We start from the raw sequence: 226,239 nt of genomic DNA on the forward strand, positions 1-226,239 counted from the left end.
TCGAGCACGACGTAATGCGCCGACACCTCGCTGCCGGCGGTGCACAGCTTGGTGATCGCGCCCTCCACGTCGGGCATGCCCGTGTAATGCAGGATGATCATGTCCGGCTGGCGGCCGCCCTTGCGTTCGCCGAAATTCGCCGACGGGATCACGTCCGACGCGATCGAGGAGTCTGGCGTGAAAACAGGCAGGTCCGAGACGCCCTTAGGGATCGGCAGCGCACGAGGGCGCTTCGATTCGGGCTTGTCTGTTGAGTTCGGCATGAAGCACTCGAAGCAGGCGGCGAGGCAAATAGCTCAAATCGAATATGGGCAGGCACTACTCTTTTGCATGTCCCAGTCGCAATCGAAATCGCATGCGAGCCCCTCATATTGATCAGAGCGCCGCCCGCGCGGCTCCAGGCCCCAAACAGGTGAACCGCTGCCTAACATCTGCCACAGACCGTCAACGGTTTGTTAACGCTAAAGGCCGTTACTAAGTGGTGAAGAGCCAAGCCGGCTTTCGGGACGGCAAGCCGCCATATGCAAGCTCCTGCACGGGATATCACGGGTTCGAGCGCTGTCGGGGGCATCCGGCAGCGTGCGAGCGTTGATGAACCGAGGATCGCCCCGGCCCGCAATCCGTGGGCCGGGGTGCAGGCTTTTGCAGGGCTGGCCGTCGACCATGCGGGGCGACGGCTTGGCGCAGTGACGGGGCGCGAGGATCGAAGGCGCGATGGGCTCGCAGCCGACCACAGCCAATCTGGAACCGCGGCAGCCGGGCGGAGCTGTCGCGTGAGTTCGGCCGACCTGCGGCATGTTCCCGTGCTCGGCCCCGAGGCGGTCGAGCTGCTCGCCGCCCGCGAGGGCGGGACCTATGTCGACGCGACCTTCGGCGCGGGCGGCTACACAAGGCTGATCCTGGCTGTGCCGGGAACGCGGGTGATCGGAATCGATCGCGACAGGACGGCCGTCGAAGCGGGCGCCGATCTGGTCGCGGAAGCGGGCGGCCGCCTGACCCTGATCGAGAATCGCTTTTCCCAGATCGCCGAGATCTGCGCAGAGCAGGGCCTCACCCACGTGGACGGCATCGTGATGGATGTCGGCGTCTCGTCGATGCAGCTCGATACTGCGGCCCGCGGCTTTTCGTTCCGGTTCGATGGGCCGCTCGACATGCGGATGGCCGGTGCGGGACCAACCGCCGCCGATGTCATCGCGCATGCCTCCGAGCGCGCTCTGGCCGATGTCATCTATATCTTTGGCGAGGAACGGCACTCGCGTGCGGTCGCGCGGGCGATCGTCGCCGCCCGCAAGGAGCAGCAGATCGCCACGACCCGGCAACTGGCCGACATCGTCGCGCGCGTGGTGAGATCGAAGCCGGGCGACATCCATCCGGCGACCCGGACGTTCCAGGCGTTGCGTATCCTCGTCAACGAGGAACTCGACGAGCTCGAACAGGCGCTGTCGGCAGCCGAGCGCCTGTTGCCGCCAGGCGGCCGGCTGGCCGTTGTCTCGTTCCATTCGCTGGAAGATCGTATCGTCAAATTGTTCCTGGCGGAGCGCAGCAAGACTGGCGGCGGCTCGCGCCATTTGCCCGAGGTCATGCAGGAGAAGCCGAGCTTCCAGCTGCTTCACCGCAAGCCGATCGTGGCCACGGATGCGGAGATCGAAGCCAATCCCCGCGCGCGATCCGCCAAGCTGCGCGGAGCGCAGCGGACGGCAGCGCCGCCGCATGTCGCCTCGACGTCGTCGCCTTGGCCTCGCCTGGCTGACGTCCTGCGGGGAGGCTGACCGATGCGCCTCCTGCACCTCGTCGTCATCTGCTCGCTCATCTTCGCGGCCGCCTATGTCTATCGGATCAAGATGGAGTCCACGGCGCGGGTCGAGCGCGTGCTGCAATTGCGCGCGGAGATCCGCGAGCAGCGCGAAGCGATCGCGATCCTGCGCGCGGAATGGGCCAAGCTCGATGCGCCGCTTCGGCTCCAGGGGCTGGTGGAGCGGCATCTGCCGCTGAAGCCGCTCAACGCCACGCAATACGACAGCTTGAAGAACCTGCCGGAGCGGCCGCCGCGCTTCACGCGGCCGGACAATCCGGATCCGATCGGATCGATGATCGATGCGATCGACGCGATCAATGAAGAGCCCCCCGTGACCGGATCGGTGCGTCGCCCGGAGGATCAACAATGACCGATCAGCTTCGGCCCGGAGTGAAGCCGCAGGAGCCCTGGCGGCAACGGCTGGTGCGCACGCTGCTCTATGGGCGCGATGTCGACCGCACGGCCAAGGCGAGGGCGCGTATCGGCCTTGCGATCATCGCCTTTGCCGCGGTCTATGCCGTCATCGGCGGCCGGCTTGTGATGTTCGCCGTCGGCTCCGACGGTCCGAGCTCCCGCCGTGCCGCGCAGCAGGACGCCATCGCGACCGCGCGACCGGACATCGTCGATCGCAACGGCACCGTGCTCGCCACCGACGTCAAGACTCCCAGCCTGTTTGCCGAGCCACGCCGTCTCATCGACAAGGACGAAGCGATCGAGCTGCTGACCGGGACCTTGCCCGACCTCGATACGAGCGAGGTGCGCGAGCGCCTGATGTCGCGCAAGGGCTTCGTCTGGCTCAAGCGCGAGATGACGCCCAAGCAGCAGCAGGACATCCATCGGCTGGGTCTGCCGGGCATCGGCTTCCTGCGCGAGAACAAGCGCGTCTACCCGACCGGCAACGAGGTGGCGCATCTGATCGGCCTGGTGAACATCGACAACCAGGGCATCGCGGGCATGGAGAAGTGGCTCGACAATCAGGGCCTCGCCGACCTGCATCGCGCCGGCTTCGCCACCGACCGCCTGCAGAAGCCCATCGAACTCTCGGTCGACCTGCGCGTCGAGCATGCGCTGCGCGACGAACTGCTCAAGGCCAAGGAGAAGTTCAAGACCAAGGCCGCCTCCGGCCTCGTCGTCAATGTCAGGACCGGCGAGATCATCGCGATGGTGTCGCTGCCGGACTTCGATCCGAACAACCCGAAGGAGGCGCATGATCCGGATCGGATCAACCGCCTGACCACGGGCGTGTACGAGATGGGCTCGACCTTCAAGGCGTTCACGCTGGCGATGGCGCTCGACACCGGCAAATATGATCTCAACTCGCTGTGGGATGCGCGCGGGCCGCTGCACTACGGCAAGTTCGCGATTCACGACGACGAGCCGAAGGGCCGCTTCCTCAACATGAAGGAGGTGTTCTACTTCTCGTCCAACGTCGGCGCGGCCAGGATCGCGCTGACGCAGGGCGTGGAAGGCCACAAGGCGTTCCTGCGCAAGATGGGCCAGTTCGACCGGCTGCGCACCGAGCTGCCGGAGAGCGCCTCGCCGATCCTGCCCAAGCGCTGGGCCGAGCTGAACACGGTCACGATCGCGTTCGGTCACGGCATGGCCGTGGCGCCGCTGCAGGGCGTGATGGGCGTGAGCGCGCTGGTCAATGGCGGCTATCTGATCCCGCCGACTTTCATGAAGCGCACCGAGGCCGAGGCGATGGCGATCGCCAAGCGCGTGATCAAGCCGGAAACCTCGGAAAAGATGCGCTATCTGATGCGGCTGAACGCCGAGGTCGGGACCGCGCGCAAGGCCGACGTGAAGGGCTACTACATCGGCGGCAAGACCGGCACCGCCGAGAAGGTGATCAACGGCCGCTACGCCAAGAAGAAGGTGCTGACCCTCTTCACCGCCGTGATCCCGGCCGACAAGCCGAAATACCAGCTCCTGATCATGCTGGACGAGCCGCAGCCGCTGAAGGAAACCTACGGCTTCATCACCTCCGGCTGGAACGCGGTGCCGACGGCCGGCAATGTGATCTCCCGGATCGGGCCGCTGCTGGGGATCGAGCCCCGTTTCGACCTGCCGCCGTCCGACCGCCAAATTCTTGCGGCATCGCGGCTGACGCAGTAAGCCGTCGCCGAATCGCACGGCTCAGAAGGCGCCGCCACCCGGGCGGGGCCAGCACCGGTACGGGACCAGGATGAAAATTCACGACCTCCTGGGGGATCAGGCGACCCTCGACGCCCGCATCGCCGCAGTCGAGGTCTCCGGCCTTGCCGTCGACAGCCGCGCGGTGCGCCCCGGCGACCTGTTCTTCGCGCTGTCGGGAACCAAGACCGACGGGGCCCGGTTTGTCGCAGCCGCCATCGCCGCTGGAGCCGTCGCCGTCGCCGGTGCCTCGGCACCGCAGGGCGACCTTTCGGTTCCATTCGTGGCGCTGCCGAATCCGCGGCGGGCCCTGGCGCTCGCGGCCTCTCGCTTCTTCCCGCGGCAGCCTGCGACCATCGCAGCCGTCACCGGCACGAGCGGCAAGACCTCCGTTGCAGCCTTCACGCGGCAGATCTGGCAGCAGCTCGGCCACAGCTCGGCCAGCATCGGCACGGTCGGCCTGGTGTCGGACAAGCGCACGGTCTACGGCTCGCTGACGACGCCCGATCCGATCGCGCTGCATCGGCAGATCGACGAGACCACCGGGGAGGGCGTCACGCATCTGGCGTTCGAGGCGTCGTCGCACGGGCTCGATCAGTTCAGGCTGGATGGCGTCCGGGTTTCGGCTGGCGGGTTCACGAACCTGTCGCGCGACCACATGGATTATCATCCCGATCTCGCCCACTACCTCAACGCCAAGCTGCGGCTGTTCCGCGATCTGGTCCCGCCGGGCGGTGCTGCGGTGATCTCGGCCGATCATGAGTGCTCCCCCGAGGTGATTGCTGCGGCGGAAGCGCGCGGGCTGCGCCTGATGACGGTGGGCACGAACGGCGACGGCGCGGGGCCGGGCATCCGGCTCGTGGCTGCGGCGGTCGATGGCTTCACGCAGCAACTCGAGATCCAGCATTGCGGCCGGATGTATTCGATCCGGCTGCCGCTGGTGGGCCGCTTCCAGATCGAGAATGCGCTGGTCGCGGCGGGGCTTGCGATCGGCACCGGCAGTGATCCGCAGGCGGTGTTCGAAGCGCTCGCGACGCTTGAGGGCGCCAAGGGCCGGCTCGAACTGATCGGCGAGCACAATGGCGCGCCCATCTTCATCGACTACGCGCACAAGCCGGACGCGCTGGCCAAGGCGCTGCAGGCGCTGCGGCCTTACGCGGCGCGCAAGCTCGTGGTCGTGTTCGGCTGCGGCGGCGACCGTGACACCGGCAAGCGGCCGCTGATGGGCGCGATCGCCACCGCCGAGGCGGATGGCGTCATCATCACCGACGACAATCCGCGCAGCGAGGATCCGGCCGCGATCCGCGCGGCAATCCTTGCGTCCGCGCCAGGAGCGCGGGAGATCGGCGACCGTGCCGAGGCGATCCGGGTTGCGATCAGCGAGCTGCAGCCGGGCGATGCGCTGGTGATCGCGGGCAAGGGCCACGAGACCGGACAGATCATCGGCAGCACGGTGCTGCATTTCAGCGATCACGAAGCGGTCGCGGACGCATTGGCAGCGAGGGCATCATGACAAAGGCGCTGTGGACGGTGGCTGAGGCGGCGCGCGCGCTCGGCCTCGCCGGCGACTATCCGGAGACGCCGATCGACTTCATCACGCAGGACAGCCGCGCCGTGAAGCCGGGCAGCCTGTTTGTCGCGCTGAGCGGCACGCCGAGCGGCGGCTTCGTGTCGAGCTTTGCGTCCAGCCGCGACGGCTGGGAGTTTGCCGCCAATGCCGAGGCGGCCGGTGCCGTGGCGATGATCGTGCCGCATCGCATCGAGGGCATCACGGTGCCGCAGCTCGTCGTGGCGGACACGCTGATCGATGGTCTCTGGGCGCTCGCGCGCGCCGCTCGGGCGCGCTTTCATGGGCCGGTGATCGGGCTCACCGGCAGCGCGGGCAAGACCTCGACCAAGGAGTTCATCGCCGCCTACCCGGGGGCATCCGCCAGCCCTTCCAGCTTCAACAATTTCTGGGGCGTGCCGCTGACGCTGTGCAATGCCGATCCCTCCGCCTCGGTCTGGGTGGTCGAGATGGGCATGAACCAGAAGGGCGAGATCGCGCGGCTGACGGAGCTGTCGCAGCCGACGGTGGCGCTGGTCGTGAACGTGCAGCCGGTGCATCTGGAGAAGCTCGGCAGTCTCGAAGCGATCCGGCAGGAGAAGGTCTCGATCGCCCGCGGCCTGCCGGCCGACGGCGTCCTCGTGCTTCCCGCCGATCTCTCGGCGCCGGAATGGACCGGCAAGGCGATCCGCTTCGGCGGCGACGCCGAAGTCCGCGAGCTGTCGCATAGCTCGCGCGGCGAAAGCTGGGATGTGACGGCCGACATCGCCGGCCGCCGCGTCGCCTTCGCGCTGACCCCCGGCGCGCCGCACCGCCTGCACAACGCGCTGGCGGCGCTGGCCTCGGTCACCGCGGCCGGGCTCGATCCGGTGCTGCTGGCGCCAGCGCTCGGCCAAGTCGGCATCATGACCGGTCGTGGTGTCGAGCAGATGATCGGCGACATCGTGCTGATCGACGACAGCTTCAATGGCAATCCGGCCAGCATGGCTGCGGCGCTCGACAGCCTGCAGGCGCGTCCCGTCCGCGGGCGGCGGATCGCCGTCATCGGCGACATGCTGGAGCTCGGCGACGAGGCGCCGGCCTATCACGCCGAGATGGTCGGCCATCTCGCCGGTATCGACGGTGTCTATTGTGTCGGACCGCTGATGCGGCATCTGTTCGACAAGGTGCCCGACGCGAAGCGGCTCGGCTGGCACGAGGATCCGGTGACGCTGGATCCCGGGACGATCGCGGCGCTGCTGGCGCCCGGCGACGTCGTCGTCATCAAGGGCAGCAAGAAGATCTTCTGGGTCAACAAGTTCGTCTCGAAGCTCGCCGCCGCTTTGCAGGGGGCCGCCTGACAATCGGGCGATATCGCGGCGCGAGAGAAGGATGTTCTTCCACTGGCGGTCGACGCGGTCGTGCCGGACGGATCATTCCGCCGCGCTACGATTCGCACCCGGCCCCGATCATGGTTAAAAGAGGCTGGACTGGATTCGTGCACGGGACGCCCGTGCCGCGCGCTCGGTCCCGGTGAGACGGCATAGGCGGGTTGGATGTTCTACTGGTTGATCGAGCTGACGAATACGTTTCCGAGCCTGTCGATGTTTCGCGGCCTGCTGAACGTGTTCCGGTACATCACGTTCCGCACCGGCGGCGCCGTGGTCACGGGCGCGCTGTTCGTGTTCCTGTTTGGCCCATGGATCATCGATCATCTGCGGCTGCGCCAGGGCAAGGGCCAGCCGATCCGCACCGACGGCCCGCAGTCGCATATCATCAGCAAGAAGGGCACGCCGACGATGGGCGGCCTGATGATCCTGTCCGGCCTCGTCGTCTCCACGGTGCTGTGGGCCAATCCGCTCAACCCCTATGTCTGGATCGTGCTCGCGGTGACGCTCGGCTTCGGCTTCGTCGGCTTCTATGACGACTACCTGAAGGTCACCAAGCAGTCGCACTCCGGCTTTGCCGGCCGCCTGCGCCTTTTGATCGAGGCGGCGATCGCTCTGGTGGCCTGCTACGCGCTGGTCCGGCTGGGACGCGATGCGTCCTCGACGGGGCTGGCGATTCCGTTCTTCAAGGACCTCATCTTCAAGTTCGGCTGGATGTATGTGATCTTCGGCGCCTTCGTCATCGTCGGTGCCGGTAATGCCGTGAACCTGACCGATGGACTCGATGGCCTCGCCATCGTGCCTGTCATGATCGCATCCGCAAGCTTCGGCTTGATCGCCTATCTCGCCGGCAATGCCGTGTTCGCGGATTATCTGCAGATCCATTATGTCGCGGGCACCGGCGAACTCGCGGTGCTCTGCGGGGCCGTGCTCGGCGCCGGCCTCGGCTTTCTCTGGTTCAACGCGCCGCCGGCCTCGATCTTCATGGGCGACACCGGTTCGCTGGCGCTCGGCGGCATGCTCGGCTCGATCGCCGTCGCCGTGAAGCACGAGATCGTGCTGGCCGTCATCGGCGGGCTGTTCGTGCTGGAAGCCGTGTCGGTGATCGTGCAGGTGGCCTCGTTCAAGCTCACGGGAAAGCGCATCTTCAAGATGGCGCCGATCCACCATCATTTCGAGCAACTCGGCTGGACCGAGCCGCAGATCGTGATCCGGTTCTGGATCATCTCGGTGATGCTGGCGCTGGTCGGCCTCTCGACGCTGAAGCTGCGCTAATGAAATCCTTCCAAGCTGATCGTCATTCCGGGGCGCGCGGCACGCGCGAACCCGGAATCTCGAGATTCCGGATCACCGCTGCGCGGTGTCCGGAATGACGGAGCCTTCCTCATGATCCCCGTCACCTCATTCGCCGGCAAGACCGTTGCCGTGTTCGGGCTCGGCGGCTCCGGGCTCGCGTCGTGCCACGCGTTGCGCGCCGGCGGCGCCGAAGTGATCGCGGCCGATGACGGCGTCGATCGGATGACGGAAGCCGCAAAGGCGGGTTTCATCACCGCCGATCTGCGCACGGTCTCCTGGGCAAACTTCGCGGCGCTGGTGCTGGCGCCGGGCGTGCCGCTGACCCACCCGGTGCCGCATTGGAGCGTGCTCAGGGCGCGCGAGGCCGGTGTCGAGGTGATCGGCGACATCGAGCTGTTTTGCCGCGAACGCCGGCGCCACGCACCGGACGCGCCGTTCATCGCGATCACCGGCACCAACGGCAAATCGACGACCACGGCGCTGATCGCGCATCTGATGCGGGTCGCCGGCTACGACGCCCAGATGGGCGGCAATATCGGCACCGCGATCCTGTCGCTGGAGCCCCCGCGCATGGGCCGCGTCCATGTGATCGAGATGTCATCCTACCAGATCGATCTGACGCCCTCGCTCGATCCGAGCGTCGGCATCCTGATCAATGTCAGCGAGGACCACATCGACCGCCACGGGACGATCGAGAACTACGCGGCGGTGAAGGAGCGACTGGTGGCGGGCGTGCAGCCACAGGGCACGGCGATCGTCGGCGTCGACGACGGCTTTTGCCGCGCGATCGCCGACCGGCTCGACCAGGCCGGCAAGCGCGTCGTGCGCATCTCGGTGAAGAACCCGCTGGCCGATGGGCTCTACACCGAGCATGAGACGATCGTGAGGAGCGCCGGCGGCGCGCGCAGCGAAGTCGCGCGGCTCGGCGGCATCGGCTCGCTGCGTGGCCAGCACAATGCGCAGAACGCCGCCTGTGCCGCCGCGGCCGCGCTCGCGATCGGCGTCAAGGAGGAGGTGCTGCAGCAGGGCCTGCGCAGCTTCCCCGGTCTCGCGCATCGCATGGAGCAGGTCGGCCGCCGCGGCAACGTGTTGTTCGTCAACGATTCCAAGGGTACCAATGCGGACGCGACCGCGCACGCGCTGTCGTCTTTCGCCGACATCTTCTGGATCGCCGGCGGCAAGCCGAAGGCCGGCGGCATTACCAGCCTCACCGGCTTCTTCCCGCGCATCCGCAAGGTCTATCTGATCGGCGAGGCCGCGACGGAATTCGCCGGCACGCTAGGCGACAAGGTGCCGCACGCGATGTCCGGCACGCTCGAGGTCGCGGTGGAGCAGGCGGCCGCGGACGCTGAGGCCTCAGGGCTGAAGGAGGCCGTCGTCCTGCTGTCGCCGGCCTGCGCTTCGTTCGACCAGTTCCGCAACTTCGAAATCCGCGGCACCCGCTTCCGCGACCTGGTGCAGGCGCTGCCGGGTGTGACGCCGGCCGTCTGAAGGCTGGCCGCTGGTTCTGAAACTGCGATCGTGGTAGGGTAGCAGCATGGAAAGTCGGGCGGAGCTGCTCATTCCCATAGACATGCTCTCCGATCTCGAACGGCGGTTCTTCTGGTGGGAGCCCGTCGGATCGGAGCCGCGCTCGCCTGAGCGGATCATCGCACAGGCGATGAGCTTTGCCGGCTTCGAAGAGATCCGCACACTCGAGCAGGAGCTGGGTCCAGATCTACTGGTGGACATCATGCTCAATGCCCAACCGGGCTGGATCGATGCACGATCCTGGGAGTTCTGGCGCGGCCGCCTCGCCCGCGCGACGGGACGGACGATTCCTCTGGATGCGCCGGCGAGATCGTTCGATGCCGGACGCGTTTGAGCCACACCTCGACATCCTGCCGCCGGCCCAGTTGAAGCTTTGGACCGAGCTCTCTCCGGCTCGGGACCTTGGTTTTGTGCTCTACGGCGGAACGGCGGTTGCGCTGCATCTTGGTCACAGAACGTCCGTCGACTTCGATTTCTTCAATGCGTCACCGCTCGACAAGGCAAGGATCTCGTCAGCTTTCTTATTCATGCGGTATGCGCGACCAATCCAGGAAGACATCAATTCTCTCGTCTTGAACGTGGGCACTTCGGAAGGCCAAGTGAAAGTCTCTTTCTTTCGCGGCCTTGCGTTGGGACGGCTCAACGATCCGTTGCCGACCAGGGATGGGGTCCTACTGGTTGCGTCTCTGGAAGATCTCCTTGCAACCAAGCTGAAGGCGATTCTCGATCGCGCCGAGGCGAAGGACTATCGTGACATTGCTGCGATGCTGCTTGCAGGCGTATCCCTGGAACGTGCGCTCGCCGGCTTCGCGAAGATGTTCAGGAGCGATGCTGCCCTGCCATTGAAGGCTCTCGGTTTTTTCAAGGATGGCGACTTGCCGACTCTGGCTCAGAGCGACCGCGATGTCCTGTGTCGGGCCCGAGACGGAGTGCGCGATATCGGTCAGGTCGAATTGCGAGCCGGTCTGTTTCCTGGCTCAAACGCGTAAGGGGCCCTTAACCCTTCGATAACCATCCTGGGCGCCAATGGGCTGAATCCTTCGGCTCAGGTGGTGGTCCGATGCTCTCCCGTGAAGAACGCAATCCGTTGTCGGACTGGTGGTGGACGGTCGACAAGCCGCTGCTCGGCGCCATCCTGGCGCTGATGCTGTGCGGCGTGATCCTGTCGCTGGCGGCCAGTCCGCCGGTGGCGACCCGGATCGGGCTTGATCCGTTCCACTTCTTCAACCGACACGTCCTGTTCCTGCTGCCGTCCTTCTGCGTGCTGATCGGGGTCAGCTTCCTGTCGCCGCGGCAGATCCGGCGCAGCGCACTGGCGGTGTTCGCGATCGCCATCGTGCTGATCGTGCTGACGCTCGCGATCGGTCCCGAGGTGAAGGGCTCGCGACGCTGGATCACGCTGGTCGGTGTCAACATTCAGGCCTCGGAAGCGGCCAAGCCGGCCTTCGTCGTCGTCTCTGCCTGGCTGTTCTCGGAGTCCGCGCGGCGACCCGATATGCCGGCGACCACGATGGCGCTGGTGCTGCTGCTGATGCTGGTGTCGCTCCTGGTGATGGAGCCGGATTTCGGCCAGACCATGCTGATCCTGATGGTGTGGGGCTCGCTGTTCTTCATCGCCGGCATGCGCATGATCTGGGTCGCGGGCCTTGCCGGTGCCGCGGCGGCCGGCCTGTTCGGCGCCTATCTGCTGGTTCCGCACGTCGCGGGGCGCATCAAGCGCTTCATGAACCCGGCCTCCGGCGACACCTTCCAGGTCGACACCGCGATGGAGGCGTTTTCCAACGGCGGCTGGTTCGGGCTCGGGCCGGGCGAGGGCATCGCCAAGCGCAGCCTGCCGGACAGCCACACCGACTTCGTGTTCGCGGTCGCCGCCGAGGAGTTCGGCATCATCCTGTGCCTGGCGCTGGTCGCTCTGTTCGGCTTCATCGTCATCCGCACGCTGTCGCGCGCCTATGCCAGCGAGGACGGCTTCTCCCGCTTCGCGGCGTCGGGCCTTGCGATCCTGTTCGGCGTCCAGGCGGCCATCAACATCTCGGTCAATCTGCAGCTGATCCCGGCCAAGGGCATGACCCTGCCGTTCATCTCCTATGGCGGCTCCTCGATCGTGTCGCTCGCCTATGGCGTCGGCATGATGCTGGCGCTAACGCGGCAGCGGCCGCGGATCGAGGCCGAGGTCACCGATGCGGCCGGGACGCTGCGCAATTACGCCTGAGGCCGGCCGCTCGCAATGACGACACATTGCCTGTAAACAAGCCCGCATGACCTCATCTGCGCCCCTCATTCTGCTGGCCGCCGGCGGCACCGGCGGCCATCTGTTTCCGGCCGAAGCGCTCGGCGTCGAGCTGATCAAGCGCGGCTATCGCGTCCGCCTCGTCACCGATGCGCGGGCGCTGAAATATAGCGGCCTGTTCACCAAGGACATGATCGACGTGGTGCCCAGCGAAACGGTGCGCAGCCGCTCGCCGGTGGCGCTGGCGCGCACCGCGCTGCTGCTCGGCACGGGGACACTTGCCGCGTTCAATCTGATGCGGCGGCTGAAGCCGGCGGCCGTGATCGGCTTCGGCGGCTATCCGACGGTGCCGCCGCTGCTCGCAGCAAGGCTCGCCGGCGTGCCCAGCCTCATTCACGACGCCAATGCCGTGCTCGGCCGCGCCAACCGATTTCTCTCCGCGCATGTGAGAGCGATCGCGACGTCGCTTCCGGGGGTCCTCGATCGCGATCCCGCGCTGGCGGGAAAGACGACGACGGTCGGCACGCCGATGCGGCCTGCCATTCTCGAAGCCGCGGCGGTGCCCTATGCCGCGCCGGAGCCGGGAGGGCCTTTGCGGCTGCTCGTGGTCGGCGGCAGCCAGGGGGCTCGCGTCATGAGCGACATCGTGCCCGGCGCGATCGAGCGGCTCGAGCCGGCGCTGTGGGGCCGCCTCGTGCTGACCCAGCAGGTCCGTCAGGAGGACATGGCGCGGGTACGCGCGGTCTATGACCGGCTCAAGATCAATGCCGAGCTGCAGCCGTTCTTCACCGACCTGCCGTCGCGGCTCGCCGCCAACCATCTGGTCATCTCCCGCTCCGGTGCGGGCACCGTGGCCGAGCTCGCCGCCATCGGCCGGCCCTCGATCCTGGTGCCGCTGCCCGGCGCCATCGACCAGGACCAGTTCGCCAATGCCGGCGTGCTCTCGGAGGCCAACGCCGCGATCCGGATCGTGCAGAGCGAGTTCACACCGGCGCGGCTGGCCTCGGAGATCTCGTCGCTGGCGGCCGAGCCGTCGCGCTTCGCCGCCATGGCCCAGGCTGCCCGTGCCGCAGGCCGGCTCGATGCCGCGGAGCGGCTGGCCGACCTCGTCATCAGGACCGCCACGCCTTGAGCGCAGCGCGCGCAGGGCGGGCATGACCGGATCGGCGGAGCCGCAGCACGATCCGATGCGCTTGCGGGATCATCCGTCCTTCGTTCCGGTCTTTGTCAGCTTCTGCGACCAGCTGGTCGCACCGCTGCGGGGCCAGCGGCTGATGATCAAGCTGTTCGGGCAGCGCGCCCCGACCGAGATCGCCGCGCATATCGTCATGATGCACATGTCGGCCCGCGACGCCACCGAGCGTCCGACCTTGACGCGGTTGCAGGCGCGGCTGCCGGGATCGCGTCAGACGGCGGTCTTCATCACGATGCTGCGGGGTCTGTCGCTGGTGAAGGTGGAGCGGGATCCCGACGATGCCCGCATCCGCTATCTGATTCCTGGGCCCGTCATCCTCGATGGCCTGCGTGGCTGGCTCGCTCTTCACCTCGACTGCCATGCGCAGCTGACGCGGGGCGAGCGATTGAGCCGGCGTCTGCACGACGACACGTTTTTTACTGAGATGATCCGGCAATGCGCGACATGGCTGTGCCGCGCCAATCGGCCACTGACGAGCTTTCCGGATCTCGCCTGGACCGACGAACATGACAGCGGCATCCACCTGGCACTGACGCTCGTCGCCCGCTCTGCTGCTGGCCAAGCCGCCGTCGACGTGTCGACCGCCGAGCTTGCGGCCTCGCTCGGTGTATCGCGCTCGCATATCCGCAACCTGCTCACGGCGATGGAAGGGCGCGGCCTGCTGAGCTTCGACGAGCGGCGCCAGCGATTGTCGCTGACGCCGGGGTTTGTGGCGTCCGTCGAGGCCTGGTTCTGCCACCAGATCTGCTGGCTGGCGGCGGCCGGCGAGCGTGCCGATCGCGCGCTGCTGCTTTCCGGCGTCAGAGCGTGACGACGCGGCCGGACGCGATGTCGTAGACGCCGCCGATGACCTTCACCTTGCCGTCGGCAACCATGCCGCTGATGATCGGCTTGGCCTTCGACAGGCGCTGCACGTTGTGGCGGACGTTCTCCTTCGTCGCCTCTGCCAGCAGATCCTGCGGCTTCTTCGCGATCGCGGCCTCGACGCCCGGCTTCAGCGCGTTCACCAGCTCCGGCAGGTGGCCCGGCAGCTTGGTGCCGTCCTTAAGCACCTTGATCGTGGCGTCGACGGCGCCGCAGCCGCTATGGCCGAGCACCAGCACGAGCGGAATGCCGAGGAACTTCACGCCATATTCGAGGCTGGCGAGACCATCGTCATTGACGAAATTGCCGGCGACGCGGACCACGAACAGCTCGCCTGGAGCCTGATCGAACACCAGCTCGGGAGCGACGCGGGAATCCGCGCAGCTCACGATCGCCGCAATCGGATACTGCGCGGTGGCGCGCGCGGCGCGCGCGGCCGAGAAATCCTTGTTGTCCAGATTGCCGGCGGCGTAGCGCGCGTTGCCGTCCATGATCCGCTTCAACGCCTCGTCGGGGGAGATGGCATTGGGGGCGGGCTCCTTCGTATCTTTGGCCCATGCCGGACCGGCGCCTAGCGCCGCCGCGGCGAGCAGGCCGGCGCCCCTGCCGAGCAGCCGGCGGCGGGACAAGGCGGGAGATTGGGTTTCACACAGCGCGCACATCGTCGGGTCACTCCATCGGCATTGCACGCGGCGCGTGTGGCCGCGGCTGGACAAGCGCCATGCCACGGCCGTGCGCGGAGTGAACGCGCAAAAACTGCAGGTATCGGGCTGCGCCTGTCTGGCCTGATCTTGCACTTAACGAAGGGTGAAAGATCGCGAAGCGGTCGCGCCCCGCATCTTGAGGAAGCGGAGCTGGAAAATCGGCCAAAATCAGGCGGCTACCCCTCGATTTGGCGATTTTTGCGGTCGAAGCGGGCTTGTCCCGGTCGGCCATGTCTTGCAAGAAGGGCCGGTGATTCGCGGCCGCTTGCCTCCGGGCGGGCGCGGCGGAGCCCCTTTGAGACGAGACGCCCATGAGACTGCCGCGCGAAATCGGACCTATCCACTTCGTCGGGATCGGCGGCATCGGCATGAGCGGCATCGCCGAGGTGCTGTGCAATCTCGGCTATACGGTGCAGGGCTCGGACGCCTCGGACAATGCCAATGTCGCGCGCCTGCGCGAGAAGGGCATCACCGTCAGCGTCGGCCACAAGGCCGAGAACGTGGCGGGCGCCGACGTCGTCGTGGTCTCGACCGCGATCAAGCGCGACAATCCCGAGCTGATGGCGGCGCGCGCCCAGCGCATCCCCGTGGTGCGGCGGGCCGAGATGCTGGCCGAGCTGATGCGGCTGAAGAGCTGCGTCGCGATCGCCGGTACCCATGGCAAGACCACGACGACGTCGATGGTCGCGGCACTGCTCGACGCCGGCGGGCTCGATCCGACCGTCATCAATGGCGGCATCATCAATGCCTATGGCACCAATGCGCGGCTTGGCGGCGGCGAATGGATGGTCGTGGAAGCCGACGAGAGCGACGGCACCTTCCTGAAGCTGCCGGCCGATGTCGCGATCGTCACCAATGTCGATCCCGAGCATCTCGATCATTTCAAGACTTTCGATGCCGTGCAGGACGCGTTCCGCGCCTTCGTCGAGAACGTCCCGTTCTACGGCTTCGCCGTGATGTGCATCGATCATCCGGTGGTGCAGGCCTTGGTCGGCAAGATCGAGGACCGCCGCATCATCACCTACGGCGTGAACCCACAGGCCGACGTCCGCCTGGTCGATCTGGCGCCGACGGGCGGCAGCTCGTCGTTCAAGGTCGTGTTCCGCGATCGCAAGAGCGGCGCGACGCACGAGATTTCAGACATCGTGCTGCCGATGCCGGGCCGGCACAACGCCTCGAACGCGACGGCGGCGATCGCGGTGGCGCGCGAGCTCGGCCTGTCCGATGACGCGATCCGCAAGGCGATCGCCGGCTTCGGCGGCGTGAAGCGGCGCTTCACCCGCACCGGCGAATGGAACGGCGTCACTGTCATCGACGACTACGGCCATCACCCCGTCGAGATCGCTGCCGTCCTGAAGGCCGCGCGCGAATCCACCAACGGCAAGGTCGTCGCCGTGGTGCAGCCGCATCGCTACACAAGGCTGCAATCGCTGTTCGAGGAGTTCTGCACCTGCTTCAACGATGCGGATGCCGTGATCGTCGCCGACGTCTATCCGGCCGGTGAAGCGCCGATCGAGGGCATCGACCGCGATCACTTCGTGCTCGGCCTGCGCGCCCACGGTCATCGCGACGTGCTGCCGCTGCCGAGTGCCGCGGATCTCGCCCGTATCGTCAAGGACCTCGCCAAGCCGGGCGATCTCGTCGTCTGCCTCGGCGCCGGCAACATCACGCAATGGGCCTATGCGCTGCCGAACGAGCTGAAGGCGCTGGGCTAGTGTTGGTACGCGAGCTGGCAACGGCACGGCGCTCTCGGCTCTCTCCCCCCTTGTGGGGGAGAGGTGGAGAGGGGGGTACCACGAACGCCGGCGTATGCGGTTCACCCCCCTCCCTGACCCTCCCCCACAAGGGGGGAGGGAACGGAAAAAGCGGAGCGTCCCTGACGATCTCGGGGCGCGAACTGAAAGGCGCGCAGTGACCTTCCCCGACATCACGCCCGACCTGAAGGCCGCCATGCCCGAATTGCGCGGGCGTCTGCTCGCCAATGAGAGCCTCGCGCCGCTCACCTGGTTTCGCGTCGGCGGACCGGCGCAGGTGCTGTTCACGCCAGCCGATGCTGACGACCTCGCCTACTTTCTGAAGCATCTCGCCGCTGATCTGCCGGTCTACGTCATCGGCGTCGGCTCCAACATGATCGTCCGCGACGGCGGCGTGCCGGGCGTGGTGATCCGGCTGGCGCCGCGTGCGTTCGGCGAGGTCAAGGCCGAGGGCGACATCGTCACCGCCGGCACCGCCGCGCTCGACAAGCGCGTCGCCGAGGTCGCAGCCTTAGCCAATCTCGCGGGCCTCGAATTCCTGTTCGGCATTCCCGGCACCATCGGTGGCGCGTTGCGCATGAATGCCGGCGCAAATGGCGGCGAGACCAAGGATATCCTGGTCGAGGCGACCGCGATCGACCGCCAGGGCGAGACGCATCGCTTCACCAATGCCGACATGAAGTTCACCTATCGCGCGAGCGGCACAGATCCCTCGCTGATCTTCACGGCAGCGCGCTTCCGCGGCACGCCGTCCACGCCGGACGCGATCCGCGCGCGCATGGCCGAGGTGCAGGCGCATCGCGAGACGGCGCAGCCGATCCGCGAGAAGACCGGCGGCTCGACCTTCAAGAATCCGCCGGGCCATTCGGCCTGGAAACTCGTCGATGCTGCCGGCTGCCGCGGCCTCAAGGTCGGCGGGGCGCAAGTGTCCGAGATGCACTGCAACTTCCTGATCAACACCGGCAGCGCCGCCGCCGAAGATATCGAGACGCTCGGCGAGACCGTGCGCGAGCGGGTCAAGGCCAACTCCGGCATCGAGCTGCAGTGGGAAATCAAGCGGATCGGACTCAAGGCGAGCTGAAGCTCTGCGTGTTCAAGTGAAGTCCTGGAGTCCGCGATCACGTTTTGAGATCAACCGAGAAGCCATTGATGCGCACCACGATTCTGTTCGGCGGCACCAACAAGGAACGCCTCGTCTCGGTCGCCAGCGCCAAGGCGCTGCACGCCGCGTTGCCGGAAGCGGACCTCTGGTTCTGGGACGCCGACGACAGCGTGCATCAGGCGAGCGGCGCAGCGCTGGTCGCGCATGCCAAGCCGTTCGAAGAGCCGTTCACGGCCGACGGCGCCAGGATCGGGATGCTCGTCGAGGCGCTCGATCGCGCCAAGGCCGAGGATCGCGTGCTCGTTCTCGGCCTGCACGGCGGGCGGGCGGAGAACGGCGAGCTTCAACTGATGTGTGAGATGCGAGGCGTGCCGTTTACCGGCTCGAGCTCGGCGTCCTCTCACCTTGCCTTCGACAAGGTTGCCGCCAAGCGGTTCGCCGTGCTCGGCGGTGTGACGGCAGCCGCCGGTGTGACGCTTGAAAACGCCGAAGCTGCGCTCGCGCAATACGGCCGGCTGATCGCCAAGCCCGTGAAGGACGGTTCGAGCTTCGGGCTGATCTTCGTCAATGCCAAGCAGGACCTCGTCGCGGTCAAGGCGGCGGCCGCGACTGAAGAGTATCTGATCGAGCCATTCGTCACCGGGGTTGAGGCGACATGCGGCGTGCTCGAACAGGGCGACGGCTCGCTGATCGCGCTGCCGCCGATCGAGATCCTGCCCGCGGATGGCGCCTTCAACTATTTCGCGAAGTACCTCGCCGCTGCGACGAAGGAGATCTGTCCGGGACGCTTCAGTCCGGAGGTCACGGCGGCGCTGCAGCGAGAGGCAATCAAGGCGCATCGCGCGCTGTCATGCGGCGGCTATTCGCGCACGGACTTCATCGTCTCGGCCAATGGCCCCGTCTATCTGGAGACCAACACTCTGCCGGGGCTCACCGCGGCGTCGCTCTATCCGAAGGCCCTGGCCGCGCAGGGCATCGGTTTTCGCGACTTTCTCGACCAGCAGATCGCCTTGGCCGAGCGGCGCGCCAGCCGCTGAGACGTTCGATAGGCGCCCCGCAGGAACCCGGCCCGGCGTGCTCCGGTGGTTCCCGTGACCTGTAAAATGCTTAAGAATTCCGGGCAAGGTCCTCAGAAATCGGAGAAAAAAATCGTCTCTCCGGGCCTATTTTACTTTTTGTTTACCAGGACGTCCGAAGGTTAACGCTGGCGCTCCAGTGGTGCCCGGCTGCCGGAATGAGTGCTGTCGTGACGAAACGCATCGCCGTGGTCACCAGCGTCAGGGCGGAGTCGGGACCGAGGCGCGCGGGTCCGCGACGTATTTGCGGGCGCAACAGTTGATGAGCTCGTGCAATGGATGGTGCAGGACGCCTCGCTCGATCGCAGAGGCCTCAAGCTGACCTGAAAGCCGCTGCCCTTGGCGCGGCAATCCTGCTGCGCGAGTATGTCTCAGCCCGTCTTCCCCGCCTCAAGCTGCCGCGAGGACGTAAGAAGGACACGCGCCGAGATCGTGCGCCGATGCCGGTTGCCATGGCGCCGCTGGTCGAGCGCGAGGCGCCGCCGCGCATCGTCGACTTCGTCGAGCGCTATGTGCCGCGCCGGCTCGGCACCGTCGCCACGGTGGCGCTGCTGTTCGGCAGCGTCTGGCTCGGCATCGTCAAGGGCGGCCACGCGCAGGATGTCAGCGCGGCGCTGTCCGACACCCGCAATTCCCTGGCCAATGCTGCCGGCTTCCGCATCACCGCCGTCGCGATCAACGGGCGCAAGCAGCTCACCCAGGACGAGATCCTCGCGATCGGCGGCGTCACCGGCCGCTCCTCGCTGCTGTTCCTCGATGCCGCCGCCGTCCGCGACCGGTTGAAGGCCAATCCCTGGATCGCTGAAGCGACCGTACAGAAGTTCTTCCCGAACCAGCTGCAGATCGACATCGTCGAGCGCAAGGCGTTCGCGCTGTGGCAGCAGGACGGTCGTCTGTCGGTCATCGCCGAGGACGGCGCCGTGCTCGAACAATATGTGTCGCGCCGCTTCCTGACCTTGCCGCTCGTGGTCGGCAAGGGCGCCGAGAGCCGCGCGCGTGATTTCCTGGCGCTGCTGGCGCGCTATCCGCAGGTGCGCGCGGTGACCAAGGCCGCGGTGTTCGTCGGTGAGCGCCGCTGGAACCTGCGCACCAAGGACGGTCTCGACATTCGGCTGCCGGAGAATGACGTCGGCAATGCCCTGGCGACCCTGAGTCAGCTCGACCAGGAGGACAAGCTGTTCTCGCGCGACATCGTCGCGATCGACATGCGCCTGTCCGACCGGCTGACCGTGCAGCTCTCCGAGGACGCCGGCAAGGCGCGCGACGAGCTGTTCAAGGACAAGAAATCCAAGAAGAAAGCCGGTGACGCATGACCGGCTTCGATCGCCAGACTCCGAAGACGCGTCCGATGGGCCAGAAGCGCACCGCGCTGGTGGCCTCGCTCGACGTCGGCACCAGCAAGATCGCCTGCATGATCGCGCGGCTGAAGCCGGCGCCGCCGAGCGATGCGCTGCGCGGCCGCACCCATGCGGTCGAACTGATCGGCTACAGCCAGATCCAGTCGCGCGGCGTCAAGGCCGGCGCGGTCGTCGACCCCGTCGCATGCGAACAGGCCGTGCGACAGGCCGTCGCGCTCGCCGAGCGCATGGCCAAGGTGCGGGTCGAGTCCGTGCTGCTGCCGGTCGCCGGCGGCCGCGTCATGGGACACCTGATCGAGGCGACCTCCGACATCCGTGGCGGCGCCGTGACGCAGGCGGATGTCAGCCGCGTGACGTCGACGGGCATGCACCACGCCACGGGCGAGGGGCGGGCGGTGCTGCATGCCCTTCCGGTCGGCTACACGCTGGACGGGGTGAAGGGCATCCGTGATCCCCGCGGCATGCTGGCCCGGCAGTTCGGCGTCGACATGAATGTCGTGACGACGGATGCCACCGTCGCCAAGAACCTGATGCTGGTGGTCGAGCGCTGCCATCTCAATGTCGAGGCGATGGCGGCGAGTCCGTATGTCGCAGGACTCTCCGTCTTGACCGACGACGAGGCCGATCTCGGCGCGGCCGTGGTCGAGATGGGCGCGGGCACGACGACGATCGCGATCTATTCGGGCGGCCGCTTCGTCCATGCCTCCGGATTTGCGCTCGGCGGGCATCACGTGACCATGGATCTTGCGCGCGGACTATCAGCGTGCATTGCAGATGCCGAGCGAATCAAGACGTTATATGGCACGGTGCTGACTGGCGGGTCCGACGCGCGTGAGTTGATGTCTGTTCCGACGGCCGGTGACAACGAGCGGGATGTTCCGCAGATCGTGTCCCGCGCCACCATCGCGAACATCGTCAGGCACCGCGCAGAGGAGATTTTTGAAATGGTCCGCGACCGGCTGAAGGATTCGCCCTTTGCGGCAGAACCCAAGGCGCGCGTCGTCCTCAGCGGAGGCGCCTCCCAGCTGACGGGTCTGGTCGAATTGGCGACGCGGATCCTCGACCGCCCGGTGCGCGTCGGCCGTCCGCTCGGCTTCGGCCGCCTTCCCAACGAGGCCAAGAACGCCGCCTTTGCGGTGCCCACCGGGCTCCTGGTCTATCCGCAATACGCGCATCTCGAACATGTCGAACCGCGGCATACGCGGCAGGTCGGGACAGGAACCGACGGCTATTTCGGAAAGGTCGGACGATGGCTACGCGAGGGCTTCTGATGACCTGTGTCCGTCCCAACAGATTTTCACCAACACCACCCACGGCCGGCGGCCGGGGCGAACCCACGCGCGCGTGATCGAGAGGCAATCATGGCACTCACTATTACCCCTCCTGATATCCACGAGCTGAAGCCCCGGATCACCGTGTTCGGCGTCGGCGGCGCGGGCGGCAACGCCGTCAACAACATGATTACGGCCGGCCTGCAGGGGGTCGACTTCGTCGTCGCCAACACCGACGCGCAGGCGCTGACCATGTCGAAGGCGCAGCGCATCATCCAGATGGGCACGCAGGTGACGCAAGGCCTCGGCGCCGGCTCGCAGCCGGACGTCGGCGCGGCCGCCGCGCAGGAGGTGATCGACGAAATCCGCGATCATCTCTCGGGCGCCAACATGGTGTTCGTGACCGCCGGCATGGGCGGCGGCACCGGCACCGGCGCTGCTCCGGTCATCGCCAAGACCGCGCGCGAGATGAACATCCTGACCGTGGGTGTCGTCACCAAACCGTTCCACTTCGAGGGCGCGCGCCGCATGCGCACCGCGGAGTCCGGCATCTCCGAGCTGCACAAGGTGGTCGACACCTTGCTGATCATCCCGAACCAGAACCTGTTCCGGGTCGCCAACGAGAAGACCACCTTCGCCGACGCGTTCGCGATGGCCGACCAGGTGCTGTATTCGGGCGTCGCCTGCATCACCGACCTGATGGTCAAGGAAGGCCTGATCAACCTCGACTTCGCCGACGTTCGCGCCGTCATGCGCGAGATGGGCAAGGCGATGATGGGCACCGGCGAGGCGTCGGGCGAGAAGCGCGCGCTGACCGCGGCCGAAGCCGCGATCGCCAACCCGCTGATCGACGACTCTTCGATGAAGGGCGCCCGCGGCCTGTTGATCTCGATCACCGGCGGCAAGGACCTGACGCTGTTCGAGGTCGACGAAGCCGCGACCCGCATCCGCGAGGAGGTCGACCAGGACGCCAACATCATCGTCGGCGCCACCTTCGACGAATCGCTCGACGGCCTGATCCGCGTCTCCGTCGTTGCCACCGGCATCGAGCAGGCGCAGTTCAACCGTGGCGTCACGACGACTGCACAGCCGGCGGCGGCTGTCGCTCCGATTGCCGCCGCCCCGACCGCTCACGCGGGTCTTCCTGAAAGCCGTCTCGCCGATCTGACGGCGCGCCTCCGCGCCGACAACCAGCGGCTGGCGGAACGCGCGGCCAAGCTCGAGCAGCAGGCCTCGCAGGCTCCGGCCGTCGCCCAACCGGCGCCCGCGCCGGTCGCCCCCGCGCCGCGCCCGGCTCCGAACCTCGAGCGCGACACGCTCGCGGCCGTGGCTGCCGCCATGGCGAGCGAGCCCGCGCCCGCTCCCGCTCCGGTTCCGACCGCGGCCTCCTATGGCGATGTGACCGTGCGTCCGATCGCTCAGAAGCCGTCGCTGTTCCCCGAGCCGGAAGCCCAGCGCGCCGCGCCGATCGAACCGGCCGCGCCGCCGGAGACCTTCATCCCGCAGGCCGCCGAGCGGGTTCCGTCCCGCGCGCCGCGAATGCCGAAGTTCGAGGACCTGCCGATGCCGGCCCAGGCCGAGATCCGGCAGGCGCGGGGTGACGAGGGCGAGGAGCATCCGCAGAAGACGCGGATGTCGCTGCTGCAGCGTCTCGCCAATGTCGGCCTCGGCCGACGTGACGAGGAGAGCGAGCCGCCGATGACGGGCCGAAACGCTGCTCCGGCGATGCCGCAGATGCCGCCGCTGCCGGAACGCAAGCCGCAGCGGAGCGTTAGCCAGCAGGTTGCGAGCCACGAATCGCCTGTCTCTGAATATGCCCGCCGTCCCGCTCCGCAGGGTCTCGACGTCCATGGCCGTCCCGCGCCTGTGGCCCCCGCGCCACAGGGCGACGACCATTTGGATATCCCGGCCTTCCTGCGCCGGCAGGCAACCTGAGAATTGTTACAGCCCCGATGGCGCTGAACAGGCCCGGCTCGCGAGAGCCGGGCCTTTTTATTAGGCACAAAGGGACTCGAGGTGGTCGCTCAACTAACTGATTTTAAATGATTAATTATTCTTTCGGTGTTTGGATGGGGAACGGGGAGGGTTAAGGCCACGTTCCAGTTTGGTTAAGCCTTGGCGCGAATACGGCAGAGATGGGGTAACAATCCGTAAAGAAGCGTGAGTTGGCGCTCTTTGGGGCCCTCGTTAAGTTCTGCCGTGACTTGGGGATGCCTGAAAGTGAGTCGGTTCGCGAGGGGCGGCCGATAGGGGTTCAGGCGGGGTCTTGGGCGATCGTCGATGAAATTCAGCCGGCAAACAACGCTTCGTTCGCAAGCCACCGTCACGGGTGTGGGCGTCCATTCAGGTGCGCCCGTCAGCCTGACCATCGGGCCTGCGCCGATCGATGCGGGCATCGTGTTCCTCCGCACCGGCCTTGAGGGGCCCGACCGCGAGGTCCAGGCTTCCTTCGGTTCGGTGATCGCCACCGAACTTGCGACCGTCCTCGGTGACCGCAACGGTGCCCTGGTCTCGACCGCCGAGCACGTTCTCGCCGCGCTGCGCGGCATGGGTGTCGACAACGCCCTGATCGAAGTCGACGGTCCCGAAGTTCCGATCATGGATGGCAGCGCTGCGCCGTTCGTTGCCGCGATCGACCAGGCCGGTATCCTGACCCAGTCGGCGCCGCGCCGTTACATCCAGGTGCTCAAGCCGGTCCAGGTGACGATGGGCGCCTCTTCGGGCGAACTTCGTCCCAACACCTCCGGCTTCCGCGTCGAGGTCGAAATCGATTTTAGCAATCCCGTCATCGGCCGCCAAGCCTATCATTTTGAGCTGAGCCCCGAGCGTTTCCGCCGCGACATCGCCCGCGCCCGCACCTTTGGCTGCATGAGCGACGTATCGCGTCTCTGGAGCGCTGGTTTCGCGCTCGGCTCGTCGTTCGACAACACGCTGGTGTTCGACGAGGAGCGCCTGCTCAATCCGGAAGGCCTTCGCTACGCCGACGAATGCGCCCGCCACAAGGTGCTGGACGCGATCGGCGATCTCGCGCTGGCTGGTCTGCCGATGCTCGGCACCTACCGCTCCGTCCGCGGCGGTCACAAGCTCAACCACGCCGTTCTGACCGCCCTGATGGCCGATCGGACCGCGTGGCGTCTGGTCGAGGGTGAGACGGTGCGCCGTCCCCGCGTGGCTGCCGAAGTCGTCGGCGGCATGGTCGGTGGCATGGTCGCCCCGGCCTACGGTCCGGACGTGTCCTGAGCGACCTCAGCCTGCGTCTGCGTGGAACGACTCAGGACGAAGCAAGCGCCGGATCGGCTGGCGCTCAGCGATCGACGCTGTTGCCTGCGGCGTTTTGACTCCCTCATTTTCTCGTAAATGTTTGTTGCCGGTCACATCCTTCGTCAGGAGGATGGGCCTGCATATTGATGTTTTCCAACGGCTTCTCGGGCAGTAACCACGATCCGAGGCGGCAGCCTCGGTGTCGCCTTAATCCGGGCGGATTGGCTTCCTATGCGGTTGGTTGACGAAGTGTTTTCGGCTAGAGAGGCCGGGCCGGCGTGATGCGGGCAACCGGCAGAACTCTTCCTTCGCGGTCATGAGACGATGGTCATGATGCGCGGCGTAGATCAGATCACAGGCATCGGGTTCCAAAGAAGCATGTCGAACCAGCGTCTCACGCGCGAAATCCGTCAGCCCGCAGCCCGCATCGGCCAGTTCCGGCTTGCGGCATCCTTGATCCTGCTGGCGCTGCCGCTGAGCGGCTGCGGAACCGGCGGTCTCTGGGACAAGTTCCTGGCCAAGGACGACACCTTCGTCGATGAACCCGCGGACAAGCTCTACAATGAGGGCTTGTACATGCTGAACGAGAAGAAGGACGTCAAAGGCGCGAACAAGAAGTTCGAGGAAGTCGACCGGCAGCATCCTTATTCCGACTGGGCGCGCAAATCGCTGCTGATGTCGGCCTATGCGTCCTACCAGGCTGGCGACTATGACGGCTGCATCGGTGCCGCCAGCCGTTACGTGACCCTGCATCCCGGCAGCCCCGATGCCGCCTACGCGCAATACCTGATCGCCGCCTCGCACTACGACCAGATCCCCGACATCAGCCGCGACCAGGGCCGGACCGAGAAGGCCATCGCGGCCCTCGAAGAGGTGGTGCGCAAATATCCGACCTCCGAATACGCCACCAACGCCAAGGCCAAGATGGAGGGCGCCCGCGACCAGCTCGCCGGCAAGGAGATGGATGTCGGCCGCTACTACATGCAGAAGCGCGACTACACCGCCGCCATCAACCGCTTCAAGACGGTGGTGACGCAGTATCAGACCACCCGCCACGTCGAGGAAGCGCTGTACCGGCTGACCGAGGCCTACATGACCATCGGCATCGTCGGCGAGGCGCAGACCGCGGCTGCTGTGCTCGGGCACAATTTCCCGGACAGCAAGTGGTACAAGGACGCCTACAACCTCGTGAAGTCGGGCGGCGTCGAGCCCGAGGAGAACAAGGGGTCCTATATCTCGCGGGCGTTCAAGAAGCTCGGGCTGGGGTAGTCGGCTGGCTGGCCGGCCAAGAGGGATCATCTGAGCGATCTCTCTTTGTTCTCAATTCTTGTTTTGTTCTCATTTTGCTGTTAGCATCGAGTCGTTCGCTCAGGGGCATCCTGCCCCGTTACGAAGGACTTCGGTTCCATGCTGGCGCGACTGTCGATCCGTGACATCGTCCTGATCGAACGACTCGATCTCGAATTCTCCGATGGGCTTGCGGTGCTGACCGGCGAGACCGGCGCCGGCAAGTCCATCCTCCTCGACGCATTCGCCCTGGCGCTCGGCGGCCGAGGCGATGCCAGCCTGGTGCGGCATGGCGCCGACCAGGGGCAGGTCACGGCCGTGTTCGAGATCGGCAAGGACCATCCGGCCGCGCGGATCCTGGCCGCCAACGGGCTGGATGCTGACGGCGAGATGATCCTGCGCCGCGTCCAGTATGGCGACGGCCGCACCCGGGCTTTCATCAACGACCAGTCGGTGAGTGTGCAGACCTTGAAGGCGATTGGCGCCACCCTGGTCGAGATCCATGGCCAGCATGACGAGCGCGCGCTGGTCGATGCCGCCACCCACCGCCGGCTGCTGGATGCCTTCGCCGGGCTGGAAAAGGATGTCGCGGGTGTCGAGACGCTGTGGGCCGCGCGCCGGACTGCCGTCACGGCGCTCGACCAGCATCGCGCCGGCATGGAGCGCGCGGCGCGCGAGGCCGATTATCTGCGGCATGCCTCGGACGAGCTGAAGAAGCTGGCGCCCAAGGAGGGCGAGGAGACGAAGCTCGCCGCCCGTCGCACGGCGATGATGCAGGGCGAGAAGATCGCGGGCGATCTGCGTGACGCCCAGGACGCGGTCAGCGGGAATCAGTCGCCGATCGCAGCGCTGGCTGCCGCTGTGCGGCGCCTGGAGCGACGCGCGGTGAGCTCGCCGGCGCTGGTGGAGCCGGCGGTGAAGGCCATGGATGCCGCCATCAACGCGCTGGAGGAGGCCGACCAGCATCTGACCGCGGCACTGGCGGCGACCGATTTCGATCCGCTGGAGCTGGAGCGCATCGAGGAGCGGCTGTTCGCGCTGCGCGCCGCCGCGCGCAAATACTCCACGCCGGTGGATGGGCTCGCGGCGCTGGCCGCCAAATATGCCGCAGACGTCGTGCTGATCGATGCGGGTGCCGAGCAGTTGAAGAAGCTCGAGGCTGCGGCCGCCGCCGCGGACGGGCGCTACGCGGCGGCCGCCGCCAAGCTCTCTGCGGCCCGCACCAAGGCGGCGGAGAAGCTGAACCGGGCGGTGCATGCCGAGCTGGGACCGCTCAAGCTCGAACGCGCCAAGTTCATGACCCAGGTCGACAGCGACGCCGATGCGCCGGGGCCGGAGGGCATCGACCGCGTCGAGTTCTGGGTCCAGACCAACCCGGGCACCCGGCCGGGCCCGATGATGAAGGTCGCCTCGGGCGGCGAGCTGTCGCGGTTCCTGCTGGCGCTCAAGGTGGTGCTGTCCGATCGCGGGTCGGCGCCGACCCTGGTGTTCGACGAGATCGACACCGGCGTGGGCGGCGCGGTGGCGGACGCCATCGGCGCCCGGCTGGCGCGACTCGCCCACGGCGTCCAGGTCATGGCCGTCACCCACGCCCCGCAGGTCGCGGCGCGGGCGGACCAGCACCTCCTGATCTCCAAGGACGCGCTCGACCGCGGCAAGCGCGTCGTCACCCGCGTCAATACGCTCGCCACCCTGCACCGTCGCGAGGAGATCGCCCGTATGCTGGCCGGCGCCGAGGTCACCGCAGAGGCCCGCGCCGCGGCGGACCGGCTGCTGGAGGCTGCGGCGGCGTAGTAATTGTAGCGGAATGCGGTCTGGCCGCCTTGGAAGCTTGCTGTTGTTTGACTCCGTCATTCCGGGGCGGTCCGAAGGACCGAACCCGGAATCTCGAGATTCCGGGTTCAAGGCCTGCGGCCTTGCCCCGGAATGACGTCAGACACAAATCGAATCGTACAGGTCGCTCCACCCCGGATTGTCTTTCTCGATTAAGTGCACCTTCCACGCCCGCTTCCATTTCTTCAGCTCCTTCTCGCGGGTAATCGCGGAAATCGGATCGTCGTAGACCTCGAACCAGACGAGCCGCGTGATATTGTACTTGGAGGTGAATCCAGGTACCGCCTTCAATCGATGTTCATAGACTCGTCGAACCAGATCGTTAGTCACCCCGACGTAGATCGCGCCATCCCTGCGGCTCGCGAGGATGTAGACGTAATAGCTCATGGTCGACCTTCGCAGGAGCTCGGGACAGGACCATCCCTGGTCGCGCGCAGAGCCCGTCGGCTCGGCCTAACGAGCAGATGATACACAGCATGCCCAAGACAGCCAAACCCAAGACGCCCATCGACGTTGCCGATCTCACCAAGGCGCAGGCCAAGGTGGAATGGAAGCGGCTGGCGCTGGAGCTCGAGACCCACGACAGGCTGTATTACCAGGACGATGCGCCGAAGATCTCGGACGCGGACTATGACGAGCTGCGCCGTCGCTTCAACGCCATCGAAAAGCGCTTTCCCGAACTCGTCAGTAGCGAGTCGCCGTCGCAGAAGGTCGGGGCCGCCCCGTCGGGCCGCTTCAAGAAGGTGCGGCACGCGGTGCCGATGCTGTCGCTCGACAATGCCTTTGCGGAAGAGGACGTGCGCGACTTCGTCGGCCGCATCGCGCGGTTCCTCAAGCTCGCCGATGATGACCGAATCGATTTCTCCGCCGAGCCGAAGATCGACGGGCTGTCGATGTCGCTGCGCTATGAAGGCGGCGAGCTTGTCACTGCGGCGACCCGCGGCGACGGCGCGGAGGGCGAGGACGTCACCGCCAACATCCGAACCTTGAAGGACGTGCCGCAGAAGCTGCACGGCCGCAACCTGCCTGACATCTGCGAGGTGCGCGGCGAGGTCTACATGACCAAGCAGGCGTTTCTCGCGTTGAACGAGCGGCAGAAGGAAGCCGGCGACACCATCTTCGCCAATCCCCGCAACTCCGCCGCCGGCTCGCTGCGCCAGAAGGATCCGACCATCACCGCGTCGCGGCCCCTCGGCTTCTTCGCTTATGCATGGGGCGAGATGAGCGCAATGCCGGCGGCGACGCAGAGCGGCATGATCAAATGGTTCGAGCACTGCGGCTTCACGACGAATCCGCTGACCAGGCTCTGCCACTCCGTCGAGGAACTGATCGCGTTCCACCGCTCCATCGAGGAGCAGCGCGCCGAGCTCGACTACGACATCGACGGCGTCGTCTACAAGGTCGACCGCATCGACTGGCAGGAGCGGCTCGGCTTCGTGTCGCGGACGCCGCGCTGGGGCATCGCCCACAAGTTTCCGGCCGAGCGCGCCATGACGGTGCTCAAGGACATCGAGATCCAGGTCGGCCGCACCGGTTCGTTCACGCCGGTCGGAAAGCTCGAGCCGGTCGGCGTCGGCGGCGTCATCGTGCAGAACGTGACGCTCCACAACGAGGACTACATCAAGGGCATCGGCAACAAGGGCGAGGTCCTGCGCGAAGGCCGCGATATCCGCATCGGCGACACCGTGGTGATCCAGCGCGCCGGCGACGTCATCCCGCAGGTGGTCGACGTCCTCATCGACAAGCGCCCCGCGGACGCCGAGGAATTTCACTTCCCCAAGACGTGCCCGTGTCCGCTGCACACCGACGTCGTGCGCGAGGAGACCGCGGCCGGCGAGGAGGGCTCGCGCGCCCGCTGCACCGGCGAGTTTGCCTGTCCCTATCAGAAGATCGAGCATTTGAAGCTGTTCGCCTCGCGCCGCGCCTTCGACATCGACGGGCTCGGCGAGAAGCAGATCCAGTTCTTCTTCGATGAGGGCTGGGTGAAGGAGCCGGCGGATATCTTCACGCTGCAGAAGCGTAACGCCAAGCTCAAGCTGGAGGAGGTCGAGGGCTATGGCGAGACCTCCGTGCGCAACCTGTTCAACGCGATCGATGCGCGCCGCGAGATCGCGCTGGAGCGCTTCATCTACGCGCTCGGCATGCGCCATGTCGGCGAGACCACGGCGCTGGCGCTGGCGCGCGGCTACGGTTCGTGGGAGTCGTTTCACGACGCCTGCCTCAAGGTCGCCAAAGGCGACGAGGAAGCGATTGCCGAGATGGATGCGCTCGACCAGATCGGCGACACCGTGATCAAGAGCGTCGCCGCCTATTTCGGCGAGGACCATAATCGCGGCATCGTCGAGCGGCTGACGCGCGAGGTGAAGATCCTCGACGCGGAAAAGCCCAAGCGCAACTCGCCGATCGCGACCAAGACGGTGGTGTTCACCGGCACACTGGAAAAGATGACGCGCGACGAGGCCAAGGCGACGGCGGAGCGGTTAGGTGCAAAGGTCTCGGGCTCGGTCTCGAAGAAGACGGACTACGTCGTCGCCGGTCCCGGGGCGGGCTCCAAGCTCAAGGATGCGCAGAAGCACGGCGTGCAGGTGCTGACCGAGGACGAGTGGCTGCAGCTGATCGGGGAGTGACCGGACGGCGATTTGAGCTACGCCCGGCCCTTGTTGAGACACCCACCGCTGTCATCATCCGCGAAAGCGGATGATCCAGTATTCCAGAGACAGTCATTGTCGAGTCGAGGCGTACTGGATGCCCACCTGCGCGGGGCATGACACCGATCATTTATCTGGCCGTTTGGCCAACTCATTGAGCGGCGCATGATAGCATGCGAAAGGGCGGCTGCTTCCTCGCTCCCTCTCGCGCCCCTTCACATCACCCCGGCCTCATCCTCTTCCGCAGCTTCAATCAGCTCCTTGGTCACCGTCACGGACGTGCGCGGGACCAGGAACATCATGCTGGCTGTGCAGGCGAGCGAGAGCATCAGGATCGCCGACGTCAGCGGCAGCGTGCTCGCGTAATGGCCGCCGAGATAGGCGCCAAGCTGCGACGTCAGCGCGCCGACGCCCATCTGCAGGAAGCCCATGGCGCCTGACGCCGTTCCAGCCGCGCCCGGCCGCACGCTGATCGCGCCGGCCGCGGAGTTGGCCATGACAGCGGCGTTGGCGAACATGATCAGCATCTGCGTGCCGAACAGCACCGACGGCACCTGATTGAAGCCGAAGATGCTCCAGGTGAAGTTGAGCGCCGCGCCCGTGAGCTGCAATCCCAGTCCGAACCAGATCAGCCGGTCGAGGGAGTGGCGCGGCGCATAGCGCACGCAGAACAGATTCCCGACGAAATAGGCGAAGCCCGTTGTTGCGAACCACGCGCCATATTCCGCCGAGGAACGGCCCATCTGCACCTCGACGATGTAGGGTCCGCCGCCGGCGAAAGCGAAGATGATCTGCGAGGCCAGCACTTGGCACAGCATGTAGCCGAGGAAGGCGCGGCTCCTGACGAGATCCGCGACGTCGCGGCGGAAGCTCGCGCCTTCGACCCGGGCAGGGCGGGTCTCGGGCAGGGCCAGCGTCACGGCCGCAGCGATCGCGATCGACAGCGCGGCGACGACGTAGAAGATCGCATGCCAGCCAAGCGCGGTCTCGATCAGTCCGCCGGTCAAGGGCGACAGCATCTGTGCGATCATCATGACCGCGACGACGAGGCTGATCATCGCGCCGATGCGCTCGCGTGGATAGAGATCGCGAATGATGGCGCGGCTGATCACCATGCCGCTGGCGCCGCCGAGCGCCTGGAAGAAGCGCGCCGCGATCAGTTGCGGCAAGGTGTCGGCGAAGATGCAGCCGAAGCTCGCGACGATCGAGAGCGCGAGGCCCGCGAGCATCACGGGGCGTCGCCCAAAACGGTCGGACAGCGGTCCGAGCAGCAACTGCGAGATCGCGATGCCGATCATGTAGAACGACACCGTCATCTGCACGACCGAGGCGTCGCGGCCGAATGTGGTCGCCAGCAGCGGCAGCGCCGGCACCAGCAGATACAGCGAGATCGGCGCCAGCCCGGTCATCACGACGAGCAGGATCAGCAGCGTGCGCGACGGAGCAGCGCGCGGTGGCGCGGCCACAGGCTGCCTGCTGATCATTCCATGCATCGGGAGTGTCGCTCAGATCGTTTCGAACACGATCGAATGTAGCGACCTTCCGCGCCGCGGAAATGCCTGTTTCCGCATGCCGCCATGCCCGCAGCGGCGGCTGTTCCGCGCTCCGCCGTCTGATGATGCAGATGCTGCCACACCCGGCGGCAGACCGTCCGCCGGTTGTGCAGGCCTTGCTGAGCTGACGCTAGAGCGGGGCGGTCGCCTGATCGAGCCAGAGCTGATCGGCCTCGCCGAGCGTTGCGCGGATGGTCTCGCGCACCCTCGCGTGATAGGCGTCGAGCCAAGCGCGTTCTTCGGCGCTCAGCATCGCGACATCGATCAGTCGCCGGTCGATCGGCGCCAATGTCAGCGCCTCGAACCCGTTCATCGGCTTCTCGGCCCCGGCCACCTCCTTCGCCACGACGAGCTCGAGGTTTTCGATGCGGATGCCGAACGCGTCGGTCTTGTAGTAGCCGGGCTCGTTGGACAGGATCATGCCGCGCTTCAGCGGCGTGGTGCCGAGTTTCGAAATCCGCGCCGGGCCCTCATGCACCGACAGATAGCTGCCGACGCCGTGGCCGGTGCCGTGCTCGAAATCGATGCCGGCCTGCCACAGGAATTGCCGCGCCAGGGTGTCGAGCTGGGCGCCGGTGGTGCCGTCAGGGAAGATCGCGCGCGCGATCGCCAGGTGCCCGCGCAGCACCCGCGTGAAGCGGTCGCGCATCTCGTTGGTGGGCGTGCCCACGGCGATGGTGCGCGTGACGTCGGTGGTGCCGTCCTGATACTGCGCGCCGGAATCGATCAGCAGCAGGTCGCCGGGCATGATGCGGCGGTTGCTCTTGCGGGTGACGCGATAGTGTACGATCGCGCCATTGGGACCCGTGCCGGAGATGGTCGGGAACGACACGTCCTTCAGCGCGCCGGTGTCGCGGCGAAAACTCTCCAGCGCCTCGACGGCGTCGATCTCCGTCAGCGTGCCGTGGGGCGCCTCGCGATCGATGAAGGCGAGAAAGCGCGCCAGCGCCACGGCATCGCGCTGATGCGCCCGCCGCGTGCCGTCGATCTCCACCGTGTTCTTGGCGGCCTTGAGCAGGCTGACCGGATCGGCGCCGCGCACCGGCTTGCCGCCCGCGCCCTGGATCAGCCGCGTCAGCGCGTCGGCCGCCGTGGCGCTGTCGAGCGCGATCGTCGCACCTGTTTGCGCGAGCTCGCTCAGGCGCGGCGTCAGCCCATCGGGCTCGGCCACATCGGCGTTCTGCTCGAGATGATCGCGGGTGAGGTTCGACAGCTTGCGGGAATCGATGAAGATCGTCGGGCGCCCGGTCTTCGGTACCAGCGCATAGGAGATCGGCAGCGGCGTGTGCGAGACATCCGCGCCGCGGATGTTGAAGGTCCAGGCGACGTTATGTGAGTCCGAGAGCACCAGCGCCTCGACGCCGAGCCGCTCGATCTCCTTGCGGATGCGGTCGAGCTTCTCGGCTTCGGTCTCGCCGGATAATTCCGTGCCGTGGATGGACACTGCGCCGAGCGGCGGCAGCGGGCGCTCGGTCCAGACGCTGTCGATCGGATTGCTCTCGACCGCCACCAGCTCGGCGCCGGCCTTCGTGCAGGCGGATGCGAAGCGCTCGGCGGCGGCGGTGGTGTGCAGCCAGGGATCGAAGCCGATGCGGTCGCCAGTCTTCAGGTGCGCGCTCAGCCAGCTTTCCGGCGGCGGTTCGATCAGCGATTCCACGCGCCATGCCTTGCCGTCGACCTGCTTGCCGGCCTGCAAGGTGTAACGACCATCGACGAAGATCGCGGCCTCCTGCGGCAGCACGATCGCAAGGCCCGCCGAGCCGGTGAAGCCGGTCAGCCACGCCAGCCGCTCCTCGGAGGGCGGCACATATTCGTTCTGCTGCTGGTCGGCGCGCGGCACGATGAAGCCGGTGAGCTTGCGCTGCGCCAGCTCCTCGCGGAGCGCGGCCAGTCGCGCCGTCAGCGCCACGCCGGTTTCGGGTTCTTCGAACGTCTGGAACAGAGCTTCGAACATCGGTCTCATACTTTAGGCGTGAATCTCGACTGCGGCGGATACTCCACCACGCAGCGGTGCAGTGCACGAAGAATCTCCTTGCATTCGCCTGTGCAAAAAGATTTGCTGTCTTATGCCGGTCATCCGAAAGAGATGCGGCGAGGAAACGTGCGGATCAGACGACCAAGATCGTAATGATCATCCACGGTCGCGCAATCCGGGGAGTGCCTCAACTCAACGGCGAGGGGATGCACAATGCCTGCTTTTACCTTCGAAAAACTTTCGGCGCCGACGCCTCCGGCTGCGGCCACCGTACCCGTCCAGAAGCCGCGCAGCGCGCTGGCTGAACTCGTCAACCGTCTGGTCGAACCTCGCATCCGACGCGGGGCGCGCGCCGCATCAGACCAGCGCCCGCAGCCGGGCGGTCAACCGAAGACGTAATTGCGCTCGTCTTCCGATGATCAGCCCGCCGGCTGGTCGCGACGTGATCTCATCCCTTCAGTGCTGCTGCTTCCTGAGCAGCAGGCTGCTCCAGCCTTCGATCTTCAAGTGCCGCATCGGAACCAGTCCGCGCGCGCGATACGCGGCGGCGACTGCGCGCGCCTGCGGGGTCAGCAGGCCGGAGAGGATGACGAAGGCGCCGGGCGCCAGATGGCGCTGCATGGGGGAGGCCAGCTGCCGCAGCGGATTGGCCAGGATGTTGGCGAGCACGAGATCGAACGGACCCTGATGGGCAAAATCCGCCGCGGCAAAGCCGGTGGCGCGGATCACGCGTACCAGCGGACCTGCGCCATTGAGGCGGGCGTTTTCGCGCGCCACGACGACGGAGGGCGCGTCGATGTCGCTTGCCAGGATAGGGCGATGCGTGGCCTTGGCCGCGGCGATCGCCAGCACGCCGGTTCCCGTGCCGAGGTCCAGCACCCGCCGCGGAGCGTGTGCCTTCAGCACGTGATCGAGCAGCAGCAGGCAGCCGCGCGTCGTGCCATGATGCCCGGTGCCGAACGCCAGCGCCGCCTCGATCTCGATTCCGAGCTTGTTGGCCGGAACGCGCGCCCGGTCATGGCTGCCATGGACCAGGAAGCGGCCGGCTGGCACTGGAACCAGGTCGTCCAGGCTGGCTTTCACCCAGTCCTTGGCCTCGACCACTTCGAAGCTGAGACTTTCCGCCGCCTCGGCGCCGGCGGCCCCGCCGACGAGCTCTCGGACCAAGTCCTGGTCGGGCGGGTCGGCGAAGTGCACCGTGACGTCCCAGCGGCCGTCCGGCCGTTCGAAGGCGGCAACGGCCGCGTCGCCCTCGAAGAACACCTCCGTCAGCACGTCCACCGCCGGACGCGCGGTCGCTTCATCCGGCACGGTGAAGCTGGCCTTGTGGGTCGCGGGCGTCAGGGCTGAGGTCATGAAGCGGGTTCCGGCTGATTTCACGGCGTGGTTAAGCAATCTCACCGCGAGCGCAAGCCCTTATGCCCCAAAATGCCTCCGGCAGGCGCAGCCAACGGTTGTATTTTGGCTTCGGAATAACTCGGCTAAAAGTCGCGCCGCAATTGGCGCAAATAACGCCGCAACTTGCCTGCGGCAAATTATACCAACTTTAGGTTTTGAGCGCTTAGGGTTCCCGCGTTGGGAACCGGCTGTCCTCGGTTCCCGGGTTGGGAAACGAGGTTCAGATGAAGACGCTTTTCTTGAAGTTCTTGCGCGATGACTCCGGCGCCACCGCCATCGAGTACGGCCTGATCGCGGCGGGCATTTCCCTGGCGATCATCGCCGCCGTCAACGGGCTGGGCTCCTCGCTGAGCAGCAAGTTCGAATCGATCAATACCTCGCTGAAGTAATTTTTCGGCCGAGCGCGGCGTTCTCGAAAACCGGGCCCTTGGCCCGGTTTTCTGTTGTTGGCACCTTGTCGACAGCGAATACCCAAATTCTTCACAGGGATATCCACCGGTTTGCGAACAAGGCGTCCGCAGGATTGGCCGTCGCCTTTTCACCGCGTTTCCGCAGCTCTGTGCACAGCCTATCCACCGGTTGTCCTCAGCCGAACAGACCGCGATGGTCGGCCAGAATCGCCCGGGCCGCATTGTGGCCCGGCGCGCCGGTGACGCCGCCGCCGGGATGGCTGCCCGAGCCGCAATGGTAGAGTCCCTTCAGCGGCGAGCGATAGTCGGCGTGTCCGAGCATCGGCCGGGCCGAGAACAGCTGGTTCAGCGTCAGCGCGCCGTGGAAGATGTCGCCGCCGAGGAGGCCGAACTGCCGCTCCAGGTCCAGCGGCGACAGCGCCTGCCGGCCGATGACGCTGGCGGCAAATCCCGGGGCGTAACGATCGACGGTTGCGATCATGAGGTCGGCGACCTCGTCGCGGTGATCGTCCCAGGAGCGGCCATTCGGCAGCTCCGGCGCGACATGCTGGCAGAACAGGCTGGCGACGTGCTGGCCCGCAGGGGCCAGCGTCGGATCGAGCGTCGAGGGGATCAGCAACTCGACCACGGGATCCCGGCTCCAGCCGTGGGCGCGCGCGTCGAGATAGGCTTGGTCCATGTAGCCGAGGCTTGGCGCCAGGATGATGCCGGCGGAGAGATGGTCTCCGTCGCCCGGGAGTGCGCTGAACGAGGGCAGGCGGCTCAGCGCCACGTTCATGCGGAAGGTGCCTGAGCCGTTGCGCCAGTTGCGGATGCGGCTCAGAAAAGCCTCGGGCAGGGCGCCTGTCGGCACCAGCCGCGTATACAGCAGCTTGGGATTGACGTTGGCGGCGACATAGCGGGCGCGAAGCGCGCGGCCGTCATCCAGCACGACGCCGACGGCGCGGTCGCGTTCGACGATCACCTCGCGCACGCCGCAGTCGACCTCGACGAGCGTTCCCAGCTCCTTCAGGCTGCGCGCCATCGCCTGGGTGATCGCGCCCATGCCGCCGATGGCGTGACCCCAGACGCCCTTTTTGCCGTTCACCTCGCCAAAGGCGTGATGCAGCATCACATAGGCCGAACCGGCCGCGTAGGGGCTGGCATAATTGCCGACGATGGCGTCGAAGCCGAACAGCGCCTTCACCAGGTCGGTCTCGAAGATCTCGTCCAGCATCTCGCCGGCCGAGCGCGTGAACAGGTCGAGCAGGTCGCGCTGCTGCTCCAGCGACAAGGCGCGCAGCGTGTTGGCGGTGCCGAGCGCGGCGAAGGCCTCGCGGATCGCGGGCAGGCCGAATTGTCCGACGAGATTGGGCGGCGCGCGCAGCACGAGGCTGCGCAGCACATCCGCGATCGCTTCGAGCCGCGCCGAGAACGGGCCGATCATCTCCGCATCGCGAGGATTGAGGCGGGCGACGGAGGCCTGCGTGCGGCCTTCGCCGGTCAGGAGATAACGGCCGTCGGGAGAGGGCAGGAAGTTCTGCGCGCGCCGCTCGACGATCTCGAGCCCGTGCTGATGCAGCTTGAGATCGGCGATGACGCGCGGGTTGAGCAGGCTCACCGTGTAGGAGGCGACGGAGTTGCGGAAGCCCGGATGAAACTCCTCGGTGACGGCGGCGCCGCCGACCACCTTGCGGCGTTCGACCACATGCACGCGCAGGCCGGCCATCGCCAGATAGGCCGCACAGGTCAGGCCATTATGGCCCGCGCCGATGATGATCACGTCGGTTTCGTTCATGTCAGCTTCAAACAGCCCTGATTAATGACCGGCGGGAGCCGCCTGCCAGGAACCTTGACGGGTGCTGTCGCCCCGGATCGCCGCCGCGTCAAGGGGAACTCGGTTTTGCCGCAGCGCCTCGCCATACCGCCCCCCGATCCGCTATGTGTCGTCTGCACGCGGCGGTCCGGCTCCTCGTCTCCGATGCCGGGCGCGCCGCTGCTGGAGTTGTCATGACCTCAATCGCCTCGTCCGCCGCCGTCGCCCAGCCGTCCGCCGCCCGCAACCGGCTGGTGCTCGTAGTCTATACCGCCGCTATCTTCGTCAGCGCGCTGCTGCTGTTCTCGGTGCAGCCGCTGTTCACCAAGATGGTGCTGCCGCGGCTCGGCGGCTCGCCGGCGGTGTGGTCGGTGGCGATGGTGTTCTTCCAGGCGTTGCTGCTGGCGGGCTACGCCTATGCCCATTTCCTGACGCAGTTGCGCAGCCGTGTGATCCCCGTGGCGATCCATCTGCTGCTGCTCGGCTTCGCGCTGCTCAGCCTGCCGCTGTCGATCGCCGGCCACTGGGGCGATCCGCCGACCTCGGGCTACGCGGTCTGGCTGCTCGGCCTGTTCGCGGCCTCGATCGGTCTGCCGTTCTTCGCGCTCGCCGCCAACAATCCGCTGCTGCAGGCCTGGTTCGTCCGCACGGGGCATCCTTCAGGGCCAGATCCCTATTTTCTCTATGCCTCCTCGAACATCGGCAGCTTCCTGGCGCTGCTGTCCTATCCGCTGCTGGTCGAGCCGATCTTCAGCCTGCGCACGCAGAATCTGATCTGGGCCGGTGGCTACGGCCTGCTGATCGCGCTGATCGCCGGCTGCGGCGTGCTGCTGCTGCGCTCGCCGGTGACGGTCGCGAGCCTGCTGCAGAACGACGTCAGTGACGCGCCTGCGCCGCGCTGGCTGCTTCGGCTGCGCTGGATCTTCCTGGCCGCGGTGCCGTCGGGCCTGCTGATCGCCGTGACCGCGCACATCTCCACCGACGTCGCCGCGGCGCCCCTGCTGTGGGTGCTGCCGCTGTCGCTGTATCTGCTCACCTGGGTGCTGGTGTTCCAGTCGCGGCCGCTGCTGCCGCACAAATGGATGCTGGCGCTGCAGCCGCTCGCGATCGCCGGCGTGGTCGTGCTGCTCGCCTTCGGCGGCGAGCAGAACCTGGCGCTGACGCTCGGCGGCCATCAGCTCTGCTTCTTCATCATCGCGATGGCCTGCCATGGCGAGCTCGCGCGTACGCGGCCGCCGGCGAAATATCTCACCGGCTTCTATGTCGCGCTGTCGTTCGGCGGCATGGTCGGCGGCCTGTTCGCGGGCCTGATCGCGCCGTTCACCTTCTCCTGGGTGGCCGAATATCCGATCCTGCTGGCCCTCGCGGCACTATGCCGCCCGTCGGCCAATGAGCGGTTGCCGCAGCTGACGCGCTGGTACTGGATCCTGCTGGCGGCCATCGCCATCGCGCTGCTTGTGCCGGCCGGCATGACCGGCAAGCTCACCACCTATCTCGAGGATCACCGCGTCTATGTCGCCGGCGCCGTGGGCGCGCTCGCCGCTGTCGTCGCGTTGCTGCTCAACGCCGGGCGCTGGAAGGTGTTCGCCACGGCCGCGCTCGCGCTGGTGCTGATCCGCGCCTATCCGGCCGATGACGGCCGCGTCGAGACCGTGCGCAGCTTCTTCGGCGTGCACAAGATCGTGGTGACCTCCGACGGCCACTATCACGTGCTGATGCACGGCACGACGATTCATGGCGCGCAGAAATATCTCAACGCCGACGGCTCCAAGGTCACCGGCCGTCCCGAGCCGATCACCTACTACCACAAGGACGGCGGCATCGGCCGGGCCATCACCGCGATCCGCGAGCGCAAGGGCGCGCCGCTCAAGGTCGCCGTGATCGGGGTCGGTGCGGGCACGCTCACCTGCGCCGCCGAACCGGGTGAGGACTGGAAGTACTTCGAGATCGACCAGACCATGGTCGATACCGCGAGCGATCCGAAATATTTCAGCTACATCAGGAACTGCACGCCCGACTTCAAGCCGGTCATCGGCGATGCCCGGCTGACCTTCGCCAAGGAGCCGGACGGCGTCTACGACCTCATCATCGTCGATGCCTATTCGTCGGATGCGATCCCGATCCATCTCGCCACCGAAGAGGCGATGGCGATCTACAAGGCCAAGCTGGCGCCGCAGGGCGCCGTGGTGATGCACGTCTCCAACCGCCACCTCGAACTCGAGAGCGTCGTCGTCGGCATCGCCGACGCCAACGATCTGAAGAGCTGGGTGTACAACGAGGACTCCGGCCGCGACGACGAGTACATCTTCTCGACCGACGTCGTGATCAGCGCGCGCGAGGACGCCGATGTCGGCAAGCTGGCCTCGTCGCCCAAATGGACCGAGACCGAGCCGACCGACGGGGAGCGGGTCTGGACCGACGACTACTCCAACATTCTCGGTGCGGTGTACCGCCGGCTGCGCGACGGGGAATAGCGGCGCTTCCGCCACACATCCCGGCCTCCTTGTGAACGGGACCCGTCTCGCGGTTGCAGCATGCCGCGGAGCGTGTACTCTGCCGTGCATTGTTTGATTTATCTTTCGGATGGCCATGCGCGACAATCGAGTGCTCAGGGGCCGACATCTGCACCGGCTGCAGCGACGCCACTTCATCCTGTTCGACGTTCTGCCCTTCGTAGGTACCCTGGTAGCGCTTGCGCTGCTGCTCGTGCGGCCGATCGGGGCGATGGAGCTCGGCCTGTTCGCGGTGATGTGGCTGATCACAGGCCTCGGCCTGACCGTCGGCTATCACCGCCTGTTCACTCACGGCGCGTTTGCGACGGCGGGCTGGGTGAGCAATCTCCTGATCATCATGGGCTCGATGGCGGGCAGGGGACCGATGATCTCCTGGGCGGCCATGCATCGCCGGCATCACGAATTGTCCGATCACGATGGCGACCTGCATTCGCCGAACCTGCATGGCGACGGCTGGCGCGGTCGCTTGCGTGGCCTCGTTCATGCCCAGCTGACCTGGATGGTCGAGCACGATTATCCCAACGTCGCGCATTACGTGCCCGATCTGATCGCGCAGCGCAGCTGGGTCAAAATCAACGGTTACTACTACGTGTGGGTGCTGCTCGGGCTCGCGCTTCCCGCAGTTGCGGGCGGGCTGATCTCGCAGAGCTTGTGGGGCGTGCTCACCGGCTTCCTGTGGGGCGGCGTCGTCCGGATGTTCGTGGTCGAGCAGACGATGTCGGCAATCAATTCGCTCAATCACATGCTCGGCAGCCGGCCCTTCCAGACCCGCGGCGACAACAGCCGCAATCTCGGGCTGATGGCGTGGCTTGCCTGGGGGGAAGGCTGGCACAACAATCATCACGCCTTTCCGTATTCGGCGGCGTTCGGCCTGCGCTGGTCCGAATTCGACCTCGGCTTCCTGTTCATCAGGGCACTCGAGGCCGCAGGTCTCGTCTGGAACGTCAAGGTCCCCGCGCCGGAGAAGATCGCCGCGCGGATGACGACGCCGGCGTCCGAGGCCGCTTCCGATTTCGGGCATGGCTGATCGTCATCGATTGGGTTCGAGGCGGGACAGGCGGAGCCGCGCCGGCTGATGCTGTTCAACAGCTATGCGTTTCTCCTGGTGTTCCTGCCGGTTGCGATCGTGCTGGCGCGCATGGCCGATCCGTATCCGGCCTTGCGCATGCCGGTCCTGATCGGCCTGTCGCTCGCGTTCTACGGCTATGGCGATCCGCCGTTCCTACTGCTGCTGATTGCCTCCATCACCGGCAATTGGCTCGCCGCGCGGCTGTTCGCCCGTTTCAAGGTGAAGGGCATTCTCACCTGCGCGATCATCGCCAATCTCGCGCTGCTCGGCCTGTTCAAATACGCCGATTTCGCCGTCGCCAATCTCGACCTGTTGATCGGTCACGGCTTCCAGCCGCTACAGCTGGCGCTGCCGCTCGGGATCTCGTTCTTCACCTTTCATCACATCATGTATCTCACCGATCTGCGCGCCGGAAAGGCGCCGCTGACCGCGCTCGATCGCTATGCGCTCTACATCGCCTTCTTCCCGCAGGCGATCGCCGGACCGCTCGCGCGCTGGTCGGAGGTGATGGAGCAGTTCGGCCAGCGTATCTATGCGCCCGGCTGGCAGCAGCGCTTTTTTCTCGGGATCGTCTTCATCGTCGGTGGGCTGATCGAGAAGATCATGTTCGGCGACCGGATCGCTCATTTGCTCGATCCGATCTACGCGCAGGCGGCGACCGGTCCGTTGCCGGCCGGTGATGCCTGGCTCGCGGCCTTCGTCTCGGTGCAGATCTTCTACGACTTCGCCGGCTATTCCGACATCGCCATCGGGCTCGGCCTGCTGTTCGGCGTCCGACTGCCGTTCAACTTCGACGCGCCGCTGCGCGCCACCAACATGCAGGACTTCTGGCAGCGCTGGCACATGACGCTGATGGCCTTCCTGCGCGATTACGTGTTCCGCCCGATGGTCAATGCGCGCGTGCTGCCGCGGCGGTTGTTCGCCGTGCAGTATTTCGCCGCCATGCTGATCACGATGGTCCTGTGCGGCCTGTGGCATGGCGCGAGCTGGAGCTTCGTACTGTGGGGCACGCTGCACGGCGTGGCCGTGGTCGTCTGCGCACTGTGGCGCCGGTTCGGCCCGCGCCTGCCGGCCGTGCTCGGCTGGCTGCTCACCTTCCTCGTCGTGCTCGGCACCGGCGTCATCTTCCGCGCCGGATCGGTCGAGGCGGCGTGGCACGTGTTCCAGGGATTGGCCTCGCTGCCGCCGGTCGAGCGCGGCGTGCGGCTGCTACCGATCGTGATTCCCACCCTGGCCGCGGTGCTGCTGCCGGCCAGCCAGGACGTCGCCGCGCGCCTGACGCGCCGCCCGAATGTGGGCCTGGCGGTGCTGCTGGGTGTCGCCGTCCTGGCGTTATTGATCGAACTTGGAGAACGCGACGTTCATGAGTTCATCTACTTCAAGTTCTGACGTTGCCGCCTCGGTCGTCTGGGAACGCTGCATCGCCGCGTTTCTCGCCGCGCTCGGCGGCGGCGCGCTGCTGGTGCTGGCGCTGATGGTCTCGGTCGATCCCTATGACAGCGGCCGGTTCGGCCTGCTCGGCATCAAGGGCACCGGCGACAGCTGGACGCCGACGGGGCAAGTGAGCCGCGCCCGTGATCCCGATTTCGATTCCGCTGTTATCGGCAACTCCACCGCGCAACTGATCAGACCGGACACATTGTCCGCCGCGACCGGATCACGCTTCGTGCAGCTGTTCGTCTCCGGTGCGCCGCCGCAGGGCCAGCTCGCCGTGCTCGACTTCTTCCTACGCCATCACGCAAAGCCGCGCGCGCTGGTCGTCGTCATCGATGATCCCTGGTGCGCGCATCAGGACGCGATCGCTGCCAACGACACGTTCCCCTATTGGCTGTATGACGACAGCGCGCTGCGCTACACCGCGCATCTGTTCAACTGGCGGGCCCTCGATCTTGCCATCCGTCGCATTAAGATCTGGCGCGGGGTGCGCGCGCCCGAGCGGCCCGATGGCTACAGCGACTACGAGATCGATTATCCGCCGGGCACGCAGGCGCCTGCCGACGTGCCGCAGCCTCCCGCGCCGCGCGACGATGGAGCGATCAGCACGTCCTTCCCGCTTGCCGAGCGCCTAAACCGGCTCATTCGCGGCGTGCCGGCCGAGACGTCCGTGGTCCTGGTGGTTCCGCCGAACTTCCATACGATCCTGCCGGCGCCGGGGAGCCGTGCGGCGCGCGAGCGCGAGGCCTGCAATGCCGCCTTCCGGCAGCTGGTCTCGGGGCGCGCGCACAGCAATCTGAGCGATTTTCGCGTCGACAACGCGCTGACGCGCAATCCGGCGAATTTCCTCGACCACATCCACTACCGCTCCGCCATCGCGCGCCGCATCAATGACGGGATCATCGCGAGCATCAGGAGTGGCGCGGCCGCGCAAATCGATTTCTGAACGCCGTCACGAATCGAGCGGCTGCAACTCGCCGTCGAGCCACAGCTGACGCGCGCGCCGCCGCTGGATCTTGCCGCTGGTGGTCTTCGGCAATTGCCCGGGGCGGATCAGCACGACATGCCGCGCGAACACCTCGTGCGCCTCGGTGACGCGCTCGCGGATCAAGCCCGCAAGCTCCTCGATGTCGATGCGCTTGCGCTCGGTGCGCTCGACCTCCTGAACGACAACGAGCGTTTCGCTGCTGTCCTCATCCGGCACCGAAAACGCCGCGCCGCAGTTCGGCCGCAGCGCCGGGTCGGTGGCCTGAACGGTGGCCTCGATGTCCTGGGGGTAGTGATTGACGCCCCTGATGATCAGGAGATCCTTGATGCGGCCGGTGATGAACAGCTCGCCATCGGCATCGAGAAAGCCGAGATCGCCGGTCCGCAGCCACAGCGCGCCGTCTTGATCACCGTCGATGGTCGCGCGGAGATCCGCTTTCGTCGCCGCCGCATTGCGCCAGTAGGAGCGGGCGACGTTCGGGCCGTTCACCCAGATTTCGCCGACTTGGTCAGGTGCGAGCTTCGCGCGGGTTTCCGGATCGACGATTGCGATCCGCTCGCCTGATAGGGCGCGGCCGCAGCCGACGATCGTCCTGACGTCGTCGGGCGCGGCCGGTGTTGTCGCATGGTGTGCCTGCAGCGCGCGATGGCTGACGTCGCGGAGCACCGCCCCTGCGCCTCTGCGTCCACCAGAGATGAGCAGCGTCGCCTCGGCCATGCCATAGGCCGGGTAAAGGGTGCCCGGCGCGAAGCCATGCGCAGCGAAGGTCTCGGCGAAGCGACGCAGCGTCTCGGCGCGCACCGGCTCGGCGCCGTTCAGCGCCACCTTCCAGCCCGAGAGATCCACGTCCTGCATCTGCTCGGCGCGGTAGCGCGCGACACAGAGGTCGTAGCCGAAATTGGGACCGCAGGCGACTTCCGCGCCGTAACGCCCGATCGCGCGCAGCCAGTTCAACGGCCGCTGGGTGAACGCGTTCGGCGCCATCAGCACGCACAGCGCGCCGACATAGAGCGTCTGCAGCGCGTTCAGTATCAGTCCCATGTCGTGATAGAGCGGCACCCAATTGACGTAGGTCGATTGGCTGGTGTTGCCGAGCGCGAGCCGGATCATCTCGGAATTGGCCAGCAAATTGGCGTGGCTCACCGCGACGCCCTTCGGCTGCGACGTTGAGCCGGAGGTGTATTGCAGGAAGGCGATGTCCTCGGTCTCGATGCGATGCGCCGGCACGGCGACGGCATCATCCGCCGCCGCAAGATCGACGGCCAGCCAGCGCAGGCCATCGCGGGCGAAGCGGTCCTGCAGATCGCCGCGCAGCGCGAAAGCGGCACTGCTCAGGGCCAGCGTCGGCGCACAATCGGCGATGATCGCGCCGCTCGCATCGCGCGCGCCCAACCGCCGCGGCATCATCATGGGAACGGCGATGAGTCCTGCGATCAGGCAGCCAAAGAACGCCACGAAAAATTCGAGGCCCGGCGGAAACACCAAGAGCGCGCGGTCGCCGGGCTGCGCCTGGTCGGCGAGCCGCGCCGCCAGCCTGCGGGCCTTGGCGTGGAGTTCACCGAAGGTGAGGCCTGCTTCCTCGGCGCCGCGGTCGTTGAGGAAAAGATACGCCCGGTCGTCGGGTTGCGCATGCGCGCGGGCCTCTAGCAGCGCGGCGAGCGAACTGAAAGCGTCCATCGCTCGTGCCGTGCCGGCGCCTATGCGGCGGGCCGGGCCGCGGTGCGTCCCGCCAGTTGGCGCGACAGCTCGTCGATGGTCGGATAGTCGTAGAAGTCGTCCATCGACAACTCGATGCCGAGCTTCTCTTCAAGCTCCATCATGACGTAGACGACCATCGCCGAATCCAGCCCGAGCCGGCTGAACTTGCTCGTCGTGTCGATGCGATCGGGGGGAAGCCGGAGGGTCTTGGCGAGCGAAGCGACGCAAAATTCCGAAATCTGTTCACGCGTCATCCAAGAGGCCTTTGTGTGAAAAATCGGGACATATGCGGCCACAATACGAAGCCGATGCGGCGAGTCAATTTGGCCAGCCCGGCACGGTCTCCAACCTCCGCAAGGTGCGGCCGAAAGGTCACGGCATCGCAAGCCTTTGTCGTGAGTTGTTCGAACAGCCGGAAACGCCGCGAAGGAACTCGATCTCAAAGGCGGTTGGGCTTCGGTAGCACGTGCGTAGCTGGGCGTTGCGCGCTTGAACCGGTCTCCCGTCCATCTCGACGACGAAAAGAGGTGCGCGCCTCGACCGAGCGGACCGAAGCCATTGTGCTGCCGCTGGCCTTTTTGCCGATGCTGTCATCGCTCCTCAATTTTGCAGCGCAGAACATGGAATTCCCTGATTGACTCTGACATCTGTTGCGTGCCGGTCATCACCATGCTACCTGAGGTGCGCCCCTCATTGAGGCCTATCGTCGGCCTTTTGATGCGGGCAGCGTCCGAACGGCAAATTGCCGTCCTGTCCGAGCCGGCATCGTCTCGGGCAAGTGATATGGGCAAGCGATAGACTCGTAAGTACCAAAACACCGGTCGCATCAAGCAGGCCGGCTGACATGGGAGGGGTTCGATGAAGCGTCTTTGGATGGCCGGCGCGTCGGCTTTGTTGGCGGTGGCGCTCGGTGTGGGTTCGGCGGGAGCGGCGGACAAGAAGGTTCTGGCCTTCGTAGTCAACGGCGCATCCGACTTCTGGAAGATCGCCGAGGCCGGCGTGAAGAAGGCGCAGGGCGAGCTTCCCGACTACAATCTGCAGCTCAAATATCCGGAGCAGGCCGCGGCCGCCGTGCAACAGCGCATGCTGGATGATCTCGTCGCGGCCGGCGCCGCCGGCATCATGGTCAGCGCCGTCGATCCCAAGAATCAGACCGAGCACCTCAACAAGATTGCCGGGCAGACGGTGCTCTTCACCACCGACAGCGATGCGCCGCAGTCGAAGCGCATCGCCTATATCGGCTCCTCCAACACCGAGCTCGGCAAGGATGCCGGCAGGATGATGCTGAAGGCGCTGCCGAACGGCGGCAAGTGCGTCGGCTTCGTCGGCCTGCTGGGCGCCGACAATGCGCGCGAGCGCATCGAGGGCGTCAAGGAGACGATCAAGGGCTCGAAGGTCGAGCTGGTCGACGTGCGCGGCGACGAGATCGACCAGACCCGTGCCAAGCGCAATGTCGAGGACATCCTGGCGGCGATGCCGGACGTCAGCTGCCTCGTCGGCTTCTACTCCTACAACACGCCGCGCATCTACGAGGTGCTGAAGGAGGCCGGCAAGCTCGGCAAGATCAAGATCATCGGCTTCGACGAGGATCCGATCACGCTCGGCGGCGTGAAGGACGGCGCCATCGAGGGTACCGTCGTGCAGCAGCCCTATGAGTGGGGCTATCAGGGCATGAAGCTGATGGCGAAGGTCGTGCAGGGCGACAAGTCCGGCGTTCCCGCCAACGGCATCATCATCGTGCCCGGCAAGGTCATCGACAAGTCCAACGTCGACGACTTCATGGCGCAGATGAAGCAGATGCTGAAAAAGTAGCGCGGCGGCCGGCGTGTCCGGGCCCTTCCTCGAACTGATCAACATCGGCAAGACCTATCCTGGCGTGGTCGCCCTCGACCACGTCAGCCTCTCGGTCGCCCCCGGTGAGGTGATCGCCTTGCTCGGCGAGAACGGCGCCGGCAAGTCCACGCTGATGCGCGTGCTCGGCGGCGTGGTTGCGCCGAGCAGCGGCACGATCCGCATCGATGGCGTCGATCGGACCAGCTACACCGTGACGGATGCGATCGCGTCCGGCATCGCCTTCGTGCACCAGGAACTGAACCTGTTCGACAATCTCGATGTCGCAGGCAACGTCTTCATCGGCCGCGAGCCGGTCTTTGGCGGGCCGTTGCGGCTGATCGACCGCGCTACGCTACGCGCCAAGGTGCGGCCGCTGATTGAGCGGCTCGCGGCCGATTTTGCGCCGGACACGCCGCTTGCGGAGCTGTCGCTGGCGCAGCGCCAATTGGTCGAGATCATCAAGGCGCTGTCGCTCAACGCGCGCTGCGTCATCATGGACGAGCCGACCTCGAGCCTCACTTTGTCGGAGACCGAGCGGCTGATGCAGGTCATCGCCGGCCTGAAGGCCGATGGCGTCAGCGTCATCTTCATCACCCATCGCCTGAACGAGGTGGTGCAATGCGCGGATCGTGCCGTCGTGCTGCGCGACGGCCGCACGGTCGGAACGCTGACGCGCGGCGAACTCAATCCGGCCGCGATGATCCGGCTGATGATCGGCCGCGACCTGCGGTCGCTCTACGTGCCGCCGGCCGCGCCGCCCGGCGCCACCGTGCTCGACGTCGTCAATGCCGTCACGTCAACCTATCCGCGACAGGCCGTGAGCCTGCAGTTGCGGCGCGGGGAGATTCTCGGTCTCGCCGGGCTTGTCGGCTCCGGACGCACCGAGCTCGCGCGCGCGATCTTCGGTGTCGAGCCCTTGCTGGCGGGCGGCATCAGTCTCGACGGCGAGCCCGTCCGCATCTCGACGCCGCGCGCGGCGATCGACCGCGGTATCTATCTCATCCCGGAGGACCGCAAGGGCTGCGGCCTGCTGCTCGACTTTCCCATCGCCGAGAACATCTCGCTGCCGGACCTCGCCTCCTACGCCAGCCTTGGATTGGTGGATCGGTCGCGGGAAACCGACAACGCCGACCGCCAGCGCGAACGCCTCAAGATTCGGGCGCCCGACGTCAGGATGCAGGTCGGCACCTTGTCCGGCGGCAACCAGCAGAAGGTCGTGCTCGCCAAATGGCTGTCGATGCGGCCGAAGGTGCTGATCTTCGACGAGCCGACCCGCGGCATCGATGTCGGCGCCAAGCAGGAGATCTACGACATGCTGCGGCGGCTGGCCGATGCCGGCGTCGCGATCCTGATGATCTCGAGCGACATGGAAGAGGTGGTCGGCGTCAGCGACCGCATCGCCGTCATGCATGAAGGCAGAATTTCCGGTTTCCTGGCGCGCAGCGCGTTCAGCGAGCACAACGTGCTGCAACTCGCCGTCGGCCACACCATCTGAGCGAGGCGTCCGTGCAGAAGAAAGATCTCAGCCTGCTGGTCCTGATCCTGGTGGTCGGCGCGGTCGTGGCCTTCATCAATCCGCGCTTCCTCCTGGTCGGCAATCTCTCCAACACCGCCAATCAGGTCGGGATGTTCGGCATCTTCTCGATCGCGGAGGCCTTCGTCATCATCGTCGGCGGCATCGAGCTCGCGGTGGGATCGGTGATCGCGCTGCTCGGCGTGCTGTTCATCGACCTGATCGTCAACCGCGACATCGACTGGATCGCCGCGCTGCTGATCATCCTCGCCGGCGGCCTCGCGATCGGCATGATCCATGGCACGCTGGTGACCAAGATGCGGATCCAGCCCTTCGTCGTGACCCTGTGCGGGCTGCTGATCTACCGCGGTGCCGCGCGCTATTACACCGAGGACGCCACCGCCGGCTTCGGTTATGGCGCGAGCTTCCCGACCCTGGAATGGCTCGCCGCCGGCCGCACCAACGTGCTCGGCTTCCCGCTGCCGCACAGCGTCGTGGCGCTGGCGATCGTCGCCGGCATCGCCTGGGTGGTGCTGCACCGCTCGGTCTATGGCCGCTATTTCTACGCGGTCGGCAAGAACGAGGAGGCGGCGCGCTATTCGGGCATCCGCTCGGACCGCGTCACCATCGCCGCCTATGTGATCTGCGGCGGGCTGACCGCGCTCGCCGCGGTGCTGATCGCGATGTACACCCGTTCGATCTCGCCGGCGGTCCACGGCTCGTTCTACGAGCTCTATGCGATCGCCGCGGCCGTGCTCGGCGGCTGCTCGCTGCGTGGCGGCGAGGGCTCGATCATCGGCGTCGTGCTCGGCACGATCCTGCTGCAGGTGCTGCAGAACCTGGTCAACCTGCTGGGCATTCCGAGTTCGCTGAACTTCGCCGTGATGGGCACGGTGATCCTGATCGGCGTGCTCGCCGATCAATATCTCGTGCAGCGCCGCAAGCGGGCGCCCGCGGCGCGCGGGCAGGCGAGTGCTGAAGCCGCGCCGGCCACGCTCGAGCGCGCAAACGCCGAGTAGGTGCGCCGGACTTTGGCGGCCTGACACGAACATGGGCGAGAAACGACATGCAGCCGGAAGCGGCAGAGCGCGTCCGGCTGCGGCAATCAATTCAGGTGGCGGACCAGATCAGTCCTGATAGGTGTAGTAACCGCGTGGCTGATAATACTGACGCGGCTGGTAGTAGCGCGGCTGCGCGTAGCTCGGATTGCCGTTGTCGTAATAATACTGCGGCTGCTGCTGCGGATAGGTTTGCGCGCCGTAGACCTGCGTGCCGTAAACCTGGCGGCTGGTGCCGCGCGGCGCCGGATAGCGCACGCCATTGTCGCTGCCGTCGGCCGGGTAGATGTAGCCGTCATCCATGCGCTGCTGCGGCACGGCGGCCTGCTGCCGTCCTGGCAACAGCTGCGGCTGCGGCGTCAGCACCACCGGCTCGCCATTGTCGTCATATTGCGGCTGGACATCGCGGCGGGCGACGGCGGTGCCGCGGCGCGGATTGCGCGCCATCGCGACCTCGGCCGACCCGGTCAGGGTCACCGTCGTGTTGAGGACGCCGTCCTTCTGTACAAGCGCATAGAGCGTTGCGGCGTTGGCCTTCGACAGTCGGACGCAGCCATGCGAGGCGGGCGTGCCGAGCCGGCCTTCGGAGTCCGTGCCGTGAATGGCATGGCCGGCCTTGGTGAAGAAGATCGAGTTCGGCATCGGCGCGTCGTCGAATTCCTTCGAATAATGGTCGGCTTCCATGCGGAACGCCCGGAAGGTGCCGTTCGGCGTCTCGCGCGAGGGAATGCCGCTCGAGACCGGCCAGCGGTAGCGTTCGACGCCGTCGACCGCGACGGTCATGATCTGGTTGTTCTTGTCGACGGTGATGTCGATCTTCGCCAGTGCCGGTGTGCCGGACAGCAGCATCAGGCCGGCAAGTGCAAGTAAAGTGGTACGCATCTAACCCTCTGGCCTCCGGGCCTCTGGACGTTCGACTGGACGTCTCCTGAATCTCGACATCGCCGCGGTTCATTTCGCCAGCGCACACTATGTCGGAAAACCCAGCATTGTTCCAGCCGCGGGCCGCCTCAACCTTAATGGCGGAAGCCGACGAGGCATAGGCTCGGCGCCGTTCATCGGAGCTGACATTTTCGCGACCGGTCAGCGAACCGGCAGCCCCTGTTTAGTAGTCCTCTAATCGCGGCGGTTCACCACGGGCGCGCAACTTTTTGGCCGCATCCGCGTTTCATGGATTCCCTCATGCGGTTCCCAGGATTGAAAATGCTGACGATGAAAGCCAAGACCGCGGTGCTTGACGACCGCGCGCCGCAACGGCTGACCTATCTGCTCGCCGCCCTCGCTCTGCTCGTCCTGGCGCTCGCCTGGCTGGCGCTGCCGCAATTTGCTCACGCCCAGGGCATCATTCGCGGCGCCCATGAAGGCGCCTACGAAGGCAACCGTATCGCCGGACCGGTCGGGGGCGTGGTGGGAGGCGCCGTGGGCGCCGGCGTCGGTGGGGCCGTCGGCGCCGTGGAAGGTGTGCTCGGCATCCCGCATCGGCCTTATTATCACCGGCATTATCGCTGCCGCGGCTATCGCGACGGCATGGGTCACTTCCACTGCTATCGCTGATCCCTGGCGTGGCATTCCCCTGCGGCCGGCTCAGCGCTTGAGCCGGTAGCCGGTCTTGAAGATCCACATGACGATGGCCAGGCAGATCGCGAGAAACACCAGCGTCATGGCGACGCTGATCTCCACCCGGACGTCGGCGATCTCGTAGAAGCTCCAGCGGAAGCCCGAGATCAGATAGACGACGGGGTTCAACAGCGCGACCGCGTGCCAGGCGGGCGGCAGCATGTCGACGGAGTAGAAGCTGCCGCCGAGAAACGTCAGCGGCGTCACCACCAGCATCGGAATCATCTGCAGCTTCTCGAAGCCGTCGGCCCAGATGCCGATGATGAAGCCGAACAGGCTGAAAGTGACGGCAGTGAGAACGAGGAACGACAGCATCCAGATCGGATGCTGGATGTGCAGCGGCACGAACAGCGCCGCCGTGGCGAGGATGATCAGGCCGAGAAGGATCGATTTGGTCGCGGCCGCCCCGACATAGCCCAGCACGATTTCGAAATGCGAGATCGGCGCCGACAGGATCTCGTAGATGGTGCCGATGAATTTGGGGAAGTAGATGCCGAACGAGGCGTTCGAGATGCTCTGGGTCAGCACCGACAGCATGATCAGACCGGGCACGATGAAGGTGCCGTAGCTGACGCCCTCGACCTGGCTGATGCGCGAGCCGATCGCCGCGCCAAACACGACGAAATACAGCGACGTCGAGACCACCGGCGAGACGATGCTCTGAAAGATCGTGCGCCAGGTGCGCGCCATTTCGAACTGGTAGATTGCCGCGACGGCTCGGAAGTTCATTGCTGCACCAGGCTCACGAAGATGTCCTCCAGGGACGATTGCTTGGTCTCGAGATCGACGAAGCGGATGCCGGCGGCGCGGAGATCGCCGAGCAGGCTGGTGATGCCGGTGCGCTCGCCCTTGGTGTCGTAGTCGTAGGAAAGCCGCCAGCCGTCATCCGACAGCGCGAGGCGATAGGGCGCGAGCGTCTCCGGGACGGCCTCGATCCGCTGCTGCAGATGCAGGCTCAGCCGCTTGCGGCCGAGCTTGGCCATCAGCTTGGCCTTGTCCTCGACCAGGATGATCTCGCCCTTGTTGATGACGCCGACCCGGTCGGCCATCTCCTCGGCTTCCTCGATGTAGTGCGTGGTCAGGATGATGGTGACGCCTGCCGCTTTGAGTTCGCGCACGACGTCCCACATGCCCTTGCGCAGCTCGACGTCGACGCCTGCGGTCGGCTCGTCCAGGAACAGCACCTGCGGCTCGTGCGACAGCGCCTTCGCGATCATCACGCGGCGCTTCATGCCGCCGGACAGGGTGATGATCTTGGCGTCCTTCTTGTCCCACAGCGACAGGTCTTTCAGGATCTTCTCGATCAGGGCCGGGTTCTTCGGCTTGCCGAACAGGCCGCGGCTGAAGCTGACGGTCGCCCACACGCTCTCGAACGAATCGGTGTGCAGCTCCTGCGGCACCAGCCCGATCAGCGACCGCGCGGCGCGATAAGCTCCGTTGATGTCATGGCCGCCCACCGCGACCTTGCCCGTGGAGGCATTGACGATGCCGCAGATGATGCTGATCAGCGTCGTCTTGCCGGCGCCGTTGGGGCCGAGCAGCGCGAAGATCTCGCCACGTTCGATTGCGAGATTGACGTTGTTCAGCGAGGTGAAGCCGGACGGATAGGTTTTCGACAGGCCGGAAACGGAAATGACGGGGGCCATTGCGGGGAGATTCGTGCCTGGTGAGTCGACGCGGGGAGGAGGCCTGTGCGGAAACGGCCGCGCGGCGAGCGAAGCGCACAGATAGGAACGGGCGGGCCATCCCGCAATCGACAAGGCCCCCGCCGATCGTGTCGCTTGTTGGGCTTTTCCGTGACGATCTCAGCCGAGTGTTGCCGTGCAGCCACGTCCGTGTGAGGAACGCTGCCCGCGATGTCGCACCATGTTGCGTCCGCGAGCATCTTGGGTACGGTTCGCGCCGTCTCGACATTTCCGCCGCGGAGAAGGCCCGATGACGCCACGAGCCAGCACCATTCATTCGATCGTCAGCCGCAGCCTCCCGGCGCGCTGGCTGGGCATGGCCGCCCTGGCCGTGGCGCTGGTGCTGCCGCTGGGGACCGGCACGGTCCGCGCGGCGCCAGCCCCGGCGGCCGCGGCTGCGGCCAGCACGACCCACGTCTATCTGCTGCGCGGCGTGCTCAACATCTTCTCGCTCGGGCTCGACGACATCGCCGCCAAGCTCGATTCGCAGGGCATCCCGAACACGGTCGCCAATTTCGTGTCTTGGTCGTCGCTGGCCGACGAGGCGGCCGCCGCTTACCGCGCCGGCCGGATCAAGACCATCATCCTGGTCGGCCATTCCTCGGGCGCGACGGCGCTGCCGGATATGATCAACAAGCTCGGCCAGCTCGGCGTCCCCGTGAAGCTCGCGATCGGCCTCGATTCGGTGTTCAAAACCAAGCTCGTCGGCGGCAATGCCGAGCGCTACATCAACTTCTACATCGCCAATGGTAACGGCGAGCCGGTCCGCCGCGACGACGGCTTCCACGGCAAGCTCGAGAATGTCGACGTCGGGACTGCGGTTCCGGGTGTCGGTCACATCACGATCGAGAAGAACCAGATCATGCAGCAGAAGGTGATCGGCGCGATCGATTCGGTGGTGTTCGGCGGCAAGGGGCGGCAGCCGGCCGGCCCGCCGACCCGCATGGCGGCTCCGCAGCGCGCCGCCAGCGCCACCGGATACCGGTAGTCACCCGGAGGGGCGCGAGCGGCGCCCCAAAATGCTCCCATTCGGCGACGACAAGCGGTATGGCAGGGGGGACATTGTCCTGCCTGATCCGAGCTTTGAGCTTTTCCGGGAGCGCGAATGACCCGTTTGGCGCGAATCGCGAGAGGTTTCCGCCACACAGCCCAGGCTGTGGCTTGGCGCGGACTCTCCGGACTGCTGGTTGCGGGGCTCGTCGTGACGACTGCACCGGCGACTGCCAAGGCGGGAGCGGTCACCGCGACCAGCCCCAGCAAGTCCGCCAAGGCTGCGACGGCACCCACCCAAGCCGCTATCCGTCCCGCCGCCGCGCCGGAACGTCCGGCCGAGCCGGCCCAGACGCTGCCGCCGCCGCGGGTCTATCTGTTTCGCGGCGCGCTCGGCCCGCTGTTCTCGACCGGCATGGACCGTCTGGCCGAAAAGATCGAGAAGGCCGGCTTCTGGGCCAGCGTCTACGAATTCACGCTGTGCGACCTGATCGCGCTGCAGGTGGCCAAGAAGTACCGCGAGGAGCAGGCGCCGATCGTGCTGATCGGCCATTCGATGGGCGGGCTGTGCGGTGTCCGCATCGCGATCTCGCTGCAGGAGCAGAACATCCCGGTCGCCCTGGTCGTCACGGTCGACCCCGCGCATGCGACCAAGAGCGTGCCGCCGAACGTGCAGCGCTTCATCAACCTGTTCCTGTCCGACAACATTCTCGGCGGCGGCGACGTCAAGCCGGAACCGGGCTTTCGCGGCCATTACGCCAGCTTCGACATGAAGGACCATGACGAGGTCACGCACATCAACATCGACAAGATGGAGGATGTGCATGCCCAGTTGGTGGCGATGATCAGCCAGCTGTCGCAGACGTCGGCCACCGCCGACGCCGATCCGGTCCCGCTGCGCTACTTGGTGCCGCCCAAGACCTCGGTGGAGCTGTGGGACAGCGGCACCGCTGTGGCGGTGCGGCCGGGCGAAACCCTAGACCAGATCGCCGCCAATAATCGGATTCCGCTATGGGCGCTCCAGCAGTCCAACCGCGGGCTTGCTGCCCAGCCGCTGGTGCCCGGCCAGCGCATCATCCTGCCGCGCCATCTGCTGCCGCAGGCCGCCAACCAGCCGTCACCGCCGGCGGAAGCCGCCGTCCGGCGCTAGTCTTAGTCCATAGTAGGGATAGGCGGTCAGCCCCGCTGTCACCCTCCCCTGGAGGGGGAGGGTCGGCTCACATGGAGCGCAGCGTAATGTGAGCCGGGGTGGGGTGATCTCTCCGCCTGCACCGGTGTCCGCAGCTTCACCCCACCCCGCTCGCCCGCTTCGCGCGCGATCGACCCTCCCCCTCCAGGGGAGGGTGACTGAGATCGCGGCGCCGGTCTTGGTGATAGGCACGCTGGCGATGAGATTATGATGCGTTTCCACGAAATCGCATTGATCTCTGGGCCCCGCCGCGAACTCAGCCCGCCGGCAGGAACGGGATGATCATCGGCACGCGACGGCTGTAGGTGACGTAATCCGGTCCCAGCTCCTGGGCCAGGAACACCTCTTCCATCTTGGCCTTCCAGGCCATGCCGAGCGAGATCAGGATGGCGCCGAGCACGGCGGTCACCGTGCCCACCGCGATGCCCGTGGCGATCATGCCGAGGATCAGGCCGGTATAGATCGGGTGGCGCACCATGCCGTAGGGACCGGTGTCGATCACCTTGTGGCCTTCCTTGTGGGTGATCGCGTTCGACCAGAACCGGCCGAGATGGATGCGCGCCCACCAGGTGAAGGCGATGCCGGCCAGGGTCACGACCGTCAGCAGGTACACGCCGGTCTCGCCGGGGCGCCAGAACGGCGTCTCGCCGAGGAGGCGCGAGGTCCACGGCGTGAACAGGATACCGCCGAGCACGATCAGCGCGTGATAGCGGCTGGTCTTGACGACGGAGACGTGCTTGCGCGTCTGCCCGGACCACAACGAGGCCCCGACCCAGCTGGCCAGCCAGATCAGCCAGATGATTGCGAGCAGGGACGTGGGCCAGGTGGTGGTCCATCCGCTGAACGCAAACGATGAGACGGGGCTGGCATCAGCGGACATGACTCTGGAACCGTTATGAACGAAGGGACGGACCGCTCTTAGCTATTCTGCCGCGGTGCGGAAAGGGTGTTGTTTCTCGTCGAGCCGCTTGCCCTGCTCGGTGCCGAGCAGGAAGTCGATGGTCTCGCGCAAGGTCGGCTCGATCGGGCGGGGCGCATAGCCGAGCTCGCGCTTGGCCTTGTCGATCGACAGATCCGAGGCCGAGCGGGCAATCCGCACGCCTTCCGCGGTGCCCGAGGGGCAGCGCTTGGTCAGGCGGTCGGAGATGAACTCCAACATGCCCGCGGACAGTTCGGCGAAGCCGCCGGGCACTGCGATCGCCACATGCTTGCGGCCGCTGATCACCGCCATCAGCTCCAGGATCTGGCTGAGGCGCAGGCTCTCGCCGCCGAACACGTAGCGCTCGCCGAGCTTGCCGCGCTCCATCGCCAGGATCAGACCGGCCGCGACGTCGCGGACATCGACCAGATTGACGATGAAATCGAGATAGAGCTGCACCTTGCTGTCGAGGAAGTGCCGCAGCATCGCCGAGGGCGGTGTCAGGTTGCTGTCATGCGGACCGATCGGCATGGTCGGTGTGCCCACAACGACCGGAAAGCCCTCCGCCGCCGCCGCCATGGCGCGCGCCTCGGCCAGCGCCTTGGAGCGTGTATAGGCGCCCGGCATCGCCTCGGCCGGCGGCGCCGCCGGCGCCGACGCGGCACCGATCGAGCCGGGATAGTCGAACAGGATGGATTCGGTCGAGCAGTGCAGGAAGCGGCGCACCCGCGCGCTGCGCGCGGCCGCCAGCACCGTTTCCGTGCCGAGGCAGTTAACGCGATAGAAATCCTCGCGGTCCGGCATCCACATGCCCGGCAGCCCCGCCAGATGATAGACCTGATCGACGCCGGCCATCGCCTTGCCGACGGTCGCGGAGTCGAGCACCGAGCCCTCGATGTACTCCGCCTCGGCGATCAGATGCGTCGGGCTGCGCACGTCGAGCACACGCACCTCGGCGCCCCGCGCCGCCAGTGCGGCGACCAGGTGATGTCCGATGAAACCGCTGCCGCCGGTGACGAGGACTTTCATTTAGGGACGCGAGCGTTGATCACCTTGAAGCCGGTCCGATGCGAGCCGATCCTGGGACCAGTCCGGCGCGATGAGATCGGCCACCGAGGGCCGGAAGCCCAGCGCCATGTACAATTTCGCCATCACGAACATCGGTCCGAGAAAGAGATGCGCCGGATGATCCAGCAGAGACGGATTATTGCGCTCGAACAGCTTGTGGCCGACCGCCTGCGAGACGAAGCCGAAGATGATGAGCGCGGCAAACAGGGCCCACAGGGCCAAACCATGGACGTGATCTGTAATCATCATGGCCGCAGCAAGGAACAGCACCGCAAAGGCGAGGATGCCTGCTCCGAGCGCGGCATCGAGCAGCAGCCAATAGACCAGGACCGGCAGCACGAGGACGGCGCCGAGGCCGACCCGGACGCCGAACGCGTCGAAATGCCACAAGCTCAGCGGCAGCACCGCGCCGAGGAACAGCAGGATGATTCCGAGCACATGCATCATGCCGTTGCGCGGATCGCGATGATATTCGACGTAGTCGATCATCTGGCGTCGGAACATGGCATTCATGACAGGCTCGCTCGTCGATGAGATCGACGACCGCTCAATCGGCGGCCGTAAAGACGGGGCTATACCATCAAGCGGCTGCATGGACAAACCGGCAATCTTGCCCGCCTGCGCATGGGGCCGCGCAGCTTGCGAACGGGTTCCATTCGCGTCCGCCGGTGAGAGCGCACCGCTGGACGTCGTTCATGAGGCTGTCGCGGCCGCGCGGCTCCCGGTTCATCGGAAGGACGCAAGCCTCCCCTGCATCAATTGCGGTGCTTGCGGGGCGCGGTCTGCTTGGCCGGGGCGGCCGGGGCAGGAGCGGGCGGCGGTGCCGCTTCTTCGACGGCTTTCGCGACCGTGATGATCTGGATCTGCTGGTTGACCGGGGCGGTCGGCTTGGACGGATCGAGCAGCTGCTCCTCGCCGAGGCCGACCGACTGCAGGCGCTTCACCGAGATCTTGAAGGTATTGGCCAGGATGTCGCGGATCGCGTCGGCGCGGCGCTGGCTCAGGATGACGTTAGACTCACGCTTCCCGTTGGCTTCGATGTGCCCGACGATCAGGAAGGTGTAGGGTAGCAGGTCGGAGTGCACCATGGCGTCGGCGATCCGCCCGACGGTCTGGTAGGATTCCGGCCGCACGATCGGCGTATCCACGTCGAACTGGATGTCGACGTTGAAGGCGGGAAGCGTCATCAGCTCCGGCGCGATCGGCGTCCGCTTCTGCGGCGGTGGCTCGGTGCGGCTGCGGATCTTGGAGCGTTCCTGCGTCTGCTGCTTCAGCGCCGGCAGATCCAGCGTCGGCGCGGTCTCGAAGCGGTTGAGCTGGCGCACGATGTCGTCGCGCGTCACCTCCTGCGCGCGCGCCGTGCCCGCGGTGAGCAGCATCCCGGCCATCGTCCCAAGCAGCAGTGATGTCGCGGCGCGCCGCATCAGCGATACCCCGCCTCGCCCATGGCCTGTTGGCAGCGCGGACTGACACCGCTCGCCGTCACCAGGCACGGGATCGACTTGCTGGTTTCCTTGGTGGAGCCGCCGCACAGCTTGACGATCTCACGCTGGCAGGCATTGGCGACGGTGACCCGCGCCGAAATGCGCTTCTGGATCGCCTCGAACGCCTTGAAATAGGTGGCCTTGCATTGCGGTGACACGACGTCCTGGTTGCGCGACAGGCATTCCTTGAGGCGATTGGAATCGAGATTGACGCCGCGGCAATTGGCGGTGATGTCGGCGCCGCAGCTCGACGCGATCAGCCCCGCCGAGTCGCCAAAGCTCATCGTCTGCGCCGCCGAAAGCGACGGGACGCTGAGCGCGACTGCAACAACGAAAAGATTGTATCCCCGGACCATGCACGCATCTCATACGACGCGAGCTGCCACGGTCAAGGCCTAACCAAGGCGAAGTGTGAAGTTCGGTTGCGGGTGAGGTTTTTGCCGCGCGCGCCACAGTGCACGCGGCCCCCTTGTCACGCCTTCTGCACGAAGCTGTCGACGACGTGCTTCTCGCCGGCCTTGTCGAAGGCGATGGTCAGCTTGTTGCCGTCGATCTTGATGACGTGGCCATAGCCGAACTTCTGGTGAAACACGCGGTCATCGAGTGCGAATTCCGACGTGGTGCCGGTGGATTTCGCCACCAGCTCGCCCTCGATCGTCATCGGCCCGCGCTTGTTGCGGCCAAAGCTGCCGCCGAACGGGTCATGCCCGCCGAACGGCGATTGCGCCTCGCTGAAGCCGCCCTCCGACCCACCGCGTGCTGCGCCGGGGCGGCGCGCCTGGGCGCGCTGCCAGCCGGGAGTCGAATAGCTCGAGCCGAACGACTCGACATTGTCGAACCGCGACGGGCCATAGCCGCCGGCGCCGCCCCATCCCGAGCCGCCCTTGGATTCCGTGATCTCGACGCTGGCCGCCGGCAGTTCGTCGAGGAAGCGCGACGGGATGGTCGTGGTCCAGGTGCCGTGGATGCGACGGTTGGTCGCGAAATAGATTTTCGCGCGGCGCCGCGCCCGCGTCAGGCCGACATGCGCGAGGCGGCGCTCCTCCTCGAGGCCGGCGCGGCCCTGCTCGTCCAGGGTACGCTGGCTCGGGAACAGGCCTTCCTCCCAGCCGGGCAGAAACACGTTGTCGAATTCCAGGCCTTTGGCCGAGTGCAGGGTCATCAGCGACACCGCTTCCTCGTCGGCCGCGCCCTCGCGATCCATCACCAGCGAGATGTGCTCGAGGAAGCCGTGCAGGTTCTCGAACTCCTCCATCGAGCGGACGAGCTCTTTCAAGTTGTCGAGGCGGCCGGCGGCGTCGGCCGAACGGTCCTTCTGCCACATTTCGGTGTAGCCGCTCTCGTCGAGCACGATCTCGGCGAGTTCGGTGTGCGGCGTCACCTCGCGCTGGGCGCGCCAGCGCTCGAACTGCAGCAGAAGTCCGCGCAGCGAGCCGCGCGCCTTCGGCTTCAACTCGTCGGTCTCGACCACGGCGCGCGCGGCCTCGAACAGCGGAATGCGGCGCTTGCGGGCGTGGTCGTGCAACATCTGCACGGTGGCATCGCCGAGCCCGCGCTTCGGCACGTTGACGATGCGCTCGAAGGCGAGATCGTCGGCCGGGGAGTTGATGACGCGCAGATATGCGAGTGCGTCGCGGATTTCGGCGCGCTCGTAGAAGCGGGGACCGCCGATGACGCGATAGGGCAGGCCGAGCGTGACGAAGCGGTCCTCGAACTCGCGCATCTGGTAGGACGCGCGCACCAGGATCGCGACGTCGTTGAGGTGCTCGCCCTTGCGCTGCAGCTCCTCGATCTCCTCGCCGATGCCGCGCGCCTCCTCTTCCGAGTCCCAGGCGCCGGTCACCGTGACCTTCTCGCCCTCGACGTCCTCGGTGTGCAGCGTCTTGCCGAGGCGGCCTTCGTTGTGCGTGATCAGATGCGAGGCGGCCGCGAGAATGTGGCCCGTCGAGCGGTAGTTGCGCTCGAGGCGGATGACCTTGGCGCCAGGAAAATCGTGCTCGAAGCGCAGGATGTTGTCGACCTCGGCGCCGCGCCAGCCATAGATCGACTGGTCGTCATCACCGACGCAGCAGATGTTCTTGGGGGGAGCGCCGGAAGCTGCAACGCTTCGGTCGTCATCACCGGGCCGACGCGCAGCGTCGAGACCCGGTGATCCATCTTCTCCCGAAGACGTGATGGATTGCCGGGTCGAGCCCGGCAATGACGAGCCAGCGGAAGACGGCGCCTGCGACAGCAGCCGCAGCCACAGATATTGCGCGACGTTGGTGTCCTGATACTCGTCGACCAGGATGAACTTGAAGCGGCTCTGATACTGCCGCAGCACATCCGGGTTCTCGCGGAACAGCCGGATGTTCTCGAGCAGCAAATCGCCGAAATCGGCGGCGTTGAGGATCTTCAGCCGCTCCTGATAGCTTGCATACAGCTTGCCGCCCTTGCCGTTGGCGAACACCGCGGCTTCGCCGGAAGGCACCTGCGCCGGCGCCAGGCCGCGGTTCTTCCAGCCGTCGATCAGATTGGCGAGCATGCGCGCCGGCCAGCGCTTGTCGTCGATGTTCTCGGCCTGCAGCAGCTGCTTGAGCAGCCGGATCTGGTCGTCGACATCCAGCACGGTGAAGTTGGACTTCAGCTGCACCAGCTCGGCATGGCTGCGCAGGATGCGGCCGGCGATGGAGTGGAAGGTGCCGAGCCAGGGCATGCCCTCGACCGCCTGTCCGAGCATTTCGGCGAGGCGCGTCTTCATCTCGCGCGCGGCCTTGTTGGTGAACGTCACCGACAGGATTTCGCCAGGACGCGCGCGGCCCATGCTGAGGATGTGCGCGATGCGCGTGGTGAGCACGCGGGTCTTGCCGGTGCCCGCGCCGGCCAGCACCAGCACCGGACCGTCGAGCGTCTCGACCGCGTCGCGCTGCTCCGGATTGAGGCCCGCGAGATAACGCGCGCCGCCGCTGGCGGCAGCGCGTGCGCGCGCGGCGATGCCGCCCGGAGCGGGCTGGTGGTCAGGCGCAGGAAATCGGCTCACGCGATTGGGCTCGGTCATCAGCGAATCAGTCTCGTCCCTTTGACGGCATCATACGCCGGCATCAAGGGGTGTGCAGGAAGGAGCCCTCATAGCAGGGATTGACGGTCATATGGGGCCGTGGTCGGCGTTTTACAGCCCTAAATCGGGGCAGACCGGGGCAGCATGCCTGGCTCGCGCGAAATTGGTTCCGGCAAGTCGCGAATTTTTACCGGCCGAAACCGCCGGAACCTTTGTTCCCGGCCTCGATTGTCCTGGCAACGGCGCAAGCTCCGCGTCGCTTTGAACCGCAATCGAGAGACAGAGGTCGTGTCATGTTAGGCTGGGTCGTCACCTTCCTGGTTATCGCATTGATCGCCGGCATCCTCGGCTTCGGCGGCATCGCCGGTGCGTCCATCGAGATCGCCAAGATCATCTTCTTCATCGCCATCGTGCTGTTCCTGGTGTCGGCTGTCGTGGGCCTCGCCCGCGGCCGATCCCGCGTGTAGTCGGCCTCATCCCCTGACAATGAGGTCGGCGAAGGGCGCAGTGCCTCCCAGGAGGCGCTGCGCCCTTTGCGTTTCTGATAGCTGCGCTTCTGATCAGGCGGCCGCGGTCAGCGCCACCTGGACCTTGGCGAGCGCGGGATCCAGCGCAACGGAGGCAAGGCGCGGATCGTTGGAGAGCGCGGTCAAGGTCAGCGTTTGATCCTGGACGCGAAAGATCCGGCACAGCGTCGTCGCCTCGGAGGCATCGCGCAGCATGACCGACAGCGGCGCGACATCCTGCTCGCCGCTGACCTTCTCGGCAACCAGCGACAGCCGCGTCGCCGCGGCAGCCAGGCGCTCGGTGTGACGGCCGGCCGTGTTGACCGCCAGCGGCAGGCCTTCCTCGTTCGTCAACAGCACGGTCTCGAACCGGCCAACCTCGGCGATCCGGTCGAGCAGCGGCACCAATTCGCGGCGTCGGCCCGGGCGCGCGGCGAGTTGGGCGAGATCCAGCGAAATGCGCTCGCGTTCGACCAGCGGCGCCAGCACGTCCTGGATCGCGCTACGAAGACTCGTCTCGCGCTCGCTGGCGTCGTGGCTGCTCTGCTCCTGCAACTGGTCGAGGCTCGCCGCCTGCACTTGAACCTGGCGCCGCAGATGCTCGCGCGCAACGGCGCCCTGTCGCGCACCCAACAGATAGCCCGCCGTCAGCAGCAGGATGGCCGCGCCGAGGCCGCTCACGATGGCATAGATGGTCATGGGCGCTTCGCCTCCGTCACATGATCGCAATCGTCGATGCCCGCGATGCGCAGAACCGCCTTGCGGTCGCTTGCGGCGGCCTCCGCATCACCGCGCGCGCTGCCGGCTCCGGCCGCGCGCAGCGAAATCTGCTGCGTGGGGATGCCGTCCTTCTTCAGGAGTTCTGCGACCGCCTTGGCGCGCGAATAGCTCAAGAGCACGTTGAGATCCTCGCTGCCGCTGGCATCGGCGTGGCCCTCGATTAAAATCATCGCGTCGCCATGCCGCGTCAGCGCCTTCTGCAAGACCGCCAATGAGCGCTTGATGTCGCCCGGATGAGGGCGGGTGCTGCCGCGCTCGAACGCGATCGCCAGCGGCGCGAAACACTCCGCGGGCGGCTTCGCGGCACTCGGTGACTCCAGGCGAGTCACCGGCGAGATCGGCGGCGCGGGCCGCTCGATCGGGATGGCCGGAGGCGACGGCACCGGCGGAGCAACGATCAGTGCGGGGAGAGGCACGGGCGTTTCTGCCGGCTTCGGCGCCGCTTCGGGGACGATCGTCTGCTGCAGCGGGACAACGGCGACGACCTGCGGCGCAGTGGGCGCCTGCTGCCACAGTGAGACCGCCATCACCGCGACAACCGTGCCGGCAAGGGCGAAGGACGCTGCGAGCCAGGCTGGCGCATCCTCGCCGGCGACGACACATGGATCGGCGCGGGCCAGCGAAAGACGTGCGGCATTCGGGGAAGGCGCCAGCATGTCAGCCTGCCGGGACCTTGAACATCGGCGTGATCAGGTCGATGCCGCATTCGAGGCCGGCGCACCACTCGATGAACTGCTGTGACATCGCCGCATCGGGAAACAGCGCGCCGTGCTGGGGCGCGATGATCTCGATGTCGAGCGGCCGGACCATGTCCGCCCACGCCTTCATCACGCGGTTCGACACCATGTAGCGGCGGTGGAAGCCTTCCATGTAGCGGATATGCGCCTTGAAATCGCGCGTGACGATGTAGTCCACGCCGATCGAGGCGCCGAGATCGCCGCTGTAGAGGATCTTCGAGACGGGGTCATAGAGCTGGAAATTGCCCTCGCTGTGCAGGAAATGCGCGGGCAGCGCGTAGAGCTTGCAGCCGGCGAGATCGAACACCATGCCCTCGTCGGGGATCGGCTTCAGCCGGTCGGCGACGATGTGGTCGAAGCCGAAATGCGGCACGAAGCGGGTCCACAGCGACGAGATGTAGGCGTCGGCATCGGTCGTCATCAGCCAGCCGTTGATCGCGGCGACGATGTCGGGGTCCTGGTGCGACAGGAACAGATATTTCAGCCGTCCGCCCGAGAGCTCGCTGAAGGTCTCGCCGAGGACCTTGGAATAGACCTTGTGGCCGCCGGGATCGAGCAGCATGCCGACTCGGTCGTGAATGATCAGGTGCTGGTTCGCCTGCACCGCGAGGTCGCCGGCGCTGAAATCCTCCAGCAGGATGTTCTTGTGGACGCCGTCGTCATAGAGGACGGTATTGGCCATGAGCTACTCCCGCCGGCGCAGCGCGCCGGCTCAACTGCGGGACGAATGCGAGGACGGTTGCGCTACAGCACCTTCTGCAGCGACCGGACGGCCTCGCGCATGTCGAAGAAGGTGAGGCCGAGCTTGCTGTTCTCGTTGGTCAGCGCGAGCAGCAGCGCGCCGCGGCCGGCGCTGACCAGGACGGCGTAGCCGGACTCGCCGCGGATGATCACTTCCTGCAGATGGCTGCGGCCGAGCTCCATCGCCGCGCGGCCGCCGAGCGACAGCAATGTCGCGGTCATGCCGGCGACCCGCGTCTCCTCCATGTCGGCGGCGAGCACGCTCGCGATCATCAGTCCGTCCTCGGAGATCAGCGCGCAGGCCTCGACGCCGAAGGAGTCGCTCTGCAATTTGCGCAGGACGCGGTTGATCTCATCGAGTCGTGACATCGGCTTCTCCTCGACGGCGGAGCGGGGTGCAAACCTGGAATGAAATTGATGCTGGGTCATGGTGCTGTCTTCGCCTGATGCAATTGAAAGATCGGAAATGTCTTGTTCGGCCGCTTCGCGGCCGGTGTCGGCGTCTGCTGTGTCCGGGGTGGTGAGGGCGCGGGTTTCGAGCGTTTCCACCGCGTCGTCCAGCGCGCGTTGTTCGGCCTTGATGCGCGACCGCGAAACAGGCGGATCCATCGCCTGCAACTGCGTCACCAGCGCCTGGCGTGCCGATTGGTAGACCTCGGCCCGGCGCTCGGCGGAGGAATCCGACAGATTTTCCATCGCGCGGGACAGCAGGATGAAATAGTCGGCGGTGGTCACGGGGACGGCCTCGCCATCCTCATGGGGTCCGTGCGCTCTGCTCAGCAGGCTTGCGAGGCGTCCCATCGCTCTCTCGTTACTCAACGCAACTAACGGTGCGTAAGTTAGGTCGGTACAAGAGGCGCCGCGAATGATCTGAATCAAATTAACTAAGATCGTGATAGAAAGACGCAGGAGCGCCGTCAAAACAACTGCAGTCTGCCATCGAGGCGCCGCATCCGTCGCCGTTTCGCCGCAATAGCGGCGCGGCAGCTCGGCATCCGCCGCCGTTGCACCCAGAATCAGCTACGATGCGGGCCGTCCATTGCGGCGCGGGGAGGGCAATGTGAATAAACGAGACTATTTGCAGCGCGACGCGACGGCGCTCGCCGAGGCGGTGAAGGGCGGCGAGGTCAGCGCGGCCGAGCTGCTGCAGCTCGCATTGACGCAGAACGAGCACGCCCAGCCGACGACCAACGCCCTCTGCATGCTGATGGAGCGCGAGGCCCGGGCCCAGGTGGCGAAGCCCGCGGCCGGCCCGTTCACCGGCGTGCCGTTCCTGATCAAGGACTGCGCCCAGGACTATGCGGGCCTGCCGACCGCCTATGGCAGCAAGGCGCTGTCGGGGATCGTCGCGGCCGAACATGCCTCGGTGGTCCGGCGCTATCTCGAAGCCGGCCTGGTGATCTTCGGCAAGACCAACCTGCCCGAGCTGGCGCTGAAGGGCGTCAGCGACTCCCGGGGTTTCGGCCGCGTCAGCAATCCCTGGAATGCGGCGCATACGCCGGGCGGCTCGAGCGGCGGCGCCGCCGCGGCGGTCGCCTCGGGCGTGGTGCCGATGGCCGCCGGCAATGATGGCGGCGGCTCGATCCGCATCCCCGCCGCCTGCTGCGGCCTGTTCGGGCTGAAGCCGTCGCGCGGTCTCGTCTCGTCGGGCCCGGGCTTCGGCGAATACTGGTTCGGTGCGTCCTGCGAAGGCGTGATCTCGCGCAGCGTGCGCGACACCGCGCGCGCGCTCGACGTCATCGCCGGCAGCGAGCCCGGCGATCCGTTCCTGGTGGCCGAGCCCGGCGTGGTGTTCGCCAACGTGATGGCGCGCGATCCCGGCCGGCTGCGCATCGGCTACACCAGCGCCTCGCCGATCGGCACCGAGGTTCACACTGAAGCGAAGCTCGCGGTCGAGAGCGCCGTGAAGCTGTTGCAGGGTCTCGGTCACGAGGTGGAGGAGGCGACGCCCGACATCGACGGCGCCGCGCTCGCGACCTCGTTCCTGCACATCTATTTCGGCCAGGTCGCGGCGCTCGTGGCCGACGCCCGCGCCAAGGGCGCGAAGCGCGAGGAGTTCGAGCTATTGACGCGCGTGCTGTCGACGCTCGGCGGCGCGATCTCGGCTGGCGCGCTCACCACGCAATTGCTGAAATGGAACGGCTTCGCCCGCGCGCTCGGAAAATTCCATGCGCGCTACGACCTGCTGCTGACGCCGACGCTCGCGCATCCGCCGATCCGGCACGGGCAGGGCGATCCGTCGACCGCCGAGCAGACCCTGCTCGACATGCTCGACCGCATCGGCCTGCTCGGATTGCTGACGCGCTGGGGCGCGCTCGATGGCATGATCGACAAGATCGCCCGCGACAGCCTGCAATACGTCCCGTTCACGCAACTCGCCAATCTGACGGGCACGCCTGCGATGAGCGTGCCGCTGCACTGGACCGCCGACGGCCTGCCGCTCGGCGTGCAGTTCACAGGCCGCCTCGGCGACGAGGCCCGGCTGCTGCAGCTCGCCCGCCAGCTGGAGGAGGCGCAGCCCTGGTTCGACCGGCTGCCGGAGTGGGTGATGCAGAACTGATTGCACATCCGTCGTCGGTCGTGTTCTATTTCAAGTAGATTGTTTGCGGCGCACGCTTTTTGCGGAGCAGCGCGAGGTCTTGCCAGGCAACCGAGCGATCGGCCCGTTGCGGCATCGTGAGCTGCATTTTCGACGTATTTGCTTTCAGAGGGGGAGGCCATGAGCGTCAGGGTCTATTTCGCGACCAACCGGCAACCGCTGACCTCCGAGGGATCGGATCAGATCACGGGCTTCAGCTCGGAGCTCGGTCCGGTGAATGGCCTGAACGTCCGGTATGGCCGGGCCGACATCGAGGTGGATCTGACGGCACGCACCTATGCGCTGGTGCCGGGGTCGCTGCATGTCGAGGCGGAGCAGCTGATCTTTCCGCAAGGCTCCCGCGCGGTGCTCGGCAGCGACACGATCTTCGGCGCGCTGCGCAGCGACATGCTCGCAAGGGCGCGGCCGACGATCGCCTTCATTCACGGCTTCAGCAACAGCTTCGTCGATGCGATCGAACGCGCCGGCTGGATCTCGGCGTTCTACGGCATCGACGCCAACATATTCGTGTTCAGCTGGCCTTCGATCGCCTCGCCGATCGGCGTGCCCTTGCCCTATGTGGACTATCAGCACGATCGCAGGACCGCGGCCGCCTCCGGCCCGGCGGTGGCGCGAACGCTGCGCCGGCTCTACGATTTCGTCGACGGGCTGCCGGAGAGCGAGCGCTGCAACCAGAGCATCCATCTGATCTGCCACAGCATGGGCGTCTATGTCTTGCGCAACGCGCTGCAGGCGCTGATGCAGCTGCCCGATCCGATTGCCGGCGCGACCGCGTCCGGCAGCGTTCCGGCCATGGTGCGCATGGGCGGGATGCAGCCGTCCCTGACCGGATTGCGCCGCACCTTCGACAAGATCGTGCTCGCCGCCGCCGACGAGGATGCCGACGCCTTCGATGATCCGGCGAAGCTGAAATATCTGCCGCGCACCGCCACCAGCGTCACGGTCTATCACTCGACCAAGGACTGGGTGCTCAACACGCTCAGCGCCGGCACGAAGTTCAACGGGCCGCGCCTTGGGAACGACGGACCCGACAACATGGGCAGCATCAGCGACAAGGTCACCGCGGTCGATTGCTCGGATGTCACCTCATTCGAGCAGGACCCGCAGCAGCACCAGTACTATCGCATCTTCCCGGTGGTCCGCGACGACATCGTCCAGGTCCTGAATGGCGTGCCGCAGAACCAGGTCACCAACCGGGAGCCGGCCGGCTCGGGCCGCTATCGGATCCTGCCGCAAGGCAGTGCCAGAGCCAGCAGGCCGCGGCGAGCCGTCGCGAAAAAGAGGGCCGCCGGCAGCTGATCACCACGCTGCCGATGCTGCCTAACCCGACTTGCGCGGCATCCCGATGGCGCGGCCGAGCCCGTCCGGACGCGGCAGCACGGCATGCGCCTGCAGCACGCGGCCGATATTGGCCTGGATGTCCTGAGGAAACGGCGCGACCTTGCGTTTGGTCATGTCGATATGCACCGACATGTTCTCCGACGTCGCCGAGATCCAGCCTTCTTCGGCATGACGCAATTCCTCGAAGGTGTGCAGCCGCTTCTCGTCGGCGGCGATCAGCCAGACCGCGATCTGCACGGGATCGCCGAGATGGATCTCGCGCAGGTACCGCACGTGGCACTCCGCGGTGAAGGTCGAGCCCTGGCGCTCCGTCATGTAGGCCGGGCCGATGCCGAGCTCGGCCCAAATCTGGTCGATCGCGCGGTCGAACATCACGTTGTAATAGGCCATGTTGAGATGGCCGTTGTAGTCGATCCATTGCGGCTCGATCTGCATGATGGACGACAGGAACGGCCCGCTCGGGGCGGACGTGGACACTGCATTATCGCTCATCGGCTCTTCCGTTTGCTCCCTTGACCCCTGTTGCGTCCTTTGCCACGGTCCGCCCAACTTCCGGAGGACAAAGTGGCGACGACGATCCCTCATCACGACCTGAAGCGGCCCGCGCCTGACGCGCTCAAGAACGCCCTCGATGCGCTCGCCGCCCGCTTCGGCAACAAGCTCATCACCTCGCAGGCCGTGCGCGAGCAGCATGGCCATACCACGACCTGGCTGCCGACGCAGCCGCCGGATGGCGTGGTGCTGGCGCAGGAGACCGCCGACATCCAGGACGTCGTCCGCATCTGTGCGCCGCTCGGCGTGCCGATCATTCCGTTCGGCACCGGCACCTCGCTGGAAGGCCAGGTCAACGCGCCCGCGGGCGGCATCTGCATCGACATGCGCGACATGAACAAGGTGCTGGAGGTGCATGCCGAGGATCTCGACTGCGTCATCCAGCCCGGCATCACCCGCAAGACGCTCAACGAATATCTCCGCGACCAGGGCCTGTTCTTCCCGATCGATCCCGGCGCCGATGCCTCGCTCGGCGGCATGGCCTCGACGCGCGCCTCCGGCACCAACGCGGTGCGCTACGGCACCATCCGTGAGAACGTGCTGGCGCTGAAGGTCGTGCGCGGCGACGGCGAGATCATCAAGACCGGCACCCGCGCCAAGAAGTCGGCGGCCGGCTACGACCTCACGCATCTGTTCATCGGCGCCGAGGGCACGCTCGGCATCATCTGCGAGATGACGATCCGGCTGCGCGGCATTCCCGAGACCATCGCCGCCGCGTCGTGCTCGTTCGAGACCGTGCGCGGCGCCTGCCAGGCGACCATCCTCGCGATCCAGACCGGCATCCCGATGGCGCGCATCGAGCTGCTCAACGCGGCGCAGGTGAAAGCGTGCAACGCCTATTCGAAGCTGACCCTGCCGGAGACGCCGCTCCTGCTCCTGGAGTTCCACGGCAGCGAGGCCGAGGTCGCCGAGCAGTCGAAGAACTTCGCGGAGATCGCGCGGGAATGCGGCGGCGGCGACTTCGCCTGGACCACCAGGCCGGAGGACCGCACCAAGCTCTGGCAGGCGCGTCATGACGCCTACTGGTCCGTCAAGGCGATCCGCCCTGGTGTCGGCGTCGTCGCCACCGACGTCTGCGTGCCGATCTCGCGTCTCGCCGATTGCGTCGGCGAGACCGAGGAGGATCTCGCGCGGCTCAACCTGACCTCGCCGATCGTCGGCCATGTCGGCGACGGCAATTTCCACTGCTCGCTGATGTGCGACGTCGACGACGCCGACGAGATGGCCCGCGGCGAAGACTTCATGCATCGCCTCGTCGAGCGCGCCCAGGCCATGGGCGGCACCTGCACCGGCGAGCACGGCATCGGCCAAGGCAAGCAGAAGTACTTGAAATCGGAACTCGGCCAGGAAGCGCTCGATGCGATGCGTGCGGTCAAGCAGGCGCTCGACCCGCAGAACATCTTCAACCCCGGCAAGATCATCCCGGCAGCCTGAGCGTCGTCATTCGAGCCCAGCTATTGCCGCAACAACGGTGCGCTCCCTCTCCCCGCCCTTGCGGGGAGAGGGTCGGGGTGAGGGGCAGCGGCACGGGAAGTGCTGGAGAGATCCGGACTCTCTTACTTGATCGACTGACTCCGAAGCGCGACTTGGAGCGGCCTTCACTGGCACCACCCGTGCCGTTGCCCCTCACCCCAGCCCTCTCCCCGTGAAGGACGGGGAGAGGGGGCGCAGCGCGCTCGCGGTCAAAGCTCGGCTCCAATGCAGTCTCGCATCTCCCAACAAAAAACGCCGCCGCAACTGAGCGCGGCGGCGTTGTCGTGGTCACGTCAGGCGATCAGCGGCAGACGCGGCGCGGGCCCCACGGGGTCGGGCGCACCCAGCAGGTGCGCGGGCCGTAGCCGTAGTAGCGCGGGCCGTAATAGGCGCGCGGCGCGGGACGGCAGCGGCCCCAGCGGTCGGGGAACCAGCCGGGACCGCAGCCGCCGGCGACGCGCTCCACATTGCTGTCCGGAGCGGCCGGCTGGGCCGGCAGCGTGAAGGCCTGTGCGGCCGACGCGCCCAGCAGGACGGTGGCGGCGAACAGGGCGGAGGTGAACAGATTGCGCATGTGAGTCGCGGTCCTCTCGTTGGTGACGAATCAAAGCAGTCCTTAGACGTCCTCAGACGGGTTTTGGTTTCGCAAGTTTTTCGAGATCGCGAAACCTTGCCCCATTACCACAGCGCATCAGCGAGATGCTGATCGTGCACTGCAGTTCTGCCGGTCCGATGACGCATCGCTGCAGTGTCGTCGTTGGCGTGCGGTGAGTACAGTGTATTTACGGCAAGGGACATGAACGGTGGCTGACATTGTCGCCGTCGTGCCTCGTGCACGCGGCATCATTTGCCGGCCTGCTGCGCCTTCGCATCCTTCAGCGCCGTCTTGCAGCCATCCGAGAGCTTGTCGAACTTCTCGATCATGCATTGCTTGATGCGGCCGCCGCCCGGCGAGATGCCGGCGCACAGCGTCCGCACCTCGCTGCCGCAGGCTTGCCGCACTGCGCCCGTGTTCTGGGCCTGAGCGGCGGTGATGGGAACAACTATCAACAGCAGCGGAACCAGCTTGCGCATGAGTGACGATCCTTGTCTGTGCCGCAGCCGACGGGCCGGGCGTCGCGAAGCCGGATGTCTCGCCCGCGAACGTTGCGCATGTATGTCGATTGTCCGAGCGCGGCGTAACGGTTTGTATCAGGAGGTCACCGCCCCATCGCCGCCGAGCTTCTGCAGCGCCAGGTCCACGCTGTGGAACACGCGATCGCGCGGCAGCACGTCGTAGAGTCCGAAGCGCTCGAAGGCTTCCTGCGCGCGCAGCGATTCCAGCCGGGCGACGGCGAACACGATGCCGTCCCTGTTGCACAGAGCGATCACCTCGCGCAGCGTCTGCGCGGCGGTGAAATCGATCTCGACCATCGCGCTCGCTTCCAGAACGAGAAGCCGCGGGCTGCGGCGCTGCAGCAGGTGCTGCAGGTCGGCGCGGAAGGTCGCGGCATTGAGAAAGCTCAGCGGCGCCTGGAAGCCGATCACGGCGATGTCTGACAGCTGCTCGCCCTTGATCTGCGGATGCGCCGGCCACCAGATCGTCGTCTCCGGCACGCGCTCGAAGGTGATGAGATGCGCGCGCGTGGTGCTCCAGATGCCGTGCAGCAGCGACAGCGTGATGCCGAGCGCCACGCCCTGCTCGATGGGCAGCACCACGATCGCCGCCGCGGTCGCCACGATCAGCAGGAACTCGCCCTTCGACGCGCGATAGATGCTGGCGATCTGTCCCACGCGGATGATGCGCAGCGCCACAAACAGCAGCACGCCGCCGAGCGCGGCCTCCGGCACATGCGCCAGCAGCCGGGCGCCGAACAGCACCAGCAGCAGCACGATGACGGCCGCCAGCAGGCCCGCGGCCTGCGAGCGGCCGCCGGTCTCGACCACGATGCCGGTGCGCGGCGGACTGGCATTGACCGGAAACGCACCGAACAGGCCGGCGAGCAGGCTGCCGGCGCCGGCGCCGAGAAAGTCGCGGTCGACGTCCGCCGGGTGATCGGGATCGGAGGAAAACGAGCGCGTCGTCGCCGAGGTCTGCACCATCACTACGACGGCGATCAGGAAGGCGAGCGGCACCAGCTTGGCCCATTGCTCGGGTCCGATCAGCGGAATCGACGGCATCGGCATGGTGCCCGTGACGCTGCCGATGACCTGCACGCCGCGCGCCTCCAGGCCCGCGGCGATCACGAACAAGGTGGAGGCGACGAGCGCGATCAGCGCGCCGGGAATGCGCGCGCTGATGCGCTCGCAGAGCGTGATGGTCGCGAGCACGCCGAAGCCGATCAGCATCGTGGTCCCGTTGGCCTTGCCGAGTTCGCCGGCCATGGCCGCGATGCGCGCCAGCGTCGGCCCGCCCGGCGACGGCAGCCCGAGTACGCCGGGCAATTGCGAGACGATGATGTGCACGGCGATGCCGGCCAGGAAGCCGACCGTCACCGGCACCGACAGCAGGTTGGCGATGCCGCCGAGCTTGAAGCCGCCGGCCAGCACCAGCATCACGCCGACCAGCAGCGCCAGCGCCGCGGCCAGGCTGCCATAGTCGGGCGAACCGCTCGCCGCGAGCAGCGCCAGCCCGCCGGCGAAGATCGGCGTGATCGTGGAATCGGCGCCGCAGGACAGGAAGCGGTTGGCGCCGAACAGCGCGAAGCCGAGCGAGCCCGCGATGAAGGCGAAGAAGCCCGTCTCCGGCGTGAAGCCGCCGAGCTTGGCGGTCGCCATCTGCTCGGGGATGGCGATCGCGGCCAGCGTTAGTCCGGCGGCGAGGTCGGCGGGCAGGGCGCTGATGCGCCATCCCTGCAGGGATCGCAGCAGAGGCCAGGGAAGAGGGACGTCGCGGCGCGGCTGCTCGGTCATGTCGATGTCTCCGGGCGCATGGCAGCGGAGCTGCTGATCGGTTCAGGCAAGGTCGCGGTCCCAGGGTGGCTGCGGCGAGAAGGCCTCGCTGACAAAATCGATGAAGGCGCGCACCTTGGCCGAGGGTGTGCGGTCCGGCAGGTACACGGCGTGCACCGCGAGCAGGTCGGACGGCGGCACGTCGAGCGTCACCGGCACCAGCCGGCCGGCGCGGAGCTCGTCGCCGACGATGAAGGTGGGCTGATAGATCAGGCCCTGTCCGGCCAGCGCCGCGGCGAGCAGCGCGTCGCCATTGTTGGCGCGCAGATTGCCGCTCACGGTCACGTCGACGATCGCCTTGCCGCCCATGCGCCAGCGCGACGCGCCCGCGGCCGCCAGCGTGTAGCCGAGACAATTGTGGTGGGCGAGATCGGCGGTGATGCGCGGCGTGCCGTGCGCGGCGAGATAGGACGGCGCGGCGCAGATCATCATGCGGCACGGCGCCAGCCGGCGCGCCACCAGGGTCGAATCTTTCAGCGTGCCGATCCGGATCGCGAGATCCCAGCCTTCCTCGATCAGGTCGACCAGCCGGTCGTTGAGGCCGAGCTCGACGCTGACCAGGGGATGGCGCGCGGCGAACTCCGCAAGCAGCGGCGCGATCTGGCGGGTGCCGAACGCGAGGGGAACGTTGAGCCGCAGCAACCCGCGTGGCTCGGCCCGATCGGCGGCAATCGCGTTCTCGGCCGCATCGAAGTCGCCGAGCACCCGTTCGGCAAACTCGAGATAGCGCCGCCCCGCTTCGGTGATGGTCAGCCGGCGGGTGGTGCGGTGAAACAGCTTGGTGCCGAGCCGGCTCTCGAGCGCGGCGAGGTGCTTGGTCACCATGGTCGGCGACATCTCGAGCATGCGCGCAGCCCCGGACAGGCTGCCGGTGGCGGCGACCCTGGACAGCACCTCCAGCCCGGTCAGGCGGTCGAGCACGACGATTTCACTCTCTGAGTGTGAACTGAATTTCCGTTGTACCGGATTATCGTCTCCTGGGAAATGATCCATAGGGGACGAAAGTCCCATTGGAGGTTTTGATGATCGATTCCCGCACCGCGCCCTATGCCGCCCTTCTTCTCCGCCTGACCCTGGGCGGCCTGTTCCTGGCCCATGCCAGCCTCAAGCTGTTCGTGTTCAGCCCGGCCGGCACCGCGAAGTTCTTCGGCAGCATCGGCCTGCCGCCCGAACTGGCCTATGTCACGATCACCGCCGAAATCCTGGCCGGCATCGCCCTGATTCTCGGCGTCTATACGCGCTGGGTGGCGCTCGCCGCCGTGCCGATCCTGCTCGGCGCCATCTTCACCGTGCACGGCTCGGCCGGCTTCTTCTTCAACAATCCGAAGGGCGGCTGGGAATATCCGGCGTTCTGGGCCGTCGCGCTCGTGGTGCAGGCCCTGCTCGGCGACGGCGCCTACGCGCTCGGCGCTCTGCGCGGCAATCTCGGAGGCGGCCAGCTGCGCAGCGCGCATTAGCGTCAGGGGCGGTTTACTGTCGCTCCAATCTCGATGTCATCCCGGCGAATGCCGGGATCCATAACCACCCGGCAGCAATGAGTTGAGCACGCTGGTCGACGGCCAGCCTGCCTCAACCTCCAGGCACGGAGTCTGGGTCCCGGCTCGAGGCCGGGACGACAGTTGTCTGTGAGGCGCGACCTGAGATATCAATCGGAGAGGAGCCAAGCCATGAACCTGCCCAGCATCTTCCTGTCGCACGGCTCGCCGATGCTGCCGCTGACGGCCTCGGCGGCGCGTGATTTCCTTTCAGGCCTCGGCAACAGCCTGCCGCGGCCGAAGGCCATCCTCGTGATCTCGGCGCATTGGGAGACCGACATACCTGCCGTCAACGTCGTCGCCGCCAACGAGACGATCTACGATTTCTACGGCTTCCCGCCCGAGCTCTATCAGTTGCGCTATCCCGCCCCGGGCGCGCCCGATCTCGCCCGCGCCGTCGCGGAACGGCTGCAGGCTGCCGGCCTTCCGGTCGGCGTCGACCGCGAGCGCGGTCTCGATCACGGCGCCTGGGTGCCGCTGCTGCTGATGTATCCGCAGGCCGATATTCCCGTGGTGCAGCTGTCGATCCAGACCGAGCAGGGCCCGGCGCATCATCTCGCGCTCGGCCGCGCGCTGGCCGGCTTGCGCGACGAGGGCGTGCTGATCATCGGCAGCGGCAGCTTCACGCATAATCTCGGCGAGTTCCGCAAGCGCCGGCTCGACATCGACGATCCCGCGCCGTCCTGGGTCGTTGACTTCGCCGACTGGGTGCACAAGGCCGCGATCGAAGGCCGCGTCGACGATCTCGTCAACTACCGGACCCTTGCGCCGCATGCGCGCGACAACCACCCGACCGACGAGCACTTCCTGCCCCTGTTCGCCGCGCTCGGGGCAGCCGGTGCGAACGCCCGCGTCGAGCGCCTGCACAACAGCGCCAATTACGGCGTGCTGCGCATGGACGTCTATGCGTTCCATGGCGCCGACGAGGCGAAGGCTGCGGCGTAGACCGTCGGACTGATTAGTTGGACATCTCACTCCACGACGTCATTCCGGGGCAATGCCGCAGGCCTTGAACCCGGAATCCCGACATTGGCTTGCATTCTTCTTTAGCTCGAGTTTCCGGGTTCGATCCTCCAAACGCGACTGTGTTTGGAGGATCGCCCAGGGCTATCGCATATGGCGATCGCAGTTTTGCGTTCGTTTCTCACCACGTCGTCATGGCCGGGCTTGTCCCGGCCATCCACGTCGTCCGGCGTGCTGAGAACGACGTGGATGCCCGGGACACGCCCGGGCATGACGGAGTAACTAACTTGCGGGTTCGTTTACTGCGACGGCCTAGAATATCCATATGCGACACCCCTGGGGAATGACGAGAGGGTGTTGCTTGCCCGTCGGGTTACTATGTCGCAGCCGATGTCCCTTGTGTCGTCGGGCAAATCACCACGATCCTCTCGCACATCCCGTCTCACTGAAGGGGCGTTGCGCGCGATCGTCACGACACGCGGGGCGGGGAGCGGTGGCCGCGAGAGCTCGCAGCATGTCCTGATGGGTGTGCGGACGAACGAGCCTCTTGCGGACGTGAAGTCGCAGCGTGCTGACACCCCGATGCTGGTGTCCCGCGCAATGCGTAAGCATTGTCGCGAATGGTTGCCAACAAGCCCGGCGCACCAGGCAGACTGCGTATAAGCGTGAAGACCATCGCGCAGGGAGGGCCGGGCGTTCTCGGCCAGACCTGTGGTACCTGCCGCCTGCATTTGTTTGAGCAGGCGGGCCACGGGCGCGGCCAGCGCCCGGCCTTCCCTGCGCCCTTCTGTTTCGAGGAGGGTGAGCGGCTCTCGCATAGCCCGGGCATATCGTGCCGCGGACATGCAGATGCGCGTCGGTCCGCCGGACGAACGTGAGATGTTACCACATCGTCATTGCGAGCGCAGCGGTAACTACCCAGGTCGCCGCTCTGTCAAGCAAGGCGGATTGTATGGATGAGCTGTGTTGGGCATAGGGTCAATGTTTCGAGCATGTTCCATCCGCGCTTTCGTGCGGTGCCGATCAGGGTTCGGAGCGTTGCGAAATTGTCGGCACCTTGTGAGGTGCGAAAGCCGCCGGAGATCTTCTGCCGCAACTTCATCATGCGAGCATCGCGCTCGGCCTCGTTGTTGGTAAATGGTACGGCTGGGTTGCGCAGGAACAGCAGCACGGCGGCTTTATGCAGCTCGAGGCGCAACAGGAGATTATGGCCGGTGCGCCGTCTGATCCGCCCGCGTTTGACGTTGCGAGGCAACTCGGGAAGCGCCTTGTGCCAAGCGATGCCGTCGCGGATGATGCGGTCATACTGCCGTTCGGCGGCACGGATTTTGTCGGGAGGCAGCGCACCTGTCTGGCCGGCTGGACGCTCGAGCGCCAGATTGACCTCGTGGCACAGCTTGCGAAGCAGGGTGCGCATGCGCCGGGCCCAGGCCTCGCCATCGATGTCGACCAGCGCCGTCAACTCGCGCAGATGATGCGCATTGCACAGCGCATGGGTGACGCCCGGCATCTGGAAGTAGGATGTCCAGTGATCGTGCATCACGATATGCGCCGCTTGCGTCAGCACCTCACCTCGCCTGCGGGAGACGCGATAGTGCACCAGCCCATTGCTCCCGGCGGTGCCTGCGACATGCAGCCATTGCGGCGTGGCACCCACCCAAAACCCGGTCTCATCCAGGTGCTTGACCGGTGCCCGGCGGATCTCTTCGCAGACCGCCGCGGCGAAGGCCTGCGTCCGGCTGGCGGCACGGGCGATCATCTGCCCAATCGTGCCGGCCGAAACGGTCACGCCAAACAGATCGGTAAGGACTTGCCCCAAACGATCTTCCGGCAGGAACTGTCCGGCCGACAGATACGTCACGACGGCGGACAATCGTGCGCCATATTGCACCGGCGCCCTGACCTCCGGAGGAAACGATCCCGTCGTGACCGCGCCACAGCCGCTGCATCTGCAGCGATAACGCTGATGCTCCGTGACGAGCAGCGGTCTCGGCGCCGGCAGATCGAACACCTGACGGCGGTCGACAAGGTCCAGCGGCTCCTCGCCCAGCGCGGCTTGGCAGTGTCCGCACGTGGCAGGCCGGTGGATGATCGTATGATCGACCTGTTCCGACCGCTTCAGGTGTTTGCCGGGATGACCAGGCTGGCCGCCGGGCTTCCTCACCCCTCGCTCACGAAGGCTGCGCGTCCGGCGAGGACCCTGGCCCGGCCCATCGCTCGAAGGCGGCTTGCTGCTGTTGGAGCTATCCAGGCCAAGTCGGCGCTCCAGATCGGCCACACGGGTCAACAGCAACGCGTTCTGCTGTTCCAGCAGCGCGTTGCGCGCCTGCAGCTCCCCGATCAGGACCAGCAGCGAATCAACGGACAAAGCGTACGGCAGCTTCATCCATACCTTGACTCACAAACACATGTGGCCAGTCAAGCGATACAGACGGACACCTGGGCAGTTACGCGCAGCGAAGCAATCCAGAGTCCCGTCCACCACACTGGATTGCTTCGCTGCGCTCGCAATGACGGAGGGGCCCGCGTTCTGATCGTGCAGCGCACACTTGACGTCGGAGGTAACTGACACCGTCGTCGCCTGCGCAGAAAGTCCTTGACCCCTCCACACGCAAATGATGCGAAGGGTGCACCAGGGAGTGAAAACAACAACAATGCGCCTGCCGTTCTACTATGGCTGGGTCATCGTCGCCGTGACCTTCGTGACGATGGCGATCGGCGTCAATGCGCGCACCGCGTTCTCGCTGTTCTATCCGCCCATTCTCGCCGAATTCGGCTGGGACCGCGGCGTCACCGCCGGCGCGTTCTCGTTCGGCTTCGTTGCGTCGGGCATCGTCAGTCCGCTGATCGGACGGTTGATGGACCGCACCGGGCCGCGCGCGGTGATGGAACTCGGCGTTGCGCTGATGGGCGGCGGGCTGCTGCTGGCGCCGCTGACCACGCAGCCCTGGCATCTCTATTGCACCATCGGCGTGATGGTCGGTGCCGGCAGCGTCTGCCTCGGCTATTCCGGCCAATCGCTGTTCCTGCCGAACTGGTTCATCCGCCGCCGCGGGCTGGCCATCGGCATCGCCTTTGCCGGCGTCGGCTTGGGCTCAATGACCCTGCTGCCCTGGGTGCAGCACATGATCGCGCAGACCAATTGGCGCACCGCCTGCACCGCGATGGGCATCGTCGTCCTGGTCGTGCTCGCGCCGATCAATCTGCTGCTGCGCAAGAAGCCGGAGGAGATCGGCCTGCGCCCCGATGGTGACGCCGCGCCGCTCGCCAATGCCGCCAAGCCAATCTCGAACATCGTCGATCCGGCCTGGGCCGGCATCGACTGGACCTTGTCGCGCGCGCTGCGCACGTCGCGGTTCTGGTGGCTCGCGCTCGGCTACTTCTTCGGCCTCTACGTCTGGTACGCCGTGCAAGTGCATCAGACGAAGTACCTGCTCGAGATCGGCTTCAGCTCGAGCGTCGCGGTGTGGGCGCTCGGCGCCGTCAGCCTGCTCGGCATTCCCGGCCAGATCGCGCTCGGTCATCTCTCCGACCGGCTCGGTCGCGAGGCGGTGTGGGGCCTCGGCTGCCTCGGATTTGCGATCTGCTTCGCGGCGCTGATCGCGCTGAAGGCGTCGCCATCGCTTGTGCTGGTCTATGTCATGGTGGCGACGCAGGGCGCGCTCGGTTACGGCATCACGTCGGTGATGGGCGCGGTCGTGCTGGAGATCTTCCAGGGCGCGCAATTCGGCAGCATTTTTGGCACATTGATGTTGATCGGTCTGTGCGGTGGTGCCGCAGGCCCCTGGGTCACCGGCGTGCTGTATGATCTCACAACCAGCTACACGCCGGGCTTCGCGATCGCCTTCGTCGGCGCGTTCGTCTCGGCCGCCGCGATCTGGATCGCCGCGCCGCGCCGGGTGCGTGTCGTGGCCGGACAGTTGCACAGGTTAAAGACGGCGGTAACCGCATAATATGTGATCTGATCGACTTGCCATCGCCGCGCGGCCGTGAACCAATCGGCAAAACGCCGGGAGAGGGACCCCATGAACGAGCATGTCCAGGCCGCCAAGCCCGCGCCGCTGTTCAATCCGCTGTCGCCGGAGTTCATCCGGAATCCGTATCCATTCTATCAGCAGCTCCGTGACAACGACCCGATGCATCTGACGCCGTTCGGCTCGTACCTCGCCAGCCGGCATGCGGAGTCGAGCCTGGTGCTGCGCGACAAGCGCTTCGGCAAGGACTTCGTCGCCCGCTCGATCCGCCGTTACGGTCCGGAGATCATGAACGAGCCGGTCTTCCGCAGCATGAGCCATTGGATGCTGCAGCAGGACCCGCCCGATCATACGCGGCTGCGCGGTCTCGTCGCGAAGGCGTTCACCGCGCGTCGCGTCGAGGACATGCGGCCGCGCATTCAGGAGATCGTCGACCGCACGCTGGACGAGATCATTCCGCGCGGCCGGATGGATCTGATCGAGGATTTCGCCTTCAAGCTTCCGGTCACGGTCATCTGCGACATGCTCGGCATCCCCGAGGAGCACCGCGAGGCCTTCTACAAGAGCTCGCGCGAGGGCGGCCGGCTGCTCGATCCGGTGCCGCTGTCGAAGGCGGAGATTGCCGAGGGCAATGCCGGCAACGCGGTGTCGAAGGCCTATTTCCAGCACCTGTTCGAGCTGCGCCGGAAGAATCCGGGCGATGATCTCACCACGCAACTGCTGCAGGCGGAGGAGGACGGCGCCAAGCTGTCCCACGAGGAGCTCACCGCCAACATCATCCTGCTGTTCGGCGCGGGGCACGAGACCACCGTCAACCTGATCGGCAACGGCCTCTTGGCGCTGCATCGCAATCCCGATCAGCTCGCGTTGCTGAAGGCGCGCCCTGAGCTGATCACCAATGCGATCGAGGAGTTCCTGCGCTACGATTCCTCGGTGCAATTGACCGGGCGGGTCGCCCTCGAGGACATCGAGGATCTCGGCGGCCGCCGCATCCCGAAGGGCGAGACCGTGCTGTGCCTGCTCGGTTCGGCAAACCGTGATCCGGCGGTCTATCCCGACCATCCGGAGCAGCTCGATATCACCAGGCCCAACGTGAAGCCGTTGTCGTTCGGCGGCGGCATCCACCATTGCCTGGGGGCGCAGCTCGCCCGGATCGAGGCCGAGGTCGCGATCGGAACCCTGCTGCGGCGGCTGCCGGAGTTGAAACTGGATGACGCGGACAACCCGGACTGGCGGCCGACCTTCGTGCTGCGCGGGTTGAAGCGCCTGCCGGCGCAGTGGTAACCATGTCCGTTAACGGAGTTGTGCAACGCCCCCGGAAAGACCGACAGCGCTGTGACTTCGCCATACTTAATCCTATATGATTGGGCGTTCCGGCATCGAATTTGGCGTGGCGGCGGCCGCACTGGTTATTGGACGCCGGAGCGTTGTCCTTTGAGGGAGACCCCGTGCAGACGACCCTGCTCGGCTTGGCGATTGCCTTCATCCTTGCGCTCCTTGCTGCGCTGATCGGCCCGTACTTCGTCGACTGGAACCAGTTCCGGCCGCAGTTCGAGGCCGAGGCGGGCAAGATCATTGGCGTGCCCGTGCGGGTCGCCGGTGCGCTGGACGCACGGCTGCTGCCGACGCCGACCCTGCGGCTGCGCCAGGTGACCTTCGGCGGCGCCAATCATCTGGGCAAGCTGCGCGCCGACAAGCTCGACGTCGAATTCAGCCTCGGTGACCTCATGCGCGGCGAGTGGCGCGCCAACGAGCTGACCATCGGCGGCATGGCCGCCGATCTCGGCCTCGATGCCAAGGGCCAGATCGATCTGCCGGCGGCCTCCGGCAAGTTCAATCTCGCCGCGCTGGCGATCGACCGCTTCAACCTGACCGGCCGCGTCGCCCTGCACGACGCCGCCAGCCGCTCCACGCTTGAGCTGACCGACATCGTGTTCTCCGGCGACGTCCGTTCGCTCGCCGGCTCGCTTCGTGGCGACGGCGCAGTGTCGATCCGGGGCGGCCGCTATCCGTTCCGGGTGTCGTCCAGCCAGGACAAGGACTTGAGCGGCCTGCGTGTCCACCTCAACATCGACCCGGGCGAACGCCCGGTCGTGGCCGACATCGAGGGCCTGATCAGCTTCCCGAACCGCGCGCCCAAATTCGAGGGCGCGTTGACGCTGTCGTCACCACTGAAGGAGCAGGGCGACAAGGACAAGCCGGCCGCGGGGGCCAAGGAGCCTTCCAACAAGGAGCCCGCCGCGAAGCAGGCTCAGCAGACGAAGACCACGCCGTTCGATCAGGCCGGCGGGACCCCGTGGCGCATCGCCACCAAGATCGTCGGTGATCCCGCCTCGGCCAAGCTCGATCAGATCGAGGTCACCTTCGGCCAGGACGATCGCTCGCTGAAATTCACCGGCGGCGGCGAAGCCAAATTCGGTGCTGCGCCGACGCTGAAGGCGTCACTGTCCGCGCGGCAGCTCGATGCCGACAAGCTGCTCGCCGGCGGCGAGGAGGTGAAGGACCGCAGGGCGATCGCGCCGGCGCGGGTGCTGCCGGCGCTGCGCAATTGGATCGCTCAGCTGCCGACCTTGCCGCTGCCGGCCAATGTGCAGTTCACGACCGAGCAGATCATGCTCTCCGGCCGTCCGGTGCAGAACTTCACCGCAGACCTGCACAACGAGACCACAGCCTGGAGCCTGGAGAAGGTCGATTTGCGCGCGCCGGGCTCCACCCGGCTGACCTACCGCACCATCGGCATCTCGACCTCGGTGACCTCAGGCTTCACCGGCGCGCTCGACCTGGAATCGGCCGAGCCGGACGCGCTGGTGGCCTGGCTGCAGGGACGTAGCGACACCAGCTACCGAACGCAGCGTCCGCTGCGCGTCCGCGGCGATCTCAACGTCGCGCCGGAACGGGTCGCGATCGACAGCCTCAAGGCCGATATCGACGGTGGCTCGGTCGACGGCCGCGTCGCTCTGATCAATCGTCCCGGCGGCGCCGGCTCGCGCTTCGAGGCGGCGCTGAAGGGCGACCGGCTGGATCTCGATGCGGCCATGGCGGTGACGCGCTCGCTCGTCGGCGTGACCGGCGAATGGCCGGCCGAGGCCAGCGTGGCGCTGGATGTCGGCCGCGCCAAGCTCAGCGGCCAGGAGCTGCGTCCGCTAGCCGCGCGCTTCTCCTATGATCCGAAGACCATCGCCATCGATCAGATCAAGTTCGGCCAGAGCGGCGGTGTGACGACCGAGGGCTCGGGCCGCTTCGATCGCACTGACGCGACCGGGCGTCTGATCGTGACGTCGATGGCGGCGTCGCTGAAGGAGATCACCGCGCTGGCGCAGCCCTTTGCGCCGCAGATCACGGCGCGCTTCGATGCGCTCGCCACGCCTGCGGGGGCCGCGCGGCTGAAGCTGACCTTGGATCTGGCAAAGGATCCGGCGAATGCCGATCGCAGCCAGGCCAAGGCCGTGCTCGATCTCGACGCGCCGCAGTTGAAGGGCTCCGCGACACTGACGGCCAAGCCGCAGGCGGCAGCCCTGCGCAGCTTCGAGGTCGATGCAATCGACCGGACGGAATTGGGCCTCGAGGGCAGATTGTCGTCGGAGCAGGGCGGGGCAGTGCTGGCGCTGCTCGGGCTCGACCGCATCGCGGCCGTCGGCAGCGGCCCGGCTGAGTTCCAGGCCAGCGTGACCGGCAGCTGGCGCGCGCCGCTGCGGATGAATGCCAAGCTGTCGGGGAGCGGCCTCGACGGCGACGCGCAGGGCACCGTCGAGCCCTGGGGCGACAACACCAAGGCCAACGTCAATCTGCGTCTGCGCAGCGCCAATCTGGCGCCGCTACTCGGCCTGAAGCCGCAGGACAATGCGGCCCAGAACATCAGGCTGTTCGGCCGCCTCGGCTTCTCCGGCAACCGGCTGACGCTCGACGACATCGACAGCACCGTCAGCGGCGCGCGGCTGCGCGGCCGGCTCGCGGCGACGTTCGACGACGACAAGCAGATCGAGGGCGAGCTCGGCCTCGACACGCTCGACGTGCTGCAGGTGTTTTCGGTGCTGGTCGGCGCAGCTGGGCGCGAGCCCGCGGAGCCGCTCGGGGCCGGTCTCGTCAAGGGCTGGCGCGGACGGGTATCGTTCCAGGCGCTCAGCGGCGCCGTGCTGAGCGGCGCCGATCTGCGCCCCCTGGGCGGCGCGATCAGGAGCGACGGCCAGTCACTGACGATCGAGAACCTCAAGGGCAAGCTCGGCGGCGGCGAGGTTATCGCCACCGTCGAGGCGCGCCCCAATGCCAATGGCCTCGTGCTCAACGGGCGCGTCGAGCTTTCCGGCGTCGACGGCAACGCATTGCGCTATCGCAATCTGAAGATGCCCGCCGGCAAGGTCTCGGCGCAGATGACGCTGGCCGCCGAGGGCCGCAGCGTGCAGGGTCTGGTCAATGCGCTCTCCGGCAACGGCACCGTGACGCTGGACAATGCCGCCATTCCGAATCTTGACCCCAAGGCGTTCGATGTCGCGCTGCGCGCGGCGGACGCGGGACAGCTCGGCGATGACGGCAAGCTGCGGCAGGTGGTCGAACCGGCGCTGGCCTCCGGCAATCTGTCGGTGCCGTCGGCGCAGATCCCCTTCATCATCCGCGACGGCCGGGTGCGCGTCGGCGCGACGACATTGGAGGCGCAAGGCGCGCGCGCCATCGTGTCCGGCGGCTTCGACATTCCGGCCGATCAGGCCGACATTCGCGCCAGCCTGAGCTCCAATACCGTCGGCAATGCCAACAGCCGGCCCGAGCTGCAGCTGTTCGTGGTCGGCACGCCCGATGCGCTGACGCGCGCGCTGGACGTCACCTCGCTGTCGTCCTGGCTCGCGGTGCGCGCGATCGATCGCGAGACGCGACGGCTGGATGCCATCGCGCGCGGCGAGGTGCCGCCGGCCTATCCGTCGTCGACGGCCTCGGTCCCCGGCGCGGGTGATGCCAATGCGGCCGTGCCGGCGACACCGGATGTGCCGCTGCCCGGGCGCGATCCGCGTCGCGACCCGCGCGCCAAGCTTGGCGGTCCGCGCGCCGCCGTGCCGCCCCTGACGGCGCCGCAATCCGCGCCCGCGGCGGCACCGCCGGCTTCCGCTCCGCAGGGCACGAGCGTGCCCCCCGTGGCGGCGAGCCAGTCTCAGCTCGCGCCGCTGCCGCCGCCCGTCGAGGTCAAGCCGGCCCCGGGCGTGCTGCCGCCGCGCCCGCGGCCGGTGCCGCGTCCGCCGATGTCGCTGACGCCGCCGGGCAGCCCGTGATCTCCGGCCTGCGGGAGCCGCGCCGATGATGACGCTGCGCCAGGTCGAAGTCATCCGCGCGGTGATGGTGACCGGCACCATCAACGGCGCAGCACGGCTGCTGAAGGTTTCCGCGCCAGGCGTCAGCCGGCTGGTGAAATACACCGAGCGCTCGCTCGGCATCCGCTTCTTCCAGCGCCAGAACGGCCGCTACTTCCCGACCCCCGAGGCGCAGAACATCTTCGAGCAGATCAACAGCGTCTACGAGAAGGTCGACGACCTCAGCTACATCATCTCCAATATCGGCCGCGGCGCGCTGTCCGAGCTCCGCGTCGGCTCCGTCCCAAGTATTTCCCAAGTGATGGTACCGCGCGCGATCGAAGGCGTCCGCCGCCGCTACCCAGACTTGGGCATCGACATCAACATCCTCAAGATCGAGGAGGCGATCGACTACCTGATGCTGGGCAAGGGCGAGTGCGTGGCGATGAGCTACCGGCTCGATCATTCGGGCCTCGAATTCATGCCGTTGGCCTCGGGCGAGCTGTTCTGCATCGTGCCTCCGGGCCATGAGCTTGCCGGCCGCAAGCAGGTGTCGGCGGCGGAGATGACGCGCTATCCGCTGATCGGCATCGATCCGAACGATCCTTACGGCCGCATCATGGCCGAGATCTTCGCGCGCAACAAACTCAGCTACAACATCTCGATCAAGGCACGCTTCGGCACGACGGTGTGCGCGCTGGTGAAAGCCGGACTCGGCATCGCCGTGATCGACCAGTTCACCGTCGCTCATGGCGGCTATCCCGGCATCGAGCTGATCAGGATCGCCGAGCCGACGCGCTTCGATACCTACATCGCGGTCAAGCGCGGCACGCCGCTGTCGCTTTACGCGGAGCATTTCATCGACTGCCTGCGCACGGAGATGCGCGCGCTCGAGCCGGGCCGCCGGCCGGCGGGGAAGCCTGCGAAAGCCGCCGCCGGCAAAAGATAACATGATGTTAGGTTCGGCGGATATTTGGGTAATTGTGTTAGGCGCGGGACGCGCTATCGTCCGCTCCGTCATTCATCGCTCCCGCGGCGATCGCGCGAGCAGCAGCAGAGACTGAAGCGAACGTGCCCGATCTTTCCGCGCTCAAAGCCCGCAAATTCCTGACCGGCTTGATCGGTGCCCCGATCGCGCATTCGGCCTCTCCCGCCATGCACGAGCATGCCGCGGCGGTGCTCGGGGTGCGCTGTCATTACCAGCTGATCGAGGTCGCCGGCGCCGACCGCGCAGGCCTCGAGATGCTGCTGCACGGCGTGCGTCGGATGGGCTTCGCCGGTGTCAACGTGACCTACCCCTACAAGGAGGCCGTCGTCGAACTGCTCGACGAACTCGCGCCGAAAGCGGCGGCGATGGGCGCCGTCAATACCGTCGTGGTGCGCGATGGTCGGCTGATCGGCCACAACACCGATACCACTGGCTTCGAACGCGCCGTGGCGCCGCTCGTCAGCCAGACCAGCCGCGGCGTGGTGGCGCTGATCGGCGCAGGCGGGGTTGGCAAGGCGATCGCCTTCGCACTTGCGAACCTCGGCGTTGCCGGCCTGCGCATCTACGATACTGATCGCGTCCGCGTCGAGAAGCTCGCGAGCCTGCTGCCGGCTGGCACGATCGCGACAGTCGTCGGCAGCGTCGAAGAGGCGCTGCAGGGTGCCGTTGGCGTCGTCAACGGCACTCCGATCGGGATGCTGCCGAACCGCGGTACGCCGGTGCCGGATCACTTGCTGCGCCCCGATCTATGGGTTGCAGATGCCGTCTATTCACCGTTGTGGACGCCGCTCCTGAAGGCCGCGAAGGCAAGAGGAGCTCAGGTCCTGCTTGGGCGCGAACTCGCGATCTATCAGGCTGCCGACGCCTTCGAGCTGTTCACCGGGCTGGCGCCGTCAACCGAAGCAATGGGCGCGGCCTTCGACAATCACATGGCGGAGAGATATCAGGCGGTTGACGCCGCCTGAGCTGGCCGCCAATACGCGGCGGAACAAGTCGTTCAAGCAAGAAACGCAAACAAGCGTTGCGAAGCAGAGGAGGAAACAACGTGAAATCGATCATCCTGGCTGGCCTGTGCTCGGCCGTGCTGCTGTCCGGAGCTGCCTACGCGCAGTCCGGCGCTCCCATCAAGATCGCCAATGTCGCCGAGCTCTCCGGCGGTGGCGCCACCGTCGGCAACAATTGGAAGAACGGCATCGACCTCGCCGTCGAGGAGATCAACGCCAAGGGCGGCATCCTCGGCCGCAAGATCGAGGTCAGCCATGCGGACTCGCAATCGAACCCCGGCGTCGCGCGTGCGCAGGTGCAGAAGGCGCTCGACAACGAACCCTACGTGCTGCTCGGGCCCGGCTATTCCGGCTCGGTCAAGGTGACGGCTCCGCTGGCGGCGGAAGCCGGGATTGCGCAGATCATGGGCGGCGAGGCGGCCGAGCTGACGCAGGCCGGCAACAAATTCCTGTTCCGGACGTCGTTCGGCCAGCAGTCCTCAATGCCGAAGGTCGCGAGGTACATCAACGACGAGCTGAAGGCGAAGTCGGTCGCGGTCGTCTGGGTCAACAACGATTTCGGCCGTGGCGGACGCGACGTCATCACCAAGGAGTTCAACCGTCTCGGCATCAAGGTCGCTGCTGATCTCTCGACCGAAGCCGGCCAGGCGGACTTCGCGGCCGACGTCAGCAAGATCAAGGCCGCGGCGCCGGACGCGGTCTTCATCTACGTCAACGAGGAAGAGAGCGCGCGCATCCTCAAGGAGATCAAGCGACAGGGCGTGACCGCGCCGCTGATCGGCGAGACCACGCTGGTCGGCCAGAAGGTGATCGAGCTCGCCGGTGACGCCGCCAACGGCGCCCGCGGCCATGTCGGCCTCACCACCGACGCGCCGGTCGAGGCCGTCAAGGCGTTCCGCGACCGCTTCGTCAAGAAGTACAACTACGTGCCCGACCACAACGGCCTCAAGGGCTATCTTGCGATCTACATGGTCAAGGCGACGACCGAGAAGATGGGCAAGGTCGACTCCAAGGGCTTTGCCGATGCTCTGCATGGCTTCACCATCAAGACCTCGGCCGAGCCGAACATCCTGATGGACGTCACCTTCGACCAGAACGGCGACATCGATCGCCAGGGCTTCCTGGTCGAGGTCGTCGAAGGCAAGCAGGTCGTGAAGCAGGTGCTGCCGAAGCTCAACTAGGGACAGCGGTGGATCGGCGGTGCGGGTGGGGATGCCTGCGCCGCCGTCAACCAAAGGGCTCACGGGGAAACCATGTCCAATCTGCTCGACCTGATCGTGGCGGGACTCGCCACCGGCGCCATCTACGCGCTCGTCGCCCTCGGCTTCACCTTGCTGTGGCAGACCTCGCAGACCATCAACTTCGCGCAAGGCGAGTTCGTGATGCTGCCGGCCTTCCTGATGCTCGCGGTGATGCATGTCGGCGCACCGTTCTGGCTGGCGGTGCTCGTCGGCATCCTGCTCTCCGCGCTGCTGCTCGGATTGGGCTTCAAGCTGCTGCTGGTCGATCCGATGCTGCGCCATGGCGTGCTGCCGCTGGCGATCGCCACCATGGCGCTGGCGATCGGGATCAAGGAGGCGGTGAAGCAGTTCTTCAGCGCCGAGGCCTCGCCATTTCCCTCGATCGTGCCGGTCGGCGACGTCACGATCCTCGGCCGCGCGATCTCGCTGCAGAGCCTCGGCGTGCTCGCGGTCGCGATCCTGGCTGTCGTCGGTCTCACAACGCTCTTGAACCGCACCTCGCTTGGCCACCAGATGCAGGCCGCGGCCCAGAACCCGACGGTGGCGCGCATCATCGGCGTGCCGGTCGAGCGCATGATCCTGCTGACCTTCCTGATCAACGCCGTGCTTGTGGCGCTCGCCTCGCTGCTGATCACGCCGATCTATCTCGCCAAGTTTTCCAGCGGTGAGGTGCTGGGGCAGGCGGCCTTCATCGCCGCGATCGTCGGCGGCTTCAACCAGGTGCGCGGCGCCATCGCCGGCGGCCTCCTGATCGGCGTCGTCGACAACCTCGCCGCCGCCTATGTCTCGACGCAGTATCGCGCGGCCGTTCCGATGCTGCTGTTGATCCTGGTGATCCTGTTCCGGCCGCAGGGCCTGCTCGGCCGGGCCGAGGAGCGCACGGTATGAGCAAGCACAGCAGACTGCTCCTCGCCGCTCTGGCCGTCGTGGTCATCGCCGGCCTCATCATGATCCCGATGAACTTCAACCGATACGGTCTCTACATCCTGAGCCAGTGGGCGGTGATGACGATCGCCGCGATGGGACTCAACCTGACGCTCGGCTATGCCGGGCAGGTGTCGCTGGCGCAGGGTGCCTTCGTCGGCATCGGCGCCTATGGCGCGGCGATCCTGACCACCCATGGCTGGCCGCTGATCGTGGCGCTCGGGCTCGTCATCGTGATCTGCTTCCTCGTCGGCTGGCTGCTCGGTTATCCGGCGCTGCGCGTGCAACATCATTATCTCGCCTTCGTGACGCTGGCCTTCTCAACGCTCATGTTCCTGGTGTTCCGCAACGAGAGCTGGCTCACCAACGGCATCTACGGCATCAGCAACATTCCGCGTCCCGAGGTCCTGGGCTTCCCGACCCGCAAGCCGCTGCCGTTCTACTATCTGTGCCTCGGCTCGCTCGGCCTCGTGACGCTCGCGATGTGGTGGCTGATCCGCTCGCCCTGGGGCCGCGCCTTCATGGCCTTGCGCGAGAACCCGATCCGGGCGCAGTCGCTCGGCATCGACACCCGCCGCTACACGCTGATGGCATTCGCGATCGGCTCGGTGCTCGGCGGCATCGCGGGCGTGCTCTATGCGCCGCTCACGCAATATGTCGATCCCGTGCCGTTCAACCTGCAGCTCTCGCTGGATCTCCTGATGATGGTGATCGTCGGCGGCTCCGGCTTCATGCTCGGACCGTTCCTCGGCGCCATGATCGCCGTGCTGCTGCCGGAGTGGCTGCGCGTCGCGGAGGGCTACTACCTGATGCTCTACGCGATCGCGGTGATCGCGCTGCTCATCTATTCGCCAACCGGCATTCTCGGCATTCTCGACCGTTATCTCAGCTCGCGGCGGACGCAGGCGGCGTCGGCGCTGCGCGCGGCGGCGCAATCCAAGCTGGAGGCGGCGCAATGACTGCAGTCCTCGACGTTCGTGACGTCAAGAAGAGCTTCGGCGGCATCACCGCCGTCGACGGCGTCAGCTTCGACGTGCAGGAGGGCGAGATCCTCGGCCTGATCGGCCCCAACGGCTGCGGCAAGTCGACCCTGTTCAACTGCATTCTCGGCCAGCTCGTGCCGAGCGCGGGCGAAGTGCGGGTCGACGGCAAGCTCGTCACCGGGCAGCGGCCAGCGGAGCTCAACCGCCTGGGCGTCAGCCGTACCTTCCAGCTGCTTCAGGTGTTCCCGAAACTGTCGGTCCGCGACAATCTCATTCTTGCGGGACAGGAGCATCGCGGCAGCATGCTGTCGCGCCTGTTCGGACCGTCGGACGCCGGCCTCACACCAACGGCCGATCAGATGATCGGCTTCTTCAAGCTGGAGCACCTCGCCAACGAGCCGGCCGGCGGCCTGTCCTATGGCCAGCAGAAGCTGCTCGATGCCGCCATGGCCTTCATGGGCGGCCCGCGCCTCGTGCTGCTCGACGAGCCCGCGGGCGGCGTCAATCCGACCATGCTCGGCGATCTCAAGGAGCGGCTGATCGCGATCAACCGCGAGCGCCGCGCCACCTTCGTCGTGATCGAGCACAACATGGAGTTCGTCATGTCGCTGTGCTCGCGCGTCATGGTGATGGCGGAGGGCAAGGTGCTGGCGATCGGCAAGCCCGACGAGATCAGGGCCAATCCGGCCGTGATCGAAGCCTATCTCGGCCACTGAGGGGAGGCGCGCGTGAGCGAACCCATTCTCGACGTCCAGAACCTCGTCGGCGGCTACGGCAAGATGACGATCCTCAACGGCACCACCTTCTCGGTGCCGAAGGGATCGATCACCACGGTGATCGGACCGAACGGCGCCGGCAAGTCGACCGTGTTCAAGGCGATCTTCGGCCTTTTGAAGCTGCGCGAAGGCAAGGTCATCTTCAAGGGCCGCGACGTCACCGGCTTGAGCCAGCGCGCGCTGCTCGGTGCCGGCATCTGCTACATCCCGCAGGGACGCAACATTTTCGGCGAGCTGTCGGTGCGTCACAATATCGAGCTCGGCGGCGTGGCCGCGCCGGCGAATATCGATCTCCCGGCCCGGGTCGAAGCGGCGCTCGACGTCTTTCCGGTGCTGCGCAAGAAGGCCGACCGGCAGGCCTCGACATTGTCCGGCGGCGAGCAGAAGCAGCTCGAGATCGCGCGCGGGCTGCTGCTGGAGCCGCAGCTCGTGCTGATTGACGAACCATCGATCGGGCTGTCGCCGCTGATGGTGCAGCAGACCTTCGACATGCTCAAGCAGCTGCGCGACCGCGGCGTCTCCGTGTTGCTCATCGAGCAGAACGCGCGCTCGGCGCTGGAGATCTCGGACTACGGCATCGTGCTCGAACTCGGCCGCACCCGCATCGTCGACAAGGCTGATCGCGTGCTCGCCGATCCGCGCATCGGACAATTGTTCCTGGGCGGCGCGATGGAGGAGACAGCGGCATGAACAAGCGCTCGATCGCAACGGTCTCCATCTCAGGCGCGCTCGACGAGAAGCTCAAGGCCATCGCTGCCGCGGGCTTCGATGAGGTCGAGATCTTCGAGAACGATCTCGTCGCCTTCGGGATGCGGCCGCGCGAGATCGGGCAGATGTGCCGCGATCTCGGGCTCACGATCTGCGCCTACCAGCCGTTCCGCGATTTCGAGGGCATGCCGGAGCCGCAGCGCGCGCGCAATTTCATCCGCGCCGAGCGCAAGTTCGACCTGATGCAGGAGCTCGGCACCGACCTGCTGCTGATCTGCAGCAGCGTCTCGCCGGCCTCGCTCGGCGGCATCGACCGCGCCGCCGCCGATTTCCACGAGCTCGGCGAGCACGCGGCGAAGCGCGGCCTGCGGGTCGGCTACGAGGCGCTGGCCTGGGGCCGTCATGTCCATGACTACCGCGATGCCTGGGAGATCGTGCGCCGGGCCGATCACAAGGCGATCGGCGTCATCCTCGACAGTTTTCACGCGCTGGCGCCGGCGCTGCCGACCAATGCGATCCGCGCGATTCCGGGTGACAAGATCTTCATGGTGCAGCTCGCCGACGCGCCGAAGCTCGAGCTCGACGTGCTGTCCTGGAGCCGGCACTTCCGCAGCTTCCCAGGGCAGGGCGATCTGCCGGTCGGCGAGTTTATGGCCGCGGTGGCTGCGACAGGCTATTCCGGGCCGCTGTCGCTTGAGATCTTCAACGACCAGTTTCGCGCCGGCTCGGCGCCGCGCACCGCGCTCGACGGCATGCGCTCGTTGCTCCTGCTGCAGGACGATCTGGCCGGGGCAATGCTCGTGGCGGCGGAGCCGCGCTTCGAGCCCCGCGTCAAGAGCCACGGCATCGGCTTCGTCGAGTTCGCCGTCAGCGAGGACAAGGCGCAGTCGCTGGCAACCTTGTTCAGCCAGCTCGGCTTCCGCAACACCGGACGGCATCGCAGCAAGGCGGTGCAGCGCTGGACGCAAGGCGCGATCGAGCTCGTGATCAATTGCGAGCCTGCGAGCTTTGCGCATTCCCACTACGTGACGCACGGTCCCGGCGTTTGTGCGCTGGCACTCGACGTGGACAGCGCTGGCCGCGCCATGGCGCGGGCGCAATCCTTGAAGACCCGCACCTTCACGCAGCCGGTCGGGCCTGGCGAGCTGGAGATTCCGGCGATCCATGGCGTCGGCGGCAGCCTCTTGTATTTCCTGGACACACACGGCCGTCACTGGGACGTCGACTTCGAGGCCGTCGCCAGTGACAAGGCGACCGACCGTCTCTTGGCGGTCGATCACATTGCTCAGTCGATGCCGCACGAGGAAATGCTGTCCTGGCTGCTGTTCTACGCCGGGCTGATCGACTTCTCGCGCCTGCCGCAGATGGAAATCGCCGATCCCAGAGGCCTCGTGCAGAGCCAGGCGATCGTCAACGGCGATCGCAGCCTGCGCTTCATCCTCAACGGCTCCACCGCGACCCGCACGCTGTCGTCGCGCTTCATCTCTGAGTTCTTCGGCTCCGGGGTGCAGCACATTGCGTTTGCCTGCGACGACATCTTCGCGTCCGTGGCTGAGATGCGCGCCCGCGGCGCGGGCTTCCTCGACATCCCGGATAATTACTACGACGATCTCGAAGCCAAATACGACCTTCCGCCCGAGACCATCGCGGCGTTGCGCGCCAACGAAATCCTCTACGACCGCGACGGCGACGCCGAGTTCTTCCAGGTCTACACCCACATCTTCGAAGAGCGCTTTTTCTTCGAGATCGTGCAACGGCGCAACTACCAGGGCTTCGGCGCGCCCAATGCCGCGATCCGCCTCGCGGCGCAGGCGCGCGAGGTACGGCCCGATACGATGCCGCGGCTGTAGCTCACGGCTCCGGGCTGATGCCCGGCAGCCGTGCGACCTCCTCGGCGAGATAGTCGATCAGCAGCCGCACGCGCGCGATCCCGGCGCGCTCCGGCACGATCAGCATGTTGAGGGGAGTCGACGGCAGACGGTGGTCGGGCAGAATGACCGTCAGCCTGCCGGCCGCGATGAGGTCGTCGACCAGCCAGGCATGGCTGCCGCCGATGCCGCGCCCGGCCAGCACGGCCTCGCGAACGCCCAGCCCGTGATTGGTGCGGAAGCAGCCCCTGAACGGCACCTCGTGGCGAGCGCCGTCGGGTCCGATGACCACCAGCACCTCGCTCCCTGCGACATTGGTCATGCGGATGCCGTCGTGGCCAATCAGCTCCTGCGGCGTGCGTGGTGTGCCGCGTCGCGCCAAATAATCGGGCGAGGCGACCAGAAGCCGGTGCGAGTAGCCGAGCGATCGCAGCTTCAAGGAGCTGTCTGTGAGCGGCGCCAGGCGCAGCGCGATGTCGACGCCTTCGCGCACGAGGTCGATACGCTCGTCGGTCAGGTTGAGATCGATGGCGATGTCCGGGTAGCGATCCTGGAAGGCGAAGGCGAGCCGGGTGATGTGAAGGATGCCGAACGCCGCCGTGCATGAGATGCGGATGGTGCCGGCGGCCGCGCCCTGGGTGCCGCGGGCCTCGTCGCGGGCCTGTTCGATCTGGCGCAGGATCTGGACGCAGCGCGCGTAGTAGCGGCGCCCCTCGTCGGTCAGGGTCACGCGCCGCGTGGTGCGGCTGAGCAGCGGCACGCCGACGGCGTCCTCCAGCTCCTGGAGGTGACGCGAGACGGTGGATTGGCCAATCCCCAGCTCGCGGGCCACGCCCGACAGGCTCCCGCGCTCCGCCACGCGGACGAAGCTGCGCATGTTGACCAGGCTGACGTCCGATTTATCCATTAAATGGCATAATCTTATCGATCCACACCGTATAGTGGATGAGTGGCTGCGGGTCTATGTCTTGGCCGGTTCCAGCAAAGGATCGACACCATGAACGTCCTGCTCGTTTTCGCCCATCCTGAACCGCGCTCCCTGAACGGCGCCCTGCGCGACGTCGCCGTCGCAGAGCTCAAGGCCCAGGGCCATGAGGTGCGGGTTTCGGATCTTTACGCGATGGGTTGGAAATCCGCCGCCGACCGCGCTGACTTCCCGCATTTGCCGCCCGATGCCCGCCTGAACGTTGCCACTGCGTCAGGCGAAGCCTTCAAGACCCATACGCTCACCGACGACGTCAGAGTCGAGCAGGACAAGCTGCTCTGGGCCGACGCCGTCCTCCTGCAGTTTCCGCTGTGGTGGTTCACGATGCCCGCGATCCTCAAAGGCTGGGTCGACCGGGTCTATTCCTACGGCTTCACCTATGGCGTAGGCGAGCACAGCGACAAGCGCTGGGGCAACCGCTATGGCGAGGGCGTCTTTGCCGGCAAGCGCGCGATGCTGGTCGTCACCACGGGCGGCTGGGAGGAGCACTATTCGGCGCGCGGCATCAACGGGCCGATCGACGACCTGCTGTTTCCGATCAACCACGGCATCCTGTTCTATCCCGGCTTCGACGTGCTGCCGGCCTTCGTGGCGCACAAGGTGAACCGGCTCGACGAAACGGGCTTTGCTGATGTCGCCGAGCGGCTGCGCGGCCGGCTACAGACGCTGTTCACGGATCAGCCGATTCCGTACCGGCGGCAGAACCACGGCGACTATCTGATCCCGTCGATGCAGCTGCGGCCCGAGCTCGGCACATCCGACGCGCGCGGCTTCGCGCTGCATGTCGATGATCGGCACTAACGTCCGATGGCGCGGGCTCAGCCCGCGCCCATCGCCACGGCGATGTGATAGGTCGCGAACGCCGCCGCATAAGCGAGGGCGAACATGTAGAAGAACGTCACGGCCATCCAGCGCCAGCTGCCGGTCTCGCGCCGGATCACCGCAAGCGTCGAGGCGCATTGCGGAGCGAAGATGTACCAGGCCAGCAGCGCCAGCGCCGTGGCGAGGCTCCATTTGGTCGCGAGCACCTGGCCGATCTGCTCGGCCGCTTCCTTGCCGCCTTCGATCGCATAGACGGTGCCGAGCGCGGCGACGGCGACCTCGCGGGCGGCCATGCCGGGCACCAGCGCCACCGCGATCTGCCAGTTGAAGCCGACCGGCGTAAGCAGGGGAGCGAGCGCCTGGCCGATCATTGCCGCGAGGCTGTAATTGATCGAAGGCTCGGTCGCGCCCTCCGGCGGCTGCGGGAACGAGGCCAGAAACCAGATCAGCACCATCATCGCGAAGATCGTGGTGCCGGCGCGCTGCAGGAACATCTTGGCGCGGGTGTAGATGCCGATCGCGATGCCGCGCAGCCGCGGCAGCTTGTAGTCCGGCAGCTCCAGCATGAACGGCGCCGGCTGGTAGTCGCGCATCATGAAGAACTTGACCAGGAACGACACCAGCAGCGCGCTGATGATGCCCGCCGCATACAGCCCGAACATCACGAGCCCCTGCAGATTGAACAGACCCCAGACCTTGGTCGGCGGGATGAAGGCCGAGATGATCAGCGTATAGACCGGGATCCGCGCCGAGCAGGTCATCAGCGGCGCGATCAGGATGGTGGTGAGACGGTCGCGGCGGTTGTCGATCACGCGCGTCGCCATGATGCCGGGGATGGCGCAGGCGAAGCTCGACAGCAGCGGGATGAAGGCGCGGCCGTGCAGGCCGGCGCCACCCATGATGCGATCCATCAGGAACGCGGCGCGCGCCATGTAGCCGAAATCTTCCAAGAGCAGGATGAACAGGAAGATGATGATGATCTGCGGCAGGAAGACGATGACGCTGCCGACACCGGAGATCACGCCGTTCTGCAGGAAGCTCTGCAGCAGGCCTTCCGGCAACTGGTCATGGACGAGCCCGCCGAGCGCGTCGAACGCAGCAGACAGAAGCTGCATCAACGGCTGCGCCCAGGCGAACACGGCCTGGAACATGATGAAGAGGATCGCGAACAGGATGAACAGGCCGCCGACCGGATGCAGCGCGACCGCGTCGATGCGGCCGGTCCAGGTGTCCGGGCGCTCCGGCAGGCTGACGGTGGAGGCGATGATGCGGTCGGCCTCGCGCTGGGTGGCGCGCAGCTCCGGCACGGTCAGGGGCCGCCAGGTGTTCGCGCGCTCCGTGCTGGCGGCCGCCGCCTGGGACAGCAGCTTGTCGGTGAGCTGCAGAAGGTCGTCGGTGCCGCCCTTGCGGACCGCAATCGAGGTCACGACCGGGACGCCCAGCGCCTGCGACAGAGCGGCCACGTCGACCGTGACGCCGCGCCGCTTGGCGATGTCGAACATGTTGAGCACGAGCGCCAGGGGGCGGCCCGTGCTCTTGAGCTCGAGCAGCAGGCGGATCGTCAACCGCAGGTTGGTGGAATCGGCGACGCACAAGACCAGGTCGGGCAGAACCTCGCCCGTGGCGCGTCCCAGCACGAAATCCCGGGTGATTTCCTCGTCAGGGCTGCGACCGCGCAGCGAATAGGTGCCGGGCAGGTCGACCAGCGAGACCTGACGGCCCTGCGGCGTCACGAAGGCGCCCTCTTTGCGCTCAACCGTGACCCCGGGATAGTTCGCGACCTTCTGACGGCTTCCCGTCAGCGCGTTGAATAGGGAGGTCTTGCCGCTGTTGGGTGTCCCCACCAGGGCCAGATGCAGCAGAGGGCTTTCCATGACGACGCTTTCCGCGGCCTATGCCACGATGACGGCCATGGCCTCGCGCCGGCGGACCGCGACGGTGATGTTGTCGACACGGACGGCAATAGGGTCGCGCCCGACGATCCCCTCATGAAGGATCTCGACTCGAGCGCCCTCGACGAAGCCGAGCTCGATCAGCCGGCTTTCCAACTCGGTGTCCGGCAGCGACGACTTGGCGCCACCGGCAGCAAGATGCTGGATGGTTCCGGTATAGCCACGCCGGGCCAGACCGAGCGGCAGAGGCGGCCGTGTATCGCAGATTTCGCTCATAGCCTGTATTTTCAATCGCGTGCCAAGAGGTCAAGCGCGGCATGCACAATGCCGCCGCTTCTTAGAGCGATTTTAAACAGACTGAGCCGACCGGCCTCTGATCTGCCTCAAGGAGCGGCTGCGGAGGCCGTGTGCCGGCTGTCCACGCTGCCCTTCGGCTCGATGCCCGACGAAGCCGCGGCGCGGCTCTTGAAGTGGTCGAGCACGAACAGGCGGATCGCCGACGACAGGTTGCCCTGCTGGCGATTGTTGTCGATCTCTCCGACCAGCTCGGACAGGGTCATGTTACGGAGACCCGAAATCTCCTTCATGCCGTTCCAGAAGGCCTCTTCGAGGCTGACGCTGGTCTTGTGACCTGCGACCACGATAGAACGTTTTACGACGGGCGACTTCATCACGCGTCCTCGCCATTGATACGATGTTGATCGAGTAATTCGTTCGCGCGCTTGTCGCGTTGGGCGTCAGTTGCGCGTTCGGACTTCGTCCTGCCGAAGCGAGCGCGGTTGCTTTCGGCGACCTTCGCTGCCTGATCGCGCTCGACGCGCTTTCTGAATCGCTTCAGGTTGATGACGTCCCCCATGCTTGCTCCAATCATTTATGGCATCGAATATCGCGAGGAGAGCATGCGCCCTGCGCAGATGAGCCTGCGCGTTCTCCAGACAATCACGTTATCGCCCCCTGATAGTTCGATAGCCATTCGCATCGTTGCGAGCTGGTTGTGTACTCACCAAACGCAGCAGAACTTGTAGTCGAGACTATCCTTTAGGGGTTAACAGCGAGAATTGCATCACCCCCCGTAGTACTACGGGACTACCGTCAAGATCGTCCGGGGCGCGTCATCTGCTCTGGCTGCACGAGGCGGTCAAATTCATCTGCGGAAACGAAGCCGAGTCGCGTCGCTTCTTCTTTCAAAGTCGTGCCGCGCTGATGCGCCGTCTTCGCCACTTTGGCGGCGTTGTCGTAGCCGATCTTCGGCGCTAGCGCCGTGACCAGCATCAAAGAGCGCTCCATAAGCTCGCGAATCCGCATTTCGTCGGCTTGAATGCCGATCACGCAATGTTCGCGGAATGAACGTGCGGCGTCACCTAGTAATTGTATGGACTGCATCATGCAATGTGAGAGCAATGGTTTGTAGACGTTCAATTCGAAATGGCCCTGGCTTCCAGCCATGGTGATGGCCGTGTGATTCCCGAACACCTGACAGCACACCATGGTCAGCGCTTCGCACTGAGTCGGGTTCACCTTTCCGGGCATGATCGAGGAGCCGGGCTCGTTTTCGGGGAGAATCAGTTCGCCTAGCCCCGAGCGCGGGCCGGACCCGAGAAAGCGGATGTCGTTCGCGATCTTGAACAGGCCGGCGGCGGCCGCGTTGAGCGCGCCATGCGCGAACACATAGGCGTCGTTGGATGCCAGCGCCTCGAACTTGTTGGCCGCGGAGGTGAACGGCAGGCCGGTGATGGCAGCGACATGCCTCGCGAACAGGGCGGCGAATTTCGGATCGGCATTGAGGCCGGTGCCGACAGCCGTGCCGCCCTGGGCCAGCGGCAAGAGGTCGCGCGCCGCAATCTCGATCCTGGCGATGGCGCTCTCGACCTGGGCGGCGTAGCCGGAGAATTCCTGACCGAGCGTCAGCGGGGTGGCATCCTGCGTATGGGTGCGGCCGATCTTGACGATGCCTGCGAACGCCTCCTGCTTGGCGCGCAGGCTCGCCAGCAGCTCCGACAGGGCCGGCACGAGATGTCCCGCGATCGCACGGGCGGCCGCGATGTGCATGGCGGTGGGAAAGCAGTCGTTGGACGACTGGCTCATGTTGACGTGATCATTCGGATGCACGGGCTTCTTGGTCCCGCGCTCGCCGCCCATGAGCTCGCTGGCGCGATTGGCGATCACTTCGTTGAGGTTCATGTTGCTCTGGGTGCCGGAGCCGGTCTGCCAGACAACGAGCGGAAAATGATCGTCGAGCTTGCCGTCGATGATCTCCTGCGCCGCCTGGACGATGGCCTCGGCCATGCGCGGCTCGAGCAGGCCGAGCTCCTGGTTGGTCTTGGCTGCCGCCATCTTGACCAGCGCCAGCGCGCGCACGACGCCCATCGGCATGCGGTCGTGACCGATCCGGAAGTTCTGGCGGCTGCGCTCGGTCTGCGCGCCCCAATAGCGGTCGGCGGCGACCTCGATCGGACCGAAGCTGTCGGTCTCGGTGCGCGTCGGTGAATTAGCTGAATGTGCCATGAAGCATGCCCATGATTGGTCACGAACCGGCGCTGGCCGGTTCAAGCATGCTCAATCTAGTGATCCGTCCGCCGTTCCGCGCGCGGCGAATCCGCCTATTTCTTGCGGAAGCGGTCCAGCCGGACGACCTCGGCGCCTTCGCCTGGCGCAGCCGGCGGCTGCGGCGTGTCGTCGGTGGGCTCGGCTGCGGGTCCGGGCAGCGGCGCAACGACCGCCGACGGGGCAGGTGCCGCGGGCAGCTTCGGCGCGGCCGGCGTCTCCGCGATGGCTTCCGACGGCTCGAACTGCAGTCCGAACTGCACCGACGGATCGAAGAAGCTCTTGATGGCGTGGAACGGCACGACCAGCCGCTCCGGAATGCCGCCGAACGACAGGCCGACCTCGAACCGATCCTCGGTGACGACGAGATCCCAGAACTGGTGTTGCAGGATGATCGTCATCTCCTCGGGGTATTGCGCCAGCAGCCGTGGCGAGATCTTCACGCCCTCGGCCTTGGAGACGAAGGTGATGAAGAAATGATGCTCGCCCGGAAGCCCGTGGGCTGCGGCATCGCTCAACACCCGGCGCAGCACCCCGCGCAGCGCGTCGCGTGCCAGCACATCGTATCGAATATGATCCGTCGCCATGATCGGTCCTGTATCGTGATCGGCCGCGCCCGAATGGTCCGATCGCCGCGCCTCTCCGGCAGCGGCATCCGCGACTCGTACCCGGCCAATCGTACCCCGCATTGGTGCCGAGGTCAGCAGCCCATGCGAATCCGCAGCCAGATATGGGAACGCCTAGAAGCTGGCGGAAGTCCGGTCAACGCAGGAATGGACGGCACGGTTGCCAAAAACCTGGGGACAGCGTCGCCGGGGCAGGGAGGCCGAAGAAAAATGAAAGTGGAGGCTTCTGTTGCCAGGTGCCTCCGAACCCCGCCTAACGGAGCTTAACCCGTTAGGACTTTAAGGTGGTCTTTCAAACTGCGTTACGCAGCCTGAGCAACCGGAGCAAAGTTGTCGTTGGCAACTATTGCAGTAGCCCGATAACGGCGGAACAATACCGGGAAAAAGCTCGCCCTTTACGCCCTCGTCGATCCTATTTCGCCCCCGCCGAAACCCGTCGAACGGACGGGCTTTGGTGGAGGCGCCGGGTACCGCCCCCGGGTCCGAATGGTTTATTTCGACGGCGATTTATTTCCATAGCCGGCAAGCCGGCACAACCAATATAGGCTGCCTGCTGCCCGCTGCACAGGGTCGAAAAGGCGCAGCCCGCGACAAAAATGTGGGTCGTTGCGGGGAACCTTTCGATCACGCTTGGCAGCCCCAAATTTGTGCCTCTAGATGGCCGGATGTCCTCCGATCCCGCGGTCTCCGTCTCGCCTGCCGACACACTCAAAGAGCCGCCCAGTCTCCGTACCCTGTTCTTCGCATTCGCAAAAATGTCGCTGTCGGGATTCGGCGGCGTGCTGGTGTTTGCGCGGCGAGCGATCGTCGACGAGCACCGCTGGATGACGGCTGAGGAATTCAACGAGACCTTCGCGCTCTGCCATTTCATGCCGGGGCCGAACATCGTCAATCTCGCCATGGTGTTCGGCGCGCGGCTGCGCGGCATCGCCGGCGGGATCACCGCCTTCGCCGGCCTGCTGCTGCCGCCGATGCTGCTGATCACCTGTCTGGCGGCGGTGTATGATCATTTCGAGCACGCGGACGTCCTGCGACGGGGACTCGCCGGCGTGTCCTGCGCGGCGGTCGGTCTGCTGGCGTCGGTGGTGTTTCGCATGCTGTTGCCGCTCCTGAAGAAGCGCGACCTGCTGGGGCTTGCGGTGATGGCCGCCGTTTTCGTCGCCATCGGAGTGACGCGGTTACCGCTCCAGGAGGTGCTGCTGGTCGCGGTGCCCCTCAGCATCCTCGTCACCTTTGCCAAGGCGCGATGGGTGCGATGAGCGGCGACGACAATCCGCTGGCCCAGCTGTTCTGGACCTTCGCGCTGATCTCGCTGTTTGCCGTCGGCGGCGCAGTGGCCGCGATTCCGGAGTTGCACCGCGTTGCCGTCGACGTCCGTCACTGGATGACGGACAAGCAGTTCGCCGATGTGTTCGCGCTGTCGCAATTGTCGCCGGGGCCGAACGTCCTGATCGTCGCGTTGATCGGCTATTCTGTCGCAGGCGTGGCGGGTGCCGCAGTCGCGACGATCGCGATGTGCGGCCCGACCGCCGTGCTGTCCTATCTCGTCTGCCGCTGGCTCGGGAACGCGCGTGACGCGCGCTGGCCAGCGATGCTCCAGGCCGCGCTCGTACCGCTGTCAATCGGCCTGATGGCGGCGAGCACGTGGATCCTGGCGCAGGCCTCCGACGACAATTGGCGGGCCGTGGCGCTGACGATCGCCGCCGCCGTGGTGGCATCGTCGACACGACTCAATCCGCTCTGGCTGTTGGCTGCGGGCGGCTGCCTTGGTTTTGCTGGCCTTCTCTAGGGAAAGTCGCTAGGCAACATGAAGATGTCCGGCGGGGACTGATCCGGACCGCTGCGCGAGAACAATGACGGCCGCCAAGGCCGATCGGGGAGGACGAGGGACATGGCCGATACGACGGGCCAGCTGTCGGGCGGGGCGGCGACGGTGCCATCCGCGCGCAGCACGACTGGCGCATTGATCATTCTGGTCCTCGCCTTCGCTCCGCAAATCATCGAAATGCTGATCGGGTTCGCCGGCTTCTTTCTGCCGGTCTCCGGCCGCGGTCCGATCCAGGCGCTGACGGCCCACGCCTCGGCGCTGGGCGCCGCTCTTCCCAGCCTGGCGCAGCAATATGCCGCAGGCGGAAAGACCTCGCTCGGCTCCGACAATCTGCTGGCCCTCATCTACACCTATCCGCTGCTCGCGGTGGCGCTGTTCACCCTCCTGGTCCGTCCGCGCGCGCCGCAGGACTATTTCGGCGGCGTCGTGCTGATGGCGATCGCGCTGTTCGCGTTGTGGGCCTCGAGCGACCTTCAGGGCATGCGCGGCTTTTCGTTCGGGGCGGGCACCGCGCCGCGCATGTTCGGACTGCTGCTGCTCGCACTGGGGGCGGCGGTGGCCGCGATCGGCGCCTTGACGCCGGGCCCGCAGCTCGCGGCCTATCACTGGCGCGGACCGCTGTTCGTGTCGCTGGCGATCCTGACCTTCGCCGTCTCCATCCGTCCGCTCGGCCTTCTCATCACCGGGCTCGCGAGCTTCCTGATCGCGGCAATCGGCAGTCCGGAGACGCGCTGGCGCGAAGCGCTGATCGTCGGCGTTTGCCTGACCGCTGGCTGTGCGTTGCTGTTCCCGTACGTGCTCGGGCTCGCCATGCCGCTGTGGCCGCGTTTCCTGCTGCAGTGAGGGCGTGATGGACCTGTTTGCAAATCTCGCCCATGGCTTCGGCGTTGCGCTTACGCCGATCAATCTCCTGATGTGCCTGATCGGTGCGCTGGTCGGCACGCTCGTCGGCGTCCTGCCGGGCATCGGCACCATCGCCACCGTGGCGATGCTGCTGCCGATCACCTTCGGCCTGCAGCCGGTCGGCGCATTGATCATGCTGGCCGGCATCTACTACGGCGCTCAGTATGGCGGCTCCACCACCTCGATCCTGGTCAATATTCCGGGCGAAGCGACATCTGTGGTGACTGCGCTCGACGGCTTCCAAATGGCGAAGCAGGGCCGCGCCGGTCCGGCCCTGGCCATCGCCGCGATCGGCTCGTTCTTCGCCGGCTGCGTTGCGACCGTGCTGATCGCGATCCTCGGCGCGCCGCTCACCAAGCTCGCGCTCGCCTTCGGCCCGGCCGAATATTTCTCGCTGATGGTGCTCGGCCTGATCTTCGCGGTCGTGCTGGCGAAGGGCTCGGTGCTCAAGGCGATCGCGATGATCGTGCTCGGCCTGCTGCTGTCGATGGTCGGCTCCGACATCGAGACTGGCGTGTCGCGCATGGCCTTCAACATTCCCGAGCTCGCCGACGGACTCGGCTTCGCCACCGTCGCGATGGGCGTGTTCGGCTTCGCCGAGATCATCCGCAATCTCGATGCGGGGGCGGAGATGGACCGCGACCTCGTGCAGAAGAAGATCACGGGCCTGATGCCGACGCGCAAGGATCTCAGCGATTCCACGCCGGCGATCCTGCGCGGCACGGTGCTCGGCTCGATCCTCGGCATCCTGCCGGGCGGCGGCGCCGTCATCGCGTCGTTCGCGGCCTATACGCTCGAGAAGAAGCTGGCGAAGGATCCGTCCCGGTTCGGCCGCGGCGCCATCGAAGGTGTCGCGGCACCGGAGAGCGCCAACAACGCGGCGGCGCAGACCTCCTTCATTCCGCTGCTGACCCTCGGCATCCCGCCGAATGCGGTGATGGCGCTGATGGTGGGCGCGATGACCATTCACGGCATCGTGCCGGGTCCGCAGGTGATGCAGAAGCAGCCTGATCTGGTCTGGGGCATGATCGCCTCGATGTGGATCGGCAATCTGATGCTGATCATCATCAACCTGCCCTTGGTCGGCATCTGGGTGCGGCTGCTGCGCGTGCCGTACCGGCTGATGTTCCCCTCGATCGTGATCTTCTGCGCGATCGGCATCTACTCGGTGAACAATTCGCCAGTCGATGTCGTGCTCGCCGGCGCCTTCGGCCTCGTCGGCTATTGGCTGATCAAGCACGATTTCGAGCCGGCGCCGCTGCTGCTCGGCATGGTGCTTGGGCCGCTGATGGAGGAGAATCTGCGCCGAGCGCTCTTGATCTCGCGCGGCGACTGGTCGGTGTTCCTGACGCGACCGCTGTCGGCGGTGCTGCTCGCGATTGCGGCGGGTCTCTTGGTGCTGGCGGTGTTGCCGACGCTTCGCCGCAAGCGCGACGAGGTGTTCGTCGAAAGCGAAGGCTGACCTGCGGCGGCACGCCGCAGGCGGAAGTCGAATCGACCTCGGACAAGACGCTGTGATGTAGCTATCACGAGCGAAAGGCCCGCAACTGAGCGGGCCCCGAGGGAGGAATTCGATGAGCTGGTGCAGTCGTGCACTTTCGTTTGGTTGGCTGGCGGCCATCGCCGGCGTCGTTGCCGGGTTCGGTGTGTCGATAACATCAGCCGAGGCGCAGAACTATCCGGCGCGCAGCATGACGATGATCGTTCCGTTTGCGGCGGGCGGCCCGACCGACGTCATCGCCCGCATCGTCACCGCGCACATGGCGCAGACGCTGGGCCAGAGCATCATCATCGAGAACGTCGTCGGCGCCGGCGGCACCACGGCGACCACGCGCGCGGCGCGCGCCGCGAATGACGGCTACACGCTGATCACCGGCCATATGGGCACTCATGCCGCCGCGGTGCCGCTCTATCCCAAGCTCGCCTATCATCCGGAGAAGGATTTCGAGCCGGTGGCGCTGCTCGCGGGCACGCCGATCCTGATCCTGGCGCGCAAGGATTTCGCGCCAAAGGACACCAAGGAGTTCGTGGACTACATCAAGGCCAACAGCGAGAAGGTCAACGCCGCTCATGCCGGCGTCGGCTCGGTGTCGCATGTCTCTTGCGAACTCCTGAACTCGATCCTCGACGTCAAGCCGGTCGGCGTGCCCTTCAACGGCACGGGTCCCGCGATGAACGCGCTGGTCGCCGGTCAGGTCGACTACATGTGCGACCAGATCGTCAATGCCGTGCCGCAGATCAACGCCGGCACCATCAAGGCCTATGCGATCGCGACGCCGGAGCGCAATCCGGCGCTGCCGAACGTCCCGACCACCACGGAGGCGGGGTTACCGAAGTTCCAGGCCCAGGCCTGGAACGCGATCTTCGCGCCCAAGGGCACGTCGCCTGCGATCGTCGCCAAGCTCAACGCGGCCGCCGCCAAGGCCCTCGAGGACGAGGGCGTGCGCAAGCGCCTGCTCGAGCTCGGCAGCGTCATTCCGGCACCGGCGGATCGGACCCCGGAGGCGCTGGGGGCGCTGGTGAAGGGCGAAGTCGTCAAATGGAGCGCTGTGCTGAAGCCGGCGACCTAGCCTTCAGGCCGATGGCCAGGGCAGGGGGCGGGACCGCAGGGTTCCGCCCCTTGTCATTCGGGGCGCGGCGGCCGACATTTTTCAGGGTATAATCGGCGACCGGGCCGAGTCGAGGCTAGGGTCCGGCGATCCCCGCCGTTAAATTCGCCGCCTTCCGCCAATAGGCCACCAGCGCGCACCATGCACCAGTATCACGACCTGCTCGAACGCATCCTGTCCGACGGTGCAGAGAAGCACGACCGCACCGGCACCGGCACCTATTCCGTGTTCGGCCACCAGATGCGCTTCAACCTCGCCGCCGGCTTCCCGCTGGTCACGACCAAGCGGTTGCCGCTGAAGGCGATCGTGCATGAGCTGTTGTGGTTCCTGAAGGGCGACACCAACATCAAATATCTGCACGACCACGGCGTCACCATCTGGGACGAGTGGGCCGACGCCAATGGCGATCTCGGCCCCGTCTACGGTTATCAATGGCGATCCTGGCCGACACCGGACGGGGGGCATATCGACCAGATCAGCCATGTCATCGACATGATCAAGCGCAATCCGGATTCGCGCCGGCTGATCGTCACGGCGTGGAATCCGGCTGACGTCGAGAAGATGGCGCTGCCGCCGTGCCACTGCCTGTTCCAGTTCTACGTCGTCAACGGCAAGCTGTCGTGCCAGCTCTACCAGCGCTCGGCCGACGTCTTCCTCGGCGTGCCCTTCAACATCGCCTCCTATGCGTTGCTGACGATGATGGTGGCGCAGGTGACGGGCCTCAAGCCGGGCGAGTTCGTGCACTCCTTCGGCGACGTGCACCTCTATTCGAACCATAAAGAGCAGGCCCGCCTGCAACTGACCCGGGCGCCCCGGCCGCTACCGACCATGACGCTCAATCCCGACGTGAAGGACATCTTCGCCTTCCGCTACGAGGATTTCGCGCTCGCCGGCTACGACCCGCATCCGCACATCAAGGCCGAGGTCGCGGTCTGACGCATGCCTCTGACAATCCGTCCTGCCCGGCCTGATGACATCGGCACCGTGCTCGCGCTGATCCGCGAGCTTGCCGACTACGAGAAGCTCGCGCATGAGGTGGTGGCGACCGAGGCGGACATTGCCGGCGCGCTGTTCTGCGACCACCCGAAGCTGTTCTGCGATCTCGCGGAATGGAACGGCAGCATCGCGGGCTTCGCGGTGTGGTTCGTCAACTTCTCCACCTTCGCCGGCAGGCCCGGCATCTATCTCGAAGACCTGTTCGTACGGCCGGTGTTCCGCCGCAACGGCATCGGCCAGGCGCTGCTTGGCCATCTCGCCAAGACCTGCGTGGAGCGCGATTACGCGCGGCTGCAATGGTCGGTGCTGGACTGGAACACGCCGTCGATCACGTTCTACAAGTCGCTCGGCGCCGAGCTGATGGACGACTGGACCCTGTGCAAGGTGACGGGGGCGTCGCTGGCGCAGCTTGCGGAGAAGGCGCCGTGATCGAGATCGTGTTCGTCGTCGCCATGGCCGAGAACCGCGTGATCGGCGCTGATGGCGCGATCCCGTGGCGGCAGAAGAGCGACATGCGGCGGTTCAAGGCGATGACCATGGGCCGGCCGATCGTGATGGGGCGCAAGACCTTCATGTCGTTCCCGCGCCGGCCGCTGCCGGGCCGCACCAACATCGTCATCACCCGCGACACAGCGTTTCGCGCACCCGGCACGATCGTGACCCACGGCATCAACGAAGCGCTCACCATCGCGCGGGGTGATGCGCTGCGGCGTTCAGCCGCGGAGATTGCGATCGTCGGCGGCGCCGAGATCTATGCGGCGACGATGCCGGTCGCCGACCGGCTGGAGATCACGGAGGTGCACGCGACCCCTCCGGGCGATACGCTGTTTCCCGCGATCGATCCCGCCCAATGGACCGAGGTGGCGCGGGAGCGTCATCCTTCGGGGCCCGACGATCAGGCCGAATTCTCCTATGTGACCTATCGCCGGATCCGCTGATCGTGCGAGGCTGCGGGGCGCCGCGGCTGCCGCATCAAGACCATCCGTTAATGATGACGTCGCGTTATCAGGTCGTATGGCGGTTTCGGGGGCGCGGCAAACGGGCGCTTCCGGCCCTGTTTACATTGACAAAACCCGGTTCGGGCTTAGCTGGAGCGCTACGTTGTAAGGGGCGGGCCCGTCCCTTATAAACCGGCCGCCGACGGGGGCCGGCGTTTGGGCAGTATCAGCCTCTCGGAGGAGATCGATCGATGGCGTGGAAGAATCAGGGCGGAGGCCCGTGGGGTCAGGGTCCCAAGGGGCCCTGGGGCTCGGGACCGCAACCGGTCGGTCCAAGGCCGCCCGACCTGGAAGATCTTCTGCGGCGCGGCCAGGATCGGCTGCAGCAGTTCGTGCCGGGCGGCGGTTTCGGCACCGCGGGCATCCTCCTGATCGTGCTCGGCGCGATCGTCATCTGGCTGGCCTCCGGCATCTACCGCGTACAGTCCGAGGAGCTCGGCGTCGTGCTGCGCTTCGGCAAGTATGTCCGCGATGAGCAGCCCGGCCTGCGTTATCACCTGCCTTACCCGATCGAGACCGTGCTGCTGCCCAAGGCGCTGCGCGTCAACTCGATCTCCATCGGCATCACCGCCGGTGATGACGGCCGGCGTGGCGGCCGCGGTGGTCGCGACGTGCCCGAGGAAAGCCTGATGCTGACCGGCGACGAGAACATCGTCGACGTCGACGTCACCGTGCTCTGGCGCATCAAGCCGAAGGGCGCCGCCGACTTCCTGTTCAACATCCAGAACCCGGAAGGCACCGTGAAGGCGGTGGCCGAGAGCGCGATGCGCGAGGTGATCGGCCGCTCCAACATCCAGCCGATCCTGACCGGCGCCCGTACCGTGATCGAGCAGAACGTGCAGGAGCTGATGCAGAAGACGCTCGATAATTACGGCTCGGGCATCCAGATCACCCAGGTGCAGATGCAGAAGGTCGATCCGCCGGCCCAGGTCATCGAGGCCTTCCGCGACGTGCAGGCGGCGCGCGCCGACCTCGAGCGTCTGCAGAACGAAGCCCAGACCTACGCCAACAAGGTCGTGCCGGACGCGCGCGGCCGCGCCGCGCAGATCCTCCAGATCGCCGAAGGCTACAAGGAGCAGGCGATCGCCGAGGCCAAGGGCCAGAGCGCGCGCTTCCTGAAGGTCTATGACGAGTACAAGAAGGCTCCCGAAGTGACCCGTGAACGGATCTATCTCGAGACCATGGAGCGCGTGCTCGGCGGCTCCGAGAAGCTCGTGCTCGACAGCGGCGCCTCCGGCGGACCCGTGCCGCTGCTGCCGCTCGGCGATCTCGCGCCGCGCCGCCAGGCGCCGGCCGCTCAGCAGGGAGCCGTCCGATGAGGTCCCCCGTTGCAGGCATCGTCGCGCTGATCGCGGTGCTCGTGATCGTCGTCGTCGGCTACAGCTCGCTGTTCACCGTGGCCCAGACCGAGCAGGCGCTGGTGGTGCGGTTCGGCAAGCCGGTCGACGTCGTCACCCAGCCCGGCCTGAACTTCAAGGCGCCGTTCATCGACAACGTGATCTCGATCGACAAGCGCATCCTCGACCTCGAGAACCCCTCGCAGGAGGTGATCGCGTTCGACCAGAAGCGGCTCGTGGTCGACGCCTTCGCGCGCTACAAGATCAAGAACGCGTTGCAGTTCTACCAGAGCGTCGGCTCGATCCAGACCGCCAACGTCCAGCTCGGCACCTTGCTCAACGCGGCGCTGCGCCGCGTGCTCGGCGAGGTCACCTTCACGCAGGTCGTGCGTGACGAACGCGAGGGCCTGATGCGCAAGATCCGCGATCAGCTCGACAAGGAGGCCGACGCCTACGGCATCCAGGTGGTCGACGTCCGCATCCGCCGCGCCGACCTGCCTGAGGCCAACAGCCAGGCCGTCTACAAGCGCATGATGACCGAGCGGCAGCGCGAGGCCGAGGAGTTCCGCGCGCTCGGCGGCCAGAAGGCCCAGGAGATCCGGTCAAAGGCCGATCGCGAGGCGACGGTGATCGTCGCCGAGGCGAACTCGCAGGCCGAGCAGACCCGGGGCGCCGGCGACGCCGAGCGCAACCGGCTGTTTGCCGAGGCCTACGGCAAGGACCGCGACTTCTTCGCCTTCTACCGCTCGATGACGGCGTATGAGAACGGCCTGAAGTCCGGCGACACCCGCTTCCTGCTGCGGCCCGATTCGGAGTTCTTCCGCTACTTCGCCAACCCCTCGGGGAAGTCGGGTGCGGAGACGCCATCGACCGCTGCCAGCAGCTCGACCGCGGCTGCTGCGGTGCCGGCTCCCAAGCCGTGATGGTGTTGGCTGCGGCCGATCCGGGCGAATAAGAGTTGACACGGACGGGGCGAAGCCGTTGCTTCGCCCCGCTTGATATCAAGAAGGTCGAATGGGAGGTCCGGGTCCGATGAGGTCCATTGCTTTTTCCGATTTCCTCATCGGATTGGGTATCCTGTTCGTGCTCGAAGGCCTGATGTTCGCGGCCAGTCCGGACTGGATGCGGCGGGCGATGAAGACGGCGATGGCCACGCCCGACAATGTGCTGCGCGCCGTCGGCATCGGCTCGGCGGTTGCGGGCCTTGTTCTGATCTGGGTGATCCGGCGGCCGATCTGAGCGGCCGAAGGGCGGCCGGTCCGCTCCCGTCCCCGGCAGACAGGAACGCCGGCCGGGCCCGGTCATTGCCGTTCGCCGCCCGGCCAACGCCATTGTGAGGCGATGGCTGCGCCATTTTGCCGTATTAGGTCGCCCTCAATGATGAATTCGGTGGTCCGATCCGGCGTGCTTGCGTCGCCGCCCGGTTCCGGCGCACTGTACCGTTGAATTCGCCGCTTTTTCTGGAGATCCGCCCGATGACCGCAACGCTTGCTTTCAGCCGTCGCCTGCGTCCCGTCCTGGCTGCGGCCGTCCTCGCCGCCGGCTGGGCGCTGGCGCCGGCCCCGGCCTCGGCGCGCGGTCCGGAGGGGATCGCCGACGTCGCCGAGAAGGTGATCGACGCCGTCGTCAACATCTCGACCTCGCAGACCGTCGAGGCCAAGGGCGGCGGCTCCTCCGAGGGCCGCAACGCCAATCCGCAGGTGCCGCCGGGCTCGCCGTTCGAGGAGTTCTTCGACGACTTCTTCAAGAACCGCCGCGGCGGTCCGGGTGGCCGTGGCGGCGCCGACAACTCGCCCCGCCGCACCAACTCGCTCGGCTCCGGCTTCATCGTCGACGACTCGGGCGTGGTCGTCACCAACAACCACGTCATCGCCGATGCCGACGAGATCAACGTGATCCTCAACGACGGCACCAAGATCAAGGCCGAGCTGGTCGGCGTCGACAAGAAGACCGACCTTGCGGTGCTCAAGTTCAAGCCGCCGCGGCAGCTCACGGTCGTCAAGTTCGGCGACTCCGACAAGCTGCGGCTCGGCGACTGGGTGGTCGCGATCGGCAACCCGTTCAGCCTCGGCGGCACGGTCACCGCCGGCATCGTCTCGGCCAAGAACCGCGACATCTCGTCGGGTCCCTATGACAGCTACATCCAGACCGACGCCGCCATCAACCGCGGCAATTCCGGCGGTCCGCTGTTCAACCTCGATGGCGAGGTCATCGGCGTCAACACGCTGATCATCTCGCCGTCGGGCGGCTCGATCGGCATCGGCTTCGCCGTGCCGTCCAAGACGGTTGCCGGCGTCGTCGATCAGCTTCGCCAGTTCGGCGAGCTGCGCCGCGGCTGGCTCGGCGTGCGCATCCAGGGCGTCACCGATGAGATCGCCGAGAGCCTCAACATCAAGCCCGCCCGCGGCGCGCTGGTTGCCGGCGTCGACGACAAGGGCCCGGCCAAGCCGGCCGGCATCGAGCCCGGCGACGTCGTCGTCAAGTTCGACGGCCGCGACATCAAGGAGCCGAAGGACCTGTCGCGCATCGTCGCCGATACGGCTGTCGGCAAGGAGGTCGACGTCGTCGTGATCCGCAAGGGCCAGGAGCAGACGTTGAAGGTCAAGCTCGGCCGGCTCGAGGACAATGAGAAGGTGCAGCAGGCCGCGATCAAGAAGGACGAGCCGGCCGAGAAGCCGGTGACCCAGAAGGCGCTCGGGCTCGATCTCGCCGCGTTGTCGAAGGATTTGCGCACGCGCTACAAGATCAAGGACAGCGTCAAGGGCGTCGTCGTCACCGGCGTCGACCAGTCCTCCGATGCCGCCGAGAAGCGGCTGTCGGCCGGCGACGTCATCGTCGAGGTCGCGCAGGAGGCGGTGACCTCCGGCGCCGACATCAAGAAGCGCGTCGATCAGTTGAAGAAGGACGGCAAGAAGTCGGTCCTGCTGCTGGTGTCGAACGCCGACGGCGAGCTGCGCTTCGTGGCGTTGAGCTTGCAGTAGCGCGGACTGTGGTCGATCGAGGTCAGCGACGCTGTCAGATACTGCGCCCTCTCCCACCCTGGCGAAGCTTCGCTTCGCCTTGGGGGAGAGGGCGCTGTATCTGGCAGAGCTGATCACGCTTGCTGAGTTGATAGTATGTGGGGTGGGCAAAGGCGCGCCCATACTGCGGGCTTGATGCGCCGAGCTATCCCGCGCCGTGCCCACTATTGCCGTCCGCGATTGCGGATCGACGGTGGGCACGCGACCGCCCTGCGGGCGTCCGCTTTGCCCATCCTACGGCGCCATCGCTGAGAGCCCGACTGCATCGACGTACTTCGCTGTCGTCCCGGCCTTGAGCCGGGACCCATACCCCCAGGGAGCGGTTTGGGGGCAGGCTGGTCATTAGCATTTTGCCCGTCACATCCGCTGCGGCGTATGGGTCCCGGATCGGCGCCGTGCCGCGCTGTCGCGCGTCGCGGCTTGTCCGGGACGACGATGGGGAAACATCCGATTCACATCTCAAACAGCGCAGGCGAAGTCATCAGTTGGACGACATGCGATCGCGTTCTCGCGGCTGCTATCGCCCGAGCTCTGCGACCACTCGTCCCTCGCGAACATGCAGAGGGCGCAGGGAATGCCGGGTGACAGCCTCACCCATGGCCCGCCTGCGGAAAAAAATGCAGGCGGCAGGTACCACAGGCAAAGCCGGAACACGCCGGCATTCCCTGCGCGATGGTCTTCACGCTTATACGCAGTCTCCCTGGTGCGCCGGGCTTGTTGGCCACCATGCCGCAACAATGCTTGCGCATTGCGCGGGGGGACACCAGCATCGGGGTGTCAGGACGCTGCGACTTCACGTCCGCAACCGATCGTTCGTCCGCGCCTCCGTTGCCGAAGACGCTGCGATCTCTCGCGGCCACCGCATCCCACCTCGCGTGTCGTGACGATCGCGCGCAACGCCCCTCCGCAGTGAGGCGGGATGGGCGGATCCAACCACGACTTCAGAAAAATAGCAATTAGATTATTTTTATCGGAAGTCGAGGGCGCGCTACCGGAGGCGCGGCGGACTGGTCCCGCCGCACCCGCCGCTCACAGCGAGCGCTGATTGACCCGCTTCGACAGCTCCTCGGCGCTTTCCTTGCGCTCGGAGTAGCGGTCGACCAGATAGTCCGCGCGGTCGCGCGTCAGCAGCGTGAACTTCACGAGCTCCTCCATGACGTCCACCACGCGATCGTAATAGGCCGAGGGCTTCATGCGGTCGTCGTCGTCGAACTCCGCGAACGCCTTGGGCACCGAGGACTGGTTCGGGATGGTGATCAGGCGCATCCAGCGCCCGAGCACGCGGAGCTGGTTCACCGCGTTGAACGACTGAGAGCCGCCGGAGACCTGCATCACCGCGAGCGTCTTGCCCTGCGTCGGCCTGGTGGCGCCGAGCGCGAGCGGAATCCAGTCGATCTGCGTCTTCATCACGCCGGTCATCGCGCCATGCCGCTCCGGCGAGCACCACACCATGCCCTCGCACCAGGTCACGAGGTCGCGCAACTCGTTGACCTTGGGATGATCCGGCCAGGCGTCGTCGACCAGCGGCAGCCCGTGCGGGTCGAAGCTCCGCGTCTCCGCGCCGAAGCGCGTCAGGATGCGCGCAGCCTCCTCGGTCAGCAGCCGGCTGAACGAGCGTTGCCGGAGCGATCCGTACAGCAGCAGGATGCGTGGTGGATGCGAGGAGGGCGTGACGTCGAGGAGCTTTGCGCGATCGATCGGGCTGAACGAGGCCTCGTTAAGCTGCGGCGTCTCATCAGTCAAGGCGGCTCTCCGGACGGATCTGGCACCAACGGGGTTGCGAGCGCCCTCGGGCCGGCACGACGGAGGCTCGATGAGAACGGCTCCTCGCAAGCATGGCGCCTGGATTCAGGTCGGTCAACGGAAGCAGGCAGATGGGGCTCAACTGAGGCGCCGGGCTGCATGGCGCTGCTGGACTCGTCGGGCGCCTGAAGAGGCGCGAAGCCAGAGGCGGCACCTCCTCGATGCCCGCGGAGCAGGCTCGAGGAGATGGCCGAGAGCGAAGGTCGCGCCTTTAGTTGCGCGCGTTGCCGATGGTGCTCGGCGCGAGCGCGGCGCTGCGGCGATGAGGCGTCAGTACGGCGAGCTGCAGCGGCGTGGCCGGCATGCCGGCACGGATGAGGTCGGCGACCGGAGCCTGCTCCTCGGCGGCCGAGGCGCCGATGACGGCAAGCTGATGCTGGGTGGCGGGAAGCGAGGCGGCTTCGAAGGTCGGGCGCTCGTCGGCGAAAGCGGCACCGGCGGCGAGCGTCACCGCGACAAGAGCGCTGGTGGCGAAGGTTTTGGAGAAGGTCATCGAGCGGTCCTTTGGATACGAGGATCGATTGCGCATGCAATCGCGGTTCGTTTCCTTGGACGCTCCCTGAGACGTTTTCGCTCTTAGGTTATACGCGGGGTGTTTGACAATTCATTGATTTTTGATGTCGGGAGAACGGCAGCTTGGTACCGGTCTTCATGGGATCATCGAATGAGGTGATATGCGATCTGGAATGATGCGGCATGGCGTTGCGCGTGCGCGGGCTGGAATGAAATAAAACTCCGAAGGTTGACGCTGCAAACCATGCCGCGGCGGTCAACCGGCCGCATGCGATTCGTTTAGCGGCCCCCCGATTTCGAGCGCTAAATGTGGCTCCGTTATTGCGAGCGCAGCGAAGCAATCCAGGGCTGCACAAGGACTCTGGATTGCTTCGCTGCGCTCGCAATGACGGTTTGGGCAAGCAGCTTGCGCCACTCTCCGCCGTCATCGTCCGCGAAGGCGGACGATCCAGTACGTCGGGACGGTCGTGATCGACCCGAGACGCCGCGGCGTACTGGATGCCCGCCTGCGCGGGCATGACACTGAGTTTTTGCCGCACAAGGTTTGCCGTAGCCAGCGTGAGCGTAGCGAGATGCGGGGTCTCACGAACGAGCAGGAGACCCTGGGTCGCTTCGCTCGCCCGGGCTACGCCCTCCACGGTCATTGCGAGCGCAGTGCGCTGTGCTCGCAATGACGCTGGAAGGGGCGCGGCGTCCTCGCTGGCGCTTGTTAGTATCAGTCCACGAACTGATCGCGCGTGTAGCCCTGGGCGTAGAGCAGGGCGGTGAGGTCGCCGTGGTCGATGCGGGCGGAGGCGGCTGCGGAGACGGCGGGCTTGGCGTGATAGGCGACGCCGAGGCCGGCCGCCTCGATCATGCCGAGATCGTTGGCGCCATCGCCGACCGCGAGCGTGTCGATCTCGTCGACGTCGAAGGACTCGCGCAGCTCGACGAGGGTGGCGAGCTTGGCGTCGCGGCCGATGATCGGCTCGCGCACCTCGCCGGTCAGCTTGCCGGCATCGATGACGAGCTCGTTGGCGCGGTTCTCCTGAAAGCCGATCTTGGCCGCGACCGCATTGGTGAACAGCGTGAAGCCGCCGGAGATCAGGCAGGTATAGGCGCCATGCGCGCGCATCGTCATCACGAGCTGGCGAGCGCCCGGCGTCAGCTTGATGCGCTTGGCGAGCACCTCGTCGACGACGCTGACCGGCAGGTCCTTCAGCAGCGCGACGCGCTCGCGCAGCGCCGGCTCGAAGGCGATCTCGCCGCGCATCGCGCGCTCGGTGATGGCGGCGACCTTCGGCTTCAGCCCGGCAAAATCGGCCAGCTCGTCGATGCATTCCTGGCCGATCATGGTGCTATCCATGTCCGCGAGAAAAAGCTTCTTGCGCCGGACGGCCTCGGGCTGCACCACGATGTCGATCGGCATGTCGCCGCGCAGGTCGCGCAGCCGCGCCTCGAGCTTGTGGACCTCGCCGTCATGCGAGAACGGGATGTCGATCGCGACCTCGTCGAACAGCCAGCGCGGCGTGCCCGGCGACGGCAGCACGGCCAGGAAGGCCTCCACGATCGTGGTATCAAGTGCGGGATCGGCGGGATTGCAGATGAAGGTGGCGACGAGAGACATCAGGTGACTTTGCCAGGGATCAACAAAGCCGTGCTTATCGCAGGGCCGACCGCCAGCGGCAAGTCGGCGCTGGCGATGGAACTTGCGCAAAAAGCGGGCGGGGTCGTCATCAATACCGATTCCATGCAGATCTACCGCGACCTGAGGGTGCTGACGGCGCGGCCGACAGTCGAGGAAGAGGCCGCGGTGCCGCACCGGCTGTACGGCCACGTCGATGCCGCCGTGAACTACTCGGCCGGCCATTTTGTCCGTGATGCCGCCGAGGTGCTTGATGGGGTGCTGGGGGCAGGGCGGCTGCCGATCTTCATCGGCGGCACCGGGCTGTACTTCAAGGCGCTGACGCGGGGGCTGTCGGCGGTGCCGCCAGTGCCGGAGGAGGTGCGCGAGGCGGTGCGCGAAAGACTCGAGCGCGAGGGTGTCGAGGCGCTGCATGCCGAGCTGGCGCGCCGCGATCCCGAGGCGGGGGCGCGGCTGAACGTCCGCGACCGTACTCGGGTGGCCCGGGCACTGGAGGTGATCGAGGCGACCGGTCGGCCATTGGCCGACTGGCACGCGGAGACGACGCCACCGCTGCTGCCGGAGGGGAGCTATCGCGCGCTGTTCATCGCGCCGGAGCGAGAGGCGCTGTATGCGCGGATCGATGCGCGGTTCGAGGCGATGCTGGAGGCCGGCGCCCTGGCGGAGGTCGAGCGGCTCGCCGCGCGCGGCCTCGATCCGCTGCTGCCGGCGATGAAGGCCCACGGCGTGCCGGCCCTGATCCGTTCTCTCCGGGGCGAGATCACGCGCGAGGAGGCGGCCACCATCGGCAAGGCGGACACGCGACATTACGCCAAGCGGCAGTTCACCTGGTTTCGGCATCAGCTGCCGGAGTTCGAGTGGATGAGCCCGGAGGCGGCGAGGGGGTGGGTCGTCAAACTCTAGCGGCATCGTCATTCCGGGACATCGCGAAGCGATGGGCCCGGAATCCATAACCACGATCGGGCGTATGGATTCCGGGCTCGCCCTTCGGGCGCCCCGGAATGACGACCTGGTTTGGAGATGCAGCGGGTCCTCTTCTCCAGCCCTTTTTGCCTTGTCTTGGAAAGCAGAGGCCAAATTACCGCTCGCCGAACCGCAAATTCCGCGCTACCTTGACAAAATCGCGCTGGCGAGCCTGCTTTGCCTTGACATCAAGGTCACCATGGTTATGTTCGCGCAACCTTTGGGAAGCCAACTCGCCGTCATGCGCAATTTTATTGCCATTCTCCTTATCGTAGTCGTACCCAGGCGCATCGCCGGGGATGGCTAGCGGCCATCCAAAATCCGAGCGGTGCGCAGGGCCTTCCAGGGCCCTTTTTTATTGCCCGGAAGCCACCACCGATCCTGAACCAAGCGACTGAAGCCCAAGCGAACCGACCGACCAAACGACCACCCGCTTTCGAGAAGCGATCCGGAGCCCACCATGACCGACAAGAGCCACGATCCGAACCAGATGACCGGCGCCGCGATGATCGTGCGCGCGCTCATCGACCACGGCGTGCAGCACATCTTCGGCTATCCCGGCGGCGCGGTGCTTCCGATCTATGACGAGATCTTCCAGCAGAGCGAGGTCGAGCACATCCTGGTCCGCCACGAGCAGGGCGCGGGCCACGCCGCGGAGGGCTATGCGCGCTCGACCGGCAAGCCCGGCGTCGTGCTGGTGACCTCGGGTCCCGGCGCCACCAACATGGTGACGCCGCTGGCGGATGCGATGATGGATTCGATCCCGCTGGTCTGCATCACCGGCCAGGTGCCGACGCATCTGATCGGCAACGACGCCTTCCAGGAGTGCGACACCGTCGGCATCACCCGGCCCTGCACCAAGCACAACTGGCTGGTCCGCAACGTCAATGATCTCGCCAAGGTGCTGCACGAGGCGTTCTATGTCGCGACGTCCGGCCGCCCCGGCCCGGTCGTCGTCGACGTGCCGAAGGACGTGCAGTTCGCCACCGGCACCTATCATCCGCCGCGCAAGTCCGACGTCCACGTCTCCTACGCGCCGCGCGTCAAGGGCGACGCGATGCAGATCCGCAAAGCCGTCGCGCTGTTGGCCTCGGCCAAGCGGCCGGTGATCTATTCCGGCGGCGGCGTCATTAATTCTGGCCCCGAGGCGTCGCGGCTGCTGCGCGAGCTGGTCGAGGTCACCGGCTTTCCGATCACTTCGACCCTGATGGGCCTGGGCGCCTATCCGGCGTCGGGTCCCAATTGGCTGGGCATGCTGGGCATGCACGGCACCTACGAGGCCAACATGACGATGCATGATTGCGACGTCATGCTGTGCGTCGGCGCGCGCTTCGACGACCGCATCACCGGCCGCACCGACGCGTTCTCGCCGAACTCGAAGAAGATCCACATCGACATCGATCCGTCCTCGATCAACAAGAACATCCGCGTCGACGTGCCGATCATCGGCGATTGCGGCGACGTGCTCGCCGACATCCTGCAGGTGTTCAAGGCGGAGGCGAAGAAGCCCGACATCAAGTCGTGGTGGCAGGAGATCGCGGTCTGGCGCGCGCGCAACTCGCTCGCCTACAAGCCCAACCGTGACGTCATCATGCCGCAATATGCGATCCAGCGGCTGTTCGAGCTGACGCGCGGCCGCGACACCTACATCACGACCGAGGTCGGCCAGCACCAGATGTGGGCGGCGCAGTTCTACGGCTTCGAGGAGCCGCACCGCTGGATGACCTCCGGCGGCCTCGGCACCATGGGCTATGGCCTGCCGGCGGCGATCGGCGTCCAGGTCGCGCATCCCGACAGCCTGGTCATCGACATCGGCGGCGATGCCTCGGTGCAGATGACGATGCAGGAGATGTCGACGGCCGTGCAGTACGAGCTGCCGGTCAAGATCTTCATCCTGAACAACCAGTACATGGGCATGGTGCGGCAGTGGCAGCAGCTGCTGCACGGCAACCGCCTGTCGCATTCCTACTCGGAGGCGCTGCCGGACTTCGTCAAGCTCGCGGAGGCTTATGGCGGCGTCGGATTGCAGGTGAGCAAGCCGGGCGATCTCGACGGCGCGATCAAGGAGATGATCTCGGTGAAGAAGCCGGTGCTGTTCGACTGTCGCGTCGCGGCGCTGGAAAACTGCTTCCCAATGATCCCGTCGGGCAAGGCGCATAACGAGATGATCCTGCCGGCCGAGGCGTCCGATCCGGCCGCGGCGTTCGCGGGCGGCAAGGCGCTGGTGTGAGTCGAACCGGTAGCACTGAAGAGCTGATGTGAGATCGTCGTGACCGGGATGCGCCCCACAAACTCCGCTGTCATCGCCCGGCTTGACCGGGCGATCCAGTACGCCGCGGCCGTCGTGGGTCCGACGACCGCCGCGGCGTACTGGATGCCCGCCTTCGCGGGCATGACACGGTGGTGCGGCAGGCGCGCTCCTAACCTTTCCCCGCGTGCGGGGAGAGGTCGGATCGCATCGCCAGATGCGATCCGGGTGAGGGAGGCTCTCCGCACGGTCGGTGCCCGTGGCTGCCCCTCACCCCAACCCTCTCCCCGTAAGAACGGGGAGAGGGGGCGCAGCGGCGCTCGCGGTTGCGAGCTCGACAAACATGAGCAGTCCCATGTTCACATTAGCTGAGCTCGAAGCCGCCCACGCCATCGTCGGCACTGCCGTGCCGGCGACGCCGGCGCATGCGTGGCCGCTGCTGGCGCAGCGGCTGGGGACTGAGGTCGTCGTCAAGCACGAGAACCATACGCCGGCGGGTGCCTTCAAGGTGCGCGGCGGGCTCGTCTATGTCGACAACCTCAAGCGCACGCAGCCGGATGTCCGCGGGCTGATCACCGCGACGCGCGGCAATCATGGCCAGAGCGTTGCGTTCGCCGGCCGCCGCAACGGCCTGCCGGTGACGATCTATGTGCCGAAAGGCAACTCGGTCGAGAAGAACCGCGCGATGGCGGCGTTCGGGGCGGAGCTGATCGAGCACGGCAGCGACTTCCAGGAATCGCGCGAGGAGGCGATCCGCCACGCCGCGCGCGACGGCCTGCACATGGTGCCGTCGTTCCATCCGGATCTCGTCCGCGGCGTCGCCACCTACGCGCTGGAGCTGCTGCGCGCGGCGCCCGATCTCGACGTGCTCTATGTGTCGGTCGGGCAGGGCTCCGGCATCTGCGGCTGCATCCTGGCGCGCGATCTGCTCGGGCTGAAGACCGAGATCGTCGGCGTGCAATCGACCGGCGCGCCGTCCTATGCGCTGTCGTTCGCGGCGCGTACGGTTGTCACGACCAACAGCGCCGACACCCATGCCGACGGCCTCGCGACCCGCAGCCCGGATGCGGATGCGCTCGCGATCATCCTGAAGGGCGCCTCGCGCATCGTGCAGGTCAGCGATGCCGAGATCGCCGACGCCATCCGCATCTTCTGGACCGATACTCACAATGTCGCCGAAGGCGCCGGCGCGGCCTCGCTCGCGGCCGCCTTGCAAGAGAAGCCCAAGCTGGCCGGCAAACGCGTCGGCCTGGTGCTGACCGGCGGCAACATCGATCTCGACCTGTTCAGGCGCTGGGTGATGCCGGCGGCCGCTGAAACTGAGAAGGCGGGTGCCGCATGAGGTGCACCCTGCGCACCACAAACAACGCCGTCATGCCCGGGCTTGACCCGGGCATCCACGAGCCGCGAGCGCGCCGCTCGACGTGGATGGCCGGGAGCGCAGACAAGTTTACGCAGTCTGCGCAAGGCAGACTGCTATGCCCGGCCATGACGACTGAGATTACACGGGGACACCAATGAACCAGCCAGCCTCCGCCTATTTCATCGAAGACCGTCACGACCCGAACGAGACCCACACGCTCTCCGTCCTGGTGCAGAACGAGCCCGGCGTGCTCGCGCGCGTCATCGGCCTGTTCTCCGGGCGTGGCTACAACATCGAGAGCCTCACCGTCTCCGAGACCGAGAGCCAGAAGCACCTCTCGCGCATCACCATCGTCACCACGGGCACGCCGATGGTGATCCAGCAGATCAAGCACCAGCTCGATCGCATGGTCCCGGTCTATCGCGTCGTCGACATGACCCTGACCAAGCGCGCGATCGAGCGCGAGCTGGCGATGGTCAAGGTGCGCGGCATCGGCGAGCCCAGGGTCGAGGCGCTGCGGCTGGCGGATGCGTTCCGGGCCCGGGTGATCGACGCCACCACCGAGAGCTTTGTGTTCGAGATCACAGGAAACACCGACAAGATCACTCAGTTTATCGATCTGATGCGCCCGCTCGGCCTTGTCGAAGTGGCCAGGACCGGCATCGCGGCGATCGGGCGGGGACCGGAAGGGATGTGAGCCATGCTGGCGCGCGACTGGTACTACAACGAACGCAACCGGATCGGGCTCGATCATGCCGTGGCCTCGATCTACGGCTCGGGGGATGATGCCGACGAGCGCGCGCGCGCCGCGTTGAAGATGCTCGGCGTCAAGCCCGGCTGTCGGGTGGCCGATATCGGCTGCGGCAACGGCGTGCTGGCGACGGAAGCGGCGCTGATGGGGGCCGTGGTCGACGCCATCGACATCTCGCCGGCGATGCTGGCGCTGACCAGGATCTACACGAGGGACCGCCGCACCGCGGTGCGGATGCATTCGGCGGGCCTGTTGTCGTTCGCGTACGAACCCGCGAGCTACGATCTCATTGCCAGCGAGTTCACGCTGCATCATCTGCCGGACTTCTGGAAGGCGGTGGCGCTGGCGCGGATCTTCGCAGCGCTGAAGCCCGGCGCGCAGTTCTTCCTGCGCGACATCGTCTATGTCTCCATGCCCGATGGCGCCGAGCGCTCGGTCGAGCAATGGGCCGATTTCAACATCAAGAACCACAACCTCGCCCGCGACAGCGTCATCACCCACATGCGCGACGAGAACTCCACCTTCGCCTGGGTGATGGAGCGGATGCTGAGCGAAGTCGGATTCGTGACGGTGTCCGCCGACTATCACGCCCCGATGCACGCGACCTATGTGCTGCAGAAGCCGGCGGGGCAGGGCTGAGCTGATGGTTGATTGTCGAGGCGGAGCGCACGCTGTTGCGCAGCACGCGGTGCGCTCCCTCTCCCCGTCCTTACGGGGAGAGGGCTGGGGTGAGGGGCAGCGGCACGGGGAGTGTTCGCGGAGAGACCTGCACTCCTTCGCCCGGATTGCATCTTGTGAACTGAAGCTGTCGCGGTCTGCAGTCCTGGGAGTTTGTTACTCCGTCATGCCCGGGCTCGTCCCGGGCATCCACGTCTGTCCAGGCGTGCCGAACGACGTGGATGGCCGGGACAAGCCCGGCCATGACGACGTGGAGGCAGATGAGTAATGTCCCAGCAGCTCCTCGTCGCCTTCGTCACCTTCGCCTTCGTGATGGCGTTCACGCCCGGGCCGAACAACATCATGCTGCTGTCGTCGGGGGTGACCTACGGCTTCCGGCGGACCGTGCCGCACATGATGGGCGTCAGTTTCGGCTTCGCCTTCATGGTCGGGGCCGTCGGCTTCGGCCTCGCCACCGTGTTCATCACCTATCCCGTGCTGCAGCAGGTGCTGAAATATCTCGGCGCCGCCTATCTGATCTATCTCGCGATCGCCATCGCCTTCTCCGGATCGACCAGACCGGAAGAGACCGCCTCGCGCGGCCCGATGTCGTTCTGGGGCGCGGCGCTGTTTCAGTGGGTCAATGCCAAGGGCTGGGTGATGGTGATCAGCACCATTACCGCCTATGCCGCGATCGCGCGCTTTCCCGCCAATGTTGCACTGCAGGTCGCGATCAGCTTCGTGATGGCGGTCGCCTCGACCATCACCTGGACCCTGTTCGGCACCGCGCTGCGGCCGCTGCTCAGCTCCGAGCGCGCGGTGCGCGGCTTCAACATCGTGATGGCCGTGCTGCTGCTGGCCTCGCTCTATCCCGTGTTCGCGGACGCATGAGGGAGGGCGCCGCCATGCGAGATCGGGGTTTCCAACAAGGCCCAAAATGCTCTAGACACGGGCCGGATTTCGTCCGGGCGCAGCCGCCCGTGCCTCACCCAAGCGTCTGACTTTTCAGCCAATTCCGGCATCTCACAGAGGAAACGACAATGCGTGTCTACTACGATCGCGACGCCGATCTGAACCTGATCAAGGGCAAGAAGGTCGTCATCGTCGGCTACGGCAGCCAGGGCCATGCCCATGCGCTGAACCTGAAGGATTCCGGCGTCAAGGACGTCGCGATCGCGCTGCGCAAGGGCTCGGCCTCGGCCAAGAAGGCCGAAGGCGCCGGCTTCAAGGTGATGGAAGTCGCCGAGGCCGCGAAGTGGGCCGACCTCGTGATGATGCTGACCCCGGACGAGCTGCAGGGCGACATCTACCGCGAGCACCTGCACGACAACATGAAGCAGGGCGCAGCCCTCGTCTTCGCGCACGGCCTCAACGTGCACTTCAACCTGCTCGACCCGCGCGCAGATCTCGACGTGCTGATGATCGCGCCGAAGGGCCCCGGCCACACCGTCCGCTCCGAGTACCAGCGCGGCGGCGGCGTGCCCTGCCTGATCGCGATCGCCAAGGATTCTTCGGGCAACGCCCATGACCTCGGCCTGTCCTACGCCTCGGCGATCGGCGGCGGCCGCGCCGGCATCATCGAGACCACCTTCAAGGAAGAGTGCGAGACCGACCTGTTCGGCGAGCAGGCGGTGCTGTGCGGCGGCCTGGTCGAGCTGATCAAGGCCGGCTACGAGACGCTGACCGAGGCCGGCTACGCGCCGGAGATGGCCTATTTCGAGTGCCTCCACGAGGTGAAGCTGATCGTCGACCTGATCTATGAAGGCGGCATCGCCAACATGAACTACTCGATCTCCAACACCGCGGAGTATGGCGAGTACGTCACCGGCCCGCGCATCATCACCCCCGAGACCAAGGCGGAGATGAAGCGCGTGCTCGACGACATCCAGTCCGGCCGCTTTGCGCGCGACTGGATGCTGGAGAACAAGGTCAATCAGTCCTCGTTCAAGGCCACCCGCGCCCGTCTCGCCCAGCACCCGATCGAGGAAGTCGGCGCCCGCCTGCGCGACATGATGCCCTGGATCAAGAAGGGCGCGCTGGTCGACAAGACCAAGAACTGAGCCGTGTGATGGACGGCCGGGACTGCGGATCTCGCGGTCTCGGCCTGCAGCTCGATCGAAAGCCTCCGTCCTCGCAGGGCGGAGGCTTTTTGTTTTGGGCCTTGACTGCAGAGGCGCTCAGCCCGGCTGCCTGCGACGCCAAGACTGTCATCCCGGCGAACGCCGGGATCCATAGCCACCGGCCTTGGTGGTTGAGAAAGACTGGCTACTCTCAGTGTGCCCGCCAACGCGCCTCACGCAGTGGGTCCCGGCGTTCGCCGGGACAAGGGCGGAGGAGGTGGCGCGAGCGGTGAGGTGCGGCGGAGGGTAGCGCCCTCAGTCAGTCAAGGAGCAGGCTCCGCCCGCTCACTTGTCGACCTTGTTGTGCACCATCCAGAACCGCAGCGTGCGCTGGGCCGTGTCGAGCGACAGCCGGCCGTAGTCGCGCTCGGCGAGCTTGAGTGTCTCGCTGTCGATGGCGTGCTTGATCGGGCGGTGGGTCAGGATCTTCGCCACCACCGTCCAGGCCAGCCCGGCGGCGCGGCAGGGGATCAGCACGATGTCGGTGCGCGGCCCCTCCAGCACCTTGGCCATCATCTCGGTGGGAACGTTGTTGAGCAGCCCCAGCGCCGCGGCGACCTCGCTGAAGCGGCGGGTCTCGGCGAAAAAGGCGATCGCGGTGTCGTTGAGCTCGTTCAAGCCCTTCATGCGCTTCACGGCCTCTTCGGCCATCGTGAAGTCGCGCCCGACCAGGCCGCCGTCGCTGCGCGCGGCGTCGGTGATGGTCTTGAGGATCTTCTTGATCTCCTTCTGCAGCGCCGGCGACGCCGACGCCATCAGCTTGGCGCGGACGGATTCGGTGGCGCGACGCAGGAGGTCGCGGAGGTGCTTGCTGGGCAGGTCGACGCGCAGGCCGATGATCTCGCTCAGCTCGTCGTCGTCCTCGGCATGCGCCATCATGCCGGAATAGCCGGTCTCGGAGAAGCGCGCCGTCTGGTTGTTGGCGAGCGTGCGGATGACGCGGCGCTCGCCGCGGTCGACAATGATGTCGGTGACGGCCTCGGTCAGATGCGGACGGCTGGAGATCGCCATCAGGTGATCCTGGCCCTTGGTCGCGGCGACCTCGACCAGCGTATGCTCCGAGAGCCGGGTCGAGTGCATCAGCACGCTCTCGGCGACCGAGATCTCGTCGTCGCGGGCCAGTTGCTGGATCAGTTCGACCGGGGCGTAATCCACCGGAGCAAGATGCTTGCTGAGCTCGGCGCGCGCACGGGTCTCGACGCGTGACACCAGCATGCACAGCACGTTGTCGAACACCTTGATCTGATCCTCGCTGAGGCGCTCGCCGTCATGCAGGAACAGATTGGTGACCTGGCGCAGCGTGTGCACCCGTTTTTCCGAGGAGCCGCCACGGACGGCCTCCTCGAGTTCGGCGATGATCGAATGTTCTGAAGGTGGAAGCTGTTCTGGCTGTTGCACGTTACGCTCGTCTGTCCGGAAGGCCGGCGCAGCAGCAATGCAGGACCGCTCTCTGCCCCACTGCAGTCTGTCGGCAGGGTCAGTTTTCGGTATGGACGATAACAATGTGTTAGGCTGACGGGGCGTAGTACTCCGGAGAAACACGGAGACGGAAAATTAACACGACGCGTCTAAAGGGGAATCGCGGGCCCAGGCACGAGATTGGCCTAAAAGGCAGCTGCGGAGGAGGCCGATGGGCATGGGGCGGCCTTCGGCGTCAGTGGAAATGATGAAAAGGTTAATGATCTCATAAGGTCAGAGGCCATTCTTCAACCGATTTGAATGCCTCTCGCGACTTCACGTCAGCTGACATCGAAGCAAGTTTTGAAGTTTAAATCACATTCTTGAGAGGACCCGCCCCGCTCCCGTCGGGCGACGCCCGATGCGGCGCGATCGCTCCCGCCGGCGATGCGAGTTCAAGCGTCAAAAACAACCCCAGCATCCTGCCGCCTCTCGTGCGATAGTCGCGCCATAAAGCGCTGAGGCCGCCATGAAATCCGTCGTCGTCACCGGGGCATCCACCGGCATTGGTTTCGCCTGTTCGAAGCTGCTGCTCACACGCGGCTTCCGGGTATTCGGCAGCGTTCGCAAGCAGGCCGATGCGGACCGGCTGCGCGCTGAGCTCGGCGCCGGCTTCGCGCCGATGCTGTTCGACGTCACCGACGAGGCGGCCGTGAAGGCTGCTGCCGGCGAGGTACGCGCGGCGCTCAACGGCGAGGCGCTGGCGGGGCTCGTCAACAATGCCGGCATCGCGGTCGCCGGTCCCCTGACGGAGCTGCCGATCGACCAATTCCGCCATCAGCTCGAGGTCAACGTCATCGGCCCGGTCATCGCGACCCAGGCGTTCGCCCCGCTGCTCGGGACCGATCCGGCCATGACGGGGCCGCGCGGGCGCATCGTGATGATCAGCTCGGTCGCCGGCCGCAACGGCAATCCGCTGCTGGCGCCGTATTCGACCTCGAAGCATGCGCTCGAGGGACTCTCGGAGAGCCTGCGCCGCGAATTGATGCTGTTCGGCATCGACGTCGTCATCATCGCACCGGGCGCGGTGAAGACGCCGATCTGGGACAAGGCGGAGGAGGTCGACCTGTCGCCCTATCAGGCCTCGCCGTATTTCCCGGCGCTGCAGAAAATCCGCGGCTACATGCTGCATCTCGGCAAGACCGGACTGCCGGCCGAGACCATTGCCGAACGCGTGTTCGCGGCGTTGACCGCGCCGTCACCGAAGGTGCGCGACGAGATCGCGCCCGATGCCCTGCAACAATGGATTGCCCGCGCGCTGCCCAAGCGGATGGTCGACCGCATCATCGCCAAACGGCTCGGCCTGATGCCGGCGAGCCGAGGCTGATCGCGGAATGACGACGACCGGCAAGACCCAGGCGGAGCTCACCCGCCTGGTCGAGGAGGCGATCCGCGCGGAGCCGGGATGCGAGACCGCGCGCGTCCCAGCCGTGCAGGCGCTCGACGTTCACAGCGGCCGCAACTGGGAAATTCCGCACGTCGTGCTCGGCGACAGCCTGATCAGCGACATCGACCGCGCAGTCATGAGCGTGCAACGCCGGCTGGGGCGTGAATTTCACCTGATCGAGGAGGGGGCGCCGCCCGCCGCCTCCGAGCGGACCGCGACGAGCCGTTGAAGCCGGCCGGCGTCGTCTTGCGAAAATGAACGTTCGACAACGGACGAACTGATAGCGCTGCGCCGCTCGGTCGCTGCAGCGCCAGATCGCGCCCGCGACATTCCGTGTGAATCCGGTTGTTGTCATTTGTGACGATTTGATTACGGTCGCATGACAGGCTAGCGCGTTCCTCGATCTGTCGGCATGTGCCGGCGCGGGGCACTCCTGTCCGAGTATCGCCGCCGCATGTCGCTCACGCCAAACCACGAACCGATCACGACCCTCACGGCCGGGAGTGCGACGCGGTCTGCCGCCGTGCGGATGTCCGCGGTCGCCGCGCCCCATGTCGCAGCGCTGGCGCTGATGCTGCACACCGAGACCGATTTCGGCTCCCGGCTCGGCTTCGTCCTGGCCTGGGGCATTCTCAACGGCTTCTGGCTGGTGCTGTTGCGTCGGCCGGCGGTGTCGGGCGCGCTGGCGCTGAGCATGGTCGTCGTGCTGGTGCTGCTGTCGCAGTTGAAGCATTCCGTCGTGCAGATGACTGCGAACTTCGTCGACGTCATGCTGATCGATCATGACAGCGCCGCCTTCCTGTTCACGATCTTCCCGAATCTGCGGTTGTCGGTGCTGGTGGCGGGGGCGGTCCTGCTGCCGTTGATGGGACTGCTATGGTGGGTCGATCCGTTCCGCATTGCGCGGCTGCCGGCGCTGGCCGGCAAGCTCGCCTGCCTCGCCGCCCTGACCTTGTATTCGCTGAACTGGCGCGACGAAGCCTGGCGCGGCTATTACGACGACGGCTATCTGTCCAAATTCGCCCGCTCCGGCGTCACCGCGGTCTCGGACTTCATAGCCCACGGCTTCATGGAGTCCGACGCCACGGCCGACCGCAAGCTGGCCGCCATGCTTCCCGACGCCTGCCATCCGACGGGACGCCGGCCGAACATCGTTCTGATCCATGACGAGTCGAGCTTCGACATCCGCTCGGCGCCCGATATCAAGGTGCCCGCCGGCTATGGCAGCCACTTCCAGTCGTTCGACGGCAAGGCGCGCCGCTTCATGGCCGAGAGCAATGGCGGTCCGAGCTGGTTCACCGAGTACAACGTGCTGGCCGGCCTGTCGTCGCGCTCGTTCGGCCGCTTCGCCTATTTCGTGACCCGGATCGCCTCAGGCCGTGTCGAACGCGGCCTGCCGCTGGCGCTGCGCCAATGCGGCTACGACACCGTCTCGCTGTATCCCGCGCATGGCGCCTTCATGAACGCGCGCAGCTTCCAGACCACGGTCGGCGTCGACCGTTTCCTCGACGCGCGCGATCTCGGCGCCAAGGGCATCGAGCCCGACGGCTTCTTCTATGATGCCGCGCTCGACCTGATGCAGCAGCGGCAGCGCAACAAGCCGCTGTTCATGTTCGTCTATCTCGCGGCCAATCATTTCCCCTGGGAGACGACGTTCCGGCCTGATCTGACGCCATCCTGGCGCGCGCCGGGCAATCTGCCGTCGATCGATGAATATCTGCGCCGGCAGGCGATGAGCGCATCCGACTATCAGCGCTTCCTGGCGAGCCTGAAGAAGCGGTTCGGCGACCAGCCGTTCTTGATCGTGCGCTACGGTGATCACCAGCCGGAATTCTCGCCGCACATCCTCGACCCCAAGCTCGACGAAGCCGGCATCGGCGCCAAGCTGGAGAGCTATGATCCGCGCTATTATCAGACCTACTACGCGATCGACGCCGTCAATTTCGAGCCGCGGCAGAGCGCGGTCATGATGGACTCGATCGACGCCGCCTATCTGCCGCTGGTCGCGCTGGAGGCCGCCGGCATTCCGCTCGATCCGTCCTTCGCCGAGCAGAAGGACATCATGCTCCGCTGCAAGGGCGTGTTCTACGCCTGCGGCGACGGCGCCGAGGCGCGCCGCTTCAACCACATGCTGATCGACGCCGAGCTGATCAGGGGGCTGTAGCCGCCACAACGCGCAAAGCGTGTTGCGGTGCGCCCTCCATCGGGCGCTCTCAATCGAACTTGTAGGAGATGCCGAACATCGCCGCATGGGTCTGCAGCCGGACCGAGTTGCTGATGGTCTCGGTTGCGAAGCAGGGGATCACGGCGGTGCCGTAGCCCGGGAGATCGAACGTGGCCGTGCTGGCGCAGCTGCGGGCGCTGGTGAAGTTGGCGGTGCCAAAATCGGTGTAGCGATATTCGCCGCGCAGGACCCAGTTGCGGCCAAGCTTGGTCTCGCCGCCGGCGCCGATGGTGAAGCCGGGGCGGATGCTGGATTGGCTGATCACGGCAGGGCTCTTCAGGCCCGGCGCACAGCTGCCGATCTCGGCGCTGGCAAATCCGGGCGCCGTGAGCAGGGCCTTGACCGCAGTGTCGCAGCGCGAGGTCTGCTCGATCTCCGTCCAGGCGGCGCCGCCCGTCAGATAGAGCATGACCGAGGGATTGACCACGAAGCCGAGGCGGGCACGGATGCTGGCGTCCCATTTGGTGCGGACGCTGAAGCTGTCGTTCATGCCGCCGCTGGAGCCGTTCAGGGCCGTACCGGGGAAGGAATAGCCGTAGGTCGTCGCCTGCGCGCTGGCATAGGCCGCATCGCCCTCGATGCCGACGACCCATCGCGGCGCGATCTGCCAGTTGTAGCCGATGTAAGGACCGATCCGCGCCGCGGTCGTGTCATAGGCGCTGTCGAGGAAGCACTGGCAGTTGGCCGCGAGATCCGAGGTGAAGAAGCTGGTCGCGAGCACGTCCTTGTTGACCCGCGACGACACATTGTTCGCGCGAACGCCGGCTGTGGTGCCGACATAGAAGCCCGCCCAGGAGGCGGTCTCCGGCATGGCCGCATAGGCCGCCAGGCTGCTGGCCAGCGGTCCGCCGCCGAACTTGTAGGCAATGCCGAAGGTCGCGGTGTGGGTGCGCAGAGCGGTGTCGTAGGTCACGGTCTGCGTGCCGTTCACCGAGCTGCGCACGTTGGTGTCCGAGGTGCGGCCGTAGTCGGAATAGCGATATTCGGCGCGGGCGATCCAGTTCGGCGTCAGAAGGGCCTCCAGGCCGCCGCCGACGGTGTAGCCGAGCAGGGTCTTGCTGTTGGTAATGTTGGCTGGACCGAAGGCACGGGCGCCGCCCGCCGCGCAGTCGCCGTCGAAGGCCGTCAGCGTGCTGCAGTTCGAGGTGGTCTCGACGTGGATCCAGGACGGGCCGGCCGTGCCGTACACCAGCAGGCTCGGGTCGATCACGTAGCCGGCGCGGGCGCGGATGCTGGCGTCCCAGGTGGTCTTGAAGATGAACGAATTGGTCGTCGAGCCCGGACGAAACAACGACGGCGCCGGATAATAGCTGCCCGAGGTGCGGCTCTGGTCCGCAAAGCCGAACTCGCCTTCGATGCCTGCGACAAACTGATCGAACTGCCAGTTGTAGCCGGCATAGGGGCTGACGCGGAACGCGGTGGCGTTGAAGCTCTGGCCCGTGGCGCAGGGCAGGCCGACAAAGCAATTCGCCGCCACGAACATGTTCTGGATGACCGGCGCGTTGCTGGTGTCGGTGGCCGATCTGACGCTCAGGTCGGCATCATTGGCGCGAAAGCCGAAGCCGGTGCCGACATAGAAGCCAGCCCAGGCGGGAGCGGCGATCGGAGCAGGAGCTTTCAGAGGGAGATCCGCGGCTTGAGCGACCGTGCCCAGCATTGCGCTCGTGATCAGGACTGAGTTCAAGGCAAGAAAAGAGGTCGGCAACGATCGGCGCATGTCAAAATCGCCCCAGGAAACACAATGCAATTTGTGGTAACATAGCAGTGCATGCCGTTCTCAGCTGTAGCTGCGCTGCAACAGTCGGGTTCCCTGTGGGAACTACCAAGTCGCGGGTGATCGGGTCACAGTTGATCGTGATCAGTCACACGAATGGAGGATGACAAGCTCCCGGGCGATGCTTAGTTCGAAAGCCCCAGGATGAAGGGAGATCGACATGACGACGTCTGTGAAGGACATGCTGGCCGCGGCCAATGCCGCGGTGCCGAAGATCACGCCGGCCGAGGCGCAGGCGATGATCGCCAAGGGCAACACGCTGGTGCTCGACGTGCGCGATGCGCCGGAGGTGGAGAAGAGCGGCAAGATCGAGGGCGCTCACCACGTCTCGCGCGGCATGCTCGAATTCCGCGCCGATCCGGACTCGCCCTATCACGACAAGGCCTTTGCCAAGGACAAGAGCATCATTCTGTATTGCGCCTCCGGCGGACGGTCGGCGCTGTCGGGAAAGACGCTCAAGGATCTCGGCTACGACAAGGTCTTCAACGTCGGCGCGTTCAAGGACTGGGCCGAGAGCGGCGGCGCGGTCGACAAGCCGATCGAGCCGGGGATGTAGCTTGCGTGCATGGGGCAGGCGAAAGCCTGCTCCAAGCCCCGCCGTCATCGCGAGCGCAGCGAAGCGATCCAGGGGCGACACGGACGATGTGCATTTTAGCCCCTGGATTGCTTCCGCCTTCGCTCTGCGAGCTTCGGCGGACACGTCGCTACGCTCGCAATGACCGCTCTGAAACAGTGGGGCTCTACTTCGAAATCCTGCTCCACAGCCAGCGCGCGACTGCCTGCGGCGAGGACTCGGCATCGCTGCCGGACGCCCGCAGATTGGCCTGCTGCATCGTGACGATGTCGATGCGGCCGAGCAGGGGGCGCAGCGCATCCTGCAGCGCGCGGTCGTCGGCGCGCTTTGGTGAGAGCAGCAGGATCGCATCATAGGGCGGGATCGCCTGTTTGGGATCTGCGAGCACGACGAGATCATATTTCGCGATCAGCCCGTCGCTGGTGTAGCCGGCGATGACGTCGACCTCGCCGGCGGCCACCGCCGCATACATGAAGTCGGGCTGCATCTGGCGCTGCGCGCGGAAGGCGAGGCCATAGGCATCGCGCAAGGCGGCCCATTCCGGACGCGAGAAGAATTCGTAGTCGCCCGCGATCGACATCTCGCGCGTGTGGTGGGCGAGGTCATCGATCGAGCGGATGCCGAGCGCCTCGGCCTTCTTGCGCGGCATCACCAGCGCATAGGCGTTCTCGAAGCCGAGTTCGCCGAGCAGCGTGACCTTGTCCTTCGCGAGATCCTGCCTGAGCACATCGAGCAGCGCGGCGCGCGGCAACTGCTCCGTATGATGAAACTGGTTGGCCCATAGCGTGCCCGAATACTCGACATAGAGATCGATGTCGCCGCTCTTCAGCGCGCCATAGATGACGCTGGAGCCAAGCCCGGCGCGCGTGGCCGCCGAGAGACCCGCCGCCTGCAGCCGCTCGCTCATCAGCGCCGACAGCACATATTGCTCGGTGAAAGTCTTGGCGCCGATGACGTAGCGCGCCGAGCTGCCGGCCAGCGACGGCAGCAGGCTGAGGCCGACCATCAGCGCGATCGTCGCGGTGCCGAGCCCGATGCGGGCGCGGCTGCGGGTGCGCAGGCCATGCTCGATCAGCGACAGCAACTGATCGACCACGAGCGCCAGCATCGCGGCGGCGACGCAGCCGAACACGACCAGAACCCAGTTCTGCGTCTGCAGCCCGGCAAAGATGTAGTTGCCGAGCGAGGTCTGGCCGATCGGCGTCGACAGGGTCGCGGTGCCGATCACCCACACCGCGGCGGTGCGGATGCCGGCCATGATCACCGGCAGCGCCAGCGGCAGCTCGACCATGGTCAGCGCCTGGCGCTCGGTCATGCCGACGCCCTTGGCGGCTTCGATCAGGCTGGCATCGACGCCGTTCAGCCCGGTGATGGTGTTGCGCAGCACCGGCAGCATCGAATACAGCGCCAGCGCCAGCACCGCGGGAAGGAATCCGAACGCGGAGAATGAAACGCCGAACCAGCGCAGGCTCAGCGCCGCCAGTGCCAGCAGCAATGGATAGAACAATGCCAGCAGCGCCAGCCCGGGCACGGTCTGGACCACGCTGGCGAGGCCGAGCAGCAGATTGCGCAGGGCAGGGCGGTTGCGCGCGATCAGAGCCAGCGGAAAGCTGATCACGAGGCCGAGCGCCAGCGCTGCGATGCTGACGCGCAGATGGCTGCCGAGATAGTCGGCGAGATGCGACAGGGCCTCGGTGAAGCGCGGATCGGACAACAGGCTCATGCGGCGCCGCTCTCGGGCAGCAGGGCCGCGAGCCGCGCGGCCTGGCGCCGCGGCGTCGTCATCAGCTCCGTCACGTAGCTCTCGCGGCTGGCGGCGAGCTCGGCGGGCGTGCCGACCTCGACGAGGCGGCCCGTCCGCATCACCGCGATGCGGTCGGCGAGCAGCAGCGCCTCGGTGATGTCGTGGGTGATCATCAGCGTCGTCAGCCCGAGCTTGTCGTGCAGCGCGCGATAATCCTGGCCCAGCGCATCGCGCGTCAGCGGGTCGAGCGCGCCGAACGGCTCGTCCATCAGCACGATCCGAGGCTTTGCGGCGAGCGCGCGGGCGACGCCGACGCGCTGGCGCTGGCCGCCGGAGAGCTCGTGCGGCAGGCGGTCGCGATGCGCTGTGCGGTCGAGCTGGACGAGCTCGAGCAGCTCGTCGACGCGCGCGGCGATCTCGTTCGCCGGCGTACCCAGCAGCCTGGGCGTGATGCCGATGTTGGCGGCAACCGTCATGTGCGGAAACAGCGCGCCGTTCTGGAACACGTTGCCGATGCGGCGGCGCAGGCTGACCGGTTCGAGGCGGCCGATGTCCTCGCCGGCAATCCGGATCGTGCCGCCGTCGGCCTCGATCAGGCGGTTGGTGAGGCGCAGCAGCGTGGTCTTGCCGGACCCGGAGCCGCCGACGATCGCGAGGAACTCGCCCTCGGCGATCTCCAGCGAGACGTCGTCGACCGCCGTCACGGCGCCGGCCGCGCCGGAGAAGGACTTGCGGACGTTGCTGTAGGTGATCAGGGGCGTGCGTTGCATGCGGCCTTTTTCGGGCGCGAGAGGCCTCGGCTCCCACTGACCTAGCACGTCCCGCGCCTGCGTTGAACTTCGCGGCGCAAGCGGCTAAGCCGTCCGGACCATTTTCGGGGAGGAACTTGGACGTGACGCAGCCTTCGGCCGCCGCGGTCGCACTGGAGCGAACGACGGTGGCATTCCGTCTCGCTGGCGGACGCACCTATACCGCCGTCGAGACGGCCGACCTCGCGGTCGCGGACGGCGAGTTCGTCGCCATCGTCGGGCCGACCGGCTGCGGCAAGTCCACTCTTCTCAACGTCGCGGCCGGGCTGCTGAAGCCCGCGGCCGGCGATGTCAGGATCTTCGGCCAGCCGCTCGCCGGGCTCAACCGCGAGGCCGGCTATCTCTTCCAGGCCGACGCGCTGTTCCCCTGGAAGACGGCGCTGGAGAATGTCGCGATCGGGCTCGAGGTCGCCGGCACGTCCGCGCGCGAGGCGGCCGCGAAGGCGCAGCAATGGCTGACGTCGGTCGGCCTCGGCGCCTTCGGCAACCGCTATCCGCACATGCTCTCTGGCGGCCAGCGCAAGCGTGTCGGCCTTGCGCAGGTGCTGATCCGCAATCCCCGCATCATCCTGATGGACGAGCCGTTCGGTCCGCTGGATGCGCAGACCCGGCAGATCATGGGCAATCTCCTGCTCGATCTCTGGAACGCCGACCGCAAGGCGGTGCTGTTCGTCACCCACGACCTGGAGGAGGCGATCGCGCTCGCCGACCGCGTCGTCATCATGTCCGCCGGTCCCGCCTCGCGCATCATCGGCGACTGGCGCGTGACCCTGCCGCGCCCGCGCGACATCTTCGAGGTGCGCATGAAGCACGAGTTCCACGAGCTGCACCGCGAGATCTGGCAGACGCTGAAGGCCGAGGTCGAGAAGACCTACAAGCAGGCGGAGGCGGTGTGATGGGGCGTTTGAATATTGCTGCCCGCCAAGCGCTCAGCTCAGACTCCCCTCCCCCCTGCGGGGAGGGGTTGGGGGTGGGGGTCCCCCGAGAACGAATCTTTGCTGGGACCCCCACCCCCGGCCCCTCCCCGCAAGGGGGAGGGGAGCGCAGCGGCGTCCGCGGCTGCGCGCGCGCGCACACCGCACTGAGCGGAGCAGCCTGATGTCGCGTGTCACCCTGCTCGCCCTGCAACTGCTCGTCGCCATCGTCGCCATCACGCTGTGGCAGTTCCTGGCCACCGTGCCGGTGTTCGGCCGCATCCTGCTGCCGCCGTTTTTCTTCTCCAACCCGGTCGACGTGTTTGCCCAGGTCGTCAAATGGTTTTCGACCGGCACGATCTGGAAGCATCTCGCGATCACCTTGTGGGAGTCGATCCTGGCGTTCACGATCGGCTCGCTGGGCGGCGTGCTGGTCGGGTTCTGGTTCGCGCGCAAGCCGCTGGTCGCCGCCGTGTTCGACCCTTACGTCAAGATGGCCAACGCGCTGCCGCGCGTGGTGCTGGCACCGATCTTCACGCTGTGGCTGGGCCTGGGGATCTGGTCCAAGGTCGCGCTCGGCGTGACGCTCGTGTTCTTCATCGTCTTCTTCAACGTCTACCAGGGCGTGAAGGAGGTCTCGACCGTGGTGCGCGACAACGCGCGCATGCTGGGGATGAGCGAGCGGCAGCTGATGCGCCATGTGTATTGGCCGAGCGCGCTGTCGTGGATGTTCTCCTCGCTGCACACTTCGGTCGGTTTCGCGGTGGTCGGCGCCGTCGTCGGCGAGTATCTCGGCTCGGCCGCGGGCCTCGGCTATCTCATCCAGCAGGCCGAGGGCGTGTTCGATGTCGCCGGCGTGTTCGCCGGCATGTTCGTGCTGTCGGCCTTCGTCATCCTGATCGACATCTGCGTCACCTTGGTGGAACGCCGCCTGCTGGTGTGGCGCCCGGATGCAGCGGATGGACGATAGGGCGATCTTCTCAATCCACACCGACACGCCTAATCTGACCAACGACATGAACGGAGGAAACCAATGAACAAGATCATCGGCCGGGTGACCGGCGCGCTGCTGGCGCTGACGCTGAGCACGGGGCTGGCGAGCGCGGCGACGAAGGTGACGATCGCGGTCGGCGGCGGCGCCTGTCTGTGCTATCTGCCGACGGTGCTCGCCAAGCAGCTCGGCGAGTACGAGAAGGCCGGACTCGACGTCGAGCTCGTCGACCTCAAGGGCGGCTCGGACGCGCTGAAGGCCGTGCTCGGCGGCAGCGCCGACGTCGTCTCCGGCTATTTCGATCATTGCGTCAATCTCGCCGCCAAGAAGCAGGAGATGCAGTCCTTCGTCGTGTACGACCGCTATCCCGGCCTCGTGCTGGTGGTGGCGCCGTCGCACAACAAGGAGATCAACTCGATCAAGGATCTTGCCGGCAAGAAGGTCGGCGTCAGCGCGCCGGGCTCCTCGACCGACTTCTTCCTGAAATACATGCTGAAGAAGAACGGCCTCGATCCCGCAGGCACGGCCGTGATCGGCGTCGGCCTCGGCGCCACCGCGGTGGCCGCCATGCAGCAGGGCCAAATCGATGCGGCGGTCATGCTCGATCCCTCGGTGACGGTGCTGCAGGGTGCGTACCCCGATCTCAAGATCCTCTCCGACACCCGCACCCAGCACGACACGCTGGAGGTGTTCGGCGGCGAATATCCCGGCGGCGCGCTGTATTCGACGGTGGCCTGGATCGCCGGCCACGAGAAGGAGACGCAGGCGCTGACCAACGCGATCGTCGCCACGCTCGGCTGGATCCATTCGCATACGCCGGAGGAGATCATGGCGAAGATGCCGGAGGAGCTGGTCGGCAAGGACAAGGCGCTGTATCTGGCCGCGCTGAAGAACACGATCCCGATGTACTCGCAGACCGGCAAGATGGACCCGAAGGGTGCGGATGCCGTGCTCGCGGTGTTCTCGACCGGCTCGCCCGAAGTCGCCAAGGCCAATATCGACGTCAGCAAGACGTTCACCAACAAGTTCGTCGAGCAGGCCAAGGCCGCGAAGTAGGGATGACCGACGTCGTCATTCATCGCGTCACCACGCTCGACGTCAAGGTCGAGCCGTGGGACTGGCCGTTCGCGCGAGAGCGCCGCGACGACATCGCGGCGCATTTTGCCGAGCGGCAGCGCGAGAAGCCCGGCCTGTGGAACGGCCGTATCCTGCTCGGGCGCAATGCACGCTTCGATCACGGACAGTTCTCGGCCAGCTATTTCGAGACCGATTTCGCCAGCCTTCTTGCCTGGCGCGACTGGGGCTGTCCCGACCGCACGGCCTTCAACGGCTTCGGCATGGGCGCGTTGCGGTCGAGCGATGGCGCCTTCGTGCTCGGGGAGATGGGCGCGCACACGGCCAATGCGGGCCGGCTGTATTTTCCCGCGGGCACGCCTGATCTCGACGATGTCGATGGCGGCACGATCGATCTCGCCGCCAATGTCGCGCGCGAGGTCGAGGAGGAGACCGGACTCGCACCCTCCGACTATGTGTCGTCGGCGCATTGGGACTGCGTCGTGACCGGCGCCTCGATCGCCTTGATGCGTGTGCTCGACGCCGCCGAGACCGGCGACGTCCTGCAGCGTCGGATCGAGGCCAATCTCGCCGCGCAGGACGAGCCGGAACTCGCAGGTATTCGGCTCGTTCGAACGAGGAACGACCTGACGGCCGCGATGCCGCGCTTCGTTACCGCCTTCCTCGAAACGCAGTTTGCCGCCGGAGAGCCGTCCCCATGAGCAAGACAGCGCGCACGCTCGCCAGCGAGCTCGACGACTACATCTCGCCGTTCCGGATCGACGGCGGCCACAAGTTTCATCTGAAGTCGCACAAGACCAAGGTGAAGGGCGGCCTCGACAAGGAGCAGGGCGAGGCGATCATCGAGCAGAACCGCAAGCGGCTCGCCGACTTCCAGGAGAAGCTGTACGCGCAGGACCGCTGGTCGGTGCTGGTGCTGCTGCAGGGCATGGATGCCTCGGGCAAGGACAGCGCCATCAAGAGCATCTTCGAGGGCGTCAATCCGCAGGGCTGCGAGGTGACCTCGTTCAAGCAGCCGACCTCCAAGGAGCTCGACCACGACTTCATGTGGCGGACGATGCTGGCGCTGCCCGAGCGCGGCCGCATCGGCATCTTCAACCGCTCCTACTACGAGGAGTGCCTGGTCACGCGCGTGCACCCGGAGATCCTGAAGGCCGAGAAGCTGCCGCCGAAGCTCGTCACCAAGAACATCTGGCACGAGCGCTTCGAGGACATCTCCGCCTTCGAGCGCTATCTCAGCCGCAACGGCACCGTGATCCTGAAGTTCTTCCTCAACATCTCCAAGGAGGAGCAGCGCGAGCGCTTCCTCGACCGGCTGGAGCAGCCGGCGAAGAACTGGAAGTTCTCGATGGGCGACGTCACCGAGCGCGCCAAGTGGAGCCGCTACCAGGCGGTCTATCAGGACATCGTGCGCCACACCTCGACGGCCCATGCGCCGTGGTACGTCGTGCCCGCCGACCACAAATGGTTCGCCCGCGTCGTGATCGGCTCGACCATTGTCGCCGCGCTGGAGAGCCTCGACCTGCATTTCCCGCGCGTCGATGCCGGGGCGCGCGAGGAGTTCAAGGCCGTGCGCAAGGCGCTGGAGAACGAGGGCAAGGGCGGGAAGAAAAAGCGGGAGTGAGTGGTGCAAGGTGCTGACCTCGCCCACGGTCGTCATTCCGGGGCGCGCGCAGCGCGAGCCCGGAATCCATAACCCCGACCGCTTATGAGGGGCGAGCTGCTGCCACGGCGAGTCGCTGAAGCAACAACCGCCTGTGGCTATGGATTCCGGGCTCGCGCTGCGCGCGCCCCGGAATGACGGAGGAGAGAGCGGCGCGTACATCCACGAGCTGCGCGGGGCGAGGAGTAGAGCTCGGCCGCTTAAATCTTCTGGTGCCTCACCTCACGCCGCGCCCGCCTGCCGCTGGTCGGCAGCGTCCACCGTCAGGAACCGCCGCGCGAAATCCTGGGCCGGCATCGGCTTGCCGAAATGATAGCCCTGGCCCTGCGCGCAGCCGAGCCGGAGCAGGAAGTCCGCGGTGGCCTGGTTCTCGATGCCCTCGGCGATCACCGACAATCCGAGCTGGCTGCTGAGGCTCACCGTCGAGCCGACGATGGCGGCGTCGTCGGACTCCGTCAGCACGTCGCGCACGAAGGAGCGGTCGATCTTCAGCCCGTCGAGCGGAAACTTTTTGAGATAGCTGAGGCTCGCATAGCCGGTGCCGAAATCGTCGAACACCAGGCTGACGCCGAGCGCCTGCAGCCGGTTGAAGGTCTGCAGCACGCCGGGCTCGTCGTGCAGCAGGATGTCCTCGGTGACCTCGAGCTCCAGCAGGCTGGGCGACAGGCCGGTGACGGTCAAGAGCTTGCTGACGAAGGCGGCGAGATCGCCGGTCTGGAATTGCGACGGCGACAGGTTGACGCCGACCCGGATGTCGTGGCCGGCGAGCTGCCACTCGCGCGCCTGGCGGCAGGCGGTCGCCATCACCCAGGTCGCGACGGCCTCCGACAGCGGCGAGGTGTTGACGACGGGGATGAAGTCGCCGGGCGGCACCAGGCCGCGGGTCGGATGCCGCCAGCGGATCAGCGCCTCGGCGCCGATCACGCGGCCGCTGAGGAGGTTGACCTGCGGCTGGTAGAACAGCTCGAACTCGCGGCGTTCGACGGCGAGCGTCAGCTCGGCCTCGAGCGTCAGCCGCCGCTCCAGCTCCTCGCGGATCTCGGTTTCGAACATCACATGGCTGCCACGGTGGTCAGTCTTGGCGCGGCACAGCGCGAGGTGCGCGTTGCTGAGCAGTTCCTCCGCGCTCTGTCCGCCCTCCGGATGCACGGCGACGCCGAGGCTGATCCTGACGCGCTGCTGCCGGCCGCCGGCCTCCAGCGGTGTCTCGAACAAATGCGCGAGATGCGCGGCCAGCTCTGTGACGGTGCCGCCGGTGGCGGAGCAGGGAATGGCGACGGCGAACTCGTCGCCGCTCAGCCGCGCCACGCGCCCCATGCGTCCGATCTCGCCGGCGAGCCGCTCGGCCGCGGCGCGCAGGACGCTGTCGCCGAAGCTGTGGCCGAGCATGTCGTTGATGTGCTGGAAGGCATCCAGGCCGATCACCAGCAGCGCGACCTGGTCCGAGGCGTTGTCCGCCTGCGCGATCATGGCCGCCAGATCCGTCTGCAGCGTGTGGCGGTTGATCAGCCCGGTGAGCGTGTCGTGCTCGGCGAGATAACGGATGCGTTCGGCCTCGCGCTTGCGCAGGGAGATGTCGCGCAGGATCACGCCATATTGCAGCCCGTCAGGGCCCTGCCAGGCCGAGACGCTGGCCTCGACCGGAAACACCTCGCCATCCCGGCGACGCCCGTCGAACTCGACCGTCGCACCGCCCGGCAGCAAGGTTGCCGGCAGCGCCGCCTCCTGATGCGGGAACAGATCGTCCCCGGCGTTCTCGTCGGCGCGCAGCCGCGCGAAGGGCTGGCCGATGATCTCCTCAGTGCCATAGCCGAAGATCGCCACCGCTCCGGGATTCCACACCGTGATCCGCTTGTCCTGGTCGGTGCACACCAGCCCGTCGCCGATCGACATCGCGATCCGCTCGAACCGGCTCTCGGCGACGTGGCGCAGCAGGCCGCGGAAGTCGATCTCGTCGAGCGCGGTCGCCACGAGATAGGCGAACAGCGCGATCTGCAGCAGCGACGTGTCGAGCACCACGGCATAGCGATCGTGCAGCAGCAGCGCGACGGTCTCGATGCCGATGCCGATGAACCCGATCAGCAGGGCGCGTCGCGCGGCTGACAGATGCCGCCAGCTCGCCAACATGACGACGACGAGCAGCAGCAGGGCTCCGACGGTCGCCGCGGTCGAGGTCGCGAGCAGGGTGCGATGCTGGATGATCGATTCCGCGGCCAGGACCTGCAGCACGACGCCAGGAAGCACGCGGCCATTGGGGACGCTGTAATAGTCGCTGAGCTCGATCGCGGTGGCGCCGACGATCACCCGCTTGCCCTTCAGCGCGGCCAGCGCGGCGGCATCGCCCCGGAGCACGTCGACATAGGACACTTTCGTCAGGGATGACGCGTCGATGCCGTAGTCGATGAGGAATGGGCTGTCCTTGATCGCGTCGCTGCCGGCGAGGAAAGCGCCCATCGACTGCACGAATGTCTTGCCGTGCCCGATTTCGCAATACTCGCCGAACGCGTAGCTCCTGACGCGGCCATCGCGGGCGACCTCGATGTTGACGAGCGCCGACCATGCCGTCGTCTCGAACTGCGGCAACGGCCGGTTGATGTGAATGCCCGCATCCTTGCCTGCCGCGCTGAGCTGCTTGAACGCAGGCAGCACCACGGTGCCGCTGGCCCTCTGCAGCCCTTCGAGGAAGGCGTGGTCGGCCGCCGCGTTGGACGGAGTGCTGAAATCGATGTCGAAAGCGACCTCGCGCGCACCTGCGCGCTGCAACTGGTCCAGCAGAAGGGCATGGTTGGTGCGTGGCCACGGCCAGACGCCGATGGCTTCGATCGAGCGAGGGTCGATGGCGACGATGGCGATCTCGCCGCTGGCGGGACGCTTGTCCAGCCGAAAGCGCAGGTCGATGAGCGCATGACTGAGGAGGTCGTAGCAGCCGGACAGCCCCACTGTCAGCAGCGCAACGACCACCAGAATATGCGGCATGAACCGCCTGAACATTCCCCCTCCCGAGTGCCCGCGGAGCCGGCCCAGATGCCCGCTCGCGCGATAACCGATCTCATCTGTCCCCGACTGCAGGACGTCGAACCGCCCTGACAGCTCCGTCTGATCAGAAGGCCACGACGTCCCGTGACCGGAATGCTGTCGCATCAGTCCTTGTTGTGACCGTAGGCATGGCCGCGGCCCCGGCCGCCGCCGTGGTCGTCGTCACCGCTGTTGCCCCGGCCGCTATTGCCGCTGTTTCCGCTATTGCCATGGCCGCTATTGCCATGACCGCTGTTTCCGTTGCCGCCGTTGTTGCCGTTCCCAGCTCCGTTGCCGTTGCCGTTGCCGTTGCCGTTGGCGGCGGCAGCCACCGCGGCTCCGTTCGAGCCGTTATTGCCGGCGGATGCCGCAGGCGAGCCGATCGCGGCACTGATGGCCGCAGCTACCGAGGAGTCTCCCGATGCGCCGCTGGCGGCCGCTGCGTTGCTGGTCGCATTGCCATTGCCGCCGCGCGCTTCGCTCCAATTGCTGCGGCCGGCTCCCGGCGCACCATGAGCGCCATGGGCGAGGCCGCGCGTCGCCTTCTGGATGTTCAGATTGACCTCGCCGAGCGACGTCGAGATGCGCACGACGTTGGGCCGGGCGCCACCATGGGACGTGGTCGCCGACGGCTGCTGCGCGGCGGCCGAGGTCGCTGCGCGCGGCACGGTGGAATTGGCGTTGAGCGCGTGAATGACGCTGCCCTTGGCTTCGCGTGGCGCCTGCAGACCATCGCGCGGCACCGGAATGCGATCGATGGTCGGCGCGCGCGGGCGGCCCTGCTCGATCGGGCTGAAGGTGCCGGCGCCGGACAGTTTGAGACCGGAGGCCCCGTTGAAGGTAGCGGCAGCCTGACCGGGCATGATCTGGGCGATCTGCCCCGTCTTGAAATCGGAGACCTGGACCTGGCCGCGGCTGACCTCGACCTTGGTGCTGCGGCCGTTGACCGTCACGGTGAACTGGGTGCCCTTCACGACGGCAGCCAGATACGGGGTCTCGACCTCGAAATGCTGCACGTTGCGCTTCTCGACATCGAGCAGGATGGAGCCGGCGCGCTGCAGGATGGTGGTCGCCATGCCGTCCTTCGGGGCAGCCGGCAGGCCGACCTCCGAGTTCGGCGCGATCACGATGACCTCTTCGCCGCGGGTCAGGCGCACGCGGCCCGCTGGTCCGGTGCGGATCGTATCGCCCGGCTTGAGCTCTTCGTCGCGGCCGAGCGAAACCTGGCTGGCGCCCTTCGAGGTGACCCAGACTTCGCCCGAGGATTTGCTCACCAGCCACGGTTCACCGTCGGCGGCGAACGCGACGGGCACCGCGGCGAAAAGCGACGCGGCAATCAGTCCAGTTCGCAGGAGATGCTTGGATGACATGGCTCGAACTCGCGTCGTTGGCGGCCTTTGAAACTAATCGAAATGTTTCAAGAGACCCTTATGAGTTGCGGCCCGCTTTCCTTCGCGCATTTACGCTTCATTGACCTTAACAAACTAAGAACGAAGGATGCGTGTGGGTTGTGTCGAGGGAACTGGGAGGATCGCGGGTTGGCCCAGCAAGGCGGCCGCACGCAACGGTTCGCGACCCCTGAACGGGGCCGCGATCGTCCTCGGCATTTCGGTCTCCGCATTGCTGTTCGTGGCCGGCGCCGAGGCGCAGCAGGTCAGCCAGCCCGGCTTTGATCCCCGGCAGACGGAGAGGTATCTCGACGAGCAGCAGCGGCGCTCGGCGCAGCCGGTTCCGCCGCGGCCGCGTGCGCCGCAGTTCGCACCCCAGGGCGGGGGCGGCGACGTCAAGCCTCTGTTTACCCTGCGCGCGGTTGCCCTGACCGGCGCGTCGGCGCTGCCGGCCGACCAGCTTGCTTCGGCCTATCAGCCCTATCTCGGTAAGCCGGTGTCGCAGGCCGACCTCGCGGCGATCGCGACGGCGATCAGCGACCAGTACCGCGCCGCCGGCTATCATCTCAGCCGTGCGATCGTTCCGCCGCAGGACATCAGCAATGGCCGGGTCCGGATCCAGGTCATCGAAGGCAGCATCACCGAGGTCAGCCTCAAGGGAACGGGCGCGGAGGAATTCGGCGTCCGGCCGATGCTGGACCCTGTCCTCGCCGAGAGCCCGTCGCGCCTCACGACGCTCGAGCGCCAGTTGCTGCTGATCAACAGCCGCGGCGGCGTGCGCCTGGTCGATTCATCGCTGGAGGAGATCGGCGGCACCACCGGCCGGTTCCGCCTGGTGATCGAGCTGCAGACCTGGCACGTCTACGGCTTCGCCGGCGTCGACAATCTGGGCTCCTCCACCGTCGGTCCGTGGCAGAGCTATGCCACCGCCGCCTTCAACTCCTATCTGTTGCCGGGCGATACGCTCACCGCCAACCTGTCGACGACCCCCGGCGATCCCAGGCAGCTCGCGTTCGGGCGACTGTCCTACGAGGTGCCCGTCGGCACCGACGGCGCCTATGTCGGTGGCTCCGCGCTGTACAGCGAGGTGCGGCCGGGCGACATCAGGCGCCGGTTCAACGACAACACGGTCACCGAAACCTATGAGCTGCGCGGCGGCGTCACGCCGATCCAGTCGCAGCGCGCCTCGCTGCGGCTGAACCTCGCGGCCGCCTTCAGCGAGGTGACCGAACGGGACGTGTTCGGCGTCTGGTATCGCGATCACATCCGCACCCTGACGGCCACCGCCGACTATCGTTGGAAGGATGATCTCGGCGGCGACAGCTATCTGACGCTCGCCTACAAGCAGGGTCTGAACGTGCTCGGTGCGACCCGCGCCGGCGATCCCTTGGCCTCGCGCGATACCGCGTCGCCCACCTTCTCGGTCGTCAACGGCTGGTTCACGCGCTACCAGACCTTGTCGGACGCCTGGTCGCTGAAGCTCGCCGCCGCCGGCCAGCTCGCCTCGGGTCCCCTTTACAATTCGCAGCAATTCTATCTCGGCGGTTTCGCCTATGGCCGCGGCTACGGCAGCGCCGAAATCAGCGGCGACAATGGCATGGCCGGCACGTTCGAGGTCCGCTTCGAGCAGAAGCCGGACTGGACCTATCTGAAGAGCTACCAGCTCTACAGCTTCTTCGATGCGGGGCTGGCCTGGAACGACGGCTTCCGGCCGTCCGACGGCGTCGCGCTGACCTCGGCGGGCGGCGGCGTGCGCTTCACCTTCCCGAACGACTGGCGCGCCGATCTCGGCGTGGCGTTCCCGCTCAGCTACCGCGCGCCCGACAATTCAACGCGCGGCGCACGCCTGCTGCTGTCTCTGTCGAGCGTGTTGAAGATGTGCCCGCAGCGCGGCCAGGGGCCTTGCATCTAGACGATCCTATCTTGGAGCCGGCAGTTGTTTCGGGTTGAGCTTTCGCCGTCACCACGGCTGTCATGCTCCGCGAAAGCGGGGCATCCAGTACTCCGAGGCAGAAGACATAGAACCGAGGTGTCACGGCGTACTGGATCGTCCGCTTTCGCGGACGATGACAGCGGGGGCTACATGATCAATGTGCCAGGATGTTGGAGGGGTCATCGAGGCCCCTCCAGTGCTCCAATCAGACCGGCTTGCCCGATCCGTGGAACAGCCGGCCCTTCTCGGTGATCAGCACGATGGCGAGTGCGCTGGCGGTGCAGGCCAGGAAGCCGGCTGCGAACGGCAGCGGCGTGCCGTTGAAGGCCTGGCCGACGATGGCGCCGGCGCCCATGCCGAGCAGCGTGGTGATCGAGCCGTAGAGCGAGGACGCGGTGCCGGCATTGGCGCGCTGCGGCTCCATCGCGAGCGCGGTGAAGTTCGCAAACATCAGGCCGAACGAGAACATCATCCCCGCGGACAGCAGCATGAACAGCCACAGCGGCAGCATGTCGAGCATCGCCGCGCTGAAGCAGGTGAGCGCGATGACGACGCTGCCGACCAGCGCGCTGTGCGAGATCATGCGCATGCCGAGCCGGCCGACCAGCCGGGCATTGAGGAAGCCGGCCACGGCGATGGTCACGGCGATCGCGGCGAAGGCGACGGGGAAGTAGTGGCCGAGATGATAGACGCCGGTGAACAGCTGCTGCGACGACAGCACGTAGCCGAGCACGGCGCCGAAAATGCCGCTGGCGGCGAGCGCGTAGCCGAGCGTCTGGCGGTTGGTCAGCGTGTGGCGGAACGAGGCGCCGATCGCGGCGATCGAGAACGGCTTGCGCTCGTTTTCGGGCAGCGTCTCCGGCAGCCGCAGCGCGGCCCAGATCAGCGTCACGATGCCGTAGAGCGTCAGCACGACGAAGATGCCGCGCCATTGCGTCAGCAGCATCACGGCCTGGCCGAACGCCGGTGCGATCACGGGAATGGCGATGAACACCATCATCGCGAGCGACACCACGCTCGCCATGCGGCGGCCGGCGTAGCAATCGCGCACGATCGAAGTCGCGATCACGCGCGTCGCCGCGGTGCCGAGCCCTTCCAGCACGCGCGCCAGCAGCAGCAGCTCGAAGGACGGCGCGGCGATCGCGAGCAGGCTGGCGATCGCATACACCACCATGCCGCCGATCAGGACCGGGCGGCGGCCGTAGCTGTCGGACAGCGGGCCGATCGCGAACTGGCCGAGACCGAAGCCGATGACGAATGCCGACAGCACCGTCTGCACCCGGTTGGCGACATCGATGTGGAAGGAGGCGCCGATGTTCGGCAGCGCCGGCAGCATCATGTCCATGGCCAGCGGGTTGAGCGCCATGATCGCCGCGACCACGATGACGAACTCCGTGAAGCCCATCGGCCGGTGGCGAACGAGTTCGAGATCGGCGCTGGTATCGGTCAAGGGAGGGCCTTCCTGGAGACGGTGGCGCAGCAAGCGGATGGATGCTCCGATAAGTAACGGAGTTGTTGCGCCGCACAAGGCGTGTTTCGGAATGGCTGATCATCGGACCGGGCGAGCGGGCTGGCGCGAATGTGACCGCGCGTGAGCTGCCGAAAATTGCGCCATGGACCGACCGATGGTAACGCCCGTGTGATCAGACGGGTCAGCGGATGAAAACCTACAAGATCGTGGTCTACGTGCCGGAGGCCGATGGCGAGGCCGTCCGCAGCGCCATGGGCGCGGCCGGCGCCGGGCGGATCGGCAATTACGATTACTGTTCGTTTACCCTGAAGGGCATGGGCCGCTTCCGGCCGCTGGCCGGCGCCAATCCCGCGATCGGTGCGGTCGGCCAGCTCGAGACGGTCGAGGAGGAGCGCATCGAGACGGTGTGCGCTGCGGACAGGCTCAAGGCCGTGCTCGGTGCGATCCGGGGCGCCCATCCTTACGAGGAGCCGGCGATCGACGTCTATCCGCTCGAGGCGGTGGACTAGAATGGCGATGCAGGGTGGGAAGGCGCGCCGGTTCGGTGCGCTCCTGATGACGATGCTGATGGTGATGGCGGCCCCGATGGCCGCGGCACAGGACACAGCCCCGGCCGATCAGATCTCGGCGTTCCGGCTCAAGAATGGCGAGGGCCGTGTGACGCGCGACGCCACGCTCGACCGGATCGCGATGGACCAGGCGCGCGCCATGGCCGAGAAGGACGATCTCAGCCACGAGGTGCTCGGGCCGTTCACCCGCCGCGTCGCGCCGTCGAATGCGGGGCGCGCCGCCGAGAACATCGCCTATGGCTACGACAATTTCGACAAGACGCTGGGCCAGTGGATCAACTCCGCCGGCCACCGCAAGAACCTGCTGCTGCCCAAGGCGACTAAGGTCGGCATCGCCAGCGCCAGGACCGCGAACGGCAAGCGCACCTATTGGGCGATGGTGATTGCGGGCGACTACGAGACCGACAAGCCGAAGGGAAGTCCAAAGAGCAAGGGCAAGGCGGTGGTCGCGCAGACCGCGCCGAAATCCGACAAGAGCGGCACCAAGACTGACACCAAGACCACGACGCGCTGGGGCGCCAAGCCGCCGGCGTCGAAAGACTGTCACCTCAACATCAAGTTCATCGGCCTCTGCATCTGAGCTGTTGCGCAGGTCAGAGCAGCTGCTTCTTCAGGTGCAGGTAGCCGGGATCGAACTCACCGATCGCGCATAGCCGGCCCCAGTCAAACACGGTCAGCAGGCCGCTGCGGAAATCGACGGCGCGGCTCGCGCGCAGCTCGACCAGCGTGCGGTTGACGGTTGCGATCGCCATGCCGAGCGCCTCGCCGAGCTGGACCAGGCTGACCGGCAGCTCGAGCCGATCGTCATGCGCGAGCTCGAGCGCGCGGGCGCGGTAGAACAGCTCACAGAACAGATGCGCCATGCGCGCCGGCTTGGCCCGCGCGCTGTTGTTGGTGATCGCCTCTCGGAAGATCGCGGCATCGATCAAGGTCTCGCGCCAGATTGCGAAGCCGAGCCCCGGCCGCCGGGCGATCACACGGGTCAGCTCCTTGTGCTGAATGCCCGCGACCAGGGCCGGCCCGATCGCGCAGACCGCGTGGTCCATGCGATCGAGGAACAGCGCCTGGGCGTCCGGCCAGTCGCCGGCCATGTGGAAGGACAGATATTGCCGTCCGCCGCCGGATAGCAGGTGATAACGCGCCACCCAGCCGGACAACACCACCACCGATTTGTCCGGCTCGTCGCCCTGACGAATGAGGTCCTCTTGATCGGACAATTCGCGCGGCGCAAAATTCAGGTTCCTGATTTCGGTGATGTCGTCCCCCGTCAGCCGGGAATGTTCCCGCAGCTTGTTGATGACGATCCTGTCGGCTTCCATCGGAAATCAGGCCCTCTGATCCTCTCGGATATCAAATGAGACGATGGCCTCGCCGGTTCCTACTAAGGTCGGGTATGGTATCAGAGGATGCGGAAGCGAGTTGCCGGTCACCGCATCGGGAGAACAGCCGTGCCCCACATCGCGTTCCTCTACCGGCTCCGCCGATTGTTCGGCGGTTCAGGCCCGCATATCGAGACCATCGCGTCGGCGCTGACGGAGGGCCGTCTTCGCCAGCCGGCGCATCCGATGTCGGATCAGGAGCTGTCGCGGGCGATCCGCGAATTCCAGAGTCTGCCGCCCAGCGAGGAGAGCCTGAAGAAGCTGGCGGAGCGGCTCGGCGCGACCGAGCCCAAACCTCATTGAGGGCTGGTCAATATGCGGCGGCGCCGCGCGCCCGGGGCTCGGCCAGGAACAGCACCAGCTGCACCAGCTCATCCTCCAGGTCGCGGGTCTCGATCAGGTGGTGCTCGCGCATGACAGCGGTTCGGATCGGGCCGAGCGCCGATCTGATAAGGATGTAGCGCCGCGCTGGCGGCAGCGCCTCGCTGTCGAGGTCGAGCGCCTCGATCAGCCGGTCGGTCATGCGATCGACCATGTCGTGCAGCGCGCGCTGCAACTCGACGTCATGGCCGAACAGCACCAGCAGATGCCGCCGCACACGGTGGCGGCCGGCAAACGGTGCAAATCCCTGGCGCACCGCCGCGCGCACGATCGCCTCGCGGCCGAGTCCGCGATGCGCCGCCAGGGCCTCGGCGAACTGCGCCTCCTGGCGGGCGAACTCGCGCAGCGCCAGCGCGCGCAACAGCGAGGTCTTGTCCTTGAAGTAGCTGTAGAGCGTGCCGATCGAGAAGCCGGCGCGTTCGGCGATGGCGTTGGTGTTGACCGCCTTGGCCCCGTCGCGCTGCAGAAGTTGAGCGGTTGCCTCGAACAGCACGTCCAGCGTCTGCCGCGTGCGCTTCTGCACCGGGTTTTTACGAAGCATTTCAGGCGCTTCCTGCATCGCTCGAGTCTCGGTTGAGAGTTCTGGAAATCGAGTAGGCGTTCTGGCGGGGGCGGGTTAGATCGGAGCCCGCATGCGGGCGGCCCGTGATGGTCGGTGAGTACGGGCCGAGCCTGCGTGCACCAGGATGAACCTCATTTGAACGAAGGATCTGATTGCCATGCTGCGCGTCGTATTTCCGTTTGTGGCCCTCATCGCCGTCTCCCAATGTCTCGTGTCGCAAAGCGCGTTCGCCGGCAACCGCGCCGCCGCGGACAGCTGCGCCGCCAAGCTGTCGCCGGTGGCGAAGCAGATCTATGACGTCACCGCGCCGGCGATCGGCCCGGACAGCGTCGTCAAGGACGTCATCGTCGAGCGTGTCCGCCCGCTGGTGATGGCCGGCAAGTTCGATCGCGACACCGCGCGCACCAACGCCACCCCCGCTGGTGAATGCCTGGTGCTGCTGAAGTAGGTCGCAGCCGACGAGAAGAGGTTGCAGGCTGCGGCCCTGACATGAGGTCGCAGCCGGCTCCGCTCCGGTGCGTCCCCGCAGGAACCCGGCTTGGCAAGTCCGGCCGAGTCGCGCATCAATGCCTGATGCTCGATCTCCTCGCCCGCCATTGGGTCGCCGGTGCCGTGTTCATGGCCGCAGCGCTGCTCGCGCTGGTGCCGCTGCTGGCGGCCGACTGGCCGCTGGCCATGCTTCTGATCTTCCTGCATTCGCCGGGCTACATGATCCACCAGGTCGAGGAGCACACCGGCGACCGCTTCCGCAGCTTCGTCAACAATGTCATGTTCGGAGGGCGCGAGGCGCTGACCACGGGCGATGTGCTGTGGGTGAATTGCGGCGCGGTATGGGGCATCGATCTCGCCGCGCTCTATGTCGCCTGGATCGCCGGTCCCGGCTGGGCGCTGGTCGCGCCCTATCTGATGCTGGTCAATTCGCTCGGCCATATCGGCCCGGCCTTGCGCTTCCGCGGCTACAATCCGGGCCTTGTCACCGGCATCGTCGTGTTCATTCCGCTGGGGCTGGCGACAGTGCTCACCATTCCCGCGACAGCGGCGCAGCATGCGCTCGGCTTCGGCCTGTCGCTGCTGCTGCACGTCATCATCGCCGCCAATGCCATCCGGCGCGCACGGCACGCCGCGGTGGCCTGAGCGGTCTATTCGCCGGGCACGAGCTGGATCGTCTGAGCCATCGGCTGCGGCCGTCGTAGGCGCCGGCGGGACAGATAGAGCAGCACGCCGGTCACGGCGAACAATGGCATCAGCGCCGCCGCGAGCATGAAGACGAGCTGGCCCGGCCAGCCGAGGATGCTGCCGCGGTGAATGTCGAGGATACGCGCCAGCACGCGCTCGCCGGTGGTCTTGTCGGCGTAGCGGTCCGCCGAGATCAGCCGGCCGGTCGCGCCGTCGATGCGGAATTCGTCGCGGCGGCCGTCATGGTCCTCGCTCGGCCAGGCGCGCACGCGCACGGCGCCTCCGCCGGCGGGCAAGGTCAGCTGCATCACGGCGAAGCGGTCGCCGATCTGCTCGCGCACCGTGGTCCACACGCGATCGAGCGAGACCGTCTTTGCATCGGCCGCCTCCGAGCGTCCCTCGCGCGGCGCCTTAGCCGCCATCGGCGCCCGCGATGGCGCCAGCAGCCAGGTCAGGCCGTCCTTGTACCAGGCGTAGGAGTAGGACAGTCCGGTCAGCGCGATCACCAGATACACCGGCAGCAGCCATGTGCCGATCACGCTGTGCAGCGAGCGATGCAGGCCGCGGCCGCGCAAGCCCAGCTGCGGCTTCAGCCACAGCTTCGCGCTGCTCGCGCGCTTCGGCCAGCGCAGCACGATGCCCGTGATCAGCAGCACGAGAAGGCCGAGCACGGCGGCGCCGGTGATCTGCCGGCCGGCGCCATTGCCGTCGCCCGGCAGTAGCAGCCAGCGATGCAGGTGGCGCACGGTTTCGAAGAACGCCTCGCCGCGGGGCTCGCCGAGCACGCGGCCGTCATAGGGATCGACCAGCAGAGATGAGGGCCGGCCGCCGGCATCGTTGCGCGCGAAGCGGATGCGCGCGGCGGCCGAGGGATCGCGCGACAGCGTGATCGCCGAGATCTTGCCGAGCGCGGGATCAGCCTGCAGCCGCGCGACGAGCTCGGCCGGCGCAAGCGGAGCCTCCGCGCGCGGCGTGACGTGGGCCAGCGTGGCGTTGAGACCGGCCTGGATCTCGTCCTCGAAACCCATGATCGCGCCGGTGACGCCCATCAGCGACAGGATCAGCGCTGCGACGAGGCCGAGGACGGAGTGGATCTGCAGCAGCGCGGGCTTGATGCGGAATGACGTCACGCGGTGTCTCCGGCTAGAACTTCACCGTCGCCGACAGCGACACCCGCCTTGCATCGCCGACCGCGACGTTCAGCACGCTGTTGGCCGAGGGGTAATAGACGTTGTCGAACAGGTTCTTGACGTTGAGCTGGTAGATCACCGGCAGGTTCTGGTGCCTGGTCTCGTAGCTCGCGAACATGTCGGCGACGACGTAGGACGGCAGCACGAAACTGTTGGCGGCATCGCCGGCGCGGTCGCCGACATAGCGTGCGCCGCCGCCGAGTCTGAGCTGGCCGGGCAGGGCGGTGCCGAAATCGTAGACGAGATAGAGCGAAGCGGTGTTGAGCGCGACGTTCTGCAGCCGGTTGCCGCGATAGACCGGGTCGTCGGTCACCCGGGCATCGGTGTAGCCGTAGCTGCCGATCATGGTCCAATGCTCGGCGATCTTGCCGGTGACGTCGACCTCGGCGCCGCGCGAGCGCACCTTGCCCGCGGTGGTGTATTCGACGACGTTGCTGGCATTGGTCTGCGACACCAGCACGTTCTGCTTGTCGATGTCGTAGAATGCGACGGTGCCGGACAGCCGCTTGTCGAGGTCGAACTTGAAGCCGGTCTCCCACGCCGTGCCCTGCTCGGGCGCGATGTTGGAGCCGAGCACCACGCCGCCGGTCAGCGGCGCGATCGTCGAGTTCGGCTTCAGGCTCTTGGTGTAGCTGGCGTACAGCGAGACCTGCTCGTTCAGCTTGAGAATGGCGCCGCCGAGCGGCAGCACGGTGTCGGCGGCGACGTCGGTGTTGGCCTTGAACGGCCGGCCGCGGCCGGCGAGCTGCTCGTAGTCCATGTAGCGGACGCCGCCGACGAAGGAGAGCTTGTCGGTGACGTGCAGCGTGTCCTGCAGGAACAGCGAATACTGCCCGAGCTTGTCGGTCTGCTCGCTGTCGCTCGCCGAGATGGTCGTGCCCGGCTGCAGCAGGCCGTAGACCGGGTTGTAGACGTTGAACAGAATCGATTTCGGCACGGTCTGGCGGATCAGGTCCTGGCGATAGATCGTGCGATATTGCGCATCGCCGCCGAACAGCACCTCGTTACGCAAGCCGCCCAGCCAGAACGCGCCTTGAATATAGGACGTGCCATAGCTGACCCGGCTCAGCGCGCCCCAGGTGCCGTCATTGCTGCGGGTCTCATTGCCCTTCGCATCGATCGCGGTGATACGCAGCTGGTTGGAGCTGGACCTCTCGGTGTTGTAGCTGTAGGCGGCGGTGAGCTTCCAGTCCTCGTTGAGCTTCTGCTCGACCGAGGCCTGCACCAGGTCGGACTGCCCCCACGTGTTGTTATAGGGCTCGTCGAGCCGTCGCGTCGCGGGGATCGCGAGCGGCGCGCCGTTGATGAAGGCGGTGCCGCGATCGAATGGGGTGATGAACTCGCGGTGCTCGTAGTTGAGCTGGACGGTGGTCGTCTCGCCGTACCAGGCCAGCGACGGCGCCACCAGCATCTCGCGGTGGCGGCCGAAATTGCGCCAGTAGTCCTCGCTCACGCCGTAGCCGATGAAGCGATAGGCAAGGCCGCCGTCGCCGATCGGGCCGGTAATGTCGAGCATGCCGTCGGCGCCGGTCTTGTCGTTGGCGAAGGCCGAGCCGAGCAGCGTCACCGAGCCGTGCTGATACAGCTCGGGGCGCTTGCTGATGGTATTGACGATGCCGCCGGGATCCATGATGCCGTACAGCAGCGACGCCGGGCCCTTGAGCACCTCGACGCTGTCCACCGCAGCATTGAGGCTGCGGCTCTGCACCAGCGGCAGGCCGTTGCGCATGATCGAGCCGTCGCGATTGTCGCCGAAGCCGCGGCGCATCACCGCATCCTGCGTTCCTGCCAGCGTGTTGGCCTGGGTGACGCCGCTGATATTGGCGAGCGCATCGTCGATGTTGCGCGGCAACTGGTCCTTCAGCACCTGTGACGGCACGAGGTTGACGGATTGGGCGGTGTCGAGCGGCGAGGCGCCGGTGCGCAGGGTCGTCGCGCTCGGCATCGCGCGGTAGTTGAGCTTGGCGGCGTTGAGAACGACGGCCTCCGCTGCGGCGCGCTCCGCGCGCGTCGGCGTCGGCGTCGGCGTCGGCTGCACGCTGCGTCTCTGCTGCGCGACGCGCGCTTGGCGCTGCGCCGGTCCGGCGGCGACCGCAGGCTTGCGCTTCGCTGCCGGCGCGTCGACCGTCACCGGCGGCAGCGTGACCTGTGCATTTGCGGGAGAGGAGCAGCCGAGGTCTGCGGTCAGGGCACTCACGAGCGCAATCGCGCCATACATACCGGTCCGGGTGAAAACCTCGCGCCGGCTATTGTCGTCTGTCATCGTTCACTGCACTTCCAACGTCGCGGCGGTCGAGGTGACGGTCGCTTGACGTGAGGTCTAGCAATGCGATGCGGCAAAGAACACGGCGCGGGTGCTTGAATCCTTCTAAGTCATCGGGTGTTTCGTTGTTGGAATTGAATCGAACTTGCGCCCCGCGCGGCGTCTTTGCGGCATCGTACGCCGCGTGATCATCGCGCGCTGCATGACCGTGCAAACTGCGCGGTCTCTGCGCAAACGACAGCGCTCCATCCGCTCTGCGGAGGGAGCGCCGTGCGTTTCAGTTTTCGGAACTAAGCGCGCGATCTCAGCGCTTCGGAGCCATCGTGCCCGAATGCGGGCTCATCGTGCCGGTGGTGCCTTTGCCCGTCCCGTCGCTCATGCCGGTCGCGCTGCCGCTGCGACCGCCTGTTGCGGAGGTGTCGGTGCCAGTTGCGCCGCGGCCCATATTGCTGCCGGTAGTGCCGCTGTCATGCGGCTGCCCCATGCCGGGGCTGGTCGCAGTGCCGGATCCTCCGGTGCCGGTGTTGGCGCCGGCGCCGCTGCTGCTCTGAGCGAGGGCGAGTGAACTCGTCAGCGCGAAGGCGGCGGCGAGAGCGAGCGTGGTCGTTGTCTTCATGATGAAACCCTTTCTCTGCGTGTATCTGGAGCTAACGGGCCGGCGTTGCGGCCGTTCCAGACGACGTCATGCGCCGCCACCGTGTCGGCTGGTCGCAGCACTCAGCTCAGCCGCTGCCTCTGTTGTCGTTGTGGTCCTGGAACTACTCGGTCATGGCCGAGCAGCCGTCACACCCGAGCGCTCGGTCATGTCGCATGCCGATCCGGGTTGCGAACGATGAACGTCGCAAAGGCCGCCGCTTGTCTACTGCGCCGCCGCGAGCTCCAGCTCGGCCGGCTTGTTCGGGCCGACGAGCGGAATCTCGAGCGCGATGCGCGTGCCCTGCTGCACCTCGCTGTCGAGCTCGATGCGGCCGCCGAGCGTGGAGACGACGAGGTTGAAGGCGATGTGCAGGCCGAGGCCGGCATTGCCCTTCTCGCGGCGCGTGGTGAAGAACGGATCGAACACCCGGCCGCGCACGTGATCGGGCATGCCGACGCCCTCATCGGCGCAGGTGATGCAGACGGAGCGGTCCAGCGGCTGCGCGACCTCGACCGTGAACACGCCGCTCATCTCGCCGGGATAGGCGTGCGTGGCCGCATTGAAGGCGAGGATGCTGATGACCTGACCGAGCGCGCCGGGATAGCTGGTGAGCATGATGCCATCGGGGCAGGAGAGGGCGACCGTGAGGCCCTGACGCGCCAGCAGCGGGCGCAGCTTGGCGAGGTGATCGCTCAGCCAGCTCTGCAGTTCGAAGCTTTGCCGCGTTTCGTTGGCCTGGTCGACGGCGACCTGCTTGAAGCTGTGCACCATCTCGGAGGCGCGGTGCAGGCTCTGCGTCGTCAATTGCAGGCCGTGCTGCAGCCGCTCGACGCCGCGCGTCAAATCCGAGCGGCGCACCGGGCCGCCGCCGAGCATGCGCGCGATCGCCTCGACGTCGTCTTCCATCGCGGTCGAGGTGGTCAGCGCCAGCCCGAGCGGCGTCGAGACCTCGTGGCCGACGCCGGCGACGAGCTGGCCGAGCGAGGCGAGCTTCTCCGCCTGCACGAGATGCGCCTGCGTGGCGTGCAGGTCGCGCAGCGACGCTTCGGAGCGTTCCTTCTCGCGCTGCAGCGCCTCGGCGGTGCGGAACTGCTTGCGGGCCTGAACCTCGCGCGCGCCGACCGCATAGAGCGACAGCAGGCAGGCATTGCCGACCAGCGAATGATCGATGAAGCGGAGGCCCGGCGGCAGCGGCTCCGGCGCGAGGCTTTCGGCCACCGCCAGCGCGCCCCAGCTCGTCGCGCAGAAGATCGCATGGGAACCGGTGCGCAGCGGCAGCATGGTCGACACGAACAGGATGACGATGATCATGCCGGCGGCGGAGTAGGTGAAGCCGGAGGGCAGCACCCAGTAGATCGTCGGCAGCACGCAGCCGGGAATGACGCAAAAGACGAGTTGAATGGGCTCGGCCCATTTGCGCGCCGGCGTCGACAGCAGCGCCGTCAGCGGCAGCAGCACGAACAGCGCGGTGCCGCCGCGGATCTTGAGCGTGGTCGGCACGATCTCAGGGTAGAGTACGAAGTCCCACAGCGTGTAGCCGGCGAAGGTGAAGGCGCCGAGCAGCATCGCGATCTGGGTCCAGGCGATGTTGCCATGGACGAAATGGTCCACGAAGCGCCGTTCCTCCACGGCATCCTCGAAACGCAGCCCCAGGCGCTCCAGCAATCTCAACATTATGCCACCGCAATCGATAAACGATCCCCCGCAGCAGGTGAGACCCGCAGCGGGAGGGCAGACATACACGAGATGGGTCGGCTGAGAAAACGACGTGAGATCGCATCCGCGGCTTGGAGCACGCAGAGCGTTATTAGAATGGTTCCAAATCTAACCGCGCGGCATGGCAGAGGCGGCGCTAGCCATGCAGCTCAGAGACGCCGCCTTCGGACTAATCCCGCTTGCCGCTGGTGATCGTGATGTCGCGGCCGTCTCTCGCCTTGGCCGTAATCGCCAACCGGTCGTCGCCGAAGGACAGCGTCCACTTCGACTCCACGCCTTGTGCGAGATACTGCAGATCGACCACGAAGGTGTGGTCGTCCGTCCAGGCTCCCTTCATGGCCCGATAGGAGAACGGCACCACGAGCGTCTTGGGGGCGTTGGTGCGGTAGAGGCCATCGAGTCCGATCGGGTTGTCCAGGCGCAGCACACCGTTCGGCGATGCCTGGTCATAGATGTCCCAGCTCACATGTGGAGGCGCATCGTCGAGATGCAGTGTGATCGTCTTGAACCTGAGCGGGCTCTCCGCGAAACTGTAGGTCCGCGCTGATACGACGGCGGCTTGCGCAGGCGCCACCGCCACAGTGCTGGGCTTCTCAACGGCCGCATCCCGCACGGCCTTCTGAAGTTGCGCGAACGAATCCGGCGCCGGCGCCAGGGCCGCGTCGGATTTCACCGCTCCGACGATGTCAAGAGCGAGCTGCTTCATCGGGCAGAAGTCCCGAGCCGTCATCACTGCGACGATGTCGGACCGCGGCAGCATCATGATGATCTGGCAATGATAGCCGACCGACATGAACACCTGCTGCTCGGGCAGCGACCAGAACTGGTTCGCATAGCGCAGCCCGGGCTCGAATTTCGTCTGCATGTCGACCTCGGCGTGATTGACCGCCTCGATCCAGTCGGGCGGCAGCAGCTGCTGCTCGCCCCACCGGCCGCCGCGCAGATACAGATAGCCGAACCTCGCCATGTCGCGCGGCTTCAGCAACAGCCCGAAGCCTCCCGTCGACAGTCCTTGCGGATCGCGCGTCCAAATCGGCGGCTTGATGCCGAGCGGCCTGAACAGTTTTTCTTGGGCGTAGTCCTGCGCGGTCTTGCCGGTCAGCTTGGTGATGATCGCTGACAGCAGATGCGAGTTGCCGCTGTTATAGTAGAAGCTCTCGCCGGGCGCTTGCGCCATCGGCTTGTCCAGGATGTATTTCACCCAGTCGGGCGCGCGTCGCAGTTCCTGCAGCGATTGTTCCGCCCCGCTGCCGAGACCTTCGTCCCAATCCAGACCGGAGGTCATGTTGAGGAGATGACGGACGGTGATCGCCTGTTTGCGCGCATCGAGATTGGCGATCTCGCGATCCCGGAAGAAATCCACGACCGGATGATCGAGGCTGTCGAGCACGCCGTCCTTGAGCATGATCGCGATCAGCGAGCCGGTGACCGCCTTGGTGGTTGAGTTGACCGCATGCGGGAGGTCCGCGCGATAGGGCGCGTAATAGGTGTCGAGAACGATCCGGCCGTGGCGCACCAGCGTCAGGCTGTCGAGCCGCACGCGCGCGCCGAAACCGACCAGCCGCTCCACCGCCGCCGAATCCATTCCCTCGTCCTCGGGGGCGGCGGTCGTCCAGTCGGTTGTGGGGAAGCGGGACTGCGCATCCTCCGCCATCGCGTTGGCGGTGAGCAGCCAAGCCGGCAACAGCGCAGCCGCAAACCCGAGGCTGGTCCCGATACGCAACATCTCGCATTCCCCCACGAATGACGCGGGACATGGTACCAGAAAACCACGATCCAACAAAGATTGTGTGACGCTTGGGGTGCGCCTCAAAAGCGGCGCTTTGCGACGGCGTCGCTGGCAGGGAGCACCAAACGATCATGCAGGCTCCTATGCTTCGACGTCTTCGGGTTGATATTCTCGTCGTCGCCACCTTGGCCGTCGCCGTTCTGCTCACGGTCCTTGGGCGACCGGCCCGCGCTGAGGGCGAACGCGTGATCGCGGTGCCTGAGCTGCATGCGATGACGCCGGAGGCATCAGACGATGCGATCGGGATTACGGCGGAGCTTCGCCGTCGATTTCAGTCTGTTCCGTCCCTGCGGGTCGTGGATGCGCCCAAGGCGCCGACGGATGTGCCCGGCTACCCAGACAACGTGCCGCCGTTCGCGCTATGGCGCGACTCGCATGTCGACATCGTGCTGATCGGCAACACGGTCGTCCTCAAGGATGGACGCCATCGGCTGTCGGTGCGCATTTGGGATTTAGCCAAACGCGTCCAAATCGTCGGTCACGTTTTTGTCTATAGCCCTCAGCTCGGATATGAGCAGGAAATTGCGGACGTTGTGCGCAACGCTCTGGTGGAGGCTCTTGAGAAGGAGAATGAGCCGGAGCGTCCATGATCTGGTCGAATGATGCGAACAGGCTGTCAGTATCTGGCAATCAGTCGCGTCACTTCCGCCTCGCTGGCGAAGTGTCCGCGCTCAGCGTCGGCTAGCCCCGCCTCGATCTCGGCAAGTTGCCAGTATTCTCGCTCGACGAATTCCTCGATCGCGCGCGCAGCAACATCAGAGCTGGGTCGGTGGATTTTCTCCGCCAGCTCATCGAGCTTCGCGGCCGTCGCTTCCGACACGTGGACAGTGAAAGCGGTCATGGATCTGCCTCGAGTTTCACAGCGATTGTGGGTGAACGAAAGCAGAGCGTCAACCGCGTCTACGTGTGGTCTTCAACGGAGCTGGTGCTCATTACGCCCAATGCGCCCGCAGCGCCGCTGCGATGCTCTGCGGCCGCTCGACGATGCTCCAGTGCCCTGCATCCTGCTCGACATGCAGCCGCGCGGCGTGCGCTTGCGCAAAACGGCTGAGCGTATCGAGCGGCACGAAGGGATCCTGCGTGCCCGAGATCACGAGGCCGCGCCGCGGCAATTGCGCGAGCCGCGCGATCCAGTCGCCGCCGAAGCGCAGCCCATCCGCGGAGCGATACAGCGCGAGGATCGCCCGCCGCATCGGCGCCTGCCACGCCGCGGCTTCGCGCACGGCGAGTTCCCCCGGCAGTCCGCTCTGCCGGAACATGCGCGCCATCGCGCCTTGCCTCGACACCGCCATGAAGATTTCGCCAAGCACGGGCGTGTTCCAGATTCGCGCGATGCGATGGCCGCGATAGCCCGGATCGAGTGCACCGCCAGCGACCGCCCAGGACCGCACCAGCTCGGGCCGCAGCGATGCCGCGCGCAGCACCAGCAGCGCGCCCCAATCATGCCCCACCAGATCGAGCGGCCCGAACGCCGCATGCTGTGCCTCGATCAGCGCAACCAGCCAGTCGGCGTAGGCGTCCTTGGTGCAGGCGAAACCGGCAGGCACCTCGCCGCAGAAGCCGGGCAGGCAGGGCAGGGCAACGGTCTCGCCGAGCGCCGCGATCAGCGGTCCCCAGATTGCGGGCGTGTCCGGCACGCCGTGGACGAAGATGCGATTGGTCATGGTGTCATCCCTATCACATCCGTAGGCTTCGTCTTCGCCGAAATTCTTCTTTCCTTTTTTCAGAAATCATGCTTTGATGCGCCATCCCGCCTCATCGAAGAGGGGCGTACGCGTCGTCACGATACGTGGAGTGCGGGGAGCGATGGCCGTGAGGCGCCGGCAGACGACCGGCGGCTTGCGGACGGCGAAGTCGCGTGGTCCTGGCCTCCCGATGCTGAGGTCAAGTTCGGGCCGTTGCGCGCAGCAGCGGTGCGGATGATGGGGGCAAGAAAGCCCGGTCCCCAGGGAGAGCGCGAAGTAAGCCGTAAAGCCGTTGCGCAGGGAAGGCCGGGATGTCCTGGCCGATCCTGTGGTTCCTGCCCCGTGCAATTCTTTCCGCACGGGGGCCGCGGGTGTCGGCAGACGCCCGGCCTTCCCTGCACCCTCGACTGGCGAGGGGCGATACCGATGATCAGCCTGGGCACGATGGTGTCGCGGGAGCGGAGAGGTGTGTGCGGATGAGGGTTGGAGCGGTCGATGAAAGCCAGAGGTGCGCCCCGCTTGTGCGTCAAACACCGCCGTCATTGCGAGCGAAGCGAAGCAATCCAGGGCTGCGCGCGTGACTCTGGATTGCTTCGCTTCGCTCGCAATGACGCGGAGGGACCTGTGCTCCACCCCGGCTGTCATCGTCCGCGAAAGCGGACGATCCAGTATTCCATAGGCGGTCGTGAGTCAGCCGAGAGGCCGCGGCGTACTGGATACGCCGCTTTCGCGGGGTATGACGGCGGAGGACCGGGCGGCGGCACGGGCTGGCTCCTGCGCAAGGGAAGCGGGCCCTGGCGCGAGAGAGGAAGGGACAGAGGCCGCAAGGTCCAATACGTCACCCCTCCTGACCCTTATTCGGCGTTGCGAGGCCGTTTCATTCCCGGTAAAAGCACCGTCGAAGGCACCTCGGCAACACTCCATCAATGGTTTTGCCGCACCATTTTCGTGTCTTCGCAAAGGGTTTGGCAATGCTGATTCGCAGCGCAGAGATCGAGGCCATCGCCGGGGCAGACGCCCGGTCGATCGCGCTCGCCTCGCTGCCGCCTCGCGGCCTGACCGGCGCGCTTGAGCTTCTGCTTCTTAGCTGCCCCTGAGGGCCGGCTGGGCGGGATGCGCCTGGGCACTCAGGGGGCTGCTTCGACACCGAAACACCCTTCAGCGCCCAAGTTTCCAGAGATCAAGTTTCCAGAGATACTGGCACCAAGCGCACCACCTTCAGACTCCGAGGAATAGCCAATGTCCAATACCGTTCAGTCCGACAAGGACCGCGTCGTCATTTTCGATACCACCCTGCGCGACGGCGAGCAGTGCCCCGGCGCGACCATGACGTTCGAGGAGAAGCTCAACATCGCGGCGATGCTGGACGACATGGGCGTCGACATCATCGAGGCCGGTTTTCCGATTGCGTCGGACGGCGATTTCGAGGCCGTCAACGAGATCGCCAAGCGGTCGAAGAACGCGGTGATCTGCGGCCTGTCGCGCGCCGGCGCCAAGGATATCGACCGCTGCGCCGAGGCGATCCGCCCCGCTAAGCGCGGCCGCATCCACACCTTCCTGTCCACCTCGCCGGTGCACATGAAGTACAAGCTGCAGATGGACCCGCAGCAGGTCTATGAGCTGGTCGTTTCTTCGGTGACGCGCGCGCGCAACCACACCGACGACGTCGAGTGGTCGTCGGAGGACGGCACCCGCACCGAGTTCGATTTCCTGTGCCGCTGCGTCGAGGCCGCGATCAAGGCCGGCGCCACCACCATCAACATTCCGGACACCGTCGGCTACGCCGTGCCGGAGGAATATTACGACCTGTTCAAGCGCGTGCGCGAGACTGTGCCGAATTCCGACAAGGCGGTGTTCTCGGTCCACTGCCACAACGACCTGGGCATGGCGGTCGCCAACTCGATGGCCGGCGTGCGCGCCGGCGCCCGCCAGATCGAATGCACCATCAACGGCATCGGCGAGCGCGCCGGCAATGCGGCCCTGGAAGAGGTCGTGATGGCGATGCGCGTGCGCAACGACAAGCTGCCGTTCTGGAACAAGATCGACACCACGCAGCTGACTCACGCCTCGAAGGTGGTGTCGGCGGCGACCTCGTTCCCGGTGCAGTACAACAAGGCGATCGTCGGCCGTAACGCCTTCGCGCATGAGAGCGGCATCCACCAGGACGGCATGCTGAAGAACGCGCAGACCTACGAGATCATGCTGCCGGAGACGGTCGGCGTGAAGCAGACTTCGCTGGTGATGGGCAAGCATTCCGGCCGCCACGCCTTCATCCACAAGCTGGAGGAGATGGGCCACAAGCTGTCGAGCAACCAGGTCGAGGACGCCTTCGTCCGCTTCAAGGCCTTGGCCGACCGCAAGAAGCAGATCTACGACGAGGACATCGAAGCCCTGATCGACGAGGGCATGGTGAGCGCCCATGACCGGATCAAGCTGCTGTCGCTGAGCGTCATCGCCGGCACCCGCGGTCCGCAGCGCGCCACCATGAAGCTCGACATCGACGGGGTGACAAGGATCGAGGAGAGCGAGGGCAACGGCCCGGTTGATGCGGTCTTCAACTGCATCAAGTCGCTGGTGCCGCACGAGGCCAAGCTGGAGCTGTACCAGGTCCACGCGGTCACCGAGGGCACCGACGCGCAGGCCGAGGTCTCGGTCCGGCTGTCGCAGGACGGCCGCTCGATGACGGCGCGTGCGGCTGATCCCGACACACTGGTGGCGTCGGCCAAGGCCTATCTCGGCGCCCTGAACAAGCTGGTGATGAAGCGCCAGCGCGACGTCGCGCAGGGGCACGGCGCGTCGGCGGCCGCTGCGAGTTGAATCACGAGTCGTCATTCCGGGGCAGCCGCGAAAGCGGCTGAACCCGGAATCTCGAAGTTGGTTTGCACCGGCTCCGACAACATCGAGGTTCCCCGATGCGCAATTGCGCATCTGAGGTTCAGCCCCGCGGGCTGCCCCGAAACGACCAACAGGAAGCGGCGAGCCTCTCATCGCAACGCCGCTCGGACTTGTTTCACTCCGTCATTCCGGGGCGCGCGGAGCGCGAGCCCGGAATCTATACTCCCGATCGTGGTTATGGATTCCGGGCTCGCTCGCTTTGCTCGCGCCCCGGAATGACGGCGGAGGGGGGAGCTTCGGTGCTGCGCCGCAGCATGCTAATCTGCGCGTGCTGCTAACGGTCAATGGCATTCCCGCCAGTGACTCGCTAACAATGTCCTTGGCATACAAAGCGGGGGCGTCGGTGCAATGCCCCCCGAATTTCGGGAGGACACCTTGCAGCAGCTCAAATTCCGTCACCTGATCGCCACTGCCGCCTCGCTCGCGGTGCTCGCGCTGGCCGGCCCGGCGCGGGCCGCCGATCCGATCGTGATCAAGTTCAGCCACGTCGTGGCCGCGAACACGCCGAAGGGCCTCGCCGCCGACAAGTTCAAGGAGCTGGCCGAGAAGTACACCGACGGCAAGGTCAAGGTCGAGGTCTACCCGAACTCGCAGCTGTACAAGGACAAAGAGGAGCTCGAGGCCCTGCAGCTCGGCGCCGTGCAGATGCTGGCGCCGTCGAACTCCAAGTTCGGCCCGATCGGCATCAAGGAGTTCGAGGTGTTCGATCTCCCCTACATCCTGCCGGACCTCGCCACCCTGCGGAAGGTCACCGATGGCCCGCTCGGCGCCAAGCTGCTGAAGCTGCTGGAGCCGAAGGGGATGATCGGCCTCGCCTATTGGGACAACGGCTTCAAGCAGATGAGCGCCAACAAGAAGCTGGTCGATCCCGCCGACTACAAGGGCCTGAAGTTCCGCATCCAGTCGTCCAAGGTGCTCGACGCGCAGTTCCGCACGCTCGGCGCCATTCCGCAGGTGATGGCGTTCTCCGAAGTGTACCAGGCGCTGCAGACCGGCGTCGTCGACGGCCAGGAGAACACGCCCTCGAACATCTATACCCAGAAGATGCACGAGGTGCAGAAGTACATCACGCTGACCAATCACGGCTACATCGGCTACGTCGTGGTCGTGAACAAGAAGTTCTGGGACGGCCTGCCGGCTGACATCCGCGCCGCCTGCGACAAGGCGATGAAGGAGGCCACCGCCTATGGCAACGGCCAGTCCGCCAAGGAGAATGACGACGCGCTGGAGGAGATCCGCAAGTCCGGCAAGTCCGAGCTGGTGAAGCTGACGCCTGCGCAGGACGAGGCGATGCGCAAGGCGATGCAGCCGGTCTACAAGGATGTCGCAGGCCGCGTCGGCCAGCCGCTGATCGACGAGTTTCTGAAGGAGACCCGCGGCACGACCAACTGACACGGATGAGACGCTTGATGCGCGGGCGGGTGGCCCGCGCATCGTCGCGATGCAGAACAACAGACGGCGTATCCAAGCGCCGCGCATGACCTGATTGTGGGGGTAGGGGACTTGAGCTTCCTGTTGCGCATCCTCGATCGGCTCGAGGAAATCCTGATCGCATTCCTGATCGCGGCTGCGACCTCGATCATCTTCGTGGCCGTGCTGCACCGCTATCTCGTCGGCGTGCCCTTCCTCTATCCGATCCTGTTCCCGATCGACCTGTCCTGGGCGCAGGAGCTCTGCATCTACATGTTCGTGTGGATGGCCAAGTTCGGCGCCGCCTATGGCGTGCGCACCGGCATCCATGTCGGCGTCGACGTCGTGGTGAACATGCTCCGGCCGTCGCTGCGCAAGGTGACCATCCTGTTCGGCCTGTTGTGCGGGGCGCTGTTCACCGCGATCATCGGCACCATGGGCGCCAAGTTCGTCTATGGCCTGTCGATGACCGACCAGGTGACGCCGGACATGGAGATCCCGAGCTGGCTGGTCTATCTCTGCATCCCGCTCGGCTCCTATTTGATGTGCTTCCGCTTCCTGCAGGTCGCCTGGCACTATCTCCGCCACGACGAACTGCCGCATCATGACCATGCCTATGTCGAGGGCGTCGATGCCGCGGGCGTGGAGGCCATGCGATGAGCAGCCTCCTGATCTTCAGCCTGCTCATCTTCCTGATGCTGACGGGCATGCCGATCTCGATCGCGCTCGGCCTCACCGTGCTCTCATTCGTCTTCTTCATGACGAACGTGCCGACGGAATCCGTCGCGCTGAAGCTGTTCACGGGCATCGACAATTTCGAGATCATGGCGATCCCGTTCTTCATTCTCGCCGGCAACTTCCTGACCCATGGCGGCGTCGCGCGACGGATGATCAATTTCGCGACCTCGATGGTCGGGCACTGGTATGGCGGCCTCGGGCTTGCCGGCGTGATGGCCTGCGCGCTGTTCGCCGCGGTGTCCGGCTCGTCGCCGGCGACCGTGATCGCGATCGGCTCGATCATGCTGCCGGCGATGGTCAAGCAGGGCTTTCCAAAGCGCTTCGGCGCCGGCGTGATCACCACGTCGGGCGCGCTGGGAATCCTGATCCCGCCATCGATCGTCATGGTCGTGTATGCGGTGGCGACCGGCGGCAGCATCGCGCTCGATCCGGCCGGTCATCGCGTGTCATCGGCCTCGGTCGGCCAGCTCTTCATCGCCGGCGTGATTCCGGGATTGATGCTCGCAAGCCTGCTCGGCTTCACCACCTTCTACCGCGCCTGGAAGAACGATTATCCGCGGTTGCCGCGCGCGAGCTGGGCCGAGCGGTTCACCGCGTTCCGCAAATGCATCTGGGGCCTGTTGCTGATCGTGATCGTGCTCGGCGGCATCTACACCGGCAAGTTCACGCCGACCGAAGCCGCCGCCGTCAGCGCCGTTTACGCCTTTGTCATCGCCGTGTTCGTGTATCGCGACATGTCACTGAAAGACGTGCCGAAGGTGCTGCTCGGCTCCGCCAACATGAGCGCGATGATCCTCTACATCATCACCAACGCCGTGCTGTTCTCGTTCCTGATGGCGAACGAGAACATCCCGCAGCAGATCGCCAACTGGATGGCGGCGGCCGGCGTCAACTGGATCGTGTTCTTGCTCGTCGTGAACATCCTCTTGCTGCTCGCGGGCAACGTCATGGAGGCGACCTCGATCGTGCTGATCATGGCGCCGATCCTGTTTCCGGTGGCGGTCAAGCTCGGTATCCATCCGGTGCATCTCGGCATCCTGATGGTGGTCAACATGGAGGTCGGCATGTGCCATCCGCCTGTCGGGCTGAACCTCTATGTCGCCTCCGGGATCGCCAAGATGGGCATTACCGAGCTCACGATCGCCGTGATGCCGTGGCTGCTGACGATGCTCGGCTTCCTCGCGCTCGTCACCTACGTGCCGGAAATCTCGCTGTGGTTGCCGCGGATGCTGGGAATGCTTTGAGGCGCAGCAATCAATTGAAACCGAATTGCAAAAACATGGAGGTATTTGAAGCAATTACATCTTCGTAAGGTCGTACACTCTGTCCAAACTGTAAGTTGAATGCCCGGCACGGCAGGCTCATGCTGGCCCGGCTTTCCAAGGAGGTTGGCATGAGAAGGTTCACGATTGCCGCTGTCGCCGTGCTCGCCATTGCCGGTTCGACCGCGGTCTACGCCCAGCGCGGCTGGTTTCACGACCACATGCACCACGCGCGCATGAACCCGGAGGATCGCGTTGCGATGCTCGATGCGCGAATCGCTGCGGTCCATGCCGGCCTGAAACTGAACGCGGACCAGGAGAAGCTGTGGCCGCCGGTCGAGAGCGCGGTGCGCGATCTCGCCAAGCTGCGCTTCGACCGCGCCAATGCGCGGATGAAGGCCGCCGACGACGCCCAGGACAGGGACGTCGATCCCGTAGCCCGGCTGCGCGAGCGGGCCGACACCATGGCTGTGACGGCCGATGCGATGAAGAAGATCGCTGACGCCGCCGACCCGCTCTACAGGACCCTCGATGACGGCCAGAAGCGCCGGCTGTCGATGCTGACGCGCCCGATGGGCCGCATGATGGGACCGGACGGCCCGCGCCACCACCGCTGGATGGAGCGCGGCGAGGGCGACGGTCCGCGCTTCGGCGAGCATCCATTCGGCCCGGGCCGCATGGGCTGGTCGGACGACGACCGCGACTCCGGGCGGCTCTGACGATCGGTTAACGATCCGTCTGATGTCGCTTGGAATTTCAATTGGGGAAAACCGCCGCCGGCCGGCGGTTTTTCTGCATCGAAAACGCCGAAAAATCGTCAGGGATCGCTGGACATCCCGGAATCGCTTTGCTAAACGACCGGCTCTTGCGAAGGCTTTCTCCGGACGCAAGCTCCGGGCGCATAGCTCAGTTGGTAGAGCAGCTGACTCTTAATCAGCGGGTCCTAGGTTCGAGCCCTAGTGCGCCCACCAAGCCTTTCCAGGACTCAGGCCGGATCGACCGGAGTCGTTGCGACAATCTCCTTCACGACGCTTCCGGAAACCGGTCTTGGGGGGCGCGTGATGCGCGGCTACCGCGGAGTCCTCCGGCATCGCAGCAGGCTGTGCGGGGACCGACCAAAAGCCTTTTTGAAAGCTCGGCTGAAATGGGACAGGTCGCTGAAGCCGAAGCTCATCGCGGCGTCGGTGACGCTTCTGACGCGCCCCTCGGCGAGTGCATTGTAGCTGGCCGCAAGACGCTGCTGCCAGAGCCAACGAGATGGAGTTGTCCCTTCGGCCGCAAACAATCGATTGAGGGTCCGTGTGGCCATGTTCTGCTTCGCAGCGATGGTATCGATATCGAGCTCGCAATCATGAAGGTTGTCGACGATGAAGCGTTTCACTTGATCCAGGCGTCGGCCGCGCTCGAGATCCAGTGACTCCAGGTCAGTCAGCTCGGCCTCGAGCGTCGCAGCTAGAATGTCCACAGCCGACATGCTCAAGCGGCGGATGACGTCGTATCGCGCAACGCTCTCAAGCCCGAGCAACTGACACACGACCGAGCCGGCGAGCGTCGCGAATCTGGATTGGCCGTCGATCCGCCGGGCAGTCAAGCGATGCATCTCCGGGAGACGAGCGGTCAGCAATGGTCTCGGACACGTCAGAACGATCGAACTCGAATCTTGACCGAACTGAAGGGCGAACGGCTTGGACTGGTCATATACGATCAGGTCACCGGGGCGCATTCGCGCCTCACGGTCGTCTTGTACGAAGGCGGCCTCTCCTCGGACGATGAGGAGTGTCGTGAAATGATCGCGCGGGTCCTTGCGGATTTCGTCCGCTCCCCGCGTGATACGGATCAAATTGTCCGCGGGCGTCGAAGACGACGTTTCACTGAGAACCAAATCGCCGAATTGCCGCGTGGAGATCTGCGCCGAGAAGTGGCGGTCCGAGATCGGGCGGCGACATTCTGTCAGCGAATAGTCGCGGCAAGTCACCTGGTGCCAGTGTTCAAAGCCGTCCTTTGGCGTCACGGCGCTGGTGCTTGCGAGTCTAAGCATCAGTTTCTCCAACGGGCAAAGCTTTCACGTCGAGGCGGTCTTGCCAATAAGCCGGCGCCGGCAGTTTCCTCGTCTGTCCGCGAGGAGTTTGGCTTCCCAGGACCTTTACTGGCAATGACGATTTTCTGGCGTCGATGGGCACTGGATTGTGCGGCACGACGATAACCGGGAAACACGCGGTCCGTTCGTTGCGGGCTCGGTCGCCTGCTGCGCTGCGGCATGCCGGTGAAAGCAAGCACGTCGTCGCACCGAGGCTGGCGCTGGATTGGTGGCTGGCGTTTCCGCCGCGATTGCGGCTGGCCGAACAGCAACAATTGGCGGCCTGAGTCCAAAAGGTGGCGCTGCGGGCCAAGCGTCTCGACGGCCGCCGTGCTCTGGTTCAGGCGAGGCCGATGAGCCGGAGGCGTGTTGGAGCAAGCCGTGGATCGTTCTCCGTCACTGTCCATTGCAGAAGGAGATGCTTCGCCCCGCTCATCTCCAGGCGTTCGCGAGCCGGCAAATGCATGAGCAACGGATGTGCATCTCCATCCGTCAGCCTTCGAGCGTTGCGCGTCCGAGCAGGCAAGCTGTGTCGCAGGACAGATCATCTCGACCGGTTGCAGAACGACACCCGGCGGAGCCGGCTTTGCCGTCGAACGGCGATCGGGCTGACGTCGCCCGGCGGCGGCTCATCAATCGAGCGGCCCGACCGTGACCAAGCGACGCGCGAAGCAAGCGTTCTTCGCAACCGGGGTGGGAAGTGAGGCGGCCGGCCGCGTGACCATGGGCCGGTGTTCGATCAACCGATGATTTGCAGGAGGGATGTCGTGAGCGGGACCAGCAAGTTCACAGCGAAGGTCGGGAGCGGGAAGATCAGCCGGCGGAGCCTGCTGGGGGCTGCGGGAACGGCGGGCCTCGCTGCGGCGGGCAACGTGCCGCTGGTCAATATCGCGGGGGCGGCCTCCACCACCATCAAGATCGGCTGGTGTGGATGCCTGTCGGGTGTGCGCGCCGCCTTTGCGGAGCCGGACCCCTGGATCCACGAGCGGATGAAAAATCTCGTCAAGGATGGCCTGAAGATCGGTGGCAAGACCTACGCCGTCGAATTCGTGATCAAGGATAATCAGTCCGATCCCAACCGCTCAGCGGTCGTCGCAAGCGAGCTCGTGCTTCGTGAGAAATGCGACCTCATCCTGGTCGAGGACGGCGATGCGCAGATCCCGATCGGCGAATTGGCCGATGCGCGCGGTGTGCCGACGATCTCGACCATGCTGCCCTGGCAAGGCTGGATGTTTCCGCGCAAATCGACGCCGGACAAGGGCTTTCCCTATACGTTCCATTTTTTCTGGGGCGCCGATGACGTCGTCAAGAATTTCGTGGGCATGTGGCAGTCGGTCGAGACCAACAAGAAGGTGGGAACGCTCTACATCGACAATCCGGCTGGCACCGCATTCTCGGATCAGCAACTCGGCCTGCCAGCCGGCATCAAGCAAGCAGGCTTCCAAGAGATCTCGACGGGAAGCTTCCAGATCGCGACCGACGATTTTTCCAATCAGGTCTCGACGTTCAAGAATGCAGGCGCGGAGATCGTTTCGGGCTTCACCTACGGCAATCATTGGGTGACGCTGTGGAATCAGGCCGCGCAGGCCGGCTTCAAGCCGCAGATCTGCACGGTCGCGGCCGCCTTCCTGTTCCCGAGCGCGGTCAACGCGCTCGGGGATCGCGGCGACGGCATGTCGACGGAAGTCTGGTGGACGCCGGCCTATCCGTTCAAGTCCTCCCTCACCGGCCAGTCCGCGGCCGAACTCGCAGCCGAATGGGAGAAGGCGACCGGAAGGCAATGGACCCAGCCGATCGGCTATGCCCACGCCTTGTGGGAGGTCGGCTTCGCGGCGCTTCGCAACAGCGATCCCAAGGATAGGAATGCGCTGCGCGATGCCGTTGCCGGCCTCGATCTCGAAACGGTTGTCGGCCCGGTCAAGTTCAAGAACAGCCCGATCAAGAACGTCGCGGTGACCTCGCTGTCCGGCGGGCAGTGGCGAAAGAGCAAGGGTGGCAAGTCGCCCTACGAACTTCTGATCGTGCACAACGGCACCGCTCCGTTCATCCCGAAGCAGGCCGATCTCGCCCTGCTGTCGAAGCTGGTTTGAACGGCCACGGCGGATCGGCGCGGACGGACAATCCAATGGTCGAAGTGCTGCGCATTGCAGGTCTCTGCAAGAATTTCGGGGTCATCCGGGTTGCCGATGACCTCGATGTCGAACTCGCTCTTGGCGAATGTCTAGGCGTGATCGGACCGAATGGCGCCGGGAAGAGCTCGCTGTTGAACCTGATTGTTGGATTGATCAGGCCCGATGCCGGCTCAATCAGCCTGGACGGTCGGGAGATCAGCGGCCTTCCCGCTCACCGGCGGGTCCGCTTCGGTATTGGCAGGGCCTTTCAGATTCCGCAGCCGTTCCCGCACTTGACGGTCTTTGAAAACGTTCTCGTGGCGGCGACTTACGGCGGCGGTCTGCATGGCATGGCGGCAACCGACTGGGCGATGGACGTCCTTCGCCGCACATCGCTCGGCGGCAAGGCGGATCACATCGCCGGCGCCCTTCCATTGATCGACCGCAAGCGTCTCGAATTCGCCAAGGCGCTCGCCTCGAGGCCGCGCTTGATCCTGCTCGACGAGATCGCGGCGGGTCTGACCGAGCCCGAGGTCGAGCGGCTGATCGAGATCATCGCGGGCGTGAAGGCTGATCATGCCATGATCTGGATCGAGCATATTCCACATGCCCTGCGGGCGGTCGCCGATCGTATCCTGGTCCTGAATTTCGGCCGCAAGGTCCTCGAGGGGCCGCCGCGCGAGGTGATGGAAAGCCGCACGGTCAAGGAGATCTACATGGGATTGACGGCCGATGACGTTGCTTGAAGTCGAAGGCCTCGATGTCTTTCATGGCGACCTTCAGGCGATCTTCGGGCTCGCGTTTTCCGTGGCCGAGCGCGAGGCGGTTGCGCTCGTCGGCGCCAACGGCGCCGGCAAGACCACGTTCCTGCGCGCGCTCGTCGGCCTGATCGACAGCAGGCAGGGCGAGGTTCGGTTCGACGGCCGCAATATCCAGGACATGCCGGCGGAGCACATCGCGCGTCTCGGTCTCGGCATGGTGCCCGAGGGGCGCATGCTGTTTGATACCTTGACGGTCGAGGAAAATCTCCTGATGGGGCAGGTGAGCCGGCGCTCGGGCTCATGGACGCTGCGGCGCGTGTTCGACCTGTTTCCGGTCCTCGAGCAGCGGCGCAACCATCTGCCGCGCCAGCTTTCGGGCGGGCAACAGCAGATGGTCGCGATCGGCCGCGCACTGATGTGCAACCCGCGCCTGCTGCTCTGCGACGAGATCTCGCTCGGCCTCGCCCCGGTGATGGTCGAGCAGATCTATGGCGCCTTCGGTGACATCCGCAAGGAAGGAACGGCGCTGGTGCTGGTCGAGCAGGACGTCAAGCGCGCGAGCAGCGCCAGCGATCGCATCTACTGCCTGTTGAAGGGACGCGTGTCGCTGACCGCGAGGGCCGGCGATGTGAGCGTTGCTGAATTGACGCAAGCCTATTTCGGGATGTGAGCGGGACATGGCGTGGATCGAGACGCTGGTGAACGGAGCCCTGCTGGGCGGTCTCTATGGCCTGCTCGGCATCGGACTTGCGCTCGTCTTTGGCGTGATGCGGCTGGTCAATATCGCGCATGGCGAGTTCATGGTGCTGGCCGCCTATCTCGCCGTCATGCTGGTCGGCCTGTTTCCCCAGGTGCACCCGCTGCTGGTGTTGATCCCGGTCATCCTGGCGGCCTTCGGCGTCGGCTTCCTCTATCAGGCCGCGATCATGAATCGGGTGGCTCGGGCGCCGGATCCGCTCGCACCGCTGCTGCTGACCTTCGGCGTCTCCATCGTGTTGCGCAACCTGATGGTCGAGGTGTTCGGTGCCGACGTCAGGAGCCTTCAGCTCGGCGCGCTTTCGCGTGCCAGCATCAGCGTGTTCGGATTGAGCGTCGGGGTCATGCCGCTGCTGACACTGATCGCGGCGGTGTTGTTGTTCCTGGTGCTGCAATGGGGGCTCAAGCGCACGGTCTTCGGCCGTATCGTCCGGGCGACCGCCGACCGTCGCGACATCGTGCGCCTGTTCGGCGTCAAGCCGGACCTGGTCTACAACTACGTGATGGGCCTGTCGCTGGCGCTTGGCGCGATCGGAGGGGTGCTGCTGGCGGTGCGCTCGAGCTTCACGCCGTTTTCAGGCGTGGAGCGTCTGCTGATTGCCTTCGAGGTCGTGGTGCTCGGCGGCATCGGCTCGTTCTGGGGCGCGTTGCTCGGAGGGATCGTGCTTGGGATGGCGCAACTCGCCGGCCTGAAATGGGATCCGAATGCGGGCCTGCTCTATGCGCATCTGCTTTTCTTCGTGATGCTCCTGATCCGCCCTGCGGGTCTGGTGGCGAGCAGGGTCTGATCCCATGAAGACGATTGCGATCAGCTTTGCCGTCATAGCCGCGCTGCTCGCGGCCGGGCCGTGGCTTCTCGGCGAGGGCGCGCTGCGGTTTGTGACCGAGTGCCTCCTGATCCTGGCGATGGCGCAGATGTGGAATCTGCTCGCGGGCTATGCCGGTCTCGTCTCCTTCGGTCATCAGGTGTTTGTCGGAATCGGGGCCTATGGACTGTTCCTGATCTCCGACACGCTCGGTCTGTCGCCGTATTGGGTTCTGCCGATCGCGCCGCTTGCCTGCGCCATCGTCGCTTCCGTCATCGCGCTGCCGCTGTTCCGGCTGCGTGAAGCCTACTTCTCGATCGCGATGTGGGTCTTCTCCGAGATTGTCGCCGCACTGGTGATGAAAGCCATGTGGCTCGGGGGGACCGCAGGGCTGCCGCTGAAGTCGAGCCGCCTGCTCGACCTCGATTGGTTCGAGCCGGGGCTGTTCTGGATTGCGGCTGCGCTGGCGCTGGGGACGATCGGCGGCCTTTTCCTCCTGATGAGATCCGGCTTCGGTCTCGGTCTCATGAGCGTGCGCGACAACGATCTGGCCGCCATGAGTGTCGGCGTCGACGTCCAGCGTAACCGCTTCATTGTTTTCGTGCTGTCCGCAGCCGGCTGCGGGCTTGCCGGTGCGGTGTCGTTTCTCGGCAACCTCTATGTCTCGCCGGCCGCGGCCTTCGACGTGAACTGGGTCGTCTACATGATGTTCATCGTGATGATCGGCGGTATCGGCACGCTCGAAGGCCCGATCATCGGCACGGTGATCTTCTTCGGCCTGCGTGAGCTGATCACCGGCCAGCTCGGCTATTCCGCCGGCTGGTATCTGGTCGCTTTGGGCACCGTCGGCGTGATCGTCATGCTCTGGTCCCCGCGAGGCCTGTGGCCGCCGCTGCGCGACCGCTTCGGCCTCAAGCTTCTCGGCGTCGGGCGGAGGGCGCCGACCGCACCTGACCTTCCGCCACTGGCCCGAAACGCCGGACAATTGGGATGATTGGCATGTCTGCTGACGAGACTTGTTTCCTGACCGCCACCGAGCAGCGCGCGTTGCTCCTCGCGCGCCGCATCAGTGCCCTCGAATTATTCGAGCTGCATCTTGATCGGATCAAGCGCGTCAATCCGTCTTGCAATGCCGTGGTCGCGCTCGATGAAGAGGGCGCTCGCCGGCAGGCTCGCGCCGCCGACGAAGGGCTGGCGCGAGGAGAGAAGGCTCAACCGCTGCATGGTTTGCCGATGACCATCAAGGATTCCTTCGCTGTCGCGGGCATGGCTGCGACCTGCGGCCTGGAGGAGCTACGCGACTATCGGCCGCGCGAGGACGCGGTCGCGGTCGCAAAGATCCGCACCGCCGGTGCGGTGATCTTCGGCAAGACCAACCTGCCGGCGGGAGCTGCCGACCACCAATCCTGCAACACGCTGTTCGGCCTGACGCGCAATCCGTTCGATGGTGAGCGGACCGTCGGCGGCTCCTCCGGCGGCTCCGCCGCGGCGCTCGCGGCCGGCTTGACCTCGCTCGAATTCGGCAGCGATATCGGCGGCTCGATCCGCGTGCCCGCCCATTTCTGCGGCGTCTATGGCCACAAGCCGAGCCACGGTCTCGTCAGCACCGAAGGGCACATTCCGCCGCCGCCCGGCCACGTCGCCTCTGTAGAGCTGGGCGTCGCGGGCCCCTTGGCACGAAGTGCGTTCGATCTCGAATTGCTGTTCGACGTGGTCCGCGGCCGGTCCGATATCGATGGTACCGGCGCCAGGCTGCAATTGCCGGCCGCGCGGCACGACGATCTCCGGTCGTTCCGGGTGGCCGTCTGGACTGACGCCTATCCGCTCGAGGATGCCTATGCGGCCGCGATCGAGGGGCTGGTCGATGATCTCACGCGCCTCGGCGTCAACGTGAACAGGCAGGCGCGGCCTCCGATCGATCCCGCCGCAAGCCACGATGTTTATATCCAAACCCTGTTCGGGATCATCGGCGCCGGGTTGCCGCCGCCCGCGCGCGAGCAGTTGCTCGCCGCTGGTGACACGGCCGCGAGCGGCAGCTATGCGCGCCGTGTCGCCGACGCGGTGCGCCAGTCGCTTCCGGAGCATTTCGCCGCCACGGAAGCGCGGCATCAGCTCTATCGCGCATGGCGCAGCTTCTTTGCCGACTACGACGTGCTGCTATGCCCGATCACGCCCACGGTGGCGTTCCCGCATGACATCGAACGGCTCGATCTCGCCGCGCAATTCACACGGCGCCTCGCCGCGAACGGCGGCACGATTCCGTACATGGACAATCTGGCCTGGCCCGGTCTGGTCACGGTCGCCAATCTGCCGGCCACCGCCATTCCGACGGGCCGCAGGGTCGGGAGCGTTCCTGCCGGTGTGCAGGTGGTCGGACCGTATCTCGGCGATCGCACCACGCTGCGGTTCGCCCAGCTCGTGGAGCAGGCATTGGGCGGCTTCGCTCGCCCGCTCGCCATCTGATCGGCAAGAGCCACGCCGATGGCCATTCGCGCTGGCCGTCCTGTCCCGCGTGTTCCCCAGGGAATGGTGATGTCGCCGCAGGCGTGGGCGTTGAGCGCCGGCGGCTGATCCGGGTCAGGCCATGCCTCACGCTGACATGGACGTCGCGCCGCAAGGCGCGCCACCCATACAGGCGCAACCAGCATGGGGCGAGGAGACGAAACGGGGCTCCACAATCCTCATCGTGCCGTGATCGACGAATCCTGAACGGGGGGCCGAGGGCGACACTCGTCTTGAGTGGCAAGCTGCGCTCACAACGCGTTCGTGCGTCCCGATGATCACGACGGGATGAGCGCCGGCGCCACTCCCTGCTGGCGCCACCCTCCATCTGCAGGCTGACGATCGCGACGATGGTAAGAGCGATCACTCTCCGTCCGAGGCACCATCGTTCGATCTGCCACCTCGGCGTGTCTGCGGAGGCTTCGGTGATCGCCAAAGGGGCGGAGCATGCCCGATTGGACGCCATACGCCCACAAATCGGTCAAAACCAACAATAGAGCGCATATCCTATCTTATTGAAAATGCGCAACTCCAGCGCTGGCACGACCTCTGCATGACCGTTTTGGCCGGTTGGAGTTTCGTTCCGCAAGATAGGGGAATGTCGATGCCTTCAGAATTTAGCCGCCGTCACTTCATGCAAGGTGCTGCGGCCGCCGCTGCGGCGGGCTACATGCAGATCAATCCGGATTTCGCTATTTCAAAAGCGTTCGCTCAGGCCGGAAAGACGATGACGTTTCTCTCGGCAGAGAACATCACCGGCAATTGGGACCCGACGGCCCACACCACGCTCTCGCAGAAGAACATCGAGGGCTTCGTCATGGGCTTCCTGACGCGCACGCCGATGAAGCTCGATAAGCCCGATGAGGTCGTCTACGAACTCGCGACCGACATCAAGCTGCTCGATCCCAACAAGCTCCAGATCAAGCTGCGCGAGGGTGTCGTCTTCCATGACGGCAAGCCCTTCAAGGCCGAGGACGTCAAGGCAACCTTCGAATATGGGTCACGCGCGGACCGTCCGGCGCAATGGTACCCCGGACCGACCGAAACGCTGAAGATCGATACGCCCGACGACTACACCGTGATCGTCGACACGTCGAAGGGCGGCTATCCCGCTCATCTGTTCATGTTCCTCGCGGCGTTCCTGCCGATGATGTCGGCCAAGGACATCGCTGCCGGCCCCGGCGGCGTACTGTCGCAGCGCCTCAACGGCACGGGCCCGTTCAAGTTCGTGGAGCAGCGCGGCAACTCGACCGTGATGGTGGCCAACGAGAGCTACTTCAAGGGCAAGCCGGCGATCGCCGGAATCAACTTCAACTTCGTCGGCGATTCCACGACCCGCATGCTGTCGCTGATGAACGGCCAGGCCTCCATCGTGGAGCGGCTCGAGCCCGAGCAGGTCGATACCGTCAAGGCCAATCCCGCCATCCACATCAACCGCGTCGTCTCGGTCGAGAACAAGTATCTCTGGTTCCGCTGCTCGAAGCCGCCGTTCAATGATCCGCGCATCCGGCTGGCTGCCTGCCATGCCATCAATCGCGATATGATCCTCGAGGTTCTCGGCAGCGCGGGGCACGCCTCGTCCAACTTCATTTCGCCGGTGAAGTTCGGCTATTTCGACCTGCCGAACTATCCGAAGTTCGACCCTGCGAAGTGCCAGGCGCTGCTCGCGGAGGCCGGCTTTCCCAAGGGCAAGGGGCTGCCGCCGCTCGAATACATCACCTCGGTCGGCTTCTATCCGAAGACCAAGGAGTACGGCGAGGTCCTCACTGCGATGCTCAACGAGCAGGGCTTCAATGTCAGCCTGACCGTGCTGGAGCCTGCGGCGTGGAACGAGCGGCTGTATCACCGTCCCGGCGGCGGCCCCGGCCACATGGTCGACTGCGGCTGGTCGACCGGTTCGCCGGAGCCTGATCTGATTCTGCGCACGCACTTCCATTCGACGTCGCATCGCATCTGCGGCATTGAGGATCCCGCGATCGACGCCTCGCTCGACAAGGAGCGCAGCGCGCCGACTCTCGAAGAGCGCAAGAAGATCCTGCAGACCGAGACGATGCCGCTCATCGCCTCGAAGATGCCGGCGCTGTCGCTGTTCACGTCGGTGATGATTCACGCGATGCAGAAGGACTATGCCGGGCTGTTCATCTATCCCGACGGCTCGATGGACGCGTCGAAGAGCGCCGCCTGACACGATCCGAGCCGCACCTCGATGCGAGGTGCGGCTCCCGCTCCCTCCGATGAGGTTCGCGAATGTTCACGTTGAATTTCCTGATCCGTCGCCTCGCGCAGGGCGTGGTCATCATCGGCCTCGTGTCGCTGCTGATCTTCACGCTGCTGCGCGTCGTTCCCGGCGATCCCGTGCGGCTCATGGCCGGAGGCATGGCGCCGGAGGCACTGATCGAGAAGATCGCCAAGGACATGGGGCTGCGCGATCCGATCATCGTGCAGTTCGGCCGCTACATGGGATCCGTGTTGCAGGGAGACCTGGGGCAGTCCTTCGTGCGTCCGGCCAACGGGGCTGCGACCGGCGGTGCGAACTTCAACGACAGCACGCGCGGCGAGCGCGCCAAGGTGCTCACGCTGATCCTGGAGGCGCTGCCGATGACGCTTCAGCTCGCCGCGGTGACGCTGGCGATCGCGTTGCTGTTCTCCGCGCTCGTCGGCATCGCCGGCGGGCTCAACCCCGGCGGATGGCCCGACAAGCTCGCCTTCTACGTCTCGTCGGTCTTCATCTCGCTGCCAAATTTTTGGCTGGGCATCGTTCTGACGCTGCTGCTGTCGGTGAAGCTCGGCTGGCTGCCGGCAATCGGCTACAACGGCTTCGCCTACACCATTCTGCCGGCCGTCGTGCTCGCGGTCGAGATGTCGCCGGTGCTGATCCGCACGCTGGTCGGCGCGGTGTCGTCGCAGATGACGGAGCCGTATGTCTCGGTCGGGCGCGTGCGCGGCCTTGGCCGGACCCGCATCATCGCCAACCACGTGATGCGAAACGCGTCGGTCCCGCTGCTGAACCTGCTCGGCATCCAGTTCTCGAGCCTGCTCGGCGGCGTGATCATCGTCGAATACATCTTCGACTATCCAGGGCTCGGCCTGCTCACCATCAACGCCGTGCTGCAGCGTGACTTCCCTCTGATCCAGGGCATCGCGATCGTGACGAGCGCCATCTTCGTCGTGATCAACATCATCGTCGATCTCGTCGCGACGACGATCGACCCCCGGCTGGACTACTGAGCCCGAAGGCTTCCGATGTCGATCATGTCCATTACATCTTCCCATTCGTCGACGCCTCTGGCGTCCCGCTCGCTCGCGCGGCGCGTGTTCGACAGAGCCGTGGCGTCGCCCGGGTTTCGGGTCGGGGCCGCGATCTTCCTGGCACTGTTGCTCGCGACGGCTCTCTATCCCGAGCTGAGCGGCATCGATCCCACCAAGATGGACGTCAAGGCGCGGCTTCTGCCGCCGCTGTTCACCGGAACGAACTGGAGCTGGGTTCACCCGCTCGGCACCGATCAGATCGGCCGCGACATGCTTGTCCGGTCCTTGGTCGGGCTGCGCTACTCCTTCCTGATCGGCATGGCCTCGGTGATCGTCATGCTGATCGTCGGCTGCGCCCTCGGCACGGTCGCCGGCTATTTCGGCGGACGCACCGATGCCGTCATCATGCGCCTCACCGATGCCCAGCTCTCGATCCCCATGATCATCCTGGCTATCGCCGTGCTCGGCGTGTCGCGGCCGACCATTCCCGCCATCGTTCTCGTGCTCGGCATGTCGAACTGGCCGGTCTATGCGCGCATGATGCGCAGCGTGGTCATGACCGAACGCCAGCGCGAGTTCGTCCGGGCGGCGAAGATCGGAGGATCGACCGATCTGCGCATCATCGTCACGCTGCTGTTGCCGCTGCTGCTGCCGGCGGTGCTGTTCTCCTCGGTGCTGGACGTGGCGCGCATGATGATCTTCGAATCGACGCTCGGCTTCCTCGGCCTCGGCGTCCAGCCGCCGACGCCGACCTTCGGCAACATCATCGCCGACGGCCGCAAGTACCTGCTCAACGCCTGGTGGATCGCGACCATGCCGGGACTGTTCCTCGGTCTGACCCTGACCAGCATCAACCTGATGGGCGCGGCCCTCGAACGGGCGCGCGACACCGTTCACGCCGGAGGTGAGTGATGGCGGCGCTGCTTGAACTGCGCAACATGACGGTTGCGCTCGGCCGGTCCGAAGCCGCGAAAGTCATTCTCGACGACGTCTCTTTGTCGTTGGCCCCGAAGGAGATCGTGGGCGTGGTGGGCGCCAGCGCGTCCGGCAAGACGGTGCTGTCGCGGGCCGCGGTCAACTGGCTCGAACCGCCGCTGATGCGGCGTTCCGGCACGGTGCTGTTCGAGGGACGCGACATCTACGCGATGAAGGAGACGGACATGCGCGCGCTGCGCCAGCGCGTGTCCTATGTCGGGGCCAATCCGATGGGGGCGCTCGATCCGACGCTGCCCGTGGGCGCCCAGATCGTCGAGAAGATGCGCGCGGTCATGCCTGATGTGTCGCGCCGGCAGGCTGAGGATCGCGTCGTCGAGCTGTTGGATGCGGTCCGCATTCCCTCGGCGCGAAGCAGGTTTCACGATTATCCCTCGCAGTTCTCCGGCGGGATGATGCAGCGCGCTCTGATCGTCGACGCCCTCGTCACCAACCCGGCCGTGCTGATCGCGGACAACGTGACCCAGCCGCTCGATGTCACCGTGGCGGCGCAGGTGATCCGCTTGATCAAGGAGCTCACCGATCAGTTCGACACCGCGGTATTGTTCATCTCGTCCTCGCTTCCGATGGTGCGCGAGGCGAGTTCGCGCACCCTCGTGATCGATCGCGGTCGCATCGTGGAGGAGCAGGCGACCGAGTCGCTCGTCGAAAGCCCGATCCACCCCTATACCCGCGAGCTGGTGGCGCAGACGCCGAAGATCTGGCGCGACACCGGCGTCGTGCCGGCGCTGCCGGCTGAACGCGAAGTCGTGCTCAGCCTGCGCGACGCGTCACAGACCTACCGGGTCAAGAAGCGCAGCGGCCTCGGCGGCGTCAATCTCGTCCGCGCCGTCCGCAACGTGACCTTCGATGTCCGGCGCGGCGACAGCTTTGCCATCGTCGGCGAGTCCGGATGCGGCAAGTCGACCTTGATGCGGCTGCTGTCGCGGCTCGAACTGCCGAGCGCGGGACAGATCCTGTGCGAAGGCAAGGACATCGCGACCCTGCGCGGACGCGAGCTGCTGGCATTCCGCGCCAGGCTTCAGCTCGTGCTGCAGGATCCGTTCGGATCGCTGCCGCCGCGAACCTCGATCGGCCGCATGCTGGAGGAGCCGCTGCGCACGCATGGCTGGCGCGACAAGGAGAAGCTGCGGGCGCGCGTGCTGAAGGTGATGTCGGAGGTTGGCCTCGCTGCCGAATTGTACAACGAGCTGCCGCTCGGCCTCAGCGCCGGCCAGCGCCAGCGCGTCAACGTGGCGCGCGCGCTGGTGCTCGAGCCCACCATCCTGATCATGGACGAGACGCTGTCGGCGCTCGATCAGGCGGAGCAGTTCAAGCTGCTCGACCTGTTTCAGGCGTTGCAGAAAGAATACAACCTGACCTACATCTTCATCTCCCACGATCTGGCCATGGTCCGGAAGGTCTGCAACCGCGTCGCGGTGATGTATCTCGGGGAGGTGTTCGAGCTTGCCGACAATCAACGCCTGTTTTTCGATCCGGGCCATCCCTACACGATGGCGCTGCTGAGCGCGATGCCGACGCTCGAAGACAAGCGCTACAAGCCCGAGGACTGCCTGCTGGAGGGCGAGCCGCCGAGCCCGCTCTCGATTCCCGCCGGCTGCAGCTTCAAGTCACGCTGCCCACGCGCGATGGAGATCTGCCACGGCGAGCAGCCGTTCCTGACCGTGCGCGATGAGCAGGACTTCGCCGCCTGTCATCTCGTCGCCCGGCCGATGCCGCCGGCCGAGAGGGCCTCGCCATGAGCTTCACCGAGAGCCGGCTCGAATTGATCAGGGCCATGCTGCGGCAGAAGCAGCGCGTTCACGTCAAGGATCTGGTCGATCAGCTCAAGGTCAGCCACGAGTCGATCCGCCGCGATCTGCGGGAGCTCGAAACGCAAGGCTTCGCCCGCCGCGTCTATGGCGGGGCCGTGCTCGAAAGCCAGGAAAGCGATCAGCCCTTCGCCGAACGTCTGCGCGTCGGCGGCCGCGAGAAGATGCGGATCGGCGAGGCGGCCGGCGCCCTGGTCAAGGACGGCATGAAGATCTTCATCGACGAGGGAACGACGGCGCTGGCCTGCCTCAAATCCATCGAGGCGCGCAAGGACCTCACCATCGTCACCAACTCGCTCGCGGTCGCGTCGCACTTCTTCTATCAGGGATCGGCGAACGTGCGCGTGCTGGGCGGCCGGCTCCAGCCGGTCTACCAGGCGACCTTCGGTCCCGAGGCCGTTGCCGCCATCAAGGAACATTTTTTCGATCTCGCGATCATCGCTATCAGTGCCGTTCACGCCCAGCGCGGCTTCATGGACTACGGCGAGGACGAAGCCATCATGCGTCGTGCCGCGCGTGCCCAGGCCAAGCGGTCGGTCATCGTCGCGGACAGCTCCAAGTTCGGACGGCTCGGGTCGATCCACACATTCGGACTGGGTGACCTCGATGCCGTCATCACCGCCGCGCCTCTCGCCGCGGAGTTCGCAGACCAGTTCCGTCAATTGAAAGTGGACGTGATCTATGCCTGACGCTCATCTTCCCAATGCTCCGATCAATCCGTCGCGCCTGAAGGCCATGATGGAGCAGGTCTCGACGTTCGGCGGCAAGCCGAACGGGGCGATGACACGGCTCACACTGTCGAAGATCGACGGGCAGGCGCGCGACTGGCTTTCATCGTGGTTCAAAGATCACGGGTTCGAGCCGCAGATCGATCCGATCGGCAATCAGTTCGGAAAGTTGCCGCTGGCCGGCGGCAATGCGCCGACGGTCATGGTCGGCTCTCACCTCGACAGCCAGCCGAACGGCGGACGATTCGACGGCGCGCTCGGGGTCGTCTCGGCCTGCGAAGCCGTGCTGGCTGTCGCCGAGCGTATGGAGGCGGAGGGCCGGCTCGCCGCCTGCAACTTTCAGGTCGTGAACTGGACCAACGAAGAGGGGGCTCGCTTCCAGCCGAGCCTGCTTGGCAGCAGCGTCTTCGCCGGCGCGATCGAACTCGACTGGGCGCTCGACCGGGCGGACGGCGATGGCATGACGGTCCGTCAGTCTCTCGCGGAGATCGGCTATGCCGGCACGGCCAAGGTCGAACGTCCGGATGCGCTGATCGAGCTGCACATCGAGGGCGATGACAAGCTGTTCGGCGCCCGCGAAAGGTTCGGAGTCTTCACGCGCTTCTGGGGCGCGACCAAGTACCGCCTGGCTTTCCTGGGCGAGCAGGCCCACACCGGGCCGACGCCGATGGCGCAGCGCAAGGACGCCTTGCTCGCGGCTGCCTATCTGATGGCCGATCTCAGGCAGTTGGCGAACGATCACGGCCTCGACCTTCACACCTCGGTCGGCCGGCTCGAGGTTCATCCGAACTCGCCGAACACCGTGCCCGCTGAAGCCGTGCTGTTCATCGAGCTGCGCTCCGGCTCGCCGGACGTGCTCGCCGAGGCTGAGGAGAAGATGAAGGCCCGGATCGAGGTCGCAGCGCAAAGGGCTGCCGTCGGCTACGAGGTTCGCTCCATCGACCGGCGCCGCGCCGGCGGCTTTGCGCCGGGGCTGATCGCGCTCGCCGAGCGCGTGGCGGCGCAGCGCGGCGAGACGGCCCGTCATCTCGATACGATCGGCGGCCATGACGCTGTGGCGATGTCCACGGTCTGCCCGTCGATCGTGATGGCTGTCCGCTCGAAGGACGGCGTCATCCACCATCCCACCGAATACACCAGTCCGGAGGATCATGCCGTGAGCACGCAGATTCTCGCGGACATGCTTTACGCGATCGCGCGTGACGGCCTGAAGAGCATCGCATCGGAGGCTGACGCATGAAACGGATCGGCCAGGCCGAAACTGCCGATGAGCTTCGCGCCGAACGCGCTCTTGCCGCTCTGCTGCCTGCGGATGCCGGCCGGCTCGGCTACGCCGCGGCCGTGTTTCCGGTGGCGTCGCCGTCCTACCAGGCCGTGGAATCGACGAGCTTTGACGTCGCGCGCGACGGGACGGAGATGACTCTGTTTCTCCGCCTCGGTGCAGCCGAGGTCGCCGAGCTGGTCGACAGCGCTATCGCTGCGGCCGCAGCCCGGCATGTGGCTAGCCTCGGGCTGGCTCCGGCCGTGATCGCGGCCAATGCCGCGAGCGGCAGTCTGCTGCTAGCGCGCCTGGGGGCGGGCTGGAAGGTAGCGAAGATCGACGACCTCATCGCCCCCGAGAAAGCCGCGCGTCTCGTCGCCATGCAGAAGACGATCGCGGCGAGCGCGCCCTTCGGAAGGCCCTGGTCCGTTTTCGACGGCATCTCCGCCATCTGGTCGTTGCTGCCGCCGGCCGACGTCCCCCTGCCGGGAGACATCGACTGGATGAGGGGATGGATGAGCAAGATGGCCGAGGCGATCGATGCCGCGGGCGTCGACCGCCGGCCGGCGCATGGCGATCCGCATTCCTCCAACCTGATGCTCGGCCCCAATGGCGAGATGGTGCTGGTCGATTTCGACATGGCCGGCGACATCGATCCCTACTATCAGCTCGGTGTCCAGATGAACGAGCTGTATCAGTTCGAGAGCCAGATGAAGCCGCTGCTCGAAATGCATGACGGGCGGTTCACTGACAGCGCCTTCAGTCGCTGCCGGCTCTATGCCGCTGCGGACGATTTCTACTGGGCGCTGCGCAGCCTGCTGCTGGCCTCTCGCTCGCCATTGCAAGGCGTCGAGTTCCTCAAATATGCCGCGTGGCGCTTCCTGCGCTGCCGCATGTTGCTCGGCAGACCGGGCTTCGAAGAGTTCCTGCGCACGATCTAGGGGACGTGGTCATGAAACAATTGGGAATGGCCGGGAACGAGGCGGAGGGTTTGCTCGAAGCCGCCATCGTCAAGGTCGACGCCTGGAGGGGACAGATCCGCTATCGTCCGGTGTCCGGCGGCATCAGCAACACGAACTTCCGGATCGCGGTCGAGGGCGCCTCGCACGATTTCTTTGTCAAGATCCCCGGCCGGGGCACCGAGATGTTCATCGACCGGAAGGCCGCCCGCGCCGCGAGCCGGCAGGCGGAGACGATCGGCGTCGGTCCGAGGACGTTCGACTATCTCGACGACGAGGGAATCGAGATCGCCGAGTTCGTGGCCGACCGGCGGCCGTCCACCCATGCGGATTTCGTCGATCCGGCGGTCCGCGCCGAGACCGTCCGGCTGTATCGCCTGTTTCACGAGGCGCCGCGCTTGCCGCTGACCAAGACCGTGTTCGACATGATCGATGAGCATGACGAACAGGTCCGCCAGCTCGGAGGATTTCTGCCGGAAGATCACGCCTGGCTGACCTGGCAATATCGGCAGGCGCGGGCGGCGCTCGAGGCGGCCGGGCTCGACCTCGTGCCATGCTTCAACGATCCGATGCCCGGCAATTTCCTGCTCGGCGCGGACAAGTCGATCATGCTGATCGATTTCGAATACGCCTCCAACAATGATCGCCTCTACGACCTCGCGATCTGGGCCGGCGAGCATTTCTTCTCCGAGGAGGTCGAACGCGAGATCATCGAGGAGTATTTCGGACGCTACGACATGCGCGCGCATGCGCGCTTCATCGTTCACAAGGCCCTGGCCGACATCAAATGGAGCACCTGGGCGATGGTGCAGAACCGGATTTCCACGCTCGATTTCGATTTCTACAAATACGGAATTTGGAAGCACATGCGGGCACGTTCCATCATCCACGATCCGCGCTGGCCGCTGTTTCTCAAGGCGCTCTGATGGTCGTGTCCAGTATCGCGACTGAGCAGGCCGACGCCTATCTCTCGTTCGCAGCCGAACTCGCCGATGAGGTCCGCCCGATCGCCTTGTCGTATTTCCGGACGGCCATCGAGTTCACGGCCAAGTCGGATGACAGTCCTGTGACGGTTGCCGATCGCCTGATCGAGGCGCGGCTGCGGGAGCGGATCTCGGCGCGCTATCCTTCCCACGGGATCTATGGCGAGGAGATGGGCGTGAAGCAGGGAGACGCCTTTACCTGGGTGATCGATCCCATCGACGGCACCAAGAGCTTCATCACCGGCTTTCCGCTGTTCGGCACGCTGATCGGGCTGACCTGTGATCGCCGGCCGTTCTGCGGCCTGATCGACATTCCCGCGACGGGAGAGCGATGGATCGGGCGCCCGGGTCTCACCACCTATGGCGGAGCGCGGGCGCGCACCCGCGATTGCCGACGCGTGGCGGATGCTCGGTTCTACACCACGTCTCCCGACACGTTCGTCGACGCGGATCTGGATCGGTTCGAGCGGCTCTCCAACGCCGCGCAGATGCGGCGCTTCGGCGGTGATTGCTACATCTACGGTCTTCTCGCCTCGGGCCATTGCGATCTGATCCTGGAGACCGGGCTGCAGCCCTACGACTACATGGCGCTGGTGCCGATCCTCGAGGCGGCCGGCGGCCGGATCACCGACTGGAACGGCGAGCCGCTGTCGGTGGAGTCGAGTGGCCATGTGCTCGCATCGGCGACACCGGCGCTGCATGACGAAGCGCTCGCCATCATCAGAGGGTGACAGGCGGATGGCGTATTCGACGACGATCGAGCGCACGGTCTATCGCTTCGCGGATTTGAAGGAGCTGATGGCCAAGGCGACACCGCAGAGGTCCGGCGACGAATTGGCCGGCATCGCTGCCGACGGTCCGGTCGAACGCCTGGCTGCGCAAATGGCCTTGGCCGACTTGCCGTTGAAAGCTTTCCTGGCCGAGGAGCTCATTCCCTCCGATGACGACGAGGTGTCTCGGCTTATCGCAAAGCAGCATGACGCCGCGGCATTCGCGGCCGTCAGCTCTCAGACCGTGGGTGAGTTCCGCGAATGGCTGCTCAAGCCGGAAACGGCGCAGGCCGAGCTCGAGGCCGTCACGTTCGGGCTGACGCCCGAGATGGTCGCTGCCGTTTCGAAGATCATGCGGCTGCAGGATCTCGTCGCCGTGGCGGCCAAGCGCCAGGTCGTGACGCGGTTTCGCTCGACCATCGGTCTCGCCGGCCGTCTCTCGACCCGCAATCAGCCGAACCACCCGACCGACGACTCCCGTGGCATTGCCGCCTCGGCGATCGACGGACTGTTGATGGGATCGGGTGACGCGGTGATCGGCGTCAATCCGGCGACGGACGGATTGTCCGACTACATCCGCATCGTGGAGTTGCTCGACGATCTCAGGACACGACTTGCGGTCCCGACCCAGACCTGTTGCCTGGGGCACGTCACCACGGCGATCGCTGCGATGTCCGCGGGGGCTCCGGTCGATCTGGTGTTCCAGTCGATTGCCGGATCGCAGAAAGCGAACGAGGGATTTGGCATCACGCTGGCGCTGCTCGAAGAGGCCCACGACGCGGCGCGGTCGCTGGGGCGCGGTCAACCCGATGCGAACCTGATGTATTTCGAGACCGGGCAGGGCGCAGCGCTGTCGGCGGACGCGCATTTCGGAGTCGATCAGCAGACCATGGAGGCACGCGCCTACGCGGTTGCGCGCGAGTTCAGGCCATTGCTGGTGAATACCGTCGTCGGCTTCATCGGGCCCGAATATCTTTTCAACGGCAAGCAGATCATCCGCGCCGGCCTGGAGGACCATTTCTGCGGCAAGCTGCTCGGCCTGCCGATGGGAGTCGACGTCTGCTACACGAACCATGCCGATGCGGACCAGGACGACATGGACACGCTGTTGACGCTGCTCTGCGCCGCCAACGTCAATTTCGTCATCACGGTGCCCGGCGCCGACGACGTGATGCTGAACTATCAGTCGCTCGCGCATCATGATGCGGTCTTCTGCCGTGAAACGCTGGGCCGGCCGCCTGCACCGGAATTCGCGCAATGGCTCGTTGACGTCGGCCTGACCGATCGCTGCGGCCGCTTGCTGCCGCCGCCGCCGGCGCTCATCGACGGCATGGCCAGTGTTCCGTTGCTGGGAGCGGCCCATGGGTGACCTCGACCGCGACCAGCCGGCCAGCCGCTTGCCCGATCTCCGGCAGATGACGCAGGCGCGGGTGCTGTTGGGCCGTTTCGGCGCCGGACTTCCGACCCGCGCCGTGCAATCGTTCCAGCTCGATCACGCACGGGCACGGCAGGCGGTGTGGTCGGAGGTCGACCGGGTCGTCCTGCGTCGTCAGCTCGGAGACGTGAACGTTGGGATTGCCGAGGCGGGCAGCATGGCGACCACGCGCGAAATGTTTGTCCGGCGTCCTGATCTCGGGCGCAAGCTGTCTGCCGAGTCCGTGCCTGATCTTGCAGCGCTGCCGCGTGGGCGCGACGTCGTGATCGTCCTAGGCGACGGATTGTCGGCCAGCGCCGTTGCGGCCAATGGAGCTCCGCTGGCGCAAGCACTGCTGCAGCGTCTCGAGGCTGCGTCCATCTCCATCGCCGGTGTGATCCTGGCCGCGCAGGCGCGCGTCGCCCTGGCCGACCCGATCGGCGAATTGCTGCAGGCCCGCGTTGCGATCATGCTGATCGGGGAGCGGCCCGGATTGTCCGCGGCAGATAGCCTCGGCGCCTATTTGACGTGTCGGCCGCAGGTCGGGACGCCGGATTCCCGCCGCAACTGCATCTCGAACATCAGAGCCGGGGGCCTTGCGATCACCGAGGCCGCTGATGGCATCGTCGCGCTGGTCGTTGCGATGTTGAAGACCGGCGTGAGCGGCGTCGGGCTCCAGGCCGCCAATGCAAAGCTGGTGGCTGCCGACAGGAACGAGCCACAGCGACTTGCCTGAGTGCGCCTCCGGTGCATTGGACGTCGCATGGCGCGAAATCCCGCATCCGAACAATGACCGCCAACGGTTCTGCAGCTGGCGCACGTTTCTCCTTCGCGTGCGGTGGACGATCTCTGGCGACCGTTCTTGTCCGCCATTTGAGGCCTGCCGTCATGACATGCTGGTAAATCACGTGATTGTTATGCATATGTTTTCGCGTGGAATTTGCGAGGAGCAGCCACGTGAGTTCAGACAACGGCACACTGAATATCGGTCTGCGGCTCAGGCGCGCCCGGCTGTCCAAGGGGCTGCGCATGCGCGACTTGGCGCAGGTTGTCGGCTGCGACGAAAGCATGATCTCGAAGATCGAGGCCGGCAAGGTCATGCCGTCGCTGCCGATGCTCGACAAGATGGTCCGCGCGCTCGACCGCGACATGGCGTCGTTTTTCGGTCTGAGGGTCGATGACTACAAGCTGGTGCAGAAGCCCGAGGACCGGCTTAAGGTGCCTGTCGATGCGCTGCGTGGCGGAAAAGGCGTCGTTTACGAGCGTCTGGTGCCGGTGGCAGCAGGGAATCTGCTGGAGGCGAACATTCATGTCGTCGCGCCCGGCGGCGAGAAGGTCGACCTCATCACCCATCAGGGAGAGGCCGTTGGCTATCTCGTGTCGGGAACGCTCGAACTCACGATCGACGACACCACCTATCTGATGACCGCCGGGGATTCGTTTTTCTTCAAGGCGTATCTGACCAACAGCTATCGCAACGTCGGCCCCGACGAAGCGCGGATCATCTGGGTCAACACTCCGCAGGTCCACTAGAGGCTCGTTGCCGAGGCGTGCGCCGGATGCGGGTGCCTCACGCCTGCCTGAGCGTCTGCATGAATTTCATGCATGTGGCGAGAACAGATGCAGAGGGCCTGGAACCCAGGGAGTTCCGCAACCTCACTTCGGAGACGATCGAGGCGAAACCACGAGTGGTTCCGCGTCTACTGCATTTCAAGGGGGCTGCGACGACCGTGGCATAGCGCTTGCTTCGCACCAACATGACTGTGATGCATGCTGGCCGCCCCTGGGCTGCATCCGACTGTCGATGGGGCCTCACCCGCTGAAGCGCACGACGCAAGCCGTCGCGGCAGCGAATGATGGCAGGCGAACCGCTGATGGCTTTCGTTTGGAAGCGACTGCTCGGCACCATCCCAAGCCTGGCGGGCGTCGTCGTTCTCACGTTCTTCATTTCGCGCGCGCTGCCCGGAGATCCCGCTGCCTTCTTCGCCGGCCCCGCGGCCAACGCCGCCTCGATCGCGAGCATCCGCGCCACGCTGGGTCTCGACCGTCCGTTGCCGGTGCAGTTCGTGAGCTACATCGCCGACCTCGCGCACGGCAATCTCGGCCGTTCGCTCACGACTGGTCAGCCGGTGCTGACCGATCTGCTCGAACGCCTGCCCGCATCGCTTGAATTGTCATCCTTCGCGCTGCTGTTCGCGATCGGCATCGCCATCCCGATGGGCGTGTGGGCGGCGACCCGCATCAATGGCGGCGTGGATCATGCCTGCCGCGCGCTTGTCACCGTCAGTGCCGCGTTTCCGACCTTCTTCGTCGGCCTGCTGTTCGTCTACATCTTCTACTTCCTGCTCGGCTGGGCCCCACAGCCGCTCGGCCGGCTCGACGAGATTGCCTTCTCGCCGCCGCCCCGCGTCACCGGGGCCTACACCATCGACGCCGCCATCGCGGGCGACTGGCCGGTGTTACGCGCGGCGTTGGCGCAGCTGATCCTGCCGGCGATTTCGCTCGGCCTGTTCGCGCTGGCGCCGATCGCGCGGATCACGCGGGCCGCGATGCTGGAGGCGCTGAGCAGCGATTTCATCCGCACCGCGCGCGCCAGTGGCCTGCCGGTGCGCAAGATCCTGATGGCCTACGCCTTCCGCAATGTGCTGCTGCCGGTGTCGAGCGTGCTCGGCATGGTGTTCTCCTTCCTGATCGGCTCCAACGTTCTGATCGAGCAGGTGTTCGGCTGGCAGGGCGTCGGCGCCTATGCGGTGGCCGCCGTGATCGCTTCCGACTACGCGGCGGTGCAGGGATTCGTGCTGATGATGGCCGTGCTCTACGTGCTGCTCAATCTGGCGGTCGATGTGTTCGCGACGCTGGTCGATCCCCGCGTCAGGTTCGAGGGCTGAGCAATGAGTCTGGTCACGCTCGCCCGCAACACCGGTTACGCGTTCGGCGAAAACCGCCTGACATTGGTCGCCGCGATCATCCTGGCACTGCTGACGCTGTGCGCGATCTTCGGGCCCTCCATCGCGCCTTACGATCCGCTGCTCACCTCGGCGACGACCAAGCTCGCGCGCCCGAGCCTCATGCATCCGTTCGGCACCGATGCGCTCGGACGCGACATCCTGAGCCGGGTCATCGTCGCGACGCGCCTCGATCTCGGCGTGGCGGTGTCGGCGGTGGCGCTGTCCTTCGTGGTCGGCCTCGCGCTCGGGGCGCTCGCCGGCTATTTCGGCGGCTGGACCGATCGCATTATCGGCCGGGCGATGGACACCATCATGGCGTTCCCGCTGTTCGTGCTCGCGATGGGCATCGTGGTGGCGCTCGGCAACAGCGTCGCCAACATCATCATCGCCACCATGATCATCAACCTGCCGTTCTACTGCCGCTTCGCCCGCGCTGAGGTGAACGTGCGGCGCGAGCTCGGCTATGTCGAGGCGGCGCGCATGGGCGGCAACGGGCCGCTGCGCGTCCTGATCAACCATATCGTCCCGAACATCCTGCCGCCGATGATGGTGCAGGCTTCGCTCAACATGGGCTGGGCGATCCTCAATGCCGCCGGCCTGTCCTTCATCGGGCTCGGAGTCCGGCCACCGACGCCGGAGTGGGGCATCATGGTGTCGGAAGGCGCGAGCTACATCATTTCCGGCGAGTGGTGGGCGTTCATGTTCCCGGGCGCGGCGCTCGTGCTCGCGGTGTTCTCCTTCAACATGCTGGGCGACGGGCTGCGCGATCTGCTCGATCCGAGAAAGCGTGTGTGATGGCGCAGCTTGAGATCGACAATCTCTCGGTGGAGTTCCGCACCCGTCACGGCGTGGTGAGGGCGCTGGATGCCGTCAGCCTGTCGGTGTCGCGCGGCGAGATCGTCGGCGTCGTCGGCGAAAGCGGCTCCGGCAAATCCGTCACCGCCTACACTGTGATGGGTCTCAACGATGCCGCCGCGCGCATCACCAAGGGCGCGATCACGATGGGCGGCATCGATCTGCTCGCCGCGCGCCCCGAGGCGATGCGCGAACTGCGTGGACGCGAGATGGCGATGATTTTCCAGAGCCCGCGCACCGCGCTCAATCCGATCCGCAAGGTCGGCAAGCAGATCGAGGACGTCCTGCAGGAGCACGCCGCGCTGCCGCGGCGCGAGCTGAAGAAGGCGGCGATATCAGCACTTACGCGGGTGCGCATTCCCGATCCCGAACGCCGCGCGGAGGCTTATCCGTTCGAGCTCTCGGGCGGCATGTGCCAGCGCGTGATGATCGCGATGGCGCTGGCCTGCACACCCTCGGTGCTGATCGCCGACGAGCCGACCACTGGGCTCGATGTGACGACCCAGGCTGTCATCATGGACCTGATCCGGGAGATGAGCCGCGCGACCCAGATGTCGACCTTGCTGATCACCCATGATCTCGGCCTGGCCGGCGAATATTGCGACCGGATCGCGGTCATGCATGCCGGCCACATCGTCGAGATCGCACCAACCGAACAACTGCTGGAGCGTCCGGCGCATCCCTATACGCGCCGGCTGCTGGCAGCGACGCCGGTGCCGGAGTCGCGCCTCGACGACCTCAATGCCATTCCCGGCCATCTGCCCGATCTGCGCGGCGCGCTGCCGCCGTGCAGGTTCAGCGGACGCTGCGAACTGAGGCAGCCGATCTGCGATGAAGCGGAGCTGCCTTGGAACAATGTATCACCCCAGCATCTCGTGCGTTGCCGGTTTCCGCTATCATGACGCCGCTGCTCGAGGTCAGGTCGCTGTCGAAGCTGTACCCGATCAAGCGGGCGGGGAAGGGGGCGAAGCTCCACGCCGTCGACGACGTCAGCCTGACGATCTCAGCCGGAGAAAGCGTCGGCCTCGTCGGTGAATCCGGCTGCGGCAAGTCGACGATGGTGCGCCTGCTCGGCCGTCTCATCGATCCCACCGCAGGCCATGTCCTGATGGACGGCGAGGATCTCACCGCGATCACGCAGACGAAATTCGCGGCGTCGCCGAGCCGGCGGCGCATCCAGGTCGTGTTCCAGGACGCGACCGAGAGCCTCAATCCGTCGTTCCGCGTGTTCCAGGCAATCGCCGATCCGCTGAAGCGGCTGCTCGGCATCACCGACAGCGCCGAGATCGCGCGCCGCGTTCAGGCCACCGCCGCCCTGGTCGGGCTGCCGGACGAGCTGCTGCAGCGTTATCCGCATCAGCTCTCGGGCGGCCAGCGCGCGCGCGTCGGCATCGCGCGCGCGGTTGCGGTCGAGCCGTCGCTGCTGATCCTGGACGAGCCGACCTCGGCGCTCGACGTGTCCGTGCAGGCCGTGATCCTGCGGCTGCTCGCCGACCTGCGTGCGCGGCTGTCGATGAGCTATCTGTTCGTGTCGCATGATCTCAACGTCGTCAGGCTGCTGTGCTCGCGCGTGGTCGTGATGTATCTCGGCAAGATCGTCGAGATTGCGCCGGCGGAGGCGCTGTTCACCGCGCCAAGCCATCCCTACACGCAGGCGCTGGTTGCCGCGATCCCCGATCCCGCGCGGCGCGGTGAAGCGCGGCCGCGGCTCGACGGCAGCCCGGCCAGCCCCATCAATCCCGATCCCAATGTCTGCCGCTTCTACGGACGCTGTCCGAAAGCAGCCGACATCTGCGCGAAGCTTATGCCGCCGCTCCGCGCGACAGGTCCGGATCATTTCGCCGCCTGCCACTTCGCTGTTTCACCCGCTGGAGGAAACGATGAGCGCTGACAACGAAATCTGCCGCATGGATGCCGTCACAGTGGCGGCGAAGGTCAAGGACAAGACGCTGTCGGCCACGGAGGTCACCGAGGCGGTCCTGCGCCGCATGGACCAGCTCGAGCCGCACATCCATGCCTTCTGCACGCCGACGCCCGAGGTCGCGCGCGCGGCGGCTGCCGCCGTCGACGCCAAGATCGCGGCCGGCGAGGATCCCGGCCTGCTCGCGGGCGTTCCGATCGGCATCAAGGATCTGGTCGCGACCAAGGACATCCTCACCGTGATGGGCTCGCCGCTCTATCGCGACTTCGTGCCGGATGAGGACGACATCGTCGTCGAGCGCCTCAAGGCGGCCGGCGCCGTCATCATCGGCAAGACCAATGTACCGGAGTTCGGCTACAGCGGCGTCGGCCACAATCCCGTATTTCCGGCGACGCGCAATCCTTGGAATCTCGACATGACGTCGGGCGGATCGAGCGCCGGCTCGGGTGCCTCGGTCGCGTCAGGTGTCGCGCCGTTCGCGATCGGCTCCGACGGCGGCGGCTCGATCCGCATTCCCTCGGCGCTGTGCGGCCTCTACGGTATCAAGGCTTCGATGGGTCGCGTGCCGCTGTATCCGGGCTGCCGCGACGAGCGCTATCCCGGCGTGTCGAGCTGGGAATCGCTCGAACACGTCGGCCCGATGAGCCGCACCGTGGCCGACTCGGCGCTGATGCTCAAGGTGATCACGGGACCCGATCCGCGCGATCGCTACTCGATTCCATCAGCCGATTTCGACTACGTCGATGCCACCAAGGAGAGCATCAAGGGCCTGCGCATCGCCTACAGCGAGGACTGGGGCTATGCGCCGGTCGACCCGGAGGTCCGGCGCGTCGTCTCCGAGGCGGTGCGCGTGTTCGAGACCGATCTCGGCTGCACGGTCGAGCGCGCCAATCCCGGCTGGGACGATCCGTTTCCGCATTTCTGGACCATCGTCGCCGGCGACACCGATCTCACCGGCCTACGCCGGATGATGAAGGGGCGCGAGAAGGAGATGTCGCCGCATCTCGTGGCGCTGTTGCAGCGGCAGTGGACGGCGGAGGAGTTCACCGATGCCAAGATGATCCGCCAGATGGTCTGCAACCGCATGTGGCGGTTCATGGCCAACTACGATCTCCTGATCACGCCGACGCTCGCGGTGCCGGCCTTTCCGCTCTACATGCAGGGGCCAGAGATCATCGAAGACAAGATGGTCACGACCGGCGACTGGCTCTGCTTCACCTTCATCTGCAACCTGACCGGCCAGCCCGCCGCGACGATCCCCGCGGGCTTCACCAACACGGGTCTTCCTGTCGGCATGCAGATCATCGGCCGCCATCTGGCGGATCGGACCGTGCTCGCCGCCTCCGGCGCCTTCGAACAGGCGCGCCCGTGGGCGCACAAATGGCCGAAGCTGTTGAGCGAGCTCGGCCTCTGACACTGCCTCCACCCTCCACCTGAAAAATCCAGAAAGGACGCACGATATGAAGCTCTATCGCAGTCTCGTTGCAGCGGCGTTGCTCACAGCGTCCGCTGTGCTGCCAGGCGCCATCGCCCATGCGGAGATCGCCAAGGACACTTTGGTGATCGTGTCGGAGATGGGCCCGAACGGCCTCGACACGATGGTGCCGACCGCCAACGATCACAGCCGCATGGTGGTCTGGCAGGCCTATGACCGCCTCGTCAGCCATGGCGAGAAGACGCTGGCGGACGGCACGGTGTCCTACGACGCCAAGATCATGACGCCGGAGCTCGCCGAAAGCTGGGAAGCCAGCGAGGACGGCAAGACCTACATCTTCCATCTGCGCAAGGACGCGACGTTCCACGACGGCACGCCGGTCACCGCCAAGGACGTCAAATGGTCGTTCGACCGCGCCATCGCCGCCGGTGGCTTTCCGGCCGTGCAGATGGCGGCCGGCTCGCTCGTCAAGCCCGAGCAGTTCTCGGTGGTCGACGATCACACCTTCAAGGCCACGTTCGACCAGTTCAACAAGCTGACCATGCCGGACCTCGTCGTTCCCGTGCCGGTCATCATCAACTCCGAGCTCGCCAAGAAGCACGCCACCGCGCAGGATCCGTGGGCGTTCGACTGGGTGTCGCGCAATGATTGCGGCGGCGGCGCCTACAAAGTGGAGTCATGGACGCCGGGCCAGCAGACCGTGTTCACGCGATTCGATGCCTGGAAGTCCGGACCGCTGCCCAAGCTCAAGCGCGTGGTCTACCGGCAGATCGCCTCGGCCGGCACGCGCCGCGCGCTGCTGGAGAAGGGCGACGTCGACATGTCGGTCGGCCTGCCGCCGAAGGACTATGCCGAGCTGGCGGAGCAGGGCAAGGTCACGATCATCGGCGTGCCCGTGCAGAACGACCTCGTCTTCGTCGACATGAACGTGAAGATTGCCCCGTTCGACAATCCGAAGGTGCGCGAGGCGATCTCCTACGCGATTCCTTATAAGGAGATCGTCAGCTCCGCGCTCTACAACCGTGCCAAGCCGATGTTCGGCGGCGATCCGGCAAAGCCCTATCCCGACGCGACCTGGCCGGTGCCGATCAAGCACGGCCAGGATCTCGCGAAGGCCAAGCAGCTGCTCACCGAGGCCGGCTTCCCGAACGGCTTCAAGACGACGCTGTCGATCGACCTCAGCGAGTCCACGGTGCGTGAGCCGACCGCGATCCTGATCCAGGAGGCCCTCAAGAACATCGGTGTGGAGCTGACGATCGAAAAGGTGCCGGGCTCGAACTGGTTCGCGCAGATGGCCAGCAAGACGATGCCGATGGTGATCGCCGAATTCTACGGCTGGCTCGACTATCCCGACTACTTCTTCTTCTGGACGTTCCACGGCGGCAACAATTCGGTGTTCAACACCGCCAACTACGTCAATCCCGACCTCGACAAGGTCATCGACGAGGCCCGCTTCACCCGAGATCCGGAAGTTTACAAGACCAGCCTGAACAAGATGGTCGATATCGTGATGACCGATCTGCCGCGCATCCCGCTCTACACCCGCTTCGCCGACTACGCGATGCAGAAAAACGTCAAGGGCTTCGAATATTGGTTCCACACCCACCCGGACTTCCGCAAGCTCTACAAGGAGTGAGACAGAGAGGACGGCAGGCGCGCTCGTCGGGCGCGCCTGTTCTTCATCGGAGATAGGCCGTGCAGGACACTCTCGGAGCCTTCATTCCCGGCGCCATCCTTCGGCGCGCGCCACACTGCTCCGGCCCGCTGTCGGGCCTGAGCTTTGCCGTCAAGGACCTGTTCGATGTCGCGGGCGAGGTGACGGCCTGCGGCAATCCCGACTGGGCCGCCACGCATGCTGCAGCGGAGACGGACGCCTGGGCGGTCGATGCGCTGCTGAAGGCCGGTGCCGCGCTGGTCGGGAAGACGATCACCGATGAGATCTCGCTCGGATTGCTCGGCATCAACAGGTTCGACGGAACGCCGCTGAACCCGCGCGCGCCGGATCGCGTTCCCGGCGGCTCGTCGAGCGGCTCCGCATCTGCGGTCGCGGGCGGCCTGGTCGATGTCGCCCTCGGCACCGACTCCGGCGGCTCCGTGCGCACGCCCGCGAGCTTCTGCGGGATCTACGGCCTGCGCCCCACGCACGGCCGCATCTCCGTCGCCGGCCTGATGACACAGGCGCCGTCGTTCGACACGGTCGGCTTTTTCGCCAGGGACGCGATGACCTTCGGCCGCGTCGGCAGCGTGCTGCTCGGTGAGTTGATTCCCGATGCTTCGCCCGTGGAAATCGTGATGGCGGATGACTGTTTTGCGCTGGCTGATGAGCCGGTCAGGAATGCCTTGCAACCGGTTGTCGCACGGCTGCGCGCTGCTGTGCCAACCACGATGTCGGCTCTGGCCGGCGGCGATCTTCTCGACTGGGGGCGCCATCAGCGCATCCTGCAGAAGAGCGAATTCCACGCGACGTTTCGCGACTGGATCGATCGCGTGAACCCGCGCTTCTCCTCGGAGGTGGCCGGCGCCTTCGCCGATGACGGCCGCATCGACGCGCAGGAGCTCGCGGCCGCCAAAGCGTTTCGCGCGACCGCTTCGAAGCGGCTCGACGATCTGCTGGATGGACGCCGCATGCTGTGTCTGCCGACGTCCCCCATTTTGCCGATCGCACGCGAGGCGCGTCTGTCGGAGATCCGCGCGGCCGTGCACCGCATCGTCGACCTGACCTGCATCGCCGGACTGACGGGGCTTCCGCAGGTCAGTCTCCCCGTCGCGACATCAGGCCCGATTCCGGTCGGGCTGTCCTTGATCGGCTGGCGCGGCGGTGATGCGTCGCTGCTCGCGGCGGCCCGGACGCTGGCGCGCGATTTCTCCCTTGGCCTGTTCGAGGAGCACGCATGAGCGACGTCAAGGACACGCGAACGCTGACACTGTCGGGCGGGCTGAAGGTGCTGAACGCAGCCGTCGCCGAAGCGACCCGCATCGGACAACCGATGTGCATCGCCGTGGTCGATGCTGGCGGCAACCTGCTGGCGTTCGGGCGCATGGACGGGTCGAAGGGGCTGAGCGTGACCTCCTCGATCAACAAGGCGCGCACCTCGGCGCTGTCGGGCACGCCGACCGGCGGCGCTCATGCGGACGTGGAAATCCAGGTCACCTTGGCGCATGAAAGCCGCTGGACCAATCTGATCGGCGGGCTGCCGATCTGCGTCGATGGCTTCATCCTCGGCGCCGTGGCGGCGGGCTCCGGGTCGGGCGCGCAGGATCTCGCCGTCGCTCGCGCCGGCGCGGCCGCCATCCCCGGTGCCGACATGTACGTCGACTTCAAGCCGATGGGCGCGGAGGATACCGGCATCATCAGAGGAACGATGTCGCAGCCGCAAGTCTGACGATGAGAAGACTCAGCCACGTGGCGATCGCCGATCGCAGCGCTCCACCGCGCAGTGCGCATCAGACGCTGACGCCGAGCTCCAGCTTGATCCAGTCGGCAAAGGCGCGCACGGCAGCGGGCTGGCGCGGCGCGCGGGGAAGCACCAGCCGGTGACCGACATAGCGGATGTCCGTAGCGCGCCCGGCGAGCGGTGCGACCAGCCGTCCTGAGGCGAGCTCGCGCTCGGCGAGCAGTGTGGATTCGAGCGCGATACCGAGGCCCTCGGCGGCGGTGGCGAGAACAAGAAAGCTGCGGTCGAAGCGCATGCCGTGAAGGGCTGGAGATTCTAGGCCGTTGGCGGCGAACCATTGCTGCCATTGCACCTGCTTGACGTCGGAACGGATCAGCGTCCGCTCCAGAAGATCCGCCGGCCGCTTGATGGTCGCCGCGAGGGCCGGCGAGCAGAGCGGCGTGACCGTCTCCTCCGCCAGCGGCACGACGTCCACGCCCTCGGCATGCGGCTGTCCATAGACGATGTCGATGTCGAAATCGTCGTTCTTGAAGCGCGCATAGTCGGTGTTGGCCGCCAGTCGAACCTCCAGCTTCGGATGCGCGGACAGAAATTGCGCGAGGCGCGGCGTCAGCCACTGTGCGGCGAAGCTCGGCGCGGAATGGACGCGCACGAGCTGCGGACCGCGGGCGGCGACCTCTTCCAGTCCCCTGCGCAACTGATCGAACGCCGCGCCGGCATGGCGCATCAGGTTCTCGCCGGCCGGCGTGAGGTGAACGGCGCGCGCCTTCCGTTCGAACAGCACCGTCCGCAGGGCGGCCTCGAGCTTGCGGATCGCGTGGCTGACGGCCGAGGGCGTCAGGTGAAGCTCATTTGCTGCATCGCGGAAAGAGCCGGTGCGCGCGGCGGCCTCAAACGCTTTGATCGACGAGATCGGGATGTTCGACAGCATAGGATAAGTGAACCAGATTCATCAATTCATGACAACTGCGCGTTTGTTGCCGTCCCCTCGGCCGGTCATGGTGGCGCCCACGACAACGAGACATCGGGAGGACAGGGGATGCTGCTCAGCGGCAAGACGGCGATCATTTCGGGCGCGGCCTCGCGGCGCGGCATCGGGCTCGCCACCGCGCGGCGGTTCGCGGCGGAAGGCGCCCGCGTCGCCATCCTGGACATCGACGCCGCGGCGGCGGCGGACGCGGCCGCCACGCTCGGCGATCAACATCTCGGGCTCGGCTGCAACGTCACCGACAAGGCGTCCTGCAACGATGCGGTCGCGCAGGTCATGTCGACCTTCGGCATCATCGACATCCTCATCAACAACGCCGGCATCACCCAGCCGGTGAAGCTGCTCGACATCACGCCGCATGACTGGGATCGCATCCAGGACGTCAATCTGAAGGGCGTGCTGTTTCTCTCGCAAGCGGTGATTCCGCACATGCGCGAGCGCAAGCAGGGCTCGATCGCCTGCATGTCGTCGGTTTCGGCGCAGCGCGGCGGCGGCATCTTCGGCGGTCCGCATTACTCCGCCGCCAAGGCCGGCGTGCTCGGCCTCGCCAAGGCGATGGCGCGCGAGTTCGGAGCCGATGGCATCCGCGTCAACTGCGTGACTCCAGGCCTGATCGGCACCGACATCACCGCCGGCAAGCTGACCGACGAGATGAAGGCCAAGATCCTCGAAGGCATTCCGCTCAATCGCCTCGGCACGGCGGATGATGTCGCCGGCATCTACACGTTCCTCGCGTCTGATCTGTCCGCCTATGTGACGGGCGCGGTCATCGACGTGAACGGCGGCATGCTGATCCACTGACGAGGTCTCGGACGATGGACACCGCAACTCATCGGCTCGTCAACGCGCCGACGCTGGCACAACGCGCCTACAACATCCGCCGCAATGCGCTCCGCATGGGCGAGGTTCAGGGGCAGGGCTATATTGCCCAGGCTCTCGACATCTCCGACGTGCTCGCGACCGCCTATTTCCACGCGATGCGCTACCGGCCCGAGGATCCCAATTGGGAGGAGCGCGACCGCTTCCTGCTTTCGAACGGCCACTATGCGATCGCACTCTACGCCGCGCTGATCGAGGCGGGGATCGTTCCAGAAGCCGAGATCGAAACCTATGGCAGCGATGACAGCCGGCTGCCGATGTCGGGCATGGCGTCCTACACGCCGGGCATGGAGATGTCGGGCGGCTCGCTCGGTCTCGGCCTGAGCATCGCCGTCGGCATGGGCCTCGGCCTCAAGCGCAAGAAATCGAGCTCGCGTGTCTACACGCTGTTCTCGGACGGCGAACTCGACGAAGGCTCGGTGTGGGAGGCAATCTCGTCCGCCAGCCACTACCAGCTCGACAATCTGATCGCGATCGTTGACGTCAACAATCAACAGGCCGACGGGCCATCGACCCAGGTGATGAGCTTCGAACCGCTGGTGGACCGGCTGGAAGCGTTCGGCTGGTTCGTGCAGCGCGTCGACGGCAACGATCTCGATGCGGTCGTGGCGGCCTTCGATGCCGCGAAGAGTCACGAGGCGCCAAAGCCGCGGATGATCGTCGCCGACACCCTGATGGGCAAGGGCGTTCCGTTCCTCGAACAGCGCGAGAAGAACCATTTCATTCGCGTCGAGCAGCACGAGTGGCAGCTCGCGCTGGCCGCGCTCGACGCCGGGAGGCCATGATGAAGACGACGCGAGCAGCACCGGATCTGAGCAAGCCGCGCCTGACAACTTCGGCGATGATCGCCTCGATCGCCTCCGAGGGGCAGCGCACCAAGCCGGCGCCGTTCGGCCACGCCCTGGTCGAACTGGCGCGGAGCCGCCCCGAGATCGTCGGCATGACCGCGGACCTCGGCAAGTACACCGACCTGCACATCTTTGCCAAGGAATTTCCCGACCGCTACTACCAGATGGGCATGGCCGAGCAGCTGCTGTTCGGCGCGGCTTCCGGTCTTGCCGCCGAAGGCTTCATGCCGTTCGCCACGACCTATGCCGTATTCGCTTCCCGACGCGCCTACGACTTCATCCACCAGACCATCGCGGAGGAAGACCGCAATGTGAAGATCGTCTGCGCGCTGCCCGGCCTGACCTCCGGCTACGGTCCGAGCCACCAGGCCGCGGAGGACCTCGCCCTGATGCGGGCGATGCCGAACATGACGGTCATCGACCCCTGCGATGCCCATGAGATTGAGCAGGTCGTGCCGGCAATGGCGGCGCATCAGGGGCCGGTCTACATGCGGCTGTTGCGCGGACAGGTGCCGCTGGTGCTCGACGAGTACGACTACACATTCGAACTCGGCAAGGCCAAGCTGCTGCGCGACGGTCGCGACGTGCTGATGATCTCGTCCGGTTTGATGACGATGCGCGCGCTCGAGGCGGCCAAGTCGCTCGCGGACGATCGCGTTGACGTCGCCGTGCTGCACGTGCCCACCATCAAGCCGCTGGATGGCGAGACCATCCTGCACGAGGCGGGCCGCTCCGGCCGCCTGGTGGTGGTGGCCGAGAACCATACGTTGATCGGCGGCCTCGGCGAGGCGGTCGCCGGGCTGCTGATGCGTTCGGGCGTGCATGTGCCGTTCCGGCAGATCGGGCTGCCCGACGCGTTCCTCGACGCCGGCGCGCTGCCGACGCTGCACGACCGCTACGGCATCTCGCTCTCGGAGGTCGCAAGGCAGGTGAAGGGCTGGCTCACATAGCGAGCCAGGCGCTCTCGTCGATGCCGGCGCGATGCGGTGCCGGCCCATAACAAATATCACATCGGAGGGACGGCAATGCGCAAGGGGACGACGCGTCGGCAACTGATCACGGCAGCAGCGGCTCTGCCGTTTACATTCGCGATCTCGCGTTTTGCGAACGCGGCCGAGTTCACGATGAAGCTCGCGACCGGGCAGGATCCGTCGCATCCGGTCAACAAGCGGGCGCAAGAGGCCGCCAGCCGAATCAAGGAAGCGAGCGGCGGCCGGCTGGAGATCAATCTCTATCCGGCCAATCAACTCGGCTCCGATACGGACCTGATCTCGCAGGTTCGTGTCGGCGCTGTCGATGCGATCAACATCGCGAGCTCCGTGCTCGCCACCCGCGTGCCGCTCGCCGGCATCGTCAACACGGGTTTCGCCTTCGTGTCCTACGATCAGGTGTGGAAGGCGATGGACGGCAGCCTCGGTGATCACATCCGCAAGGACATCGAGAAGACCGGGGCGATCGCGCTCTCCAAGCCGTGGGATAACGGCTTTCGGCAGGTCACGTCGTCGACCCGCGAGATCAAGACGCCCGACGATCTCAAGAGCTTCAAGATCCGCGTGCCGGCCGCGCCGATCCTGACCAGCCTGTTCCAGGCGCTCGGTGCCGGTCCCACCCCGATCAACTTCAACGAGGTCTATACGTCGCTGCAGACCAAGGTGGTCGAGGGGCAGGAAAATCCGCTTCCGATCATCGCAACCGCCAAACTCTACGAGGTGCAGAAATATTGCTCGCTCACCAGTCATGTCTGGGACGCCTATTGGATCCTCGGTAATCGCGCCGCCTTCGGCAAGTTGCCGTCCGACCTGCAGGCGCTGGTCCAGCGCGAGTTCGGCAGATCGGCGGACGACGAGCGCGCCGACATTGCGTCGTTGAGCCAGAGCTTGCGCGCTGATCTCGCCGCCAAGGGCTTCGCCTTCGTCGACGTCGACAAGGGCGCGTTCCGGACCGCGCTCGCCAAGAGCAGCTTCTATAAGGATTGGCGCGGCAAGTTCGGCGAGGACGCCTGGACCATCCTGCAGTCGAATGTGGGAGAGCTCGGATGAACAGCGTCGACGCGTCCTTCGCAGCCTCCAGCAGGCACGGCGTGGTCGAGAGCCTCGAACGGGCATTGACGAAGCTGATCGAGATTCCCGCCGTGATCGCCCTGGTCGCGGAGGTCGGAATCCTGTTCACCGGTGTGACGTCGCGCTTCGTCTTCAACCGGCCGCTGACCTGGGCAGACGAACTCGCGTCGATCACCTTTCTCTGGCTCGCGATGTTCGGAGCGGTGCTCGCGCTCAGCCGTGGCGAGCACATGCGGATGACCGCGCTCGTCGACCGCGTCAGCCCGCGCATGCGCGCCGTGCTGGAGAGCCTCGCCTTGATGGCGCCTGCGCTGTTCCTCGGCATCTTGCTGCACCCCGCCATCGACTACGCTCATGGCCAGTCCTTCGTCGAGACGCCGGCCCTAGGCCTGTCCGACAGCCTGCGCGCCGGCGCCGTGCCAGTCGGCATCGGCCTCATGCTCGCGACCGCGCTGCTGCGCATGACCCGTCACGCCTCGCGCGATCTCGCCATCACGCTGGCGCTGCTTGCGACCGTCGCGCTCGTGCTGTGGGGCGCCGCGCCGGCGCTGAAGGCCCTCGGAAATTGGAACCTGATCGTCTTCTTCGCGCTGCTGCTTGGCGCTGCCGTGCTCGCCGGCGTGCCGATCGCATTCTGTTTCGGCCTCGCCACCGTCGCCTATCTGCTGACCGTCACGACCGCACCGCTCGAGGTGGTCACCAGCCGCATCGACGAAGGCGTCTCCTCCCTGGTGCTGCTCGCCATCCCGCTCTTCATCCTGCTCGGCCATCTCATCGTGATGACCCGGATGGCCGAGGCGATGGTTGGATTTCTGGTGTCGCTCGTCGGCCATGTCCGCGGCGGCCTCTCTTATGTGCTGCTCGGCGCGATCCTGCTCGTGTCCGGCATTTCCGGTGCCAAGACCGCCGATATGGCCGCGGTGGCGCCGGTGCTGTTTCCCGACATGAAGCGGCGGGGCATTCATGACGGCGAGCTGGTCTCGCTGCTCGCAGCCTCCGGAGCGATGGCCGAGACCATTCCGCCCTCAATCGTGCTGATCATCATCGGCTCGGTCGCCGGCGTCTCGATCTCGGCGCTGTTCACCGGCGGTATCGTCCCGGGCCTGGTGCTGGCGGCGGCGCTGGCGGTCGTCGCCAAGCGACGCATGGTCGAGCCGGAGGATATCGTACGTTCGCGCCCGTCCTGGGCCACGATCCGCTCGGCGCTCGTCACGGCAATTCCCGCGCTGCTGCTGCCGGTGCTGATCCGGACCGCCGTCACGGAAGGCGTGGCGACGGCGACCGAAGTGTCGACGATCGGCATCGCCTACGCCATCATCGTCGGGCTTTTGGTCTACCGCCGTTTCAACTGGCGCAGGCTCTACCCGGCGCTGGTCCACACGGCGGCCCTGTCGGGCGCGATCCTCTTCATCATCGGCGCGGCCACCGCGATGGCCTGGGCGCTGACGCAATCGAACTTCTCGCATGCACTGGCGGCGATGATGGTGTCGGTGCCCGGCGGCAAATACGGCTTCCTGCTGATCTCGATCGCCGTGTTCATCCTGCTCGGCAGCATCCTCGAAGGCCTGCCCGCGATGGTGCTGTTCGGCCCGCTGCTGTTCCCGGCCGCCAAGCTGCTCGGCGTGCACGAGGTGCACTACGCGATGGTGATCATTCTCGCGATGGGCATCGGCCTGTTCGCGCCGCCGTTCGGCCTTGGCTACTACGCGGCGTGCTCGATCGGACAGATCGATCCCAATGCAGGGCTGACGCGCATCTGGCCCTATCTCGGCGCGCTCGTGCTCGGTCTGCTGCTGGTGGCCTTCGTGCCCTGGCTGTCGATCGGATTCCTGTGAAGCATGGCGATGAAGCAGGTAAGAGCGTGAGTTCCGAAATGTCAGTCAGGCGCGAGGCGAAGGACGAGACGAATGCGTCGGCATTCGTGCTCGAGGCCAAGGACATCCAAAAGAGCTTTGGTGCCACGCATGTCCTGCGCGGCACCAATCTGCGGATCCGCCATGGCGAGATCCATGCGCTGCTTGGCGGCAACGGCGCCGGCAAGTCGACCTTGATCCGGATCATCTCCGGATCGCATCGCCACGACGGCGGATCGGTCAGCATCGATGGCCGCACCGATCCCGACGCCAACGCGATCGCGGTCGTGTTTCAGGAGCTGGCGCTGCTGCCGCATCTGTCGGTGGCCGAGAACATCTACCTGCCCCATCGCAAGCGCGCTCTGGCGCGGCTGAGCGAGGCGGAGTGCTTCGCGGAGGCGCGTGCCGCGCTGGCGCTGGTCGATCAGGGCTTGGCGGAGCGGGCGCTGGATTGGCCGGTGGCGCAGCTCGATCTGCACGAACGCCAGTTCGTCGAGATTGCCCGGGCGCTGAGCTCCGGGGCGCGCGTCCTGCTGCTGGACGAGCCGACCGCCAATCTCACCTTTTCCGAGACGGAGCGGCTGTTCGGCATCCTGCGCCGGCTGGCGCAGCAGGGCATCAGCACCTTGCTGGTGTCGCATCGCATGGGCGAGATCCGCGCGCTGGCCGATGTCTGCACCGTGTTGCGCGACGGGCGCTCGGTGCTCGACCGCGCCGCGCTCTCCGAGATCAGCGACGAGGCGATCGTCGAGGCGATGGGGCAGAAAAGCAGCGCCTTGCCGCCGGCTGCGCCGCGCAGCACGAACGCCACCTCTGCCCGCACGCAGATCGCCCTGCGCGGTCCGGGGGTCTCCTTGAGCGTCGGGTCGGGCGAGGTGCTCGGGCTGGCGGGCGCGCCGATCGGTCCGTCCGGCGTGATCGAAAGGCTGATCGGGGCGCGGCCGTCCCAGGCGTGGCGCATCACGATCGACGGCGTCGATGTGACGTTCTCGAATCCCGCCGAAGCGGTCAGGGCAGGGGTCGGCTACGTCTCCGGCGATCGCGCCGAGAAGGGCATTCTCGCGACCTTGCCGATTCTCGACAACATCGTCGCGGCCGCGCGGGTCGCGGGCCGCCGGATCCTGGCGGCATCCAGCGAGGCCACGGCCGCGCAGACCGCACTCGACGCGCTCGCCATCAAGGCGAGCTCGATCGATGCATTGCCACAGACGGTGAGCGGCGGCACGCAGCAGAAGCTGCTGCTGGCGCGCTGGCTCGCTCCGCCGCCGAAGATCCTGGTGCTGGAGGAGCCGACGCGCGGCGTCGACATCGGCACCAAGCGCGAGATCTACGCGATGATCCGCGATGCCGCCGCGGCCGGCTGCGTCGTGGTGTGGTGGTCCACCGAGTTCACCGAACTGATCGCGGTCTGCGACCGGGTGATCGCATTCGATCTCGGCGGCCGGGCCAGCGGCGTTCTCGGGCGCGACGAACTCGACGAGGTGTCGCTGTCGCGAGCGACCGGAATGGCGGCGTGATGGCCCGCCGATGAGCAAGCAAGAGGGTAACATGACGGACGTCGTGATCGATCAGCGCGCGGCCGACCGGCCGAAGCCGGGCCAGCGCGCCTCACTTCCGGTTCGGCTGACGCGGATCTACCGCACGGAGATTGCGATCGCGATCGCCATCGTCGTGCTCCTGGTCGGCATCAGCTTCTGGTCGCCTTATGTGCTGACCTGGGGCAATCTCGCCAACATCGCCCAGGCGGCGGCGCCGCTGATCCTGATGTCGCTCGGCGTCTTCCTGGTGATCGCCACCAGCGGCATCGATCTGTCGGTCGGCTCGACCTTCTCGCTCACCGGCATGGTCGCCGGCCTCTGCTTCTCCGCCGCGTTGCCGTGGCCGCTCGCCTGCGTGATCAGCCTGGGCGTCGGGATTGCGGTCGGCGCCATCAATGGCGGCCTCGTCACGGTAGTGGGTCTCGCGCCCTTCGTCGTGACCCTGATCACCTATGCGATCGGCGCGAGCCTCTCCTTCGTCATCACCGACGGGCATTCGATCGCGATCGCCGACCCGAACTTCTGGAAGCTCAACGGCGGCGAGCTGATCCCGGGCGTCACCAATTTCGTGCTGTTCTGTGCGCTCGCGGTGATCGCCCTCGAGTTTGTCCTGCGCAAGCTCGTCGTCGGCCGCTGGGTGTTTGCGATCGGCAGCAACGACAAGGCCGCCCGTCTGCTCGGCATTCCCGTGCACGGCGTGCGCTTCGGTGTCTATGTCGCGTCCGGCGTCGCGGCGTCTTTCGCCAGTCTGCTAAGCCTGTCCTACATCAGCAATTCGGAATCGACCGCGGGCGCCAATCTCATGCTGCAGGCGATCGCCGCCTGTGTGATCGGCGGAGCCAGTCTGTTCGGCGGCACCGGCTCGGCGATCGGCGCCATGCTCGGCGCGATCATGATCACGGTGATCCAGAACGGCGTCAACCTGATCGGCATCAACAGCTTCTGGCAAGGAACCGTCACGGGAGCCGTCATTCTCGTCGCGGTCCTGATCGACCTCGCCACGAAGGTCCGCAGCTGAAGCGGCTGCATCACCCACGAAACGTTCATAAAACACTTGGAGGAAATCATGAAAGCACGATCTCAGAGCCTGCTCGCCCTCGCCGTCACGGCCATCATGGCAACGGCGATGCAGCCGGCGGCCGCAGAAGGCGCCAAGAAGTTCACGGTCGCCTATATCGCGCCGTCGCTGGACATCTCCTACTGGCAGTGGGTCGGCTATGGCGCCAAGACCAAGGCGGCCGAGCTCGGCATGACCTATATCGAGATGGACTCACACAATTCGCCGGCAGACCAGATGACGAACGTACGCACCGCCATCACCCGCGGCGTGGATGCCATCGTGATGGGGCCCGTGAGCTCGACCAGCACGCCGCCGGTGCTGCGTCTGTTGAAGGAGAAGAAGATCCCGATCGCGTTTGCCGGCATCGGCCCGCAACCGGGCGAGACCGAGTACACCTCGGCGGTGACCGCGAACAATTTCGAGGGCGGCAAGGCCGAGGGCAAGTTCGTCTGTGCGCTCGCCAAGGAGCGCGGCGGCAACAAGGTCGGCATGCTGTCGCTGCCGCAGGATCGCGAGAACGCGCAGAAATATCTCGCCGGCGCCAAGGAGTCGTTCCAGGCGGATGGCTGCGAGCTGGTGCAGATCCTGCAGACCAAAGGCCTGACCGTGCGCGAAGCGGTCGACCAGGCCAACGACCTGCTGACGGCACATCCCGATGTCAAGGCGATCTATGGCATGTATGACGAGGCTGCGACCGGTGCCGCCAAGGCGCTGCAGACCCGCGGCCTGGTCGGCAAGGTCGGGATCGCCACCGCCGACGGTAGCCCAACCACCGTCAAGCTGCTGCGTGAAGGCGTCGTCCAGGGCCTGTTCCTGCAGGAGGCCGGCGGGCAGGGCATCGAGGCGGTGCAGCAGGTCTACAATGCGCTGACCGGTGCGGCCGTGACTCAGAGCCTGCCGCTGCCGCTCGCGCTCGTGACCTCCGGCAATGTCGGCACGCCGGAAGCGCAGGCCAAGCTGAAGCGCGTCTATCCGCCGTCGGCCGGCGACTACTGATCGCGATGCAAGGCATCACAGCGGGCGCCTGCTTGGCCGGGCGCCCGCATCTCCGTTCGTACGATCCCGATCGAGGATGTCATCATGATCGATTTTCCCATCATCGACCCGCACCACCATCTCTACGATCTCGAGAACCTCTATTATCCGTGGCTGAGCGATGGCGTGAAGCCTGCGGCCTTCGGTGACTACACCGCGATCTGCCGCAGCTACCTGATCGAGGACTTTCTCGCAGACTGCAAGAACCAGAACGTCGTCAAGTCGGTGCATCTCGATGTCGGCTTCGATCCCAAGGACCCCGTCGGCGAGACGAAGTGGCTGCAGGGCGTGGCCGACAAGCACGGCTTTCCGCACGGCATCGTCGGCTATGCCAATCTGGCGCAGCCGAACGTGGGTGATGTGCTCGACGGCCATCTCGCCTATCCGAACTTCCGCGGCATCCGCCAGTCGCTGAACTACCATCCGGACCCGGCCAAGACCTATCTCGATCGTCCCGGCGTCTGCCGCGAAACCGAGTGGCGGCGCGGCTTCGCGCTACTGCGCGACCTCGGCCTCTCGTTCGACATGCAGATCTATTATCCGCAGATGCGGGAGGCCTATGAGCTCGCGCGCGACTTCCCGGACACGCAGATCATCCTTAACCATACCGGCATGCAGGTTGACGGACCCGGTCATTTCGAGGCCTGGAAGGCCGGCATGACGCTGCTGGCCCAGGCGCCCAACGTCGCCTGCAAGATCTCGGGCCTCGGCATGGGCGACTGGAGCTGGACCGTCGACTCCTTCCGCCCCTACGTGCTCTCTGCCATCGAGGCGTTCGGCGTGGAGCGCTGCATGTTCGCCAGCAACTTCCCTGTCGACAAGCTGTTCAGTAGTTACGACAAGCTGTTCGACGCCTTCAAGGAGATCACGTCCCGGTTCTCCGCCGACGAGCGGCGCAAGCTGTTCCACGACAACGCGGCGCGGTTCTACCGTCTTTAGACCGGCTCGCAGGGGAACGGAAAAGCCCAACTCTGGATCGGCGAATCAAGGCCGTGCGCAGCGCTAGGCGACGCGCGATTGGCGCGCTGTCGGCGCCGACGTCCCATGCTGATTCCGGCCCTTGCGGACGGTGTTCTCGCTCGCCAGGATGATCGCGGCGCGTCCAGGAGTCCGAGACCATGTCCGATCATCATCCCGCTGCCTCGGTCCGGCTCGAGGCCGTGTTTGAACATATCCAGATCGAACAGGAACGCTTTCTCGCCCGCGTGATGGACTACGTCCGTCACCCGTCAATCAGTGCGCACAATGTCGGCATCGCCGAGGTTGCGGCGCTGCTGGTGGACATGCTGCAGGAGATGGGTCTGGAGGCGGAGACGGTGCCGACGGCCGGTCATCCGATGGTGCTCGGACGCTGGCAGAACAAGCCGGGCGCGCCGACTGTGCTGCTCTACGGCCATTACGACGTGCAGCCGCCGGACCCGCTGGAGCTGTGGTTGAGCCCGCCGTTCGAGCCCACCATTCGCGACGGCCGCATCTATGCCCGCGGCATCGGCGACAACAAGGGTCAGCACTTCGCGCAGCTGATGGCGATCGAATCCCATCTCAAGGTGCACGGCGAACTGCCCTGCAACGTGATCGTCCTGCTCGAAGGCGAGGAAGAGATCGGCAGTCCGCGCATCGCCGATTTCGTTGCTGCCCACAAGGATCGGCTGAAGGCCGATGTCGTCGTCACGGCCGATGGGCCGATGCATCCGTCGGGTCGCCCGACCATGACGTACGGCGTCCGCGGCATGTGCGCGTTCGAGCTTCGCGCCAAGCATGCCAGTGGCGACGTGCATTCCGGCAATCTCGGCGGCATCGTTCCGAATCCGATCTGGACGCTCGTGCACCTGCTGGGAACGATGAAGAACGCGGCGGGCGAGATCACGATCGACGGCCTGCACGACCATATCGTTCCGCCGAGCGAACTCGATCTGGCGGCGGTCAGGCGTCTGCCGCTCGATATCGACGCGGCAAAAGCGAGCCTTGGCCTCAGCCGCCTCGATGCGCCTGCGGAGCGCGGCTACTATGAGCGGCTGATGTTCCATCCGACACTGACCATCAACGGCTTTCACGGCGGCTATGGCGGACCGGGCAGCAAGACCGTGCTGCCGTGCGAGGCCGTCGTCAAATGCGATATTCGTCTGGTCGAGGCGATGACCCCCGACGACGTCCTGGCCAAGGTCGAAGCGCATGTCAGGACGCACGCGCCGGAGGTCGAGGTCATCCGGCGCGGCGGCATGCTGCCGTCGCGCGTGCCGATGGATTCTCCTTATGCCTCCGTCATCCGTGAGGCCATCGCGCTGGCGCAAGGCGTCACCCCGCTGGAATTTCCCTGCACCGGCGGGAGCCTTCCGGACTACGTCTTCACCAAGATCCTCGGCATCCCCGCTTTCGTCGTTCCCTACGCCAATGCCGATGAAGCCAACCACGCGCCGAACGAGAACATGATGATTGCGTGCTTCTACAAGGGGATACGGACCGGCGCGGCGCTGCTGGATCGTGTCGCGAGCCTCACGCGCTGATCGTGCTGTTCGTGGAACCGTGATCACGTTCTGGAGTGCAGCGCAGGAGCCGTCATCGAGCAGCCACGAAGGCGTGGCATTCACCGCGCCGTTCGCTGCGTTGCAGTCGAATCGACCGGACGCGGCGAGATCGCGCATGGATTAACGCAGTTGATATCGCCTAATCTTGATCCGAATTAGTAACCGTCGCATCAGGGCTCGGAGCTGCCGCATGCACGACCCCGTTGACCAGCAACTTGTTGATCGTCCGTGCGTGGATCATCCACCCGTTGATCACCCGACTGTCGACCAGGCGAACGAGTCGCTCAGTTCCGCTCCTCTGGCTGCAACCCATTTGGCCGCTGGCGGCTCAGCCGCTGCCTCGGTGATCCAGATCGATCACGCTCCCGCGATCGATCCTGAACCGAGTTCCCTGAGGACGCCACAGAGCAGCGCGCACGCCAGCGAGCGTCCTGCCCATGAACCTCCTCTCGCCATTCCCACCATGTGGCCCTGAGGATGTCTGCTGAGGTGCGCGCCCTGCGCCCGGCAAGGCCGCCCGGACACTACGATCTCCGCTCCGCAGTTGGGGCGCATGACGAAGAGGAAACCTCAGGCGGTATGTGAGGCCCGCCGCAGGAGGCGGCAACCTCCGGTATCATCCGGATACCCACGAATCAGCCGATCAAGTACACCGGATTTAGCCCTTCTTGGGGCGTTTCCTCCCTGGACTTGGGCCGCCTGCACCGAATGTGCGGGCGGCTTCTTTCTTTCAGGAGGAGCCGATGTCTTGGTGGGCCATCTGCACCCACGGGCGTTCGCCGCGATCGCGCTGCTCGAAGCGCGCGATATCAGGATCGTGCGCAAGGGTGAGGTCGAGGTCGTCCCAGCCGTTGAGCAGCTTGGTGCGCCAGATCGGATCGATCGCGAAGCTGAACGAACGGTTACCGATCCTGATCAGACAATCGTTGAGATCGACGGTCATTGCTGACGTGGCCGTTTGCAGCAGCTCCAGAATCTCCTCCGCATCCGCCTCGCTTACCTTGGCCGGCAGCAGACCGTTGTTGACGGCATTGGACGCGAAGATGTCGCCGAAGCTCGGCGCAATCACGCAGCGGAAGCCGAAATCGACGAGCGCGTAGACCGCGGCTTCACGCGAGGACCCCGCGCCGAAATTGCGCCGTGTGACCAATACCTCGGCCTGCTGCGCAGCCGGCGTGTTGAGCGGAAAATCGGGCCGCGCCTGCCCTTGCGCGTCGAACCGCATGTCGTAGAGCAGATATTGCCCGTAGCCGTCGGCGCGCGAGCGCTTCATGAAGCGCGCGGGAATCAGCTGATCGGTGTCGATGCTGGCGAGCGGCAGCGCGCAGGCTGATGCCGTAAGAGTATCGAACGGCGTCATGCGCCTCTCCTCAGCAGTGGCCGCACGTCGGTGAGATGGCCGGCAACGGCGGCTGCCGCGACCATCGCCGGCGACATCAGATGCGTGCGTGCGCCCGGGCCCTGCCGGCCCTTGAAGTTGCGGTTGGTGGTCGAGGCGCAGCGCTCGCCTGATGGTACGAGGTCGCCGTTCATGCCGACGCACATCGAGCAGCCGGAGCCGACCCAGTCCAGACCGGCGTCCGTGAAGATGCGATCCAAGCCTTCCTGCTCGGCCTGCTGTTTGACCAGATGCGAGCCGGGCGACACCAGCCCCGGCACCCGCGCCTTGCGGCCGGCGAGAACGCTCGCCGCTGCGCGCAGATCCTCGATGCGGCTGTTGGTGCAGGAGCCGATGAAGACGCGGTCGATTCGGATCGTGTCGAGCGCCTGACCCGGTGTGAGCCCCATGTAGTCGAGGGCGTCGCGCACATGGCTCGCGCGCGACGGATCATCCATGGCCGCGGGGTCGGGCACTGACGCGATGATCGGCAGTGCATCCTCGGGGCTGATACCCCAGGTTACCGTCGGCGCGATATCGCCGCCCTCGAGCAGGATCGCGCGGTCGAACACCGCGTCGGTGTCGCTCGCGAGCTCACGCCACGCCACGATCGCGCGATCGCGCACGTCGCCTGCGGGCGCGAACGGCCGTCCCTCGACATAGGCGAAGGTGGTTTCATCCGGCGCGATCATGCCGCAGCGGGCGCCGCTCTCGATCGAGAGATTGCACAAGGTCAGCCGGCCTTCCATCGACAGCGCGCGGATCGCAGATCCCGCATATTCGATCGCGTGCCCCTGGGCCCCATCGGCGCCGATACGGGCGATGATCGACAGCGCAATGTCCTTGGCCGTGATCCCCGGCGCAGTCGCGCCGTCGACCGTGATGCGCATCCGCTTCGGCCGCTTCTGCCACAGGCATTGCGTCAGCAGCACATGCGCGACTTCGGAGGCGCCGATGCCGAAGGCGAGTGCGCCGAACGCGCCATGCGTCGAGGTGTGGCTGTCGCCGCAGACCATGGTCAGGCCGGGCAAAGTGAGACCCTGCTCAGGCCCGACGACATGAACGATGCCCTGGCGCGGATCGTCGAAGCCGAAGATGCGGATGCCGTTGGCGCGGCAATTGTCGTCGAGCTGGCGGATCATGCCGGCGATATCAGGCGCGATCTCGCCGAGCACCCGCGTTCGCGTCGGCACGTAATGGTCGGCAACGCCGATGGTGAGATCGGGCCGGCGCACTTTGGCGCGCTTGTCCTTCAACTTGTTGAAGGCGTGGAACGAGCCCTCATGCACGAGATGGCGATCGATGAACAGCAGCTCCGCGCCGTCCTCGCGGCGCGTCACCACATGCGCATCCCAGACCTTGTCGAACAATGTCCGCGGCGGCCGCACTGCTTCACTCATGCCTCAACGTCCTCGATCAAGTCCCGCGTCATCCATTCCTCATGTCGTGGCTGCCGGAGCCGCAGGGAAGGGGGCGCGAGCCGCCATGTGACCCTGGTAGACGGCCTCCAGCGCCGTGCGCGGTGCATTGTTGTCGCCGACCTGAAGCACGGGCAAGCCCACGCGCCGCAAGGCCAGATACAATGATTGATCCGCGCTGTTGTGATCGACGGCGACCAGCGCCGAGAAGCCGGTGAGGCGCTCGATGTCACCGGTCGAGAGGTCCTCGACCTCCAGGATCTGGCCATCATAGGAGCGCACCGCGCGCAACGTCGCGATCCGGACCTTGCGCTCGCGCAGGCGGCGGCTGTTGGCGAGTGTCGAATAGACCGTGGTGCGCCAGGCATAGTTCGTCGCCGGGACGAACAAGGTCACGGCCTTGCCGAGATCGGCAAAATGCTCCAGCGCCGAGAGCGTGCCCCATTCACCGGTGCGATCGAACACCGCGACCGATGCGCCGAGTTGGTCCGGTGCGCGCAACGCGTCGGGCAGGGTGAACACGGGGCCGTTTCCGGCGACTGGCAAGGCGGTCGTGATCGAGCCCGTTGCGAACACGATGCGGTCGGCGCCGAAGGCGGCGATCTCGGTGGCGTCCGCGTCCTTGTTGAAGACAATGGTCACGCCGAGGCGCGCCAGTGCCGCGATCTGGAACTCCGTGAACGCTTTGAAGTTCGCGCGCTTCGGCATCAGCCATGCGGTGCGCAACTGGCCGCCGAGCTGATCGCCGCGCTCCCACAGCGTCACCTGGTGTCCGAGCGCCGCCGCGACACGCGCAGCCTCCAACCCGGCGGGACCGCCGCCGACAACGAGGATCTTTCGAGACGCGTCGCGCGGCAGCGCCTCCGGCTCGTCGAACTGCCCTTCCAACCCGGCGATCGGGTTGATCAGGCAGCGGATCGGCAGGTTCCGCTCCAGCATGCCGGCGCAGCCTTGGTTGCAGCCGATGCAGCGGCGGATCTCGTCTTCGCGGCCCTCGATAGATTTCTTCACGATCGCCGGTTCCGCGAGATGCGCACGCGCCATGCCGACGGCGTCGGCATCGCCAGCGGCAATCATCGCGTCGGCCTCGTCGAGTCCCGTAAAACGGCACACGGCGAACACGGGTGTCTGAAAGCCATCGGCGCGCAGCGAATGGCGGATGCGCGCGGGCAGGGTGCGGAACGGCGCCGGATCGAACGCCATGTCCGCCATCTGCGTCGCCAGCGAGTAGCTCGCGACATAGGCGGAGTGTGAGACGTTGATGAAGTCGATGCGCGTCTGACGTGCCAGCATCGGGACGATGCGTTCGGCCTCGTCGATGCCGAGGCCGCCCTCGGCGTATTCTTCGCCACTGATGCGGATGCCAAGGCAGAATGCGTCGCCGAGCTCGGCGCGCAATGCTGCCAGCACGCGCGCAGGAAAGCGCAGCCGGTTCTCCAGACTGCCGCCGTACTCATCATCGCGCTTGTTCGACAGTGGCGACATGAACTGCTGCAGGAGATGCCCATGCGCCATCTGCAGCTCGATGCCGTCGAAGCCGGCGGCGACAAGATTGCGCGCGGTGACGAGGTGGCCCTCGATCACCTGCTCCATGTCGAACTCGTCCATTGGCCGCGGCGGCAGCGCCGAGATCGACCATGGGATCGGCGAGGCGCCCCATGATACCGTGCGTTCGAAATCGCCTTCGACCTGCCGTCCGAGATGGATGATCTGGCCGAGCATGGCCGCGCCTTCCGCCTTCACCGCATCGGTGATGCGGCGGAACGGATCGATGCAGGCGGGATCGAAGCCGCACACGGCTTGCGGGCGGCCGAGCGAATTGGCGTGGACCCGGATGGTTTCGAAGATGATGGCGCCGACGCCGCCGCGCGCGCGGGCGCGATGATAGGCGAGGTGCTGCGCGCTCGGCAGATGGTGCTCACCGAAATTCGTGGTGTGCGCGGGGACGAAGATGCGGTTGCGAAAGCGCAGATGGCCGACCTCGAGCGGGCTGAGCGCCTGTGCATATGGCTGATGCTGCGACAAATCGCGTGATCCTCCCGCTGCCCGTTTCGTGGCTCGATCCTTGCTCTGACCTCTGTCTCGGGAAGAGGCCCGCGAGCCAGTTGACCGAAGCTGTCATATTTTCTATACACCTCATGTATTGAAAGCAAGATAGCTCGCTAACCCCTGGGGCCATCCGCCTTGCGCGCCGCGTCCGAGCCACTGAAGGCACGACGGATCTACCTGCTCTTGAAGGACAAGATCGCATCCGGCGAGCTTGCGGACGGCGAGCGGCTGCCCGGCGAGTTCGCGCTGGCCGAGGAGCACAACGTCTCCCGCGTCACCATCCGCCAGGCGCTCGATCTGCTCGCTGGCGAAGACCTCATCCAGAAGAAGAGCGGCCTCGGCACCTTCGTGCATCGTCCGGCGTCGAAGGTCCGCACGGTGCTTGCCGACGTTTCCAACGTGTTCGCGCATCTGATCGAGATGGGGCGCACGACGGACGTGCGTCTGCTCTCGTTCGATTACGTCACGCCATCCGACCAGATCCGTGAGGCGTTGCGGCTCGCGCCGGACGAGCGCTCGCAGCGCTCGGTGCGCGTCCGCCTCGTCGACGGCGTGCCGTTCTCCTATCTCATCGCCAATGTGCCCGAGCGCATCGGCCGCAATTACTCGCGCGAGGATCTCGCGCGCATGCCGCTGCTCGAACTGATCGAGCGCTCCGGCCTGACCAGCGCCTCGGCGCGGCAGGAGATCAGCGCCGTGCTGTCGAGCCCCGATGTGGCCGAGGCGCTCGACATCGATGTCGGCATGCCGCTCGTGGCCTTGCGCCGCACGGTCTACGGCAAGGACGGTCAGCCGATGGAGCACCTGCAGGCGCTCTACCGGCCCGATCGCTACACATTGCAGATGAACCTCGAGCGGACGGGCGACGAAGGGCACCGGCACTGGAGCCCGACCGCCGAGGTGTACCGCAGGGAGCGCCCGCGCCGGCGGCCGCCAGTCAGGAAAGTGGGGAAGTCATGACGCATAGCTCGAAGTCGCTGTCACGCCGCACCGTGCTCAAGAGCGGTGTCGCGCTCACCTCGATGCTGGCCGCGCCCGGCCTGCTGCGCGCCGAGCCGGCACCGGTCAAGGTCGGTCTGCTGCAGCCGATCTCGGGCGCGTTCGCGCTCGACGGCGATCTCGCCAAGATCGGCGCCGAGTTCGCGATCAAGGAGATCAACGATGCCGGCGGCATCAAGGCGCTCGGCGGCGCCAAGCTCGAGCTCGTGATCGGCGACAGCCGCTCCAATGCGGAAGCCGGCGCGCAGGCGACCGAGGAATTGCAGTCGGCCGGCGTCGCCGCCGTGCTCGGCGGCTTTGCCTCGGGCATCGCGCTGACCGCGACGCAGACCGCCTCGCGCTACGACCTGCCGTTCGTCGTCGACTGCGCGGTGGCGGATACGATCACCGAGCGCGGCCTGAAGAACACCTTCCGTTTCAACCCGAACTTCAGCATGGCCACGTCGGTCGCGCTGAAGAACCTCGTCAAGCTCAACGACGACGCCGGCAAGCCGATCAAGACGGTGGCGATCGTGCACGAGGACGGCCTGTTCGGCTCGGGCCTCGCCAAGATCATGCAGGAGAAGCTGCCGCCGCTTGGTTTCCAGATCGTCGAGACCATCGCGCATCCGACCCCGGCGCGCGACATGACCAACGTCGTCCTGCGGCTGCGCGCGCTCAATCCCGATTTGATCGTGCCCTCGCACTACTTCAACGAGTTCGTGCTGATGGCGCGCACGCTGCAGCAGCAGCGCGTGCGCCCGAAGGGCATCTACGCCGTGTTCGGCGGCGCCGCCTCGAGCTACCGCTTCGTCAACGAATTCCCCGAAGCCGCCCAGGGCGTGATGGACTGCAACCATTGGGGCGATCCCAAGAGCCCGATCACGGCCAAGCTGCGCGAGACCGTGACCGCCGCCGGCAAGTTCTACGCCTACAACACGCCGATCAACTACTCGCTGGTGAAGGTGTTCGCCCAGGCCGTCGAGAAGGCCGGCAGCGCCGACCGCGCCAAGATCATCGAGGCCCTGGCCGCGAACGAGTTCGACAGCGGCGTCATGCCCTACGGCAAGACCAAGTTCGACGCCAAGGGCCAGAACACCAGCGCGCTGCCGCTGAACACCCAGGTCCAGGGCAAGGACATCAAGGTGATCTACCCCGCGGACTACGCCGACGCGAAGCCGGTGTTCCCAATCAACGGATGATCGGGCAGGGGACTCGATAGGACAGCCCGCAGTGGCTGGATTGTAGTTGTTCCCGTTTGCTGAGTTCGAGCGCTTCGCACCACGAGCGGTGCGCTCCCTCTCCCCGTTCTTCACGGGGAGAGGGTTGGGGTGAGGGGCAGCCACACCCACCGACCGTGCGGAGAGCCCCCCTCACCCGGATTGCATCTTTGATGCAATCCGACCTCTCCCCGCGCGCGGGGAGAGGCGAAGACCGAGCAAGCGGCGAACGGGTCGCGTAGCAAGCGGATCGCTCACAGCGTCCGCTGAACCAGAGGATCTAATGTACTCGCCCCAGATCGTCGTGGAGGCGCTGTTGAACGGACTGATGCTGGGCGCGATCTATGCCTTGATCGCGCTTGGTCTCACACTGATCTACGGCGTGCTGCACATCGTGAATTTCGCCCACGGCGCGCTGCTGACGGTGGCGATGTTCATGGTGTGGCTGGCCTGCGCCCGCTACGGCATGGATCCGTATCTCGCGATCCTGTTCGTCGCGCCATTCATGTTCGCGCTCGGCTACGCCCTGCAGCGCTTCATCATCGGCCCGGCGAGCCACGGCAAGGACAACGGCATCCTTCTGGTCACTCTGGGCCTGTCCATCATTATCGAGAACGCGCTGCTCGCCGCCTTCCAGTCCGACACCCGCACCATCACCACCGACTACTCGTTCCGCGTCGTCGAGCTTGGCCCGCTGCTGCTGTCATTCCCCCGCGTGGTCGGCTTCGGCGTGACTATTGCGACCACACTTCTGCTCTGGCTGGTGCTGCACCAGACCGACATCGGCAAGGCGATCCGCGCGGTCGCCAAGGAGAAGCTCGGTGCTGCGCTCGTCGGCATCAGCGTACCGCATGTCTACGCCATGACCTTTGCGATCGGCTGCGCTTGCCTTGCCGTCGCCGCAGGCCTGCTGATGCCGTCGTTCTATGTCAGCCCCAAGACCGGCGCGGCCTTCGTGCTGGTCGCCTTTACCATCGTGGTGCTCGGTGGCATGGGCTCGATCCCCGGCGCGCTGATCGGCGGTCTCTTGATCGGCGTCGTCGAGGCCGCGTCCAGCCTGTTCCTCGGTGACAGTCTCGGCCAGATCGGCATCTTCCTGATCTTCATCGTCACTCTGCTGGTGCGTCCGACCGGCCTGTTCGGAGCGCGCGCATGACCCGGCCGCGTCTCACCACTCTCGCCGTCATCGTCGTTGCCCTCGCCGTGGTCCCGTTCCTCGGCCTGTCCGGCGCGCTGCTCAACCTGATGATCTTCATGATGATAACAGCGCTGGCGGCGCAGGGCTGGAACATTCTCGGCGGCTATGCGGGCCTGTCGTCGTTCGGTCACGCCGCCTTCTTCGGCGCGGGCGCCTATGCGATGGCCGTGCTGCAGACCCGCTTCGGCGTCAACGCCTGGATCGCGCTCGTGTTCGGCATCGCGCTGGGCGCGCTGGTCGGCGCATTCATCGGCTTCCTCAGCTTCCGCTCCGGCCTGAAGGGTTCGTATTTCGCGCTGATCACCTTGGCCTTCGCCGAGGTCGCCCGCATCCTCGCCAACAGCTGGAATTTCACCGGCGGCGCGGCCGGCATCCTGCTGAAGCTGCAGCCGGGCCTGCCATATCTGCAATTCGCCGATCGCCGCTATTTCCTGCTGATCGCGCTCGGCTTCGTTGCGATCGGCCTGCTCGTCAGCTGGTGGCTGGAGCATTCGCGCTTCGGCGCCTATCTCGTCGCGCTGCGCGAGAACGAGCAGGCGGCGCAGGCGCTCGGTGTCGACGTGTTCGCGGTCAAGATGAAGGCGATCGCGATCTCCGGCGCACTGACCGCCGCCGCCGGCTGCCTCTATGCGCAGAACTATCTGTTCATCGACGCCAATGTCGCGTTCGGCTCCTGGATCTCGATCGAGGCGCTGTTCGCGGCCATCGTCGGCGGCTCCGGCACGGTGCTCGGGCCGCTGGTCGGCGCCATCGTGCTGCTCGGCCTCGGCGAACTCACCAAGAGCGTGTCCGGCGGCATTCCCGGCATGGACCTGCTGGTGTTCGGCGTCATCCTGGTGCTCTCGGTGGCGTTCTCGCCGAACGGCCTGGTCATGCTGATGAAGAGCCTCGGCCTGCGTGCGCCGAAGGCGAAGGAGGCGTGATGCTCGAGGTCAAGTCCCTCACCAAGCGCTTCTCCGGCCTCGTCGCGGTCGACCAGGCCTCGCTGTCGGTCGCAAAGGGCTCGATCACCGGCCTGATCGGGCCGAACGGCGCCGGGAAGACCACGCTGTTCGCGATGGTCGCGGGCTTCCTGCAGCCGGACGGCGGCAGCGTCAGCTACGACGGCCGCGACATCACGGCGTTGGCCCCGCATGTCCGCGCACGGCAAGGCATCGCGCGCACCTTCCAGATCGTGCAGCCGTTCGAAGGCCTGAACGTGCAGGAGAACATCGCCGTCGGCGCCTATCTGCATACGCCCGATGCCAAGGAAGCGATGGCGCAGGCGGCTGACATCGCCAAGCGTGTCGGCCTCGGCGCCGATCTCGCCAAGGCGTCCTCCGATCTCACCGTCGCGGGGCGCAAGCGTCTCGAAGTGGCGCGCGCGCTCGCGACCAGGCCGAAGCTGCTGCTGCTCGACGAAGTGCTCGCCGGACTCAACCCCTCGGAGATCCGCGACGTGCTGCCGCTGGTGCGCGACATCCGCCACCAGGGGGTCACCATCTTGATGATCGAGCACATCATGCAAGCGGTGATGAATCTCTGCGACAAGGTCTACGTCCTGTCGCAGGGGCGCATGATCGCCGAAGGCGAGCCGAGGGCCGTCTGCGAGGACCCGCAGGTGATCGAGGCCTATCTCGGCCACGGTGCGGCCGAACGTCTGCGCGCGGAGCAGGCCCATGCTTGAGGTCCGCGATCTCCGCGCCGGCTACGGCGGAACCGAAGTGCTGCGCGGCGTCAGCTTCGACGTCAACGCCGGCGAGGTCGTTGCCGTGCTCGGCTCCAATGGCGTCGGCAAGACGACCTTGAACAAGGTACTCTCGGGCGTCGTGCCCGCCACTGCCGGCACCATCCGCTTCAACGGCGCGGCGCTGGAGCACGCATCCGCGCCCGACATCGTCACCGCGGGCCTGATCCACGTGCCTGAGGGCCGCAAGATCTTTCCGAATCTGTCGGTGCGCGAGAACCTCGAGCTCGGCGCCTATTGCCGGCCGCGGCGTGGGCGCGCTGAGCGCATCGAGCAGATCTACACGACGTTCCCGAAGCTGAAGCAGCGCGCGCGGCAATATGCCGGCACGCTGTCCGGCGGCGAGCAGCAGATGCTGGCGATCGGCCGCGGCCTGATGGGTGAGCCGAAGCTGCTCATCCTCGACGAGCCGTCGCTCGGCCTGTCGCCGCTGATGGTGGAGGAGATGTTCGCGCTGATCGCGCGGCTCGCAGCGTCCGGTCTCGCCATCATGCTGGTCGAGCAGAACGTCGTGCAGTCGCTCGAGCTCGCCGGCCGCGCCTACATCATGGAGAACGGCATCATCACGCTCTCCGGCCAGGCGTCCGAGCTGAAATCCAATGCCGAGCTGAAGCGGGCCTATCTCGGTCTGTGACGTCAGCTTCAGCAATTAGTTGAGACAAACAAGGAAACGACAATGAGCCTGAGATCCACTCTGGCATCAGCCGAGCCGACGATCGCGCCCGGCGTGTACGACGCGCTGACCGCGAGCATCGCCGCCGAGGCCGGCTTCAAGGCGCTGTATCTGACCGGCGCCGGCATCGCCTACACCAAGCTCGGCCGGCCCGACATCGGCCTGGTGTCGATGATGGAGGTCGCCGACACTATCGCCATGATCCGCGACCGCGTCGATACGCCGCTGGTGGTCGATGGCGACACCGGCTTCGGCAATGCGCTGAACGTGCAGCGGACGATCCGGCTGTTCGAGCGCATGGGCGCCTCCGCGATCCAGCTCGAGGACCAGACCACGCCGAAGCGCTGCGGCCACCTCACCGACAAGGCCGTGATCAGCGCGAGCGAGATGGTCGGTAAGATCAAGGCTGCGCTCGATGCGCGCCAGTCGTCCGAGACCCTGATCGTCGCGCGCACCGACGCGCTGGCGATCGAGGGCATGGAGGCCGCGATCGAACGCGCCGAGCGCTATGCCGAGGCTGGCGCCGACGTGCTGTTCGTCGAGGCGCCGAAGAGCAGCGAACAACTGTCGGCCATCGCCGGCCGGCTGGCCTCGAAGCGGCCGCTGCTAGCCAACATGGTCGAGGGCGGCTCGACGCCGATCCATGCGGCGTCAGAGCTCGGCGCGCTCGGCTTCAAGCTCGTGATCTTCCCCGGCGGCATCGTGCGCGCGCTCGCCTTCTCGGCACGCGCCTACTATCAGTCGCTGGCGCAGGCCGGCTCGACCAAGCCGTTCGCCGACCGCATGCTCGATTTCGCCGGCCTCAACGCGATGCTTGGCACCGCCGATATCCTGGCGAACGGCGCCCGTTACGCGGCTGACGACGAGGGGACGCGGGCATGACCACCTTGGATCCGATCACGCTTGCCGTGCTGAAGGGGCGGCTGGAGCAGATCGCCGACGAGATGGACGCGACGCTCTATCGCTCCGCTTTCAACCCGACGATCGCGGAGGCGCGCGACGCCTGCCACGGCATCTATCACGCCACGACCGGCGATACGCTGGTGCAGGGGCAGGGTGGCCTGCCGATCTTCGTCGGCGCCATGGCCTTCGCCGTGCGCGCCGTCATCGCCAAGGTCGAGAAGGAGGGCGGCCTCGAGGAGGGCGACACCTTCATCTTCAACGATCCCTATGACGGCGGCACCCATCTCAACGACTTCCGCCTGGTGCGTCCGGTATTCCGCGGCGGCCGGGTGTTCTGCTGGATTGCCTCGGTCGGGCACTGGCTCGACATCGGCGGCAATGTCGCCGGCGGCTACAATCCGAAGGCGGTCGAGAGTTTCCAGGAAGGCATGCGCATTCCTCCCGTGAAGCTGATCGCGGCGGGACGCATGAACCACGACATCCTCGGCATCATCGAAGCCAATTCGCGGGTGCCGATGTCGAACTGGGGCGATCTCAACGGCCAGCTCAATGCGCTCGATCTCGGCGAGGGCCGTCTGCGCGCGCTGCTCGACGACTACGGCGACACCACTGTCTCGGATGCGTTCGAGGCGTTCTCCGACCGCGCCGAGACCCTGATGCGCGCCGCGATCGCCTCGCTGCCCGACGGCACCTATTCGTTCGAGGACGTGCTCGACAATGACGGCATCGTCGATGTGCCCCTGACGGTCGCGCTCGATGTCACCATTGCCGGCGACACGCTGACGCTCGACTTCACCCGTTCGTCGGCAGCCTGCAAGGGCCCGATCAACATCTCGCGCTCGACCACGATCGCGGCCTGCTACGTCGCGCTGAAGCATGTGTTCACCGAGGTGCCGGCCAATGCCGGCTGCCTGCGGCCGATCTCCTTCGCGATCACGGACGGCTCGCTGCTCGCGGCAGGGCCGCCGAAGCCCGTCGCGGGCTACACTGAGACGATCCTGCGCCTGATCGGCGTCGTGCTCGGCGCGCTCGCCAAGGCCGATCCGTCGCGCGCCACCGCCGCACCGTTCGGCACCATCAATGCGCTGTCGATCGCCGGCCATCGCAAGGACAACAGCCGCTTCGTGATGTTCTCGTTCTTCGGCGGCGGCCTCGGCGGCAATCCCTTAACCGACGGCCTCAACCACGCCAACAACCCGATCTCGACCGCGACCATTCCGCCCGTGGAAATCTTGGAAGCAGCCTATCCCGTCATGTTCACGCAATGGGCGTTGCGCCCGGATTCCGCCGGTGCCGGCACCCATCGCGGCGGCGTCGGTGCCGTCTATGAGGTCGAGCTGCTGGCCGATGCCGACGTCGCGCTGCTCGGCGAGCGCGGCAAGGCGGCGCCGTTCGGCGTCGCCGGCGGCGGCAGCGCGGCGCTCAATCATTTCGCTTGGCAGACCGAGCAGGGTGAGGCGAGCCCGCCGATGGTCTCCAAGATCACCGATCTGCATCTGAAGGCAGGCAAGCGCGTGCGGCTTGAGACGCCTGGAGGCGGCGGATGGGGACCGCCGGAGGCGCGGCCTGTCGCTGACGTTGCACATGACGTCGCGCTTGGCTTCGTCTCGCCGGCGCAGGCGCGTGACGTCTACAAGGTTGCCGTGAAGGCAGACGGCGCGGTCGATGAAGCCGCGACGGGCACGCTTCGCGCCGGAGGTGCGGCATGAGCAAGCTCGGCACCATCGTCGGCGTCGATGTCGGCGGCACCTTCACGGACCTGTTCTACTTCGACGAGGCGAAGCGCAGCTTCCGCACCAACAAGGTGCCGTCGAACCGCGGCGACGAAGCCGTCGGCTTCCTCGAAGGCCTGCAAGGTTTTGGCGCGGTCGCCCATCTCACCTCGATCGTGCACGGCACGACCGTCGGCACCAACGCGCTCTTGGAGCGCAAGGGCGCGCGCATCGGCCTGATCACCACGCGGGGCTTCCGCGACGTGCTGGAGATGCGCCGCCGCGACCGCCGCAACACCTGGGGCCTGTGGGGCGACTTCATCCCCGTGGTCGAGCGCGACATGCGCGCCGAGGTCGACGAGCGCGTGCTGTCGGACGGCACCATCCGCACGGCTGTGGACGTCGCGCAGGTCGAGGCCACCGCGCGCGAGCTGCTCGCGAAGGGTGCGCAGGCGCTGGCGATCGTGTTCGTCAACGCCTTCGCCAATCCCGACAATGAGCGCCGCGCGCTCGAAGCCGTGCAGGCGATCTGGCCGAACGACAACGTCGCCTGCTCGAGCCAGATCCTGCCGGAGATCCGCGAGTTCGAGCGGACCTCGACAACCGCGCTCAACGCCTATCTGCAGCCGGTGGTCGGCTCCTATCTGCAGAAGCTGCAGAACGCGCTCGCCGGCGAGGCCTTCGACGGCCGCTTCCACATCGTGCAGTCCAATGGCGGCGTGATGTCCACGGACGCGGCGCGGCGGTTCCCGATCCGCACCGCATTGTCCGGTCCTGCGGCCGGGGTGATCGCGGCGGCGGAGATTGCGAAAGCAGCTGGCTTCCCCAACGTCATCACCGGCGATCTCGGCGGCACCTCGTTCGACGTGTCGCTGGTGGTCGACGGCGCGACCTCGCTGGCGGCGCAGACCACGATCGATTTCGGCCTCGTCGTGCGTACGCCGATGATCGAGATCACGACCATCGGCGCCGGCGGCGGCTCGATCGCGCATGTCGATGCCGGCGGCCTGCTGCAGGTCGGCCCGGAGAGCGCGGGCTCGCGGCCGGGTCCGGTGTGCTATGGCGGCGGCAACGACCGGCCGACGCTCACCGACGCCAATGTCGTGCTCGGCCGCATCAATGCGGACAGGCCGATCGGCGGCAAGCTGAAGGCGCTCGATGTCGAGGCCGCCAAGCGCGCCATCGCCAGGCATGTCGGCGAGCCGCTCGGCCTCGGCGTGATGGAAGCGGCGGAAGCGATCGTGCGCATCGCCGACAGCAAGATGGCCGGCGCCATCAGGCTGATGTCGATCGAGCGCGGCCATGATCCGGCGCGCTTCGCGGCGGTGCCGTTCGGCGGCGGCGGCGCGCTGCACGTCTCGGCGCTGATCAAGGATGTCGGGCTCAAGGCGGCGCTGGTGCCGCGCTATCCCGGGGTCACCTCGGCGCTCGGCTGCGTCATCGCCGACATCCGCCATGACCAGGTGCAGACGCTCAACATGTTCGTCGACGGCCTCGACATCGCGGCGCTGACGCGGTGGATGCTGTCCGAGGCCGAGCATGCCCAGGGCGTGGTGAAGGACGCACGGCTCGCGGTCGAGCGCATCGACACGCTGTTCGAGCTCGACATGCACTATGTCGGCCAGACCCACACCATCCGCGCGACCTTGCCGGCGGAGATCCGCGACGGCGCCATCGCGCTGACGGTCGAGGACGTCCGCAAGGCGTTCGAGACGGCCTATCAGAAGAGCTTCAGCCGGCTCTTGCCGGGTGTGCCGATCAAGATCGTCAACCTGCGCACGGCGGCGATCGGCGTGCGCCCGCGCTTCGACCTCGCGACGCTCGCGCCTGACAGCAACGCCGATCTCGGCAAGGCGAAGCTCGGCAGCCGCAACGCCTGGTTCGACGGCAAATGGTGGGACACGGCGATCTACGCCCGACTCGATCTGCCTGTCGGCACCGAAGTCGCGGGCCCCGCGATCCTCGAGCAGCCGGATGCGACGACGGTGATCGCGCCCGGCTTCAAGGCGCGGGTGGACCAGTTCGGCAACGTCATCGTGGAGCGGACATGAGCGATCACACCATTCCCGCTGCGCGGAGCGCGCTGCTGATCGTCGATCTGCAGAACGACTTCCTCGATCCCAAGGGCGCCTATGGCCGCGCCGGCCAGACGGCGGCGGATATTGCAGCACTGCCGCCGCGGCTGAAGCCGTTCGCGGACCTGATGCGGTCCAAGGGCGGCTTCGTGATCTCGACGCAGTTCACCCTGGTGCCGGGCAAGGGCGGCGAGCCGCTGATTTCGCCGCATCTGAAGCAGCTGCGGCCGTTCCTCGCCAAGGGCGATTTCCTGCCGGGCGCCTGGGGCCATCAACTCGTCGACACCTTGCAGCCTGCCGACGTCACGATCGAGAAGATCGCGTACTCCGCGTTCTACATGA

At 66.1% G+C, this 226,239-nt stretch carries 198 protein-coding genes, 1 tRNA gene and 1 other RNA gene (2 of these 200 cut by a window edge); 140 read left to right on the top strand and 60 right to left on the bottom strand.

The genetic code is table 11. From position 1 onward, the window contains the following. Nucleotides 1–263: the beginning of a peptidoglycan recognition protein family protein gene (locus ACQR0Z_RS07330; RefSeq protein ID WP_434860635.1), read on the bottom strand. The gene continues 586 nt to the left of window position 1, outside the view; only the first 263 of its 849 coding nucleotides appear in the window; the start codon lies at nt 261–263; its stop codon lies off the left edge, out of view. Nucleotides 264–773: 510 nt separating this feature from the next. On the opposite strand from ACQR0Z_RS07330, the gene rsmH reads away from it, so the two are divergent. The 12 genes from rsmH (at nt 774) to ACQR0Z_RS07390 (ending at nt 13,903) form a co-directional block, all read left to right on the top strand. Then, nucleotides 774–1,769, top strand: a complete 996-nt coding sequence (gene rsmH, locus ACQR0Z_RS07335; protein WP_434860636.1) for a 16S rRNA (cytosine(1402)-N(4))-methyltransferase RsmH — start codon at nt 774–776, stop codon at nt 1,767–1,769. A gap of 3 nt (nt 1,770–1,772) precedes the next feature. After that, nucleotides 1,773–2,165 (top strand): cell division protein FtsL, encoded by a 393-nt coding sequence (gene ftsL / locus ACQR0Z_RS07340; protein ID WP_434860637.1) that lies wholly within the window; start codon nt 1,773–1,775, stop codon nt 2,163–2,165. Next, nucleotides 2,162–3,910, top strand: a complete 1,749-nt coding sequence (locus ACQR0Z_RS07345) for a peptidoglycan D,D-transpeptidase FtsI family protein (protein WP_434860638.1) — start codon at nt 2,162–2,164, stop codon at nt 3,908–3,910. Before ftsL ends, ACQR0Z_RS07345 begins: the two co-directional genes overlap by 4 nt. A 70-nt stretch (nt 3,911–3,980) precedes the next feature. Further along, a complete protein-coding gene (locus tag ACQR0Z_RS07350; RefSeq protein WP_434918187.1) occupies nt 3,981–5,441 on the top strand; it encodes a UDP-N-acetylmuramoyl-L-alanyl-D-glutamate--2,6-diaminopimelate ligase in 1,461 nt (486 codons plus the stop codon). Beyond that, nucleotides 5,438–6,814 (top strand): UDP-N-acetylmuramoyl-tripeptide--D-alanyl-D-alanine ligase, encoded by a 1,377-nt coding sequence (locus ACQR0Z_RS07355; protein WP_434918188.1) that lies wholly within the window; start codon nt 5,438–5,440, stop codon nt 6,812–6,814. Before ACQR0Z_RS07350 ends, ACQR0Z_RS07355 begins: the two co-directional genes overlap by 4 nt. Before the next feature lie 195 nt (nt 6,815–7,009). Further along, a complete protein-coding gene (gene mraY, locus ACQR0Z_RS07360; RefSeq protein ID WP_434860641.1) occupies nt 7,010–8,116 on the top strand; it encodes a phospho-N-acetylmuramoyl-pentapeptide-transferase in 1,107 nt (368 codons plus the stop codon). A 111-nt stretch (nt 8,117–8,227) separates the two neighbouring features. Continuing rightward, nucleotides 8,228–9,628: a UDP-N-acetylmuramoyl-L-alanine--D-glutamate ligase gene (murD, locus tag ACQR0Z_RS07365; protein WP_434918189.1), complete on the top strand. Its 1,401-nt coding sequence runs from the start codon at nt 8,228–8,230 to the stop codon at nt 9,626–9,628. Nucleotides 9,629–9,674: 46 nt separating this feature from the next. After that, a complete protein-coding gene (locus ACQR0Z_RS07370) occupies nt 9,675–10,001 on the top strand; it encodes a hypothetical protein (RefSeq protein WP_434918190.1) in 327 nt (108 codons plus the stop codon). Next, a complete protein-coding gene (locus ACQR0Z_RS07375) occupies nt 9,985–10,656 on the top strand; it encodes a nucleotidyl transferase AbiEii/AbiGii toxin family protein (protein WP_434918191.1) in 672 nt (223 codons plus the stop codon). The genes ACQR0Z_RS07370 and ACQR0Z_RS07375 overlap by 17 nt, the downstream gene beginning before the upstream one ends. Nucleotides 10,657–10,727: 71 nt before the next feature. Further along, nucleotides 10,728–11,879, top strand: coding sequence for a putative lipid II flippase FtsW (gene ftsW, locus ACQR0Z_RS07380; RefSeq protein ID WP_434918192.1), 1,152 nt, complete (start codon nt 10,728–10,730; stop codon nt 11,877–11,879). A 46-nt stretch (nt 11,880–11,925) separates the two neighbouring features. Further along, nucleotides 11,926–13,029, top strand: coding sequence for an undecaprenyldiphospho-muramoylpentapeptide beta-N-acetylglucosaminyltransferase (gene murG / locus ACQR0Z_RS07385; protein ID WP_434918193.1), 1,104 nt, complete (start codon nt 11,926–11,928; stop codon nt 13,027–13,029). A 22-nt stretch (nt 13,030–13,051) separates the two neighbouring features. Next, nucleotides 13,052–13,903, top strand: a complete 852-nt coding sequence (locus ACQR0Z_RS07390; protein WP_434918194.1) for a helix-turn-helix domain-containing protein — start codon at nt 13,052–13,054, stop codon at nt 13,901–13,903. On the opposite strand, the gene ACQR0Z_RS07395 is transcribed toward ACQR0Z_RS07390, so the two are convergent. Beyond that, nucleotides 13,893–14,618: a carbonic anhydrase gene (locus ACQR0Z_RS07395; RefSeq protein WP_434918195.1), complete on the bottom strand. Its 726-nt coding sequence runs from the start codon at nt 14,616–14,618 to the stop codon at nt 13,893–13,895. The genes ACQR0Z_RS07390 and ACQR0Z_RS07395 overlap by 11 nt on opposite strands. Before the next feature lie 353 nt (nt 14,619–14,971). Here ACQR0Z_RS07395 and murC point away from each other — a divergent pair, with 353 nt between their 5' ends. The 9 genes from murC to recN all read left to right on the top strand — a co-directional run bounded on the left by murC (nt 14,972) and on the right by recN (nt 27,563). Beyond that, nucleotides 14,972–16,375 (top strand): UDP-N-acetylmuramate--L-alanine ligase, encoded by a 1,404-nt coding sequence (gene murC, locus ACQR0Z_RS07400; protein WP_434918196.1) that lies wholly within the window; start codon nt 14,972–14,974, stop codon nt 16,373–16,375. Between the two features lie 196 nt (nt 16,376–16,571). After that, nucleotides 16,572–17,495: a UDP-N-acetylmuramate dehydrogenase gene (gene murB / locus ACQR0Z_RS07405; RefSeq protein WP_434860650.1), complete on the top strand. Its 924-nt coding sequence runs from the start codon at nt 16,572–16,574 to the stop codon at nt 17,493–17,495. 68 nt (nt 17,496–17,563) lie between these two features. Beyond that, on the top strand, nt 17,564–18,553 hold the full coding sequence (locus tag ACQR0Z_RS07410) for a D-alanine--D-alanine ligase family protein (RefSeq protein ID WP_434918197.1): 990 nt from the start codon (nt 17,564–17,566) through the stop codon (nt 18,551–18,553). A gap of 314 nt (nt 18,554–18,867) precedes the next feature. Continuing rightward, nucleotides 18,868–19,905 carry a cell division protein FtsQ/DivIB gene (locus ACQR0Z_RS07415; RefSeq protein WP_434860652.1) on the top strand — a complete coding sequence of 346 codons (1,038 nt, stop codon included), beginning with the start codon at nt 18,868–18,870 and terminating at the stop codon, nt 19,903–19,905. Further along, nucleotides 19,902–21,221: a cell division protein FtsA gene (ftsA, locus tag ACQR0Z_RS07420; RefSeq protein WP_434860653.1), complete on the top strand. Its 1,320-nt coding sequence runs from the start codon at nt 19,902–19,904 to the stop codon at nt 21,219–21,221. Before ACQR0Z_RS07415 ends, ftsA begins: the two co-directional genes overlap by 4 nt. Before the next feature lie 90 nt (nt 21,222–21,311). Further along, on the top strand, nt 21,312–23,156 hold the full coding sequence (gene ftsZ, locus ACQR0Z_RS07425) for a cell division protein FtsZ (protein ID WP_434918198.1): 1,845 nt from the start codon (nt 21,312–21,314) through the stop codon (nt 23,154–23,156). Nucleotides 23,157–23,501: 345 nt separating this feature from the next. After that, entirely contained in the window at nt 23,502–24,461 is a 960-nt protein-coding gene (gene lpxC / locus ACQR0Z_RS07430) for a UDP-3-O-acyl-N-acetylglucosamine deacetylase (RefSeq protein ID WP_434876645.1), read from the top strand. Between the two features lie 399 nt (nt 24,462–24,860). Beyond that, on the top strand, nt 24,861–25,751 hold the full coding sequence (locus ACQR0Z_RS07435) for an outer membrane protein assembly factor BamD (protein WP_434918199.1): 891 nt from the start codon (nt 24,861–24,863) through the stop codon (nt 25,749–25,751). 138 nt (nt 25,752–25,889) lie between these two features. Beyond that, nucleotides 25,890–27,563, top strand: a complete 1,674-nt coding sequence (gene recN / locus ACQR0Z_RS07440; RefSeq protein ID WP_434918200.1) for a DNA repair protein RecN — start codon at nt 25,890–25,892, stop codon at nt 27,561–27,563. 138 nt (nt 27,564–27,701) lie between these two features. Here the strand turns inward: recN and ACQR0Z_RS07445 are convergent, their stop codons facing one another. After that, nucleotides 27,702–27,989: a GIY-YIG nuclease family protein gene (locus ACQR0Z_RS07445; protein WP_434918201.1), complete on the bottom strand. Its 288-nt coding sequence runs from the start codon at nt 27,987–27,989 to the stop codon at nt 27,702–27,704. Nucleotides 27,990–28,078: 89 nt separating this feature from the next. On the opposite strand from ACQR0Z_RS07445, the gene ligA reads away from it, so the two are divergent. Further along, nucleotides 28,079–30,229 (top strand): NAD-dependent DNA ligase LigA, encoded by a 2,151-nt coding sequence (gene ligA / locus ACQR0Z_RS07450; RefSeq protein ID WP_434918202.1) that lies wholly within the window; start codon nt 28,079–28,081, stop codon nt 30,227–30,229. A 236-nt stretch (nt 30,230–30,465) separates the two neighbouring features. Here ligA and ACQR0Z_RS07455 read toward each other — a convergent pair whose 3' ends face one another. The 3 genes from ACQR0Z_RS07455 to ACQR0Z_RS07465 form a co-directional block, all read right to left on the bottom strand. After that, a complete protein-coding gene (locus tag ACQR0Z_RS07455) occupies nt 30,466–31,743 on the bottom strand; it encodes a multidrug effflux MFS transporter (RefSeq protein WP_434918203.1) in 1,278 nt (425 codons plus the stop codon). A gap of 190 nt (nt 31,744–31,933) precedes the next feature. Then, a complete protein-coding gene (locus ACQR0Z_RS07460) occupies nt 31,934–33,757 on the bottom strand; it encodes an aminopeptidase P family protein (RefSeq protein WP_434876642.1) in 1,824 nt (607 codons plus the stop codon). Nucleotides 33,758–34,234: 477 nt separating this feature from the next. After that, entirely contained in the window at nt 34,235–35,134 is a 900-nt protein-coding gene (locus ACQR0Z_RS07465) for a 50S ribosomal protein L11 methyltransferase (RefSeq protein ID WP_434918204.1), read from the bottom strand. Between the two features lie 266 nt (nt 35,135–35,400). Between ACQR0Z_RS07465 and ACQR0Z_RS07470 the strand changes: the two genes are divergently transcribed. Next, nucleotides 35,401–35,565, top strand: a complete 165-nt coding sequence (locus ACQR0Z_RS07470; RefSeq protein ID WP_434876641.1) for a Flp family type IVb pilin — start codon at nt 35,401–35,403, stop codon at nt 35,563–35,565. A gap of 196 nt (nt 35,566–35,761) precedes the next feature. On the opposite strand, the gene ACQR0Z_RS07475 is transcribed toward ACQR0Z_RS07470, so the two are convergent. Beyond that, the gene (locus ACQR0Z_RS07475; RefSeq protein ID WP_434918205.1) at nt 35,762–37,363 is read right to left on the bottom strand and encodes a phytoene desaturase family protein; all 1,602 of its coding nucleotides are present in this window, start codon (nt 37,361–37,363) and stop codon (nt 35,762–35,764) included. A gap of 212 nt (nt 37,364–37,575) precedes the next feature. On the opposite strand from ACQR0Z_RS07475, the gene ACQR0Z_RS07480 reads away from it, so the two are divergent. The 4 genes from ACQR0Z_RS07480 to ACQR0Z_RS07495 all read left to right on the top strand — a co-directional run bounded on the left by ACQR0Z_RS07480 (nt 37,576) and on the right by ACQR0Z_RS07495 (nt 43,343). After that, complete coding sequence (locus ACQR0Z_RS07480) at nt 37,576–39,855, top strand: fused MFS/spermidine synthase (protein ID WP_434918206.1); 2,280 nt, start codon at nt 37,576–37,578, stop codon at nt 39,853–39,855. 115 nt (nt 39,856–39,970) lie between these two features. Next, nucleotides 39,971–40,921, top strand: coding sequence for an acyl-CoA desaturase (locus tag ACQR0Z_RS07485; RefSeq protein WP_434918207.1), 951 nt, complete (start codon nt 39,971–39,973; stop codon nt 40,919–40,921). Between the two features lie 48 nt (nt 40,922–40,969). After that, complete coding sequence (locus tag ACQR0Z_RS07490; RefSeq protein WP_434918208.1) at nt 40,970–42,352, top strand: MBOAT family O-acyltransferase; 1,383 nt, start codon at nt 40,970–40,972, stop codon at nt 42,350–42,352. Beyond that, complete coding sequence (locus ACQR0Z_RS07495; protein WP_434918209.1) at nt 42,327–43,343, top strand: hypothetical protein; 1,017 nt, start codon at nt 42,327–42,329, stop codon at nt 43,341–43,343. Before ACQR0Z_RS07490 ends, ACQR0Z_RS07495 begins: the two co-directional genes overlap by 26 nt. A 6-nt stretch (nt 43,344–43,349) precedes the next feature. Here ACQR0Z_RS07495 and ACQR0Z_RS07500 read toward each other — a convergent pair whose 3' ends face one another. Together ACQR0Z_RS07500 and ACQR0Z_RS07505 are read right to left on the bottom strand one after the other, a co-directional pair. Beyond that, the gene (locus ACQR0Z_RS07500; RefSeq protein ID WP_434918210.1) at nt 43,350–45,062 is read right to left on the bottom strand and encodes a fatty acyl-AMP ligase; all 1,713 of its coding nucleotides are present in this window, start codon (nt 45,060–45,062) and stop codon (nt 43,350–43,352) included. A gap of 20 nt (nt 45,063–45,082) precedes the next feature. Then, nucleotides 45,083–45,337 (bottom strand): acyl carrier protein, encoded by a 255-nt coding sequence (locus tag ACQR0Z_RS07505; protein WP_434876636.1) that lies wholly within the window; start codon nt 45,335–45,337, stop codon nt 45,083–45,085. A gap of 604 nt (nt 45,338–45,941) precedes the next feature. Between ACQR0Z_RS07505 and ACQR0Z_RS07510 the strand changes: the two genes are divergently transcribed. From ACQR0Z_RS07510 to ACQR0Z_RS07520, 3 genes are read left to right on the top strand one after another with little or no spacing between them, the layout of a single operon-like run. Continuing rightward, the gene (locus ACQR0Z_RS07510) at nt 45,942–46,895 is read left to right on the top strand and encodes a sugar-binding protein (RefSeq protein ID WP_434918211.1); all 954 of its coding nucleotides are present in this window, start codon (nt 45,942–45,944) and stop codon (nt 46,893–46,895) included. A 13-nt stretch (nt 46,896–46,908) separates the two neighbouring features. Then, the gene (locus ACQR0Z_RS07515; RefSeq protein ID WP_434918212.1) at nt 46,909–48,411 is read left to right on the top strand and encodes a sugar ABC transporter ATP-binding protein; all 1,503 of its coding nucleotides are present in this window, start codon (nt 46,909–46,911) and stop codon (nt 48,409–48,411) included. 11 nt (nt 48,412–48,422) lie between these two features. Next, nucleotides 48,423–49,448, top strand: a complete 1,026-nt coding sequence (locus ACQR0Z_RS07520; protein WP_434918213.1) for an ABC transporter permease — start codon at nt 48,423–48,425, stop codon at nt 49,446–49,448. 108 nt (nt 49,449–49,556) lie between these two features. On the opposite strand, the gene ACQR0Z_RS07525 is transcribed toward ACQR0Z_RS07520, so the two are convergent. Further along, a complete protein-coding gene (locus tag ACQR0Z_RS07525; protein WP_434918214.1) occupies nt 49,557–50,369 on the bottom strand; it encodes a L,D-transpeptidase in 813 nt (270 codons plus the stop codon). 321 nt (nt 50,370–50,690) lie between these two features. On the opposite strand from ACQR0Z_RS07525, the gene ACQR0Z_RS07530 reads away from it, so the two are divergent. Then, nucleotides 50,691–51,041, top strand: a complete 351-nt coding sequence (locus tag ACQR0Z_RS07530; RefSeq protein WP_434876632.1) for a hypothetical protein — start codon at nt 50,691–50,693, stop codon at nt 51,039–51,041. Between the two features lie 30 nt (nt 51,042–51,071). On the opposite strand, the gene ACQR0Z_RS07535 is transcribed toward ACQR0Z_RS07530, so the two are convergent. Further along, on the bottom strand, nt 51,072–51,833 hold the full coding sequence (locus tag ACQR0Z_RS07535; protein WP_434876631.1) for an ABC transporter permease: 762 nt from the start codon (nt 51,831–51,833) through the stop codon (nt 51,072–51,074). Continuing rightward, the gene (locus ACQR0Z_RS07540) at nt 51,830–52,750 is read right to left on the bottom strand and encodes an ABC transporter ATP-binding protein (protein WP_434876630.1); all 921 of its coding nucleotides are present in this window, start codon (nt 52,748–52,750) and stop codon (nt 51,830–51,832) included. The genes ACQR0Z_RS07535 and ACQR0Z_RS07540 overlap by 4 nt, the downstream gene beginning before the upstream one ends. A 289-nt stretch (nt 52,751–53,039) precedes the next feature. On the opposite strand from ACQR0Z_RS07540, the gene ACQR0Z_RS07545 reads away from it, so the two are divergent. Next, a complete protein-coding gene (locus ACQR0Z_RS07545; RefSeq protein WP_434876629.1) occupies nt 53,040–53,777 on the top strand; it encodes a hypothetical protein in 738 nt (245 codons plus the stop codon). 117 nt (nt 53,778–53,894) lie between these two features. Then, a complete protein-coding gene (locus tag ACQR0Z_RS07550; RefSeq protein WP_434876628.1) occupies nt 53,895–54,929 on the top strand; it encodes an alpha/beta fold hydrolase in 1,035 nt (344 codons plus the stop codon). 295 nt (nt 54,930–55,224) lie between these two features. On the opposite strand, the gene ACQR0Z_RS07555 is transcribed toward ACQR0Z_RS07550, so the two are convergent. The 6 genes from ACQR0Z_RS07555 to ACQR0Z_RS07580 form a co-directional block, all read right to left on the bottom strand. Continuing rightward, on the bottom strand, nt 55,225–55,848 hold the full coding sequence (locus ACQR0Z_RS07555; protein WP_434860679.1) for a methyltransferase family protein: 624 nt from the start codon (nt 55,846–55,848) through the stop codon (nt 55,225–55,227). Between the two features lie 42 nt (nt 55,849–55,890). Further along, nucleotides 55,891–56,916, bottom strand: a complete 1,026-nt coding sequence (locus ACQR0Z_RS07560) for an NAD-dependent epimerase/dehydratase family protein (protein ID WP_434876626.1) — start codon at nt 56,914–56,916, stop codon at nt 55,891–55,893. After that, nucleotides 56,917–57,468, bottom strand: coding sequence for an Mpo1-like protein (locus ACQR0Z_RS07565; protein WP_434860681.1), 552 nt, complete (start codon nt 57,466–57,468; stop codon nt 56,917–56,919). It abuts the gene before it with no gap. Between the two features lie 242 nt (nt 57,469–57,710). Beyond that, the gene (locus tag ACQR0Z_RS07570) at nt 57,711–58,379 is read right to left on the bottom strand and encodes an OmpA family protein (RefSeq protein ID WP_434876625.1); all 669 of its coding nucleotides are present in this window, start codon (nt 58,377–58,379) and stop codon (nt 57,711–57,713) included. Next, the gene (locus ACQR0Z_RS07575; protein ID WP_434918215.1) at nt 58,379–58,795 is read right to left on the bottom strand and encodes a hypothetical protein; all 417 of its coding nucleotides are present in this window, start codon (nt 58,793–58,795) and stop codon (nt 58,379–58,381) included. Before ACQR0Z_RS07575 ends, ACQR0Z_RS07570 begins: the two co-directional genes overlap by 1 nt. A 116-nt stretch (nt 58,796–58,911) precedes the next feature. Next, nucleotides 58,912–61,476 carry an ATP-dependent helicase gene (locus ACQR0Z_RS07580; RefSeq protein WP_434918216.1) on the bottom strand — a complete coding sequence of 855 codons (2,565 nt, stop codon included), beginning with the start codon at nt 61,474–61,476 and terminating at the stop codon, nt 58,912–58,914. Nucleotides 61,477–61,769: 293 nt separating this feature from the next. Here ACQR0Z_RS07580 and ACQR0Z_RS07585 point away from each other — a divergent pair, with 293 nt between their 5' ends. After that, on the top strand, nt 61,770–61,943 hold the full coding sequence (locus ACQR0Z_RS07585; protein WP_006614063.1) for a DUF1328 domain-containing protein: 174 nt from the start codon (nt 61,770–61,772) through the stop codon (nt 61,941–61,943). A gap of 93 nt (nt 61,944–62,036) precedes the next feature. Here the strand turns inward: ACQR0Z_RS07585 and ACQR0Z_RS07590 are convergent, their stop codons facing one another. The 4 genes from ACQR0Z_RS07590 to ACQR0Z_RS07605 all read right to left on the bottom strand — a co-directional run bounded on the left by ACQR0Z_RS07590 (nt 62,037) and on the right by ACQR0Z_RS07605 (nt 65,041). Further along, nucleotides 62,037–62,681, bottom strand: coding sequence for a hypothetical protein (locus ACQR0Z_RS07590; protein WP_434860685.1), 645 nt, complete (start codon nt 62,679–62,681; stop codon nt 62,037–62,039). Beyond that, nucleotides 62,678–63,418: an OmpA family protein gene (locus ACQR0Z_RS07595; protein ID WP_434918217.1), complete on the bottom strand. Its 741-nt coding sequence runs from the start codon at nt 63,416–63,418 to the stop codon at nt 62,678–62,680. Before ACQR0Z_RS07595 ends, ACQR0Z_RS07590 begins: the two co-directional genes overlap by 4 nt. Nucleotide 63,419: 1 nt before the next feature. Beyond that, nucleotides 63,420–64,181, bottom strand: a complete 762-nt coding sequence (locus tag ACQR0Z_RS07600) for an MBL fold metallo-hydrolase (RefSeq protein ID WP_434918218.1) — start codon at nt 64,179–64,181, stop codon at nt 63,420–63,422. 62 nt (nt 64,182–64,243) lie between these two features. Further along, nucleotides 64,244–65,041, bottom strand: a complete 798-nt coding sequence (locus ACQR0Z_RS07605) for a roadblock/LC7 domain-containing protein (protein ID WP_434918712.1) — start codon at nt 65,039–65,041, stop codon at nt 64,244–64,246. Between the two features lie 259 nt (nt 65,042–65,300). Here ACQR0Z_RS07605 and ACQR0Z_RS07610 point away from each other — a divergent pair, with 259 nt between their 5' ends. Both ACQR0Z_RS07610 and ACQR0Z_RS07615 read left to right on the top strand, forming a co-directional pair. Then, nucleotides 65,301–66,800, top strand: coding sequence for an amidase (locus ACQR0Z_RS07610; protein ID WP_434918219.1), 1,500 nt, complete (start codon nt 65,301–65,303; stop codon nt 66,798–66,800). A 159-nt stretch (nt 66,801–66,959) separates the two neighbouring features. After that, nucleotides 66,960–68,138: an alpha/beta hydrolase gene (locus tag ACQR0Z_RS07615; RefSeq protein WP_434918220.1), complete on the top strand. Its 1,179-nt coding sequence runs from the start codon at nt 66,960–66,962 to the stop codon at nt 68,136–68,138. Nucleotides 68,139–68,159: 21 nt separating this feature from the next. Here ACQR0Z_RS07615 and ACQR0Z_RS07620 read toward each other — a convergent pair whose 3' ends face one another. Beyond that, a complete protein-coding gene (locus ACQR0Z_RS07620) occupies nt 68,160–68,672 on the bottom strand; it encodes a thioesterase family protein (protein ID WP_434918221.1) in 513 nt (170 codons plus the stop codon). Nucleotides 68,673–68,744: 72 nt separating this feature from the next. Here ACQR0Z_RS07620 and ACQR0Z_RS07625 point away from each other — a divergent pair, with 72 nt between their 5' ends. Next, nucleotides 68,745–70,166, top strand: coding sequence for an FAD-binding oxidoreductase (locus ACQR0Z_RS07625; protein ID WP_434918222.1), 1,422 nt, complete (start codon nt 68,745–68,747; stop codon nt 70,164–70,166). Nucleotides 70,167–70,506: 340 nt separating this feature from the next. Here ACQR0Z_RS07625 and ACQR0Z_RS07630 read toward each other — a convergent pair whose 3' ends face one another. The 4 genes from ACQR0Z_RS07630 to ACQR0Z_RS07645 form a co-directional block, all read right to left on the bottom strand. After that, nucleotides 70,507–70,779, bottom strand: coding sequence for a GCG_CRPN prefix-to-repeats domain-containing protein (locus ACQR0Z_RS07630; RefSeq protein ID WP_434860692.1), 273 nt, complete (start codon nt 70,777–70,779; stop codon nt 70,507–70,509). Between the two features lie 269 nt (nt 70,780–71,048). Beyond that, a complete protein-coding gene (locus ACQR0Z_RS07635) occupies nt 71,049–71,279 on the bottom strand; it encodes a hypothetical protein (RefSeq protein ID WP_434876616.1) in 231 nt (76 codons plus the stop codon). 117 nt (nt 71,280–71,396) lie between these two features. Beyond that, nucleotides 71,397–73,097, bottom strand: coding sequence for a SulP family inorganic anion transporter (locus tag ACQR0Z_RS07640; RefSeq protein ID WP_434918223.1), 1,701 nt, complete (start codon nt 73,095–73,097; stop codon nt 71,397–71,399). A gap of 42 nt (nt 73,098–73,139) precedes the next feature. After that, nucleotides 73,140–74,057, bottom strand: coding sequence for a LysR family transcriptional regulator (locus tag ACQR0Z_RS07645; RefSeq protein WP_434860695.1), 918 nt, complete (start codon nt 74,055–74,057; stop codon nt 73,140–73,142). 101 nt (nt 74,058–74,158) lie between these two features. Between ACQR0Z_RS07645 and ACQR0Z_RS07650 the strand changes: the two genes are divergently transcribed. Beyond that, entirely contained in the window at nt 74,159–74,593 is a 435-nt protein-coding gene (locus tag ACQR0Z_RS07650) for a DoxX family protein (protein ID WP_434918224.1), read from the top strand. A 210-nt stretch (nt 74,594–74,803) separates the two neighbouring features. Continuing rightward, entirely contained in the window at nt 74,804–75,616 is an 813-nt protein-coding gene (locus ACQR0Z_RS07655) for a DODA-type extradiol aromatic ring-opening family dioxygenase (RefSeq protein WP_434918225.1), read from the top strand. 952 nt (nt 75,617–76,568) lie between these two features. On the opposite strand, the gene tnpC is transcribed toward ACQR0Z_RS07655, so the two are convergent. Further along, nucleotides 76,569–78,020 (bottom strand): IS66 family transposase, encoded by a 1,452-nt coding sequence (gene tnpC, locus ACQR0Z_RS07660; protein WP_434918226.1) that lies wholly within the window; start codon nt 78,018–78,020, stop codon nt 76,569–76,571. Between the two features lie 268 nt (nt 78,021–78,288). Between tnpC and ACQR0Z_RS07665 the strand changes: the two genes are divergently transcribed. The 11 genes from ACQR0Z_RS07665 (at nt 78,289) to ACQR0Z_RS07715 (ending at nt 93,355) form a co-directional block, all read left to right on the top strand. Continuing rightward, on the top strand, nt 78,289–79,587 hold the full coding sequence (locus tag ACQR0Z_RS07665) for an MFS transporter (RefSeq protein WP_434918713.1): 1,299 nt from the start codon (nt 78,289–78,291) through the stop codon (nt 79,585–79,587). A gap of 72 nt (nt 79,588–79,659) precedes the next feature. After that, nucleotides 79,660–80,892: a cytochrome P450 gene (locus tag ACQR0Z_RS07670; RefSeq protein WP_434918227.1), complete on the top strand. Its 1,233-nt coding sequence runs from the start codon at nt 79,660–79,662 to the stop codon at nt 80,890–80,892. Nucleotides 80,893–81,056: 164 nt separating this feature from the next. Further along, on the top strand, nt 81,057–84,863 hold the full coding sequence (locus ACQR0Z_RS07675) for an AsmA family protein (RefSeq protein WP_434918228.1): 3,807 nt from the start codon (nt 81,057–81,059) through the stop codon (nt 84,861–84,863). Between the two features lie 25 nt (nt 84,864–84,888). Then, a complete protein-coding gene (locus ACQR0Z_RS07680) occupies nt 84,889–85,830 on the top strand; it encodes a LysR family transcriptional regulator (RefSeq protein ID WP_434860701.1) in 942 nt (313 codons plus the stop codon). 122 nt (nt 85,831–85,952) lie between these two features. Beyond that, on the top strand, nt 85,953–86,834 hold the full coding sequence (locus ACQR0Z_RS07685; protein ID WP_434918229.1) for a shikimate dehydrogenase: 882 nt from the start codon (nt 85,953–85,955) through the stop codon (nt 86,832–86,834). An 80-nt stretch (nt 86,835–86,914) separates the two neighbouring features. Next, nucleotides 86,915–88,054 (top strand): ABC transporter substrate-binding protein, encoded by a 1,140-nt coding sequence (locus ACQR0Z_RS07690; RefSeq protein ID WP_434918230.1) that lies wholly within the window; start codon nt 86,915–86,917, stop codon nt 88,052–88,054. A gap of 72 nt (nt 88,055–88,126) precedes the next feature. Next, nucleotides 88,127–89,002, top strand: coding sequence for a branched-chain amino acid ABC transporter permease (locus ACQR0Z_RS07695; protein ID WP_434876606.1), 876 nt, complete (start codon nt 88,127–88,129; stop codon nt 89,000–89,002). Next, complete coding sequence (locus ACQR0Z_RS07700) at nt 88,999–89,997, top strand: branched-chain amino acid ABC transporter permease (protein ID WP_434918231.1); 999 nt, start codon at nt 88,999–89,001, stop codon at nt 89,995–89,997. The genes ACQR0Z_RS07695 and ACQR0Z_RS07700 overlap by 4 nt, the downstream gene beginning before the upstream one ends. Continuing rightward, complete coding sequence (locus ACQR0Z_RS07705) at nt 89,994–90,737, top strand: ABC transporter ATP-binding protein (RefSeq protein ID WP_006615015.1); 744 nt, start codon at nt 89,994–89,996, stop codon at nt 90,735–90,737. The genes ACQR0Z_RS07700 and ACQR0Z_RS07705 overlap by 4 nt, the downstream gene beginning before the upstream one ends. Before the next feature lie 12 nt (nt 90,738–90,749). Beyond that, nucleotides 90,750–91,487 (top strand): ABC transporter ATP-binding protein, encoded by a 738-nt coding sequence (locus ACQR0Z_RS07710; protein WP_434918232.1) that lies wholly within the window; start codon nt 90,750–90,752, stop codon nt 91,485–91,487. Beyond that, nucleotides 91,484–93,355: a bifunctional sugar phosphate isomerase/epimerase/4-hydroxyphenylpyruvate dioxygenase family protein gene (locus ACQR0Z_RS07715; RefSeq protein ID WP_434918233.1), complete on the top strand. Its 1,872-nt coding sequence runs from the start codon at nt 91,484–91,486 to the stop codon at nt 93,353–93,355. The genes ACQR0Z_RS07710 and ACQR0Z_RS07715 overlap by 4 nt, the downstream gene beginning before the upstream one ends. A 1-nt stretch (nt 93,356) precedes the next feature. Here the strand turns inward: ACQR0Z_RS07715 and ACQR0Z_RS07720 are convergent, their stop codons facing one another. Further along, nucleotides 93,357–94,280 carry a LysR family transcriptional regulator gene (locus ACQR0Z_RS07720; RefSeq protein WP_434918234.1) on the bottom strand — a complete coding sequence of 308 codons (924 nt, stop codon included), beginning with the start codon at nt 94,278–94,280 and terminating at the stop codon, nt 93,357–93,359. Nucleotides 94,281–94,370: 90 nt separating this feature from the next. Between ACQR0Z_RS07720 and ACQR0Z_RS07725 the strand changes: the two genes are divergently transcribed. Then, a complete protein-coding gene (locus ACQR0Z_RS07725) occupies nt 94,371–95,159 on the top strand; it encodes an NAD(P)H-dependent oxidoreductase (RefSeq protein WP_434860710.1) in 789 nt (262 codons plus the stop codon). Between the two features lie 17 nt (nt 95,160–95,176). On the opposite strand, the gene feoB is transcribed toward ACQR0Z_RS07725, so the two are convergent. The 7 genes from feoB to ssrA form a co-directional block, all read right to left on the bottom strand. Beyond that, nucleotides 95,177–97,054, bottom strand: coding sequence for a ferrous iron transporter B (gene feoB / locus ACQR0Z_RS07730; protein ID WP_434860711.1), 1,878 nt, complete (start codon nt 97,052–97,054; stop codon nt 95,177–95,179). 18 nt (nt 97,055–97,072) lie between these two features. Beyond that, on the bottom strand, nt 97,073–97,348 hold the full coding sequence (locus ACQR0Z_RS07735; RefSeq protein WP_434860712.1) for a FeoA family protein: 276 nt from the start codon (nt 97,346–97,348) through the stop codon (nt 97,073–97,075). Nucleotides 97,349–97,455: 107 nt separating this feature from the next. Beyond that, nucleotides 97,456–97,743 (bottom strand): ribbon-helix-helix domain-containing protein, encoded by a 288-nt coding sequence (locus ACQR0Z_RS07740; protein ID WP_434860713.1) that lies wholly within the window; start codon nt 97,741–97,743, stop codon nt 97,456–97,458. Beyond that, on the bottom strand, nt 97,743–97,928 hold the full coding sequence (locus tag ACQR0Z_RS07745; RefSeq protein ID WP_035648592.1) for a DUF4169 family protein: 186 nt from the start codon (nt 97,926–97,928) through the stop codon (nt 97,743–97,745). Before ACQR0Z_RS07745 ends, ACQR0Z_RS07740 begins: the two co-directional genes overlap by 1 nt. Before the next feature lie 236 nt (nt 97,929–98,164). Beyond that, nucleotides 98,165–99,577, bottom strand: a complete 1,413-nt coding sequence (fumC, locus tag ACQR0Z_RS07750) for a class II fumarate hydratase (RefSeq protein ID WP_434860715.1) — start codon at nt 99,575–99,577, stop codon at nt 98,165–98,167. Nucleotides 99,578–99,672: 95 nt separating this feature from the next. After that, a complete protein-coding gene (locus tag ACQR0Z_RS07755) occupies nt 99,673–100,203 on the bottom strand; it encodes an SspB family protein (RefSeq protein ID WP_434860716.1) in 531 nt (176 codons plus the stop codon). 254 nt (nt 100,204–100,457) lie between these two features. Beyond that, nucleotides 100,458–100,813, bottom strand: a transfer-messenger RNA (tmRNA) gene (ssrA, locus tag ACQR0Z_RS07760). 94 nt (nt 100,814–100,907) lie between these two features. On the opposite strand from ssrA, the gene ACQR0Z_RS07765 reads away from it, so the two are divergent. From ACQR0Z_RS07765 to ACQR0Z_RS07820, 12 genes are all read left to right on the top strand, one after another. Beyond that, nucleotides 100,908–101,501: a chromate transporter gene (locus ACQR0Z_RS07765; protein WP_434918714.1), complete on the top strand. Its 594-nt coding sequence runs from the start codon at nt 100,908–100,910 to the stop codon at nt 101,499–101,501. After that, the gene (locus ACQR0Z_RS07770) at nt 101,498–102,031 is read left to right on the top strand and encodes a chromate transporter (RefSeq protein ID WP_434918235.1); all 534 of its coding nucleotides are present in this window, start codon (nt 101,498–101,500) and stop codon (nt 102,029–102,031) included. Before ACQR0Z_RS07765 ends, ACQR0Z_RS07770 begins: the two co-directional genes overlap by 4 nt. Before the next feature lie 102 nt (nt 102,032–102,133). After that, nucleotides 102,134–102,913, top strand: coding sequence for a tripartite tricarboxylate transporter TctB family protein (locus ACQR0Z_RS07775; protein ID WP_434918236.1), 780 nt, complete (start codon nt 102,134–102,136; stop codon nt 102,911–102,913). Nucleotides 102,914–102,920: 7 nt separating this feature from the next. After that, nucleotides 102,921–104,435 carry a tripartite tricarboxylate transporter permease gene (locus tag ACQR0Z_RS07780; RefSeq protein WP_434918237.1) on the top strand — a complete coding sequence of 505 codons (1,515 nt, stop codon included), beginning with the start codon at nt 102,921–102,923 and terminating at the stop codon, nt 104,433–104,435. A 112-nt stretch (nt 104,436–104,547) separates the two neighbouring features. Further along, nucleotides 104,548–105,543, top strand: a complete 996-nt coding sequence (locus tag ACQR0Z_RS07785; protein ID WP_434918238.1) for a tripartite tricarboxylate transporter substrate-binding protein — start codon at nt 104,548–104,550, stop codon at nt 105,541–105,543. 180 nt (nt 105,544–105,723) lie between these two features. Further along, nucleotides 105,724–106,518, top strand: a complete 795-nt coding sequence (locus ACQR0Z_RS07790; RefSeq protein ID WP_434918239.1) for a thymidylate synthase — start codon at nt 105,724–105,726, stop codon at nt 106,516–106,518. Nucleotides 106,519–106,521: 3 nt separating this feature from the next. Next, on the top strand, nt 106,522–107,007 hold the full coding sequence (locus ACQR0Z_RS07795; protein WP_434918240.1) for a GNAT family N-acetyltransferase: 486 nt from the start codon (nt 106,522–106,524) through the stop codon (nt 107,005–107,007). Beyond that, the gene (locus ACQR0Z_RS07800) at nt 107,004–107,516 is read left to right on the top strand and encodes a dihydrofolate reductase (protein WP_434918241.1); all 513 of its coding nucleotides are present in this window, start codon (nt 107,004–107,006) and stop codon (nt 107,514–107,516) included. The genes ACQR0Z_RS07795 and ACQR0Z_RS07800 overlap by 4 nt, the downstream gene beginning before the upstream one ends. 251 nt (nt 107,517–107,767) lie before the next feature. Then, a complete protein-coding gene (gene hflK, locus ACQR0Z_RS07805; RefSeq protein WP_434918242.1) occupies nt 107,768–108,895 on the top strand; it encodes an FtsH protease activity modulator HflK in 1,128 nt (375 codons plus the stop codon). After that, complete coding sequence (gene hflC / locus ACQR0Z_RS07810) at nt 108,892–109,836, top strand: protease modulator HflC (RefSeq protein ID WP_434918243.1); 945 nt, start codon at nt 108,892–108,894, stop codon at nt 109,834–109,836. The genes hflK and hflC overlap by 4 nt, the downstream gene beginning before the upstream one ends. 109 nt (nt 109,837–109,945) lie before the next feature. Next, nucleotides 109,946–110,152, top strand: a complete 207-nt coding sequence (locus ACQR0Z_RS07815; RefSeq protein WP_006615035.1) for a DUF2065 domain-containing protein — start codon at nt 109,946–109,948, stop codon at nt 110,150–110,152. A 236-nt stretch (nt 110,153–110,388) separates the two neighbouring features. Beyond that, a complete protein-coding gene (locus ACQR0Z_RS07820; RefSeq protein ID WP_434918244.1) occupies nt 110,389–111,894 on the top strand; it encodes a Do family serine endopeptidase in 1,506 nt (501 codons plus the stop codon). A 1,068-nt stretch (nt 111,895–112,962) separates the two neighbouring features. On the opposite strand, the gene arsH is transcribed toward ACQR0Z_RS07820, so the two are convergent. The 3 genes from arsH to serB form a co-directional block, all read right to left on the bottom strand. After that, the gene (arsH, locus tag ACQR0Z_RS07825) at nt 112,963–113,676 is read right to left on the bottom strand and encodes an arsenical resistance protein ArsH (protein WP_434918245.1); all 714 of its coding nucleotides are present in this window, start codon (nt 113,674–113,676) and stop codon (nt 112,963–112,965) included. 271 nt (nt 113,677–113,947) lie between these two features. Further along, the gene (locus tag ACQR0Z_RS07830; RefSeq protein ID WP_434876592.1) at nt 113,948–114,229 is read right to left on the bottom strand and encodes a hypothetical protein; all 282 of its coding nucleotides are present in this window, start codon (nt 114,227–114,229) and stop codon (nt 113,948–113,950) included. Between the two features lie 735 nt (nt 114,230–114,964). Continuing rightward, nucleotides 114,965–115,855 (bottom strand): phosphoserine phosphatase SerB, encoded by an 891-nt coding sequence (gene serB, locus ACQR0Z_RS07835; protein ID WP_434876591.1) that lies wholly within the window; start codon nt 115,853–115,855, stop codon nt 114,965–114,967. Nucleotides 115,856–115,858: 3 nt separating this feature from the next. On the opposite strand from serB, the gene miaA reads away from it, so the two are divergent. The 8 genes from miaA (at nt 115,859) to ilvC (ending at nt 123,915) form a co-directional block, all read left to right on the top strand. Next, a complete protein-coding gene (gene miaA, locus ACQR0Z_RS07840; RefSeq protein ID WP_434918246.1) occupies nt 115,859–116,776 on the top strand; it encodes a tRNA (adenosine(37)-N6)-dimethylallyltransferase MiaA in 918 nt (305 codons plus the stop codon). Between the two features lie 64 nt (nt 116,777–116,840). Further along, nucleotides 116,841–117,143: a hypothetical protein gene (locus ACQR0Z_RS07845; RefSeq protein ID WP_434918247.1), complete on the top strand. Its 303-nt coding sequence runs from the start codon at nt 116,841–116,843 to the stop codon at nt 117,141–117,143. A 153-nt stretch (nt 117,144–117,296) separates the two neighbouring features. Next, entirely contained in the window at nt 117,297–119,066 is a 1,770-nt protein-coding gene (locus ACQR0Z_RS07850; RefSeq protein WP_434918248.1) for an acetolactate synthase 3 large subunit, read from the top strand. Between the two features lie 373 nt (nt 119,067–119,439). After that, nucleotides 119,440–120,426, top strand: coding sequence for a threonine dehydratase (locus tag ACQR0Z_RS07855; RefSeq protein ID WP_434876587.1), 987 nt, complete (start codon nt 119,440–119,442; stop codon nt 120,424–120,426). A 175-nt stretch (nt 120,427–120,601) separates the two neighbouring features. Next, nucleotides 120,602–121,144, top strand: coding sequence for an acetolactate synthase small subunit (gene ilvN / locus ACQR0Z_RS07860; protein ID WP_434860734.1), 543 nt, complete (start codon nt 120,602–120,604; stop codon nt 121,142–121,144). A 3-nt stretch (nt 121,145–121,147) separates the two neighbouring features. Next, nucleotides 121,148–121,837 carry a class I SAM-dependent methyltransferase gene (locus ACQR0Z_RS07865; RefSeq protein ID WP_434918249.1) on the top strand — a complete coding sequence of 230 codons (690 nt, stop codon included), beginning with the start codon at nt 121,148–121,150 and terminating at the stop codon, nt 121,835–121,837. Nucleotides 121,838–122,143: 306 nt separating this feature from the next. Continuing rightward, complete coding sequence (locus ACQR0Z_RS07870; protein ID WP_434918250.1) at nt 122,144–122,746, top strand: LysE family translocator; 603 nt, start codon at nt 122,144–122,146, stop codon at nt 122,744–122,746. 149 nt (nt 122,747–122,895) lie between these two features. After that, nucleotides 122,896–123,915 carry a ketol-acid reductoisomerase gene (gene ilvC, locus ACQR0Z_RS07875; RefSeq protein ID WP_009026674.1) on the top strand — a complete coding sequence of 340 codons (1,020 nt, stop codon included), beginning with the start codon at nt 122,896–122,898 and terminating at the stop codon, nt 123,913–123,915. A 345-nt stretch (nt 123,916–124,260) separates the two neighbouring features. Here ilvC and ACQR0Z_RS07880 read toward each other — a convergent pair whose 3' ends face one another. Next, nucleotides 124,261–125,373, bottom strand: a complete 1,113-nt coding sequence (locus tag ACQR0Z_RS07880; RefSeq protein WP_434860737.1) for a DUF2336 domain-containing protein — start codon at nt 125,371–125,373, stop codon at nt 124,261–124,263. A 529-nt stretch (nt 125,374–125,902) separates the two neighbouring features. Between ACQR0Z_RS07880 and ACQR0Z_RS07885 the strand changes: the two genes are divergently transcribed. The 3 genes from ACQR0Z_RS07885 (at nt 125,903) to ACQR0Z_RS07895 (ending at nt 128,984) form a co-directional block, all read left to right on the top strand. Then, on the top strand, nt 125,903–126,760 hold the full coding sequence (locus tag ACQR0Z_RS07885; protein WP_434918251.1) for an SDR family oxidoreductase: 858 nt from the start codon (nt 125,903–125,905) through the stop codon (nt 126,758–126,760). 7 nt (nt 126,761–126,767) lie between these two features. Continuing rightward, complete coding sequence (locus tag ACQR0Z_RS07890; protein ID WP_434860739.1) at nt 126,768–127,049, top strand: hypothetical protein; 282 nt, start codon at nt 126,768–126,770, stop codon at nt 127,047–127,049. A gap of 225 nt (nt 127,050–127,274) precedes the next feature. Beyond that, nucleotides 127,275–128,984: a sulfatase-like hydrolase/transferase gene (locus ACQR0Z_RS07895; protein WP_434918252.1), complete on the top strand. Its 1,710-nt coding sequence runs from the start codon at nt 127,275–127,277 to the stop codon at nt 128,982–128,984. A gap of 49 nt (nt 128,985–129,033) precedes the next feature. On the opposite strand, the gene ACQR0Z_RS07900 is transcribed toward ACQR0Z_RS07895, so the two are convergent. Next, nucleotides 129,034–130,701, bottom strand: coding sequence for an outer membrane protein (locus tag ACQR0Z_RS07900; protein ID WP_434918253.1), 1,668 nt, complete (start codon nt 130,699–130,701; stop codon nt 129,034–129,036). 277 nt (nt 130,702–130,978) lie between these two features. On the opposite strand from ACQR0Z_RS07900, the gene ACQR0Z_RS07905 reads away from it, so the two are divergent. Next, a complete protein-coding gene (locus ACQR0Z_RS07905) occupies nt 130,979–131,374 on the top strand; it encodes a rhodanese-like domain-containing protein (RefSeq protein ID WP_434918254.1) in 396 nt (131 codons plus the stop codon). A gap of 184 nt (nt 131,375–131,558) precedes the next feature. Here the strand turns inward: ACQR0Z_RS07905 and ACQR0Z_RS07910 are convergent, their stop codons facing one another. Further along, nucleotides 131,559–133,115 (bottom strand): ABC transporter permease/substrate-binding protein, encoded by a 1,557-nt coding sequence (locus tag ACQR0Z_RS07910; protein ID WP_434918255.1) that lies wholly within the window; start codon nt 133,113–133,115, stop codon nt 131,559–131,561. Further along, nucleotides 133,112–133,906 (bottom strand): ATP-binding cassette domain-containing protein, encoded by a 795-nt coding sequence (locus ACQR0Z_RS07915; protein WP_434918256.1) that lies wholly within the window; start codon nt 133,904–133,906, stop codon nt 133,112–133,114. Before ACQR0Z_RS07915 ends, ACQR0Z_RS07910 begins: the two co-directional genes overlap by 4 nt. Before the next feature lie 122 nt (nt 133,907–134,028). Between ACQR0Z_RS07915 and ACQR0Z_RS07920 the strand changes: the two genes are divergently transcribed. The 5 genes from ACQR0Z_RS07920 to ACQR0Z_RS07940 all read left to right on the top strand — a co-directional run bounded on the left by ACQR0Z_RS07920 (nt 134,029) and on the right by ACQR0Z_RS07940 (nt 138,548). Then, nucleotides 134,029–134,841, top strand: coding sequence for an ABC transporter ATP-binding protein (locus ACQR0Z_RS07920; protein WP_434860745.1), 813 nt, complete (start codon nt 134,029–134,031; stop codon nt 134,839–134,841). 202 nt (nt 134,842–135,043) lie between these two features. Next, nucleotides 135,044–135,829, top strand: a complete 786-nt coding sequence (locus ACQR0Z_RS07925) for an ABC transporter permease (protein ID WP_434918257.1) — start codon at nt 135,044–135,046, stop codon at nt 135,827–135,829. 63 nt (nt 135,830–135,892) lie between these two features. Beyond that, nucleotides 135,893–136,906: an ABC transporter substrate-binding protein gene (locus ACQR0Z_RS07930; protein WP_434918258.1), complete on the top strand. Its 1,014-nt coding sequence runs from the start codon at nt 135,893–135,895 to the stop codon at nt 136,904–136,906. Between the two features lie 2 nt (nt 136,907–136,908). Then, nucleotides 136,909–137,625 (top strand): NUDIX hydrolase, encoded by a 717-nt coding sequence (locus ACQR0Z_RS07935; RefSeq protein WP_434918259.1) that lies wholly within the window; start codon nt 136,909–136,911, stop codon nt 137,623–137,625. Further along, complete coding sequence (locus tag ACQR0Z_RS07940) at nt 137,622–138,548, top strand: polyphosphate kinase 2 family protein (protein ID WP_434918260.1); 927 nt, start codon at nt 137,622–137,624, stop codon at nt 138,546–138,548. The genes ACQR0Z_RS07935 and ACQR0Z_RS07940 overlap by 4 nt, the downstream gene beginning before the upstream one ends. A 261-nt stretch (nt 138,549–138,809) precedes the next feature. On the opposite strand, the gene ACQR0Z_RS07945 is transcribed toward ACQR0Z_RS07940, so the two are convergent. Together ACQR0Z_RS07945 and ACQR0Z_RS07950 are read right to left on the bottom strand one after the other, a co-directional pair. Continuing rightward, nucleotides 138,810–141,578, bottom strand: coding sequence for an EAL domain-containing protein (locus tag ACQR0Z_RS07945; RefSeq protein WP_434918261.1), 2,769 nt, complete (start codon nt 141,576–141,578; stop codon nt 138,810–138,812). A gap of 149 nt (nt 141,579–141,727) precedes the next feature. Continuing rightward, a complete protein-coding gene (locus ACQR0Z_RS07950; protein WP_434918262.1) occupies nt 141,728–142,972 on the bottom strand; it encodes a FecR domain-containing protein in 1,245 nt (414 codons plus the stop codon). A gap of 127 nt (nt 142,973–143,099) precedes the next feature. On the opposite strand from ACQR0Z_RS07950, the gene ACQR0Z_RS07955 reads away from it, so the two are divergent. Next, nucleotides 143,100–144,902 carry a ShlB/FhaC/HecB family hemolysin secretion/activation protein gene (locus tag ACQR0Z_RS07955; protein WP_434918263.1) on the top strand — a complete coding sequence of 601 codons (1,803 nt, stop codon included), beginning with the start codon at nt 143,100–143,102 and terminating at the stop codon, nt 144,900–144,902. A 226-nt stretch (nt 144,903–145,128) separates the two neighbouring features. Here ACQR0Z_RS07955 and ACQR0Z_RS07960 read toward each other — a convergent pair whose 3' ends face one another. Then, a complete protein-coding gene (locus ACQR0Z_RS07960; protein ID WP_434876572.1) occupies nt 145,129–146,373 on the bottom strand; it encodes a multidrug effflux MFS transporter in 1,245 nt (414 codons plus the stop codon). 209 nt (nt 146,374–146,582) lie between these two features. Here ACQR0Z_RS07960 and ACQR0Z_RS07965 point away from each other — a divergent pair, with 209 nt between their 5' ends. Both ACQR0Z_RS07965 and ACQR0Z_RS07970 read left to right on the top strand, forming a co-directional pair. After that, nucleotides 146,583–146,903: a hypothetical protein gene (locus ACQR0Z_RS07965; RefSeq protein ID WP_434918264.1), complete on the top strand. Its 321-nt coding sequence runs from the start codon at nt 146,583–146,585 to the stop codon at nt 146,901–146,903. Between the two features lies 1 nt (nt 146,904). Beyond that, nucleotides 146,905–147,543, top strand: coding sequence for a CAP domain-containing protein (locus ACQR0Z_RS07970; protein WP_434918265.1), 639 nt, complete (start codon nt 146,905–146,907; stop codon nt 147,541–147,543). 13 nt (nt 147,544–147,556) lie between these two features. On the opposite strand, the gene ACQR0Z_RS07975 is transcribed toward ACQR0Z_RS07970, so the two are convergent. After that, the gene (locus ACQR0Z_RS07975) at nt 147,557–148,282 is read right to left on the bottom strand and encodes a Crp/Fnr family transcriptional regulator (RefSeq protein WP_434876570.1); all 726 of its coding nucleotides are present in this window, start codon (nt 148,280–148,282) and stop codon (nt 147,557–147,559) included. Between the two features lie 129 nt (nt 148,283–148,411). Here ACQR0Z_RS07975 and ACQR0Z_RS07980 point away from each other — a divergent pair, with 129 nt between their 5' ends. Further along, on the top strand, nt 148,412–148,645 hold the full coding sequence (locus ACQR0Z_RS07980; protein WP_434861369.1) for a hypothetical protein: 234 nt from the start codon (nt 148,412–148,414) through the stop codon (nt 148,643–148,645). A gap of 7 nt (nt 148,646–148,652) precedes the next feature. Here the strand turns inward: ACQR0Z_RS07980 and ACQR0Z_RS07985 are convergent, their stop codons facing one another. Then, the gene (locus tag ACQR0Z_RS07985) at nt 148,653–149,264 is read right to left on the bottom strand and encodes a TetR/AcrR family transcriptional regulator (protein WP_434918266.1); all 612 of its coding nucleotides are present in this window, start codon (nt 149,262–149,264) and stop codon (nt 148,653–148,655) included. Between the two features lie 178 nt (nt 149,265–149,442). Between ACQR0Z_RS07985 and ACQR0Z_RS07990 the strand changes: the two genes are divergently transcribed. Beyond that, nucleotides 149,443–149,733 (top strand): hypothetical protein, encoded by a 291-nt coding sequence (locus ACQR0Z_RS07990; protein ID WP_434861371.1) that lies wholly within the window; start codon nt 149,443–149,445, stop codon nt 149,731–149,733. Between the two features lie 125 nt (nt 149,734–149,858). Next, a complete protein-coding gene (locus tag ACQR0Z_RS07995; RefSeq protein ID WP_434918267.1) occupies nt 149,859–150,419 on the top strand; it encodes an HXXEE domain-containing protein in 561 nt (186 codons plus the stop codon). 5 nt (nt 150,420–150,424) lie between these two features. Here ACQR0Z_RS07995 and ACQR0Z_RS08000 read toward each other — a convergent pair whose 3' ends face one another. The 5 genes from ACQR0Z_RS08000 to ACQR0Z_RS08020 form a co-directional block, all read right to left on the bottom strand. After that, complete coding sequence (locus ACQR0Z_RS08000) at nt 150,425–151,591, bottom strand: PepSY-associated TM helix domain-containing protein (RefSeq protein WP_434918268.1); 1,167 nt, start codon at nt 151,589–151,591, stop codon at nt 150,425–150,427. A 13-nt stretch (nt 151,592–151,604) separates the two neighbouring features. Further along, complete coding sequence (locus tag ACQR0Z_RS08005; protein WP_434918269.1) at nt 151,605–153,914, bottom strand: TonB-dependent siderophore receptor; 2,310 nt, start codon at nt 153,912–153,914, stop codon at nt 151,605–151,607. A 304-nt stretch (nt 153,915–154,218) separates the two neighbouring features. Next, entirely contained in the window at nt 154,219–154,530 is a 312-nt protein-coding gene (locus tag ACQR0Z_RS08010) for a hypothetical protein (RefSeq protein ID WP_434861375.1), read from the bottom strand. A 243-nt stretch (nt 154,531–154,773) separates the two neighbouring features. After that, nucleotides 154,774–156,225 (bottom strand): sensor histidine kinase, encoded by a 1,452-nt coding sequence (locus ACQR0Z_RS08015; protein WP_434876564.1) that lies wholly within the window; start codon nt 156,223–156,225, stop codon nt 154,774–154,776. A 211-nt stretch (nt 156,226–156,436) separates the two neighbouring features. Next, nucleotides 156,437–157,993 carry a serine hydrolase domain-containing protein gene (locus tag ACQR0Z_RS08020; RefSeq protein ID WP_434918270.1) on the bottom strand — a complete coding sequence of 519 codons (1,557 nt, stop codon included), beginning with the start codon at nt 157,991–157,993 and terminating at the stop codon, nt 156,437–156,439. Nucleotides 157,994–158,127: 134 nt separating this feature from the next. Between ACQR0Z_RS08020 and ACQR0Z_RS08025 the strand changes: the two genes are divergently transcribed. Next, complete coding sequence (locus ACQR0Z_RS08025) at nt 158,128–158,646, top strand: hypothetical protein (protein WP_434918271.1); 519 nt, start codon at nt 158,128–158,130, stop codon at nt 158,644–158,646. A 26-nt stretch (nt 158,647–158,672) separates the two neighbouring features. Here ACQR0Z_RS08025 and ACQR0Z_RS08030 read toward each other — a convergent pair whose 3' ends face one another. Then, entirely contained in the window at nt 158,673–158,897 is a 225-nt protein-coding gene (locus tag ACQR0Z_RS08030) for a CopG family ribbon-helix-helix protein (RefSeq protein ID WP_434876561.1), read from the bottom strand. 91 nt (nt 158,898–158,988) lie between these two features. Continuing rightward, complete coding sequence (locus ACQR0Z_RS08035) at nt 158,989–159,720, bottom strand: alpha/beta fold hydrolase (RefSeq protein WP_434876560.1); 732 nt, start codon at nt 159,718–159,720, stop codon at nt 158,989–158,991. A 992-nt stretch (nt 159,721–160,712) separates the two neighbouring features. Between ACQR0Z_RS08035 and ACQR0Z_RS08040 the strand changes: the two genes are divergently transcribed. From ACQR0Z_RS08040 to ACQR0Z_RS08070, 7 genes are all read left to right on the top strand, one after another. Beyond that, nucleotides 160,713–160,838 (top strand): hypothetical protein, encoded by a 126-nt coding sequence (locus ACQR0Z_RS08040; RefSeq protein WP_434861381.1) that lies wholly within the window; start codon nt 160,713–160,715, stop codon nt 160,836–160,838. Between the two features lie 142 nt (nt 160,839–160,980). Next, entirely contained in the window at nt 160,981–162,558 is a 1,578-nt protein-coding gene (locus ACQR0Z_RS08045) for a 2-isopropylmalate synthase (RefSeq protein WP_434918272.1), read from the top strand. A 453-nt stretch (nt 162,559–163,011) separates the two neighbouring features. Further along, nucleotides 163,012–164,028 carry a TRAP transporter substrate-binding protein gene (locus tag ACQR0Z_RS08050; RefSeq protein WP_434918273.1) on the top strand — a complete coding sequence of 339 codons (1,017 nt, stop codon included), beginning with the start codon at nt 163,012–163,014 and terminating at the stop codon, nt 164,026–164,028. A 111-nt stretch (nt 164,029–164,139) separates the two neighbouring features. After that, the gene (locus ACQR0Z_RS08055) at nt 164,140–164,706 is read left to right on the top strand and encodes a TRAP transporter small permease (protein WP_434861384.1); all 567 of its coding nucleotides are present in this window, start codon (nt 164,140–164,142) and stop codon (nt 164,704–164,706) included. Next, nucleotides 164,703–166,028, top strand: a complete 1,326-nt coding sequence (locus ACQR0Z_RS08060) for a TRAP transporter large permease (protein WP_434861385.1) — start codon at nt 164,703–164,705, stop codon at nt 166,026–166,028. The genes ACQR0Z_RS08055 and ACQR0Z_RS08060 overlap by 4 nt, the downstream gene beginning before the upstream one ends. 149 nt (nt 166,029–166,177) lie before the next feature. Then, complete coding sequence (locus ACQR0Z_RS08065; protein WP_434876557.1) at nt 166,178–166,765, top strand: Spy/CpxP family protein refolding chaperone; 588 nt, start codon at nt 166,178–166,180, stop codon at nt 166,763–166,765. A gap of 176 nt (nt 166,766–166,941) precedes the next feature. Continuing rightward, nucleotides 166,942–167,017, top strand: a tRNA-Lys gene (locus ACQR0Z_RS08070). A 98-nt stretch (nt 167,018–167,115) separates the two neighbouring features. Here ACQR0Z_RS08070 and ACQR0Z_RS08075 read toward each other — a convergent pair. Continuing rightward, nucleotides 167,116–168,084, bottom strand: a complete 969-nt coding sequence (locus tag ACQR0Z_RS08075) for a helix-turn-helix domain-containing protein (RefSeq protein WP_434861387.1) — start codon at nt 168,082–168,084, stop codon at nt 167,116–167,118. An 806-nt stretch (nt 168,085–168,890) separates the two neighbouring features. Here ACQR0Z_RS08075 and ACQR0Z_RS08080 point away from each other — a divergent pair. The 26 genes from ACQR0Z_RS08080 to ACQR0Z_RS08205 all read left to right on the top strand — a co-directional run bounded on the left by ACQR0Z_RS08080 (nt 168,891) and on the right by ACQR0Z_RS08205 (nt 197,769). Continuing rightward, nucleotides 168,891–170,213 (top strand): ABC transporter substrate-binding protein, encoded by a 1,323-nt coding sequence (locus tag ACQR0Z_RS08080; protein WP_434918274.1) that lies wholly within the window; start codon nt 168,891–168,893, stop codon nt 170,211–170,213. 35 nt (nt 170,214–170,248) lie between these two features. Then, the gene (locus tag ACQR0Z_RS08085) at nt 170,249–170,980 is read left to right on the top strand and encodes an ABC transporter ATP-binding protein (RefSeq protein WP_434861389.1); all 732 of its coding nucleotides are present in this window, start codon (nt 170,249–170,251) and stop codon (nt 170,978–170,980) included. Next, nucleotides 170,967–171,665 carry an ABC transporter ATP-binding protein gene (locus tag ACQR0Z_RS08090; RefSeq protein ID WP_434861390.1) on the top strand — a complete coding sequence of 233 codons (699 nt, stop codon included), beginning with the start codon at nt 170,967–170,969 and terminating at the stop codon, nt 171,663–171,665. Before ACQR0Z_RS08085 ends, ACQR0Z_RS08090 begins: the two co-directional genes overlap by 14 nt. Nucleotides 171,666–171,672: 7 nt before the next feature. Next, nucleotides 171,673–172,539: a branched-chain amino acid ABC transporter permease gene (locus ACQR0Z_RS08095; protein WP_434918275.1), complete on the top strand. Its 867-nt coding sequence runs from the start codon at nt 171,673–171,675 to the stop codon at nt 172,537–172,539. 4 nt (nt 172,540–172,543) lie between these two features. Further along, nucleotides 172,544–173,551 (top strand): branched-chain amino acid ABC transporter permease, encoded by a 1,008-nt coding sequence (locus ACQR0Z_RS08100; RefSeq protein WP_434861392.1) that lies wholly within the window; start codon nt 172,544–172,546, stop codon nt 173,549–173,551. Between the two features lie 5 nt (nt 173,552–173,556). Then, on the top strand, nt 173,557–175,020 hold the full coding sequence (locus ACQR0Z_RS08105; RefSeq protein WP_434918276.1) for an amidase: 1,464 nt from the start codon (nt 173,557–173,559) through the stop codon (nt 175,018–175,020). Between the two features lie 643 nt (nt 175,021–175,663). Continuing rightward, nucleotides 175,664–177,244 (top strand): ABC transporter substrate-binding protein, encoded by a 1,581-nt coding sequence (locus ACQR0Z_RS08110; RefSeq protein ID WP_434918277.1) that lies wholly within the window; start codon nt 175,664–175,666, stop codon nt 177,242–177,244. Nucleotides 177,245–177,306: 62 nt separating this feature from the next. Next, a complete protein-coding gene (locus ACQR0Z_RS08115; RefSeq protein ID WP_434861395.1) occupies nt 177,307–178,287 on the top strand; it encodes an ABC transporter permease in 981 nt (326 codons plus the stop codon). A gap of 24 nt (nt 178,288–178,311) precedes the next feature. Continuing rightward, the gene (locus ACQR0Z_RS08120; protein WP_434861396.1) at nt 178,312–179,220 is read left to right on the top strand and encodes an ABC transporter permease; all 909 of its coding nucleotides are present in this window, start codon (nt 178,312–178,314) and stop codon (nt 179,218–179,220) included. Continuing rightward, on the top strand, nt 179,220–181,043 hold the full coding sequence (locus tag ACQR0Z_RS08125; protein WP_434918278.1) for a dipeptide ABC transporter ATP-binding protein: 1,824 nt from the start codon (nt 179,220–179,222) through the stop codon (nt 181,041–181,043). The genes ACQR0Z_RS08120 and ACQR0Z_RS08125 overlap by 1 nt, the downstream gene beginning before the upstream one ends. Continuing rightward, entirely contained in the window at nt 181,040–181,801 is a 762-nt protein-coding gene (locus ACQR0Z_RS08130; protein ID WP_434918279.1) for a DeoR/GlpR family DNA-binding transcription regulator, read from the top strand. The genes ACQR0Z_RS08125 and ACQR0Z_RS08130 overlap by 4 nt, the downstream gene beginning before the upstream one ends. After that, nucleotides 181,794–183,080: a Zn-dependent hydrolase gene (locus tag ACQR0Z_RS08135; protein WP_434918280.1), complete on the top strand. Its 1,287-nt coding sequence runs from the start codon at nt 181,794–181,796 to the stop codon at nt 183,078–183,080. Before ACQR0Z_RS08130 ends, ACQR0Z_RS08135 begins: the two co-directional genes overlap by 8 nt. Beyond that, nucleotides 183,077–184,042, top strand: coding sequence for a phosphotransferase family protein (locus ACQR0Z_RS08140; protein ID WP_434918281.1), 966 nt, complete (start codon nt 183,077–183,079; stop codon nt 184,040–184,042). Before ACQR0Z_RS08135 ends, ACQR0Z_RS08140 begins: the two co-directional genes overlap by 4 nt. An 11-nt stretch (nt 184,043–184,053) precedes the next feature. Further along, the gene (locus tag ACQR0Z_RS08145; protein ID WP_434918282.1) at nt 184,054–184,986 is read left to right on the top strand and encodes a phosphotransferase; all 933 of its coding nucleotides are present in this window, start codon (nt 184,054–184,056) and stop codon (nt 184,984–184,986) included. Next, nucleotides 184,986–185,774, top strand: coding sequence for an inositol monophosphatase family protein (locus ACQR0Z_RS08150; protein WP_434918283.1), 789 nt, complete (start codon nt 184,986–184,988; stop codon nt 185,772–185,774). Before ACQR0Z_RS08145 ends, ACQR0Z_RS08150 begins: the two co-directional genes overlap by 1 nt. 7 nt (nt 185,775–185,781) lie before the next feature. Then, nucleotides 185,782–187,182: an ethanolamine ammonia-lyase subunit EutB gene (locus ACQR0Z_RS08155; protein WP_434918284.1), complete on the top strand. Its 1,401-nt coding sequence runs from the start codon at nt 185,782–185,784 to the stop codon at nt 187,180–187,182. Further along, the gene (gene eutC / locus ACQR0Z_RS08160; protein WP_434918285.1) at nt 187,175–187,963 is read left to right on the top strand and encodes an ethanolamine ammonia-lyase subunit EutC; all 789 of its coding nucleotides are present in this window, start codon (nt 187,175–187,177) and stop codon (nt 187,961–187,963) included. The genes ACQR0Z_RS08155 and eutC overlap by 8 nt, the downstream gene beginning before the upstream one ends. Nucleotides 187,964–188,184: 221 nt before the next feature. Next, on the top strand, nt 188,185–188,760 hold the full coding sequence (locus ACQR0Z_RS08165; protein ID WP_434861405.1) for a cupin domain-containing protein: 576 nt from the start codon (nt 188,185–188,187) through the stop codon (nt 188,758–188,760). 338 nt (nt 188,761–189,098) lie between these two features. Beyond that, nucleotides 189,099–190,115 carry an ABC transporter permease gene (locus ACQR0Z_RS08170; RefSeq protein ID WP_434918715.1) on the top strand — a complete coding sequence of 339 codons (1,017 nt, stop codon included), beginning with the start codon at nt 189,099–189,101 and terminating at the stop codon, nt 190,113–190,115. Between the two features lie 3 nt (nt 190,116–190,118). Further along, nucleotides 190,119–190,970, top strand: a complete 852-nt coding sequence (locus tag ACQR0Z_RS08175; RefSeq protein WP_434918286.1) for an ABC transporter permease — start codon at nt 190,119–190,121, stop codon at nt 190,968–190,970. Then, on the top strand, nt 190,970–191,932 hold the full coding sequence (locus tag ACQR0Z_RS08180) for an ABC transporter ATP-binding protein (RefSeq protein ID WP_434918287.1): 963 nt from the start codon (nt 190,970–190,972) through the stop codon (nt 191,930–191,932). The genes ACQR0Z_RS08175 and ACQR0Z_RS08180 overlap by 1 nt, the downstream gene beginning before the upstream one ends. Further along, a complete protein-coding gene (locus tag ACQR0Z_RS08185; protein WP_434918288.1) occupies nt 191,929–192,921 on the top strand; it encodes an ABC transporter ATP-binding protein in 993 nt (330 codons plus the stop codon). The genes ACQR0Z_RS08180 and ACQR0Z_RS08185 overlap by 4 nt, the downstream gene beginning before the upstream one ends. Next, nucleotides 192,911–194,365 carry an amidase gene (locus ACQR0Z_RS08190; protein WP_434918289.1) on the top strand — a complete coding sequence of 485 codons (1,455 nt, stop codon included), beginning with the start codon at nt 192,911–192,913 and terminating at the stop codon, nt 194,363–194,365. The genes ACQR0Z_RS08185 and ACQR0Z_RS08190 overlap by 11 nt, the downstream gene beginning before the upstream one ends. A gap of 46 nt (nt 194,366–194,411) precedes the next feature. Further along, a complete protein-coding gene (locus ACQR0Z_RS08195; RefSeq protein WP_172184849.1) occupies nt 194,412–196,022 on the top strand; it encodes an ABC transporter substrate-binding protein in 1,611 nt (536 codons plus the stop codon). Between the two features lie 59 nt (nt 196,023–196,081). Continuing rightward, the gene (locus tag ACQR0Z_RS08200) at nt 196,082–197,281 is read left to right on the top strand and encodes an amidase (protein WP_434876539.1); all 1,200 of its coding nucleotides are present in this window, start codon (nt 196,082–196,084) and stop codon (nt 197,279–197,281) included. Further along, entirely contained in the window at nt 197,278–197,769 is a 492-nt protein-coding gene (locus tag ACQR0Z_RS08205) for a GlcG/HbpS family heme-binding protein (protein ID WP_434861411.1), read from the top strand. The genes ACQR0Z_RS08200 and ACQR0Z_RS08205 overlap by 4 nt, the downstream gene beginning before the upstream one ends. A 61-nt stretch (nt 197,770–197,830) precedes the next feature. Here the strand turns inward: ACQR0Z_RS08205 and ACQR0Z_RS08210 are convergent, their stop codons facing one another. Continuing rightward, a complete protein-coding gene (locus ACQR0Z_RS08210; RefSeq protein WP_434876538.1) occupies nt 197,831–198,712 on the bottom strand; it encodes a LysR substrate-binding domain-containing protein in 882 nt (293 codons plus the stop codon). 108 nt (nt 198,713–198,820) lie between these two features. Here ACQR0Z_RS08210 and ACQR0Z_RS08215 point away from each other — a divergent pair, with 108 nt between their 5' ends. The 10 genes from ACQR0Z_RS08215 (at nt 198,821) to ACQR0Z_RS08260 (ending at nt 210,546) form a co-directional block, all read left to right on the top strand. Further along, nucleotides 198,821–199,570, top strand: a complete 750-nt coding sequence (locus tag ACQR0Z_RS08215) for an SDR family NAD(P)-dependent oxidoreductase (RefSeq protein WP_434918290.1) — start codon at nt 198,821–198,823, stop codon at nt 199,568–199,570. A 14-nt stretch (nt 199,571–199,584) separates the two neighbouring features. Beyond that, the gene (locus ACQR0Z_RS08220; protein WP_434918291.1) at nt 199,585–200,433 is read left to right on the top strand and encodes a transketolase; all 849 of its coding nucleotides are present in this window, start codon (nt 199,585–199,587) and stop codon (nt 200,431–200,433) included. Beyond that, nucleotides 200,433–201,446: a transketolase family protein gene (locus tag ACQR0Z_RS08225; protein ID WP_434861415.1), complete on the top strand. Its 1,014-nt coding sequence runs from the start codon at nt 200,433–200,435 to the stop codon at nt 201,444–201,446. Before ACQR0Z_RS08220 ends, ACQR0Z_RS08225 begins: the two co-directional genes overlap by 1 nt. A 75-nt stretch (nt 201,447–201,521) precedes the next feature. Next, complete coding sequence (locus ACQR0Z_RS08230; protein WP_434918292.1) at nt 201,522–202,535, top strand: TRAP transporter substrate-binding protein; 1,014 nt, start codon at nt 201,522–201,524, stop codon at nt 202,533–202,535. Then, the gene (locus tag ACQR0Z_RS08235; RefSeq protein WP_434918293.1) at nt 202,532–204,391 is read left to right on the top strand and encodes a TRAP transporter large permease; all 1,860 of its coding nucleotides are present in this window, start codon (nt 202,532–202,534) and stop codon (nt 204,389–204,391) included. The genes ACQR0Z_RS08230 and ACQR0Z_RS08235 overlap by 4 nt, the downstream gene beginning before the upstream one ends. A gap of 38 nt (nt 204,392–204,429) precedes the next feature. Further along, nucleotides 204,430–205,926, top strand: coding sequence for a sugar ABC transporter ATP-binding protein (locus ACQR0Z_RS08240; RefSeq protein ID WP_434918294.1), 1,497 nt, complete (start codon nt 204,430–204,432; stop codon nt 205,924–205,926). 31 nt (nt 205,927–205,957) lie between these two features. After that, a complete protein-coding gene (locus ACQR0Z_RS08245) occupies nt 205,958–206,965 on the top strand; it encodes an ABC transporter permease (protein WP_434918295.1) in 1,008 nt (335 codons plus the stop codon). 48 nt (nt 206,966–207,013) lie between these two features. After that, complete coding sequence (locus tag ACQR0Z_RS08250) at nt 207,014–208,003, top strand: substrate-binding domain-containing protein (protein WP_434918296.1); 990 nt, start codon at nt 207,014–207,016, stop codon at nt 208,001–208,003. Nucleotides 208,004–208,087: 84 nt separating this feature from the next. Then, nucleotides 208,088–208,981 (top strand): amidohydrolase family protein, encoded by an 894-nt coding sequence (locus ACQR0Z_RS08255; RefSeq protein WP_434918297.1) that lies wholly within the window; start codon nt 208,088–208,090, stop codon nt 208,979–208,981. Between the two features lie 179 nt (nt 208,982–209,160). After that, complete coding sequence (locus ACQR0Z_RS08260) at nt 209,161–210,546, top strand: M20/M25/M40 family metallo-hydrolase (RefSeq protein WP_434918298.1); 1,386 nt, start codon at nt 209,161–209,163, stop codon at nt 210,544–210,546. Nucleotides 210,547–211,297: 751 nt separating this feature from the next. Here the strand turns inward: ACQR0Z_RS08260 and leuD are convergent. From leuD to ACQR0Z_RS08275, 3 genes are read right to left on the bottom strand one after another with little or no spacing between them, the layout of a single operon-like run. Then, complete coding sequence (gene leuD / locus ACQR0Z_RS08265) at nt 211,298–211,927, bottom strand: 3-isopropylmalate dehydratase small subunit (protein WP_434918299.1); 630 nt, start codon at nt 211,925–211,927, stop codon at nt 211,298–211,300. After that, on the bottom strand, nt 211,924–213,345 hold the full coding sequence (gene leuC / locus ACQR0Z_RS08270) for a 3-isopropylmalate dehydratase large subunit (RefSeq protein ID WP_434918300.1): 1,422 nt from the start codon (nt 213,343–213,345) through the stop codon (nt 211,924–211,926). Before leuC ends, leuD begins: the two co-directional genes overlap by 4 nt. Nucleotides 213,346–213,384: 39 nt before the next feature. Further along, the gene (locus ACQR0Z_RS08275) at nt 213,385–215,388 is read right to left on the bottom strand and encodes an FAD-dependent oxidoreductase (protein WP_434918301.1); all 2,004 of its coding nucleotides are present in this window, start codon (nt 215,386–215,388) and stop codon (nt 213,385–213,387) included. A 159-nt stretch (nt 215,389–215,547) separates the two neighbouring features. On the opposite strand from ACQR0Z_RS08275, the gene ACQR0Z_RS08280 reads away from it, so the two are divergent. From ACQR0Z_RS08280 to ACQR0Z_RS08325, 10 genes are all read left to right on the top strand, one after another. After that, nucleotides 215,548–216,372 (top strand): GntR family transcriptional regulator, encoded by an 825-nt coding sequence (locus ACQR0Z_RS08280; protein ID WP_434918302.1) that lies wholly within the window; start codon nt 215,548–215,550, stop codon nt 216,370–216,372. After that, nucleotides 216,369–217,592: an ABC transporter substrate-binding protein gene (locus tag ACQR0Z_RS08285; RefSeq protein WP_434918303.1), complete on the top strand. Its 1,224-nt coding sequence runs from the start codon at nt 216,369–216,371 to the stop codon at nt 217,590–217,592. The genes ACQR0Z_RS08280 and ACQR0Z_RS08285 overlap by 4 nt, the downstream gene beginning before the upstream one ends. Nucleotides 217,593–217,893: 301 nt before the next feature. Next, a complete protein-coding gene (locus tag ACQR0Z_RS08290; protein WP_434918304.1) occupies nt 217,894–218,766 on the top strand; it encodes a branched-chain amino acid ABC transporter permease in 873 nt (290 codons plus the stop codon). Beyond that, nucleotides 218,763–219,731, top strand: coding sequence for a branched-chain amino acid ABC transporter permease (locus ACQR0Z_RS08295; RefSeq protein WP_434918305.1), 969 nt, complete (start codon nt 218,763–218,765; stop codon nt 219,729–219,731). The genes ACQR0Z_RS08290 and ACQR0Z_RS08295 overlap by 4 nt, the downstream gene beginning before the upstream one ends. Then, nucleotides 219,731–220,474, top strand: a complete 744-nt coding sequence (locus tag ACQR0Z_RS08300) for an ABC transporter ATP-binding protein (protein WP_434918306.1) — start codon at nt 219,731–219,733, stop codon at nt 220,472–220,474. The genes ACQR0Z_RS08295 and ACQR0Z_RS08300 overlap by 1 nt, the downstream gene beginning before the upstream one ends. Further along, nucleotides 220,467–221,168 (top strand): ABC transporter ATP-binding protein, encoded by a 702-nt coding sequence (locus ACQR0Z_RS08305; protein WP_434918307.1) that lies wholly within the window; start codon nt 220,467–220,469, stop codon nt 221,166–221,168. The genes ACQR0Z_RS08300 and ACQR0Z_RS08305 overlap by 8 nt, the downstream gene beginning before the upstream one ends. A gap of 42 nt (nt 221,169–221,210) precedes the next feature. After that, the gene (locus ACQR0Z_RS08310) at nt 221,211–222,089 is read left to right on the top strand and encodes an isocitrate lyase/PEP mutase family protein (protein WP_434918308.1); all 879 of its coding nucleotides are present in this window, start codon (nt 221,211–221,213) and stop codon (nt 222,087–222,089) included. Then, a complete protein-coding gene (locus ACQR0Z_RS08315; protein WP_434918309.1) occupies nt 222,086–223,819 on the top strand; it encodes a hydantoinase B/oxoprolinase family protein in 1,734 nt (577 codons plus the stop codon). The genes ACQR0Z_RS08310 and ACQR0Z_RS08315 overlap by 4 nt, the downstream gene beginning before the upstream one ends. Further along, entirely contained in the window at nt 223,816–225,873 is a 2,058-nt protein-coding gene (locus ACQR0Z_RS08320; protein ID WP_434918310.1) for a hydantoinase/oxoprolinase family protein, read from the top strand. Before ACQR0Z_RS08315 ends, ACQR0Z_RS08320 begins: the two co-directional genes overlap by 4 nt. Then, nucleotides 225,870–226,239: the 5' portion of a cysteine hydrolase gene (locus ACQR0Z_RS08325; RefSeq protein ID WP_434918311.1), read on the top strand. 245 nt of this gene lie beyond the right edge of the window; 370 of the gene's 615 nt are visible here — the first part of the coding sequence; it begins with the start codon at nt 225,870–225,872; its stop codon lies off the right edge, out of view. Before ACQR0Z_RS08320 ends, ACQR0Z_RS08325 begins: the two co-directional genes overlap by 4 nt.

It is taken from the genome of Bradyrhizobium sp. HKCCYLS3077, from assembly GCF_051167555.1.
In the GTDB taxonomy this organism is placed as follows: domain Bacteria; phylum Pseudomonadota; class Alphaproteobacteria; order Rhizobiales; family Xanthobacteraceae; genus Bradyrhizobium.

What these genes read in the sequence shown, in the direction of transcription:
- ACQR0Z_RS08035 (WP_434876560.1), bottom strand. Translation starts at nt 159,720, where the DNA reads ATGACCAATCGCATCTTCGTCCACGGCGTGCCGGACACGCCCGCAATC.
- ACQR0Z_RS07815 (WP_006615035.1), top strand. Translation starts at nt 109,946, where the DNA reads ATGAGGTCCATTGCTTTTTCCGATTTCCTCATCGGATTGGGTATCCTG.
- ACQR0Z_RS08120 (WP_434861396.1), top strand. Translation starts at nt 178,312, where the DNA reads ATGTCCATTACATCTTCCCATTCGTCGACGCCTCTGGCGTCCCGCTCG.
- ACQR0Z_RS08040 (WP_434861381.1), top strand. Translation starts at nt 160,713, where the DNA reads ATGCTGATTCGCAGCGCAGAGATCGAGGCCATCGCCGGGGCAGACGCC.
- ACQR0Z_RS08215 (WP_434918290.1), top strand. Translation starts at nt 198,821, where the DNA reads ATGCTGCTCAGCGGCAAGACGGCGATCATTTCGGGCGCGGCCTCGCGG.
- ilvC (WP_009026674.1), top strand. Translation starts at nt 122,896, where the DNA reads ATGCGTGTCTACTACGATCGCGACGCCGATCTGAACCTGATCAAGGGC.
- ACQR0Z_RS08005 (WP_434918269.1), bottom strand. Translation starts at nt 153,914, where the DNA reads ATGACAGACGACAATAGCCGGCGCGAGGTTTTCACCCGGACCGGTATG.
- ACQR0Z_RS07370 (WP_434918190.1), top strand. Translation starts at nt 9,675, where the DNA reads ATGGAAAGTCGGGCGGAGCTGCTCATTCCCATAGACATGCTCTCCGAT.
- tnpC (WP_434918226.1), bottom strand. Translation starts at nt 78,020, where the DNA reads ATGAAGCTGCCGTACGCTTTGTCCGTTGATTCGCTGCTGGTCCTGATC.
- ACQR0Z_RS08245 (WP_434918295.1), top strand. Translation starts at nt 205,958, where the DNA reads ATGACGGACGTCGTGATCGATCAGCGCGCGGCCGACCGGCCGAAGCCG.
- ACQR0Z_RS08030 (WP_434876561.1), bottom strand. Translation starts at nt 158,897, where the DNA reads ATGACCGCTTTCACTGTCCACGTGTCGGAAGCGACGGCCGCGAAGCTC.
- ACQR0Z_RS08310 (WP_434918308.1), top strand. Translation starts at nt 221,211, where the DNA reads ATGAGCCTGAGATCCACTCTGGCATCAGCCGAGCCGACGATCGCGCCC.
- ACQR0Z_RS08255 (WP_434918297.1), top strand. Translation starts at nt 208,088, where the DNA reads ATGATCGATTTTCCCATCATCGACCCGCACCACCATCTCTACGATCTC.
- ACQR0Z_RS08185 (WP_434918288.1), top strand. Translation starts at nt 191,929, where the DNA reads ATGACGCCGCTGCTCGAGGTCAGGTCGCTGTCGAAGCTGTACCCGATC.
- ACQR0Z_RS08180 (WP_434918287.1), top strand. Translation starts at nt 190,970, where the DNA reads ATGGCGCAGCTTGAGATCGACAATCTCTCGGTGGAGTTCCGCACCCGT.
- ACQR0Z_RS08210 (WP_434876538.1), bottom strand. Translation starts at nt 198,712, where the DNA reads ATGCTGTCGAACATCCCGATCTCGTCGATCAAAGCGTTTGAGGCCGCC.
- ACQR0Z_RS08300 (WP_434918306.1), top strand. Translation starts at nt 219,731, where the DNA reads ATGCTCGAGGTCAAGTCCCTCACCAAGCGCTTCTCCGGCCTCGTCGCG.
- ACQR0Z_RS07575 (WP_434918215.1), bottom strand. Translation starts at nt 58,795, where the DNA reads ATGGTCCGGGGATACAATCTTTTCGTTGTTGCAGTCGCGCTCAGCGTC.
- ACQR0Z_RS08285 (WP_434918303.1), top strand. Translation starts at nt 216,369, where the DNA reads ATGACGCATAGCTCGAAGTCGCTGTCACGCCGCACCGTGCTCAAGAGC.
- ACQR0Z_RS08155 (WP_434918284.1), top strand. Translation starts at nt 185,782, where the DNA reads ATGGCGTATTCGACGACGATCGAGCGCACGGTCTATCGCTTCGCGGAT.
- ACQR0Z_RS08020 (WP_434918270.1), bottom strand. Translation starts at nt 157,993, where the DNA reads ATGTTGCGTATCGGGACCAGCCTCGGGTTTGCGGCTGCGCTGTTGCCG.
- ACQR0Z_RS07785 (WP_434918238.1), top strand. Translation starts at nt 104,548, where the DNA reads ATGAGCTGGTGCAGTCGTGCACTTTCGTTTGGTTGGCTGGCGGCCATC.
- murC (WP_434918196.1), top strand. Translation starts at nt 14,972, where the DNA reads ATGAGACTGCCGCGCGAAATCGGACCTATCCACTTCGTCGGGATCGGC.
- ACQR0Z_RS08220 (WP_434918291.1), top strand. Translation starts at nt 199,585, where the DNA reads ATGGACACCGCAACTCATCGGCTCGTCAACGCGCCGACGCTGGCACAA.
- ACQR0Z_RS08045 (WP_434918272.1), top strand. Translation starts at nt 160,981, where the DNA reads ATGTCCAATACCGTTCAGTCCGACAAGGACCGCGTCGTCATTTTCGAT.
- ACQR0Z_RS07735 (WP_434860712.1), bottom strand. Translation starts at nt 97,348, where the DNA reads ATGAGCGAAATCTGCGATACACGGCCGCCTCTGCCGCTCGGTCTGGCC.
- ACQR0Z_RS08015 (WP_434876564.1), bottom strand. Translation starts at nt 156,225, where the DNA reads ATGTTGAGATTGCTGGAGCGCCTGGGGCTGCGTTTCGAGGATGCCGTG.
- ACQR0Z_RS07850 (WP_434918248.1), top strand. Translation starts at nt 117,297, where the DNA reads ATGACCGACAAGAGCCACGATCCGAACCAGATGACCGGCGCCGCGATG.
- ACQR0Z_RS07680 (WP_434860701.1), top strand. Translation starts at nt 84,889, where the DNA reads ATGATGACGCTGCGCCAGGTCGAAGTCATCCGCGCGGTGATGGTGACC.
- ACQR0Z_RS07530 (WP_434876632.1), top strand. Translation starts at nt 50,691, where the DNA reads ATGCTGACGATGAAAGCCAAGACCGCGGTGCTTGACGACCGCGCGCCG.
- ACQR0Z_RS07580 (WP_434918216.1), bottom strand. Translation starts at nt 61,476, where the DNA reads ATGACCGAGCCCAATCGCGTGAGCCGATTTCCTGCGCCTGACCACCAG.
- ACQR0Z_RS07765 (WP_434918714.1), top strand. Translation starts at nt 100,908, where the DNA reads ATGTCCTCCGATCCCGCGGTCTCCGTCTCGCCTGCCGACACACTCAAA.
- ACQR0Z_RS07480 (WP_434918206.1), top strand. Translation starts at nt 37,576, where the DNA reads ATGACCTCAATCGCCTCGTCCGCCGCCGTCGCCCAGCCGTCCGCCGCC.
- feoB (WP_434860711.1), bottom strand. Translation starts at nt 97,054, where the DNA reads ATGGAAAGCCCTCTGCTGCATCTGGCCCTGGTGGGGACACCCAACAGC.
- ACQR0Z_RS07560 (WP_434876626.1), bottom strand. Translation starts at nt 56,916, where the DNA reads ATGAAAGTCCTCGTCACCGGCGGCAGCGGTTTCATCGGACATCACCTG.
- ACQR0Z_RS07555 (WP_434860679.1), bottom strand. Translation starts at nt 55,848, where the DNA reads ATGTCCGCTGATGCCAGCCCCGTCTCATCGTTTGCGTTCAGCGGATGG.
- ACQR0Z_RS07720 (WP_434918234.1), bottom strand. Translation starts at nt 94,280, where the DNA reads ATGGATAAATCGGACGTCAGCCTGGTCAACATGCGCAGCTTCGTCCGC.
- ACQR0Z_RS08115 (WP_434861395.1), top strand. Translation starts at nt 177,307, where the DNA reads ATGTTCACGTTGAATTTCCTGATCCGTCGCCTCGCGCAGGGCGTGGTC.
- ACQR0Z_RS07820 (WP_434918244.1), top strand. Translation starts at nt 110,389, where the DNA reads ATGACCGCAACGCTTGCTTTCAGCCGTCGCCTGCGTCCCGTCCTGGCT.
- ACQR0Z_RS08205 (WP_434861411.1), top strand. Translation starts at nt 197,278, where the DNA reads ATGAGCGACGTCAAGGACACGCGAACGCTGACACTGTCGGGCGGGCTG.
- ACQR0Z_RS07715 (WP_434918233.1), top strand. Translation starts at nt 91,484, where the DNA reads ATGAACAAGCGCTCGATCGCAACGGTCTCCATCTCAGGCGCGCTCGAC.
- ACQR0Z_RS07355 (WP_434918188.1), top strand. Translation starts at nt 5,438, where the DNA reads ATGACAAAGGCGCTGTGGACGGTGGCTGAGGCGGCGCGCGCGCTCGGC.
- ACQR0Z_RS07510 (WP_434918211.1), top strand. Translation starts at nt 45,942, where the DNA reads ATGAAGCGTCTTTGGATGGCCGGCGCGTCGGCTTTGTTGGCGGTGGCG.
- ACQR0Z_RS08240 (WP_434918294.1), top strand. Translation starts at nt 204,430, where the DNA reads ATGTCAGTCAGGCGCGAGGCGAAGGACGAGACGAATGCGTCGGCATTC.
- ACQR0Z_RS07845 (WP_434918247.1), top strand. Translation starts at nt 116,841, where the DNA reads ATGGATTCCGGGCTCGCCCTTCGGGCGCCCCGGAATGACGACCTGGTT.
- ACQR0Z_RS08225 (WP_434861415.1), top strand. Translation starts at nt 200,433, where the DNA reads ATGAAGACGACGCGAGCAGCACCGGATCTGAGCAAGCCGCGCCTGACA.
- ACQR0Z_RS08125 (WP_434918278.1), top strand. Translation starts at nt 179,220, where the DNA reads ATGGCGGCGCTGCTTGAACTGCGCAACATGACGGTTGCGCTCGGCCGG.
- ilvN (WP_434860734.1), top strand. Translation starts at nt 120,602, where the DNA reads ATGAACCAGCCAGCCTCCGCCTATTTCATCGAAGACCGTCACGACCCG.
- ACQR0Z_RS07565 (WP_434860681.1), bottom strand. Translation starts at nt 57,468, where the DNA reads ATGAATGCCATGTTCCGACGCCAGATGATCGACTACGTCGAATATCAT.
- ACQR0Z_RS07460 (WP_434876642.1), bottom strand. Translation starts at nt 33,757, where the DNA reads ATGTTCGAAGCTCTGTTCCAGACGTTCGAAGAACCCGAAACCGGCGTG.
- ACQR0Z_RS07950 (WP_434918262.1), bottom strand. Translation starts at nt 142,972, where the DNA reads ATGTCATCCAAGCATCTCCTGCGAACTGGACTGATTGCCGCGTCGCTT.
- ACQR0Z_RS07490 (WP_434918208.1), top strand. Translation starts at nt 40,970, where the DNA reads ATGCTGTTCAACAGCTATGCGTTTCTCCTGGTGTTCCTGCCGGTTGCG.
- ligA (WP_434918202.1), top strand. Translation starts at nt 28,079, where the DNA reads ATGCCCAAGACAGCCAAACCCAAGACGCCCATCGACGTTGCCGATCTC.
- ACQR0Z_RS07790 (WP_434918239.1), top strand. Translation starts at nt 105,724, where the DNA reads ATGCACCAGTATCACGACCTGCTCGAACGCATCCTGTCCGACGGTGCA.
- ftsL (WP_434860637.1), top strand. Translation starts at nt 1,773, where the DNA reads ATGCGCCTCCTGCACCTCGTCGTCATCTGCTCGCTCATCTTCGCGGCC.
- ACQR0Z_RS07655 (WP_434918225.1), top strand. Translation starts at nt 74,804, where the DNA reads ATGAACCTGCCCAGCATCTTCCTGTCGCACGGCTCGCCGATGCTGCCG.
- ACQR0Z_RS07885 (WP_434918251.1), top strand. Translation starts at nt 125,903, where the DNA reads ATGAAATCCGTCGTCGTCACCGGGGCATCCACCGGCATTGGTTTCGCC.
- ACQR0Z_RS07350 (WP_434918187.1), top strand. Translation starts at nt 3,981, where the DNA reads ATGAAAATTCACGACCTCCTGGGGGATCAGGCGACCCTCGACGCCCGC.
- fumC (WP_434860715.1), bottom strand. Translation starts at nt 99,577, where the DNA reads ATGGCACATTCAGCTAATTCACCGACGCGCACCGAGACCGACAGCTTC.
- ACQR0Z_RS08230 (WP_434918292.1), top strand. Translation starts at nt 201,522, where the DNA reads ATGCGCAAGGGGACGACGCGTCGGCAACTGATCACGGCAGCAGCGGCT.
- ACQR0Z_RS07535 (WP_434876631.1), bottom strand. Translation starts at nt 51,833, where the DNA reads ATGAACTTCCGAGCCGTCGCGGCAATCTACCAGTTCGAAATGGCGCGC.
- ACQR0Z_RS07470 (WP_434876641.1), top strand. Translation starts at nt 35,401, where the DNA reads ATGAAGACGCTTTTCTTGAAGTTCTTGCGCGATGACTCCGGCGCCACC.
- ACQR0Z_RS07455 (WP_434918203.1), bottom strand. Translation starts at nt 31,743, where the DNA reads ATGCATGGAATGATCAGCAGGCAGCCTGTGGCCGCGCCACCGCGCGCT.
- murG (WP_434918193.1), top strand. Translation starts at nt 11,926, where the DNA reads ATGACCTCATCTGCGCCCCTCATTCTGCTGGCCGCCGGCGGCACCGGC.
- ACQR0Z_RS08130 (WP_434918279.1), top strand. Translation starts at nt 181,040, where the DNA reads ATGAGCTTCACCGAGAGCCGGCTCGAATTGATCAGGGCCATGCTGCGG.
- ACQR0Z_RS08315 (WP_434918309.1), top strand. Translation starts at nt 222,086, where the DNA reads ATGACCACCTTGGATCCGATCACGCTTGCCGTGCTGAAGGGGCGGCTG.
- ACQR0Z_RS08145 (WP_434918282.1), top strand. Translation starts at nt 184,054, where the DNA reads ATGAAACAATTGGGAATGGCCGGGAACGAGGCGGAGGGTTTGCTCGAA.
- ACQR0Z_RS08065 (WP_434876557.1), top strand. Translation starts at nt 166,178, where the DNA reads ATGAGAAGGTTCACGATTGCCGCTGTCGCCGTGCTCGCCATTGCCGGT.
- ACQR0Z_RS07650 (WP_434918224.1), top strand. Translation starts at nt 74,159, where the DNA reads ATGATCGATTCCCGCACCGCGCCCTATGCCGCCCTTCTTCTCCGCCTG.
- ACQR0Z_RS08175 (WP_434918286.1), top strand. Translation starts at nt 190,119, where the DNA reads ATGAGTCTGGTCACGCTCGCCCGCAACACCGGTTACGCGTTCGGCGAA.
- ACQR0Z_RS08195 (WP_172184849.1), top strand. Translation starts at nt 194,412, where the DNA reads ATGAAGCTCTATCGCAGTCTCGTTGCAGCGGCGTTGCTCACAGCGTCC.
- ACQR0Z_RS08320 (WP_434918310.1), top strand. Translation starts at nt 223,816, where the DNA reads ATGAGCAAGCTCGGCACCATCGTCGGCGTCGATGTCGGCGGCACCTTC.
- ACQR0Z_RS07780 (WP_434918237.1), top strand. Translation starts at nt 102,921, where the DNA reads ATGGACCTGTTTGCAAATCTCGCCCATGGCTTCGGCGTTGCGCTTACG.
- ACQR0Z_RS07870 (WP_434918250.1), top strand. Translation starts at nt 122,144, where the DNA reads ATGTCCCAGCAGCTCCTCGTCGCCTTCGTCACCTTCGCCTTCGTGATG.
- ACQR0Z_RS07975 (WP_434876570.1), bottom strand. Translation starts at nt 148,282, where the DNA reads ATGGAAGCCGACAGGATCGTCATCAACAAGCTGCGGGAACATTCCCGG.
- murD (WP_434918189.1), top strand. Translation starts at nt 8,228, where the DNA reads ATGATCCCCGTCACCTCATTCGCCGGCAAGACCGTTGCCGTGTTCGGG.
- ACQR0Z_RS08260 (WP_434918298.1), top strand. Translation starts at nt 209,161, where the DNA reads ATGTCCGATCATCATCCCGCTGCCTCGGTCCGGCTCGAGGCCGTGTTT.
- ACQR0Z_RS07615 (WP_434918220.1), top strand. Translation starts at nt 66,960, where the DNA reads ATGAGCGTCAGGGTCTATTTCGCGACCAACCGGCAACCGCTGACCTCC.
- hflK (WP_434918242.1), top strand. Translation starts at nt 107,768, where the DNA reads ATGGCGTGGAAGAATCAGGGCGGAGGCCCGTGGGGTCAGGGTCCCAAG.
- ACQR0Z_RS07925 (WP_434918257.1), top strand. Translation starts at nt 135,044, where the DNA reads ATGTCGCGTGTCACCCTGCTCGCCCTGCAACTGCTCGTCGCCATCGTC.
- ACQR0Z_RS07995 (WP_434918267.1), top strand. Translation starts at nt 149,859, where the DNA reads ATGCTCGATCTCCTCGCCCGCCATTGGGTCGCCGGTGCCGTGTTCATG.
- ACQR0Z_RS08010 (WP_434861375.1), bottom strand. Translation starts at nt 154,530, where the DNA reads ATGAAGACAACGACCACGCTCGCTCTCGCCGCCGCCTTCGCGCTGACG.
- ACQR0Z_RS07865 (WP_434918249.1), top strand. Translation starts at nt 121,148, where the DNA reads ATGCTGGCGCGCGACTGGTACTACAACGAACGCAACCGGATCGGGCTC.
- recN (WP_434918200.1), top strand. Translation starts at nt 25,890, where the DNA reads ATGCTGGCGCGACTGTCGATCCGTGACATCGTCCTGATCGAACGACTC.
- ACQR0Z_RS08190 (WP_434918289.1), top strand. Translation starts at nt 192,911, where the DNA reads ATGAGCGCTGACAACGAAATCTGCCGCATGGATGCCGTCACAGTGGCG.
- ACQR0Z_RS08290 (WP_434918304.1), top strand. Translation starts at nt 217,894, where the DNA reads ATGTACTCGCCCCAGATCGTCGTGGAGGCGCTGTTGAACGGACTGATG.
- ACQR0Z_RS08135 (WP_434918280.1), top strand. Translation starts at nt 181,794, where the DNA reads ATGCCTGACGCTCATCTTCCCAATGCTCCGATCAATCCGTCGCGCCTG.
- ACQR0Z_RS08090 (WP_434861390.1), top strand. Translation starts at nt 170,967, where the DNA reads ATGACGTTGCTTGAAGTCGAAGGCCTCGATGTCTTTCATGGCGACCTT.
- ACQR0Z_RS08150 (WP_434918283.1), top strand. Translation starts at nt 184,986, where the DNA reads ATGGTCGTGTCCAGTATCGCGACTGAGCAGGCCGACGCCTATCTCTCG.
- ACQR0Z_RS07465 (WP_434918204.1), bottom strand. Translation starts at nt 35,134, where the DNA reads ATGACCTCAGCCCTGACGCCCGCGACCCACAAGGCCAGCTTCACCGTG.
- ACQR0Z_RS07930 (WP_434918258.1), top strand. Translation starts at nt 135,893, where the DNA reads ATGAACAAGATCATCGGCCGGGTGACCGGCGCGCTGCTGGCGCTGACG.
- ACQR0Z_RS07585 (WP_006614063.1), top strand. Translation starts at nt 61,770, where the DNA reads ATGTTAGGCTGGGTCGTCACCTTCCTGGTTATCGCATTGATCGCCGGC.
- ACQR0Z_RS07665 (WP_434918713.1), top strand. Translation starts at nt 78,289, where the DNA reads ATGCGCCTGCCGTTCTACTATGGCTGGGTCATCGTCGCCGTGACCTTC.
- ACQR0Z_RS07795 (WP_434918240.1), top strand. Translation starts at nt 106,522, where the DNA reads ATGCCTCTGACAATCCGTCCTGCCCGGCCTGATGACATCGGCACCGTG.
- ACQR0Z_RS08075 (WP_434861387.1), bottom strand. Translation starts at nt 168,084, where the DNA reads ATGCTTAGACTCGCAAGCACCAGCGCCGTGACGCCAAAGGACGGCTTT.
- ACQR0Z_RS07740 (WP_434860713.1), bottom strand. Translation starts at nt 97,743, where the DNA reads ATGAAGTCGCCCGTCGTAAAACGTTCTATCGTGGTCGCAGGTCACAAG.
- ACQR0Z_RS07435 (WP_434918199.1), top strand. Translation starts at nt 24,861, where the DNA reads ATGTCGAACCAGCGTCTCACGCGCGAAATCCGTCAGCCCGCAGCCCGC.
- ACQR0Z_RS08095 (WP_434918275.1), top strand. Translation starts at nt 171,673, where the DNA reads ATGGCGTGGATCGAGACGCTGGTGAACGGAGCCCTGCTGGGCGGTCTC.
- ACQR0Z_RS07590 (WP_434860685.1), bottom strand. Translation starts at nt 62,681, where the DNA reads ATGACCATCTATGCCATCGTGAGCGGCCTCGGCGCGGCCATCCTGCTG.
- ftsA (WP_434860653.1), top strand. Translation starts at nt 19,902, where the DNA reads ATGACCGGCTTCGATCGCCAGACTCCGAAGACGCGTCCGATGGGCCAG.
- ACQR0Z_RS07705 (WP_006615015.1), top strand. Translation starts at nt 89,994, where the DNA reads ATGACTGCAGTCCTCGACGTTCGTGACGTCAAGAAGAGCTTCGGCGGC.
- ACQR0Z_RS07970 (WP_434918265.1), top strand. Translation starts at nt 146,905, where the DNA reads ATGGCGATGCAGGGTGGGAAGGCGCGCCGGTTCGGTGCGCTCCTGATG.
- ACQR0Z_RS07900 (WP_434918253.1), bottom strand. Translation starts at nt 130,701, where the DNA reads ATGCTGGGCACGGTCGCTCAAGCCGCGGATCTCCCTCTGAAAGCTCCT.
- ACQR0Z_RS08025 (WP_434918271.1), top strand. Translation starts at nt 158,128, where the DNA reads ATGCAGGCTCCTATGCTTCGACGTCTTCGGGTTGATATTCTCGTCGTC.
- ACQR0Z_RS07485 (WP_434918207.1), top strand. Translation starts at nt 39,971, where the DNA reads ATGCGCGACAATCGAGTGCTCAGGGGCCGACATCTGCACCGGCTGCAG.
- ACQR0Z_RS07395 (WP_434918195.1), bottom strand. Translation starts at nt 14,618, where the DNA reads ATGTGCGCGCTGTGTGAAACCCAATCTCCCGCCTTGTCCCGCCGCCGG.
- ACQR0Z_RS07745 (WP_035648592.1), bottom strand. Translation starts at nt 97,928, where the DNA reads ATGGGGGACGTCATCAACCTGAAGCGATTCAGAAAGCGCGTCGAGCGC.
- ftsZ (WP_434918198.1), top strand. Translation starts at nt 21,312, where the DNA reads ATGGCACTCACTATTACCCCTCCTGATATCCACGAGCTGAAGCCCCGG.
- ftsW (WP_434918192.1), top strand. Translation starts at nt 10,728, where the DNA reads ATGCTCTCCCGTGAAGAACGCAATCCGTTGTCGGACTGGTGGTGGACG.
- eutC (WP_434918285.1), top strand. Translation starts at nt 187,175, where the DNA reads ATGGGTGACCTCGACCGCGACCAGCCGGCCAGCCGCTTGCCCGATCTC.
- ACQR0Z_RS07525 (WP_434918214.1), bottom strand. Translation starts at nt 50,369, where the DNA reads ATGCGTACCACTTTACTTGCACTTGCCGGCCTGATGCTGCTGTCCGGC.
- ACQR0Z_RS07540 (WP_434876630.1), bottom strand. Translation starts at nt 52,750, where the DNA reads ATGGCCCCCGTCATTTCCGTTTCCGGCCTGTCGAAAACCTATCCGTCC.
- ACQR0Z_RS07935 (WP_434918259.1), top strand. Translation starts at nt 136,909, where the DNA reads ATGACCGACGTCGTCATTCATCGCGTCACCACGCTCGACGTCAAGGTC.
- ACQR0Z_RS07620 (WP_434918221.1), bottom strand. Translation starts at nt 68,672, where the DNA reads ATGAGCGATAATGCAGTGTCCACGTCCGCCCCGAGCGGGCCGTTCCTG.
- ACQR0Z_RS07605 (WP_434918712.1), bottom strand. Translation starts at nt 65,041, where the DNA reads ATGGGACGCCTCGCAAGCCTGCTGAGCAGAGCGCACGGACCCCATGAG.
- ACQR0Z_RS08060 (WP_434861385.1), top strand. Translation starts at nt 164,703, where the DNA reads ATGAGCAGCCTCCTGATCTTCAGCCTGCTCATCTTCCTGATGCTGACG.
- ACQR0Z_RS07670 (WP_434918227.1), top strand. Translation starts at nt 79,660, where the DNA reads ATGAACGAGCATGTCCAGGCCGCCAAGCCCGCGCCGCTGTTCAATCCG.
- ACQR0Z_RS07415 (WP_434860652.1), top strand. Translation starts at nt 18,868, where the DNA reads ATGGATGGTGCAGGACGCCTCGCTCGATCGCAGAGGCCTCAAGCTGAC.
- ACQR0Z_RS07755 (WP_434860716.1), bottom strand. Translation starts at nt 100,203, where the DNA reads ATGGCGACGGATCATATTCGATACGATGTGCTGGCACGCGACGCGCTG.
- ACQR0Z_RS07640 (WP_434918223.1), bottom strand. Translation starts at nt 73,097, where the DNA reads ATGACCGAGCAGCCGCGCCGCGACGTCCCTCTTCCCTGGCCTCTGCTG.
- ACQR0Z_RS07375 (WP_434918191.1), top strand. Translation starts at nt 9,985, where the DNA reads ATGCCGGACGCGTTTGAGCCACACCTCGACATCCTGCCGCCGGCCCAG.
- ACQR0Z_RS07770 (WP_434918235.1), top strand. Translation starts at nt 101,498, where the DNA reads ATGAGCGGCGACGACAATCCGCTGGCCCAGCTGTTCTGGACCTTCGCG.
- ACQR0Z_RS07505 (WP_434876636.1), bottom strand. Translation starts at nt 45,337, where the DNA reads ATGACGCGTGAACAGATTTCGGAATTTTGCGTCGCTTCGCTCGCCAAG.
- ACQR0Z_RS07500 (WP_434918210.1), bottom strand. Translation starts at nt 45,062, where the DNA reads ATGGACGCTTTCAGTTCGCTCGCCGCGCTGCTAGAGGCCCGCGCGCAT.
- ACQR0Z_RS08105 (WP_434918276.1), top strand. Translation starts at nt 173,557, where the DNA reads ATGTCTGCTGACGAGACTTGTTTCCTGACCGCCACCGAGCAGCGCGCG.
- ACQR0Z_RS07700 (WP_434918231.1), top strand. Translation starts at nt 88,999, where the DNA reads ATGAGCAAGCACAGCAGACTGCTCCTCGCCGCTCTGGCCGTCGTGGTC.
- ACQR0Z_RS07695 (WP_434876606.1), top strand. Translation starts at nt 88,127, where the DNA reads ATGTCCAATCTGCTCGACCTGATCGTGGCGGGACTCGCCACCGGCGCC.
- ACQR0Z_RS07410 (WP_434918197.1), top strand. Translation starts at nt 17,564, where the DNA reads ATGCGCACCACGATTCTGTTCGGCGGCACCAACAAGGAACGCCTCGTC.
- ACQR0Z_RS07775 (WP_434918236.1), top strand. Translation starts at nt 102,134, where the DNA reads ATGGCCGATACGACGGGCCAGCTGTCGGGCGGGGCGGCGACGGTGCCA.
- ACQR0Z_RS08140 (WP_434918281.1), top strand. Translation starts at nt 183,077, where the DNA reads ATGAAACGGATCGGCCAGGCCGAAACTGCCGATGAGCTTCGCGCCGAA.
- ACQR0Z_RS07990 (WP_434861371.1), top strand. Translation starts at nt 149,443, where the DNA reads ATGCTGCGCGTCGTATTTCCGTTTGTGGCCCTCATCGCCGTCTCCCAA.
- ACQR0Z_RS07390 (WP_434918194.1), top strand. Translation starts at nt 13,052, where the DNA reads ATGACCGGATCGGCGGAGCCGCAGCACGATCCGATGCGCTTGCGGGAT.
- ACQR0Z_RS07985 (WP_434918266.1), bottom strand. Translation starts at nt 149,264, where the DNA reads ATGCTTCGTAAAAACCCGGTGCAGAAGCGCACGCGGCAGACGCTGGAC.
- ACQR0Z_RS08250 (WP_434918296.1), top strand. Translation starts at nt 207,014, where the DNA reads ATGAAAGCACGATCTCAGAGCCTGCTCGCCCTCGCCGTCACGGCCATC.
- ACQR0Z_RS07855 (WP_434876587.1), top strand. Translation starts at nt 119,440, where the DNA reads ATGTTCACATTAGCTGAGCTCGAAGCCGCCCACGCCATCGTCGGCACT.
- lpxC (WP_434876645.1), top strand. Translation starts at nt 23,502, where the DNA reads ATGAAATTCAGCCGGCAAACAACGCTTCGTTCGCAAGCCACCGTCACG.
- ACQR0Z_RS07495 (WP_434918209.1), top strand. Translation starts at nt 42,327, where the DNA reads ATGAGTTCATCTACTTCAAGTTCTGACGTTGCCGCCTCGGTCGTCTGG.
- ACQR0Z_RS07725 (WP_434860710.1), top strand. Translation starts at nt 94,371, where the DNA reads ATGAACGTCCTGCTCGTTTTCGCCCATCCTGAACCGCGCTCCCTGAAC.
- ACQR0Z_RS07915 (WP_434918256.1), bottom strand. Translation starts at nt 133,906, where the DNA reads ATGCAACGCACGCCCCTGATCACCTACAGCAACGTCCGCAAGTCCTTC.
- mraY (WP_434860641.1), top strand. Translation starts at nt 7,010, where the DNA reads ATGTTCTACTGGTTGATCGAGCTGACGAATACGTTTCCGAGCCTGTCG.
- ACQR0Z_RS07545 (WP_434876629.1), top strand. Translation starts at nt 53,040, where the DNA reads ATGACGCCACGAGCCAGCACCATTCATTCGATCGTCAGCCGCAGCCTC.
- ACQR0Z_RS07955 (WP_434918263.1), top strand. Translation starts at nt 143,100, where the DNA reads ATGCGTGTGGGTTGTGTCGAGGGAACTGGGAGGATCGCGGGTTGGCCC.
- ACQR0Z_RS08235 (WP_434918293.1), top strand. Translation starts at nt 202,532, where the DNA reads ATGAACAGCGTCGACGCGTCCTTCGCAGCCTCCAGCAGGCACGGCGTG.
- ACQR0Z_RS07910 (WP_434918255.1), bottom strand. Translation starts at nt 133,115, where the DNA reads ATGAGCCTGTTGTCCGATCCGCGCTTCACCGAGGCCCTGTCGCATCTC.
- hflC (WP_434918243.1), top strand. Translation starts at nt 108,892, where the DNA reads ATGAGGTCCCCCGTTGCAGGCATCGTCGCGCTGATCGCGGTGCTCGTG.
- ACQR0Z_RS08305 (WP_434918307.1), top strand. Translation starts at nt 220,467, where the DNA reads ATGCTTGAGGTCCGCGATCTCCGCGCCGGCTACGGCGGAACCGAAGTG.
- ACQR0Z_RS08085 (WP_434861389.1), top strand. Translation starts at nt 170,249, where the DNA reads ATGGTCGAAGTGCTGCGCATTGCAGGTCTCTGCAAGAATTTCGGGGTC.
- ACQR0Z_RS07905 (WP_434918254.1), top strand. Translation starts at nt 130,979, where the DNA reads ATGACGACGTCTGTGAAGGACATGCTGGCCGCGGCCAATGCCGCGGTG.
- ACQR0Z_RS07595 (WP_434918217.1), bottom strand. Translation starts at nt 63,418, where the DNA reads ATGCTGGCGCCTTCCCCGAATGCCGCACGTCTTTCGCTGGCCCGCGCC.
- ACQR0Z_RS07550 (WP_434876628.1), top strand. Translation starts at nt 53,895, where the DNA reads ATGACCCGTTTGGCGCGAATCGCGAGAGGTTTCCGCCACACAGCCCAG.
- ACQR0Z_RS07345 (WP_434860638.1), top strand. Translation starts at nt 2,162, where the DNA reads ATGACCGATCAGCTTCGGCCCGGAGTGAAGCCGCAGGAGCCCTGGCGG.
- ACQR0Z_RS07600 (WP_434918218.1), bottom strand. Translation starts at nt 64,181, where the DNA reads ATGGCCAATACCGTCCTCTATGACGACGGCGTCCACAAGAACATCCTG.
- ACQR0Z_RS07635 (WP_434876616.1), bottom strand. Translation starts at nt 71,279, where the DNA reads ATGCGCAAGCTGGTTCCGCTGCTGTTGATAGTTGTTCCCATCACCGCC.
- ACQR0Z_RS07445 (WP_434918201.1), bottom strand. Translation starts at nt 27,989, where the DNA reads ATGAGCTATTACGTCTACATCCTCGCGAGCCGCAGGGATGGCGCGATC.
- ACQR0Z_RS08295 (WP_434918305.1), top strand. Translation starts at nt 218,763, where the DNA reads ATGACCCGGCCGCGTCTCACCACTCTCGCCGTCATCGTCGTTGCCCTC.
- ACQR0Z_RS07570 (WP_434876625.1), bottom strand. Translation starts at nt 58,379, where the DNA reads ATGCGGCGCGCCGCGACATCACTGCTGCTTGGGACGATGGCCGGGATG.
- ACQR0Z_RS07965 (WP_434918264.1), top strand. Translation starts at nt 146,583, where the DNA reads ATGAAAACCTACAAGATCGTGGTCTACGTGCCGGAGGCCGATGGCGAG.
- ACQR0Z_RS08110 (WP_434918277.1), top strand. Translation starts at nt 175,664, where the DNA reads ATGCCTTCAGAATTTAGCCGCCGTCACTTCATGCAAGGTGCTGCGGCC.
- serB (WP_434876591.1), bottom strand. Translation starts at nt 115,855, where the DNA reads ATGTCTCTCGTCGCCACCTTCATCTGCAATCCCGCCGATCCCGCACTT.
- ACQR0Z_RS08100 (WP_434861392.1), top strand. Translation starts at nt 172,544, where the DNA reads ATGAAGACGATTGCGATCAGCTTTGCCGTCATAGCCGCGCTGCTCGCG.
- ACQR0Z_RS07895 (WP_434918252.1), top strand. Translation starts at nt 127,275, where the DNA reads ATGTCGCTCACGCCAAACCACGAACCGATCACGACCCTCACGGCCGGG.
- ACQR0Z_RS07830 (WP_434876592.1), bottom strand. Translation starts at nt 114,229, where the DNA reads ATGACCTTCTCCAAAACCTTCGCCACCAGCGCTCTTGTCGCGGTGACG.
- ACQR0Z_RS07940 (WP_434918260.1), top strand. Translation starts at nt 137,622, where the DNA reads ATGAGCAAGACAGCGCGCACGCTCGCCAGCGAGCTCGACGACTACATC.
- ACQR0Z_RS07475 (WP_434918205.1), bottom strand. Translation starts at nt 37,363, where the DNA reads ATGAACGAAACCGACGTGATCATCATCGGCGCGGGCCATAATGGCCTG.
- leuC (WP_434918300.1), bottom strand. Translation starts at nt 213,345, where the DNA reads ATGAGTGAAGCAGTGCGGCCGCCGCGGACATTGTTCGACAAGGTCTGG.
- ACQR0Z_RS07890 (WP_434860739.1), top strand. Translation starts at nt 126,768, where the DNA reads ATGACGACGACCGGCAAGACCCAGGCGGAGCTCACCCGCCTGGTCGAG.
- ACQR0Z_RS07945 (WP_434918261.1), bottom strand. Translation starts at nt 141,578, where the DNA reads ATGTTCAGGCGGTTCATGCCGCATATTCTGGTGGTCGTTGCGCTGCTG.
- leuD (WP_434918299.1), bottom strand. Translation starts at nt 211,927, where the DNA reads ATGACGCCGTTCGATACTCTTACGGCATCAGCCTGCGCGCTGCCGCTC.
- ACQR0Z_RS07630 (WP_434860692.1), bottom strand. Translation starts at nt 70,779, where the DNA reads ATGCGCAATCTGTTCACCTCCGCCCTGTTCGCCGCCACCGTCCTGCTG.